Source organism: Lentzea xerophila, assembly GCF_051094245.1.
Classification (GTDB): Bacteria; Actinomycetota; Actinomycetes; order Mycobacteriales; family Pseudonocardiaceae; genus Lentzea; species Lentzea xerophila.
Genome location: NZ_CP194934.1, coordinates 57,672 through 277,662 on the forward strand (window position 1 = coordinate 57,672; position 219,991 = coordinate 277,662).

A 219,991-nucleotide genomic window follows, 5' to 3' on the forward strand; every position below is an offset into this window, starting at 1 on the left:
GGAACCGTCGAAGCGGAAGTTCCCGATCTCACCGCTCGCGGGCGAGCCGCCGCTGACGTTGTTCCGCCACAAGCAGATGTTCGAGCTGCCGGCGGGCACCGAGGTCGACCGCTACGGCGACCAGACCGGCAACCTCGTCTACGTGGCGGGCACGCCGTTCCCCGAACGCAGCCTCGTGCCGTCGTGGATCAACCGCCCGTACCGCGTGTACCGGTTGCGCCGCCCGCTCGAGGTGCTGACCGGCGTGGCCGTGCCGTGGTTCGAGCAGCCGGGCGGCGGCACCGCCTACCTGCTGCCGAAGGCGATCGAGGAGATGGTCGCGGACGGCGTGCTCGTGGAGATCTCGGGATCAGCTGACAACTAGCCCGTAAGCCGCGGCGAAGGCGATCGCCGTGTCGATGTCGATCAGGGCTCCGGCGAGCTTGGCCTGCCGGAGCCCGTTCGCGTCGACGCGCGCGCCGCGCAGGTCCGCGCCCTCCAGCTTCGCGTCGAGCAGCCGCGCGCCCATCAGGTCCGCCTGGCTCAGGTCGGTGTTGCGCAGGTCCGCCTCGCTGAGGTTCGTCTCGTGGAACCGCTGCCCCTGCAGCTTCAGGCCGTACAGCGGGGCCTTCACGAACGACGCCAGCGTGAAGTCGACCTCGGTGAAGGTGATCGGCCGCAGCACGCAGTCGACGAAGTTCGAACCCATGAGGCTGCACGACGTGAACGTGCTGCGTGTCAGCACCGTGCGGTCGAAGGTGCACTGCCGGAACGCCGTCGCGGTGTGCTTCGACTCGCCGAGGTCCGTCCGGGTGAAGTCGCACCGGGTGAACGTGCAGCCCGCCGTGACGAGTTCGCGGAGATCGGCTTCGGTGAAGTCGCAGTCGGTGAAAGACCGCTTCTCCCAGTGCTGTCCGTGCAGGTTGGCGTCGGCGTAGTCCTCGCCGACCTCTACGACCAGGTTGTCCACTCTCACACTCTCGCAGAGTCCACGTGTTGGTAACGTGCGGGTCGCCGGGCGACCTGCCCGACGTCAACGAGGACCGTCATTCGGGAAGGCTCATGACCCGCACGCCCGTGAACGTCACTGTCACCGGTGCGGCCGGCCAGATCGGCTACGCACTGCTCTTCCGCATCGCTTCCGGCCACCTGCTCGGCCCGGACACCCCGGTCAACCTGCGGCTGCTGGAGATCACCCCGGCGCTGAAGGCCGCCGAGGGCACCGCGATGGAGCTCGACGACTGCGCCTTCCCGCTGCTCAAGGGCATCACGATCACCGACGACGCGAAGACCGCGTTCGACGGCGTGAACGTGGCCCTGCTCGTCGGCGCCCGCCCCCGCACCAAGGGCATGGAGCGCGGCGACCTGCTCGAGGCCAACGGCGGCATCTTCAAGCCGCAGGGCGAGGCGATCAACGCCGGCGCCGCGGACGACGTGAAGGTGCTCGTGGTCGGCAACCCGGCCAACACCAACGCCCTCATCGCCCAGCAGCACGCGCCGGACGTCCCGCGTGAGCGCTTCACCGCGATGACGCGCCTCGACCACAACCGCGCCCTGTCGCAGCTGTCGAAGAAGCTGGGCGTCGCGGTCACCGAGATCGAGAACATGACGATCTGGGGCAACCACTCGGCCACCCAGTACCCCGACCTGTTCCACGCCAAGGTGGGCGGCAAGACCGCCGCCGAGGCCGTGAACGACCAGGCGTGGCTCGAGAACGACTTCATCCCGACCGTCGCCAAGCGCGGCGCGGCGATCATCGAGGCCCGTGGCGCCTCCTCGGCCGCGTCGGCCGCGAACGCCGCCATCGACCACGTCTACGACTGGGTCAACGGCACCGAGTGGACCTCGATGGCCATCCCGTCGGACGGTTCGTACGGCGTGCCCGAGGGCATCATCTCGTCGTTCCCGGTCAAGTGCTCCGGTGGTTCGTACGAGATCATCCAGGGCCTGGAGATCGACGAGTTCTCCCGCGCCCGCATCGACGCCTCCGTGGCCGAGCTGGTCGAGGAGCGCGACGCCGTGAAGGGCCTCGGCCTGATCTGAGCTGTTCCGTGGCAGTGTGGGGAACGTGCTGATTCCTTGGGACGTTCCCCAGCCACAGCTCTCCGACGACGTGCACCCCGCGCTCGCTGACGCCGCCCGTGCGGCGTCGGCGGCGTACGGGCGTGCCCGATCTCTGCACACGCGCCTCGAGCTCCGCGAAGAAGTGGCGGACGGCGCCGACGGAACACCGACGATGCGCGTCGATCGCATCGTCGAGGACGCGATCCTGGAGTCCATCCACCGCAATCGCGTGAACCTGCTCTCCGAGGAAGCCGGCTTCGTCGACAACGGCTCGGCGGTCACCCTCGTCATCGACCCGGTCGACGGGTCCGCGAACGCCGCGTTCGGTGTCCCTCTTTCGTGTTTCGCCGGCGCTGTCGTCGAGGACGGCACGGCGACAGAAGCGTTGACGACGTGGTTCGACACGGGCCGTGCGTGGCACGCGCGCGCAGGAGTCCCCACGCCGTTCCGCACGACCGGACGAACGTCGCTCGACGGCGCGTCGGTGTGCATGATGCGCCCGAAAACAGGCACTCAGGACGCGTGGCTGCGCATCGCGAACCGCGCCGACCGCATCCGGGTGCTGTGCACGACCTGCCTGGAAACCATGCTGGTCGCGGAGGGCACGGTCGACGCCTTCATCGATCCGGGCAGCGACACGCACCGGATCATGGACCTCGCGACGGCGCTGGTCACCGTGCCTGCCGCAGGAGGTGTGCTGGTCGACCTGCGGGGGCGGCCGTTCACGTTCGAACCCGACCTGACCCACCGGTGGTCAGGCGTGGCGGCAGCGACTCCTCAGCTCGCCGAGGAGTTGATCGCGACGGTGCTCGGGGGCTAGACGGCGCCCCGCGGCTCGACGATGCAGTCCGGTCCGGGGAAGACCAGGCCCTCGTGGCCGTCGTTGAAACGGACCAGGTAGGGCGGATGGCCGTCGGTCCCGCGTACTTCGAGGATCTCGCCCAGGCGTTCCTCGAGTCCGATGGAGCGGCTGTGGACGTGGAGCCTGTCACCCACTGTTGCTTGCATGATGCTGCAACACCTCCGGTGTGCGGCGTGAGGCATGGCGCGTGAACGCGTTAAAGCCTAGGCCGACACCGGAGGTGCGCAACAGGGCTCAACGTAACTGTTGGTGGAACGTGGGTGGATGCGGTGAAAACCAAACTGCCGTTGCGTGTCCGGGCGTACCACTGCGATGAGTGCGGCCTCGTGCTCGATCGTGACTTCAACGCCGCCCGCAACCTCGCTGCACTCGTCGGCGAGACAGCGAGCGGCACGTCCGCGGCGAGTTGCGCCGGGACGCTAACCAAGCCCGATGGAAACCCATGTCAGACCCACACCGTGTGGGCAGCGGGTACCGCCACGGGAAGACCCGCACCATCTGGTGCGGGTCAACGCCGCCGCCGCAAAGCGACGACTGCCTGAGCACCGTGGACTCACGTTCACTTACGTTTCAGGTAACGGCTCTAGTGCTCATCCACCGCAGGCGGCGGAGACCTTCGCGGCGAGGTCGGCCTTCTGCTGCACCCAGTCGGCCGCGGAGCCGACGTTCTGCATGCCGTTGGCCGCTTCTTCGAGAGCCTTCTTCACCTGCTCGTCCGGCGAGGAGTTCGCGAGGGCCTCGAGCTCCTTGGCCTTCGCCTGGGTCTCCTCCAGCGCCTTCTGCGGATCGCTCATGTCCGGCGAGAAGCCCACCAGCGCGATCGCATCGGCGCACAGCTTCACCTTGTCCGCGGTGTCACTGACGCCCTGAATCGTGTCGCACGCCGTCAGGCTGCCCAACGCGATGACGGCTGCTGCCAGCGGTCCGACTAGGCGCATTCGCTCTCCTCTTGCCCGAACTGTCCGTTTGTGTTGCTGTCGACTCTACCGACGTACGTCTTGATCGAGTTGGCGTTGGTAGAGCTTTCGGATGACGTCGTCGATTTCCGGCTCCACGACGGCGAGGTCGTGGACCTCCACCTGCCGCACCACCTGGGTGATCAACTGTGCCGCCGTCGTCTCCGCCCTCCTGAACGTGAGGTGGTGCCGCAGCCCGTTCGCCTCGCTGCGCACCGCCGTCACTCCTGGGACGTCCGGTGCCGGACCGGGTTCCCTGAGGTCGATGACGAGCTCACGTTCCGGGGTGACCTCGGCGCGCAACGCCTCCAACGGGCCGTCGGCGAGCACGCGGCCGTGGTCGATCACCATCAGTCGCGGGCAGAGGCGTTCGATGTCGTCCAGGTCATGCGTGGTGAGCAGGAGCGTGGTGCCGCGGCGGGTGTTGATGTCCGCCAGGAACTCCCTGAGCCGTTCCTTGGACTCGAGGTCCAGGCCGATCGTCGGCTCGTCGAGCACCAGCAGTTCCGGGGCGTGCAGGAGGGCGGCGGTGATCTCGCCGCGCATCCGCTGACCCAGCGAGAGCTGCCGCACCGGGGTCATCAGCAGGTCCTGCAGGCCGAGGAGCTCGACGCACTCGTCGAGGCGCTTGCCGTGGTCGCCGGCCGACACGCGGTAGATCGACCTGAGCAGGTCGAAGCTGTCCTTCAGCGGCAGGTCCCACCAGAGCTGACTGCGCTGACCGAACACGACGCCGATGCGTTTCGCGAGATCGCGCCGCTGCCTCGACGGATCCACCCCGTTGACCCTGACGTGACCGCTGGTCGGCACCAGGATCCCGGTCAGCATCTTGATCGTCGTGGACTTGCCGGCCCCGTTCGGCCCCACGTACCCGACGGCTTCCCCGGCCTCGACGCCGAACGTGACGCCGTCGACCGCCGTGACGGTCTTGTAGTTGCGCCGCAGGCCTTTCGACGTGGCGACCTTGAACTCCCTGCGGAGCTCCCTGACCTCGATCATGATCCCGTTCCCCGGTAGTGCCTGACCGCGAACCGCCACACCAGCGCGGCGACTCCCGCCGCCAGTGCCGCGACGAGCGGTGATGTCCAGCCGACCCAGCCCGGCAGACCGAGCGGATCCTCTCTCCCGAGCAGCGCGAGGCTCGGGTAGTACGCGACGAACGCCCCCGGCACGACGAACGCCATCAGCCAGCGCAGCGGCCGTGAGTAGACGTTGATCGGGTACGACGTGAAGGCGTTGCTGCCGTAGGTGACCGCGTTCGCGAACTCGCGTCCCTCGACGATCCAGAAGCAGATCGAGCACGCGGCCACCCAGACCGCGCTGTAGATGACCGCGCCCGCCATCGGCGTCACGATAGTGAGCACGACCTTGGCCGGCGTCCAGTCGATCGGCACGTGTGCCAGCGCGTAGCACATCACGGCGAGAGCGCCGGTGATGCGCCCGATCCTGCGCAACCGGATGTCCGAGCACATGATCTGCGGCAACGTGCGCAACGGCCGCATCAGCAACACGTCGAAACTGCCCGTGCGGATGTAGGTCGGCAGGTTGTCGAGCTGCCCGGCGAACAGGTCCGCCACCCCGAACGCCGCGCCCGCGAACGCGTACATCAGCAGCACTTCGTTCTGGGAGAACCCGCCGAGCGCGTCGATCCGGGTGAAGAGGACCAGGATGACGATCATCTCGTACCCCTGCGCCAGCACCTGCGTCAGGAAGTCCAGCGCGAACGACGCCCGGTAGGACAGCTGGCTCCGCAGCCGCGCGCCGATGAGCTTGGGGTAGACGAAGTCAGCCACCCTGCACCACCACCTTGCGCACCGCGCGCTGCAGCGCGAAGTGGCCCAGCGCGAAGATCACCGCGGCCCAGAACGCCTGGTACAGCAGGATCTTCAGCGGGTTCCCGTGCCCGAGGAACACGTCGATCGGTGCCTGCAGCAACGCCGGGAACGGCGTCATCCACAGCACGTCCCGCGCCCACTCGGGGAAGAACGCGACGGGCACCGTCAGCCCGCACAGCAGGCCGGAGGAGACGTTCCAGAACCCGTACAGCCCCCGGTTGTCGATCAGCCAGAACGAGCTGACCTCCACCAGGAACCGCACGCCGAAACTCGCCACCAGCGCGATGAGGGCGCTGACCAGGAACAGCGGCCACTGCACCGCCGTGGCGGGGAACTGGAAGGGGAACAACAACATGCCGAACACCATCGGCGGAACGAGCCTCGTCAGGAACGAGTAACCGCCCCGCCCGACGTCCTCCGCGAGAAGGGCGCTCTGCAGGTGCCAGGGCCGATAGAGGTCTACCACCACGTCACCGGATCGCACGCGCTCGGCGAGCTCGTTGGTGCCCCACAACAGGACGAACCCGAGCAGCCCCTGCCCGATCCAGACGTAGGTGTTGGCGGCAGCGACGTCGTAGTCCGCGATCTCGCCGTTCGCCGCTTTGAGAGCGGCGACGAGGATCGCGACCCGCAACAGGCCGAAGACCACGTTCGTGGTCATTCCGGCCAGCATCGCTTGTCGGTAGGTCGAGTACCTTCGGAATCCAGCAATGATCAAATCGGCGTGGACACGCACGTCGATCTACGTTAGTGACCGTCGCAAGTGGATTTTCTCAACTGCCGAACGCGCTGGTGACGACTTCGCCCGCCTCCGGCTGCGAAGCCAGGCAGAGGAAGTAGTTGCGCGTGCCGTCCTTGAAGCCGACGGCGGTCATCCTCCAGCCCGTCGTGTCGACGGTCGGCCGCGTGTTCGCCTTCATCACCGCGGGCGTGCAGACGTCCTTCAGCTCCGGCGAGGCCATGAGCTCGTCGGAGTCGACCGCCGGGATCTCGCCGGAGAGCCAGCCGCCCGAGAACGCCTCCCAGTAGTGCAGGTCCGCGCAGCTGCCGACCTTCCGCGCGACCGCGGGCATACCGCCGATGTTCGTGACGCCGCGGAAGCAGGTCGACTTGTCGACGCAGAACCCAGCGGTGTCGCACTTCTTGAGGAACGGCGGGATGTCCTCGGCACCGCCGGGCTGCGTCGTCGCCGGTCCGGGGCCCTGCGCGGTCGCCTGTTCCTTGTCGAGGACGTTCCACGCGAGCACACCCGCGACCACCACGACGACCAGCCCGGCCGCGGCGGCGACCAGCGGCCACGCCTTCCGCTTGGGCGGGGGAGCGACCGGCACGGTGGGCTGCCGCATCGGGTCGACCAGTTCGTCGCGGAGCTGTGCGGCACTCGGCGTGCGCAGGTTCGCGTCCGGGTGCAGCGCCCTCGCCAGTGCCTCGTGCAGGGCCGGCGGGACCCCGGGAACCGCGGTGATCGGCCGGCGCAGGACCTCGCCGAGCTGGTCGAAGCTGCTGATCGGCCACGGCACCGGACGCGGCGGCTTGCCGGCGAGCAACGTGTAGAGCGTCGCGGCGAGCGAGTAGACGTCGGCCTGCGGCGTCGGCTCGGCCATCGCGAACGCCTCCGGCGGCGCGTAGCTGGGACTCAGGGCGTCACGTGTGACCGTGCTGCCGCCCTGCGCGTCGAGCAGCGCCGCGAGCCCGAAGTCGGCGAGCTTCGGCGTGCCGTACCGGTCGACGAGGATGTTGGCGGGCTTGATGTCCCGGTGCAGCACGCCTTCCTGGTGCGCCGCGGCGAGCGCGTCCGCGAGCTTCACACCGAGGTCGCGGACCTCCTCCGGGTGCAACGGCCCGCGTTGGTCGAGCTGGTCGGCGAGCGACCCGCCGGTGCACAGCTCCATGACGATGTACGGCGTGCCTTGCTGCGTGATGTTCGCGTCGTGCACCCCGACGACGTGCGGATGCCCCGACAACTTGGCCGCCGCCCGCGCCTCACGCAGGAACCGCCTCCGGTCCCGTTCGTCCACGAGCACCCGGTTGTCGATCTTGATGGCGACGTCGCGACCCAGTTGTGCCTGATGGGCGGTGTAGACGGTGGCGAACCCGCCTGCGCCCAAGGGTCTCAGGTCGGTCAGGCCGGGGATGTGAGGTGCGGTCACGCGCGGCAGCTTAGTTCCGCACCCCGACAATCCCGCTCTAAACCGTGCAGTTCAGCGTTCCGCTGCGCAGCGCGTGGCGGCTCGTGTTGTCGTCGTCCGCCCACAACACGGCCTTCTTGCCGTTGACGCAGCTCGGCGATATCGCGAAGCCTTCGAGGTTCACGTTCGGCAGCTTGGCCGGCCGGTCGTACGTCGCCGTCACCTTGAACTTGCCGCCGCTGATGGCGAGCGTCGTCGTCCGCCCGGCGCAGTTGTCGTCGCAGATCGCCCATAGCTTGCCGCCGTCGAACTCCAGGTCCATGACCTGCCTGTGCCCGCTCGCGAACTTGGTCAGCAGCGTGGCACTGGTGCCCTGCAAGGCGTACACGTACACCTCACCCGTCGCCTCGAGCCCGACGAAGAACAACCCGCTGCCGTGGCCGGGGTAGTCGGCGGGATCGTAGGTCCGGCCGGCGCTGTCCTGGAAGCCGTTGCGCGTGAGGAACGAGTCCGGCACCCAGGAGATGGCCTCGGGCCCGTCGTTGGGATCGACCTCCGGCATGCCACCGAGATCCCACTCGGCGGCCGCGGTGCTGCCCGCGCCGAGCTTGAGGATCTTCGGCGTGCTCACGTCGCTGTCGTCGTTGTCGCGCTCCACGGCCACGAACAGTCCGTTCGGCGTGAAGACCACACCCTCGGTGTCCGGATCACCCTGCCCGGCCGGGAACCTGAGCGACCGCTTCTGGTCGACCTTCCACGTGCCATCACCACCGGGCACGAGCCGGTAGAGCGTGGACGGCCCGTTCTTCACCGCCCACACGACGTCCGGACTCTCGAACGACACCCCGCTGAGGTTCGTGCCGAAGACGTTCGTCCCGTCCGCGACCTTCGTGGCCGAGCCGCCAGGCCACGTGGTGGCGGCGTCGGCGGTACTGGCCGCCAGGCCGAGCGCGAGGACCGTGAAAACGCCGATCGCCTTGATGCGCAACACAAACCGCCCTTTCTCCGACGAGGCAGGATCACCTCGCGCGGGCTGGCGGCGTACGCCCAGTGGACCAGACGGCGAGCAGCGGCGCTACTTCTTGGCGGCGGCCTTCGCGGCCTTCTTGAAGTCGCGAACCTCGAGCAACGACTTCTGGTCCGTCACATCAGCCACGCTACGTCGGCTTCCTTCGTCCCCGTAGTGCCCGGCCGCCTCACGCCACCCCTCGGGCGTGATGCCGAACTGTTTGCCCAAAAGTGCGAGGAAGATCCTGGCCTTCTGGTCCCCGAACCCAGGCAACGCCTTGAGCCGCTTGAGCACCGCGGCACCGTCCCCCTCGGCCCAGATCCGCGTGACGTCACCGTCGTAGGTCTCGACGACGAACTGCGACAGCGCCTGCACCCGCTTGGCCATCGAGCCGGGGAACCGGTGCACGGCGGGCGGCGTGGCCATGATGGTGGCGAAGGCCTCGGGGTCGGCCTCGGCGATGCGGTGCACGTCCAGGCCGCCCATGCGGTCGGCGAGGACTTTGGGGCCGGAGAAGGCCTTCTCCATCGGGATTTGTTGGTCCAGCAGCATTCCGGTGAGCAGGGCGAACATGTCCGACGCGAGGAGTGCGTCCGCGTCGGGGTTCTGCGCGAGGCACAACGTGCGGGTCATGGCGGCAATCCTGACATGGCCACCGGACGGGCACGAATCCTGGCGAACCCCGCCGGTGCGCCCGACCAGGTGCTCTCAGCGCGAACTAGGCGCCGGCCACCCGCACCTCGGACACCACCTGACGCACCAGCACGCGCAACGCCTCACGGTCAACAGTGGCCGGGTCGTCGGCCAGCCAGTCGCCGATCTCCCGGACGAACTGCTCCGGGGTCATCGGCGGCACGTCGAAGTCGAGGTCGTCGTCGCACGTGATCTCGCCGGCGCGGCTCGGGTAGACGATCAGGGCGCCGCGGACCTCCAGCCACGGCAGGGCCTCGGCGAAGCGTTCGACGCCGTCCAGCAGTTGTGAGCCGCCGCCGCGGAACGGGTGGCCGTTGCGCCAGAGCTCGCCGTCCTCGTCGCAGTAGTAGTGGCCGGGCAGCCACGACTTCGACTCGATCAGGACCAGGCGGCGGCCGCAGAGCAGGGCGTGGTCGATGTCGGTGAAGACCGAACCAGGCCAGGCCAGGCCGTGGAAGATGCGCACGCCCGGTAGTTGGGTGAGGTACTCCGTCAGCAGTCCGGCGGTCAGCCGTTCGCGTCTGTTTTCACCCGGACGGCCGAAAATCGTGTTGCCGTCGTACTCCCCGGCGAACGCCCGTTCGGCTCGCGCGTGGGTCAGGTAGCGGCGTGCCAGTCGGAACGCTCCGTAACCTGCGCCCGCCACCAGGGGTAGCCAGACGGCCAGCAGTAGTGGGGACAGCGGCATCGCCAGCGGGAGGAGCAGGACGAACCACCCGCCGATCGCGGCGGCCGCGGGGGCGTGGCCCAGGCCCGTGGCGGGCACGTAGCGGACTCGGGCGCCCAGGTCGATGCGGTGCCACCAGTCCATCGAGCCGAGGTCGACGCGGGGGCGCGGCGCCGTGTAGTTCGGGTCGTCGCCGAAGTCGCGCAGCCGGCCCGTGTGGCCCGTTCGGCGAGGTCGCGGGCGTGTCCGCGGGCGCACGACCGGTGGTGCCACGGTGGTGGGGCGGTCGTAGTCGGCGCGCCGGACCGGGTCCTTCAGCGTCTCGTAGGCCTCTTGGAGCAGGCGGAAGCCGCCAGACGTCCCACCCGCGTCGGGGTGCATGACCTTGGCGAGAGAGCGGTAGGCCGACTTGATCTCCGCGGCGCTGGCGCTCCGGTTCACACCGAGCAACTCGTAGTAGTCGATCCCTGGCACGACACCGTCCAGTCCGAGGTTGGTCAGTGAACCTTATTGGGTCCAACACTTTCGCCGGGCATACGGCCCGCGATTCGCCGACTACTGTGGGACGGGCGGTGGCGATGGGGCCTGTAGCGCAGTGGTCGACGCGCCCTCCGGAACGGAGGGAGAACGCCGGTTCGAATCCGGCCGGTCCCGCTCTCTCAAGGGGATCCCTGTTCGCGGAAGGCGCGAACCCCGTCGATCGCCGGCACGGCGGCCTCCGCGAGTCCGTCCTTTGTGGACGGTGTGGTTCGGGCCCGCGAGGCGCAGAATGTCGGGGTGGACGCACTCGAACGCCTGCGCCGCCTCTGCCTCGCGCTGCCAGAGGTGACCGAACGCCTGAGTCACGGCGAGCCCACCTGGTTCGTCCGCGGCAGGAAGACCTTCGTGACGCTGGCCGACCACCACCACGACGACCGCAGCGCGTTCTGGTGCGCGGCTGGGCCGGACGTCCAGCAGACCCTCGTCGCGCAGGCCCCGGACCGCTACTTTCGTCCGCCCTACGTCGGTCACCGCGGCTGGCTCGGCGTCTACCTGGACGTCGACGTCGACTGGGACGTCGTCGCCGATCTCGTCGAGGACGCCTATCGGGTGATCGCACCGAAGACGCTGGTTGCCCGACTCGACGCTTCGAGTTGCCGACCCGACTGACCTGTCGCAGTCTTCGGCTCATGGCGACCTGTGACGTCTGTGGCAACGAGTACTGGATGGCCTTCGAGGTGCGCACCGTCGGCGGCGGTGTGCACACGTTCGACAGCTTCGAGTGCGCGATCCAACGCCTCGCGCCCCGCTGCGAGCACTGCGACTGCCGCGTGATCGGGCACGGCGTGGAGGTGGAGGGGCAGTTCTTCTGCTGCGCCCACTGCGCGCGGATGGGTTCCTCCGACCTGGGGGCCCAGATCCGCGACACCGTCGGAGCTCATCCCGGCTGACCAGATCCGGAACGAGCGGTTCTCCCACGCGTCGGCTCACATCTGAGTGGTTCGGCGGTCACTTCTTCTCACTTCGGCTCAAGCGGACGGGGTGCTCCACTTGTCCGGCTACGGTCGGAGGCATGAAGTTCAAGGGAGCAGCTGTCCGCCGCGTCAACGCGTGCATCGTCGGGCTGCGCGACGCGCCGCTCGTCGGCAGGTTCGTGCGCAAGGGGATCACGGTCGTGTCCTACACGGGCCGGAAGTCGGGCCGCACGTTCACCACACCCGTTGGCTACCAACGCAAAGGCGAGCTCGTCGACATCAGGGTGATGATGCCGGACGCCAAGACCTGGTGGCGCAACTTCAACGGCGAGGGCGGTCCGCTCACGCTCGAGCTCGACGGTGCCGAACGGACCGGACACGCGACTTCGCACCGTGACGACAAGGGTCGCGTCACGGTGCGAGTGCGGCTCTGACGAACTCAGGCGGCCAGGGCATTCAGGCGGCGGTGTTCCAGGAACGCGGCCAGCACGTAGGCGCCGCCGCCGACCACGGCCAGCACGCCGAAGAAGCCGGCTCCCGGCACGAACAGCGCCGCGGCGGCGACCAGCGCGAGCCACGTGCCCAGGTTGTAGTGCAACGCGTTGCCGCGGATGGCGCCCTCGGCGAGGTAGATCAGGCCGACCACGATGGTCGAGCCGGCGGGCCACAGCACGGTCTGCAGCTCTGGTTTGTCGAACACGGTGCTCAGGCCGGTGACCGCGAGCGCCAGTGTGGTGAACCCGGTCACCCAGGCGGTGCCGACGAGCTTCTCGGCGCGGCGCCTGGCGTCGGACGCGGCGCGCTGGGCACGCAGCGACGCGGTCATGGCGAGGGCGGTGCCGGCGACGAGACCGGTGGCGAGCAACGCGATCGGCAGCCACGCCGGCATCAGGACCGCACCGGACCTGGACAGCATGGCGGCGCCGTGGCCGGCGACGTAGGCGAACGCGAAACCCAGGTAGGCGGCGCGGTTGTCGACCTCGGTGGAAGCGACGGTGGTGACGCGCAGAGCGGTGGCGTTCATGGCGGGACCTTTCAGAAGTCGGAGAAAGTCAGAGAAGTCAGGTGAGTGGCGTGATCAGGCGCGGCGCCACGACGGTGAACAGGGGCGAGTGCCGGCTCACCGCGCGCTGGTCGGCGAGGCCGTGCAGGCCCAGCCAGAGCGTCATGGCCCGGCCGGAGTCGGCGAGAACCCGGGTGAACAGCCGCAACGCCGGCTCGGAGAGATCGGCCGCACCGAACATCACGCGGTAGCGGCGCGGGTGCGCGACGGCGAAGCCGAGGTAGGCGAGGCCTGCCGCGTGGGCGTCGGCCGCACCGAGAACGGCGGCTTCCAGCTCGCGGAAGGCCTCGTGGCACACGGCCAGCAGGATCGCCGGTGGATCGGGGAAGTGCGGGTAGATCGACGAGGTGGGGACGTCCGCCTCGCGGGACACGGCTCGCAGCGTCACCGCGCGGTCGGAGTCGACCAGGGCGGTCGCCGCCGCCACGATGGCCTCGCGGCAGCCGGGCCTGCTCACGGCTCCGGCACGATGACGACCTTGCCCAGGACGGTCCGCGACTCGGCCAGCGTCAGCGCGGCGGCGGCCTCCGGAAGCGGGATGCGCGCGGCGATCTGCGGCGTGAGCGCACCGGTGCCGACCAGGCGCAGCACCTGCGTGAGGTCCTCGGCCAGCCGCGCGCGGAACGCGGCGGGGCGGAAGCGCTTGCCGGCCCAGAAGTTGTAGAAGCCCGCGCGCCTGCCGTTGGGCAGGACGTTCCACAGGATCAGCCGCCCGAAGAGCTTGAGCACCGGCAGCATCGCGTTGCCCGGCTCGTCCTTCGTCGCGGCCGTGCCGTAGTTGACCAGCGCGCCGCCGCGGCGGAGCAGCTTCCAGGACTCCCGCAGACCGGCGCCGCCGACGTGGTCGAACACCGCGTCGACACCGTCGGGCGCGAGCTCGCGGATCCGGTCGTACATGGCCGGGTCGCGGTAGTCGACGGGGATCGCGCCGAGCTCACGCACCGCGTCGTGGTGGCGGGCCGAGGCGGTGCCGATCACCTTGATCCCGGCGTGGCGGGCGAGCTGCACCAGCGTCGAGCCCACGCCGCCGTTCGCGCCCAGCACGACGATCGTGTCGCCGCGCTTGACCTTCGCCGTCCGGTACATCATCTGCCACGCCGTGACGCCGTTGACGGCGACGGTCTCCGCGGCGGCCGCGTCTACGCCGTCCGGCACGGGCACCAGGTCGGCGGCCTCGACGATCAGGTGGCTCGCCCACGCGCCGACCTTCGTGACCGCGGCGAACCGGCGTCCCCGCAGGCTGCCGTCCACGCCGGGACCCGCCGCGACGACCGTGCCGACGACGTCGTAACCGGGCACGAACGGGAACGGCGGCTGGTCGAAGTACTTGCCCAGGCGCATCTGCTGCTCGGCGAACGAGACGCCGGTGGCGTCCATCCGCAGGACGACCTGGCCCTGACCCGGCGCGGGCAGGTCACGGACCCGGACGTGCAGGCCGTCGGGCTCGACGACACCCGGCAGGACGATCTCGGTGGCGCGGGTGACGGCGGTCGTGGCGTTCATCGTGGCTCCTTGGTCCCAGTTGTGCTTACGGGCATAAGCTAACGACCGTAAGCTCACAAGTGCAAGACCTAACGACCATAAACTTTCAGGTGTATGGTTACGGCCGTGACGAACACGGAGCCACGCAGGCGGAACCGCCGGGGCGAGGGCGGGAAACTGCGCGACGAGATCATCGCGGCGGCCGTCGCCCTGCTCGACGAGGGCGGCGACGAACGCGCGGTCACGTTGCGCTCGGTCGCGCGGAAGGCGGGGATCGCGGCACCGTCGATCTACGCGCACTTCGCGGACCAGCCGTCGATCATGCTGGCCGTGGTCCAGCAGGAGATGGACCGCCTGGCGGTGACCCTGCGCGAGGCCGACGAGCAGGCAGGCCCGGACGCGCTGCACCGGCTCCTCGCGGTCTGCAACGCCTACCTGGACCTCGCCCGGGAGCACCCGCAGCGCTACCGGATCATGTTCGGCGGCCTGTGGACGCCGTCGGTGGACGACACCTCGATCACCGACGCCGACCTCGAGTCACTGGGCGCGGAGTCGCTGGGCCGGCTCGCCGAGGTACTGGGTGCGTGCGTGGAGGCGGGGATCGCGCACGAGAGCGACGACCTCTACGGCGACGCGGTGGCGTTGTGGCTCGGGCTGCACGGCCTCGCGCACCAACGGGCCGTGGTGCGCAAGATGCCCGGACCCGCCGACGTCGGAGATCGGCTGATCAGGGCTCTTGCGCACCTGAAGTAGCCGTCAGGGAGCCTCGAACAGCGTCGACACCGACTCGCCGACGTTGATCCGCCGCATCGCCTCGGCCATCGCCGGCGCGATCGACAGCACCTTCAACTTGGGCACGGTCTTGCCGGCCGGGATCGGCACGGTGTTCGTGGCGACGATCTCCAGCACGTCGTCGAACGCCTGCAACCGGTCCAGCGCACCCGACGAGAACAGCCCGTGCGTGCAGGCCACCCGGATCGACCCGGCGCCGCGCTCGCGCAGCTTGTCCAGGAGTTCGATCACGGTCGAGCCCTTGGCGATCTCGTCGTCCAGCACGATCACGTCCCGCCCGGCCACGTCACCGATCACGGTCGAGATCTGCACCTTGTCGTCGGCGAAGCGCTGCTTGGCGCCGGCGGCCACCGGCAGCCCCAGGATCCGGGCGAAGTGCGCGGCCTCCTTGGCGTTGCCCAGGTCCGGCGACACCACGACGGTGTTCGACAGGTCGTGCTGGGAGAAGTGCGCGGCCAGCTCGCGCAGCGCGTGCAGGTGGTCGACCGGTACCGAGAAGAACCCGTGGACCTGCGGCGAGTGCAACGTCATCGCCAGCACCCGTGAGGCACCGGCGGCCACCATCAGGTCGGCGACCAGGCGGCCGCCGATCGAGATCCGCGGCGCGTCCTTCTTGTCCGAGCGCGCGTAGGCGTAGTGCGGCAGGACAACGGTCGTCCGCGCGGCCGAGGCGCCACGGGCGGCGTCCAGCATCAGCAGCAGCTCGACGAGGTGTTCCTGCACCGGCGGCACCAGCGGCTGGATCAGGAAGACGTCCCGCTCCCGGCAGTTCGCCTGCAACTGCACTTCCAGGCAGTCGTTGGCGAACCGGGTCAGGCGGCTGGGCGAGAGGTCGACGCCGAGATGACCACAGATCTCCGCGGCAAGTGAGGGATGGGCAGAACCACTGAAGACAGCGATGTCACGCACACCCCGAACCTAGTCGATGACCAGCACCAACTTGCCGTCGCGGAAGAGCGGGGTGAGGTTCCCGCGCGTGTCGACGGTGTGGGTGCCGCGCGGCAGAACGGCCTCGATGGCCGTGAACGCGATGATGTCCGACACGCCGTGACGGCCGCGCAGCGACCGTTGGCCTTGGAACCGCAGAGCGCGCCCCTCGCGGCGGTACTGATGAGCCTCAGCAGCAGTGGAGGCGCCTGCTCGAAGCGCCTCCGGGCCTACCAGGCGTCCTGAGGACGCACCGCGTACGGCGACGCCGAATCCCTGCGTGACCAGCGAGTTCACCACCGCGTCGGACGGGGGCACCGGCAGCAGGAAGGACATCGCGTAGTGGCCGTCGACCTCGTGCACCGCGACCGTCCGGGCCGTGGTCAGCACCGTGTCGTGCAGCTCCAATGCGATCTTCTCCGCTTCCCAGCGGTTTTCATAGCCGGCGTCGATGCCGACGAAGGTGCTGGTCACCTGACCTCCACGAAGATCGGGTTGGTGTAGCACCACAGGTCCTCCCACGGGTTCGCGGCTCCCGGTGCGTCCGCCTGCGGTTCGAACGCGCCGCGGTTGCCGTCGGTTCCGCGCATCCGGACGTAGAAAGGCTCGCGGACGTTGCGGAACGTGTGCGTGAAGACCGCATAGTGCCAGCGCGGCTCGTAGGATCGCTCGACCTTCACATGTGGCGTGGCCAACGTTTCAGATGATGATCGTCCGGTTACCGCCCCCTTGATGAGGTCCAAACGGCGCAACCTGGGGATGAACCCGGCGCTGTTCGGCCGGGTCGCGAGACGTGCCTTGATCAGCACCGTCACGTCCGAACCGCGCCGGACGCGCAGGCGCCCGCCCATCGTCTCCGTTCCGCCGGATGCGTAAACGCTGAATCGCAGATCGTCGACCAGACCGCCGTGCGAAACCCACGCCCGGCCTGCCCTCAGACCCTCCATCACGGCACCGCGCGTCCGCCGCTTCGCGCCGACGACGGTCCGGGAGAACTCGCACGGGAAGAAGTCGACGTACGGCGGCAGTACCTGGGGAGGGCCGGCGTCGACCGGGTCGAGGTGCTTGCCGGTGAGGTCGAACTGGTTGCCCGGCTCCGGCACGCGGACGATCGTGTCGCGCGAGTTGAAGTGGGAGTCGGAGTTCGACGTGATCCACCAGCCGAGACCCTCGGCGAGCAGCGAGTCCCAGACGCCGCCGACCTTTGCCGTCATCCAGTCGAAGCCGCCGTAGGTCCGGTAGGCCTCGGGCGGGTAGGGCGCGTAGGAGTTCGAGCCGGGGCTGTTCGAGTACCCGCCGCGGTGGCCGCCGGGACCGCGCAACGGGTCGCCGTCGCCCTGCGCTCCGGGTGCGGCCTCCATGCCGACAACGATGTCGGGGGCCAGGTCACGCATGGTCCGGAGTTCGTGGGGCGCCACCCGGCCGTTGCGCATCGGGTGGTTCACGAACACCAGCGCGGACTTCATCGTGCCGTTGCGGATCTTGGTCTGCAGGAACCGGATCGCGTCCAGCGCCTTGCGCTCGTGGGCCGGGTTGGACGCCTCCTGGCCGTTCAGCCGCCAGTCGAACTGCCGCTCGAAGTCGCGCAGCACGCCGGTCTCGTCGCGGCAGTCCTCGAAGAACACGGTCGCGTGCTCCGCGCCGGGAACGTTCCACTCCATCCCCTGCCACAGCAGCAACTGCGGGAACTTCCGCCGGGCGCGCTGGAGATCGGCCGCCGTCGCCTCGACGGAGTGCGCCTCGTGCGCTGCGTGGCCGTGGTCGGTGATCACGAGCCAGTCCGTGCCGTGTCGCAACGCACCGCGGATCTGCTGCTCGATGGTGTACATGCCGTCGTACGAGTACTGCGTGTGCGCGTGATGGTCGCCGGAAAGCCACTGGTAGCGCCCCGAATGACGCGACGAAGCAGAGGCGCTTTCGGTGCCCAGCGCTCCCGCCACACCGAGCACGCCGGCTCCCTGCAGGAAGCGTCTGCGGGCTACTTCGGACATGGCTGATCCTCCACACGACGGGTCGGGGTGCGTGGAGGCTAGGCCGATCGGGTGAGGTGAGGGTGGACGTCGGATGAACTAGACCGGAAGAAGGTCCACCCAGTCCAGGAACGGCAGTGCGCCGGTGCCCTGCAGCGCCGCGAGTCCCAGCCAGATCGACAGGATCGTCACGATCGGCCCGACGATCGCCATCTCGACCACACCGCCGGTCTTCATCCGCATGATCTTCGGCGGCGCCACCGGGAACCACGTCCTGCCCATGATCGGGATCGGCCACAGGATCGGGCAGCCCTGCTCGGTGATCGCGTCCCCGAGGTAGTGCGCGAAGCACCCGACACCGACCGCGATGCCGCACGCCGCCGCGGAGGCGTTCGTCTGCGCGGTCCACGCGATCATCGCCCAGGTGATCGCGGCCGACACCACGGTGATCAGCAACGCGTCCTGCTTGGGGCACCAGTCGTTCATGATGCCGCGTACCGCCAGGCCGGCGAAGACGAACATCAGCACCGGCAGCGCCCACTTCTGGCTGTTCTGCACGACCGCCGTGGTGAAGACGGCGGCGAACAACGCGAAGACGAGCGTGTGGGTGAGACCGCGATGTCCGCCGTCTCGCTTGGAATCCTTCTTCATCCGTGTCGTGCGGTAGACGAAGCTGCTCAACGCGTTGATGCCCGCCGACAGCCCGCTGCTCAATGCTCCGAACGTGCGCGAGATGGTCGAACCGGGGTGGTCGAGGTCCGGCAGAAGTGCCGCTCCGGTAGCGAGAACCGCGCCAACGGCCCAGCTCTGCGGCGAAAGCTGGCCGATCGGGTGACTCGACGCGAGGGCGGTGACGGCACTCCAGGCGAGCAGCCCGCTCATCGCATGTGTTGGCCCAGTCGACACTTACGCCCCTTCTAGTGATCACCCGATGGTGAAAACACTAGTCGCAGGTATCAGGTGCCCGGGCCCGAACGACATATCTGCGGACAACCAGTCCTCCGAACTTCCTGAAGGAGCACGGACATGGCGCAGGTATGGCTCATCACCGGCAGTTCTCGCGGGGTCGGCCGCAAGACCGCCGAAGCGGTTCTCGACGCCGGGCACCGGCTCGTCGCGACCGCCCGGAACCCGCGCGATCTCGACGACCTCGTCTCCCGGTACGGCGACCGGGTCAGATCCGCCGCACTCGACGTGCGTGACGCCGCACAGGCCCGCGATGCCGTGGCGACCGCGGTCCGCGAGTTCGGCCGGCTCGACGTCGTCGTGAACAACGCGGGCGCCGGCCGGGTCACCTCGATCGAGGAGTGCTCCGCCGCCGACTTCCGCGACCAGCTGGAGGTCAACCTGATGGGCGTGGTCAACGTCGTCAAAGCCGCGCTGCCGGTGCTGCGCGGACAGCGGTCCGGGCACTTCCTGCAGATCGGCTCGACCGCCGGCCACACGGCGCTGGGCGGCGGGCTCGGCCCGTACGTGACCGCGAAGTTCGCCCTGCGCGGCTTCAGTGAGTCGCTCGCCGCCGAGTGCGCGCCGTTCGGGGTGAGGTCGACGATCATCGAGCTCGGCGGCTTCCAGACCGACTGGACCGGCTCCTCCCTGGTGGTGACCGAGCCGGGAGAGGACTACGTTCCGAGTGTCGGCGCAATGCTGGGCATGCTGCGCGGTGCGCACGGCAACATGCCTGGTGATCCAGCCAAGGCGGCGAAGGTCATGCTCGACGTGGTAGCTATGGACTCCCCGCCGCTGTGCCTGCTGCTGGGCAGCGACGCGGTGGATATGGTGCGCCTGGCAGACCAGGCACGGAATGCGGAAATCGACAAGTGGGAGCACGTGAGCCGCTCGACGGACCGCGACCCTGAATCGGTGTAACCAGGGTCGCAGGCACACCTCGGCGGTTTACCAGTACGCTTGTCTTGCTTGCATCGTCGCGAGAGGAGCGCCCGGAGTTATGGGCAAGATCAAGGTTCAGGGCACCGTCGTCGAGCTCGACGGCGACGAGATGACCCGGATCATCTGGCAGTTCATCAAGGACAAGCTGATCCACCCGTACCTGGACGTCACCCTGGAGTACTACGACCTGGGCATCGAGCACCGGGACGCCACCGACGACCAGGTCACCGTCGACGCCGCCAACGCCATCAAGAAGCACGGCGTCGGCGTCAAGTGCGCCACGATCACGCCGGACGAGGCGCGGGTCGAGGAGTTCGGCCTCAAGAAGATGTGGGTCTCGCCGAACGGCACGATCCGCAACATCCTCGGCGGTGTCGTCTTCCGCGAGCCGATCATCATCTCGAACGTGCCGCGCCTGGTCCCCGGCTGGACCAAGCCGATCATCATCGGCCGTCACGCGCACGGTGACCAGTACAAGGCCACCAACTTCAAGGTGCCCGGCGCCGGCAAGCTCACGATCACGTTCCAGCCGGAAGACGGCTCGGAGCCGATCGAGCACGTCGTCACCGACTTCCCGGCGGAGGGCGGTGTGGCGATGGGCATGTACAACTACAACAAGTCCATCGAGGACTTCGCCCGCGCCTCGTTCTCCTACGGCCTGCAGCGGGGCTACCCCGTCTACATGTCCACGAAGAACACGATCCTGAAGGCCTACGACGGCCAGTTCAAGGACATCTTCCAGCGCGTGTTCGACGAGGAGTTCAAGGCGGACTTCGACGCCAAGGGCCTCACCTACGAGCACCGCCTGATCGACGACATGGTCGCCGCCGCGATGAAGTGGGAGGGCGGCTACGTCTGGGCGTGCAAGAACTACGACGGTGACGTCCAGTCCGACACGGTCGCGCAGGGCTTCGGCTCGCTCGGCCTGATGACGTCGGTCCTGATGACGCCGGACGGCAAGACGGTCGAGGCCGAGGCCGCGCACGGCACCGTGACGCGTCACTTCCGCCAGCACCAGGCCGGCAAGCCCACCTCCACGAACCCGATCGCCTCGATCTTCGCGTGGACCCGTGGCCTCATGCACCGCGGCAAGCTGGACAACACCCCCGAGGTGATCCGCTTCGCCGAGGCGCTCGAGTCGGTCGTCATCGAGACGGTCGAGGCCGGTCAGATGACCAAGGACCTGGCCATGCTGATCAGCAAGGACCAGGAGTGGCTGACCACCGAGGACTTCCTCGCCGCGCTGGACGAGAACCTCAAGAAGAAGATGGCGTCGTTCTGACGTTCGCCTGATTCGAGCACGCGAGAAGGCCACCCCGGTCACACCGGGGTGGCCTTCGTCGTTCCCGCGTCACCCGGTCGGTTCCACTTGCGGGTGGTTGCCGTCGCCAGCCGTCCACACAGGTCGTGCAGCCGCTATATCTGCTGATCCAGGGCTTGTGCGTGCGGAGGCGTCGCGATGTTGGGTGTTCCGGTTCGGGGAATGATCGTCATTGGTGTGCTCGGGGTCGCCGGAGTGCTGTACGCGGCCAACGGCGGCAATCCGATGGGCAGCGACAAGGGCCCGGAGATCTGCAAGGTCACGGTCACCGCGGACATCCTCAACGTCCGCTCGGGACCGGGCGACATGCAGCCGATCGTGTCGACGATGCCGCGCGACGCGGTGACCGAGGCCCAGGCACGCGTCGAGAACGGCTACCGGATGCTGAGCGACCGCCGGTGGGTGAGCCAGCAGTTCGTCGCGCTGACCAGCGACTCGACCTGCACGTAAACTCGCGGGCATGCTGCGGAACATGTTTCGGTGGGGCAGGGCCAAGGGCGTCACGCAGTGCTCGTGCGACCCTGAGTGGCAGGGCCTCTACACCGAGATCGACGGCCAGCGCCAGCTAGCGCTGCCCCGGGACGAGATGGCCACCCTCGTCGGCTACCTCGACCTGACCGCGCACTGCGCCGGCTGCGGCGCCGAGTACCCGAAACCCTGGGGCCTGGCCTCCCAGTAGGCTCCACCGTCGTGCTCACGGTCTCCACGGTCAACGTCAACGGTCTGCGCGCCGCCGCGAAGAAGGGCTACCTCGAGTGGCTCGCCTCGTCCCCAGCGGACGTGGTGTGCCTGCAGGAAGTCCGCGCCGAGCCCACCGAACTGGCGCCGGAGCTCCACTCGCCGGCCGGCTGGCACGGCGTGTACGCGCCGTCCTCGCTGAAGGGCCGCGCGGGCGTCGGCGTGCTCTCGCGCGTCGAGCCGTCGTCGATCCGCGTCGGCTTCGGTGTCTCCGAGTTCGAGGCGAGCGGTCGCTACGTGGAGATCGAGCTGCCAGGGGTCGTGGTGGCTTCGCTGTACCTGCCGTCCGGCGACGTCGGCACTCCCCGGCAGGACGAGAAGGACCGGTTCATGGCGGCCTTCCTGCCGTACCTCGTGTCGTTGCGGGAGAAGGCGGCCGTCTCCGGCCACGAGGTGCTCGTGTGCGGCGACTGGAACATCGCGCACCAGCAGGCGGACCTGAAGAACTGGCGGACGAACCAGAAGGAGTCCGGCTTCCTGCCTTACGAGCGGGAGTGGATGACCTCCGTCTTCGCTTCCGGCTACCACGATGTCGTGCGCTCGTTGCACCCCGACGTGGCTGGGCCCTACTCGTGGTGGTCGTATCGGGGGAAGGCCTTCGACAACGACTCCGGGTGGAGGATCGACTACCAGGTGGCTACGGACGGGCTGGCGGCTCGGGCTTCCTCCGCCGTGGTGGAGCGGGCGGCGACGTATGCGGAACGCTGGTCGGACCACGCGCCGGTCACCGTCGTCTACTCGGACTGACCTGATCGCCGAGATCAGGCACAATCGTGGCTAAGGAGGTGATGAGGGTGCATGAGATCGTGGCCAACAAATTGGCCGAGATCGAAAGCCTGTGCCGGGTATTGGGTGTTCGCCATCTTGATGTGTTCGGATCCGCGGCCGGTGACTCGTTCGACGTCGCTACCAGCGATGTGGACATCCTCGTCGACTTCGAGACCGGGGACGATTTCGACCACTTCGGCACCTACTTCGCGTTGAAGGAGGGGCTGGAACAGATCCTCGGCAGGCCTGTCGACCTGGTGGTCGACAGCAGCATCCGCAACCCATACTTCCGGCAACAGGTCATGGACAGCAAGGAAACCCTGTATGCGGCGTGATCCCCGCACGTACCTGTGGGATGCGTTGCGCGCTGCAGAGTTGCTGGCCGAGTTCAGCAGCGGCAAATCGTCCACGGACTACCTCGGCGACGCGATGCTGCGCTCGGCCGTCGAGCGACAGTTCGAGATCATCGGTGAGGCGCTGAACAATCTGGCGAAGGTTTCACCGGACCTCGCTGCCGCGATCCCGGACCTGCCTCGCATCGTCGCCTTCCGCAACATCCTGATCCACGGCTACGCCAGTGTGGACGACGCGCTCGTGTGGCAAGTGTTGACGGAGAAACGGCCGCAGCTGGAGGAAAGGCTGCACCAGCTGCTCGCGGGGCTCGGTTGAGCATCGCCTACTCCGACTGACCCAGCCCGAACAGCCTTTATCGCTCCCGTCCCCCACCCGACGGCTCGATTTAACCCACGCGCTCCCCGAACATGAACACGATTCACCATCGATGAATCGGGGGCGGCATGACAGGGTTCAACCGGCGTTCGTTCCTCCTGGCGATGGGCGTGGGCGCCGCAGGCGTCCCCCTCCTCGACCGCCAAGCGTTTGCGTCCACCGCGGGCACCACGCTCGACACCACGGCCACACCGATCGGTACCAGCGGCTATCGCAGGCTCCAAGCCGGCCCGGGCTGGCCGACGGTCGTGCGCGGCGACCTGATCCAGGCCAAACCCAACAGGGAAGCCAGGCGCCGGGCGCTCACCAGCTTCGTGCAGTTCAGCGACATGCACATCTGCGACGCCCAGAGCCCGCTCCGCTTCGAGTACCTGCACCCGATCATGGGCTCCAGCGCGCACCGGCCGCAGGAAGCGCTCACGGCGCAGGGCTCGACGTCGCTCGTCCGCCGGGTCAACGCCGTCAGGAACGGTCCGCTGACCGGCAGGCCCTTCGACTTCCTCATGACGACCGGCGACAACACCGACAACCACGAGAACATCGAGCTCGACTGGTTCCTCACCATCCTCAACGGCGGCCGCATCACGCCCAACACCGGCGACAGCCGGTACGAAGGCGTGCAGAACGCGGGCATCAGCACGTTCTGGCAACCGGACCTCAGCGGCACGGACGACTACAAGGCCCAAGGCTTCCCGCACCTGCCGGGACTGCTCGACGCGGCCGTCCGCGAGTTCACCAGCCCCGGCCTGGACATTCCCTGGTACTCGACGATCGGCAACCACGACGACAGCGTGGTCGGCGCGCTGCCGGACGGGTTGCTCGACGGCTGGTACACCGGGCGCAAGAAGATCGTCGGGTTCGGCGACCCCGTGCAGAACGCCAAGGTCGCGCGGGCGTTCAACGACCCCAAGGCCATTCCGGAGGCGATGGCCATCCTCGCGAGCGGCAGCGGCGGCGTCGTCCGGACCGTGACGCCGGACGACCGCCGCAGGCTGTTCGACACCGGTGAGTACGTGCGCAAGCATCTGCCGACGGGCGGACACGGTTACACGGACGCCAACGCGGACGGTGTCGACGTCTTCTACACGTTCCGGATGGCGCCCGGCGTCACCGGCATCAGCATGGACACCACGAACCTCGCGGGGTTCTCCACGGGCTCGATCGGGCTGCATCAGCTCAACTGGATCGAGAAGATCCTCAAGCGCAACAGCTCGCTCTACTACGACTGGCTCGGCCTGCCGCAGCGGCAGAACGTCACCGACGAGCTGTTCGTGCTCTTCAGCCACCACACGAGCACGACGATGGGCAACGTCCTGCCCGACCGCAGGAGGCCGTTCGACCCGCGGATGAGCGGCGACGCGTTGCTCAACCTCCTGCACCGGTTCCCGAACGTCCTGGCGTGGGTCAACGGGCACACGCACCGCAACGTGATCACACCGCATCGGCACGAGACGCCGTCCAGGAGCTTCTGGGAGATCAACACCGCCGCCCACGTCGACTACCCGCAGCACGCCCGCGTGATCGAGGTCGCGGACAACGGGGACGGCACGTTGTCGCTGTTCACAACGTTGCTCGAAGCGGATGCGCCGTACCAGGCCGACTACGACGACCGCAGCGACCAGGCCCTCGCCAGCCTGTGCCGGGAGATCACCTACAACGACATCCACTCGCGGACGAACCCGCTGGGCACGCCGCTCGACCGGAACACGGAACTGCTCGTCGCGGTCCGCTGAAGTGGGATGTCCCACAGCCCATCGCAACTGATCAGGAATTTTGGCGGCCTAAGGTCGTTTACGTGGCAGTGGACATCTCGCTAACCCCACCGCAGCCCCGCCCGAGCGCGGCGGCCATGCGGCGTGCGCTGCGCAGGGCCGCCGACGGTGCCGTGCTCGACGCGACCGAGGCCGGCGTGCTGCTGCACGCGCGCGAGGACGATCTCGACGCGCTGCTCACCGCGGCCGGGAAGGTGCGGGACGCGCACCTGCTCGCCGAGGGGCGTCCCGGGGTGGTCACGTACAGCCGGTCGGTGTTCATCCCGCTGACCAGGTTGTGCCGGGACCGGTGCCACTACTGCACGTTCGCGACCGTGCCGCACAAGGTGCCCGCCGCGTTCCTCGAACGCGACGAGGTGCTGGAGATCGCCCGCGCAGGGGCCGCCCAAGGGTGCAAGGAAGCGCTCTTCACGCTCGGCGACCGGCCGGAGGACCGGTGGCCGGCGGCGAAGGAGTGGCTGGAGGCGCGCGGTTACGAGTCCACTTTGGACTACGTGCGGGCCAGTGCCATCGCGGTGCTTGAGGAAACCGGCCTGCTGCCGCACCTCAACCCCGGTGTGCTGAGCTGGGAGGAGCTGACGCGGCTGCGGCCCGTCGCGTCCAGCATGGGCATGATGCTGGAGACCACCGCGGAACGACTCTGGAGCGAGAAGGGCGGCCCGCACTACGGCAGCCCCGACAAGGATCCCGCCGTCCGCCTGCGGGTCCTCACCGACGCCGGCCGGGTGAACGTGCCGTTCACCACCGGGATCCTGATCGGCATCGGCGAGACCATCGCCGAGCGCGCGGAGTCGCTGCTCGCGATGCGTCAGATCGCGAAGCAGTACGGGCACATCCAGGAAGTGATCATCCAGAACTTCCGCGCCAAGCCGGACACGGCGATGCGCGGCATGCCCGACGCCGACCTCACCGAGCTCGCGGCCACGATTGCCGTTGCGCGCCTGGTGATGCCGTCGACCGTGAGCGTCCAGGCGCCGCCGAACCTGGTCGGCGGGGAGTTCGGCCTCATGCTGCGCGCGGGCGTCGACGACTGGGGTGGCGTGTCGCCGATCACGCCCGACCACGTCAACCCCGAGAAGCCGTGGCCGCAGGTCGGCCAGCTCGCGGAGATCACCCGCGCGGCCGGTTTCTCCTTGCGGGAACGGCTGAACGTCTACCCGCGCTACGTCCGCGCGGCGGCGGGGCAGTGGATCGACACCCGGCTCACCGCGCACGTTTCCGCGCTGGCACTGGAAAGCGGGCTCGCGAACCCGGACGCCGAGGTGGCCGGTCGCGAGTGGCAGGAGCCGGACGGCGGGCTCGACACGTTCGGCCGCGCGGACCTCAACACCGCGATCGACACCGAGGGCCGCACCGGCGACCGCCGCGGCGACTTCGACGAGGTCTACGGCGACTGGGACGAGCTGAAGATTCCCGTTGCCCCGCAACGACTCTCCCCGGACGTCCACCGTGGACTGAAGATCGCCGCGAACGACCCGGCGGCGTTGCTCGACGACACCGACGCCGCCATGGCACTGCTCACCGCCGACGGTGACGCGCTGGAGGAGATGACGCGCCTCGCCGACGACCTGCGGCGGGAGGTGGTGGGCGACGACGTCACGTACGTGGTCAACCGGAACATCAACTTCTCGAACGTCTGCTACGTCGGCTGCCGCTTCTGCGCCTTCGCCCAGCGCGAGCGCGACGCGGACGCGTTCCGGCTCTCGGCGGAGGAGGTCGCCGACCGCGCGCAGGAGGCGTGGGACTCCGGTGCCACCGAGGTCTGCATGCAGGGCGGCATCGACCCCAAGCTGCCGGTGACCTACTACGCGGACGTCGTGCGCGCGATCAAGAAGCGCCTGCCGGGGATGCACGTCCACGCGTTCAGCCCGATGGAGATCGTCTCCGCCGCCGCGAAGGCCGGCGTGAGCATCCGCGAGTGGCTGACCGAGCTCAGGGAAGCCGGCCTCGACACGATCCCCGGCACCGCGGCCGAGATCCTCGACGACGACGTGCGGTGGGTGCTGACCAAGGGCAAGCTGCCGACCGCGACCTGGCTCGACGTCGTCGGCACGGCCCATGAGCTGGGCATTCGGTCCTCCAGCACGATGATGTACGGCCACGTGGACCACCCCGGCCACTGGCTCACGCACCTCCGTGTGCTGGCGAAGCTGCAGGACCGGACCGGCGGGCTCACCGAGTTCGTCGCGCTGCCGTTCGTGCACCGCAACGCCCCGATCTACCTCGCCGGAGTCGCGCGCCCCGGCCCGACCCGCCGGGACAACCGCGCCGTGCACGCGTTCGCGCGGCTGGCGTTGCACGGGCGCGTCGACAACCTCCAGTGCTCGTGGGTCAAGCTCGGCGACGAGGGCACCGCGGAGATCCTCAACGGCGGCGCGAACGACATCGGCGGCACCTTGATGGAGGAGACCATCAGCCGCATGGCAGGGTCCGAGCACGGGTCGGCGCGCACTGTGAGTGAGCTTCAGACCCTGGCTTCGCTCGCAGGGCGTAACGCCCGTCAGCGGACTACGACATATGGGCGAGTGCAAACCGATCTTCAGTGGCCGATAGTCTGATTCGGCGCATCGACGCTACCGGCAATCGGTAGCTTGGCGGCCAATCAGTCAGCAAGGTTCACCCTTCCGGGGTGGGTCTGTGCCTTGGGGAGGCTCGGCAAGTGCACGGCATGAGTCTGGTTCTGAGCGCTGCGGTCGAGAGCAGCAGCATGACCGCTACCGCTGCTGGTCCCGTGGGTCTGATCGCGGTCACAGCCGGTGCGGGTGGTCTGCTGTACGGCCTGGTGAAGCGGCGCAAGCCCGCTCCGGTGTCGGCGGCGAACCAGCGCATCGACCTCGTCTCGCCGGAAGCGGCCCAGGACTGATCCGGCTCCGCGCTGATCCACCTGGTCTGAGAAGATTTCGTCCGTGTCCACGGAGAACGCGCCTGCAGAGCCCGTAAAGCGCCCCCGCGTCCTGTCCGGCATCCAGCCGACGGCCGGGTCGTTCCACCTCGGCAACTACCTGGGCGCGATCCGGCAGTGGGTGGCCCTGCAGGAGGCGCACGACGCGTTCTACTGCGTCGTCGACCTGCACGCGATCACCGTGGAGCAGAACCCGAAGGAACTGCGCCAGAACACGCGCGTCTCGGCCGCCCAGCTGCTCGCGCTGGGCATCGACCCGGACCGCGCGACGCTGTTCGTGCAGTCGCACGTCCCGGAGCACGCCCAGCTCGGCTGGGTCATGCAGTGCCTGACCGGTTTCGGCGAGGCGGCGCGGATGACGCAGTTCAAGGACAAGTCCGCGCGCCAGGAGCAGTCCGTCGGCGTCGGCCTGTTCACGTACCCGATCCTGCAGGCCGCGGACATCCTGCTGTACCAGGCGCACTACGTGCCGGTCGGCGAGGACCAGCGGCAGCACCTGGAGCTGACCCGCGACCTCGCGACGCGGTTCAACTCGCGCCACGGCAGGACGTTCCGCCTGCCCGAGGCGTACATCGTCAAGGACACGGCCAAGATCTTCGACCTGCAGGACCCGACGGCGAAGATGAGCAAGTCGGTGCCCGGCGGCGTCGTGGAGCTGCTGGAGGACCCGAAGCGGTCGGCCAAGAAGATCCGCTCGGCGGTCACCGACACCGGCCGCGAGATCGTCTTCGACGTCGAGAACAAGCCGGGCGTCTCGAACCTGCTGACGATCTACTCGGCCCTGACCGGCCGCTCGATCGAGTCGCTGGTCGCCGACTACGACGGCAAGGGCTACGGCGACCTGAAGAAGGACCTCGGCGAGGTCTTCACCGAGTGGGTCACGCCGGTCCAGGACCGCGTGAAGATGTACCTCGACGACGTGGCCTCGCTGGACAAGATCCTGGCCCGCGGCGCCGAGCGGGCCCGTGAGGTCGCGTCCGGCACGTTGCGCCGCACGTACGAGAAGATCGGCTTTGTGCTGCCCGAGTAGTGCACTTGCACTAGCGTCCTGATCGTGGACAAGTGGCGGCGGAAGTACGCGTGGCTCGACCACGTCATGCTGGCGTACGAGCGGTTCACCGAGAGATACGGCACGCACTACGCCGCTGCCGTCACGTACTTCAGCGTGCTCTCGCTCGTGCCGATCCTGATGATCGGGTTCGCGATCGCTGGTTTCGTGCTGCAGTCACAGCCCGATCTGCTCGCCGACCTGCGCGCCAGCATCGCCGAGGCCGTGCCGGACAAGCAGCTGAGCGAGCAGATCAACGAGGCCGTCAACACCGCCCTGGAGTCCAAGGGCACCGTCGGCATCATCGGCCTGCTCGGCGCCGCCTACTCCGGCCTGGGGTGGATGGGCAACCTCCGCGACGCCCTGACCGCGCAGTGGGGCCACGGCAAGGAGAACCTGCCGTTCTTCGGCACGCTGTGGCGCGACCTGCTCGCGTTGGTCGGCCTGGGACTCGCGATCGTGCTGTCGTTCGGCATCACGGCGCTGGGAACCGGTTTCGCGGAGCAGGTCCTCGAGTGGATGGGGCTGGCGAACGCCGGCTGGGCGCACGTCCTGCTGCGGATCGGCACGATCGTCCTGTCGCTGCTGGCGAACTGGATGGTGTTCCTCTGGGTGCTCGCGCGCCTGCCCCGCAAGCCCGTCGGCCTGCGTTCGGCGCTGCGGGGTGCCTTCGCGGCCGCGATCGGGTTCGAGGTGCTCAAGCAGGCGGCCACGATCTTCCTGTCGTTCGTGACGTCCTCGCCGACCTCGGCCGCGTTCGGGTCCGTGATCGGTGTGCTGGTGTTCGCGAACCTGGTGGCGCAGTTCATCCTGTTCATCACGGCCTGGACCGCGACGGCCAGGGAGAACCGGGAACCCGAGGTCGTGCAGCCACCGCCGCCCGCCGTGATCCAGCCCGTGGTGGCGGTGCGGTCGGGGCCTTCGCCGACGTTGCTGCTGGGCGCCGGTGCCGTGGTCGGAGCGCTGCTCGGCACCCGGTGGCGGCGTCGCTAGGGCCTGAGGTGCGGGACGCCTGAACGACGGTCATGGAACGAGAACGGCCCGGCGCGATCCGCGCCGGGCCGTTCGTTTCGAGCTCTCAGACGCCCTGTGCCGCCTGCGCGGCCTGGCGTCGTGCCCGTGCCGCCTTAGCCCGCTTGCTGCGGATGTAGAAGAGCACAGCGGCCAGCAGGCCGATGCCCGCCGCGGCCGTGATCGGCAGACCGACGGTGCCGAACGCGGTCGGCGTCGGGCGGCCCGTGCGCGGGTCGGCGGCGGCCGCGTCGTCGCTGCCGTTGTTGCTCTGCGTGGGGACGACGTTCTGCTTCGGCTGCGGGGCTCCGTCGACGAGCTTGCCGACGCCGCCGGGACCCATCGCGAAGCCGTAGTCGAGCAGCGTGGCGGCCTGGGCCTCGATGCGCGTGGGCGTCTGCTGGCCGCGCAGCAGGACGACGACGAGGCGACGGCCGTTGCGCTCGGCGGCACCCACGTAGGTGTGCTGCGCGTCGTCGGTGAAGCCGGTCTTGCCGCCGATCGCGCCCTGGTAGTTGCTGAGCAGGCGGTTGTCGTTCGTCAGCAGGATCGTGCCGCCGTTGCGGCCGGGGAACTGCGCCTGCTTGAGCTTGATGGCCTGCGCGAACTCCTCGTACTTCATCGCGCCGCGGAAGATCAGGCCGACGTCGTAGGCCGACGTGCTGGTGCCGGGCCCGTCGAGGCCGGACGGGGTCACGGCGCGGGTGTCGAGGGCGCCGAGCTCCCTGGCCATGGCGTTCATCTTGCGCAGGGCGTTCGGCACACCGCCGAGCTGGCGGGCCAGCGTGTGCGCCACGTCGTTGCCCGAGGTGAGCAGCAGGCCGTGCAGCAGCTGGCGGACCGTGTACTGGCCGCCGTCGCGCAGGCCGACGCAGGTGCACTCCTGCTGCGTGTCCTCGGCGCTGGCGGTGACGACGAGGTCGCCCCGCAGTTCCTTGGCGACGACCATCGCGAGGAGCACCTTCACGATGCTTGCCGGACGCTGACGGCCGTGCGGGTCGTACGCGGCGATGACCGCGCCGCTGTCCATGTCCGCGAGCAGCCACGAGGCCGCGGTGATGCCGCTGGGCGGCTGCGCCGAGTTCGGCGGCAGGATCAGGCCGCACTCGCCCAGCCGGTCGCCGCCGATGGGCTTCTCCGGCACCTCGAGCGGCGTGGGCGCCTTCTGGCCGGGCGCGGGCTGCTCGGACGTGTCCACCGGGGGTGGCGGGGTCTCGCGGTTAGCGCACTGCGCCGAGCCGGCGGCCTGCTGTGCGGTGCCGGTCGGTGCGGCGAACGCGGCTGTGGCCGTTGCTAGGACCAGGGCGACGATGAGCCGTTTGGTGAAGGGCACGGGCTCCAGGCTATCCACCCCCGTTTAGCGCCTTGCACGCACCACGTCCGATACTGGTCGCCGTGAAGCTCTCGCGCCCGATGTCACTCTTCCTGGTGGCTTTCGGAGTGTGGTCGTGGGTGATCTGGCCCACGTTCCTGAAGAACATCTGGAAGGACCCCCGTTCGTTCAGCGACGGACCTACCGCGTTCTTCACCGTGCACCTGCTGCTCGTGATCGCCTCGCTCGTGTTCGGCACCATCATCGGCGTGCTGGGCGTGCGGGGATTCCTGGCCACCCGACGTCGATAAGGACAAACGCTGTGGAGTTCGTACGCCTGTTGCTGGTGTTCCTGCACCTGCTGGGCATGGGCATGCTCGTCGCGATGATCATGTTGCAGGCCAGGGCGGGGAAGGACGCGCCGGTCAACAAGGGCTGGCTGCACGGCGCCGCCCTGCAGTTGCTCACGGGCGTCGCGTTGGTCGGCATCGACCCGTTGGTCGACTCGGTGAAGTACGACCACATCAAGATCGGCGTCAAGCTGCTGGTGGTCGTGGCCATCGCGGCCGTCGTGGCGATCAGTGTGAACAAGCCGAAGGCCCCGTCCTGGCTCCTGCCGACGGCCGCCTCGCTCGTCGTGCTGAACGTGGGCATCGCCGTCTTCTGGACCTGATCGGGGGATGTCGCCCGCACTGGCGGGTGACGTGTGCCTGCTTTCCGCGCGACGTGCCGTACCTGCGCGGAAGCATCCGTGGGCATGTCACGTATCGCCTATATCGGCGTACTCGCCGCCGGGGCAGTGTTGACGGTCGTCTCGCTGCACGGTGCCGCCCCGGAGGCTTCGGCCTCCCGGGATGGCCGGGTGTGCGCCGCTGCGTGGTGCCCGGAAGAACGCCCAGGATGGCGCGCGCCGGCGCCGAGAGGTGAAGAACCTCCGACATCGTCCACGACCCCATCGACGACCTACACGAAGCCTTCGACCACCTACACGAAGCCTTCGACGACCACGTCCACCACCACCACCACCACCACGACCACGGACACGACGTCGTCGACCACGACCACCCCGCCGACGTCGACCTCGACGACGACGTCCGGTTCGACGACCTCGTCCACGACGACGCCCCCGGCTTCGACCACGACCACCACTCCGCCCACGACGACGAAGCCTCCGGTGGTGACCACCCCGGCCACGAGGCCCCCGGTCCACCAGGACAACCGGCTGGCCGACACCGGCGCCTCGACCACGTGGATGCTGCTGCTAGGCGTACTGCTCCTCGTCGGCGGCACGGCTCTGCTACTGCTCGACCGCGCCCGGCGCCTGTCCCGGCGCTGATCGCCGAAAACTGTCAGTGGTCCTCGTCACACTGATGACGTGCGAATCGAACAACTGCGCGAACGCAGCGATCTCGGCGTCATCAGTGCCGGCGCCCTGAAGGCCCTGGGCGTCTCGAACCCCTGGCGGCGGTGCGCCTCGGGCGGGCCGTGGCAGCGCATGTACCCCGGTGTCGTGCTGCTGCACAACGGCCCGCCCACACCGGACCAACGGCTCACCGCGGCCCTGCTCCGAGCGGGACCGGGCGCCGTCGTCACGGGAGCCGAGGCGTGCCGCCGCCACGGCCTGGTGGCGCGCGGCCAGGAGATCCACCTGCTGGTGCCGGGTTCGGTGCGCGGCAGCGGCTCGCTGATCGTGGAACGAGCCTCGCCGATGCCGCCTGCCTCCGACGTGGGCGGCTTCCCCGTCGTGTCCGCTGCCAGGGCGGTCGTCGACGCGTGCCGCCAGATGCGGTCCGCCGACGAGGCCACGGCGCTGGTCGGCGCCGCCATCCAGAAGGGCCGCTGCACGCCCGAAAGCCTCGCCGCCGAGGCGCGCACGAACCGCTACGGCACCAAGCTGGTCCGTACCGTGCTCCGGGAGCTGGGCCGGGCGGAGTCGGTGGCCGAACGGGACGCCCGCCGGTTGTCACGCCGGATCCGGCTCACCACACCGCACTGGAACGTCACGATCGCCGACGCGGACGGCGTGATCGTCGGCCGGCCGGACGCCTGGTTCGACGACGTGGGGCTGGCGTGGGAGATCGACTCCCGCGCGTTCCACTACGGGCCACGGGACTACGAACGGACCCTCGTGCGCAACAGTCGTTATGCGGCAGCGGGAATCCTCGTGGTGCAGACGCTGCCGACGCGGCTGCGCGACCATCCGGAGGTGGTGGCGCGGGAGCTGGCGAAGGCGCATGCGGCGGCAGCGGCGCGGCCCCGGCCGTCGGTGCGGATCGTGGAGGTGACCTGAGCTCGGCTGGACCTGGTGCCGCTCAGCGCCAGGCGAACAGTCCGGCTGTGTCCATTGCGACTCGGCTGCGGGACCGTCGGGAGGTGGTGGCGCGGGGGTTGGTGAAGGCGCATGCGGCGGCAGCGGCGCGGCCCCGGCCGTCGGTGCGGATCGTGGAGGTGACCTGAGCCCGTGCCGCTCAGCGCGGGATGAACAGTCCCGCTGTGGCCATCGCGACCCGTCGGCGCGCGGCCGCCTCGTCGTCGTCGAACCGGTCGACGGCCCACGACAGGGCGAGCACCAGCTCGTACACCTCGCCCGCGGCGACCGGGCCGGCCAGGTCCCCGGCGGCCTTCGCCGCGTCGAGAAGGTCGGCCGTCCGCTCGAGCAGCGGGTCGCAGGTGGGTTTCATCGGCGACTCGGCGTTGTGCAGGGCGGTGGCCAGGCAGTACGGCAGGTCGTGCCAGATGCGCAACCGCCAGGTCACCAGCACCAGCCACTCGGTGAGCGCCTCGCGCGGCGGGAGGGTGCGCGACAACTCGTCGGCCTCGGCCAGCGCCTCGTCGAAGCTGCTCGCGATGACGGCGGCGAGCAGGTCGTCGCGGGTGGGGAAGTTGCGGTAGAGCGTGGCGTTACCGACGCCGGCGCGTAGCGCGATGCCGTCGAGTGAGGCCAGTACGCCCTCGGCCTCGAAGACCTCGCGGGCCGCGTCGAGGATCGCGTCGCGGTTGCGCTGGGCGTCGGCGCGCAGCTTCCGGACAGTGGCCATCGACACTCCTCCTGGATAAATGGGGACTTTCCCCGGATAGTGGTATCGGGGATGTTCCCCACTTAAAGGAGAGTCTAGATGAGTCAGTCACTCGACGGCCGCACTGTGCTCGTGACCGGGGCCAACGGCGGTCTCGGCGAGCAGTTCGTGCGGCAGGCGTTGGCACGGGGCGCGGCGAAGGTCTACGCCACCGCCCGCGCCACGAAGCAGTGGGACGACGTCCGGGTCCACCCGCTCGCCCTCGATCTCATCGATCCGGGCAGCGTCGAGCGCGCCGCCGCGACCGCGACGGACGTCGACCTGCTGGTCAACAACGCGGCCGTCGCACCGGCCGGCGACTCCATCTCCGGACCGGAGGACGAGCTCCGCCGGATCTTCGAGACCAACTTCTTCGGCAACCTCCGGGTCGCCAACGCCTTCAGCCCGGTGCTCGCGGCCAACGGCGGCGGCACGCTGCTGAACGTCCTGTCCGCGGCGGCCTGGAGCAACGTGCCGACCGGCTACGGGGCGTCGAAGGCGGCGATGTGGTCGGCCACCAACGCGCTGCGCGCCCAGCTCGGCCCGCGCGGCACGCAGGTGATCGGCCTTCTCGTCGGCATGGTCGACACCCCGATGTCGGCCCGCTGGGACGTGCCGAAGGTCAGCGCCGAAAGCGTTGTGGCTCAGGCGTACGACGCCGTCGCGGACGGGTCGATCGAGGTGCTGGCGGACGAGGTCACGCGGGATCTGAAGTCCCGGCTGGGCACCAGGGCCGAGGAGCTCTACCCGTGGCTCGACGAGCAGCTCGCCTCGTTCGTGCCCTGATCCGCGGGACCAGCGCCGGCGGCATCGACCCCCCAGAGTCCCCCGGCCGCCCGCGAAACGGCGAGGCGCCGCGCCCCCGAACGGGAGCGCGGCGCCTCGAAACCAAGAAACCCTCAGACGCGCTTGAACAGCAGCGCGCGCTTCACTTCCTGGATCGCCTTGGTGACCTGGATGCCACGCGGGCAGGCGTCGGTGCAGTTGAACGTGGTCCGGCACCGCCACACGCCGTCGATGTCGTTGAGGATGTCGAGCCGCTCCTCAGCGCCCTCGTCGCGCGAGTCGAAGATGAACCGGTGCGCGTTCACGATCGCCGCCGGGCCGAAGTACGAGCCCTCGGTCCAGTAGACCGGGCAGGAGGTGGTGCAGCAGGCGCACAGGATGCACTTCGTGGTGTCGTCGAAGCGCTCGCGGTCGGCGGCGGACTGGATGCGCTCGCGCGTCGGCTCGTTGCCGTAGGTCACGAGGTACGGCTTGACGGCACGGAACGCCTCGAAGAACGGCTCCATGTCGACGAGCAGGTCCTTGTGCACCGGCAGGCCCTTGATGGGCTCGATGGTGATCGTGGTCTGCTTGCCGCCCTTCTGCAGCAGGTCCTTCAGCAGGACCTTGCACGCCAGGCGGTTCACGCCGTTGATGCGCATGGCGTCCGAGCCGCAGATGCCGTGGGCGCAGGAGCGGCGGAACGTCAGCGTGCCGTCCACGTACCACTTGATGTGGTGCAGCAGGTTCAGCACGCGGTCCGAGGGCAGCGCGGGGATGTCGAACGAGTCCCAGCGCGGCTCGTCGTCGATCTCCGGGTTGAACCGGCGGATCTTCACGGTGACCGTGACAGCGCCGTCCGGAACCGGGGGCTGCGAGCCGCGCGAGCCGGAAACAGTTTCAGCGGTGGCGGTCATCAGTACTTGCGCTCCATCGGCTTGTACCGGGTAAAGGTCACGGGCTTGTAGTCGAGCCGGATGTCCGCGGACAAACCGTCGCCCTGCTTGTAGAACATGCTGTGGCGCATGAAGTTCGTGTCGTCGCGGTTCGGGTAGTCCTCGCGGGCGTGACCGCCGCGGGACTCCTTGCGCGCGAGCGCACCGTGCACGAGGACCTCGGCGAGCTCCAGCAGGAAGCCGAGCTCGACGGCCTCCAGCAGGTCGGTGTTGAAGCGCTTGCCCTTGTCCTGCACGGAGATGTGCGCGTAGCGCTCCTTCAGTGCCTGGACGTCGTGCAGCGCCTGCTTCAGCGTGTCCTCGGTGCGGTACACGGACGCGTTGGCGTCCATGGTGGCCTGCAGCTCGGTGCGGATGTCCGCCACGCGCTCCTGGCCGTGCTCCGACAGCGCCAGTGCGACCTGCGCCTCGACCTGGGCGGCCGGGTTCTCCGGCAGGTCGACGTGCGACTCGCGCGACAGCGCGTACTCCGCGGCGGCGATGCCGGCGCGGCGGCCGAAGACGTTGATGTCCAGCAGCGAGTTGGTGCCCAGGCGGTTCGCGCCGTGCACCGAGACGCACGCGCACTCGCCGGCCGCGTACAGGCCCGGAACGACGTTGTCGTTGTCCCGCAGCACTTCGCCGTGGACGTTCGTCGGGATGCCGCCCATCGCGTAGTGCGCGGTCGGGTACACCGGGACGGGCTCGACGACCGGGTCGACGGCCAGGTAGGTGCGCGCGAACTCGGTGATGTCCGGCAGCTTCGACTCCAGCACCTCGGCGCCGAGGTGCGTGCAGTCGAGCAGCACGTAGTCCTTGTTCGGGCCGGCGCCGCGGCCTTCCAGCACTTCGAGGGCCATCGAGCGGGCCACGATGTCGCGCGGCGCCAGGTCCTTGATGGTCGGGGCGTAGCGCTCCATGAACCGCTCACCCGAGGCGTTGCGCAGGATCGCGCCCTCACCTCGCGCACCCTCGGTCAGCAGGATGCCGAGACCGGCGAGGCCGGTCGGGTGGAACTGGTAGAACTCCATGTCCTCCAGGGGCAGGCCCTTGCGGAAGACGATGCCCATGCCGTCACCGGTCAGCGTGTGGGCGTTCGACGTGGTCTTGAAGACCTTGCCGAAGCCACCGGTCGCGAACACGACGGACTTGGCCTGGAAGACGTGGATCTCACCGGTCGCGAGCTCGTAGGCGACGGCGCCGGTGCAGACCGGGCCGTTCTCCGTCTCGGTCAGGCAGATGTCGAGCACGTAGAACTCGTTGAAGAACTCGATGCCGTGCTTGACGCAGTTCTGGTATAGCGTCTGGAGAATCATGTGACCGGTGCGGTCCGCGGCGTAGCAGGCGCGGCGCACGGCGGCTTCACCGTGGTTGCGCGTGTGGCCGCCGAACCGGCGCTGGTCGATCTTGCCCTCGGGCGTGCGGTTGAACGGCAGGCCCATCTTCTCGAGGTCGAGAACGGCGTCGATGGCCTCCTTCGCCATGATCTCGGCGGCGTCCTGGTCGACCAGGTAGTCGCCGCCCTTGATCGTGTCGAAGGTGTGCCACTCCCAGTTGTCCTCCTCGACGTTGGCGAGGGCGGCGCACATGCCGCCCTGGGCCGCGCCGGTGTGCGAACGCGTGGGGTAGAGCTTGGTGAGCACCGCGGTGCGGGCGCGCTGGCCGGACTCGATCGCCGCGCGCATTCCGGCACCACCAGCGCCGATGATGACTACGTCGTACTTGTGGAACTGCATTGTGGTGGGCTCCCCGCGCGGGTCAGTTCGAGATGTTCGGGTCGAAGGTGAAGATCACGAACGTGCCGAGCGAGACGATCAGCACCATCGAGACGTAGAGCAGCATCTTCAACCAGAACCGGGTGGAGTCCTTGCGCGCGTAGTCGTTGATGATCGTCCGCACGCCGTTCCCGCCGTGGATCTGCGCGAGCCAGAGCATCGCGAGGTCCCAGAACTGCCAGAACGGTGATGCCCAGCGTCCGGCGACGAAACCGAAGTTGATGCGGTGGATGCCACCGTCGAGGATGTTCATGATGAACAGGTGGCCGAGCACCAGGATCACGAGCAGCAGGCCGGAGAGGCGCATGAAGAGCCAGCTGTAGAGCTCGCCGTTGCTGCGGCGGGCCGCGGGGCGGCGCGGCGAGCGGGGCTTGTCGAGTGCGAGGGACATGGTCAGTGGCTCCCCATCAACTCGGAGATCGTGCGCGCGAGCATGAAGTAGGTGCCGGGGATCATCACGGCGACCCACACGCCCAGCACGGTCCAGAGCATGACGCGCTGGTACTTGGCGCCCTTCTCCCAGAAGTCGACCAGCATGACCCGGATGCCGTTGAGCGCGTGGTAGAGCACCGCGCCGACGAGGCCGACCTCGAAGAGGTTGACGACCGGGTTCTTGTAGGTCTCGATCACCGCGTCGTACGCGTTCGGGGACACGCGCACGAGGGCGGTGTCGAGCACGTGCGTGAAGAGGAAGAAGAACGTGAGGACACCGGTGATCCGGTGGGCGACCCAGGACCACATGCCCAGATCGCCGCGGTAGAGCGTCCCACCCCCTCGGGTGGTGCCCGACCGCTCGGGTGCGCCTGCGCTGGTCATGCGCCGCGGCCTCCAACGTCAGTGGTGGTGGTCGGCGAGCGTTTCCGCTCTCGCCCGACCATGACCGGAAAATCGTAGTCCCGCACGTTGGAACGAACCCAGCAGGCGCACCCGCTCTGTGATCGATGAGACACGCTGTCGATCGGCCAAGCGGTCTTTATCGATCCCGAAATGCGTCCCACGCCACACTGCCGGGAACGCGGGGGCCCTACGTTTCCTTCAGAGGAACGCGGGGCCCCAGCGTTCCGGAAAGACGATGGCGGGCCGGTGGCGGGCAGAGCGGGGGCACTCGAACGCCGGGCCCGGCGCGCGGGACTGGGCCGTTCGGACGATGATCAGGCCGGTGAAGCGGCCGAAGAGGACGTTTCGCCACGCGGTGAACACGAGTGATCACCACTCGTGCGACCTAAGCGTCGAATGCGTAACCGATAGGGGTCTTTGTAGGTGCTGGCCGCAACGGGGTTGGTTACTAAGAGGTACGGTGCCGCGTCTAGGACCCAACAATGTCGTTGGGGAGGAACCTCAGGGAGGAGACGAGCCGTGCGTCGTCGTATGCGTGGTGTCGCGGTCGCCGCGATCGCGTTGACCAGCGTGATGACTATGGCCGCCTGCGCGAAGGACTCGGGTGGCGGCAGCAACAACGGGAGTGCCGGTACCGGCGCCGCCTGCGAGTTCGCCACGCCTCCCTCAGCGCCCGCCACCTCGAACACCAGCGCCGCCAACGGTGACAAGGTGGACGGAAGCGCGCTCAAGGTCGGTCTGGCCTACGACATCGGTGGCCGTGGCGACGCGTCGTTCAACGACTCCGCCGCCGCCGGTCTCGACAAGGCCATCGCGGACATGGGCGTGAAGAAGGAGAACACCCGCGAGCTGTCCGCCGCGCCGAACGAGGACGAGTCCGCGAAGCAGACCCGGCTGCGCCAGCTGGCGAGCGAGGGCTTCAGCCCGATCATCGGTGTCGGCTTCGCCTACGCCGAGTCGCTGAAGGTCGTCGCGCCGGAGTTCCCGAACGTCAAGTTCGGCCTGGTCGACGGCTCCGTCGAGGGCGCGGCCAACGTCACGCCGCTGCTGTTCGCCGAGCACGAGGGCTCCTTCCTGGCCGGCGTCATCGCCGCGTACCAGAGCAAGAAGTGCCACGTCGGCTTCGTCGGCGGCGTCGAGATCCCGCTGATCCAGAAGTTCGAGGCGGGCTACTTCCAGGGCGCCAAGACCGCCGCGCCGAAGATCGAGCTCGAGAAGTCGTACATCACCCCGGCCGGTGACTTCACCGGTTTCCAGGACGCGCCGAAGGGCCTGGAAGCCGCGAAGGGCCAGATCGACAAGGGTGCCGACGTGATCTACCAGGCTGCCGGTGCCTCCGGTAAGGGCATCTTCTCGGCCGCCAAGCAGGGTGGCGCGCTGGCCATCGGCGTCGACTCCGACCAGTACAACCAGGCGACCGTCGCGGACACCAAGGACGTCATCGTCTCGTCGATGCTCAAGCGCGTCGACGTCGCGGTCTACGACTTCATCAAGGCCGTCGCGAAGAACGACATCGCGTCGCTGCCGAAGGTCTTCGACCTCAAGGTGAACGGTGTCGGTTACTCCACCTCGGGTGGCAAGATCGACGCGAAGCTGCAGGGCATCCTCGAGGGCTACAAGGCCCAGATCATCGAGGGCAAGATCAAGGTCGCGGACACGCCGTAGTCCGTTAGTCGTTGCACGTGCCGGGCCCTGTGAGGATCTGCCCTCACAGGGCCTGGTGCGTGGTAGGAGGGGCACTCGACGATGAGCAGTTCCACGTCCGCACGGACGGACGATCCCCCCGCGGTGGTGCTCACCGGCATCACGAAGCGGTTCCCCGGTGTGGTCGCCAACAGCGACGTCCACCTGACCGTCCGCCGTGGCGAGGTCCACGCGCTCTGCGGTGAGAACGGCGCGGGCAAGTCCACCCTGATGAAGATCCTCTACGGCATGCAGCCGCCGGACGAGGGCACCATCGAGGTGAACGGCGGCCAGGTGCGGTTCCGCACCCCGTCCGACGCCATCAAGGCCGGGATCGGCATGGTGCACCAGCACTTCATGCTCGCCGACAACCTCACCGTCCAGGAGAACGTGGTCCTGGGCGCCGAGGCACTGCACGGCATCGGCCAGAAGGCCCGCAGGCGCATCATCGAGCTGTCCGGCAAGACCGGCCTCAACGTCGACCCCGGTGTGCTCGTCGAGCAGCTCGGTGTCGCGGACCGGCAGCGCGTCGAGATCCTCAAGGTGCTCTACCGCGGCGCCAAGGTGATCATCCTGGACGAGCCCACCGCCGTGCTCGTGCCGCAGGAGGTCAACGAGCTCTTCGACACCGTGCGCGGCATGCAGGAGCAGGGCTACACGTTCCTGTTCATCTCGCACAAGCTCGACGAGGTCCGCGCGATCGCGGACTCCGTCACGGTGATCCGCCGCGGCACGACCGTGGGCAGCGCGGACCCGAAGACGGTGTCGTCGCGTCAGCTCGCCGAGATGATGGTCGGCAGCGAGCTCCCCAGCCCGGAGACCCGCGAGTCCACCGTCACCGACACCGTCGTGCTCGACGTCAAGGGCCTGAAGCTGCTCACCCCGGACGGCTCGCGGCCGATCCTCGACGACGTGGACCTGGTGGTCCGTTCCGGCGAGGTCGTCGGCATCGCCGGTGTCGAGGGCAACGGCCAGACCGAGCTCGTCGAGACCATCATGGGCATGCGCAAGGCCGGCAGCGGCAGGATCACGTTGCGGGACAAGGACATCACGAAGCTGGGCACGCTCGCCCGGCGCGAGGCCGGCATCGGTTACGTGCCGGAGGACCGCCACCGCCACGGCCTGCTGCTCACGCAACCCCTTTGGTACAACCGGATCCTCGGCTACCAGACCCGCAAGCCGACGGCCAAGGGCATCTGGCTCGACACCGACGGCGCGAAGAAGGACACCGAGCGGATCGTCGCCGACTTCGACGTCCGCACGCCCGGCATCGACGTGCCCGCGGCGGCACTGTCCGGCGGCAACCAGCAGAAGCTCGTCGTCGGCCGCGAACTGTCCGGCGACCCGGTGCTGCTGATCGCCTCGCACCCGACCCGCGGTGTGGACGTCGGCGCGCAGGCGTTGATCTGGGACGAGATCAAGCGCGCCCGCGCCGCCGGTCTCGCCGTGCTGCTGATCTCCGCCGACCTGGACGAGCTGATCGGCCTGTCGGACACGATCAAGGTGATGCTGCGCGGCCGCCTGGTGGCCGACGCCGACCCGAACACCGTGACGCCCGAGGACCTCGGCAGCGCGATGACCGGTGCGGGCAGCACGAGTGCCGCGGTTCACCAGACCGCCGCGGTCGAGGAAGGCGAGAACTGATGGGACACCTGCGCGGCAAACTCCTGCCGCCCGCGTTGGCGATCGTCTTCTCGATGCTGCTGTGCGGCGTGGCGCTCGTGATCTCCGGCGCGAACCCGCTCAGCGCGTTCGGTGCGATGGTGACGCAGGTCGGCAAGGGCACGACGCTCGTCGACATCATCAACTCGACGGGCATCTACTACATCGCGGCGCTCGCGGTGGCGATCGGGTTCCAGATGAACCTGTTCAACATCGGTGTCGAGGGCCAGTACCGCGTCGCGGCCGTGGTCGCCGCGATCGTCGGCGGCTCGATCGCGCTGCCCACCGGCATCCACACGCTGGTGATCATCATCGTGGCCGCGATCGCCGGTGCCGCCTGGGCCGCGATCCCCGCGATCCTCAAGGTGACCCGAGGCGTCAACGAGGTCATCTCGACGATCATGATGAACGGCCTGGCGATCGGCCTGTCCGCCTACCTGATCCGCCGCGACGTCTTCGGTGAGCTGCGGGGCAACAACATCCGCACCGCGGAGATCCCGGAGAGCGGCTGGATGCCCGGCATCTCGTTCGGTGGCGGCGGCACGATGTTCGGCTTCATCTTCGTGGCCATCGCGCTCGGCGTCGGCTACTGGATCATGATGAACCGCACCCGGTTCGGCTTCGAGCTGCGCGCGTCGGGCGAGTCGTCCACCGCCGCGTCCGCCGGTGGTGTCAACGCCAAGAAGATGGTGCTGGTCTCGATGCTGCTCTCCGGAGCCATCGCGGGCCTCATCTCGCTGCCGGAACTGCTCGGCCGCGACCACACGTTCAGCCTGAACTTCACCGCGGGCATCGGGTTCTCGGGCATCGCGATCGCGCTGCTCGGCCGCAACCACCCCGGTGGCATCGCGTTCGGCGCACTGCTCTGGGCGTTCCTCGACAAGTCGGGCCTCGCGCTCGACAACGTCGGTGTGCCCAGGGAGATCGTCACCATCATGCAGGGCTCGATCGTCCTGTCCGTCGTCGTCGCGTACGAGGTGGTGCGCCGCTTCGAGCTCGCCGCCGAACAGCGCCGCGTCGGCCGTGAGCTCGGAACTGTCGGAGGTGCCGCGTGATCTCGACGTTGGAGGAGAAGCCCCACGTCCCGGCGGCGCCTCGCAAGCGCAGGTTCCCGGGCTGGGCCGTCGCCATGCTCGGTGTGGCGGGCGCGATCGCGTTGCTGTCGATCACCTCGTACCAGACCGGCTTCCCGCAGCTGACGTCGTCGGGCACGACGCAGACCGCGGTCCGGCTCGCGCTGCCGATCCTGCTCGCCGGTCTCGGCGGGCTGTGGGCGGAACGCGCGGGCGTGGTCAACATCGGCCTCGAAGGCATGATGATCATGGGCACCTGGGGCGCGGCGTGGGCCGGCTACCAGTGGGGCCCGTGGGCCGCTCTCGTCGCGGCCGTGGTGTTCGGTTCGCTGGGCGGTCTGCTGCACGCGATCGCCACGGTCACGTTCGGCGTCAACCACATCGTCTCCGGTGTGGCGATCAACCTGCTCGGCGCCGGTCTGACGAAGTACCTGTCGACGCTGATCTTCCTGCCGCTGTCGAACAACCCGCGGCAGTCGCCGCCGGTCGAGTCGTTCGGCACGTTCTCGGTAATGGGTCTCGGTGACTGGCTCGGTGAGCTCGAGGACGGGCAGCGCCTGTTCATCTCGGACGTCGCCGGCATCCTGCGCGGCCTCGTCACCGGTGTCTCGCCGCTGACGATGATCGCGATCCTGCTGCTGCCGCTGTCGTACTTCCTGCTCTGGCGCACCCGCTTCGGCCTGCGCCTGCGCTCGGTCGGCGAGAACCCGCACGCCGCGGACTCGCTGGGCGTCAAGGTGTACTTCCACAAGTACGTCGCCGTGATCGTCTCCGGTGGTCTCGCCGGCCTGGGTGGCGCCGCGCTGGTGCTGAACCCCGGCCAGCTGTCCTACCTGGAGGGACAGACCGGTGGCCGTGGCTACATCGGTCTCGCCGCGATGATCTTCGGCAACTGGCGGCCAGGTGGCCTGCTCGGTGGCGCGGCGCTGTTCGGTTACGCCGACGGCCTGCAGCTGCGGTCCGGCGGCGACACGGTGCTGGCGCTGGTCTACGGCGTGGTGCTGCTGCTCGGTGTGATCGTGGTGTGGCAGCTCATCCGCCGCAAGTGGTTCTCCGCCGCTGCCGCGATCTTCGTGGCCGTGGTGCTGTACCTGCTCTACATCAGCCTCGACGAGATCCCCAGCGAGTTCGTCTCCTATGCCCCGCACATGGTGACGCTGGCCGTGCTGGCCGTGGCGTCGCAGCGGTTGCGGATGCCGGCCGCCGACGGTCTGGTGTACCGCCGTGGCTGACATCGACTGGGAGCTGCTGCGGGCACGGGCCGTGGAAGCGGCGCAGTCCGCCTACTGCCCGTACTCCGGGCTGCAGGTGGGATCGGCGGCGTTGTGCGACGACGGCCGCATCGTGGTGGGCTGCAACATCGAGAACGCCTCCTACGGCGTCGGTCTGTGCGCCGAGTGCGCGATGGCCGGCCAGTTGCGGCTCACGGGCGGCGGCCGGTTCGTCGCCGTGGCCTGTCGTTCCGGTGCCGGTGAGCTGCTGATGCCGTGCGGCCGGTGTCGGCAGGTCCTGTACGAACTGGGCGGCCGGGACTGCCTGGTGGACACGCCGTCCGGGGTGCTGCCGATGTCCTCGGTGCTGCCGGACGCGTTCGGACCGGAGGACCTGCCATGAGCTTTTCCGCCGTGGACGTCATCCGCGCCAAGCGCGACGGGCTGACGTTGTCCGACGCACAGATCGACTGGGTGATCGACGCCTACACGCGTGGCGCCGTCGCGGACGAGCAGATGTCCGCGCTGGCCATGGCGATCTTCCTCAACGGCATGTCTCCCGCGGAGACCGCGCGCTGGACGCAGGCGATGATCTCGTCGGGCGAGCGGTTGTCGTTGCACGTCGACCGCCCGACCGTGGACAAGCACTCGACGGGCGGTGTCGGCGACAAGATCACGTTGCCGCTGGCGCCGCTCGTGGCCGCCTGTGGTGCCGCCGTGCCGCAGCTGTCGGGGCGCGGGCTGGGCCACACCGGTGGGACGCTGGACAAGCTGGAGTCGATCCCTGGGTGGCGGGCCGCACTGTCCACTTCGGAGATTCTCGAGCAGCTCTCCGCGGTCGGCGCCGTGGTTTGCGCTGCCACCGAAGGCCTTGCTCCGGCCGACCGCAAGCTCTACGCGTTGCGCGACGTCACCGGCACCGTCGAGGCGATTCCGCTGATCGCGTCCTCGATCATGTCGAAGAAGATCGCGGAGGGCGCCGAGTCGCTGGTGCTGGACGTGAAGGTCGGTTCCGGCGCGTTCATGAAGGACCTGCCCTCTGCTCGCGCGCTGGCCGAGGCGTTGGTGGCCATCGGTGTCGAGCACGGCGTGCGGATCTCGGCGCTGCTGACCGACATGTCGGTGCCTCTCGGCCGCGCTGTCGGCAACGCGGTCGAGGTGGCCGAGTCGGTTGACGTGCTGCGCGGCGGCGGTCCCGCCGACGTCGTCGAGCTGACCGTGGCGCTGGCCTCGGAAATGCTGTCGCTGGCCGGGATCTCGGCCGATCCGGCCGCCGTGCTGGCGTCCGGTGAGGCCTACGAGGTGTGGGCGCGGATGATCCGGGCCCAGGGCGGCGATCCCGAGGCCGCACTGCCCGTCGCCGCGCACAAGCACGTGGTCGCGGCGCCCGCGTCCGGTGTGCTGTCCACTTTGGATGCTTACGGCGTCGGGGTGGCGGCGTGGCGGCTCGGTGCCGGCCGGGCGCGCAAGGAGGACCCGGTGCAGGCCGGTGCCGGTGTGCTCTGCCTGGCCAAGCCCGGTGACGCCGTGGAGGCCGGGCAGCCGTTGCTGGAGCTGTACACCGACACCCCGGACGCGGTCGACGGCGCCTTGCAGGCGTTGGAAGGTGCCTACTCGGTCACCGGCTCCGCGCCGGAGCGTTCGCCGCTGGTGATCGACACCATCCGCGGCCAGGCCTAGCCGACGAGCGAGCCCGCCAGGGGTGACCTGTCCTGCTTCCACAGCACGCACAGGATCTCCTGGCGGCCCGGCGTGGCGGCGTCGTTGTACGCCTCCCACTCCTTCTGCGTGGGCACGAGCCCGGTGAAGCCGATGGGCTCCTTGATGTTCGGCTCGATGGCCTTGAACTGCTCGGTGCAGTAGTTCTTCGTGAAGTCGGCGAGCCACTGCGTGCCGGGGTAGGCGGTGTCCTTCGGCTTGTCCCACAACGGGGTCGCCGCGGAGAAGAGCTGGATGCCGTGCGGGCCGTCGCACGGCACGTTCGTCCGCACCGGCGAGCCCTGGGTGAGGAAGTCCTTCGCGCACTGCGTTCCGGAGAGGTTCCACTCCGGCACGTCGCCGCCGCGGCCGAACGTGGCGATGCGGCGTGACGGCAGTGGGGCGCCGACCGGCAGTTCCGCTGCCTCGGTCCACTCGGTGGAGTTCTCCCGCGGCTGGCTGGTGCCGGTGTTCGGGGCGGCGTTCGAGGTCTCCTCTGGCTTGAAGACCTGGTAGCCGGCGAACGCGGCACCCGCGAGCACGGCGATGCCCACGACCACGGCGGCGACCTTGACGGCCGTGCCCTTCTTCTTGCCGCCGCCGTCGTTGTACGGCAGCGAGACGCGCGTGGCGCCCTGGGTGATCGCGGTCAGCATCTGACGGGCCTGGGGCCCGGTCAGCCGGCGCGCCGGATCGACGGTCAGGAAACCGCGGATCACGTCGGCGAGCGCGGGGGAGGCCCGGCGCAACACCGGCGGCTCGTTCATGACCGCGTGCAACGTCGACGCGGTGGACGTGCGCTCGAACGGGCTGACGCCTTCGACCGCGTGCGCCATCGTGACGCCCAGAGCCCACAGGTCGGACGCCGGCGAGGCCTCCCAGCCGTGCAGCCGGTCCGGCGACATGTACGCGGGCGAGCCGACGATGCCGCCGTTGTGCGTGAGCCGCGGGTCGTCCATCGCCTGCGCGATGCCGAAGTCCGTGAGCTTCACGGCCCCGTCCGGCCGCACCATGATGTTGCTGGGCTTCACGTCCCGGTGCACGATGCCGGCCTGGTGAGCGGTCTCCAGCGCTCCCAGCACCTGCAGCGCGACGCCCGCCATCCACGTCGAGTCCCGCGGCCCGTGCCGCTGCACGATGGTAGCGAGGTCCAGCGCGTCGACCAGCTCCATCGCGAGGTAGGTGCGGTCGTTCTCGCGGACGATGTCGTAGACCGTGACGACGGCGGGGTGGTTCAGCCGGCCCGCGGTCCGCGCCTCGCGGAGCATGCGCTCCTCGAGCACGGTGCGCTCCTCGGCGGCGATGCCCTGCGGCGGGTGCAGCTCCTTGAGCGCGACGGCCCGGCCGAGCACCTGGTCCTGGGCGCGCCACACCACACCCATCGCACCGCGGCCGAGCTCGACGAGCAGGGTGTAGCGGTTGGCGACAAGTCGCTGTTGCTGCACGGACTTCCCTTCCTGACGCCCTCGGCTGCCCTTTTGGTCATCCCCAGATGGCGGCGAGCATAGCCACGACTCGTGTGAGCGCTCTCGTCATGGTCATGTTTGCCGCTCGCCGCAGGTTCACCGCAGACGACGAACGGCCTCGGAGCAGCTGCTCCGAGGCCGTTCGTCAAGTCAACCGGTCAGGCGGTCAGGCGCCCTCGGCCGCCAGGTCGTCGTCGTCCATGTCCTTGCCGCCGTTCGCCGGCTTCGGGCCGCCGTTCTTGCGGGTGCGGCGCTGCGGGCGCGGCAGGGCGGTGGGCGGCGGGGGAGGCGTGGGCGAGCCGCCGCCGAGGATGAGCTCGGCGAAGGTGGCCATGGCCTCGTCCAGCTGGCCGCCGATGCGCAGTTCCGACTCCTGGTTCGACTTGCGGACCAGGGACTGGAGCGCGTCGGCGTCCGGACGGGCGCCGACGGTCTCGGCGACCTTGGTGAGGCTCGCGTCCACCGAACCGCCGAGCTCGGCGATGCGGCTCGCGAAGCCGTCCTCGACCTTGTCCAGGCGGTCGGTCATCGTGTCGAGCTTCGAGGTGACCTGCTCCAGTCGACCGGCCAGGGCCTCGAGGCGGTCGGCGGAGTCGACCTGGTCGCGGGACTGCTCGATCGCCGCGTACAGGGCGGTGCGGGCCTCGTCCAGCTTGCCGTTGACGGTCTCGCGGGTGTCGGCGACGGCGGACGCCAGCTCGGTGCGGGTCTCGGCGAGGGAACCGGCGAGCGAGTCGCGGGTCTCGGCCAGGGACGACACGAGCGAGTCACGGGTCTGGGCCACCACGCCGGCCAGTTCGCCACGGGTCTCCGCCACGGCACCGGACAGCTCGGTACGGGTCTCGGCCAGCGCGCCGGACAGCTGGTTGTGGCGCTCGGTGACCGTGGAGGTCAGCTTCTCGCGGCTGTCGGCGATCGCGGAAGCCAGCTCCCCGCGGCTGTCGGCGATCGCGGTGACCAGCTCGGTGCGGGCGGCGGCGAGCGCGTCGCGCTGCTCGTCGGCGCGGCCGTGCACGCTGGAGAAGGACTCGGCGAGGATCTTCTGCAGTGCCTCGCGGGTGCCGTCGAGGTGCTCGTGCACGCCCTCGTCGACCTCGTCGAGGCGGCCGCGCAGCGCGGCTTCGAGCGCCTCGACGCGCTCGCGCAACGGGTTCGTGACGGCGGCCGGGATCGAGTCGACCTTGCCGTCCTGCTTGTCCAGGTGGCCGTCGAGGTCGTCGATGCGCTTGTGGATGCTGGAGAGCTTGTCCTCCAGGCCGTCCATGCGACCGGCGACGCCCTCGAAGCGGCCGGCGACGCCGTCGAGGCGGCCGTCCAGCTGGGCGAACGGCTTGGCGAGCTTGTCCACCAGCGCGTCAACCGCGCGACCGATGTCGGCGACGGCGTTGTCCTGGGCCTCCAGCTTGGCGAGGGCCTCGTCGAGGCGCTCCGCGAGGACGCTGACCTCGGTGCGGTCCGGCAGCTCCGACAGGCGCTTGCGGACCGAACCCAGCGACTCCAGAGGCGACATCCGGGCGTGGATCTCGTCCAACGCGTCGAAGATCTGCTGCTGCTCGCTCTCACGGATCTCCGCGGCGCGCGTGAGCATGTTGCGCATCCGATCGAAGGACATCGTGGAGTTGTTGTTCTCTGTCACGGCTGAGTGCCTTCGTCCAGGGGAGGGGGAGACCACGGGAGCCTATCCGCGTCGCGGGACCTCTCTGTACCACCCCCGCCAGAAAATGGCCGGGTGCGGACGGGCAACTGACCCGATCAGGTTACCTGACTACTCTGAACGCCAAGTTACCGGCCGGAAGCGGGCAGTAGCGGCCGGTGATGTTCCTACCTTGGGGTGACTCAAGCCCCAGAGTGGTTGCAGAAAGTTGCGAATCACGGATCTGCAACGACCGCGGACCGGCAAATGATCATAGCGAGCCCAAGATCATTTTGGCCAGCACCGGAGCGGCGTGTCGCCTGGAGTAACGTGTAGCAATGTCCACGCCGCTTACCTTGGAGACCATCCGCAGCGCGCCGAAGGTGTTGCTGCATGACCACCTCGACGGTGGCCTCCGCCCGCAGACGGTGATCGAACTCGCCGATGCCTCCGGCTACCAGGGCCTGCCCACCACAGACGCGGGCGTCCTCGGCGGCTGGTTCCGCGACAACGCCAACTCCGGCTCGCTCGTGCGCTATCTCGAAGGCTTCGCCCACACGTGCGGCGTGATGCAGGACGAGGCCGCGCTCGTCCGCGTCGCCGCCGAGGCGGTCGAGGACCTGGCCGCCGACGGTGTCGTGTACGCGGAGATCCGCTACGCCCCCGAGCTGAACACCGACAAGGGCCTCTCGCTGGAACAGGTCATCGAGGCCGTGCAGGAGGGCTTCCGCCTCGGCGAGCAGCGGGTCGCCGCCACCGGCCGCAAGATCCGCATCGGCACGCTGCTGTGCGCCATGCGCCAGAACGAGGGCTGGCTGCGCATCGCCGAGCTGGCCGTCCGCTACCGCGACCTCGGCGTCGCCGGCTTCGACATCGCGGGCCCCGAGGCCGGCTTCCCTCCCACCAGGGGCCTCGACACGTTCGAGTACCTGCGCCAGCAGAACGCGCACTTCACCATCCACGCCGGTGAGGCGTTCGGCCTGCCGTCGATCTGGGAGGCCATCCAGCACTGCGGCGCCGAACGGCTCGGCCACGGCGTGCGGATCGTCGACGACATCAAGGTCTCCGAAAGCGACGGCACGGCCGAGCTGGGCCGCCTGGCCGCGTACGTCCGCGACCGCCGCATCCCGCTCGAGATGTGCCCGACCTCGAACCTGCAGACCGGCGCCGCCGCCACCCTCGCCGACCACCCGATCGGCCTGCTCGCCAAGCTGCGGTTCCGCGTCACGGTCAACACCGACAACCGCCTGATGAGCGACTGCTCGCTCTCCAGCGAGTTCGCCGCGCTGGCCGAGACGTTCGGCTACGGCTGGGCCGACCTGCAGTGGTTCACGATCAACGCCATGAAGTCGGCGTTCCTCGGGTTCGACGAGCGGCTCGCGATCATCAACGAGCTCATCAAGCCGGGGTACGCCGCGCTCACCAGGTGACCGGTAGCTCGCCCCGGCGAGCCACCGAGCCCGTTGGACGAGTAACGCGGGGGCCCCGCGTTTCCCTGAAGGAAACGCGGGGCCCCCGCGTTACTTTCACAATGCGGAAAGGCTCAGTTGGTGTTGAGCCGGTCCTCGAACTTCGCCTGCAGCTCGCGGAACGCGGCCACCTCGGCGTCGTACGGGGCGGACGGCGCGAGGCGCGTCGGGTCCGGCGCGACGACGAACGACACCAGCCAGCCCAGCGACTCGGACGAGGCGAGGGCGTCCTTCACGGACTCGTCCTCGGCCCACTCGGCCGCGTCCTCGAACAGTTCGACGGCGAGGTCGAGCTGCTGCGGGTCGAGGGAGTCGGGGCCCTCCTCCATGTCCTCGGCGATGCCGGTCAGCACGTAGACGTTCTCTTCGTCCACCTCGACGTCGAGCTCGCCCGCGGTGGCCTTGACCTTGATGTCGTTCCAGGTCTCGACCTCGGCGAGGTCGTGCTCGTCGTTCTGGGCCACGAACCGGCTGAGCGCGCGCTGCGAGCCGAAGACCTCGATCTTGCCGCGGCGGCCCAGGAACACCGGGTCGTCGCCGAGGTAGCAGCGCAGCGTGTAGAACTCGCCTGCGGACGTGATGATCTTGATGGGGTCGACGCCGACCTCGGCCCAGAAGCCGGTGGGCTCGGCCTTCTCCTCGTCGGAGTCCTCGTCGCCGGAACCGGCGGCGGCCGCGGTGGCGGCGGTCTCGGCCTCCAGGGCGGCGAGCTCCTCCTGCGCGACGGCGAGCTCCTTCTCCGGGACCTCCGGCGTGTTCACCACGCTGTCGATCGCGTCGAGGACCTCGTCCCACTTCTCGGAGACGACCTCGGACAGCTCGCCCCACAGCTTCGCGCCGTCACGGCCGCTGAACGGCAGCGTGCCCTGCGGCAGCAGCGAGAAGCCCTCGGCGCTGTCGAGCACCTCGTGAACCTTCTCCAGGTCGCAGACGTCCGCGAGCGCGCGCACGATCGCGATGACGTCGGCGAGCTCGCCGATGGTCCAGGTGTCCGGGTCCTCCGCGACGAGCTCGGGCACGCCGACGAGGTCGAACTGGTGGTTGTCGTCCGGCGACAGGTCCGCGACGCCCAGCGACGGCACGACCGGCCACGCGGGGTGGTCGGTCAGGTCGTGCTCCTCGGCGGTGCGCACGAACGCGGCGAGGTGCGCGGCGTCGGGGAAGACGAACAGGTCCTCCTCGTCACCGAGGAACGCCTCCCACTCCTCGCCCTTCTCGCGCCACCGGGGTGCCCACAGCGTGACGACGTCACCCTGCGTCAGCCCCAGCTCGATGGGGACGATGTCCTGCGCCATCCTGACCTCCCGGTCACGCCTGCCTGATGCCGTGGACGAGGGTAACGGTGCTGATCACCGACGCCACAAGGGGTTCTCGAAGAAAGCGTCCTCGTCCGGGTCCTCGACCCGCGGAGTCCGCGCCCGACGCTCGGGCGGTGCCTGCTCAGCTGGGGATTCGGGCGCTACGACCGGGTTCCAGGTCGAGCGGAAGGGCGAGTCGCCGGCGATGGACTCGACGTCGATCGCCATCCCGTCGCCGAGGGCCAGCGCCATCCTGTTGAAGCTCGTCTGCACGGCGGCGTTCGTCGCCAGCCGCGCCGTCTCGGTGACGACCTGGCCGACCGCCTGCGCACCCTGCGTCAGCAGCGCGGGGTGCAGGTGCAGCGCCTTGATCGCGCCCTTCGGCGACGCCGTGACCATGCACAGCCCGTTCGGGTGCTCGACGGTCTCGGTGAGGGCTTCGAGGTCGCGCTGGAGCCGCTCGGTGGCCTGCATGCGTTCCTCGTTCACCGCTGCCACCCGAACTCTTCGGAGTCGCGGTCGCGCGGCAGCCCCATCGCCGTCAGCTCGCGCGGGTCGACCACCCGCTCCAGCGTCTGGTGCAGCCGGGTCGAGGCGGCGCGCTGCGCCTTGTCCGCGACGCGCATGATCTCGGCGGCCAGTCCGTGCGGGCCCATCCGCAACGCGGCCGGGCTCACGGTGATCTGCCGCGGCGGGCCGCCCGGCGTCGCGACCACCGTCACCGCGCCGTCCGGTGAGGACGCCCGGCCCGTGATCGGGCCGCTGCGCGTGACGTGCTCCGACACGGCCTGCTCGACGTCGCGCACCTTCCGCGCGACGCGCTCGACGTCGTCGTCCACCTGATCACCCCCTACTGCGACAGTGTGCCGCATGTTGCTGCGTTCGGTCGTGTTGTTCGCCCTCGCCGCCCTGATGGAGATCGGTGGCGCCTGGCTCGTCTGGCAGGGCGTGCGGGAACACCGCGGGTGGCTGTGGATCGGTGGCGGCGTGATCGCGCTCGGCATCTACGGCTTCGTCGCCACGCTGCAGCCCGACGCGCACTTCGGCCGGATCCTCGCGGCCTACGGAGGGGTGTTCGTGGCGGGCTCGCTCGCGTGGGGCGTGGTCGTCGACGGCTTCCGCCCCGACCGCTACGACGTGATCGGCGCCCTGGTCTGCCTCGCCGGCGTCGCCGTGATCATGTACGCGCCCCGGTAGCGGTCAGCCCGTCGGCCGGTAGAAGCCGTAGAACGACATCCCGCTGTTCGTCGTCCGGATCGGCTGCACCTGCACCGGGTCGCCGGCCTCGACCATCTGGCCGTTGCCGATCACCATCGCCACGTGCCCGTCCCAGACGACGAGGTCGCCGGGCAGCAGCTGGTCCGGAGGCACCGACGCGCCCATCGCCTGCGACGAGGCCGGGCGCGGGAGGTCGAAGCCGGCGTTGTTGTACGCCCACTGCGTGAGGCCGGAGCAGTCGGTGCCCTGGGGCGGGTTCGCGCCGCCCCACACGTACGGCGTGCCCAGGGCGGACAACGCGTTGCGCACCGCCTTGGCCGCGGTCTCGTTCGGTGCCTCGGCGCTACTGCCGTCCGGAAGGTTCACGCCGACACCGGTGCCGGGCTGCGGCGGGATCGCCACGGGCAACCGCGGACCCGAGCCGCCGCCGCCACCTCCGCCGCCGCCCGATCCGCCACCACCGCCGCCGGAACCACCGCCGCCACCACCCGAACCGGAACCGCCGCCGGAGTTCGAGCCGGAGCCGGACTCCTGCTTGCCGGTGCCGGTGGCGCTGGAGGCCGAGGTGGAGCCCTCGTCGCCGCCGAGCGGGTCGCCGAGCTTGGCCAGCGCGCCCGCGTCCGGCTTCTGCAGGCCGTTGAGCTGACCGGCCAGCTGCGTGAGCTGGTCGCGCACCTTCTGCAGTTCGGCGGAGGTCCTGCTCTGGTACCCGGAGGCCATCCCGGCGAGGTCCGCGACCGCCGCCAGCACCACACCGGGACCCGCGACGAGTGACATGGCGAGGGCGGCGGCGAGCTTCGGCGTCGCCTTGGCCGTGAACTCGTCGATGAGGCCCTGGATCGCGGTGCGCCCGCCGGTCACTGCGGACACCCCGGTCGACGCCGCCGTCTTCAGCGCGGACGCGTTCGAGGACAACAGGGTCGTGGCCGAGGAGAAGGTGGCGACGCGGCCGGTGAAGGCGTTCGCCCGGTCGCCGGACCACGTGTTCAGCACGGCCGTCGAGGCGGAGGAGTGCCGCGTGCCGAGGTCGGTCAGCGCGGTCTCGGCGCGGCCGAAGGCGTCGCCCGCCCGCGTCGCGCCGCCGGTGTCGCCGTCGAGCTTCGCCAGGTCCTCCTTCATGGGCGCGATGAACTGGCTCAGCAGCCCCTCGACGCTCATACCTGCGCCGCCTTGGCGATCGACGCCTTGTGCGCGTCCTCCTGGGCGATGTAGGCGTCGCGGGCCTTGGCGACCGCGGTGCCGAGCCCGGCGAGACCGGTCGACGCGGCGTTCAGCGCGTCGAGCTGCGCCTGCGCGGCCGCCTGGAACGCGGCGTTGAGGCCCACCTCGCCGCCGATCTTGCCGAAGCAGTCGCCGGGCAGTGCGGTGGTGCCGTTCAACGTGCCGGTGCCGACCGCGCCGACCTCGCTCGCCAGGCCGCTCACCGCCGAGGCGTATCCGGTCAAGGCGTCGAAGTCGACCTTGAGACCCTGTTCCGCCATCTGAAAGCTCTTCCCCCAGTAGTGACCTGTTCGCCTTGATCCTGCCCCGATGGGCGGTACCTCGCCCGTCGTTCCGCCAAGATCATGGAACGGTGGGTGTGATCGAGCACTGGAACCGGATCCTGGCATGGCTGGCGGAGCACGCTCCGGCCACCCGCGCCGTGTTGCGTCCGCGGTATGACGCGCTGCCGGATCTTCGGGTTCCGATCGATCTCCAGCTCTGGTGGAGCGTCTACGGCGGCACCGAGGAAGGCCTCTACGCCGAGATCCTGCCGCCCTTCTACACACCGCTGGGCGCCGATCGCGCGTTCGTGCTGAGGGACACCCACGTGAGCAAGCCGGTGGACTCCTCGGAGGCGGGTTCGCCGGCGAGCGGATTCCACCCCGAGTGGCTGCCGATCGCGTTCGACGGCACGGGTGACGTGCTCGCGGTGGACCTGAGGCCCGGCGTGCTGCGCGGCTGCGTGGTCGAGTGGGACCAGGAGCGCAACGAGATGGTCAAGCCGGAGTGGACGTCGATCGTGGAGATGTTCGACCAGGTCGCTACGGCCCTGGAGAACCGGAGCGCGGTCGGCCACTGCTTCCCGGAGGTCAACACCGCAGGCGAGCTGGGCTGGCGGACCAACTAGGCGCCGCAAGAGGTTGATGAGGGGAGCTTTCATAAACCTGGGGTTTATCTGGTGTTTTAACCAGGAGGCTCCTGATCTTTGACATAGGCACGGCCACCGCTTGATCATCTTCGGGTTCCGTCCAAAGAACTCGATCATGACAATTGGTGGCCGTGTCTCCTAGTGTGCCTGATCAAGGTCTGAGTGCCCAAGTCCGGGTGCTGCAACGGTTCCGGCGCGAGCTCTATGACTGTTTCGGCGCGTGGCGGGACACGTTGTTCGAGCTGGTGGACGCGTTGCTGGTGAGTCCGCAGCGGCCGTCGTCGGTGCCGTGGCTGACGTTGGAGACGCCGCTGCGACGCGGGCACGGCAGCGTCTACAAGGCGTTGAAGCATGGCCGGGTCGACACCCAGGGGCTCGCGCGGACGTTGACCCGGCTGGTGATCGGCTCCGCGGACGTGGCCGATCCGCTGGTGTTCGCGCTGGACTGTTCGCAGTGGCCCCGTCCAGGCGCGGTCACCAGCCCTGGCCGGACGCTGAACTACGACGCGGCCAAGGACCGGCGTGACCGGCGGGCACCGGTGACCGAGGGCTGGTGGTTTCAGTGGCTGGCCGCCACCAACAGCGAGCACTCGTCGTGGGCGCCGCCGGTCGACCTGGCCCGGATCGGCCCCGATGACAACCATCACGCGGTCGCGGTGACCCAGATCAGGTCCCTGCTCGACCGGTTGCCCGCCGACCGGCCGCACGTGCCGGTGGTGTGTCTGGACGGTGACTACAGTGCGTCCTGGATCGGCCGGCAGCTGGCCGGACTGCCGGTGCAGATGCTGATCCGGGTGCGGTCGGACTCGGTGATGCGCACCGACCCGCCCCCGCGCCGGGCCGGGGCTCGCGGCCGGCCGCCGGTGCACGGACCGGCGATGAAACTGCCGGAGGTGGCCAGCTGGCCCGAGCCCGACGAGATCAGGATCGTGCCACCCCGGCCGGACCGGGGCCGCCGGCACGAGCTGTCGGTACTGGCCTGGCACGGCCTGCACCCGCGGCACTCCAAGAAACTCGACGAACCCGGCCGGACCCCGCACCCAGGCAAGGCACGGGAGATCGTGCGCGGCAGCGTGATCCGCATCCACTCCGCGGCACCGGACGAGAAACCGATCTGGCTTTTCTGGACCGGACCGGGCGGCTCGTTCGACCTGGACCGGCTCTGGCGGGCCTACCTGCGCCGCTTCCACATCGAGCACCTGTTCCGGTTCATCAAACAGCACCTCGGCTGGACCGCACCGAGGCTGCGCACCCCCGAACAGGCCGAACGATGGAGCTGGCTGATCGCCGCCTCCTACACCCACCTGCACGCCGCCCGCGACCTCGTCGCAGACCACCGCCTGCCCTGGGAACGCGCGGGCCTGATGTCCCCGCTACGGGTCAAACGCGGATTTCGGATACTTCAGCCCGAGCTGGACACCCCGGCCAAGTCCCGCAAACCCTCCCAGCCCGGCCCCGGCCGCCCACCCGGACGCACCTCCACACCCGCACCCCGCCACCCCGTGACCCGCAAACACCCCAGCTCACCCAAACCCAAGACACACAACAAGAAACGAGCCGCCGCTGACGCGACGGCCCGCTAAAGAGCTCACCTGAGGTTAAAACACCAGGTTTATGAAAGCTCCCCTCATCAACCTCCCGGCAGTTACCGCGTGGCGGCGAGTGAGCGCTGCGGCTGGGGGACGGCGGTGGCCGTCACGCGGGCGTGGACCTTCACGGCGGCCAGCGCGCCGAGCCAGCCGAGCGCGGTGCCGGTGGTGTTGGTGATCAGGTCGTCGACGTCGAAGATCCGGTTCGCCCACATCAGCTGTGAGCCCTCGATCAGCAGCGAGACGCCGTAGCCGATCAGCGCGGCCTGGCCGGCCGTCCGCCTGCCCCAGAACATCAGCAGGGCGCCGAGCGGCACGAACAGCAGCACGTTCAACGTCATCTGGTCGAACGCGACCTGCCCGTCGCGGAAGGTGTCGGCGACCCACTGGAACGGCACCAGCTGCACGGACTGACGCGGCGCCACGGCCTGCACCGGCAGGAACGTCGCCGAGAACAGCATGCTCGCGTAGACGGTGATGGTGGCGCCGCGGAAGGTCAGCTGACGAAACAGCAGCTGCGGGAGCAGGAAAACGACCGACAGGAAAACGCCCCACTGGATGCTCGCGAGCTGTGCATTCGTCATGAATCAAAGCTATGAAAAAGGCCCTCAGCGCACATCGCGCTGAGGGCCGGTTCCGACCTCGTACTTCCGGCCGAGTGCTACTCCGCCGCGTAATCCCTCGGGCTGATGCCGCGTAGTACCGGACCACAAGCCAGGGCTGCTACCAGCGCGACCACGACACCGACGGCCACCGGAGCGACCACCCACGGCGTTATCGGAATTTCTCCGTGACCCACCATTCCGCGCGCCAGCGAGAACAGTCCGAGGCCCACGACAATTCCCGCGCCGCACGCCGCGAGTGTGACGGCGAACACCGGCAGCATCACTTCTCGGCGCAATGCGTGACGCAGCACACGAACAGGAGTTCCGGCCGCGATCAACGCACCGAAAGTGCGCCTGCGGTCGATCACCGACCCGGCCGCCGCCACCGCCGCGCCGATGCCGCCGAGCACCGCCGCGATCGAGAGCCCGATGACCGTGGCCCGCCGCAGGTCGGCCGTCATCGTGTCGCTGTACAGGCCCAGCTGCTCCCCGTCCGTGAGCCGCACGCCGGGCAACGTGCCGATCAGCGCGGTGTGCACGGCTTCGCGGTTCTCGGCCGTCGTCGGCATGCCGACCATCGACACGTCATCGGCGATCGACGGCAGCAGCTCCCTGTCGATGAACGCGTCCACCCGGCCGCCCGCCGTGAAGGGCCGCGTCTCGTACTTCTCCGGCAGCGTCGCGGTCAGGTCGTCCTGCCCGCTCGCCTTGAACTCGTTGCCCTGCAACGGGCTGGGTGCGTACACGGCGGGTCCGGGCTGACAGGTGAGGCCGGTCAGCACCTTCGCGACGTCCGCGCACTGCCCGACGACGACGTACGTGCCGTTGTCGCCGCTTCTGATCATGCCGTCCAGCATCGTGACGATCGGCGCCGAGGTCGCCAGCCGCAACGGCGTGACGTCGTGCGTCACCTGTTCCGCCACGATCGCGTTCTCGCTCCACGTGCTGTCGCGGTAGGGGACCTGGCTCTCCAGGCCCGGCAGCATCGTGAGCGCCATCGAGCCGGTGAAGACGGCGATCACGACGCCCGCCGAGCCGCGGAACGCCGCCACCGGGTCACCGGAGAGCCTGCGTCCGGCCAGCAACGTCGAAGGCCTTTTCCAGCGCCCGACGAAGAACCTGCCGACCCACGCGGTCAGCACGGGTCCCGCCAGCACCAGCGCGAGCGCCACCGCGCCGAGGCCGAGGAGCACCACGGTGAACTGGCTGTCGCCGCTGCCTTGCTGCGCGTACATGATCCCGAGGAAGAACACGCCCAGCGCACCGGCGATCGTCAGCAGCCGCCACGACCGGACCTTGCGCTGCTCCTGCGCGGCGAGCGGCTGGTTCACCACGCGCCGCAACCCGAGGATCGCCGCACCGATGACGAGCAGCGGCGCGAGCACGGCCACCGCCGCCACGACCGCGGGCTCCGGCACGAAGTCGCCGGGAAACCAGGTGCCGCCCTCCCACGGGATCTTCGCGGTGAGGTGGCTGAACGGCTGTGCCAGCAGTACACCCAGCACGCTGCCGACGACCGCGCCCACCGCCGTCTCGATCGCGGTCATCACGACGACCTGCCGCGGGGACGCGCCGGCGAGCCGGAGCGCGGCGAGGCGCCGTTCCCGTTTCGCCGCGGTCAGCCGGGCGGCCGACGCGACCAGCACCAGGCACGGCACGACCAGCACCACGAGCCCGACGCGGGTGAGCAGGTAGAGCATGCCCTTGTAGTCGTCGCGGTACGAGCCGCCGCCGGCCAGATCTGTTGCCGGGTAACCGTTCCGGAGCTTGTCGTGGCCGACGATCGCGACGAGCTCGCCGGGGTACTTGAGCGCCTCCGGCCCGAGCTCGGCGATCTGCGTGCCGGGGAAGCGGTTGCCGAGCTTCTCCGCGGGAGTGTCGCGGACCAGGTCCGCGAGGGCGGGGGACAGCAGCACCTCGCCCGCCTCCGGGAACCTGGTGATACCGGCGGCGACCTCGATCTGACCCTGCTGTTCGCGTGCGACGTCGAACCGTTCGATCAGCTTGCCGTCGAAGGAGTCCTGGTTCACGGCAACGGAAATGGCCGCGTTGTCGGCCTGGCCCAGCACGTCGCGCCACGCCGTGCGGTCCGCGCGCGCCTGCAGGCCGTTCGGTGCGGCGAGGAGCCAGAGGACGAGCGACACCGCGATCATCACGCCGAGCGCGACCAGCACGGTGGCGACCTGGCTGCGGCGGTCCCTGCGCAGGACCGCGAGAGCGATCCTCACGCCGACACCGCCTGGCCGAAGTCGGGCACCGCGATCTTGCCGTCCTGGATCTCGACGACGCGCAGCGCCCGGTCCGCGATGGCCTTGTCGTGCGTGACGATCACGACGGCCGCGTTGGTCTCCTCCGCGGCCCGCAGCAGGGCGGTCATCATCTCCTGGCCGGTACGGGTGTCGAGGGCGCCGGTCGGTTCGTCCGCGAAGATCACCCGCGGCCGGTGGGCGAGGGCGCGCGCGATCGCGACCCGTTGCGCCTGCCCGCCCGAGAGCTGGTCCGGCCGCCGCTTCTCCATGCCCTGCAGGCCGAGCCGCGCGAGCCAGAGCCGGGCCGCACCCAGTGACTCCTCCCGCGAGCCGCCGGCGAGCAGCATCGGCAGTGCCGCGTTCTCCTCGGCGGTCAGCTCGGCGACCAGCATGCCCGACTGGAACACGAACCCGAACTCCGTGCGCCGCAGCGCGCTGCGCCCGGTCTCGTTCAGTTCGCCGACCGCGCGCCCGTCGAGGAACACCTCGCCGCCGTCGGCGCGCAGGATGCCGGACAGCACGTGCAGCAGGGTCGTCTTGCCGGATCCGGACGGACCGACGACCGCCAGCACGTCACCGGCGTAGATGTCGATGTCCACCCCGGCGAGCGCGTGCACGTCGCCGTAGGTCTTGACCAGGCCACGAGCGGCCAGAACCGAATTCATGGTCCTCACGGTGCCTGGTCGGGGCCCGCGAAACCTCAGCCTTGACGACACACCGGGTCAGCCGGATGACCGAGGCCCGAGTGGCGTGGTGGTCCTACCGTTGTCTCCCGTGGAGACTCATCGGGGCCAATGGCCGATCGCCGCCATCCTCGCCGTGCTGATGCTCGGCGAGCTGTTTCTGGTGGGCTCACCGGGCAGCGGCGAGGCACTGGTGTGGCTGCTCACCGTTCCCATGTGCATCGTGGCCGTCACGTCGTTCAAGTCGCGTGCCTTCACCATTCCGGTGGCGGTCGTGTCGATCTTCTTGTCGTCGTTCGTCATCCGGCTCTTCAACGTGACCGTGCCCACGATCCTGAGCCCGCTCACCATCGCCGAGACGGCCGCGTGCCTGGTCATCGTGGCTGTCGTCGTCCGCGAGGAACCCCGCCGCGCCGCCACCTGGTCGGTGGGCTCGCTGGCGGCCGTGAGCTTCTTCGCCGCGATCGTCCGCGACAACTGGCTTTCGGGCAGCAACTACAACGAGATGCTCGGCTCGCTCGTCCTCGGCTTCACCGCCGTCGGCACCGGCCTGTACTTCCGCGCCCGCGACACCGAGAGCGGCCGCATGATCGCCGCCGTCGTCACCGACGCGCAGAAGGAAGAACGCATCGCGCTGGCCCGCGAGCTGCACGACGTCGTCGCCCACCACGTGACGGGCATGCTCGTGCAGGCCCAGGCCGCCCTGGAGGTCTCCGACGACGACCCGCGAGCGGCCCACCGCCTCCTGCCCGGCATCGTCCGTTCGGGCACGGAAGCCCTGGGCGCCATGCGCCGCCTGGTCGGCACCCTGCGCCAGGGTGAGAGCGAGGCCGCCACCACCGACCTCGCCGCCGACGTCATCTCGGCCGTCGAACGCACCCGCGAACTGGGCTTCGAGACGCGCCTGCGCATCGACCTGCCCGACGACGTCGCCCCCGAGCTCGGCCGCTCGGTGTTGCGCCTGGTCCAGGAGTCGCTCACCAACGTGCACAAACACGCCCAGTCCCCCACGATGATCGACGTGGAGATCTCTCGCACGTCCAGCGGGGCGTTGCGCGTGGTCGTGGCGGACGACGGCCGGCCTGGCGAGCTGAACCAGGGTGGCTACGGTCTGGTGGGCATGCGTGAGAGGGTCGACCTGCTGGGCGGCCTGTTCTCGGCGGGCCCGCGAGGCAACGGCTGGCAGGTGCTCGCCGAGCTACCCCTGGAAGGGAAGAAGTGATCTCGGTTCTCATCGCCGACGACCAGGAGATGGTCCGCGTCGGGTTTCGGATGATCCTGGAGAAGCAGCCGGACATCACCGTCGTCGCCGACGTGGCCGACGGCGTCTCGGCCGTCACGGCTGCCCGTGAGCTCAACCCGGACGTCGCGCTGCTGGACATCCGCATGCCGGGGCTCGACGGGCTCGAGGTGACGAAGAAGCTGTCCCCCACCACGAAGGTGGTCGTGGTCACCACGTTCGACCTGGACGAGTACGTCCACACGGCCCTGGAGAACGGGGCTTCCGGGTTCCTGACGAAGGACGCCGGGCCGGCCCTGCTGGTGGAGGCCGTCCGTGCCGCCGCCGCCGGGAACGCGCTGATCTCGCCCCAGGTGACCGTCCGGATGCTGGAGCACTTCGCCCGGCCCGCGTCGCGGCCTGACCTGTCGTTGCTGACCGCGCGGGAGCAGGACGTGGTCCGGGAGGTGGCCAGGGGGTTGTCGAACCAGGAGATCGCGTCGTCGTTGTACCTGTCGCTGTCGACGGTGAAGACGCATCTGGCTTCCGTGCAGACCAAGCTGAACGTGAAGAACCGCGTCGGGATCGCCTCGTGGGCATGGCGGGCGGGCCTGGTGAACTCGTGACGGGGCAACCGGAGTCCGAGTTCCCGCGCACCATCGGCAAGGTCGCCAACCGTGAGCTGACCGCCCACGGCTACACGACGTTCGACTCGTTGACCACGGTGTCCGCCAAGGAGTTGCTGAAGATCCACGGCGTGGGGCCGAAGGCCGTCCGGATCCTCGGCGAGGAGCTGGCGGCGCAGGGCAAGGCCTACGCCGCCGACTGACGGTCTACACGCCCATCGGGTGCCAGACCGTCTTCGTCTCCAGGTACGCGCGCAGGCGGGACATGTCCGGCGTCGCGGCGAAGTCCTCGCTGGGCTTGTTGCGCAGCACGCGCTTCACGGTGCCCGCCGCCGAGCGCTCCAGGTCGGTACGCAGGGACTCCGGGGCGCCGGTGAGGTCCAGGGCGTTCACGTCACCGTGCGAGGCCAGCCAGGGCGCGATCTCCGCCGTGCGGCCGGTGATGATGTTGACGACGCCGCCGGGGACGTCGCTCGTGGCCAGCACCTCGGACAGGGTGATCGCGGGGAGCGGGCGGTCCTGCGAGGTGATGACCACGCAGGTGTTGCCCGAGGCGACCACCGGTGCGATCACGGAGACCAGGCCCAGCAGTGACGACTGCTGGGGTGCCAGTACCGCGACCACGCCCGTCGGTTCCGGGGTGGAGAAGGAGAAGTACGGGCCCGCCACCGGGTTCGAGGAACCCAGGACGGCGGCGATCTTGTCCGTCCAGCCCGCGTACCAGACCCAGCGGTCGATGGCGGTGTCCACCAGCGACTGGGCCTTCTCGGCCGGCACGCCCTCCGAGGTGGCGACCTCGGTGACGAACTGCTCGCGGCGGCCCTCCAGCACCTCGGCCACCCGGTACAGGACCTGGCCGCGGTTGTAGGCCGTGGCGCCGGACCAGGCAGGGAAGGCCTTGCGGGCGGCGGCCACCGCGTCGCGGGCGTCCTTGCGGGAGCCCTGCGCGGCGTTGGCCAGGAAGGTGCCCTTGGGGTCGGTCACCGGGTAGCTGCGGCCGGACTCGGAACGCGGGAACTTGCCGCCGATGTAGAGCTTGTAGGTCTTCGCGACCGTGAGTCGATCAGACATCGAGGTAGGCCTCCAGACCGGTGCGGCCGCCCTCACGGCCGAAGCCCGACTCCTGGTAACCGCCGAACGGGGCGGTCGGGTCGAAGCGGTTGAACGTGTTGGACCACACCACGCCGGCGCGCATGCGTTGTGCCATCCAGAGAATGCGCGAGCCCTTCTCGGTCCAGACGCCGGCGGACAGGCCGTACGGGGTGTTGTTCGCCTTGGCCACCGCCTCCTCCGGGGTGCGGAAGGTCAGGACGGACAGCACCGGGCCGAAGATCTCCTCGCGGGCGATGCGCATCGCCTGCGACACGCCTGAGAAAACCGTCGGGGCGAAGAAGAAACCCTTGTCCGGCAACGCGCAGGAGGACGTCCAGCGCTGGGCGCCCTCGGCCTCGCCGGACTCGGTCAGCTCCTTGATCTTGGCCAGCTGCTCGCTGGAGTTGATCGCGCCGACGTCGGTGTTCTTGTCCAGCGGGTCGCCGACGCGGAGCGTGCTGACGCGCGCGTGCAGCTTCTCGATCAGCTCGTCGGCGATGGACTCCTGCACGAGCAGCCGGGATCCGGCGCAGCAGACGTGGCCCTGGTTGAAGAAGATGCCGTTGACGATGCCCTCGACGGCCTGGTCGAGCGGGGCGTCGTCGAACACGATGTTGGCCGCCTTGCCGCCCAGTTCCAGCGTGAGCTTCTTCGACGTGCCGGCGAGCTGGCGCTGGATGACCTTGCCGACGTCGGTCGAGCCGGTGAAGGCGACCTTGTTGACGTCCGCGTGCCCGACCAGCGCGGCACCGACGTCACCGGCACCGGGGATGATGTTGACGACACCCGGCGGCAGGTCGCACTGCTGGATGATGTCGGCCAGCACCAGCGCGGTCAGCGGCGTGGTCTCGGCGGGCTTGAGCACGACGGTGTTGCCGCACGCCAGCGCCGGTGCGATCTTCCACGCGGCCATCAGCAGCGGGAAGTTCCACGGGATCACCTGTCCCGCGACGCCCAGCGGCTTCGGGTCCGGCCCATAACCCGCGTAGCCGAGCTTGTCTGCCCAGCCCGCGTGGTAGAAGAAGTGCGACGCGGCGGTCGGCACGTCGACGTCGCGCGACTCCTTGATCGGCTTGCCGTTGTCGAGCGACTCCAGGACGGCGAGCTCACGGCCGCGTTCCTGGATCTGCCGCGCGATGCGGTAGATGTACTTGGCCCGCTCGGATCCGGGCATCTTCGACCACACGCGGTCGTAGGCCCGGCCCGCGGCCTTGACCGCTGTGTCCACATCGGACTGCGACGCCGTCGAGACCTCCGCGAGCACCTCTTCGGTGGCGGGGTTGATGGTCTTGAGCGGCTCGCCGGTGCCCTCGACGAACTTGCCGTCGACGAACATCCGGTAGTTCGGCTTGAGGTTCGCGATGTCCCGCGACTCGGGCGCGGGGGCGTATTCCCACATGTCTTCAGTCCACCGTCACGTAGTCCGGGCCGCTGTAGTGGCCGTCCAACTGGGTCCGACGCTGCATGAGCAGGTCGTTGAGCAACGTCGACGCGCCGAACCGGAAGAGGTTCGGGTCGAGCCACTCCGGACCGGCCACCTCGTGCACGGCCACCAGGTACTTGATCGCGTCCTTCGTGGCGCGGATGCCACCGGCGGGCTTCACCCCGCGCAGCTCACCGGTCTGCGCCTTCCAGTCCTTTACCGCTTGCAGCATCACGTGCGTGACCGGCAACGTCGCGGCGGGCTGCACCTTGCCGGTCGACGTCTTGATGAAGTCACCGCCGGCCAGCAGCGCGAGCCACGACGCGCGGCGCACGTTGTCGTACGTCACGAGCTCGCCGGTCTCGAGGATGACCTTGAGGTGCGCGTCCCCACAGGTTTCTTTGATCTTGACGATCTCCTCGAACACCTGCCCGTACCGGCCGGAGAGGAACGCGCCGCGGTCGATCACCATGTCGACCTCGGAGGCGCCCTGCTCGACGGCGAACCGGGTGTCGGCGAGCTTGATGTCCATCGTGCTGCGCCCACTGGGGAACGCCGTCGCGACGCTGGCGACGTTGATCCCAGTGCCCTTGAGCTCGTCGGCCGCCGTCCTGACCATGTCCGGGTACACGCAGACCGCCGCGACCTTCGGCACGTCCGGCCGTTCGGGGTCGGGCCTGCGGGCCTTCGCGGCGAGACCGCGCACCTTGCCGGGCGTGTCCGCGCCTTCGAGCGTGGTCAGGTCCACCATGCTGATCGCCAGGTCGATGGCGTGCAGCTTGGAGGCCTTCTTGATGCTCCGCGTGCCGAGGCCCGCGGCTCGTTGCTCGACGCCGACCTGGTCGACGCCGGGGAGCCCGTGCAGGAAACGCCGCAGCGACGATTCGTCGCGCACGGCGTCAGCCAGGGCCGACGGCAGTGTCGTTGGAGCAGCCATGTCCGCGAGTCTAAGCGGATTGGGACGCCCGTCCTAAGTGAGCATGTTCGCGCTGCTCAGGACACGGGTGAGGCGGGTCTGACGGTCCGTTCGCCGGTGCCGTCGACGATGACGATCGCGCCCCGGCGACCCAGCTCCTCGTAGTGCTCCGCGAACTCGTCGAGGTCCTCGATCGGCTCGTCCAGCCAGGACCAGTCACCCGGCAGCCGTGCCAGCTCGTCCCGCACGATCTCGATCACATGGTCGAAGCGGCTGACGTCACGCCGGTACTGGAAACCGGCGTCCGGACAGGCGAGGACCACGGTCCACCGATGGCCGGCGCGTTCCCCGTCCATCTTCAGCCACACGGTCGCGCCGGCGAACCCGGCGAGCTCGATGAGGTCGGCGACCTTCGTCACTCAAGGAGTTCGCGCAGGATCTGGGACTTTTTCTTCTTCGGCCCCTTCACCTCGACGCCACCCATGATCGCGAGCCCCGTGATCCGCACCGTCGGCGCGCCGGGGATGTGCCGGCGGCTCGGCACGCGTTCCTCGAAGGCGCCCATGAACCCGAACCCGTCGACCTTCACGTTGATGTCGTCGGGCACGCGGATCTCGATGCCACCCCAGAACGCGAAGCAGCTGATGGTGACCTCGGCCTCGGCGAAGTTCGCGTGGGTCAGGTCGAGCTCGACGCCACCCATGATCGCGACGGCGTTGTGCATCCGCGGCACGACCCAGCCGCCCTTGCGGTTCACGCCCGACCAGAAGGCCACGGACACCGCGCTACCCGGCTGCCCGCCGATGCGATCGCTCACCACAGGCTGGTACTGCGGCACGGCGGGCGGCTGCGGCAGGCCGCTCAGCACCAGGTCGGCGGTGATGGGAACGAGTTCGCCGTACGTCTTCGCGGCGTAGACCGCCACGAGCCGCTCGTCCAGCTCATGGATGTCGAGGCGGCCCTCGGCGGTCGCCTTGTGCAGCACCTGCGCGATCCGTTCCCGGTCCGCGTCCGAGGCGCGCATGTGACTCTGGTCAGCGGGTACCAGCTCGTCGCTCACCCGATCGAGTCTAAAGCTCTCACTTGCGGTTCGGTGCGTACTTCACCGTGATCGCGAACGCCACCACCAGGAGCGCGGCGAGCGCCGAAGCGAGGGCCGGGCTGTAGCCCCACGTCAGCGGCAGCACGCCGATCACCACGCCGATCGACGCCGAGACACCCAGGATGACCAGCGGGGACTCACACAACTGCTGGACGGGCTTCTGTTCCATCGTCACCGTTCACACCTCCGCGTCTCAACTGGTTACGAGACATTTCGGTGCCGGTGGGTCGCTTCTTGACTCCCGGATCGGGTTGTGTGGCCCCCTGAACAGGTGGCCTTGTTTCGCATAAACCGAAGATGTCTTCGGTTTATGCGAAACGTCAGGCGGTCCGGAGGAAGATCTTCCAGGCGGCGGCGGGGAAGACCAGGGTGCCGGAGGACGGGGCCTTGGAGTCGCGGACGGCGACAGCGGCCTCGGCTGTGAACGCGACCTCGACGCACTCGCCGCCGCTGCCGCTGTAGCTGCTCTTGCGCCACATGAGGTCCATCGGGTGTCGCTCCTCCCATCAAGCCAGCTCGCTCTCGATGCTAGTGATGAGGTGAAGCGATTCGTCAGGCGACAGCGCTACCGAGTGAATCTTCGACCAAGCAGTCTTGGCGCCCCTGACGTGGACACTTTCCTCCAGGAACGTGTTCGTGTTGCGGCCTTCGACCTGGATCAGCGTGCCCTCGTCGCCGAAGTCCAGAATCAGCAGTGCGCCGTCGAGTCCTGGGTGTGCCGGTGCGTCGTGAGGCACCGCCTGAACAATCACGTTTCGACGCTTGGCCAGTGCGCGGAGGTGCCGGAGTTGGTCAGCCATCATCGCTGGGTCGTCGAGCCGGCGGCGAAGAGCCATCTCGTCGATCAACAGGTGGATCTTGATGCGCCCGATCACCACCTGCCGCCCCATCCGCGAAGCGACGAGGGTCTCTATCTGGTCGGCGGTAAGCCCATCGGTGACTCCACGAAGGGTGATTCGCGCATACTCGGGTGTTTGAGCGAGGCCGGGGATCAAGAGCGGTTGATAGTTGAAGACCGCCTCCGCGCGCCGCTCGAAGTAGATGATCTCCTTCCAGTTGCTGGGCAGCTGGCCGTGGATTTCTTGCCAGTTTTTGGTGTGCCCGGACCGGACCAGCGCCATCAGCTCTTGCCGAGGTTGCAGGGGCGCGCGCAGAAAGCCGAGCACCGCGGCCACGTCGTCAGCGTCCAACCCCCGGTCTCCGGTTTCCATCCTGCTGACCTTGGCCTCCGAGAAGCCGAGGGCGCTGGCGACCTCCTTGCAGCTCAACCCGCGTTCCTTGCGCAGTGCGCGCAAAGTGCTGGACACGTGGTTGTGGCGAAATGAGGCACCCCGCTGACTCATGCCCCGAAGGATCTCGCCTTGCCACCCTGGCAAGAAACTGTTGTCGCCCAAATGAGCGCGTTGCGCGACACCATGGCAAGGACCGACCGTTACCCGCATGCTGCTGTTGGACACCGAACGGGACCCGACGCGTTTCCGGCGGAGAATCCCAGGACACCTGCCGGGCCAAGGCCAATGCCATTCCATGATGGAAGTCAGCCTCAACGCGAGATTCCTGCTGGTGCACCTGGCATCCATCGCGCGCTTCACCATCGCGATCCAGAAAGACGACGTCCTCCGCCTTCTGCATCTGCTGGCTGATCCTCAACGGGCCCAGGTTCCGGTCTGAAACGGAGACTCCGGCCGCTACCTGCACCTCCAGCCGTACCACGGCCCCCTGCCACTGCCGTACCGCGACAAGCCGGTGGAGCTGCACCTGCCGGGCGACATCAGGATCGTGTTCCGCGCCGACGAGCTCCGCAAAGAAGCCACCGCCGGCTACCTGCACCTGGTGGGCCCGTGATCCCAGACCTTCAGGGCACGCGGTGGTGCCGCTGCACGGGCAGCGACGGCAAACCGGCCGTCCTCACGCTTTCCTGGCGCGAAGACGTGGTCAGCTGCCAGACCTCGGCAGGGGACTGGTTCGCCCTCACCGCAAAAGAGGCGCGCGAACTCGCCGAGGCGTTGCTCTACGGCGTGGGCCGGCGCAGCGGCAGCCCCGCCGCCCGGTAGATCGAGTCGATCACGGCCATGTTCCTCACCGCGTCGTCCGCATCCGTGGGGAACGGCTTGCCGTGCAGCACCGCGTCGGTGAACGCGTCCAACTGGTAGGCGTAGGTCGGGCGCCGGCCGAACGTCTCCACCGACCTCCTGTTCCTGAGCCGCAACGACAGGCGGTGCGCCGCCTGCGGGCCGAGCGGGTTGAAGACGCTCAACGTGCCGTTCTCGCCGATGGCCTTCATCGACAGCTTGAGCACCGTCGACGACCACAGCGACGCGTGCACGGAACCCGTGTGGCCGGACGGGAAGCGCAACGAGGCGCGCATCGCCCGGTCGATGGAAGGTGCGCGCAGCAACGCCCGCGCCGAGCGCACCTCGGGTTCTTCGCCGCCCAGCAGCCGTGCCATGTGCACGGCGTAGCAGCCGGCGTCCATCATCGCGCCGCCAGCGAGCCCGTAGTCGTAGCGGATGTTGGAGAACAGCGGCAGCGGGAAGCAGATGGACGCTTCGACGTGCCGCAGCGGGCCCAGTACGCCGGACCGCATGATCTCGTCGACGCGGACGGCCAGCGGGTGGTAGCGGTAGTGGAACGCCTCCATCACCACCAGCCCCGAGGCGTTCGCGGCGGCGGCCACCGAGGCGGCCTCGGAAGCGTTGGCGGTGAACGGCTTCTCGCACAGCACGTGCTTGCCCGCCTCGAGGGCGGCCAGCGTCCACTTGCCGTGCAGGCCGTTGGGCAGCGGGTTGTAGACGGCGTCGATCGCCGGGTCTGCCAGCAGGTCCTCGTACGAGCCGTGGACGCGCGCGATGCCGTGCCTGTCGGCGAAAGTCTGCGCTCGCTCGGCCGATCGCGCGGCGACCGCCACTACCTCGGCGACCGTCGAGGAGCGGGCCGGGCGGAGGACAGCGGCCGGCGCGATCGTGGCCGCGCCGAGCACTCCGATGCGCACGTGGTCCGTCACGCGACCGACCCTACACCGCGTAGTTAACGGCGTTCACTCCACCAGATCGGTGGCTCGTGGCGGGAAGTAGGTCGCCTTCTCGACGGGGAACGGCGTGGACCAGTTCCACGACTCCATCTGCGCGCGGGACCGCCTGCCGAAGAACGCGCGCCAGAACTCGTAGCCATCGGCCTCGACGACGACCGGGCCCTCGCCGAGGGTGCCGAACTCCGTCTTGACGGTCAGGTCGGTGAGGAACCGCGTGACGATGACGGTCAGCACGGGCTGCCAGGCGTGGTCCGGCACGCGTTCGCGGCCGAGCAACGCGCGCAGGTCCGCCTCGTGGGCGAGCGCGTCCATCGCCATCTGCGTGGGAATCTTGGTCAGCCGGTCGCCGTCGGCGTTCCACTGCTCCAGCAGGTCGAGCACCGGCACGTCCGCGCGCTCGGCGATGTGCCGCGCGGTCCACTCGGCACCGGGGGCGCCCTCGACCCGGCCGGCGGCGAAGTCCGCCGCCACGCCGGCAAGGTGCGCGAGTAACAGGTGCACGGTCCACTCAGGACAGGCGGGCACGGTGCGGGCCAGGTCTTCCGAGCTCAACCCCATCGCGAGTCCGACGGTGCGCTGGCGGGACTCCCGGTAGATCTCTTCGAACACCCCTAGCTCCTCACAGCGGTTACGGTGTCGGACATGGACGTCCTCGTCGTCGATCATCCACTCGCCAAGGCGAGACTCACAACCATGCGTGACGCGCGCACGGACAACGCGGCGTTCCGCGCGGCGTTGCAGGAACTCACCGTGATGCTGGTCTACGAAGCGATGCGCGAGGCGCCGGTGAAGGAGGACCGCACACACACGCCGGTCGCTCGCACCATCGGCTACAAGCTCGCGAACCCGCCGTTGCTGGTGCCGGTGCTGCGGGCGGGGCTCGGCATGGCGGACCAGGCGCACAAGCTGATCCCCGACGCGCAGATGGGGTTCGTCGGTCTCGCGCGCGACGAGGAGACGTTGCAGCCGACGCCGTACATGGAGTCGCTGCCGGAGGACCTCGCCGGACGGCCCGTGCTCGTGCTCGACCCGATGCTCGCGACCGGTGGCTCGATGGCCTACACGATCCGGCTGCTGACCCAGCGCGGCGCGACCGACGTGACGGCCGTGTGCGTGCTCGCGGCGCCCGAGGGCATCAACCACCTCGAGGACTCGAAGCTCCCCGTACGTCTCGTCACGGCGTCGGTGGACGAACGGTTGAACGATTCCGGCTTCATCGTGCCCGGTCTGGGCGACGCCGGTGACCGTCTGTACGGGGCGGTTTAGGACATACCTCCGATCGGACGTAGCAGTGGTCTAGACCTCAGGCCTATCGTGCTGTGGACCACATCGCCGCTGCCGCGAACGATCTAGGGAGACTCATGTCCAGACGGAGATGGGGTGTCGCCGCGCTGACGGTCGGCGCCCTGTCCGCGTCGCTGGCCGTTGTGCCCGCGAACGCCGACGTCGAGACCAATGGGCACCACGGTTACTCGAAGTCCCGCACCGTCGGGTACTTCATCCAGTGGGGCGTGTACGGCCGGAACTTCCGCGTCAAGAACCTCGTGGACAGTGGGGCCGCCGCGCGGCTCACGCACCTGAACTACGCCTTCGGTTTCCTCGACGAGTCGGGCAAGTGCGTCAGCGCCGACCCGTGGGCCGACTGGCAGATGCCCTACACCGCGGAGCAGTCCGTGAGCGGCAAGGCCGACGAGGCCGGTCAGGTCCTGCTGGGCAACCTCAACCAGCTCAAGCAGCTCAAAGCCAAGTACCCCAAGCTGAAGGTCAACATCTCGCTGGGCGGCTGGACGGGCTCGCGCTACTTCTCCAACGCCGCGCTGACGCCCGAGTCGCGTGCCGCGCACGTCAAGTCGTGCACCGACATGTGGATCAAGGGCAACCTGCCCGGTCTGCCGGAGGGTGCCGCGAAGGGTGTCTTCGACGGCATCGACCTCGACTGGGAATGGCCTGCCAGCAACGGCAACATGGAACCGCCCAACGTGGTGCGTCCCGAGGACAAGCAGAACTTCACCAAGCTGCTCGCCGAGTACCGCAAGCAGATGGGCTGGAACCGCGACCTGACCGCGTTCCTGCCGGCCGACCCGGCGCAGGTCGACCGGGGCTTCGAGGTCTCGAAGGTGTTCTGCTACCTCACCTTCGGCACGTTGCAGGGCTACGACTACCACGGTGCGTGGGACGCGCAGGCGAACCAGCAGTCCGCGCTCCGCGTGCCCAAGGGTGACCCGGCGGAGTTCGAGTTCAGCTCCGAGGTGACGGTCAACGCGTGGCTCCGCCGCGGTGCCCCGCGGTCCAAGGCCGTGCTCGGCGTTCCGTTCTACGGCCGCGGCTGGACCGGTGTCGCGCCCGGCACGCGCAACGGCCTGTTCGGCACGGGTACGCCCGCGCCGGCCACGTACGAGGCGGGCTACGAGGACTTCAAGGTCCTCAAGACGAAGCTGGCCGACCCGAAGTACAAGATCTACCGCGACGGGCGCGCGGGCTTCGCGTGGATCTACGACGGCACGACGTGGTGGACCTACGACGACGCGACGGAGATGAAGCGCAAGGCCCGCTTCATCAACGACCGCCGGCTCGGTGGCGCGATGATCTGGTCGCTCGACGGTGACACCGCCGACGGCGAACTGATCAAGGCGCTCGACGGCGCTCTGAGGTAGGGCCGCGCAGAGACGGACTGTCCTAACCGGACAGTTCAGCGGGTCCGGGGAGGTTTCGCGGCGGCCGCCTCCCCGGATTCCGTGCTGTCACGGGCTTCCGGCCAGCCAGCCCCTGCCGTGCGCGCGCAACGCCAGTTCGTAGGTGGCGGCCGCGTCGACGCCGGGCGGCAGGTTCCCGTTGAGCTCCAGGCTCACCAGGCCGTGCGCGATGCCCCACATCGACATCGCGATCTGCTCCGGGTCCTCCGCGAGGTAGACGCCCTGCTCCACCGCGCGCCGCACCGCGTTGATCACCGGAGCGAACGTCCTGCCCGCCGCGCGGCTCATCTCCTTCGTCGGTTCGACGACCTTCGAGTAGAGCACCGAGTAGAACTGCGGGTCCTCCAGCGCGCCGCGCCGGTACGCGAGCCCGATCCGCAGCAGGTCCTCCGCCGGGTCGTCGGTGACCGGCACTGCCGCGAGCTTGCGGCCGAAGCTGGTGAACGCCTCGTCGTAGAGCGCCTCGAGCAGCGCTGGTTTTCCGCCGAAGAGGGAATAGACCGCCGTCGTCGAGGTGTTGACGTCGGTGGCGATCTTGCGCAGGCTCACCGCGGCGGGGCCCTCGGTGCTGAGCAGCTCGCCCGCCCGTTCGAGCAGACGCCGCCGCAGCGCGTCGTCGTGGGTCCTGGGCCTGGGCATCACGCAATCCTAACGGTCTCTGGCCTGTGTGGTATCAAGTTGATACCGTGCTGAGAATGGCGATGACCTTGCGGTTGACCGAAGAGGAGAACCTGCGGCTCGCTGAACTGGCGCAGTCCGAGGGGCGCTCCAAGCAGGAGGTCGTGCGGCTGGCGATCGCGGATCGTTACCAGCGCATGCAGCAGGAGGAGAAGCTCGGCGAGGTGCTCGGGCGCGTCCTGCCCAAGTACCGGGGTCTTTTGGATAGGCTCGGACCTTCCTGAAACTGTCAGACCTCTGTGATCAACTGGACGCCGTGATCTCCTACCTCGACGCCGGGGACCTCTTAGTCCTGGCCACGGCCGTGACCGGCGGCGATCTCGTCGTCAGGGACATCGGCCTGCTGGACACGGCGGCCTACCGTCCCCGCGCCACCGTCCTCGGCGTGGAGGCCTACGACACGCTGTGGCTGAAGTCCTCCGCCCTGCTTGACTCGATCGTGCGAACCCGCCCCCTGGTCGAGGGAAACTGGCGGCTCGGCTGGGTCGCCGCCGTCACGATGTGCGACATCAACGGCTACTGGATCGACGCCGACGAGGACGACGCGCTCGACCTCGTCCGCTCGCTGGGCCGTGACAAGATCGACGTGCCGGAGATGGCCGGCCACCTCGAGGCATGGGGGCTTCCGAAGGATTCCGCTTGACCTAGAGTGCACTCCAGGTCATAGCGTCGAGCTCGTGAGTTACTCGATAGCCCAAGCCGCGCAGCGCAGTGGGTTGTCCATCGACACCTTGCGCTACTACGAACGAATCGGGCTCGTCGACCCGCCCGCACGGGACTCGGGCGGCCGGCGCAGCTACTCGGAGGAAGACCTCGGCTGGCTGGCCTTCGTGACGCGCCTGCGCACGACCGGCATGCCGATCCGCATGATGCGCGAGTTCGCGCAGCTCAGGCACAGGGGCGACCTGACGGCGGGCCGCCGCAAGCAGATCCTCGTCGAACACCGCGGCGACGTCCGCGCCCGCATCGCGGAGCTGCAGACGTGCCTGGACGTGCTCGACTACAAGATCGACCACTACGCGGTGGTCGAGCGTGACTTGGAGGCGACGGCGTGAGCCGTTCATTGGGATCGTTGCAGGTCGGGCCGCAGGGCCTCGGCTGCATGGGAATGTCGGAGTTCTACGGCGCCGGCGACGAGTCGGAGTCGATCGCGGTCATCCACCGCGCGCTGGAGCTCGGCGTCACGTTGATCGACACGGCCGACATGTACGGACCGCACGTGAACGAGGAACTGGTCGGCCGCGCGATCGCCGGCCGCCGGGACGCGGTCGTGCTGGCCACGAAGTTCGGCATCGTGCGCGAGGAGGGCGGCGGTCGCTCGATCCGCGGCGACCGCGCCTACGTGCGCGCCTCGGTCGAGGGCTCCCTGAAACGTCTCGGTGTGGACGTGATCGACCTGTACTACCTGCACCGCGTCCCGGCGGACACGCCGATCGAGGAGACCGTCGGCGCGATGGCCGAGCTGGTCACCGAAGGCAAGGTGCGGTTCCTGGGTTTGTCCGAGGCGGGCGCCGCCACGTTGCGCCGTGCCCACGCGGTGCACCCGATCACGGCGTTGCAGAGCGAGTGGTCGCTCTGGACGCGCGACCTCGAGGCCGAGATCGTCCCGACCGCACGTGAGCTCGGCATCGGACTGGTGCCTTACTCGCCGCTCGGCCGTGGCGTGCTGACCGGCCGGTTCGCCTCCCACGCCGACTTCGGCGCCGGCGACTTCCGTGCGCAGAACCCCCGGTTCGCCGGTGAGAACCTCGACGCGAACCTCCGGATGGTGGCCGCGCTGCGCGCTCTGGCGGAGGAGCGCGGCGTGACCGCCGGGCAGCTGGCGCTGGCGTGGGTGCAGCACCGCGGGCCCGACGTGGTGCCGATTCCGGGGACCAAGCGGATCAAGTACCTGGAGGAGAACGTGGCGGCGGCTGATCTGGAGCTGTCCGCCGACGATCTCGCCGCGATCGAGGCCGCGGTGCCGGCGTCGGCGGTGGTCGGAGACCGGTACCCGGACATGAGCGTGATCGGCCGCTAGAACATACGTTCGAATTATCCCCAGGGTTGTCCACAGGTTGGGGACAAGAGGCTGTGGACAACCCTGGATTTATGTGGACAACTGGGCTGCGAGGGTGGCGCCGAGCTCCCAGCACGCCTCCAGGTCGGCCTTCGACGGCTCACCCGTGACCAGCACGTGCCCGGCCACCTTCTCCCAGCCCAACCCGGTCGTGGCGGTCTCGACGCCGCGCACCGCTCCCGCGGTGTCGTTGTTGCCGTGCACGTACAACCCGAACGGCCGGCCGCGCGTGGAGTCGAGACACGGGTAGTAGACGGTGTCGAAGAAGTGCTTCAACGCGCCGCTCATGTAGCCGAGGTTCGCCGGCGTTCCCAGCAGGTAGCCGTCGGCTTCGAGGACATCCACAGCGGTTGTGGACAACGCGGCCCGGCGGACGACCTCGACACCCTCGATCTCGGGGGTGGACGCGCCGGAGACCACGGCCTCGAACATCGCCTGGACGGCGGGCGACGGGGTGTGGTGGACGATCAACAACCTGGACACGTCGAGCAACATAACGCCCGTGACCCGTGCCTCCTACGACATCGTCGCCGCCGACTACGCCCGCCTCATCCCGGACGCCCACGACGGCCGCCCGCTCGACGCCGCCATCATGCGCGCGTTCGCCGAGCTCACCGAGGGACCGGTGGGCGACCTGGGCTGCGGCACCGGCCGCATCACCGGGCACCTGCACGAGCTCGGCCTCGACACGTTCGGCGTCGACCTGTCGGACGGAATGCTCGAACAGGCGCGAAAGCTGTACCCGCACCTCAAGTTCACCCAGGGCGACATCACGAAGCTGGACCTCGCGGACGACAGCCTCGGCGGCGCGGTCGTCTGGTACTCGACGGTCCACATGCCGGCGAGCGACGTGCCGTGGCAGGAGTTCCACCGGGTCGTCAAACCCGGCGGGTACCTGTTGCACGCCTTCAAGCTGGGTAACCAGAAGAAGCACCTCGGCCACGCGTACGGCCACGACGTGGACCTCGACGTGCACTGGCACGACATCGACGAGACCGTGAGCAACGCGACCGGAGCCGGCTTCAACGAAGTGGCCCGGCTGCAACGTCAGAGGGGTCAGGACGAAGGGGGGCCGCAGGCGTTCTTGTTGCTCCGGAAACGGAACCCCGCAGCCTGAAGCACGTCTAGAAGGGTGTACACAGGAGGGACCATGAAGACCACCGCCCTAATGACCACCAGTCCCCGTCAGCGTCGCATCACCTGGGGTTTCGGCCTTGCGATCGGCATCGGGATGATCGGCATCGGCCCCCTCTTCGCGTCGTTGTGGCCGGGGTTCGACCACAGCCCGTGGGACGTCAACACGATGTTGTTCGGACTCGGCGTGGGGCTTTGCGCGATCGCGTACATCTTCGGGCGGATCGCCGTCGCGGCGGTCACCGAGGGTCGCCGCAGCGCGGTGACCCCGCCGACCAGAAGGGCGTACCTCGTGGCCGGCGGGGGCTTCGCTCTCGCCGCGCTGTGCCTGGCGATCGCCCTGACGACTAGCTGACCAGCTCGGTCACCCGTTCACGCAACCGCGCCAGCTTGGCCGTACCGGACGCACGGGCGGACTCCAGTCCGTCCGTGACCGGTTCGACGACCTCCAGGTACGCCTTGAGCTTCGGCTCGGTGCCGGACGGGCGCACGATCACGCGCACGCCGTCCGCCGTCCAGCGCAGCACGTCCGCGCCGGGCAGCAGGTCTTCCGAGGTGAAGTCGGACGGCGGCACCGCGCGCAGCCGCGCCATCGTCGCGCCGATCAGGCTCAGATCGGTGTACCGCAGGGAGACCTGGTCGGTCAGGTGCAGGCCGTGGTCCACGGCGAGCTGGTCCAGCGCGTCCAGCAACGTGCGGCCCGAGGCCTTCAGGCCGGCGGCCAGGTCCGCGGCGACGACGGCGGCCGAGATGCCGTCCTTGTCGGCGACGTGCTGGGGATCGACGCAGTTGCCGAGCGCCTCCTCGTAGGCGAACACCAGGCCTTCGCCCGCCCGCGCCAGCCACTTGAAGCCCGTCAGCGTCTCCGCGTACCGGGCACCGTGCGCGGCGGCGATCGACTTCAGCAGTGAGGACGACACGATCGTCGTCGCCACCAACGGGTCCGTGGACTCGGTGGTCGACAACACCAGCGAGCCGAGCAGCACACCCGTCTCGTCACCGCGCAGCATCCGCCACCTGTCACCGTCCCGGACACCCAGCGCGCACCGGTCCGCGTCCGGGTCGAGCGCGATGGCCAGGTCCGCGTTCACCGACGCCGCGAGGGACAGCAGCTCGTCGGACGCGCCGGGTTCCTCCGGGTTCGGGAACACCACGGTCGGGAAGTCCGGGTCCGGCACCGCCTGCGACCGCACCACGTGCACGTCGGTGAAACCCGCGCGCCGCAACGCTTCCACGGCGAACGCGCCACCGACGCCGTGCATCGGCGTCAGCGCGATCTTCAACGACCGCGCCTGACCGGTCGGCAGCGCGGCCACCCGCTCCAGGTAGGCGTCGACCTCGGCGTCGGACACCGTCGCGTACGAGGCGGATCGAGGCACCGACACCGCCGCCGGAACGGCCTCGATCGCCTTCTCGATCTCACCGTCCGACGGCGGCACGATCTGCGAACCACCGGCCAGGTAGAGCTTGTAGCCGTTGTCCGCAGGCGGGTTGTGCGACGCGGTGATCTGGATCCCCGCCACGGCCCCATGTGCGCGCACCAGGAACGCCAGCACCGGCGTCGGCAACGGCTCCGGCAGCACCCGCACGTCGAAGCCCGCCGCCGCCATCACCTCGGCGGCGGCCGTGGCGAACTCCTCCGAGCCGTGCCGCGCGTCGCGGCCGACGAACACCACGCCGGAGGGGTTGCCGAGCCACGACGCCAGACCTGCGGTCGTGCGGACCACGGTGGCCACGTTCATGCCGTTCGTGCCCGCCCGCACCGGTCCGCGCAGCCCGGCGGTGCCGAACGTGAGCGGTCCGGCCATGCGGTCCTCGAGGTCGGCGAGGGCGGCCGGGTCGCCGCCCATAGCTCGTGCCAGCACGCCCTGCAGCTCGGTTCGAGTCAGCTCCGACGGGTCGTCAGCGATCCACCGGAACGTCGCGTCACGCAGTGCCGGCGTCAGGCTCATGCGCGGTCCACCAGCTCACGCAGCAGCGTGCCCATGCGCTGGGCAGCGGCGGCACCGGCCTCCAGCACCTCCTGGTGGTTCAGCGGCTCGCCGGTGATGCCCGCCGCGAGGTTCGTGACCAGCGACAGGCCGAACACCTCGACGCCCTCGGCGCGCGCGGCGATCGCCTCGTGCACGGTCGACATGCCGACCAGGTCCGCGCCCAGCGTGCGCAGCATCCGGATCTCGGCGGGCGTCTCGAAGTGCGGTCCGGGCAGGCCCGCGTACACGCCCTCCTCCAGCGACGGGTCGATCTCCTGCGCGACCTTGCGCAGCCGCGGCGAGTACAGGTCCGTGAGGTCGACGAACCGCGCGCCGACCAGCGGCGACAGCGACGTCAGGTTGAGGTGGTCGGAGATCAGCACCGGCTGCCCGACCGACATGCCCTGCCGCAGGCCACCGGCCGCGTTGGTCAGCACGACCGTCGACACGCCCGTGGCGGCGATGGTGCGCACGCCGTGCACGACCTTCTGGACGCCCTTGCCCTCGTAGCCGTGGGTGCGGCCGAGGACGATGAGGACCTTCTTGCCACCGACCTCGACGGAACGGATGGTGCCGCCGTGGCCGAGCGCGGTCGGCGCCTCGAAGCCCGTCAGCTCGCCCACACCGATCTCGGTGACCGGCTCGCCGATCACGTCGGCGGCGGGTCGCCAGCCGGAGCCGAGCACGATGGCGATGTCGTGCTTCGCGTTGCCGGTGCGGCTCTGGATCTCTTCCGCGGCCTTGCCGGCCAGCTCTTCTGGAGTCACCGCGAGAGCTTAAACCGGGGCGAACGTGGAGGCGATCGCGTCGAAGAGACGGACCCTGGCCTCGTCCTCCTGCTCGGTGGGCACCACGACCTCGACCACCCACAGGTCGTTGCCGTAGGGGAGCACGCGGGAGAAGTGCGACCTGCGCAACGCGTTGGGTTCGTTGCCCTCGACCGTCTTGTAGATGAACTGGATGCTGTCCTCGCTGCGCGGTCCCGCGAGGTCCGGCGTCGGCACCTTGTCGCCGCCGAAGAACCGGCCAGGCCACCGCGCCTGCACACCGGCGATGTACGCCTTGATGTCGCGCTTCGGGTAGTACTCGGGGAAGCGCTGCACCGCGACCTCATACGCGCCGCTGCCCGACACGAAGTGCACCACCGCCGAGGCCGGCAGCCGCGCGTCGGAGGCCCGTTGCTCGGAGTAGACCGACCAGCTCTGGTCGACGTTCAGCGTGAACTTCCCGCCCCGGTCGCCGTTGGCCAGCACGGCCGACGCGGTGCGCGGCTGCAGGCTCGCCGACGTGGGCAGGGTCGGCAGCAGGGTGGCCAGGGTCTGCTCGGCCGGCGGCAGCAGCGTCGCGCCCGCGGCCAGCCGGGTCAGCGCGAACCCGCCACCCGAGCCCGCCACGAACAGCAGAACCGCCGCGACCAGCACGAACGTCGAGGCGAGCGGTCCCCGTCGAGGCTGGGACCCCATCGGCTTGGTCACCAGGAAGGGCAGCGGGCCGGGGTCATCGGCCAGCGGCGCGTCCGGCTCGATCCTGGGCTTCGGGCGCACCACCACCGGCAACGGCACCGACTCGCGGACCTCGAACGCGTCCGTGCCCGGCTCCGGCAGCAGCGGGTAGACCTGCTTGCGCACGTCGACGAGCGACAGCCGTCCGGCCGGCTCCTTGCACATCAACCCGCTGATCACCGGCGCGAGCCGGCCCGCGCCCGCCGGCACCGGCACGTCGCCGTTGATCACCGCGTTGATCGTCTGCATGACGTTCTTGCCGACGTACGGCGGCTCGCCCGCCATCGCGGCCCACATCGTCGCGCCGAGCGACCACCTGTCCGCGGCCTCCGACACGTCACCGCCCTGCGCCACCTCGGGTGCGATGTACGCGGGCGTGCCGAGCGTGATGCCGCGCGCCGTCATGGTGGCCTCGGCGACGTTGCGCGCGATGCCGAAGTCCGTGAGCTTGACCCGGCCGTCGTCCGCGATCAGCACGTTGCCGGGCTTCACGTCCCGGTGCGTGATGCCGGCCCGGTGCGCCGCCGCCAGCGCCGCCGCGACAGCGTCCAGCACCGCCGCGCCCTGCTTCTCGGTGAGGCAGCCCTGCTCCTGCAGCACCTCGCCGAGGCTGCGGGACGGCACGAGCTCCATCACCACGTACGGGTCGCCGTCGTGCTGCACGACGTCGTAGAGCGTGACCAGGTTCGGGTGGGACAGCGCGGCGACGGCCCGCGCCTCGCGCATGGTCCGTTCACGCAGCTGGGCGGCCTCGGCGTCGGGCATGCCGGGGGTGTGGAGGATGCCCTTCACGGCGACCTGCCTGCCCAGCACCTCGTCGTGCGCGGCCCACACGGTGCCCATCGAGCCCTGACCGAGCACGTGCAGCAACCGGTACCGGTCCGCGATCAGGCGCTTCAGGTCACCTTTGTCCACGACTCGATTGTTCCTGACAGACTGACTGCATCGTTAACGGCGGTGAACCTCACATAGCCGTGCCGGTACCAGTCGGTAACACTGCAACGCATGATGGAGTTGGCCTTGCCCGCCGAATTCCGCTCGAACGAGTTCCCCGCGGCGACGCGGGAACAGTGGCGTGAACTGGTCGACGCCGTCCTCCGCAAGACCGGCGCGAGCTACGAGTCGCTGGTCACGAAGACGTACGACGGCATCGAGCTCCAGCCGCTGTACACGCTCGACGACGCGCTGCCCGTCCCGTACGCCCTGGTGCCCGCCAAGCAGGGCTGGGACGTCCGCCAGCGCCACGCCGTGCCCGACCCGGTCGCCCTGATGAACGACCTGGAGGGCGGCGTCACCTCGTTGTGGCTGGCCCTGCCCGCGTCGTCGCTCGAACGAGTGCTGGACGGCGTCCACCTCGACCTCGCACCGATCGTGCTCGACGGCTCGGTGGACGCGGCCCGCGCGATGCTGCGGATCTACGACCAGGCACCGGTGCTGGCCGCGGAAGTGCGCGGCAACCTCGCCCTCGTGCCGTTCGGCGAGGCCCTCGACGTGATCAGGCAGGCCCGCGCGGAGTTCCCCTCGCTGCGAACCGTGGTGGTGGACGCGCTGCCGTTCCACGACGCGGGCGGCTCGGACTCCGAGGAGCTGGGCGCCTCTCTCGCGCTGGCCGTCTCGTACCTGCGCGCTCTGACCGATGCGGGACTCGGAGTCGCGGAGGCCTTCGCACAGCTGGAGTTCCGCTACGCCGCGACGGCCGACCAGTTCATGACCATCGCGAAGCTCCGCGCCGCCCGCCGCCTGTGGGCGCGCGTCGCCGAGGTCTCGGGTGTCTCGGGTGTTGACGCCGTGCAGCTCCAGCACGCGGTGACGTCATCGGCGATGATGACCCGCCGCGACCCGTGGGTGAACATGCTGCGCACCACGGTGGCGTGCCTGGCCGCCGGTCTCGGCGGCGCCGACTCGGTGACGGTGCAGCCGTTCGACGCGGCCATCGGGCTGCCGGACGAGTTCGCGCGGCGGGTCGCGCGCAACACGCAGAACCTGCTGCTGGAGGAGTCGCACCTCGGTGAGGTGATCGACCCGGCGGCCGGGTCCTGGTACGTGGAGAAGCTGACCGACGCGCTGGCCGTCGAGGCGTGGGCCTGGTTCCAGGAGATCGAACGGGCGGGCGGCATCGGCGAGGCGGGGACGCTGGTCGCTGACCGGATCGCCGCGACGTGGGCGGCCCGGTCGGCTCGGCTGGCGGACCGTAGTGACCCGATCACCGGGGTGAGCGAGTTCCCGAACCTCGGCGAGAAACCGGTCGTCCGCGAGCCCGCTCCCGCCTCCGTCGCTGTGTCCGGCGCTTCCGTGCCCGGCGCTGCCGTCCCCGCACCCGGCGTGCCTGACGCGACCGTGTCCGCCCCCGCCCCCGCCCCCGCGGAGCCTGTCGCCGCTGCGCCCGCCGCCGCCTCCGGCGAACCCGCCGCCTCCGGCGAACCCGCCGCCGAGCTCGCCGCGGTCCCCGCCCCCGGAATCGATTCCGATTCGCAGGCCCCCTGGGGGGAAGCACCCCCCACTCCAAGTTTCTCAAGCAGGTCCGACAATTTCGGGCTGCCAAGGGTCCGCTACGCCCAGGCCTTCGAGGAGCTGCGCGACCTCGCCGACGCCCAGCCCGAACGCCCGCAGGTCTTCCTCGCCACCCTCGGCCCCGTGGCCGCCCACACGGCCCGCGCCACCTTCGCCGCGAACCTCTTCAACGCCGGCGGCTTCGCCACCCCGAACGCGGGCCCGACGAAGACGGCCGAGGAAGTGGCGCACAAGTTCAGGGAGTCCGGAGCGAGGGTCGCGGTCGTCTGCGGCAGCGACACCAGCTACGCCGACCTGGCCGTCGAAACCGTCGAAGCACTGCGCAAAGCCGGCGCCGAACGGGTACTCCTGGCGGGCAAGAAGAGTGACGCGGAAGTCGACGGCTTCGTCCACCTCGGCTGCCCCGCGCTGGAAATCCTCAGCAGCACCTTCGAATTCCTCGCCATCGACAAATCCAAGGGAGTGGAGCGATGATCCCCAACTTCGCGGACATCGACCTCGGCCCGCTCCCGCAGGCGAAGTACGAGACCGACCTGCCGCCGTGGGAGACGCCGGAGGGCATCGCGGTCAAGCCGGTTTACGGCCCGTCGGACACCGACGGTCTCGACTTCCTGCGGACCTACCCCGGCATCGCGCCGTTCCTGCGTGGCCCGTACCCGACGATGTACGTCAACCAGCCGTGGACCGTGCGCCAGTACGCCGGCTTCTCCACGGCCGAGGAGTCGAACGCCTTCTACCGCCGCAACCTCGCGGCAGGGCAGAAGGGCCTGAGTGTCGCGTTCGACCTGGCCACGCACCGCGGCTACGACTCGGACCACCCGCGGGTGGCCGGTGACGTCGGCATGGCGGGCGTCGCGATCGACTCGATCTACGACATGCGCACGCTGTTCGACGGCATTCCGCTGGACAAGATGTCCGTGTCGATGACGATGAACGGCGCGGTGCTGCCGATCCTGGCCCTGTTCGTCGTGGCGGCGGAGGAGCAGGGGGTGAAGCCGGAGCAGCTCATGGGGACCATCCAGAACGACATCCTCAAGGAGTTCATGGTCCGCAACACCTACATCTACCCGCCGCGGCCGTCGATGCGGATCATCTCCGACATCTTCAGCTACACGTCCCAGCACATGCCGAAGTTCAACTCCATCTCGATCTCCGGCTACCACATGCAGGAGGCCGGGGCGACGGCCGACCTGGAGCTGGCCTACACGCTCGCGGACGGCGTCGAGTACCTCCGTGCGGGCCAGGAGGCCGGGCTGGACGTGGACGCGTTCGCGCCGCGGCTGAGCTTCTTCTGGGCGATCGGCATGAACTACTTCATGGAGATCGCCAAGATGCGGGCCGCGCGCCTGCTGTGGGCGAAGCTCGTGCGGACGTTCGAGCCGAAGTCCCCCAAATCCCTGTCCTTGCGGACGCACTGCCAGACGTCCGGCTGGTCGCTCACCGCGCAGGACGTGTTCAACAACGTCGCGCGCACGTGCGTCGAGGCGATGGCCGCGACGCAGGGGCACACGCAGTCGTTGCACACCAACGCACTCGACGAGGCGCTCGCCCTGCCGACCGACTTCTCCGCGCGCATCGCCCGCAACACGCAGTTGTTGTTGCAGCAGGAGTCCGGCACCACGCGCGTGATCGACCCGTGGGGCGGCAGCGCGTACGTCGAGCGGCTCACGGCAGAGCTCGCCGCCAAGGCGTGGGAGCACATCGACGAGGTCGAGAAGGCCGGCGGCATGGCCCGCGCGATCGACGAGGGCCTTCCCAAGCTGCGCATCGAGGAGGCGGCCGCCCGCACGCAGGCGCGGATCGACTCCGGACGGCAGCCCGTCATCGGCGTCAACAAGTACCTTGTGGACACCGACGAGCAGATCGAGGTCCTCAAGGTCGACAACGCCGGCGTGCGCGCCCAGCAGCTCGAGAAGCTGCGCAGGCTGAGGGAGGAGCGCGACCAGTCCGCAGTGGACAGTGCGCTCGACGCGCTCACGAACGCCGCTCAGCACAACGGCAACCTGTTGGAACTGGCGATCAACGCGGCCCGCGCGAAGGCCACGGTCGGTGAGATCTCCGAGGCGCTCGGCAAGGTCTGGGGGCGGCACAGCGCGCAGATCCGCACCATTTCCGGTGTCTACCGGCAGGAGGTCGGCTCAGTGTCCAACGTGGACGCCTGCCGCGAGGTCGTCGAGACGTTCGCGGCCGAGGAGGGTCGCCGGCCGCGCATCCTCGTCGCCAAGATGGGGCAGGACGGGCACGACCGGGGCCAGAAGGTGATCGCCACGGCGTTCGCGGACCTCGGCTTCGACGTCGACGTCGGCCCGCTGTTCCAGACGCCGGACGAGGTCGCGCGCCAGGCCGTCGAGGCCGACGTGCACATCGTCGGCGTGTCCTCGCTGGCCGCTGGTCACCTCACGCTGGTGCCGGCACTGCGTGAAGCGCTCGCCGGGCTCGGCCGCGAGGACATCATGATCGTCGTCGGTGGCGTGATCCCGCCGCAGGACTTCGACGAGCTGTACGCGGCGGGCGCGGCGGCGATCTTCCCGCCCGGCACCGTGATCGCGGACGCGGCCAAGGACCTGCTGGTGAAGCTGGCGGACCAGCTCGGGCACCATGCCTAGGGTGATCGACGTCGCCGAGTACGCGAAGGGCGTCCTCGACGGCAACCGGGGCGTGCTGGCGAGGGCCATCACGCTCGTCGAGTCGACCCGCGCCGACCACCGGGCCAAGGCCCAGGAGCTGCTGATCGAGCTGCTGCCCAAGTCGGGCGACGCGATCCGGGTCGGCATCACCGGCGTGCCCGGCGTGGGCAAGTCGACGTTCATCGACGCCCTCGGCACCACGCTGACCGAGAGGGGCCACCGGGTCGCGGTGCTTGCCGTCGACCCGTCCTCGACGCGCACCGGCGGCAGCATCCTGGGCGACAAGACGCGCATGCAGCGGCTGTCGGTGAACCAGAACGCGTTCATCCGGCCCTCACCGACGTCCGGCACGCTCGGCGGCGTCGCGCAGGCCACCCGCGAGACGATCGTGCTGGTCGAGGCCGCGGGCTTCGACGTCGTGCTGGTCGAGACGGTCGGTGTGGGGCAGTCGGAGGTGGCCGTCGCGAACATGACGGACTGCTCGCTGTTCCTGACCCTCGCGCGCACCGGTGACCAGCTGCAGGGCATCAAGAAGGGCATCCTGGAGCTCGCGGACGTCATCGCGGTCAACAAGGCCGACGGCGAGCACGAGCTGGACGCCCGCAAGGCCGCTCGCGAACTCGCCGGAGCCCTCAAGCTGCTGCGCCCGCCGGACGCGCTGTGGCACCCGCCGGTGCTCACGTGCTCGGGCCTCACCGGAACCGGTCTCGACGAGCTGTGGTCCCGAGTGCTGGAACATCGGTCCACCCTGACCGACGCCGGGGAACTGGACGAACGCCGTCGCCGCCAGCAGGTCGACTGGACCTGGATGATGGTCCACGACGAACTGTGGCGGCAGGTGCGCGAGAGCGCCGCTGTGCGCGCGTTGGCGCCGTCTCTGGAGGAGAAGGTCCGCACCGGAGAGCTCACCGCGACGCTGGCGGCCGAGCAGATCCTGAAGGCGTTCCAATCGGACTCTCGGTAGGCGCTTAACTAGTTTGGGTGACCTTCGAACGTGGTATTCGAGGTAGAGTTCAGGCCATGTCGAGGTTGCTGCTGGCCTGCGTGTTCGCGCTGATGAGCGTTCTCGGGACTGCCGGGGTGGCGTCCGCGCAAGAGGCGGCGAACGCGCCGGTGGAGGCCGCGCAGCAGACCACGGTGAACCCGGCTCCGACCGTGAACGCCCCGCAGGAGCCGTCGCCTGAAGCTCGTGAGGAGACCAAGCGCAAGCTGTGGATCGGGGGCATCGCCCTGGTCCTGTTCGCGCTGGTCTACTACCGCAACAAGAAGCGGTGGGCGAAGTGGCGCAAGGAGCGGGCGGCGAAGAAGGGCTAGCCCGGCGGTCGTCCGGTTGAGACGCTACGTTCCACATGCTGGAACGTAATAGTCAAAATTAAGCGTGTCTCCCGACCATTTGCGTCATCGTTGATCGGTCAGACCGAAACTCGCTCGCCGCTTGGCGCAGCGCTGCGACCGGCCGTCCGGTTGATCATCATCAGCGCGCCGCGTCCCACAGGTGGTGATGCAGGATGGTGGCCAATGGGTACCGACTTGAAGATCAGCACACGCTCGACCGTCGAGCGGTACTCGGACGCGCTGCTGGACCTGTCGCACTCGATCCACGCCGAGCCTGAGCTGGCCTTCGCCGAGCACCGCAGCGTCGAGAAGATCACCTCCCTGCTCGCCCGCGAGGGTTTCAAGATCGATCGCGGGGTGGCGGAGCTCGACACCGCGTTCGTCGCGACGTACGGCGACGGTGAGCTGGTGCTGGGGCTTTGTGCCGAGTACGACGCCCTGCCCGAGGTCGGGCACGCGTGCGGGCACAACGTCATCGCCGCCGCGTCCGTCGGAACGGCGCTCGCTCTGCGTGATCTCGCCGATCGGCTGGGTATCACCGTCAAGGTGATCGGAACTCCGGCGGAAGAGGTCGGCGGCGGCAAGGTGCTCATGCTGGAACGGGGCGTGTTCGACGACGTCTCGTTCTCCATGATGGTTCATCCCGCGCCGTACGAGTCGTGCGCCGCGAAGTCGCTGGCCATCACCGATCTCGAGGTGCACTACAAGGGCAGGCCGTCGCACGCGGCCGCCGCCCCGCACCTGGGCGTCAACGCCGCGGACGCGGTGACGATCGCGCAGATGTCGATCAGCCTGCTGCGGCAGCACTTCGAGCCCGGTCAGATGGTCAGCGGCATCGTCACCAACGGCGGTACCGTGCCGAACGTAATACCCGCCCGCGCATCGGCGATGTTCGATGTGAGGGCGGAGAACCTGGAATCGTTGCAGCGCCTGGAGAACCGAATCCGGGACTGCTTCTCGGCCGGCGCGCTCGCGACCGGCTGCACCCATGAGGTGGTGCAGGTCTCACCGATCTACGCCGAGCTGACTCCCGACCCGTGGCTCGCGGACGCCTACCGGCGTGCGGCCACCGAGCTGGGACGACGACCGCTCTCGCCCGAGCAGGAACAGCGAGAGAAGATCGGGAGCACCGACATGGGCAACGTCACCAGAGTGTTGCCCGCCATCCACCCGACCATCGCAATCGACTGCGGAGACGCGGTGAACCACCAACTAGAGTTCGCGACCGCCTGTGCCTCGGCGTCGGCCGACCGTGCGGTGCTCGAAGGAGCACTCGCCATGGCCTGGACGACGATCGCGACAGCCACCGATTCCCGGCAGCGCGCACGGCTGCTGGCCCGCGGAGGTGCGGCATGACGGTTCTGGACTCCCGGCCTTCGGGCTCCTCAACTGTGAAGACGTCTCCTGAGATGCTTGTCGACCCCACCGGGGTGAGCATGTCTGGTGTGGATGATCTCGGAGAGGGCCGCGGCCCCGCCTGGCTCGACGACTGGCTGAAGGCGCACGCCGCCGACGTCGTCGCCTGGCGCCGCCACATCCACGCCAACCCCGAGCTGTCCCGGCGCGAGTACAACACCACCGAGCTCGTGGCGAAGCTGCTGCGCGAGGTCGGCCTCAAGCCGCGCGTCCTGCCCGGCGGCACGGGCCTGATCTGCGACATCGGCAGCGGCCCCCGCTGCGTGGCATTGCGCGCCGACATGGACGCCCTGCCGCTGCCGGAGAACACCGGCCTGCCGTTCTCGTCCACTGTGGACGGTGTGTCGCACGCGTGCGGCCACGACGCCCACACGACGGTCCTGATCGGTACGGCGCTCGCGCTCGCGTCGGCGACCGAGCTGCCCGGCCGCGTCCGCCTGGTGTTCCAGCCGGCGGAGGAGGTCATGCCCGGCGGTGCGCTCGACGTGCTGGCCGCGGGCGGGCTCGACGGCGTGGAACGGATCTTCGGCCTGCACTGCGACCCGCGCCTGCAAGTCGGCCGCATCGGCACGCGCATCGGCGCCATCACGTCGGCCTCCGACCTGCTGGAGGTGCGCCTGTCCTCGCCGGGCGGTCACACCTCGCGCCCGCACCTGACCGCGGACCTCGTGCACGCGCTCGGCACGGTCATCACCGGCCTGCCGACGATGCTGTCGCGCCGCGTCGACCCCCGTTCCGGCACCGTGCTGGTGTGGGGCGCGGTGCACGCGGGTGAGGCGCCGAACGCCGTGCCGCAGGACGGCCTGGTGCGCGGCACGCTGCGCACCGGCGACCGCGACATCTGGGCCGAGCTGGAGCCGTTGGTCAAGGACCTGGTCACGGGTCTGCTGGCCCCCACCGGCGTCGGCTTCGACCTGCACCACCGCCGCGGCGTGCCGCCGGTGGTGAACGAGCGCGAGTCCACCCAGATCCTGCGCGCCGGCATCGAGGCCGCACTGGGCGACGACGCGCTGGCCGGCACCGAGCAGTCCTCCGGCGGCGAGGACTTCGGCTGGTACCTCGAGCACGTGCCCGGCTCGTTCGCGCGCCTGGGCGTCTGGAACGGCCAGGAGAAGCAGCGCGACCTGCACCAGCCGACGTTCGACCTGGACGAGCGCGCGCTCCTGGTGGGCGTCCGCGTCATGGTCCACACGGCGCTGGCCGCTCTGGCCTGATCGGTCTGCACAAGAGTCTGGCGGGGCACCGGCTGGTGCCCCGCCAGACGTGTTCGCAGGCTCGTTAGCTGACCGGTTCTTCCAGCTGGGGACGGGCCTCCGGCGCCGAGGCCCGCACCGCGTCCGCCGCCTCGTCGTCCGGCTGGGTCTGCGACGTGCGTTCGGCCTCGACGCGCGCGTTGTAGACCTCGACCTCCCGCTTGATCGTGTCCTCGTCCCAGCCGAGTACCGGCGCGATCAGCCGCGCGACCGCCTCCGACGAGTCGACGCCGCGGTGGGCGTACTCGATGGAGATGCGGGTGCGCCGCGTCAGCACGTCCTCCAGGTGCATCGCGCCCTCGTGCGACGCCGCGTACACCGCCTCGACCTGCAGGTAGTCCGGAGAGGCCGGAATCGGCTTGAGCAGCTCCGGGTTGCCCGAGGCCATGGACAGCACCTCGTGCACCAGCGAGCCGTAGCGGTCCAGCAGGTGCCGCACGCGGTACGGGTGCAGCCCGTGCTTGGCCGCCAGCTGGTCGGCCTGGTTCACCAGCGCGTGGTAGCCGTCGGCGCCGACCAGCGGCACCTTGTCGGTGATGGACGGCTGGATACGGCCGGGCAGGTCGACGTGCGCCGCGTCGACGGCGTCCGCGCCCATCACCCGGTACGTCGTGTACTTGCCGCCCGCGATCGCGACGAGCCCCGGGGCGACGCGAGCGACCGCGTGTTCGCGCGAGAGCTTCGACGTCGAGTCGGACTCGCCCGCCAGCAACGGCCGAAGGCCCGCGTAGACGCCCTCGATGTCGGCGTGCGTCAACGGAGTCGCGAGCACCGAGTTGACGTGTTCGAGGATGTAGTCGATGTCGTGCTTGGTGGCGGCCGGGTGCGCCAGGTCGAGGTTCCAGTCGGTGTCCGTGGTGCCGACGATCCAGTGGTTGCGCCACGGGATCACGAACAGCACGGACTTCTCGGTGCGCAGGATCATCCCGGCCTCGGCGACGATCCGGTCGCGCGGAACGACGATGTGCACGCCCTTCGACGCCCGCACCCGGAAACGGCCGCGCGAGCCCGAAAGCCGCTGCAGCTCGTCCGTCCAGACGCCGGTCGCGTTGATCACCGCGTGCGCCCGGACGTCGACCTCGCGCCCGTCCTCCACGTCCCGCACGCGCACGCCGGACACGCGGTCCGCCTCCCGCAGGAACCCGACCACCTGGGTCGACGTGCGCACCACGGCGCCGTAGTGGGCGGCGGTGCGGCCGACCATCATCGTGTGCCGGGCGTCGTCGGCCTGGGCGTCGTAGTAACGGATTCCGCCGATCAACGCGTCGCGCTTCAACGCCGGAACCAGCCGCAGCGCGCCCGCCCGGCTCAGGTGCTTCTGCCCCGGAACGGACCGGGCGCCGCCCATCGTGTCGTAGAGGAACAGGCCGGCCGCCGTGTACGGGCGTTCCCACCCGCGGTTGCTCAGCGGATAGAGGAAGGCGACGGGCTTCACCAGGTGCGGCGCGATCCGCGTCAGCATCAGCTCCCGCTCGCGCAGTGCCTCGCGGACCAGACCGAACTCCAGCTGCTCCAGGTACCGCAGGCCGCCGTGGAAGAGCTTGGAGGACCGGCTGGACGTGCCGGACGCCAGATCGCGGGCCTCCACGAGCGCCACCCGCAGGCCTCGCGTGGCGGCGTCCAGTGCCGCGCCGACGCCGACGACACCACCGCCGATCACCACGAGGTCGAACGTCTCCGCCCCCAGCCGCTGCCACGACTCCTCGCGCTCGGCGGGGCCCAGCCTGCCGGTGATCGGCGGGGCCGTGGGGGTTTGCTGTGCTGCAGCTGCGTTGTTTCGCGTGGCCACGACAGGCGCCTCCCTGTGACGACTCGCGGATCACGTTACCTGCAGCAACCCCCTTCCGCCCACGGACGACGGGCGCGGGTCCCCACCGTCCCGATACGGTCCGGGCAGGCGCACCCGGCATGGACAACTGATCGACACGGTAATAGCGTCCGAGCACGTTGTAGGCGGGCGGCGCGGCCCTGACCTCGGGTTTGCGCGCTCTCCTCAAGCCGCAAGCGCAAGGAGGTCGGCAGTGGGCGCAGGCTCGATCTTCGTCTGGGAGATGCTGGGGACAGCGGTCCTCATCCTCCTGGGCACCGGTGTCGTCGCGAACCAGGTGCTCAAGAACACGCTCGGCAACAGCACGGGCTTCCTGTTCGTCAACGTCGGCTGGGCCTTCGCGGTCTTCGCCGGCGCGAGCATCGCCAACCCGAGCGGGGCACACCTCAACCCCGCCGTGACGCTCGGTCTCGCCGTCGCGGACAAGACTCCGTGGGGCGACGTTCCCGTCTACGTCCTCGGTCAGATGGTCGGCGCCATCCTTGGCGCGATGCTCTGCTGGGCGACCTACAAGCTGCAGTTCGACACGCACGACGAACCGCAGAACACTCTCGGCATCTTCTCCACCGGCCCGACCGTGCCGAACAAGCCGTGGAATCTCGTCACCGAGATCATCGGCACGTTCGTGCTCGTTTTCTGGATCCTGTTGTCGCCCGGCGCGAAGGAGACGGTCGACGGGGTTCCGCAGTTCGGCAACTCGGCGCTCGGCTACGCGGGTGTCGCGTTCGTCGTGCTGGTGATCGGTACGTCGCTCGGCGGCCCGACCGGCTACGCCATCAACCCGGCGCGCGACCTCGGTCCGCGCATCGCCTACGCGTTCATGATGCCGATCCGCAACAAGGGCAACGCGAACTGGAGCTACTCGTGGGTCCCCGTCGCGGGCCCGCTCGTGGGTGGCGCGCTCGCCGCGTTGCTCTTTCTGGTTCTCCCGGTCTGAAAGGACTCCTCGCATGACGCAGTACGTGGCCGCGATCGACCAGGGCACCACGTCGACCCGTTGCATGATCTTCGACCACTCGGGTCGGGTGGTGTCGGTCGACCAGAAGGAGCACGAGCAGATCTTCCCCAGGGCGGGATGGGTCGAGCACGACCCGAAGGAGGTCTGGCAGAACGCCCGCCAGGTCGCCGCGGGCGCGCTCGCCAAGGCCGATCTGTCCACTGCGGACATCGCCGCCGTCGGCATCACCAACCAGCGCGAGACCGCGCTGGTGTGGGACCGCAACACCGGTGAGCCCGTCTACAACGCCATCGTGTGGCAGGACACGCGCACCGACAAGATCGTCCAGGAGCTGGGTGCGCTGGGCGGCGGGCAGGAGCGCTACCGCCAGAAGGTCGGGCTGCCCCTGGCCACCTACTTCTCCGGGCCCAAGGTCCGCTGGATCCTCGACAACGTCGAGGGCGCGCGGGAGAAGGCCGAGGCCGGCGACCTGCTGTTCGGCAACATGGACACGTGGGTGCTGTGGAACATGACGGGCGGCACCAACGGCGGTGTGCACGTCACCGACCCGACGAACGCGTCGCGGACCATGTTGATGGACCTCGACACGCTGCAGTGGGACTCCTCGATCGCCGCCGACATGGGCATTCCGATGTCGATGCTGCCGGAGATCCGTTCCTCGTCGGAGGTCTACGGCCAGGTGCGCGAACGCGGCGCGCTGGCCGGTGTGCCGATCGCCGGCATCCTCGGCGACCAGCAGGCGGCGACGTTCGGTCAGGCCTGCCTCTCGCCCGGCGAGGCCAAGAACACCTACGGCACCGGCAACTTCATGCTGCTCAACACCGGCACCGAGAAGGTGATGAGCGAGAACGGGTTGCTCACCACCATCTGCTACAAGATCGGCCAGGCCGCCCCGGTCTACGCCCTGGAGGGCTCGATCGCGGTCACCGGCTCGCTGGTGCAGTGGTTGCGCGACAACCTCGGCATGATCTCGAGTGCGGCCGAGATCGAGGAGCACGCGCGGTCCGTGGAGGACAACGGCGGCGCGTACTTCGTGCCCGCGTTCTCCGGCCTGTTCGCGCCGTACTGGCGTTCCGACGCGCGTGGCGCGATCGTGGGGCTCACGAGGTTCGTCAACAAGGGCCACCTCGCGCGTGCCGTGCTGGAGGCGACCGCCTTCCAGACGCGGGAGGTGCTCGACGCGATGAACGCCGACTCGGGCGTCGACCTGACCGCGCTGAAGGTCGACGGCGGCATGGTCGTGAACGAGCTGCTGATGCAGTTCCAGGCGGACATCCTCGGCGTTCCGGTGATCAGGCCGGTCGTCGCCGAGACCACCGCGCTGGGCGCCGCCTACGCGGCCGGTCTCGCGGTCGGGTTCTGGGAGACCGAGGACGACATCCGCGACAACTGGGCGCAGGACAAGCAGTGGGAGCCGCGGATGGACGAGTCCCGCCGTGCCTCCGAGTACGCCAACTGGAAGAAGGCCGTCTCGAAGACCTTCGACTGGGTCGAGGACTGAGTTCGATTGCCGCTGCTCCGCAGACGGCGGCGAGTTCGCCTTCAAGTCGGTCGTCCGGCCGAGCGGTTGACCGGACGACCGACGTGAACTCGCGGTCGTTCAGGGGTTGGGGGCCGCGTGCACGATCACGTTGTCGCGGGTGCCGCACGTGATCAGCCGCAGCCCCTGCTCGTCCTTGTCCCGCGCGACGGCCTCCGCGAAGAAGTCGTCGCGGATGATCCTCTCGGTGCGCGTCACCGTGAAGCGGGCGAGCGAACCGTCCTTCTTGGACACTTCGAGCACGTCGCCCTGCTGCAGGTCGTTGAGGCGGTAGAAGACACCGGGGGCCTTGTTGCTCTCGATCCGGCCGACGATGATCCACTGCTTCGGTTGCGTTTGGTACCAACCGGCCTGCATGCCCTCGTTGGCCGGCGGCATCTGGACCACGCCCTGCGGGTCGAGGCCGAGCGCGACCAACGACGACCGCACGCCGATCCGCTCGATCCGCAGCTCCATCGGATCGGAGTCGCCGAGCGGTGACACCACCGGCGGCGGAGCGCTCTCGCTCGTCGCCGCCGACGGTTTCGGTGCCGGTCCTTGCGAACAGGCGGTGGCCAGCGCCACGCACAGCACCGAGATCAAGACACGAGTCCGCACGATCCCATTGACGCACATCTCGTGGGTCAGTTGCGCGTCCAATCAAGGCTGAATCGAAATGTGATCATCGTTGTGTCCGCAGGCATCGACCACGGCCCGTCCACTGTGGACGTCCGGTGTCGGCGGTGGCGCGGTTCGGACTGCTCAGTCGAGGTCGTCGTGCCGCATGAGCTGGCGGCCGGCCTCGGTGATCGAACCCGAGAGCGACGGGTACACCGAGAACGTCGTCGCGAGGTGCTCGACGGTGAGCTGGTTCTGCACGGCCAGCGCGATCGGCAGGATGAGCTCGCTCGCGTTCGGCGCCACGACGACGCCGCCGATGACCACACCGGTCGCCGGGCGGCAGAACAGCTTCACGAAGCCGCGGCGCAGACCCTCCATCTTGGCGCGGGGGTTCGTGGCGAGCGGCAGCATGATCGTGCGGGCCGGCACCTCGCCCGAGTCGATCGCCTGCTGGCTGATGCCGACGCTCGCGATCTCGGGGTTGGTGAAGACGTTCGCGGCGACGGTCTTGAGCTTGATCGGGCTGACGCCCTCGCCCAGTGCGTGCCACATCGCGATGCGGCCCTGCATGGCGGCCACGGACGCGAGCAGCAGCACACCGGTGCAGTCGCCGGCCGCGTAGACGCCGCTGACGTTGGTCCGGCTCACCCGGTCGACCGGGATGTACCCGCCGCGCCCGAGCTCGATGCCGATCTTGTCGAGGCCGATGTCGTTCGTGTTCGGCACCGACCCGACCGTCATCAGGGCGTGCGATGCCTCGATCGTGCGACCGTCTTCCAGGTGGATCAGGACGCCGTCGCCGGTGTTCTCGACCCGGTCCGCGCGGGCGTGCTTGACGACGGCCGTGCCGCGCTCGGCGAACACGTCCTCGAGCACGGCGGCCGCGTCGGCGTCCTCGTGGGGGAGCACCCGGTCCCGGCTGGAGACCATCGTCACCTTCACGCCCATCTCGGTGTAGGCGCTGGCGAACTCGACACCGGTGACGCCGGAACCGATCACCGCGAGGTGTTCGGGCAGCTCAGGCAGGTCGTAGATCTGCCGCCAGGTGAGGACCCGCTTGCCGTCGGGCTCCGCACCCTGCAACACGCGCGGGGTGGCGCCCGTTGCGATGAGCACCACATCGGCGCTGAGGGTCTCCTCGGAGCCGTCCGCGCCGATCGCCACGACCAGGTGCTGGGCGAGCCCGCGGGAGTCGTCGGCGAACTTCGCGCGGCCGTTGATCAGCCGCACGCCCTCGCGCTGCAACCGTGCCCGCACGTCCGCGGACTGGGCCAGCGCGAGGCCCTTCACCCGTCCGTGGACCACCGGAAGGTCGACCGCCGCCTGCTCGTTGTGGGTCTGAATGCCCAGCTCACCGGCATTGCGGAAGGCACTGCGAGCCCCCGCGGAAGCGATGAAGGTCTTCGACGGAACGCAGTCGTACAACACGCACGCGCCACCGGCCCCGTCGTTCTCGACCACGGTCACGTCGGCGCCGTGCTGGGCCGCGACCAGGGCTGCCTCGTAACCTGCGGGTCCGCCGCCCATGATGACGATGCGGGTCACGATCAGTTCCCTTCTGCGTGCTTGCTGGCCGGCACAACCGTACGCGTTGGCAGAAACCGGCGTGTCGTCAGTACCGAAAGCTGATCGCCGTGTCGCTACGCTGTCGGACGTGCCGCTCTATGCCGCGTACGGGTCGAACATGGATCCGAACCAGATGATGGAGCGAGCCCCGTACTCCCCGCTCGCGGGGACCGGCTGGCTCGTCGGTTGGCGCATGACGTTCGGTGGCGAGGACCTCGGTTGGGAGGGCGCCCTCGCGACGATCGTCGAGGAGCCAGACCACCAGACGTTCTGCGTGCTCTACGACGTGTCACCGCGCGACGAGTCGCGGCTGGACCGATGGGAGGGCGCGCTCGGCCTCTACAAGAAGATCCGGTTGCGCGTGCAGACGCTCGAAGGGTCCGTGGTGGCCTGGCTGTACGTGCTGGACGCCTACGAGGGCGGGCTGCCGTCGGCGCGGTACATCGGGGTGGTGGCCGACGCGGCCGAAGCCGCCGGGGCGCCGGACGACTACGTCAACGACCTGAGGACCCGGCCCTGCCAGGGCATCGGGCCCTGACCAGGGCAGTGAGACGCACGCGGGGTGAAGTGCACGCGGGGAGCCTTCGTTCGCCGTGAACGCACGAACGCGCCCCGCGTGCCGATCGGTCAGCGACCGGCCGCCTCCGCCAGCAGTTCCACCAGGTGGTGGTGCAGCCGGCGGTAGTCGACCGGGGTGATGGTCGACCACGGTGCCTGGCCCTCCGAGGCGCGGCGCATCTGCAGGTAGCGGCCCTTCGGGGTGTCGTAGAAGGCGACCACGCGGTCCGGGCGGACCCGTTTGCCCCACTTGTCGCGGGCCGCGGCGCCGAACTGGCCCCGGTTCGAGGCGTCGCGGACCATTTCGGCCAGGGTGTGGGCGTCGTCGGCGCGCAGAGCGCCGCGCAGGGCGGCTTCGAGATCTTCCGGAGACGACGCTGAGGCGGCGGCTGCGTCCAGGTCCGCGGACGGCAGGGTGATGCTGTGCCCTTCGCCCGCCGGGGCCGTGGGGAGGGCGGTGAGCGCCTCGCGCGGCAGGCCGTCGGCCTCGGCGGGACGCAGCAGGAGCTGACCGCCGTCCATGATCGCGAGGACGCCTGCCTGGCCCTTGCCCGCCGCGAGGACGCGGACGCTGCGGTCGGCCAGCCACATGCGGGCGTCGATCTCCTGCTGCGGGCGGTTCAGCACGTGCAGCAGGTCTTCGAGGGTCGGGTCGAGGGAGCGCGGGCCGCCGAGGCCGCGCGCGCCCAGCTGGCGCCAGACCTGGTCCTCGATGCCGCGTCGTTCCTCGGTGGTCTTGCCCGGTGAGGGGACCTTCAGGACGAGCGGCATCGTCTCCAGGCCCAGGTGGTCCCAGAGGACGTCGTACTCCAGCGTGGAGATGATCACCGGGTCGCGCGTGTCGCTCATCCCCGCGTCCAAGCCGAACAGAGTCATCAGTCGGTCGTGCTCTCCCCGATGACGGGCAGCGAGTAGCTGCCGACGCCGTAGATGTCGTCTCGTTCACGCAAGTAGTCGGCGGCCTTGTGCTCCAGGTCCTCTTCTTCCTCGCCCTTGCGCGGGCCCATGCCGCCGAACGGGTCGAACGCCTGCGGCATCGGCACGGCCCTGCGGTGGACCTGGTCGTTGTTGTTCGCCGCGCCGGCCGTGCCCGTCGGACCCAGGGCGGACCCGGCGGCATTGGCGACACCGGCGGCGTGACCGTTGTTCATGACCGTGCCCATGGCGGCACCGGAGGCCGCGGTCGCGCCCTCCTCCATCTGCTTCGGCTCGGTGGAGGACGACGATCCCGAACGGCTGGAGTTGCGCTGGCCCGGCACGCCGACGCCCGCGGTGCCCGTGCCCGTACCCGTGCCACCGGGACCGGCGGTGCCCGTCGTGCCCGCGGACGAGGGCGACGTCGTGGAGCCCTTCGACGTCGCGACGGGGTTCGCCGCGCTGGAGGTGCGGGTCGTGGAACCGGGCGACGTGGTCGTGGTCGTGCGTGGCGGAGGTGCGGTGGAGCCGCGGGTACCCGTGGACGTGCGGGTGCGCGTGGTGCTGCCGGTCGTGCCGCGCGGGCCGAAGCCCCAGACGGCGGCCGTGCCGACCTGGGCGCCGCCGCCGTGCGCCACGCCGGTGCCGCTGATCTGCAGCTGCGGCGGCTGGCTGAACTGGCCCAGCGTCGAGGTGTTCGCGGTCGTCGACGACGCGTAGGTGGACATGACCTCACGGGCGCGGCGCTCGGCCGCGTCCTGGGCAGCCTCCTGCTTCTCGTGGTCGGTCTGGCCGCCGAAGAGGTGCGTGATGCCCGTGACGAGGGCACCCGGCTGTTCCGCGGTCACCGCGACCGGGGCCGGCATGTCCGCACGGGCCTTCGAGACGTAGCCGGCCTGGAGTTCGGCCGAGTAGCGCATGACGTCCGCGCCGGTGCGCGCGCTGTCCGCCCAGGCGGCGATCGGGTTCAGGCCGGCCTGCGCCATGTCGGCGGCCTTGCCCGTCCAACTCGCGCCCGACAGCGCGATGCCGGAGTGCAGGTCGTCGTTGATCTCGGTCAGCGCGGCCGACACGCCCTGCCAGCGCTCCATCGACGCGAACGACGCGGAGGCACCCGGACCCGCGTGGATGCGCTCGTACAGCTCCTTGTGGCTGTAGCCCTGCCAGCGGTGATCAGCCATCGTCAGCACCCGCTCTTGTTCATCATGCCGGTGTTGTCGCCCTCGACCACGTCGTACTGCCGCTCGATCTGGTTGAGGTTGTCCATCGCCGTCTTGAGCTGCCGCTGGTAGTTCAGCAGCGCCTGCAACGCCGAGTCGCCGTCCGAGATGGACCTGTCGTTGAACTTGTCGGCCGCCTCCTGGCTGACCGGGTCGCCCGCCCACGGCCGGACGCGGAACTCGGTGACCGCCATCTCGATCTGCTTGTCGAGCTTGGTCAGCGCGGCCGAGAACGTGTTCCGCAACGCCGGGATGGCCTCGGGCTCCACGTTCAGCTCGTGCTGGACGGGCGGCGAGGAGTCAGCCCCGCTGCGTCCCCCTGGCGGCATCGCGAAACCTCCGGCGGTTGTGCCTACAAGCGCTTCGACACTCTAGCCACCGAAGGTAACGCTGGGGAGTGCGATGGGTGACATCCGCCCGTGTGGGTCAGCGCTTCTGGAGCAAAGTGGCCATCGCGGCCTCGGCCACCCGCTGGGCGCCCAGGCAAAGATGATCTTGTTGTACCGCAGTGGAATTGCCACCGTCGCGGAACATGACGTCGAGGAACTGCCCGTCGGCGACGTCGATCTCGACGTTGCAGATGTTGTCCATGTCGGGTGTGCGGACAGTAATCGCCGCGAATCCCTCGATCGAGCTCACCTCGTAGTCCACTTGGGCGTTGTCCGAGAGCCACACGTCCGCCCCGGAGACCAGCACGAGCGCGATCCGCGCCACGTTCCCGCTCGTCGTGCTGCGGATCGTGCAGGCCTTCGCGCTGCCGAAGCTCGGCTCGACGTACGCGCTGGGCGGGTTGTCGAGACTCAACGCCGTGCGCTGCTGTTCGGACAGCACCGCACAAGGATCCACCCCGTCGAGTGGCAGCGGGCGTGGCCGGGGCGGGAAGTCGAGCCGCGCGACCGACGTGGTCTGCGTCGTCGGTGGTGGCGGCGGGGTGGTCAGCGAGCTCTGCCGGGGCACGGCCGTGCAACCGGCCAGCGCCACCGCGGCGGGGATGAGGAGCGCCGTGATCCGCATGGCCGGTCACCGTAGCTGCTCCGGGTAGGGATCTGTCGCCAGTCGTGACCACAGCAACTGGTCTTCGCGCTGATCATCGACGATCGTCTCCTCGCGAAGACGACCCTCCAGGGTGAACCCGCACTTCTCCGCGACCCGCTGCGACGCCTTGTTCGACACCGCGTGCCGGTAGGTGATCCGGTGCATCTCCATCGCCCCGAACACCCAGCCGAGCACGGAGTTCAGCGCGGCCGGCAGCACGCCCTTGCCGCGGTGCCGAGGCTGGCTCCAGCACATGACCTCGGCGGAGGCGAGGTGGTGGTCGACGTTGTGGACGATGATCCCGGCCATGACCTCGGCGGTGACCGCGTCGCACACCGCCCACGACCAGCGGTAGTCCTTCTCCCAGCCGTCGGCCAGCAGCACGACGAGCCCCTCGGGGGCCGGCGCGCCGGCCGCGGTCAGCCGGTGCATGTACCGCCGGGTGTCCGGGTCCGCGTAGGTCTCGACGAGCGCCGGCACGTCGTCGATGCGGTCGTCGCTGCGGAAGGCGCGCAGGTAGTACTCGCCCGCGTTGATCTCGACTGGCTCCACGGCCAGAGGCTAACCGTCGCCGGTGAAGCCGTCGTGCCGGTCAGCCAGGTCGTCGAGCTCGGCGCGGTGCGCGGACGCGGGCAGGCCGTCCGGCGCGGTGGTCAGCTCGACCACCCAGTCCACGTCCTCGGCGTCGTCCTCGCCGGCCAGCATGTCGCGGTGCACGGCACACGGCCCCCAGCCGGCCTCGAGCAGTTCCGCGGCCAGCTCCTCCGCCTCGTCGCGATCCGGCAGGATCACCAGCACCGTCGCGGGGATCAACCCGCGCACGGCGAGCGCCGTCCGCAACGCCGCCGTGTCCGGCACGTGCACACCGTCCAGCCCCGCCTCACACGCCGCCGCCGCGTTCTCCGCCGTGTCGTCGCAGAAGACCGCCGTGGCGTACCCGAGCTCGTCGAGCACCCGCCGGAAGACCGCGGGATCCGGCTTCGCGAGACCGAGCCGCGCCGAGCTGAAGACCGCGTCGACCTCGGCGTCGAGTCCGAGCAGGGCGAGATCCGCCTCCAGCCGTGTCGTCGCGTTGGACAGCAACGCCACGAAGCACTGCCTCCGCGCCGCCCGCACCAACGCGAGCGCCTCGTGGATCACCTCACCGGGGCCGGCCGCGAAGCCGGGCCCGACCAGCCGCCTCCACTCCTCGTCGGAGATCTCACCGGTGACGGCGCGGTGCAGGAGCGCCGGCTCGAAGGCGATCGCGGCGACCTCCGGCGGCACCGGCGGGAACGACCGCAGCACGCCGTCGAGGTCCAGCAACAGCAACGGTTTCAGCGCCGGCGTCCGTTCCACTGGGCCCACAGGATCGCCACGGCGGGGACGAGCAGGAAGATCAGCGGGTTCCGCACCAGGACGAAGAACGCGATCACCACGGCCACCCCGACCACCGGCACGACCGCCCCGTCCCACCGGCGCGCGGGCACCTTGGAGGGCTCGTCGAACATCGGCATCGGCGCGGCGAACTGCGGCCGCGGATCGGGAAGGTCGTGGAACAACGCCATGAGCTCGCCGCGGGTCTTCGCGGTGGTGATCTTCGCGGACCGCTCGCCGTACTCGTCCACGTCGATGCGGCCCGCGCTCAGATGTTCACCGAGCACCTGCAACGCCTGCTGGCGTTCGGTGTCACCGATGCGGATGTCCCTCGAGGGGTCGCTCACGAGCTCAATCGTAGGTGAGTGGCCGGTGTGGGCCGTCCTGCCGCGTACAGATCACAGTGCGGCCGTCGTCGGCGGCCTGGCCGTCTGGGTCGATCGTGGTGTGGCTGTTCTTGGCCGCCCGGCCACCCGCGCCGCCCAGCGCGACCGTCCTGGCCGCCCGCTGATCACACTGCGGCCGTCCCCAGCCGCCCGGCCACCCGCCACCGCACAGCGCGACCGTCCACGCCAGCCCGCACAACACAGCACGGCCGTCCCCCACCCGCACAACACAGCGCGGCCGTCCCCACCTGCACAACACGGCGCGGCCGCCTCGGTCGGGCACGAGTGTCAGACCCCGCGGCTACGTTGGGCCGCGGGGGATCCAAAACCGAGGGGTACCCCCGCGCGAGCCTGCCCTCAGTCCTTCAGCTCGCAGATCACGGTGCCCTGGGTGATCGGGTCGCCGGGCGCCGCCGCCAGGCCCGTCACGGTGCCGCCCTTGTGCGCCGTCACCGGGTTCTCCATCTTCATGGCCTCCAGCACCACGATCAGGTCGCCCGCCTCGACGGTCTGCCCGTCCTCGACGGCCACCTTCACGATCGTGCCCTGCATCGGCGCCGCCACCGCGTCGCCCGAGACGGAGGCCGAGCCGCCGCCCGCGCGCTTCGACTTCGGCTTTTTCGCTGAAGCGGCGGCGGGACGCGCTGAGCCGACGGCGAGATCGCCCGGCAGCGACACCTCCAGGCGACGCCCGCCGACCTCGACGACGACGGTCTGGCGCGGTGTCTCCTCGTCCGCGGCCTCGGAAGCGCCCGCGAACGGCGCGATCTGGTTGTCGAACTCGGTCTCGATCCATCGCGTGTGCACGGTGAAGCCCTCGGGCTTCTCGGCGGTGAACGCCGCGTCCCGCACGATCACCCGGTGGAACGGCAGCACCGTCGCCATGCCCTCGACGACCATCTCGTCCAGGGCGCGCCGCGCACGGGCCAGGGCCTCCTCGCGGGTCTCGCCGGTCACGATCAGCTTGGCCAGCAACGAGTCGAACTGCCCGCCGATCACCGAACCCGACTCGACACCGGCGTCCACGCGGACGCCGGGGCCGGACGGCGCGATGAACGTCGTGACGGTGCCGGGGGCGGGCAGGAAGCCGCGGCCGGCGTCCTCGCCGTTGATGCGGAACTCGATCGAGTGCGCGCGGGGCGTCGGGTCCTCGGTGAAACGCAGCTTCTCGCCGGCCGCGATCCGGAACTGCTCGCGCACCAGGTCGAGGCCCGTCGTCTCCTCCGACACGGGGTGTTCGACCTGCAGGCGCGTGTTGACCTCCAGGAACGAGATCGACCCGTCCAGGCCGACGAGGTACTCGACGGTGCCGGCGCCGTGGTAGCCCGCTTCGAGGCAGATCGCGCGAGCGGACGAGTGGATCGTGGCGCGCTGCTCGTCGGTCAGGAACGGCGCGGGCGCCTCCTCTACCAGCTTCTGGTGGCGGCGCTGCAACGAGCAGTCGCGGGTGCCGACGACGATCACGTTGCCGTGGGTGTCGGCGAGGACCTGCGCCTCGACATGGCGCGGCTTGTCCAGGTAGCGCTCGACGAAGCACTCGCCGCGGCCGAACGCCGTGACGGCCTCGCGGACCGCGGAGTCGAAGAGTTCGGGGATTTCCTCGATGGTGCGCGCGACCTTGAGGCCACGGCCGCCACCACCGAACGCGGCCTTGATCGCGACCGGCAGCCCGTGCTCGGTCGCGAACGCGATGATCTCGTCCGGTCCGTCGACCGGGTCCTTGGTACCGGGCACCAGCGGCGCGCCCGCGCGCATCGCGATGTGCCGCGCGGTGACCTTGTCGCCGAGGTCGCGGATCGCCTGCGGGGTCGGGCCGATCCAGACCAGGCCGGCGTCGAGCACGGCCTGCGCGAAGTCGGCGTTCTCGGACAGGAAGCCGTAACCGGGGTGCACCGAGTCCGCACCGGACTGCGCGGCGGCGGCGAGCACCTTCTCGAACGACAGGTAGCTCTCGCCGGGGGTGTTGCCACCGAGCGCGAACGCCTCGTCGGCGAGCCGGACGAACGGCGCGTCGCGGTCGGGATCGGCATAGACGGCGACGCTCGTCAGACCGGCGTCACGGCAGGCGCGGATGACCCGGACGGCGATCTCACCGCGGTTGGCGATGAGGACCTTGCGCAGCGACACGGCGTCGTACCTCCTGCTGGACCGGTTAATTACGGCTCTGGCTGGTGCCGCAGTCTACGGAAATCGGTGAACTTCGAGAGGGAGAGACGGCTCACTTCACATCGATCGTGAGCCCATCGGGCCACAATCTGTGACGTGGGTGGATCCAGGTCCGTGCAGGTGACCGCCGTCGTCGCCGCTGTAGTCGTCGTCGCGGGGCTGGTGTTCGCCTATTTCCAGCGACCCGACAACACCGATTCAGCTCAATCCGGCACGGACGCCGGAATGCGCTGCGGCACCACCGTGTGCCAGGTCGTCATCGGCAAATCGGTCGGCAGGGACCTCGTCGAGCTGCTCAGCGGCACCGGCGGCGGGCGGATCAGGGTGACCGGCGAGTCGGGGCCGTTCATCTTCGAGATGACCATCGCCGAGTCCGGCGCGACGGTGACCGACAAGTCGCTGCAGTGCGTCGATGCGGCGGTCAGCGTGTGCCTGGTGCGCGGCGAGAACGGCGGCAAGGTGTTCGGCGAGGTGCTGATCCGCAAGGACGGCACGTGGTCGCGCGCGCAGGCGGCCTACCTGTCGAGTGCCGGGTACCTCGGCCTGCACGACGTCGACGGTGACGGCACCGCGGACGTCGTCTCCGCCCAACGCGCGTGCGACGGCCAGTGCAACGACGCGTTCGTGCAGGTGTTCTCCCCGCTTGGGCCGAACATCGGCTGTACGACACCGGCACCGGCGCGGGACCAGCTCGCTGGCTGGCCCACACCGGTGCCGAAGTTGTCGCAGCTGCGTCCCTGCGCGGACTCCTAGGACTCCTGAAAGCGGACTCCTAGGCGTTGACGAGGTCCTTCTCGGCCGGAGCGGCGGGCTCCTCGATCAGGTTCTCGCTGCGCGCCACCAGCACCGGCACGGTGATCTGGCCGGCCACGTTGGTCGCGGTGCGCATCATGTCGAGGATCGGGTCGATCGCGTAGACCACGGCCACACCGGTCGCGATCACCTGCGGCGGCAGGCCGACGACGCTCAGGGTCAGCGTGAGCATCGTGTACCAGCCGGTCGTCCCGGCCGTCGCCAGCGCGCCGAACACGGCGACGAGCACGATGCCGACGTACTGCCACACCGAGAGCTGGATGCCGAACATGTTCGCGATGAAGATCGTCGCGACGGCCGGGTAGACCGCGGCGCATCCGTCCATCTTGGTCGTGGTGCCCAGCGGCACGGCGAAGTTCGCGTACTCGTTCGGCACGCCGAGGTCAGCGGCGGCCTTGCGGGACAACGGAAGCGTGGCGCCCGACGACCGCGAGACGAACGCGAACTGCAGAGCCGTGCCCGCCCTGCGGAAGAACTCGACCGGCGAGGTCTTGCCGACGAACTTCAGCAGCACCGGGTAGACGACGAACAGCACGAGCGCGGTACCGAGGTACACGGCGAGGATCAACGAGAACAGCGGCCGCACGAACGAGTTGCCGTAGGACGCCACCGCGTTGCCGATGAGGCCGAAGATGCCGATCGGGGCCAGCAGGATGATCCAGCCGACGACCTTCTGGACGATCTCGAAGAACGACTTCACCAGGTTCGTGAACGGCGCGGCCTTGTCACCGAGCGCGTAGGCGGCGAAGCCGACCAGCACGGCGACGAACACGACCTGCAGCACCTCACCCTCGGTGAACGCGCTGAAGATGTTGGTGGGCACCAGGTTGTCGAGCAACGCCTGCCACGAGCCGGACGCGCGCTTCGCGAGCTTGTCGACCGCACCGGCGGCCGGGTCGATCCGCAGGCCCGCGCCGGGCTTGAGGATCGAGGCGACCGCGATGCCGATCAGCACCGCGACGAACGACGTGATGGCGAACCACAGGAACGTCTTGCCGCCGAGCCGGGCGGCGGTGCGGCCGCCGCCGAGGTTCCGCAGGGAGGCGATGCCGACGACGATCGCGGTGAACACCAGCGGGATCACGGTGAGCTGCAGCAGCGCCGTGAACGTGGAGCCGATCTTGGCGAGGACGGGCGCGAGCCACGTGCCCTTGCCGAGCCAGCCGGCGAGCGCGCCGAGGACGAGCGCGCCGAGAACTGTGAAACCGAAGACCTTGGGCTTGCGGTACGTCTGGACGAACGACACTGGAACATCTCCTGGGCAGGGATGAGCGAAACGGGGCTGGGAGCGGTTAGCTCCGACAGCCCGTGCTCGTCCTGCGTGCCAGGTCGATATGCCTGCGACGCGTCAAGTACTCGTTCACCGCTAGCTGTCAACGCCGGCGCCGGGGGCGGTCTTCCCCGATCAGGTGAACTGTGACCAGCGTCTACCAGAGCGCGGACACGGGGACACCCACCTGGCCGAGCAGCCTCCTGGTGAGCGGCAGGCCGATGCCGATGACGGACGTGTGGTCGCCGTCGATGCCGTCGACGAACCAGCCGCCGAGCCCGTCGATCGTGAAGCCGCCCGCGACGTGCAGCGGCTCGCCCGTCGCGAGGTAGGCCTCCAGTTCCTCGTCGGACGGGGTGCCGAACCGGACGGTCGTCGACTCCGCACCAGAGGCCCGGTCGGCCACGGCGCCGCCGGAGACGCGCAGCACGGTGTGCCCGGTGATCAGCACGCCGCTCTTGCCCGCCATCCGCCGCCACCGCTCCCGGGCGACCTCGGCCGTGCCGGGCTTGCCCACGAGGTCGCCCTCGAACAGCAGCATCGAGTCGCAGCCGATGACGACGCACTCGTCGTCGTGCTCGATCGCCTCCGCCTTCGCCGCGGACAGCGCGATGACGGTCTCCTCGGGCGTCGGGTTCCGCAGCGACGCGATGAGCGCGTCCTCGTCGACACCGGAGACCCGGACGACGGGCTCGACGCCGGCGGCGCGCAGGATGCTAAGACGGGCGGGTGACTGGGAGGCCAGGATCAGACGCACGTGCGGAGTCTGTCACGCCGCTCGGAGCGGCGACCTGGCGAAACGCGAACGCGGCCGCGATCCCGATCGCCAGCACCGCGAGCAGCAGGTAGAACGCCGCCCGCACCGCCGAGGTGAAGTCGCCCGTGGCCGCCAGCACGATCTGCAGCACGGCCGCCGTCGCCGCGCTGCCCAGCACGTTCCCGAACTGCCGCGAGGTGTTGTAGATGCCCGACCCGGCACCCAGCAGCGACCGGTCGAGCGTGCGCGTGGAGATGTTCGTCAGCGGCGAGAACACGAGCCCCATGCCGATGCCCAGCGCGACCATCGACGGCAGCAGCACCCACTGGGGTCCGTCGCTGAGCAGGAGCGTCATCGCCATGATGCCCAGCGCCATCAGGGCGAACCCGGTGATCGGCAGGTACTTGGCGTCCGCCCGGTTCGACAGCCGTCCCGCGAAGATCGCCACCACGCCCGACATCAGCGACGCCGGCGCCGTGACCAGGCCCGTCATCAGCGGCGACAGCTTCGGCACGGTCTGCAGGAACAACGCCAGCGGCACGAACACGCCGGTCACCGTGATGCCGATGGCGATGTTCGCGACGTTGCCGAGCGAGAAGTTGCGGTTGCGGAAGATCCGCAGCGGCATCAGCGGCTCGGCGTTGCGCGCGGACGCCTGCCACAGCAAGAACACCGCGAGGAACAGCACGCCGGCCCCGATGACCTCGGCGATCGTGATCGGTCCCGCCACCCGGCCCCACTGGTAGTGCTCGCCGTTCTGGATGCCGAACACCAGCAGCCCGAGCCCCAGGCAGCACAGCACGACCCCGGGCACGTCGAACTTCGGCACGCGGTTCGGCCGCAGGTCGGGCACCCACCCGTACAGCAGGACGACGGCCAGCACACCGATCGGGAGGTTGACGAAGAAGATCCACTCCCAGCCCAGGTGCGTGACCAGCACACCGCCGAGCAACGGCCCGGATACCGTCGCGAGCCCGGCCACCGAGCCCCACATGCCGAGCGCCGCACCGCGCTTGTCCGGCGGGAACAGGTGCGTGATGAACGTCATCGTCTGCGGCGTCATGGCTGCCGCGCCGAGCCCCTGGAAGACCCGTGCCGCGATCAGCGCCTCCGCGCTGGTGGCGAGACCGCAGGCCAGCGACGCCACGATGAAGAGGACGAGCCCGATGCCGTAGAGCCGCTTCGGCCCGTACCGGTCGCCGAGCCGGCCGGTCAGCAGCAACGGCACCGCGAATGCGAGCAGATAGGCGCTCACGACCCAGATGACGTCGTTCAGCGAGGCGTTCAGGTCGGTGATCATCGACGGCAGCGCGACGTTGACGATGGTCGTGTCCAGCAACGTCATGAAGAAGCCGATGCACAGCGCGTACACGGTCCGCCAGTTCGCACGGTCCGTTTGAGTAGTACTGCTGATGCGCGATCACCTCTTCGGTCGGCACTCTCGGAGGAGTGAAGCGCTGGGTGCTTGTCCTCACCGAACGCGGCTCCGATCGCGAAGGCAAGCGCAGACGGATCGCGGCACTGCTCGTCGTGCTCGGCGGCCTCATTGGATCGTGGGGCGTTGGAAGCGTGCTCGCGAGTGACCCGATCGGCTATGGAGTGCCCATTTGGCCGTTCGCCGACACCGCCGATCGCGCGGAGAACGCGCTTCTCACCCAGGTGGTGCCCGCGGTGCGGGGCAACCTGCCGCTCGACCACGACCACGTCCAGGTGCTGCGGCGGACCACCGCCTACGGCAGCGCGTTCTGGACGTTGAAGCTGGAGGTCGACGGCGAGACCCGCTGCCGCGAGGTCGCCGTCGGCCTGAACGTGACCAGCCGCCGGGTCGACTGCTCCTAGCCGGGGAAGCCGGAGGCGCGCCAGGCCCCCGGACCGTGCTGCAACGGCCGGCGAACCCGCCGAGCCGGGTTGGCCCACTCCGAGCGTGGTGAAGGCTCCTCCTCCGCAGGGACGGCCGCGGCCAGCCCGGCGATCACCGCGGTCAGCGCGGCGAGTTGGTGGTCGTCCGGCGAGCCCTTGACGACCTTCAGCAGTGGCTGCTCCTCGGGCGCGGTCACAGCGGGATGTTCCCATGCTTCTTGGGCGGCAGCGTCTCCCGCTTGTCGCGCAGCATCGACAACGCCCGTGCCACGTAACCGCGGGTGTACGACGGTGGGATCACCGAGTCGACGTACCCGCGCTCGGCGGCGACGTACGGGTTGCACAGCGTGTCCTCGTACTCCTGCTGCAGCTGCGCGCGCAGGGCGTCGACGTCGTCGCCGGCGGCAGCGGCGGCCGCGAGAGTCTTGCGGTGCACGATGTTCGCGGCACCTGACGCGCCCATGACGGCGATCTGCGCGGTCGGCCACGCGAGGTTGATGTCGGCGCCGAGGTGCTTGGAGCCCATGACGTCGTACGCGCCGCCGTACGCCTTGCGCGTGATGACGGTGACCAGCGGAACGGTGGCCTCGGCGTAGGCGTAGATCAGCTTGGCGCCGCGGCGGATGATGCCGTTCCACTCCTGGTCGGTGCCGGGCAGGAAGCCGGGCACGTCGACGAACGTCAGCACCGGGATGTTGAACGCGTCGCAGGTCCGCACGAACCGCGCGGCCTTCTCCGAGGCGTCGATGTCGAGGCAGCCGGCGAACTGGGTGGGCTGGTTCGCGACGACGCCGACGGAGTGGCCGTCCACGCGGCCGAAGCCGACGAGGATGTTCGGCGCGAACAGCGGCTGAACCTCCAGGAAGTCGCCGTCGTCGAGCACGCGGTTGATGACCTCGTGCATGTCGTACGGCTGGTTCGCGGAGTCCGGGATCAGCGTGTCGAGCTCGCGGTCGGAGTCCGTGATCGCGTCGGAGATCGAACCCTCCGCCAGCGTGCCCTCGAACGTCGGCGCGTCGGAGAGGTTGTTGGACGGCAGGTACGACAGCAGTTCCTTGACGTACGCGATCGCGTCCTCCTCGTCGCTGCCGAGGTAGTGCGCGTTGCCGGACTTGGTGTTGTGCGTGCGACCGCCGCCGAGCTCCTCGAACGTCACGTCCTCGCCGGTGACGGTCTTGATGACGTCCGGGCCGGTGATGAACATGTGCGATGTCTGGTCGACCATCACCACGAAGTCGGTCAGCGCGGGGGAGTAGACGTGCCCGCCCGCGTTCGAGCCCATGATCAGCGAGATCTGCGGGATCACGCCGGACGCGCGGACGTTGCGGGTGAAGATCTCGCCGTAGAGGCCGAGCGAGACGACGCCCTCCTGGATGCGCGCGCCGCCGCCCTCGTTGATGCCGACGATCGGGCGGCCGGTCTTGATCGCCAGGTCCATGATCTTGACGATCTTCTCGCCGTAGACCTCGCCGAGCGAGCCGCCGAACACCGTGACGTCCTGGGAGAACACGCACACCGGACGGCCGTCGACGGTGCCGTAGCCGGTCACCACGCCGTCGCCGTACGGGCGGTTGCGCTCCTGCCCGAAGTTCGTGGAGCGGTGCCGCGCCAGCTCGTCCAGCTCGACGAACGAACCGGGGTCGAGCAGGAGGTCGATGCGCTCGCGGGCTGTCTTCTTGCCCTTCGCGTGCTGCTTTTCGACCGCGCGTTCCGAGCCGGCGTGAACCGCCTCGTCGTTGCGCCGGTAGAGGTCAACGAGCTTGCCCGCGGTGGTGTGGACGTCCGGGGCGCCTGAGGCGCCGGTGGGGACGTGCCCAATCGGCTCGGTCGCACTGCTCATGAGCTGGCAGCCTAACGAGACCATTGCTGAACTGCCCCGTGCAGTTGTCCAGGTCACGGCAACCTGTTGGTCGTCTTCGATCGCACGTACCCTCTTCCGTTCCAATAGCCTGACGCGATGGACACCGCACTCGACGCCGATGCGCTGCGCGCGCGGCTTGTCGCACCCAACGGCCCGTACGCCGCTCTCGATGTCGTGCAGACCACTGCGTCCACCAACGCTGATCTGGCCGGTTCCGGCGCGGCCGACCGCACCGTGCTGATCGCGCTGGAGCAGACCGCCGGGCAGGGCCGCCGCGGCCGCAGCTGGTCGTCGCCAGAGGGCGGCCTCTACCTGAGCGTGCTGTTCCGGCCGTCCGGGGTGCCCGCGGCCCGGTTGCCGTGGCTCAACCTGATCGCCGGGCTCGCGCTGGCGCGCGTCGCTCAGTCGGTGGGTGTCGAGGCTTCCCTGAAGTGGCCGAACGACCTGCTGCTCGGTGCCGCCGCGGGCAAGGGCGCGGGGATCCTGTCCGAGATCACCGCCGACGGCTCCGTCGTGGTGGGCATCGGCCTGAACGTGGCGAAGCTGCCGACGGACGTGCAACCGGCGCCGGGCGGCCTCGCGCCGACGTCGCTCGAGGACCTGGGCGCCACCGAGACCGACCGCGGCGAGCTGGCGTTCCGGCTGCTCGTCGAACTGGCGCAGCTGGAAGGCGTGTGGCGCAAGAACGGCGGCGACGCGGTCGAGTCGGGCGTGCTGGAGGAGTACGTCGAGCACTCGTCGACCGTCGGCCGGCGTGTGCGGGTCGAACTCTCGGGCGGGTTGGAGCTCCTCGGCGTGGCCCAGCGCATCGAGCCGGACGGCACGCTGACCGTGCGCGGAGACGACGGCCAGGACCACGGCGTGTCCGCTGGTGACGTGGTGCATTTGCGTCCGGCGTAGTTAGGGTTGGCCCATGGCCTATCCCGACGACCTGCTGAGCTCCGGCGAGCACGTCGTGATCCACAAGCACCCCCACTGGAAGATGCTGATCTTCCCGGTGTTCTGGCTGCTGGTGGTGGTCGCGCTCGGCACGTACCTGGCCGGGCTCGTCGTGGACCAGTCGTGGGCCGCCATCGCGTGGATCGTCCTGGCCGTGCTCGGTGCCGTGCTGATCCTGTGGCTGACCATCGCGCCCGTGGTGCGCTGGCGGACGACGCACTTCATCATCACGTCGGACCGCGTGATGTACCGCGAGGGAGTGGTCAAGCGCACAGGCCTCGACATCCCATTGGCTCGTGTGAACAGCGTCCGCTTCGAGCACAGTCTGATCGACAGGGTGCTCGGCTGCGGCACGCTGATCATCGAGTCGGCCTCGGACGAGCCGCTCGAGTTCGACGACATCCCGTCCGTGGAGAGGGTCCACACCATGCTCTACCGCGAGGTCAACGACAATCCCGACGACGACTTCCACCCGAGGACCGTCGATGGGCGCGCGTGAGGCCGGCCTGCCCGACGTGGTTCCGTCGGGAGCGCTCCCCTCGCGGGTGACGATCTGGGAGGTCGGTGCCCGGGACGGGCTGCAGAACGAGTCGGTCGTCGTGCCGGTGTCGGTGAAGCTCGAGTTCCTGGACCGCCTGGCCGCCGCCGGACTGTCCGTTCTGGAGGCCACGTCCTTCGTGCATCCCAAGTGGGTGCCGCAACTGGCCGACGCCGCCGAGTTGCTGGCCGGGCTGGCGCCGCGGCCCGGGGTGGTCTATCCCGTGCTGGTGCCCAACGAACGTGGGCTCGACCGGGCGCTGGAGGCCGGGGTGTCGCACGTCGCGATCTTCGCGTCGGCCACCGAGACGTTCGCCTCGCGCAACCTGAACCGGACGCTGGACTCGCAGTTCGAGATGTTCGAGCCGACCGTGTCACGTGCCCTGGCCGCCGGGCTGGACGTGCGCGGGTACGTGTCGATGTGCTTCGGCGACCCCTGGGAGGGGCCGGTCGCGCGCTCCCAGGTGGTGGCGGTCGGCGAGCGGCTGCTGGAGATGGGCTGCTCGCAGCTGTCGCTGGGCGACACCATCGGCGTCGCCACGCCAGGGCAGGTCGAGTCGTTGCTGGAGGAGTTCCGCGACGTTTCCCGTCTGGCGGTGCACTTCCACGACACCTACGGGCAGGCGTTGTCCAACACCTTGGCCGCTTTGCGTTGCGGGGTCACGACTGTCGACTCGTCGGCCGGCGGTCTGGGCGGCTGCCCGTACGCGGAGTCGGCCACCGGGAACCTCGCCACCGAGGATCTCGTGTGGATGCTCGACGGCTTGGGCATCGAGACCGGGGTCGACCTGGACAAGCTCGTGGAGACGTCCGTGTGGATGGCCGAGCAGCTGGGGCGGCCCAGCCCTTCCCGGGTGGTGCGGGCGCTGGCCAAGTAGGCCAGTAGGCCGGTGCCGTCAGCCGCGGGCGGTGAACATGCCGGTGGCGATGAACCGGTAGACCAGCTCGCCGTCCCGATGAGCCGTGCCGGCGAACTCCACTAGACCCAGGTTCGGGCGCTTCTTCGACAGGCGCGCGCTCAGCACCTCGGCCGCGAACGTCAGGGTGTCGCCGGGGTAGACCGGGGCCAGCCAGGAGAGCTCGCGGCCTCCCGGTGAGCCCTGGGAGGTGGAGTCGGCCAGGACCTCGTCCACCCAGCGGCGCATCCACAGCGAGGCCGTGTACCAGCCGGAGGCGGACAATCCGCCGAAAATCGAGTTCTTTCCCGCTTCCTCGTCGAGGTGGAAGGGTTGCGGGTCGAACTTCCTCGCGAAGTCCAGCATGTCCTCCCGGTCGACGATCGTCTCGCCGAGCGGGATGATGCGGCCTGCGGGCAGATCCTCGAAGGCGATCACGCGTTGATCGTACGTAACTGAATCCGCTGGGAACCGATCTATGGGCGACGGCGTCCTAGAGCCCGAGCCCAGGGCTATGCGTGTGAGAGGGGACTCGGTGGACGACCACCGTGCGCAGGTCGAGGAGCTGCTGGCCGACTACCGGCGCAGCCGCGAGCAGTTGGCGTCGGTTCAGCGTGAGCTCGCCGCCGTCTCCGGGCGTGCCTCGAGTCCGGATGGGACGGTCACGGCGACCGTCGGTGCGGGCGGGAAGCTCGTGGAACTGGAGCTGTCGGACTCGGCGTACCGACGGCATCGGCCCGAGCAGCTGGCCGAGTTGATCGTGCAGACCGTTGCCGCGGCCGCAGCCAATGCCGCCGAGGAGACCTATCAGGCGTTGAGCCCGGTGTTGCCCGTCGCCACGGACCCCGCCGCGCTGGTCGCCGGGACCGCCGACCTGCAGCCCTCGGAATACGAAACCGTGGATCTCGGACAGCAGCCCGTTCGCCGCCGCGTCGTCGACGACGACGAGGACAACGAGGAACGGGTGAGCTGGCTCGACTCCGAGCTCATCGACAGGAGGGTGCGATGACCGGGTACTCGGCGGATCTGGAGCGCTTGGACGCCGGGGCGCGCGACCTGAAGGGGTTCGCCGGGCAGGCGACCGAGATCGCGGGGACGCTCGAGAAGGCGTTGACCGCGTTCGGTGCCTGCTGGGGGGACGACGCCGTCGGGCGCAGTTTCGCCGCCTCGCACGAGCAGCCCGCCGGTGACACCGCGGGAGCGTTGTCGGGACTCGCGACGACGCTGGGGGACGTGGGCGACAAGCTCGCCGCCACTGCTGAGACGTACCGCCACGTCGAGGAGACCAACGCGGCCGGGATGAGAAGGTTGGACGGCTGACATGGGCATCGAGCTTCCCGTCGAACTCACCGAGATCGCCGCCAAGGCCGGTGTCTCGTGGCCGAAGGCCGACGAGGACGCCATGCGGTCCAGCGCCACCGTGTGGCGCGAGGCCGGCGACAAGATCAAGAGCTTGGGCACCTCGTCCGACGGTGCCGCCAACCGTGCCCTGGAAGGCATGACCGGCGGGACGGGTGACGCCGCGCGCGGCCGGTGGGCGAAGGTCGTGGCCCCGGACGGCGACTTCCAGCGCGCGGCCCGCGGTTGTCACGCCGCTGCCGACCGGCTCGACCACGCCGCGAAGCAGGTCGGTGCCGCGAAGGTCGAGATCGTCCGCGAGCTCGTGACGCTCGCCAAGAACAACGACGCCGCGACCGCGTCGGCCGGCGCCGGCAACCCCGCCGCGTTGCTCGGCCTCGACACGTTGACCAAGGGTGCCGCGGCCAACGTCGCGAACCTCCAGAACACCCTGTCGTCCGCCATCCGCCTGGACAGCGGCATCGACATGACCCACGGCTCGCCGCCCGTCAACACGGCGCCCGGCGCGCACGGTCCCGGTGGCCTGCTGGCGCCCGTCACGGACCTCGTCGGCGGCGTGGCGGGCGTGGTCGCTCCCGTCGTCGAGCCCGTTGCCGCCGTCGTCGCCCCGGTGACCGAGGCGGTGGCCCCGGTCGTCGGTGCCGTGACCGCTCCGGTGGCCCCGGTCGTCGGCGCCGTGACGGCACCGTTGGCGCCTGTCGTCGACACGGTGACCGACGTCGCCGCGCCGGTTCTGGACGCCGCCGCTCCCGTGACCGCGCCCGTCGCCGCCGTCGTGGAGCCGGTGGTCGACGCGGTGCCCGGTGGCCGTGACGCCGCCGGCCCGGTGCTCGGCGGCGATGGTCCCGGCCGCGGTGACGGCAACGGTCAGGGGCACGGTCAAGGACACGGTCAGGGGCACGGACCCGGTCACGGCGAGGGCAACGGCCCGGCTCCCGGCCTGGTGGCCAACGTGGGCCACGCGGTCGGCCAGGTCGCCGCGCCCGTCGCGCAGCCGGTGGCGGAGGCGATCCCGAGCGTGCACGGCACCCTCGGCCCGATCGCCGAAGGCACGACCCAGGCCTCGGCCGCGGTGCTCGACCCGCCGCTGGCCCGCGGCGCCGAGATGCACGGCCCTCCGGCCGCCGCACCCCAGGCCTCGGCACCCGCGGCCCCGGCCGCTCCCGCCGGACCGGCCATGGGCAACGCTCCGGTCGGCGGCCCGCTGGGTGGTCCCGCCGGTGCTGTCGGCGGTGCCGTGGGTGGCGCTGTCGGTGGTGTTCCGTCGGCTGCTTCGGCCGCCGCGTCGCAGGTGGGTGCGGTCGCCGGGCAGCAGGGTGGCGCCCAGGCCCCCGGTCAGCAGGGACAGCAGGCTCAGCAGGCCGCCAAGGCGGCGGACGCGAAGGCGGCCGAGGTCAAGGCCGGCGACGCGAAGGCGGGCGAGGCCAAGGTCGGCGAGACCAAGGCGGGCGCACCGGCCGGCAAGTCGGGCGTTCCGGGCGCGGCGGCCGCGGGCCAGGCGCTGGGCGCGCAGCCGGGCCAGTTCGGTGGCCAGGCCAGTACCCAGCCCGGCCAGGTCCAGGCGTCGGGTCAGGCCCAGTCCGGCACGCAGGCCTCCGCGCAGACGTCCGCGCAGAGCCAGAACGCTCAGGCAGCGGCGAAGGACCCCGCCAAGGACCTGGCGAAGGACGGCCTCAACACGCCGAGCGACGGCTCCTTCGACGCGTCGGCCGTGGAGGACCGCGGCGAGCAGCAGGTCAGCGAGACCATCACGGCTCCCGCCGCCCCGCTGGCGGCCGTCGACCTCGGCGGCCACCCGGCCACCGGCGTCCTCGCCGACCGCCTCGAAAACCGGGAGAACCAGGCGCTGGTCAGCCCCGGCCTGGCCGGCGACATCGCCCGCCACACCTACACGGCGATCGCGGCCGGCAGCTGGTTCATGGCGATCTTCCTCAGCGCCGGGCAGGCCCCGCGCCGCGCCCCGAAACCCGCCCGCCAGCTCCCGCCCCCGCCGCAGGCCGAAGAGCGGGTCGTGCCGAGGTTCGCCCCGCAGGACCACCCGCGCGCCGATCTGGTCGACACGACCGCCCCGCAGCCGGCGGCACCGTCCGAAGGCCTCCCCAAGGATCACCCGGCCGTGCAGGCGCTGCTGGAAGGCCACGACCCGCTCGCGGGCATGCACGAACGCGACTGGGAGAGCCTGTTCCAGCACGAGGACGGCACCCCGCGCTGGCCGGTCGAACGCGAAGGCGGCTACGAGGACAGCCAGCCGGAGGTCCTCGAGGCCGGTGCCGAGCTCGACAGGTTCGGCACCCCGGAGGGCCGCGTGCTGAGCGCGGCCGGCACCCCGTTCGCCCAGCGGTCCCTGCCGCCTCAGGCCGCGGACGAGGGCTACCGCCGGTACCGCGTCGCCAAAGACCTGCCCGTCCACCGCACGATCAGCGCGCCCTGGTTCGGCCAGCCCGGCGGCGGTGCCCGGTACCGCACCACCTACCCGGTCGCGGACCTCGTCGCGCTCGGCTACCTCACGGAGATCACGTCATGAACGTCGAGTCGCTGCCCGAGTGGCTGACCAGGATCGGCGTGCCGGACGACGTCGTCAGCATCGGTGAGGAGGCGGAGGGACGCTGGTGCCTCCTCACCGACGACACGGGGCACGAGGTGTTCTGGCAGGAGCAGGGCAACCGCTACGACTGGGCCCGGTTCGACGACGAGAGCGTGGCGTGCCACTACCTCTTCGGCCGGCTCGCCTGGGCTCAGGTCGCGCGCGGAACCCTCACCGTGCCAACAGCTTGAGCGCGGCCTCGTGCAGGTGGCCGTTCGACGTCAGCACGCTGCCGCCGTCGTAACGCTCCTCACCGTCCAGTGAGGTGAAACGGCCACCCGCCTCGGTCACCAGTACCTGGAACGGGGCGATGTCCCACGGGTTCGCCACGCACTCGGGCGCCAGGTCGATGGCGCCCTCGGCGACCAGGCAGTGCTGGTAGAAGTCGCCGAACGCCCGGCTCTCCCAGGTCGCGTCCACCAACCGCAGGTACGCCTCGCGTGAGTGGTACTCCACCCACGACTTGATGTCGGTCGTCGACACGTAGGCGTCCTCGAGAGAGCGCACGCCGGACACGGAGATCGCGCGTTCGCCGGAAGCGTCCGAGGCGAACGCGCCACCACCTGTGGCGGCCCACCAGCGGCGGCCCAGCGCGGGCGACGACACGACGCCCACGACCGGAACGGCGTCGACGACCAGCGCGATCAGCGTCGCCCAGATCGGCACGCCGCGCAGGAAGTTCTTGGTGCCGTCGATCGGGTCGAGCACCCAGACCCGCGACGCCTCCAGCGTGCCGCCGCGCTCCTCGCCCATGACGACGTCGTCGGGGCGTTCGGCGGACAGCACCGCGCGGATCGCGTCCTCGACGGCGACGTCGGCATCGGTGACGGGGGTGCGGTCCGGCTTGCTCTCGACGGAGAGGTCGTGGGCGCGGAAGCGGGTCGCGGTGATCGCGTCGGCGGCGTCGGCGAGGCGGAGGGCGAGTTCGAGATCAGCATCGTGGCGTGACACGCGGCGATCGTTCCACGAATACGCTGGGCCCGTGAGCGTGGTGTTGCTGGCCGAGGACGATCCGGCCATCGCGGAACCTCTCTCCCGCGCGTTGACGCGGGAGGGTTATTCGGTGCAGGTCGTGGGCGACGGGCCGCGTGCCTTCGAAGCCGCCCTCACCGGGGGCATCGACCTGCTGGTGCTGGACCTCGGCCTGCCGGGGATGGACGGGCTGGAGGTGTGCCGCAGACTCCGGCAGAGCGGCAGGGGCATCCCCGTGCTGATGCTCACCGCGCGTGCGGACGAGGTCGACTTCGTGGTCGGGCTCGACGCGGGCGCCGACGACTACGTGGCCAAGCCGTTCCGCCTGGCCGAGCTGATGGCCCGCATCCGCGCCCTGCTGCGCCGCCGCGCACCCGGCACGTTGGAGGTCAACGGCGTGCGCGTCGACCTGGCCGCCCGCCGCGTCACGGTCGACGGCGGGGAGATCCAGCTCGCGAACAAGGAGTTCGAGCTGCTCAAGGTGCTGATCCAGCGCGCGGGGCAGGTCGTGAGCCGCGACGAGATCCTCTCCGAGGTCTGGAACGACCCGGACCTCAAGGGCAGCAAGACGCTCGACATGCACATGTCCTGGCTGCGCCGGAAACTCGGTGACGGCACCCCGAACTCCGCCGAGAAGCGCATCGCGACCGTGCGCGGCCGCGGCTTCCGCTTCAACGCCGACTGATGCGCCGCCGGATCCTGCGGGCGATCCTGCTCGCCGTCGCCGTCACGGGCTTCGTGCTCGGCATCCCGCTCGGCTACACCGCGCTGCAGCTCGTCGAGGACACCGCCCGCGGCGACCTCACCGAACGAGCCCAGCAGATCGCGACGAAGCTCGACGACCAGCTCGCCAAACAACAGAGCCTCGACATCGAGGCCGTTCGAGTCGCCATCCCGAACGACGGCCGCCTGACGGTCGTGTCGGAAGGCGTCACCAGCGTCACGGGCCCCTCGCCGGGCAACGACCCGCTGACCGTCGAACTGCCGATCGCGCAGGAGGGCACCGTCCGGCTGGAGATCCCCTCCGGCCCGATGCACACCAGCCAGGCCCAGGTGGCAGGCCTCGTGCTGCTCCTGCTGGCGCTCTCCGTCGGCACCGGCACCGTCGTCGCCCTGGTGACCGCGCAAACGCTTGCCCGCCCCCTCGTCCACGTGGCCGCCCGCGCGTCCCGCCTGGGCGCGGGCGACTTCCGCGCCGACGAGAAGCGCTACGACATCTCCGAGCTCGACGCGGTCGCCGAAGCCCTGGACACCTCGGCGACGGCGCTCGCCCGGCTCGTCCAGCGCGAGCGCGAACTCGTCGGCGACGTCTCCCACCAGCTCCGCAGCCGCCTGACCGCTCTGCAACTACGCCTGGAAGCCCTCGCCGAGCACCCGGAACCGGACACCGCCGCCGAGGCCCGCGCTGCCCTCGAACAGGCAGAACGTCTCGCCGCCGTGCTGGATGAGCTCCTCGCGGCCGCCCGCGCGGCCAGGGCCCTCGGCGCCGAACCGCTGGAGCTGCGACCGGCGTTGAACCTGATCGCCGACGAGTGGCGCGAACAGGTCAAGAGCCAGGGCCGGGCGCTGCGCGTCCGCGTCCCGGACGGCCTGCTGGCCCGCGCCACACCGGCCCGTCTCCGCGAGGCCATCGGTGTGTTGCTGGACAACGCGCTGCGTCACGGCGAAGGCTCCGTCGTCGTCTCGGCCCGCGGTGAGGACGGCACGGTCGTGGTCGAGGTCAGCGACGGTGGCGCCGGCGTGCCGGACGAGCTGGCGGCGCACATCTTCGAACGTGGCGTGTCCGGTGGCGGCTCGACCGGCGTGGGACTGGCGCTCGCGCGGGCGCTGGTCGACGCGGACGGCGGCCGGCTGGAGCTCTCGACGGCGCGCCCGGCGACGTTCGCGGTGTTCCTGCCGGTGCCGAAGGCCCAGGACGTGGTGGGCATCCCCTGGAAGACGCCGAACACCCCGCGCTGAGGGCTCAGGGCTGACGACTCAGGGCTGACGGCTCAGGAGTGGCCGAGTTCCTTCTCTTCCTCGATCGGCCGCTTGGCGCCGCGGGCGTTCTGCTCGGGGAACACCCATTTCTTGTACCCGTACCAGCGGAAGGCCATCGCGACGAGCGTGCCGACGATCTGTGCGCTCAGGAAGTCCGAGATCTCCTCGGTCAACCGCGAGACGTGCGGCTCCTGCAGGTGGAACGCGTAGCGCGCGATGTACAGCGGCGCCGAGTTCAGCACGATGCCGATGCCGTTGACGAGGAAGAACAGCGCGGCCTCGTGGTGGCGCTCGCGGCCGCCGCGGGTGCGGAACGACCACTCCCGGTTGAGGACGTACGACACGATCGTGGCGACCAGGGTCGCGATGATCTTCGCCGTCACCGGGTTGTTCGGCAGCACGACCGTCTTGATCCCGAAGAACAGGACGGTGTCGATCACGAAGCAGGTGCCCCCGACCAGGGCGAACTTGACTAGTTCACGATGCTTCAGCGCGATCGACCGGATCGGCTCCGGGAACCGGGAGACCACTGTTTCGGCTAGGGACACGCGACGAGTCTACGGAGATGGGGTGAACGCGCCGGTCCGGCCGCGCGCCCGCGTCCGGGAAGACCCAGCGGCGCATGGCCCAGAACTTGAACCCGGTGGCGAGCAGCATGCCGATGATCGAGCCGGAGACGAAGTCCGAGATCTCCTCGGTCATGCCCGACACGAACGGGGCCTGCAGGCCGAACAGGTGCCGCGACAGCCACAGCGGGATGATGTTGATGGCCACGCCGAGACCGCTGACGAGGAAGAACAGCGCGGCCTCGTGGTGGCGTTCGCGGCCGCCGCGGGTGTGGAACGACCACTCGCGGGACAGCACGTACGAGGCGATGATCGCCACCAGCACGCCGATGACCTTGGCCGTGACGACCTTGTCCGCCAGCACCGTGAGCTTGAGCGCGTACCAGACACCGTTGTCGATGAGGAACGTCGTGCCGCCGACCAGGGCGAACCGGATCAACTCGCGGTGCTTGTGCAACAGGAACTGAAGTGGTTCCGGCAACCGGCTCATGGCGCGGCGAACGACTGGCAGCACCGCGCCATCTTAGGGATCAAGGTAACGGCGCCGGCCTCCGGGTGTTACCTTTCGCCACCCAGAGGTGTGTGACCTGCACGTTCCGTGACAATCAAAGATCAACTTTTGATCAACTTCGCGGCGGTGGACAGGGCGGCCGCAGCAGATCCGGGATCAGCGGCGGGCGCAGACCGGGCCACGGTGTGCACGGCTCCTCCGACCCCGGCGGCGCGGTCGACGGCGGCGTCGACGGCGGTGTCGAGGGCGGCACGGACGGTGGCACGGACGGCGCCGGCTCGCTGGTCGACGGCGGAAGCACCGGCGGCGGGGTCGGCAACGGCAAGGTCGGCACGGTCGGCACCGCGGGATCCGTCGGCTTGCTCGGCGTCGACGGCTCGGTCGGCTTCACCGGCGGGATCGTCGTGGAGGTCGGCGGCACGGTGGGCGACGGCGGCGGGTTCTCCGGTTCCTCGACCGGCGGGTGGTCCGGCCACGTCTTCAACGGCACCGTCATGGACTTCGTGGCGTTGCCCAGCGTGGCCGTCACGGTGATCGTCCCGCCCTGGTGCGGCCGCCCGAACGCCCAGGCGGACATCCGGAACCGGGCGCCCTTGTCCAGGTCGGTGACGCAGCGGATGGAGTTCTCGTCCGTCCGCGCGCACTCGCGGTACGGGGTGTAGATCACGATGTTCTCCGACGCCGACACGTCCAGCTTCAACGTGCCCGCGCGCGGGCCCTTGTTGCGCACCCCCACGTCCACGCGCGGGTGCCAGAACACGTGGTGCCACGTCGACACGGTGAGCTCGATGTCGTCGTTGATCGGCGGCACGTCGACCGCGATGCTGACGTTGACCGAGATCGACGCGCCCGCGCTGATGGTGCCGGTGATCGTGCCGGGCACGGCGGTGTCGGTCGCCCGCAGCCGGAACAGGAACGTCGCCTGGCTCCCGGGCGCGATGCCCTGCGGCGTCGCGCAGGTGATCGTTCCGGTGCCCGCCGGGCAGTCCACGGACTGGTCGGCCGCGCCGTCCGGCTGCAGCAGGCGCGCGGCGGCGAACGACGACGGCCCGCCGGTCGACACCACGCCCGGCGGCAGGGTCAGCACCATGCTCGCGGGCGGTGCGGCGGTGCCGCCGGTGTTCCGGACGGAGATCGGGAAGTCCTTGGGCTCCTCGCCGGGCGTCAGCGTGTACCCGCTCGGCGTCGTCGGCGTGAGCGAGGCGGGCGGGGGCTCGGGGGCCGGCTCCGGAGCGGGGGGCTCGGACGGGGCGGGCGGCGGTGGTGCCGGTGAGGGCGTCGGCGCGGGAGTCGTGGTCTGCGGCGGGGGCGGCTGTGTGGTCGGCGTCGGCACCACGACCGGGGGAACGGGCGGCCGGGGTGTCTGGACCTGCGTCTGCGTCGGTGGCGGCGGGACGGCCTGGACGGCGGGCAGCTGCTGGTCACCGCCGCTCGCGGCCAGTGCGATCACCACGGCGGCGGCCACCGCGGCGGCCGAGCCACCGACGGTGACGAGCTGGCGGGGGATCGCGGCACCCACCGCGCCCGCACCGCTCGCGGCCGCTCCGGCGCCGACCACTGCCGTCGTCGTGCCCGCGGTCACCAGGTACGTCGCGGCACCGACGCCCAGCACCAGCGGGGCGACGAAGATCCGCAGCGCGCCGTTGACGTCCGCGAGCTCGGCGGCGAGCGCCCGGCACCGGCCGCACTCGTCGAGGTGCGTCTCGACCTGGGTCGCCTCGCGCTTCGACAGGCCCGCGCGGGTCCAGGCGCCGAGCCGGTCGACCGTCGCCCGGCAGCGTTCGGCGTTCGTCTCGGCCAGGTGCATCTGCAGGTACTGCTGCTTGAGGCCCTCACGGGCGCGGTAGGCGAGCGCGGACACGCCGTTGGCCGTCAGCCCGAGCAGCGGAGCGACCTCGGCGGGCGACTGGCCCTCGATCTCGGTGTGCCACAGGACCATCTGCCAGCGTTCCGGCAGCGCGGCGAACGCGCGGGCGGCCAGCGACCGTTCCAGCCCGGCCACCGCCGTGTCGCTGAACGCCACCGGCGGCGCGACGTCGGTCATGTCCTCGGTGAGGTCGACCTTCTTGTCGCGGCGGGTCTTGTCGTACGCGGTGTGGCGCAGTGCCGTGAGGAGGTACGCGCGGAACGCCGTGTCGGGCCCGCGGCCGGCCCGCAGCGTGTCGAGCACCTTGGCGAACGCCTCCGACACGAGGTCGTCGGCCTCGATCTGCGACCGGGACAGCTGGCGGGCGAGGTTGTATGCCGCCGAGACGTGGCGTTCGTACAACTGGCCGTAGGCGTCGATGGCTCCGCCACGCACGGACTCGATGAGTTCCGCGTCGCTGGGCCCCTGGACGTCTGCAGGAACGATCGCCACAGTGTTCGTTTCCCTCCTCGCGGCGCTCAGTGTGACTTACGGCGCAGGGTGCAGTCATCTCAATCCCCCGCGCGGGTTGCGTCACGAACGAGCGACGGCTGCGTCTCCCACCTGGAATCGGGTGAGCTGAAGGGAGACCGGGTGGGTGTCGCACAAGCGGAACGCCTGCTGAAGTCGAGGTGGCGGTCCGCCACCATGGCCGCAGGCTGGGCGTTCCCCGCAGACTGGCCGCTCGCCGAGGTCGACGAGGTGTGCGCGGCGGTGCTGGAGGACGCCGACCCCGGCGACGCGCTGGTCCGGCTCGGCCGGGCCCGCGCCGAGGCCGGAGCGGGACTCAGCGAGACCCTGCTGGACCTCGCCGCGCTGCACGCCGTGCTGACCGACCCGTCGCACATCGTGTCGCCGGACGTCGACGCGCTCCCTTCGCGGATGTTGCGCATGACAGCGCTGGGATGGGCGGACGTGGTGACGAAGCAAGCCGGCGAGTGCGCGGCCGAAGATCCTCTGACCGGCCTGGCGACGGCCGCCTACCTGCGGACACGGCTGGGTGAGGTGTACCGGGAGACTCCCGTCGCGCCCCTCGACTACGCCCTGGTCCTGCTGCGTCTCGACGTGCACCGCGCCTCGGGCTGGTCGCGCGTCGTCGCGATGACCCTGGTGTCGGACGCGTTGCGCACCGTCTTCGACAATGGCGAGACGCTGGCAACCCTCGGGCCGTGCGTGGCCGCGGTGCTGGTTCGCCGGGACGAGCTGCTCGTGCGCAGAGTGTCGAACCTCAGAATCCTGGCGGCCGACCGGCTCGCCGACGACCCGCACGTCCGGCCGGCCGGTCCCGCGAAGGTCTGGACCGAGCGCCTGCCGGACACCCACGACGAAGCGCGCGCACTCCTCACCACGCTCGGGCGCTGACCCCCTGTCCCGCGCCCACCCTCCCCGCGTCCCCACCGGGTCGCTTCCGTCTGCCCGCGGAAGTGTTCTATTGTGCTAGCTCACTAGAACAATCTGGGGAGCGTGCGTGGTCGAGTTCCACGTTGACCGCGGCAGCGGTTTTCCCGCGTACCTGCAGCTCGGGCAGCAGGTCAGGGAGGCCATGAGGCTCGGCTGGCTGCAGCCGGGCGATCGGCTGCCGACGGTCCGCGACGTCGTCGCCTCGAGCGGCGTGAACGCGAACACCGTGCTCAAGGCCTACCGCGAGCTGGAGCTCGCCGGCCTCGTCGAAGCCCGTCAGGGCTCCGGCACCTTCGTCAAGGCGTCCCTGGGGTCCGCCGCCCCCGAGGACCTCGACCCGTTGCGCGCCAAGCTCGCCACGTGGGTCACGGAGGCACGCTCCGCCGGGTTGGAGGACGAGGACATCTACGCGCTGCTGCGCGAGGTGCTGAGTGGGGGAGCGCTATGAGCGTGGTCGCGGCCGAAGTGTCGAAGTGGGCGGTGCGGAACGTCTCCTTCGAGCTGCCGCCGGGCAGCGTCACGGCGATGGTCGGGGCCAACGGCTCCGGCAAGTCGACGCTGCTGAACGTGCTGGCCGGGCACCTGCCGCCGGAGTCGGGGCACGCGGCGATCGCGGGCCGCGTCGCCTATGTGCCGCAGCACAAGCCCATGTACAAGTCCTTCAAGGTCGCCGACGTGCTGGAGTTCGGCCGTCGCATGAACGACGTCTGGGACAACACGCGCGCCGACGAGTGGCTCACCAGGTACAAGGTGCCGCGCAAGCTCCAGATCGGCGACCTGTCCGGTGGTCAGCGCACGCACGTGACGCTGGCGCTGGCACTGGGATCCCGCCCGGACGTGCTGCTGCTGGACGAACCACTGTCCGAACTGGACCCTCTCGCGCGCCGGAAGGTCATGCGGGAGTTGCTGACCGAGGTCAACGACAACGGCATGACGCTGGTCTTCTCCACGCATGTCGTCGCGGAGATCGGTGGCGTGGCGGACCGTCTGCTGTTGCTCTCCAACGGACGGTTGCTGGTGAACGGCGACACGGACGAGTTGCTGGAAGAACACGTTCTCTACACAGGCCCACACGCCTCGAAATCACCCGTGGAGGGGCCTGTGGTGCTCGCGAAGCACGGTCAGTCGCAGTCGTCGTACCTCGTGCGCTCCGGCGGCACGCGGATCGACGAGCCGTGGACCGCGCGGTACGTGACGCTGGAGGAGCTCGTCGTGGCGCACCTGGAGCGTGCGGCGTGAAGCTGAACTCACTCGTCTGGCTGACCTGGCGTCAGCACCGGTGGCCCATCTCCGGAGCCGCGGTGATCGCACTGCTGGCCGCCTACGCCCTGTTCGTCACGGAGTCGGACAACGCCGCGATCGGCTCGATGCCGATCTTCGGCTTCTACGGGCTCATCGTGCAACTCGGGTTCGGCGTCGTGATCGGCATGTTCTGGGGCGCTCCGCTGATCGCCCGCGAACTCGAGGAACGCACCTACTTCGTGGCCTGGGGCCAGGACGTCTCGCCCGTGCGGTGGTTGCGCGGCAAGCTGCTCGTGCTGGGCGTCCTCGCCGTCGTGCTGGGCGCGGCCGTCGGGCTGGGTGACGGCTACGTCGGCGACCGGACGTCGTGGCCGACGTTCGAGGCGCACCCGCTCGTGCAGGCCGGCTACGCGATCCTCGGGCTCGCGCTCGGAGTGTTCATCGGCCTGCTGAGCAGGCACGTGGTGACGGCGATGGCGGCGACGCTGGTGTTCTTCACACTCATTCGCATCCTGCTCGCCGCACCGGTGCGCGACCGCTACCTGCCGCCGCAGCGCGTGATCGCGACCTGGGACAGCACCGCTGTCGTGCCAAGCGGTGGACTGGAGCTCGGCGGTGGTTTCATGGGTCCCGACAGCCGCCCGGTGTCCATACCGGACAGGTGCCTGGGGCTCAACGAGAACACCTGTATGCGCAACACGAAGACCGCGATCGGCACGTATGTGGACTTCCAGCCGGTCGAGCGGGTTGGGCTCTTCCGGTTCTTCGAGTTCGGGCTGTGCGCGTTGCTCGCCGCGGCACTGTTCGCGGTGACGTTCTGGGTGCTGCGCCGGGGCGGCGGCGGGTGGAAGCCGTCGCGCTCCCACCGCCGCATCACCACCCCGGCCGCGAGCACGCCGAATGCCGAGAGCACTCCGAAGGCTGAGAACGCTCCGAAGGCTGAGAGCACTCAAAGTACTGAGAGTGCTGAGAGCACGCCGAGCGTTCAGAGCACGCCGGACACCGCCGCGGCCCAGGCCGACGGGTAGCGCGGGCGGAACCCGAGTTCCCGTTGCGCGAGGTTCGTCGACACGATCCCCTGCCACGGGTCGAAGTCCTGCTGGACGGCCTCGCTGGGGGTGAGGCCGTTCAGCTGGTGCAGTTCGACGGCCGTGATCGGGCTGTCGTCGGCGATGTTGAAGATCCCGGTCGTGCCGGTGTCGAGGACCTTCGCGATCCCCTGTGCCACGTCTTCGTGGTGCACCAGGTGAAGCCGCTGGTGGCCCGGCCACTTCGCCGCCCAGCGCAGCGATTCCCCGAGGTGCGGGTCGCCGTCGCCGTAGACGAAGGCCAGCCGGAGGATCGTGGCCTCCCGCGTGGCGAGGACGGCCTGCTCGCCGAGCGCCTTGGTGCGGGAGTAGTCGCCGAACGCCTCGTCGGGACCGGTGGGGTCGGCCTCGGTCGCGGGCCTGCCCAGTCCCGGTGGGTAGACGAGGTTCGTGCTGATGTTGATGAACAACGGCACCTTCGCGCTCAGCTCCGCGAGCTTCCTCGTGCCGTGGACGTTCACGCCTTCGAAGTCGGTGCTCGTCCGGAGGGCGGCGGCCACGTGCAGCACGGCGTCCACGCCGTCGACGAGTTCCTCCACCGCCCTGGTGTCCTCGAGCCTGGCGGTCAATGTGCGCACGTCGTGGTCCAGTTCCCGCAGGCGCGGGAGCAGCCTGCTGCCGATCCGTCCGGTCGACCCCGTCATCGCGATCTTCATGTGTTCCAGGGTGTTCCGGCGCCCGGACCGCAACCAGGGACGGTTTGTGCGTGGCTATCGTGGAGGCGTGCGAGAGATGGCGGACTTCCTGCGCAGCCGCCGTGAGCGGATGGCGCCGTTGGGCAACGGCCGACGCCGCACACCGGGACGTCGTCGGGAAGAGGTCGCGGCGGCCGCGGGCGTCTCGGTCGACTACTACGCGCGTCTCGAACAGGCTCGCGGCCCGCATCCGTCGGTGTCGGTCCTGAACGGGATCGCCCGCGCGCTGGAGCTCGACGCCGACGAGCGCGCCCACCTGTTCCGGCTGGCGGGCGCGGCCGTGCCGGAGGAGCCCGCGTCGACCTCGGTCCGTCCTGGCGTCCGGCTGTTGCTCGACCGGCTTCGCGACGACCTCGCGGTGGTGATCTCCGACGTGGGTGACGTGCTCGCCGCGACACCGCGGGCCGAGCTCGTGTTCGGTGACGTCGTCGGCCGCAACCTGCTCAGGAGGTTCTTCCTGAGCGACGGGAACTGGATCCCCGCCGAGGACCGCGAGGAGGCCGGCCGCTCCCACGTCGCCGACCTGCGGGCGACCCTGGCCCGGCGCCCCGCCGTCCGGCCGCTGGTCGACGAGCTGATGGCGAGCCCGCTGTTCGCCCGGCTGTGGACGGAGCACGAGGTGGCGGTGCGCCGGGTGGCGCGCAAACGGCTGGAGCACCCGGACCTCGGCCTGCTGGAGTTCGACTGCGAGGTGGTCACCGCGCCCGAGCACGACCAGCGGCTGGTGATCCACGTCGCACCCGAGGGCAGCGTCACCGCCCAGAGGCTGGCTCTGCTGGTGAGCGCGGGTGAAGCCGCAGGTAGGATGCCTGAACCGTGGACTCTCGTACCCGTCTCCCCGTCGTCGGAATGATCGGCGGCGGGCAGCTCGCCCGCATGACGCACCAGGCCGCGATCCCACTAGGGCAGTCGCTGCGCGTGCTCGCCGTCTCGGAGAACGACCCCGCCGCGCTCGTCGCGCGGGACGTGGTGCTCGGCACGCACACCGACCTCGACGCCTTGCGCGCGTTCGCGAAGGGCTGCGAGGTCGTCACGTTCGACCACGAGCACGTGCCCGGAGAGCACCTGCGCGCGCTGGTCGCCGAAGGCGTGAAGGTGCACCCCGGTCCGGACGCGCTGCAGTACGCGCAGGACAAGCTCAAGATGCGCGTGCGGCTGGCCGAGCTGGGCCTGCCGGTGCCGCCGTTCGCCGAGGTCCACGACGTCCAGGACGTGCTCCGCTTCGGCGCTGCCCACGGCTGGCCGTGCGTGCTGAAGGCGATCCGCGGCGGCTACGACGGCCGCGGCGTGTGGATGCTGAACACCCCGCAGAGCGCTGAGCGGGTCGTCCCCGAACTGCTGGCGGCCGGGACGCCGCTGATGGTCGAGCAGTGCGTGCCGATGCGCCGCGAGCTGGCGGCCGTCGTCGCGCGCTCGCCGTTCGGGCAGGGCGCGGCCTGGCCGGTCGTCGAGACCGTGCAGTCCGACGGCATCTGCGTCGAGGTCCTCGCGCCGGCGCCGCGACTGGACGGTGACGAGGCGCAGGAGCTGGCGCTGAAGGTCGCCGAGGCGCTGGGCGTCGTGGGCGTGCTGGCCGTCGAGCTGTTCGAGACCGCGGACGGCGTGGTCGTGAACGAGCTCGCGATGCGCCCGCACAACTCGGGCCACTGGTCGATCGAGGGCGCGCGCACGTCGCAGTTCGAGCAGCACCTGCGCGCCGTGCTCGACTACCCGCTGGGCCGCACGGACCTGATGGCGCCGGCCGTCGTGATGGCGAACGTCCTCGGCGCCTCCGACACGCCCGCGATGGGCCCCGACGAGCGGGTGCACCACCTGTTCGCCCGGTTCCCCGACGCGCACGTGCACCTCTACGGCAAGGAGGAACGGCCGGGCCGCAAGGTCGGGCACGTGACGTTCCTCGGCAAGGACATGACCGAGGTCCGCCACCGCGCCCGCCTGGCCGCGGACTGGCTCTCCACGGGCGTCTGGTCAGACGGGTACGACATCCACGGCGAAGAGCGGAGCGCGGAGTGACACAGGTTGGCGTGATCATGGGCAGCGACTCGGACTGGCCGGTGATGAAGGCCGCCACCGAGGCCCTCGCCGAGTTCGACGTGCCGTTCGAAGTGAGCGTCGTCTCCGCGCACCGCACCCCGCAGCGCATGCTCGACTACGCCACGTCCGCCGCCGCGCGCGGCCTGCGCGTGATCATCGCGGGTGCGGGCGGCGCCGCCCACCTGCCCGGCATGGTCGCCTCGGCCACCGTGCTCCCGGTCATCGGCGTGCCGGTGCCGTTGAAGTACCTCGACGGCATGGACTCGCTGCTGTCGATCGTGCAGATGCCCGCGGGCGTCCCGGTCGCGACCGTCTCGGTGGGTGGTGCCCGCAACGCCGGCCTGCTGGCCGTGCGGATGCTGGCCTCGGGCGACCCGGCGCTGCAGGAGCGCATGGCCCGCTTCCAGGCAGAACTCGAGCAGCTCGTACTAGACAAGGACGCGGCGCTGCAGAAGTCCCTCTGAGTGCTCAACAGCACAGCGGCGACCGACGTGAACGGGCGCTAACATCGTGCCGAGTACTCGCTACCGGGAGGTAACAAAGGTGAACCCGAGCTTCGGCACCTACCAGCTCGCCGAGGAGCACGAGGCGCTGCGAGAGGCCGTCCGCTCGCTCGCCGAGAAGGAGATCAAGCCGTTCGCGGCCGAGGTCGACGACAACGAGCGCTTCCCGGTAGAGGCCCACAACGCCCTGGTCAAGTCGGGCTTCGCGGGCGTCCACGTCCCCGAGACCTACGACGGCCAGGGCGCGGACTCCGTGGCCACCTGCATCGTCATCGAGGAGGTGGCCCGCGTCTGCGCGTCCTCCTCCCTGATCCCGGCCGTGAACAAGCTCGGCACGATGCCCATCCTGCTGTCGGCCTCCGAGGAGCTCAAGCAGCTCGTCATGCCGTCCATCGCCTCCGGCGAGGCGATGGCGTCGTACGCACTGTCCGAACGCGAGGCCGGCTCCGACACCGCCTCGATGCGCACGCGGGCCGTGCTGGACGGCGACCACTGGGTGCTCAACGGCACCAAGTGCTGGATCACCAACGCCGGCGAGTCCACCTGGTACACGGTCATGGCCGTGACGGACCCGAACGTGGCGAAGAAGTCCGCTGGCATCTCGGCGTTCGTCGTGCACAAGGACGACCCGGGCTTCTCGGTCGGCCCGAAGGAGCGCAAGCTCGGCATCAAGGGCTCGCCGACCCGCGAGATCTACTTCGAGAACTGCACGATCCCTTCTTCCCGGATCATCGGTGAGCCCGGCACCGGCCTGAAGACGGCTCTGAAGACCCTGGACCACACCCGCCCGACGATCGGCGCCCAGGCCGTCGGCATCGCGCAGGGTGCTCTGGAAGCAGCGGTCGAGTACGTCAAGGACCGCAAGCAGTTCGGCAAGTCCATTTCGGACTTCCAGGGCGTCCAGTTCATGCTCGCCGACATGGCCATGAAGATCGAGGCCGCCCGCCACATGGTCTACGTGGCGGCCGCCAAGGCCGAGCGCGGCGAGCCGAACATCGGCTTCATCACCGCCGCCGCCAAGTGCTTCGCGTCCGATGTGGCCATGGAGGTCACGACCGATGCGGTGCAGCTGTTCGGTGGGGCCGGGTACACGCGGGACTTCCCCGTTGAGCGGATGATGCGGGACGCGAAGATCACGCAGATCTACGAGGGCACGAACCAGGTGCAGCGCGTCGTGATGTCGCGCGCCGTGCTCAACGGCTGAGGTAGCTCGAACACCACTTCGGGTCACGGCCTGGAGGCGCCTGGTTTCCATGATCAGGCCGCCTCCAGGCCGTGTTCCTGCGAGCCGCCGAACACGCCGTTGATGGCGCGCCGCGCCCGCTTGTGGCTCGACGGCACCATGGGGGGATAGGTTCGGAGTGGCCCAGGTACTCCGCCAGTTCCTTAATGAACGCACTTTGTGTGAGGAGTATCGAGGCGAAGAAGTGCCGCCCGGCACTATTGCGCGGAGGTGGTACCGCTTGCTTTCGTCACGTCAGCCTTGTCCACGACTTTGAACGCGCGCTTCCAAACCGTGCCAGGGACAGCCGCTGTACGGACTTCCCAGATGTATTCGCCCAGGCTGAGCGGTAGGCCGGGAGCCAAGTTGACTGCAACAGTCGCTACGCCCTCAGGGTCTTGAACCGCCAAGTCGACATCTGCTGCGATGGCGCCGCCGCCTGGGTCGAGTACCGCTTCACCGTTGCCGTCCACAAGCCGAAGCTTCAGGATGTGATTTGCCCCGATCTCGGTCTCTTCGGCGTCGACAAAGAGAATCACCGCGTGAGTGCCGAGTGGCGTACTTGTCCTTGCCCAGCCAACGCCAAGCGCATTTAGCTTGCCGTCTTGAGTTTGTGCATAGTCGGCAAGCAGAACCGTGATGTTCACTTGGCGGTGTCCAAAACGAAAGCGGAACCGGGCCTCACGTGCACGGTGGCGGTCTCTTGTGCGTCGGTCGTTGCTTGCGTAGCTCGTGAGATCAAGGATGACGCGTGGACAAGCTCAGTAACTGAGTGCTTGACCAACACGCCCACCGCCAAGGCGTACCGTCGGATCGTCGACTGCTTGGGGTCGGCGTCTGAGCGTTCGAAGGCGGCGACGGCTGGCTGCGTCACACCCATACGGCGACCAACATCAGATTGGCTCAGGCCGGCCTTGCGTCGGTGCGCTACCAGCGTCGCAAGGAGATTGTGGTCCTGCTCCACGAGCTCAAGCGCCAGCTGCTGGGTGGGGTCGTTGGTATCGATGCCCAGCAAGTCGTCCAGTTCGTCACGCACGGCCCACCTCCCTCATCAACTAGAAGTTATACTACCTGGATAGCTACCGTGCTAGCCACGACCTGTATCGAGCCAGGCTTCGTCTATGTGGGCGTCCTGCACAGCCTTCCCGCTGCTCTCAAGAGGCTTCCGGCCGAACTTTAGTGCGAGTCGAAGAGGCCCTCGATTGCTGTGCCAGCCGAAGTAGAGCCGCCAAAGCTGCTGCGGAACGACCCCATCGCCGCCCAGATTCCAGCGGAGCTCGAAGATCAGTGGCACTCGTTGGATGTGCTTGATGTCGAGGTGTGGCTTGAGTCGGCCCTCCTGGGCGGCGCGCATCAGGCGCTTCACCTCGGCCAAGATCATCGTCTGCTCGTGTTTGGAATCACCTGCCGTGAGAATTTCGATCTTTGCGACGGCGCGGCCTTGGTCATCTCGCTAAAGCTCCCAGGTACCGCCGCTCGCGACCGCGACCGACTCAACCGAACCCACTGTGCCTCCACCGCCGGGACCCACATCTTTACCTGCCGGACTTGACCAAGTTCCGTTACTGCCTGTTCAAGCACAGAAGGAGTGCCATCGAACCTGTGACCAGCGGTGTCAAGCATCAGCCGAGACACGGAAACCCGGCGCAGCAATAGTTCCATCGCACGTCGCTGCCGCAGCGGATGGACTCTCGTGAACTCGGGCCGTCCGACTCGATGGTGGCGCTCCACGCGGTGATTTACGACGCCATGTTGCGCAACATGGCAGGCACCTGGTCTATGCGGAACTTTGCCCCGGCATTGAAGCGTAGTCCTCGGTAGAACTGCAAGTTCTATCACCCTTGAGAGGTGAATGTGCACTCGACCACGTATGCCGACGAGTCGAAGACCACCTCGTTGACTTCGACGGGTCGGTCGTAGGCGGTCCGCATAATCAAGCGACTGGTGTGCCTTGTGCAAGGTCCAAATACTTGCGCTCAGCCTCGCGGACATGCGGATGCGCAATTCCTCGCGAAACCTCGTTGGCTCGTGACCAAGCTCCGTAATCCGGGCGTACGCGCCGCCTTCGCCCGTGTTGATTTCCATAACCGAGGAGCCGGCGACCAGAGCTTCCGGGTAGTAGAAAGTCGCGAGTTGAGCTGGCTTTCGTCAACCAGGTACCTCCGTCGCCGGATCACCGTGCGGGCGCGCTCATCCAACTCAGGACCTCGGTGATCGGCGCAGGCGGAAGCTCCACGTCGACTGTGACGCCCTCAGTCCTCGGACGCGTGCCGACATCGGTACCTCAGATCTGGCGCGGCCTGACCCGAGATCCGTGATGCCCTGCTCCGGTCAGGGACGCGGCGAATAGACGACGACAGTCGCGTCCAACGCCCCGAGCTTCGCCGTGATCAACGGCTCCACGTCATCCCACGAGAGCCCGCCCAACCCAGCCCCGAGCGCCGGCACCGCAACCGACCGCACCCCCAGTTCGCGGATCACTCGCGCGAGATCGTCCAGCCCGCCGGCCACGTCAGACAGCTTCGACCGCGACCGGAAGTGCCCCTTCGTCGGAAAGCTGATGAAGCACCGGTCCAGCGACACCACGTGCACGCGTCCCAACCGCACGTCACCGGCGGCACAGGCTGCGGCGTACGCCGAGAAGTAGGCGGGGAAGCGCTGCTTGAACTGCAGCGCCAGCCCCTTGCCCATCACGCCGACGCAGTTCACCGCGTTCACCAGCGCCTCGACCTTGGCGTCCAACAGGTCGCCAGAACCCTGCACGATCACGGCAATCCCCCTGCGAGTGGTGTCCTTCACCGCATGGTGCCGGACACCACCGACAAGATCAGCGGGCCGCCACACAGGTGCCGATCGCCTCGCCGATGGCCCCCTGCGCGCCCAGCACGCAGGGCGACTCCGCGGTCAGCGACTTGTCGGAGGTCTGCTGCGCGAACGCGATGGCGATGTTCGCCATCCCCACCAGGCCGCCGCCCGCGGCCGTCTGTACCGCGGCGTCGCGGGCTTCCTCGGTCGTGCACGAGAGATCGGTGCCGGGGCGGTCGGCGCGCGGTAGCCACAGCGCCTTCGTGCCGGACGGGCACGGTGTGATCTGCCAGCGGGTCTCCTCCGCCGCGGATGCCGGCGGAGTGGACACCACGGCGAAGCCGAGCATGAGGGCCAGAGCCACGAGGAAACGTCCCATGCGCCCGAACGTAACTCCGCGCCGAGCGCACTACCGAGGGAATCGTTGCCACCAAAGGTGACTACGTTCCGCCAGCTTCACGCCAGCGCCGGGAAGACCAGCGCCACCGGGCGCAACCCTCCGAAGCCCAGACAACCCGCCGAACCGGGTCAGAGCGTCGCCAGCACCTCGCCCAGCCGCTCGTAGCTGCGGCCCGCGCCGTCCGCCATTCCCGTGGCGAGCACGGCGTCGCGTGCCTCCTGCGACACGAGCCGCATGGTGGTGGTCATCGTCGTTCGCCCGTCGGCCTCGACGAACTCCACCACGGTTTCGGCGGGCGGGTTGTCCTCGAAGATCTCGGTGTTCGCGATGCGCGTGAACGGCGTGACCTCGGTGTACTCGCCGTGCATCTCGAACGCGCCGGAGCCGTCCGGCTGCGCCCAGCCGTAGCGCCACTTGCCGCCCACGCGCAGGTCGACCTCGCAGATCGGCATCTCCCAGCCGTCGGGGCCGAGCAGCCAGCGCCGGAGCAGTGCCGGGGTGGTGTACGCCTCCCAGACCAGCGTCGCGGGGGCGTCGAAGGAACGGGACATCGCGATCTCGTTGTCGGACGGGAGGGTGACCTCGGTGCCGAACTTGGTGGTCATTGCTCTGTCTCCTTCATCTCGGTCAAGAGTGCGTCCAGGCGCGTGTAGCTCGCGTCCCAGAAGCGGCGGTAGTTCTCAGCCCACCCGGCGACCTCCTTCAGCGGTGTCGCGTCGAGCCGGCAGGGACGCCACTGAGCCTCCCTGCCGCGGGTGATCAGGCCTGCCTTCTCCAGCACGCGCAGGTGCTTGGAGATCGCCGGGCCGCTGATGTCGAACGGCTCGGAGAGCTCCTTCACCGTCGCCGGGCCCTCGGTGAGCCGCGCGAGGATCGCCCGGCGGGTCGGGTCCGCCAGTGCCGCGAAGGTGGCGCTCAGCTGGTCCATCTCGTACCTAACCACTTGGTTATCTAACCCCTTGGTTAAGTAGACGCCCGGACGCGCCCGCTGTCAACCCCAGGGCAACCTCGGAGCCGCGCTGTTCCGTCCTGGGTGCATGAGCAGCCGAATCGTCCTCGCCGTCCTGGTGCTGGCCGTCGCGACCGGATGCGCCGGCCGGGAGGCGGGTCAGGGGACCGACCTGCGGGGCAAGGTCTACGTGTCGACGTCCGTCTCAGAGCAGGGCAAGCCGCGCGCCCTGGTCGAGGGCACGAAGGTGGAGCTCAAGTTCACCGACGACGGCAGGCTGCTCGCCAACGCCGGCTGCAACCAGATGCAGGGGCCGGTGCAACTGGGCGACGGCAAGCTCTCCGTCGCCGAGATCAGCACCACCGCGATGGGCTGCCCGAAACCCGAGCTGCACGAGCAGGACGACTGGTTGTCGAAGCTGCTCGACGCGCAGCCGTCCTGGCGGCTCGACGGTGCGAACCTCGTGCTCACCGGGCCGAACGCGGAGATCGTGCTCGCGCGGGAGCAACCCGCCGCGCTGGAAGGCGCATGGACCGTCGACGGTCTCATCTCGAAGGACGCCGTCTCCTCCCTGCCGCAAGGCGTGCAGGCCACGGTCTCCTTCAAGGACGGCCACGTCTACACGGCGGCGGGCTGCAACAGCGGTTCCACCGACCACTCCGGCGGGAAGCGGTACGAAGTGGACGGCCGGACGATCACCTTCGGCGACCTGGTCACGACCATGATGATGTGCTCCCAGGACCAGATGGCCGTGGAGAGCGTGGTCCTCGACACCCTCGGGCTGGGCGAGGTCACCTACGAGATCGACCGCGACACGCTGACGCTGAAGAACGCCGACGGCGTCGGCCTGCAGCTGCGCAAGTAGGCCGCCGAGCTGCGAACCTAAGGCTTTGCTGTCGGTCACCTGTCGAATTCATGAGGTCGTTCAAACTTGCACTAGTTTGATTCGAGGTTGAACGACCTACAGCTGAACGACAGGGATCGGGGAGGAAGGATCATGGTCAAGGACGTCGCCGCACTCATCGGGCGCATCGGTATCGGCATCGTGTTCGTCGCGCACGGGTGGCAGAAGTGGACCGAGTACGGTCTCGCCGGCACCGGCGCGTCGTTCGAGAAGATGGGTGTGCCGCTGCCCTCGGTGGCCGCCGCGTTCGCCGCGACGGTCGAGCTCGCCGGTGGCCTCGCGCTGATCGCCGGGCTGGCACTGCCCATCGTCGGTGTGCTGCTTGCCGCCAACATGCTCGGCGCGTGGATTCTCGTCCACCTGCCCAACGGCCTGCTCGGCGAGGGCGGTGCCGAGCTGGTGATCGTGCTCGGCGCGGGCGCGCTCGCGCTCGGCTTCAACGGTGGTGCCTACGCGCTGGACCGCGTGCTGTTCAAGAACAACAAGATCCTCAACCCAGCGGCTGTGTGATCTCCTGGGTGACCTTCTCGCTGTCCCGGCGCGCGGCCATCAGGCCCGCGTCGGGATTGCTCACCTGCACGAGTGAGCCGCCGGCCGCGAGCACGGCCACAAAGCCCTGCAGCACGGCGGAAGGCGAGTCCCACTCCACAGTGGACAACACGCGCGGCTCGGCGCCCAGCTTCGCGCCGAGCTCCCGCGCGGAGGCGACGACCTCATCCACAGTGGACGAAGCGAGCGCGAGTGTCGATCCAGGAACCGGCTCCCACGGCGCGAAGTCGTCGCCGTGCACGCGCACGTCGTCGGCGTAGTCGACCGGGGCGCCGGAGCCCAGTCCCATGGGGTGCAACGAAGCCACGGCCACGACGTCCGCGTCCGCCGTGCCACCGGGCGGCACCACGGCGACCTTCGCGTCCTCGCCCGCGCCGACCACCCGTGCGCCGCACCACCAGGCGCCGAGCAGCAGGCCCACGGTCTGCCAGTGCGCGGGCAGCAGCACCGCCACCGGGTCACCCGGTTCGACGTCGTGCTCGTCGCGCAGCCAGTTCGCCGTCTTCGCGGCCCAGTTCTTGACGGTCGCGCGTGACAGCTCGATCCGCGTGCCCGCCGCGTCGTCGTAGTGCGTGATCAGCGGACGGCCGGGATCGGCCTTCAGCAACGGCGTGAAGAGGATCTCGGTCACGCTCACGCGGAACTCCTAGTCGACGCAGGGCACATCCTGTTGAGCCGCGACAGCCTGCATGCCGTCCAGCGAGAGCAGCTTTTCAGGACCGAACCGCGCGGGCGTACTCGGGGTCGTCGAGGACGGGGCGGGCTTCGGCGTCTCGCCGATCAGCTGGGCGACCCACGCCTTCACCGCCTCGCGGTCGACCGTGACGACGCTCTGGCCGCGTTCGTTGCGGGCGTCGATGCTGGTCACCGGGATCGTGGCGAACTCGACGTTGCCAGACGCGAGGCCCTGCGCCTGCGCCGCCAGCGTCGTGAGGTCGAGCTTCTCGTCCACCACGACGGACTTCGACACGGCGTCCAGCAGGCCGTTCATCTTCGCCGGGTCGGCGAACGTGCCCGCGGACAGCAGCTGCTTCATCGCCTGCGACATGAACACCTGCTGCCGCGCGATGCGACCGAGGTCACCACCGGGCATGTTGCGCTGCCGCACGAACGACAGCGCGTCGCCGCCCGAGATCACCTGCTGGCCCGCGCGGAAGTTGGCGCCGGAGTTCGGGTCCGACGTGCCGGCCTTCAGGCACACCTGCACCCCGCCGATCACCTCGGTCAGCAGGTAGAACCCGTAGAGGTTGATCTCCGCGTAGTGGTCGACGCGCATCCCCGTGAGGTCCTGCACGGCCTGCACCAACGCCTTGCGGCCGGCCTCGTCCGACTTGCGCTCGCGCTCCTGCTGGTCGCGCACGCCCTCGGCCTGCAGCCGTTCGGCCGTCAGGAACTTCACCGCGCCGTACGCCGCGTTGATCTTGTCCTCGCGGTAGCCGGCGATCGGGACGTACGTGTCGCGCGGGATCGAGATCGCGCTCGCCTTGCCTCCGTTGCGGGGCACGCGCATCACGATGATCGTGTCGGTGTTCACCGTGTCCGTGCCCTCGGTGCGCAGCTTGCGCAGCACGTCCGCGGGAAGCGGCCTGCCCTGTGCGTCCGTCCGGCTGTCGCTACCCACCAGCAGGATGTCGATCGCGCCGTCCTCGGCGGGCGGCGAGTTCGGGATGTCCTCCAGCACCTCGAGGATCTGCGTGGTGTTGGTGTTCTGTTTCACCAGCCGCAGTGCGGTCCAGAAGTAGCCGGAGAACGCCAACGTTGTCACGGCAAGCAGCGCAATGACCGTACGGCCGATCACCCGTGCGGTCTTCTTCGCGCGTGCTGCAGCGCTCAACGTCGGTCCTCCACATTTGCTGGATCTGCATGCCCAGCGTAACTATCGGAAGCCCGTTACACCGGTGTTTCAGTTCACGCAGACCAGTCCGCCCGCCGTGATCGGCGGGGTGCTGCTGGAACTCGGCGCCGTGGAGGTGCCGGGCACGCCCTGCGCGTCGACGTCCCCGGAGTCGTCGGGTGACTGGTAGTCACCACCGACGAAAACCTGGACCTGTCCCTTTCGGACGGACGCGTCCTCCTCGACGGCGACGTTCTGCCCGAGTTCCGCCGCGACCTTGCGCGCGGAGCCTTCCTCACCGGCCGCGTACCGCACCACGGTGGTGTCGCTGTTCTGCTGCGCGGAGCCCACGATCCCGCGCTGGAAACCCTTGGCCGCCAAGGTGTTCATCACCTTACCCGCGAGACCCTGCACGCCGGCGGCGTTGTAGACCTGCACGACGATCGACGCGTTCGGCGGCGCGGGCAGCGACGTGGTGGTCGTCGGCGAGGCCGAGCCACTGGTGGAGGGCTTCTCGGCGGCCAGGGTGGTGAGGAACCTCTTCACCTCGGCCGTGTTCACCGGCAGCACGTTGCCGTCGCTGTAGGTGTCCGTCGGGTCACCCACGGGGATGGTCTTGAACTCGAAGTTGCCGCCCACCAGGCCCTGCATCTGCTCGGCGAACGTCGTGATGTCCCAGCCCGCGCTGAGGATCACGGACTTCTGCACGGCCTCGACGAGTCCGCTGAGCTTGCTGGGGTCCGTCAGCGTGCCGGTCGACAGCACCTTCTTCGCCAGCGCGCCGATGAACACCTGCTGGCGCACGATCCGGTCGAGGTCGCCGCCGGGCAGGTTCGCGCGCTGCCGCACGAACGACAACGCGGCCGCGCCCTCGATCGTCTGCGGGCCCGCCCGGAAGTTCGCGCCGGAGTCGCGGTCGGAGGTGGCCTCCTTGACGCACACCTCGACGCCGCCGACGGCCTTGGTGACCTCGTAGAAGCTCGCCAGGTTGACCTCGGCGTACCGGTCGATCCGCACGGCACCGCCGGACAGGTTCTCGATCGTCTTGATCAGCGTCTTGCGGCCGGCGGCCGTCGACTCGGTGCGGATCCGCTGCTCGTCGGTCACGCCCTGCGAGCGCAGCTCCTGGTCGATGGTGTTGCGCTGGCGGGCGAACGCGGAGTTGAGCTTGTGCTTGCCGAACCCGTCGGCGATCTCGACGTAGGAGTCGCGCGGGAAGGAGATCGCCACCGCGCGCGTGCCGTCCACCGGGATGTGCACGAGGATCATGGTGTCGGTGTTCTGCTGGCCATCGGAGTAACCGCCGTTGAGCAGGGCGAGGGCCTCCTTCGGCAGCGGGTTGCCCTGCGCGTCCGTGCGGCTGTCGATGCCGACCAGGAGGATGTCGACCGCGCCGTCGAGCGGCTTGGGACCCTGCTCGGTGAGCTCCTGCGGGATGACCTCGGTCTTGACGATGCCGTTGTTGGCCGCCCTCAACTGCCCCCAGCCGTAGGACGTGACGAGCAGCACAGCGGCGGAGACCAGTGAGACGAAGACCTTCCCCGTCACCAGGAAAGCGCGGAACGCCGCAGCCGGCCCGGCACCCCGAACCCTGACCGGCAGGCTTCCGCCGTCCACAACCGTTTCCTCCCCCACAACTCCTCCCCCAACAACGCCGAGTCTAGTTCTTTTATAGGTGACACGACGTGACGTTGCTGTGGGTTGCAGCGATTGCGTATGTGACAGACTGCGAGCGGGATATCACGAGAGGAATGGCATGCGTGTACTGGTGACGGGTGGGGCCGGGTTCATCGGCTCGCACTACGTGCGGGAGTTGGTGAGCGGGTCGTACCCGGCCTTCGCGGGTGCCGAGGTGGTGGTGCTCGACAAGCTCACCTACGCGGGCAGTGAGACCAACCTCGCGCCGGTCGCCGGCAAGTTCGAGTTCGTGCAGGGCGACATCTGCGACGCCGCCGTGGTCGCCGAGCAGATGCGTGGCATCGACGTCGTCGTGCACTTCGCCGCCGAGTCGCACGTCGACCGGTCCATCACGGGCTCGGCCGACTTCGTGCTCACGAACGTGCTGGGCACGCAGACTCTGTTGCAGGGCGCGCTGAACGCGGGCGTCGGCCGGTTCGTGCACGTCTCGACGGACGAGGTCTACGGCTCGATCGACGAAGGCTCCTGGACCGAGACGCACATCCTCGAACCGAACTCGCCGTACTCCGCCTCGAAGGCGTCCTCCGACCTGCTGGCGCGGGCGTTCCACCGCACCCACGGTCTGCCCGTCAGCATCACTCGGTGCTCGAACAACTACGGGCCGTACCAGTTCCCGGAAAAGGTCATCCCGCGCTTCGTCACCAACCTGCTCGACGGCAAGAAGGTGCCGCTCTTCGGTGACGGCCTGAACGTGCGTGACTGGCTGCACGTCGCCGACCACTGCCGCGGTATCCAGCTCGTCGCCGAGGCCGGTCGGCCCGGCGAGATCTACAACATCGGCGGCGGCACCGAGCTCACCAACCGCGAGCTGACCGAGAGGCTGCTGGCGGCCACGGACCGCGACTGGTCGTTCGTCGAGCCGGTGGAGGACCGCAAGGGCCACGACCGCCGCTACTCGGTGGACATCGCCAAGATCGCGTCCGAACTCGGCTACGCACCGCAGGTCGACTTCACGGTCGGCCTGGCGGACACGGTCGAGTGGTACCGCGAGAACCGGGCCTGGTGGGAGCCGCTCAAGGAGCGCGCCCAGTTGGCGGAGGGCTGAGCAGTGATTCTCGTTCCCGGTGGCCGTGGTCAGCTCGGCCAGGACCTTGCCGCTCTGTCCACTGACGTTCGCGGGGTGTCCTCCGCCGAGCTGGACGTGACCACGGTCACGGCCGATTCCCTGACCGGCGCTTCCGCGGTCATCAACTGCGCCGCCTACACGGCTGTCGACGCCGCCGAGACCGACGAGGACCGTGCGTTCGAGGTCAACGCCGTCGGCCCCGGTCTGCTCGCCGAGGCGTGCGCTTCCCTTGGCATTCCGATGATCCACGTGTCGACGGACTACGTCTTCTCCGGCGACGGCACGCGGCCGTACGAGCCGTCCGACCCGGTCGGTCCGAAGTCCGCCTACGGCCGTACGAAGCTCGAAGGTGAACGCCGCGTGCTGGCGGCGGGCGGCTGGGTCGTGCGCACCGCGTGGGTGTACGGCGCCAACGGTTCGAACTTCGTGAAGACCATGGCAGCGCTGGAATCCTCGCGCCCGACTCTGTCCGTTGTGGACGACCAGCGCGGCTCGCCGACGTGGTCCCGCGACCTCGCCGCCGGACTCCTGGAGCTGGCCTCGGTCCTGCCGTCGCAGCGCCTGCTGCACGCCACGGGCGGCGGCGAGACGACGTGGTTCCGGTTCGCACAGGCGATTTTCGAGGAACTGGGCGCCGATCCGGCTCGGGTGCAGCCCTGCACCACCGCCGACTTCCCTCGCCCGGCTCCGCGCCCCGCCTACTCGGTGCTGTCGGGTGTGGCGTGGGCAGCAGCGGGACTACGCCCGTTGCCGCACTGGCGAAGCGCCCTTTCGGAGGCGTTCCAGGCGGGGGTCGTAGCTCCCCGTGCCGATGCTGCGCCATTGGAGTGACCGGTCTGGCACGGTAGTCCCAAGTGCGAGAGCCTGTTCGGCATGTTCGATTCCGGGCGCCAACCTCAGCGTTCCGCGACAACGGATTCCGATCGGCAGCGATTCCTGCGATGCGTCGCCGTTGTCACGGGCTCGCGGCAGGTGTCGATGAGCCAGCTGGACAAGCACTCGCCGAGGCCGCACTCTCGGTGAAACCGTTGGGGCGTCAGGCTTTCCTGACGCCCTTCACCGTCGGCGCCCTACCACGTCGACACCGTCAGGCCCTGCTCCGGCGGTACGCCTCGACCGTCTTCTCCGCGCACCGCCGCCACGTGAACCCGGACGCGTACGCCCGCCGCTCGGACTGGGCCTCGGGAGTGGCGGGAGCCGCCACGGCCTGGGCCAGCGCCTCGGCCAGCGCCTCGACGTCGCCGACCGGCACGTGCAACGCGTGCCCACCGGCGACCTCGCGCAACGCGGGCACGTCCGAACACACCACCGGAACGTTGCAGGCCAACGCCTCCAGCACCGGCAGCCCGAAGCCCTCGTCGCGGGACGGCAGCACCAACGCGGTGGCACCGGCCACGACCGACCGCAGGTGCACGTCCGACAGGTAGCCGGTCCGCAGCACCCGACCGTCCACACCGGACCGACCGGGCCCGACGATCACCAGCGGCGGCAACGACGGATCGGCGGCGTGCGCCTTGATCAGGTACTCGAGCCCCTTGCGCGGCCCGTCGGCCCCGACGAACAGCAGGTACTCAGACGACAGCCCCAACCGGCCGCGCAGGGCCGGCGACGGCGGCCGCGACGCGAACCACGCCGGATCGACCCCGAGCGGCGTCACGACGATCTTCTCCAGCGGCACCGAGAACCGGTCCGCCACCACGGAGGCGACGGTTGCGGTCGGCGTGCAGATCACGTTCGCGCGCTGAGCGGACAGCCGGACGAGCTCCGGCAACCGGCGGTCCGACGGCGGCAGGTCGCCGGGCGAGTCCAGGAACGCGAGGTCGTGGATCGTGACCACCCGGCCGGCCCGCAGCGTCGGCGGCAGCACGAAGTTCGTGCCGTGCATGACGTCGGAGAACCCGGCCAGCATCTCCACCGTGGGGAACGGGGCGCGCAGCCACATCTGGCGCAGGGCCCGTGCCGAGACGGGCAGGCCGCGCGCGGTGACGTCGTGCGGCAGGACGGTCCGCAACGCGCGCCAGCCACGCAGGGTGAACGCCACCGCCCGTACGTCGGCCTCCTCCGGCATGGACGCCAGTTCTTCGGCCAGGGCCGCTGTGTAGCGGCCGATTCCGGTGCGGTGCCCGAGCAGGGGAGTGCCGTCGAGCAGTACGGACAGGGTCTTCTTCTTCGGGGATCCGGGGGATCTAGCCATGCTTGCCACCACGCGCGATCTTGCGCAGACGCCCCGTCGCCCGCTTGGCCAACTCGGACGGGCCGCCCGCGTCCAGGTACTCGCGCACCAGCCGCAGGTCCCGCTTCACCTTGTCCGTCGTGCTCAGCCCCGGCGTGCGCACCATGGGCGAGGAACCCGACAGACGGTCCGCGGCGGGCCTGGGGTTGCGGCAGAACTCCGCCAGCGGCGCGAGCGCCGTCTCCCAGGTGAACCGTTCGCGTACGACGGCGATGCGCTCACGGCACGCGGCCGCGAACTCCTCGTCGTAGAGCACCTTCTCCAGCGCGTCGGCCAGTGCCTCCGGGTCCTCCGGCGGCACGACGACGCCCAGTCCTTCCCGCTGCACCAGGTCCGCGAACGAGTCGCCGGACGTGGTGACGATCGGCAGCCCCGCCCACAGGTAGTCGAGCACCCGCGTGCGGAACGCGAACGTGGTCTCCACGTGCTCGTAGTGCGTGGTGACACCGCAGTTCGCGTCGAGCAGCCAGTTCTGCCGCTCGGTGTAGGGCACCCAGCCGTCGTTGAAGAACACGTTCTCACCGGTCAGCCCCAACGACGCCGCGAGTGACCGCGTCTGGCCGGCGATGTCCATGTCCGGGACCTCGGGGTTCGGGTGCTTCATGCCGAGGAAGTACAGCTTCGCGGACGGCTGCCGCTGCCGCAGGTGGGCCATCGCCCTGATCAACGACAGCGGGTCGAACCACGAGTACACGCCACCGGCCCAGATCACGACCTTGTCGGCGTCGGAGACCCCGGGCACCACGCCCTTGATCGCCGGGCCGGTGCGCTGCGGCGGCTTGCCCGACAGTCCGAAGGGGACGATCCCGAGCAGTGACTGGGTCGTCGGGTCGTTGTCGTACAACGCCGGCGTCAACCGGCCCAGCGCGGCCAGGTGGCCGAGCCAGAAGTGCCGCTGCCGCTCGGACGCGCACAGGAAGAAGTCGCCGCGCTCCAACTGGTTCGTCAGCACGCGCGTGACGCTCTTCAGGTCCGCGGCGCGCTTCTCGTCGCTGTCGTCCTTGCCCTGCTCCAGCAGTTCCAGGTGCATCGGGTCGTAGATGTCGCAGACCACGATCTTGGTGGAACCGGCGTGCTTGAGCTCGCTCGCCATCTCCAGCCCGTGGCCCTGCAGCACGATCACGTCCGCCCACCGGACGTTCTCCGGCAGCTGCTTGAGCTTGACGCCCTCGATGGTGAACGGCGCGTCCGGCGGGTCGCACAACGGGTTCGTCGTGATCAACCGGACCTCGTGCTCGCCCGACAGCACGTCCGCCATGTGCCACGCGCGGATCGCCGGTCCGGCCATCCGCTCGGAGATCGCGTCACCGGTGATCACCAGGATCTTGCGCGGCTTGCCGAACACCTCGTCGACACCGAGCGCCTCGACCAGGATGTCGTGCGCCACGATGTAGCGGCCGATGTCGTACGCGGGCTCCAGAGCCTTGCGCATCAACGGAACCAGGTCGACGTCCGACATCCGCCGCGAGGCCTGCTCGACGCGGCGCGACTCGGCGAGCTTCGGCATCATCTCGACGAACTGGTCGATCGCGAGGAACCCGGCGAGCGACTCCCGCGGGATCTCGGCGGGCCTGCGGTCGTCGGCGGGGTCGGCCGGGCGGCGGGTGATCTCCAGCTGCTTCGGGTCGATCTCGCCGCGCGCGGTCGCCCGGCGCACCACCAGGGCCAGCGCGGCGGGCAGCACACGGGCGAGGGTCTCGTCGGAGAAGTTCTTGTAGAGCGTCGCGAGGGCGTTGCGCTCCAGCAGGTACAGCTCGCGGCTGTGGTCGATCGAGCTCATCGACGCGTGGTGGCGGTGGAACGTGAGCGACGCGGGCTCGTAGCGGACCCGCCAGCCGCGCAGGTTCAGCCGCCAGCCGAGGTCGACGTCCTCGTAGAACATGAAGAACCGCTCGTCGAACCCGCCGAGCTCGCGGTAGAGAGAGGCCCGCACGAACAACGCCGAACCGGTGCCGAACAGCACGTCGCGCGGGGCGTCGTGGCTGCCGTCGTCGGTCTCGCCGACGTGGCGCTTGTAGCCCATGCCGAACCAGGTCAGGCCGCCGTCGACGAAGTCGATCTTCTTGCCGTCCCAGTCCAGGACCTTGCTCGCCACGGCGCCCACGGACGGTTCGGCGTGGAACACCCTGATCGCGGCCTTGATCCAGTTCCGGTCCGCGCGCGCGTCGTTGTTGAGGAACGCGAGCACGTCACCCGTGGCGTACTCGACGCCGAGGTTGCAGCCGCCCGCGAAGCCGAGGTTCCGGTCGTCGGACACGACCTTGACGCCGGGCAGTCCCGCCAGCTCCGCCTTCAGGCGTGCGGTGTCGTGCGCCTCGTTGTCGACGACGATCACCTGGAGCAGGCCGGTGGGGTAGTCCACCTCGGCCAGTCCGCGCACGCAGGTGATGGTGTCCTCCGCGCCGCGGTAGTTGACGACGACGACGGAGACGGCGGGCAGAGAGGCTCGATCCACGCGCTAAGCCTGCCTCATCACTCTGCGCGCCCGCAGTGTGGTTGCACAGATCAGCAGCAGCACGATGGCGAGGGGCACGCCGAACACCCACTCGGCGGACCAGTCGTTGCGCTCGGCGAGCAACGGCCGCATCAGCGGATGGCGCAGGACGGTGGCCGGACCGGGCTGCATCTTCTTGTCCTGCTCGCCCCGCACGACGATGCTCAGCTCGGCGCCGTCCGGGCAGGTCACCTGGTGCGCGAACATCGGGTTGTCCGGTCCCGGCAGGTCCTCGACGCTCTCGACCACGCAGGTCTGGGGCGTGGCGAGGAGGTCCATCAACGCGCGGTGACCGTCGCCGACCAGCACCGCGGTACCGGGGATCACGACCATGAACGCGGGCAGCACCAGCCACGCCGGCCCGAGCTTGCCGAGGCCCCACGCGAACGCGAACGACAACAGCCCGCACGGCAGCAGCACCGCGAGCTGGTACGACTCGGGCACGACGGCACCGAGCGCGACCGCGGCGGCCACCGCGACGAGCCCGATCACGATGAGTGGTGCCGGTCGTCTCACGCCCGCTTCCTCAGCAGCCACGCGACGGGAATCGCGGCAGTCATGACTGTGAGGACGCCTGCGACCAGGGGCAGGTTCCACAGGTCCGGTGAGGCGAGCACGGGCCGCAGCGGCGGGCCGATCCGCACGTCCGCCTCGAAGGTCCGCAGCCGGTCGCTCCAGTCCTCCGTGATCTCGACGTCCCCGCTCGGGCAGCCCAGCACGTACTCGACGACCGGCCGTTTCGCGTACCGGTGTTCCTCGGCCTGTCTCACCACGCAGTGCTCGACGTGCCCGATCCGGTCCATCAGCACGCTCTGGCCGCCGAACGTCAGGACGAACGGCGCGCCCAGGCCGATGACGAACGCGGGCAGCGCCGCCTCCTTGCGGTCGGCGAGCCCGCAGAGGCCGAGCGAGAACGCGAGCCCGCCCACCAGACCGAGCAACAGAAACCCGATCTGGACGGTCATGCCGAGGGCGGCGCCCGTCAGCACGCCCGCCACACCGCCCGCGACCAGCAGCCAGGTGAGCTTCCGCTGGGACATCAGCGGCCCGCCCAGTCCTGCCAGACGCCGCGCCGGGGCACCTTGGTCCTGATCCTGAGCCGCTGGACGAGCGTGGCGGGCAGGCGCAGCAGCACTTCCGCCAGCACCCGGACGCGCAGGCCGAACCGGAAGTTGGCGGCCTCCGGGACGTCGCGGCGGAACGGCAGCAGAGCGGTGATCGCGAGGAACCGGGCGAGCTGGGTGAACGCCACCGCCGCGGGAGCGCAGCGCAGCAGCATCAGCAGCCGGTTGCGTTCGTTCCAGCGGTGGAACAACACCGAGCCGGGACGCGTGCTGGCGCCGTGCCGGTGCCGCACCCGCGCCGGTCCGACGGAGATCACCCGGTGCCCGGCCAGCCGGAGCCGCCAGGCCGTGTCGGTGTCCTCGTAGTAGCAGAAGAAGCTCGCCGGGACGCCGCCCACGGCCCGCAGTTCGCCGGTCCGCAGCAGCGCGGCACCACCGCAGAAGCCGAACACCTCACGGCCGGCGAGCACGACGTCCTTGCCGTGGCCGTCCGCGGTGAGCGCCACGCCGACTGACTGCGTCGAGCCGTCCGTCAGCAGGATCGACGAGGTGGCGGCCGCCGCCTGCGGGTCGCCTTCGAGAGCGCTTTCGAGCTCGGCGAGCCACGACGGTTCCGGTGCCGCGTCGTCGTTGAGCCACGCGACGTACGGGGTGTCGATCCGGTCGAGCACGGCGGCGAGCCCGCCCGCGTAGCCGCGGTTGCGTGGCAGTCGCACGACCTCATGCCCGCTGATCAACGCGGCTGTGCCGTCGTCGGACGCGTTGTCGACGATGATCGTCCTATGTGGACTTTTCTGGGCCGCGAGGGCGTCCAGGCACGCCTTGATGTGGTCACGGCCGCGCCACGTCACGACCACCACGGTGCTGAGTGCCGACACGGCGTGAGACGGTACGCGACGTGCCCGAGCTAGTAGTGCTGACCGAGCAACTCAACGCCCCGGTCCCCGGTGGTACCGGCCGTTACACGGCGGAACTGCTCAAGGCGTTGGCCTCGACCACGCCGGACGGCTGGTCCGTGACGACCGCGGCGACGGCGCGCGCCGACCGCGTGATCAGGGTGCCGCGCCGGGTGCTCGTGGCGTTGTGGGAACGCGGCCTGCCGCCGAAGCTCGGCCCGGACGTGCACGCCCCGACGCCGCTCGCCCCGCTGCCGGGCGCTGTCGTCACCGTGCACGACGTGGTGCCGTGGACGCACCCGGAGACGCTGACGCCGCGCGGGGTCGCCTGGCACCGCAAGGTGATCTCGCGAGCTGCCCGCGAGGCACGGGCGCTCGTGGTGCCCACGCAGGCCGTCGCGTCTCAGTTGGCGGACTGCGTTCGCGTCGAGGTGCCGGTGCACGTCGTGCCGAACGGCGTCACCAGGCTCGTCGGCACGCCGCCCGGCGACCTGCCCGGCCGGTACGTGCTCGCGATCGGCACGATCGAGCCGCGCAAGGGCTTCGGGCTGCTGGTGCGGGCCACCGAACGGCTGCGGGTCCCGCTGGTCGTGATCGGTCCGCGGGGCTGGGGTGACGTCGACCTGAGCGCTCCGCACGTGACGTTGCTCGGCAGGGTCTCCGACGCCCGGCTGGCCTCGGTCCTGGCCGGTGCCACGGTGCTCGCCGCGCCCAGCCTGGCCGAGGGGTTCGGGCTGCCGGTGCTCGAGGCGATGGCCGCCGGCGTGCCCGTGGTGCACTCCGACGACCCTGCTCTGGTGGAGGTCGCGGGCGGCGCCGGCACCGTCGTGCGGCGCGGCGACCTGGCGTCGTTGACGGAAGGTCTGCGGTCCGTGCTGGCTGATCCTCGTCACACAGTGGAGGCCGGGATCACCCGCGCGAGTGAGTTCACCTGGGAAAAGACCGCGTTGGGTGTCTGGAGTGCACACGCTCGACAAACGGATTAGTGCATTCCCGCTAAACGCATATGCAAATGACATTACGCTAGCCGATCGTGTCGACCGTCGAACCCAGCGTGCTGATCGACGCCACCGCGGTGCCCGCAGACCGTGGAGGCGTCGGCCGTTACGTGGATTCGCTCGTCGCGGCCCTGGACGCCGACGGGGCCAGACTCTCCGTCGTGTGCCAGCCCCGCGACGAAGAGCTGTTCACCAAGATCGCGCCCAACGCCCGCGTCGTGCGAGCCGCTGACGCCGTCGCCACCAGGACGGCCCGGCTGGCCTGGGAGCAGACGACGCTGCCCAGGCTGATCAGGACGATGGGCATCGACGTCGTGCATTCACCGCACTACACGCTTCCCCTGGCCGGCAAGGCCGCCTCGGTCGTGACGCTGCACGACGCGACGTTCTTCACCGACCCGGTGCTGCACTCGTCGGTGAAGGCGCGCTTCTTCCGCACCTGGACCCGCGCCTCCCTGAAGCGCGCCGAGCTGTGCGTGGTGCCGTCCCAGGCGACCGCCGACGAACTGGTGCGCGTCGCCGGAGCCGACCGCCGCGTGCTGCACATCGCCCAGCACGGCGTCGACACCGAACGCTTCCACCCGCCGTCACCGGACGAGATCACGTCCGTGCGGCGGACGTTGTCGTTGGCGGACACGCCCTACGTGGCGTTCCTCGGCGCACTGGAGCCGCGCAAGAACGTCCCGGCGCTGATCCGCGGCTTCGCCCAGGCGGTGGGCGGCCGTCACGATCCGCCCGCACTGGTGCTGGCCGGCCAGCCCGGCTGGGACAGCCAGGTGGAACGGGCGCTGGACTCCGTGCCGCACCGCATCCGGGTGATCCGCGCGGGCTACCTGCCGTTCGAGCAACTGGCGGGCTTCCTGGGCGGCGCCCAGCTGGTCGCCTACCCGTCGCTCGGCGAGGGCTTCGGCCTGCCCGTGCTCGAAGCCATGGCGTGCGGCGCCTGCGTGCTCACCACCCGAAGACTGTCGCTGCCCGAGGTCGGTGGCGAGGCGGTCGCGTACTGCGGTGTCGGAGCGGGGGACATCGCGGCGGCGATCGCCGACCTGTTGGACGACCCGGCTCGCCGCGCCTCGCTCGCGGCGTCGGGACAGCAGCGGGCCAAGGACTTCTCCTGGGCGGTCAGCGCGGACCGGCATCGGCAGGCGTACGAGCGGGCCGCGCTGGTGCGACGCCGGAAGTGAGGCGGCGGAGGGGACGCCGCTAGGGTGACGCGCGTGAACTACGGCGACGAGCTTGGTGTCGTGACGGTCACGTACTCGCCGGGCGAGACGCTGGCTCCATTTGTGGACACCCTTGCGAAGGCCACGTCCCGTCCCGTGCGGGTCGTGCTGGCGGACAACGGGTCCACCGACGGCGTGCCGCAAGAGGTTGCGGCGTCTCGGGACCACGTCACCTTCCTGCCCACCGGAGGGAACCTCGGGTACGGCGGTGGAGCCAATCGCGGCGTCGCCGCTCTGGGACCCGAGGTCGGCTGGGTGCTGATCTCCAACCCCGACATCGAGTTCGCACCCGGCAGCGTCGACGTGTTGATCGACGCGGCCGAGCGGTGGCCGCGCGGCGGGATGTTCGGGCCGCTGATCCGGGAGCCCTCCGGGGAGATCTACCCGTCCGCCCGGCTGCTGCCCTCCATCGGACGCGGCTTCGGGCACGCCGTTTTCGGGGTGGTGTGGAAGTCCAACCCCTGGACCCGCGCGTACCGGCAGGAGAAGGCTCCGGTGGAGCGGACCGCCGGGTGGCTGTCCGGGTCCTGCTTCCTGATGCGGCGGGAGGCCTTCGACTCGGTTTCCGGGTTCGACGAGAAGTACTTCATGTACTTCGAGGACGTCGATCTCGGCGAGCGGGTCGGCAAAGCCGGATGGCAGAACGTCTACGTGCCCGACGCCGAGGTCACGCACATCGGCGGGCACTCGACCGCGCGGTCCTCGGACCGGATGCTGCGGGAGCACCATCGGAGTGCCTACCGGTACCTGGCTGATCGGCATCCCGGGGTGCTGTGGGCGCCGTTGCGGGCGGTGCTGAGGGCGGGGTTGGCGTTGCGGGTGAGGATTCTCACTCGGAGGTGAGGTCGTCTGCCGCCCGCGTGGATCGTCGGCGGCGCCCTGACGGCACCGCCGATACCTCACATGTCGCCGTTGAGCCGTTGCGTCAGCGAACTCCGGGCCTGCTGGTGGTTCGAGACCGTCGGGATGACGCCGGGCCGGACGATCTGCGTGATCTCCGCGTCGTCCGCGGGGGACGACTGCACGGGCATCGGCTGGGTCGGCATGGGCTGGGCCGGGGCCTGCTGCGGGCGCTGGGGCTGTTGCTGGCCCCCCTGCTGCTGACCCGCCTGCTGCTGGCCCATCTGCGCGGGCGCCAGGATCATGGTCGAGTCCGGGTCCCGGCGCGGGTCCACGGCGTTGACCAGCGTTCGAGGGATCTGTTGCGTGTCGGACGCGTCCATGGGGGACGTCATGTTGTCCGGCGTCACGATGTTCCGCCCACGTGCGCGGGCGCGGGCGAGCATGGCGTCGGCCCGGTCGCGGGGGTCCATGTCGGATTTTGCTCCTTGCCGGGACCAGATCCCTTATGACGATCTGCTTCGTGTCAGAGTATTCCGTCGAACGGCTCGCTGTAACGCGGAGGAGGAAATAAGGTGCACGGCGTCGAAGCTGTGGTGCTGGTCGGGGGCAAGGGCACCCGTCTTCGCCCGCTGACCCTGTCCGCTCCCAAACCCATGCTGCCGACCGCAGGGGTGCCATTTTTGACGCATCTCCTGTCGCGGATCAAGGAGGTGGGCATCACGCACGTGGTGCTGGGGACCTCTTACAAGGCCGAGGTGTTCGAGGAGTACTTCGGTGACGGGTCGCGGCTCGGGCTGGAGCTCGAGTACGTGGTCGAGGACCTCCCGCTGGACACGGCGGGCGCGATTCGCAACGTCGTGGACAAGCTGCGTGAGCCCGACGTGATGGTGTTCAACGGCGACATCCTGTCCGGCGTCGACCTGACCGGGATCGTCGACACGCACCGCAAGCACGAGGCGGACGTGACGCTGCACCTGGTGAAGGTGCAGGACCCCAGGGCGTTCGGGTGCGTGCCGACGGACGACGAGGGGCGGGTCCAGGCGTTCCTGGAGAAGACCGAGAACCCGCCGACGGACCAGATCAACGCCGGCTGTTACGTGTTCCGGCGCGAGGTGATCGACGCGATCCCCGCCGGGCGGCCGGTGTCGGTGGAGCGGGAGACGTTCCCCGGGCTGCTGGAGGCCGGGAAGAGGTTGCAGGGCCACGTGGACGCCACGTACTGGCTCGACCTCGGCAAGCCCGAGGCGTTCGTGCAGGGGTCCGCGGACCTCGTGCGTGGCGTGGCGCCGTCGGCCGCGGTCGCCCAGCCCGGCGACTTCCTGGTGCTCGAGGGTTCCGCCGTGCACGAGGGTGCGACGGTCCGGGGCGGCTCGGCGGTCGGTGCGAACTGCACGGTCGCGGACGGGGCGGTGCTGGACGGCGCGATCCTGTTCGACGGCGCGGTCGTCGGCGAGGGCGCTGTCGTCGAGCGGTCGATCGTGGGCGCCGGCGCGCTCGTGCAGGCCGGTGCCGTGCTGCGGGACGCCGTGGTGGGCGACGCGGCGGTGATCGGCGCGCGGTGCGAGTTGATCGGCGGCGCACGGGTGTGGCCGGGTGTGGTGCTGCCCGAGGCCGGCGTGCGCTTCTCGACGGATGCTTAGCAGAGCCTGGACTCCACCGTTCCCACTCGATCTGGGAGCGGTGCTCCTGCCGTTGCGCCGCGGGCCCGGCGACCCGTCCTTCAGCACGGAGGGCGGTGTCTGGTTCGCGGCGAACACCCCGTGCGGTGCCGGCACGGTGCACATCAGGCGGGCCGGCGACGAGGTGCTGGCCGAGGCGTGGGGCGAGGGCGGGCGGTGGTTGCTGGACGGGCTGCCCGCCCTGCTCGGCGCCGACGACCCGGTGGACGAGTTCGTCGCACACCACCCGGTCGTCGCCGAGTCGCGCAGGCGGCGGCCGGGGTTGCGGCTCGGGGCGACCGGACGGGTCTGGGACCTGTTGTTCGCCTCGATCCTGGAACAGAAGGTCACCGGCACGGAGGCCTTCCGGACGTGGCGGGAACTGGGCAGGCGGTTCGGTGAGACCGCTCCCGGCCCGAAGGCCCTGAAGGTTCCGCCCACCCCGCAACGGTTGCTGGGCCTGCACGACTGGGAGTGGCACCAGTGCGGACTGGACGGCGCGCGCCGGCGCACGCTGGTCAACGCCGCGCAGGTCGCGCACCGGCTGGAGAAAGCCGCCGAGATGCGCAGCCGCGAGTTGCTGGAGAAGGTGCCGGGGATCGGCGTGTGGACGTCCGCCGAGGTGGCGCAACGGTCCTGGGGAGACCCGGACGCCGTCAGCGTCGGCGACTACCACGTCGCCAAGAACGTCACGTGGGCGCTGACCGGCACGCCGGGCGACGACGACGGGATGATGGAGCTCCTGGAGCCGTACAAGCCGCAACGGCATCGCGCGGTCTGCTACCTGCAGGCGGCGGGGTTGCAGCGGCCACGGCGAGCGCCGAGGTTCTCGCCGCGCGACTACCGCAGGTTCTAGAACCGCAACGCCACTTATACGTTCTGTCGTGGATCATGTCGTGTGTGGTGGTCGATGTTGCTGTAGCGCGAGTTGGACCGGGTGCATGACCGGAGCAGCCGATCGGCTCGCTGACGTTCCTTGCACGGCCTGCGAGTCGGAAGTGACCTCTGGACCGGAGATGAGGAGATCGCGATGAGCAGGGACCCGAACGCGGCTGTCCGGGCGATCGAGTTGCCCGACGGCACGTCGGCCTGGCTCGTCACCGGCTACGAGGAGGCTCGGCAGGCGCTGTCGGATACGCGTCTGTCCAAGGTGCTCAAGGCCGAGGACCTCGGCCTCGAGCCAGAGCTCTCCAGTGCGATGTTGCGCATGATGCTGTTCCTCGATCCTCCGGATCACACCCGCCTGCGCCGGTTGATCTCCGCCGCGTTCACCCCTCGCCGCGTCGAGGCTCTGCGACCGCGCATCGAACAGATCGCGGGCGAACTGCTCGACGCGATCGCCGTCCACGAGACGGTCGACCTGGCCGAGACGTTCGCCTATCCACTGCCCTTGCAGGTCATTTGTGAGCTACTTGGTGTGCCGGTCGAGGATCGCGCCGAGTTCCGCGACTGGTCCGCCATCGTGGCCGCCGGCTCCGCCCGGCAACACGAGCAGCCCGCGGCGATGGCAAGAGTGTTGACCCGTATCCGCGCCATGCTGGCCGACCGGGTCGTTCACCCCGGCGACGACCTGCTGGGCGATCTGCTCGCGGTGCGTGACGAGGGCGATCGGTTGTCCGAGGACGAGCTGACCTCAATGGTGTTCATGCTGTTGATAGCCGGCCATGAAACCACTGCTCACTTGATCGGCTCTGGCGCGTTCATACTGCTCAGCGACCGGAACCGCTGGCTCCAGCTGCGCGCGGAACCTGAGCTGTTGCCGACCGCCATCGAGGAGTTCGTCCGGTTCGAGCCGCCGGTCGCCGTCACGACGCAGCGCACCGCCACCGCGGTGATCGAGCTCGGCGGTCAGTCCATTCCGGCCGGTTCGCGGGTGATGGTCAGGCTGGCGGACGCCAACCGGGACGAGGCTCGTTTCCGGGACGCGGACGAAGTGCGGCTGCACCGTGCGCAGAACCCGCATCTGGGTTTCGGGCACGGCATCCACTACTGCATCGGGGCGCCCATGGCCCGCCTCCAGGCGCAGGTCGCGTTCACCGCACTGATGGCCCGGTTCCCCGAACTGGAACTGGCGGTCCCGGCCGGCGAAGTCGGCTGGCGATCGGACTTCCAACGTGGCGTCACCCGGCTGCCAGTGCGGCTTTCCCCTTCCGGGGATCAGATCCCGGGCCGCGGTTGAGCAGACCGAGGACGAGAGAACAGGCCGGTCGACCTGGCCTGTCCGTAGGCCTCGCCGGCGGTGACCCAGCGGAAGGGCACCCCGGCGTCGAGCGTGCGCTCGATCATCGCCATCGCCTGTCGCGGCTTGGTGGCGAACTCCACCTCGTCGGGGACGTCGGCCGTCCGGCATCGGTCCCGATCACCAGTCCAGGACTCCGGCAGGTAGAGCTCCCGGTCGATCAACGCGTGACCTCGCGACGACGCGTAAGCCAGGAACACGCCCACCTCTCCGGCGCTGAGTTCGACCGCTAGCGCAGCCGGGCCAGCGCCGACTCGATCAACGGGTGCAGGTCGTCCACGTTGTCCGGCAACGAGTCCAGCGGCCACCACTGCAGGTCGACGGACTCGGCCGACCGCACGGGCTGCGCGCCCACGGGTGCGCGGACCAGGAACCGCACGTCGAAGTGGCGCGTCGGCTTGCCGAGCGAGCAGGTGATCGGGTGCACGTCGAGGTGGATCGGCGCCGGCTCGATGCGCAGGCCGGACATGCCGGACTCCTCGGTCGCCTCGCGCAACGCCGCCGCGGCCAGGGACGTGTCCTCCGGCTCGCAGTGGCCACCGAGTTGCAGCCACCGGCCGACGCGTGGGTGCAGCGTCAGCAACGCGTGCTCCGCCGTGGCGTCCAGCACGAGCGCCGAGGCCGTGAGGTGCCCCGGTTCGCAGGATCGCCGGCAGGCGTCCTCACGGGCGGCCAGGAAGCCCAGGTAGGCCTCCCGCAGAGCGTCCTGGCCCGTGAACCGGCTCAGCGTCGAGACGGCGTCGGCGTGCAGCGTCACAGTTCGATCAGCCCTTCCAGCGGCTCACGCGGGACGAGCGGCTCGACCGGGTGGCCGACCGCTACCGCGCCCAACGGTTCCCAGTCGCCGGGAACGCCCAGCACGGAACGCACCACGTCCGCGCAGAAGATCGTCGACGACACCCAGCACGAGCCGAGGCCCTCGGCGGCCAGCGCCACCAGCAGGCCCTGCACGGCGGCGCCGCCGGCGACGGTGAACATCGTCTTCTCGGCGTCGGCCCGGCGGTCGTCGGGGTAGCTGTGCGCCCCGTCGCGGACCAGGAACGGCACCACGATCTCCGGTGCCTCCACCAGCAGGTCCCCGCGGCGCACCCGGCGCGCGATCTGGTCCTGGGGGAAACCGTCGGCGCGCAGGTCGGTCTCCCACTGCTCGCGCATCGCCCGCAGCAGCTCGGCGCGCTTCTCCCGCACCAGCACGAACCGCAGCGGCTTCGTGTGGTGCGGCGCGGGCGCGGTCAACGCCGCACCGACAGCGCGCCTCACAGCGCTGAGATCAACGGGCTCGTCCGAGTAGAACCGCACGGACCTGCGCATCAGCACGGCCTGCGCACGGCCGGCAGCCAGCGCCTCCTCCGTGCCGAGGCTGAAGAGGTCCTCCTCGACCGGCCGGTTCAGGTCGCGGGCCGTCGAACCGTCGTCGACCACGTCGAACCCGCGCAGCACCGCCACCGGCACCGCGCCGAGCTTGCCCTTCACCAGGTCCGCCGCCGCCGCGATCTCGTCGGCGACCGCGACCATCGTCACCGCGAGCTGGTTGCCGTGCTCGTCGACCGAGCCCGCGTAGTCGTGCAGCACGCGGATGCCGGACGCGCCGATCGCGGCGTCGGTCTGGCCCATCCGCCACGCGCGGCCCATCGTGTCCGTGACGACGACGGCGACCTCGACGCCCAGCAGGTTCTTCAGGGCGCCGCGCAACGACGCCGCGGAGCCGTCCGGGTCGACCGGGAGCAGCGCGATCTCGTCGCCCGCCACGTTCGAGGCGTCGACGCCGGACGCGGCCTGCACGATGCCGAGCTTGTTCTCGGTGATCAGCGTGCGCATCTTGCGGGCGAGCACCCGCACCGACTCCGCGTCGACGTGCTCGCGCCGGATCCTGTCCCGTTCCTCGGGATCGGCCGGCACGCGGACGAGCCGTCCTTCCACTTTGGACAGGATCTTGGACGTGACGACCAGCACGTCGCCGTCACGCAGCCAGGGCGCGGCGTGCGCGATCGCGCCGGCCAGGTCGTCGCCGGGCCGGAACTCCGGCAGGCCCGTGACCGGCAGCAGCTCCAGCGCGGCCGCGGCGTGGTCAGCCAACTTCGACTCCGGCCAGTTCCAGCGCGGCACGGGCCATCTTCGCCGTGGCGTCCACATCGGACATCAGCAGCGGGACGGCGCGGACCGCGACACCGGGGACGTCGGCGCGGTCGCCGGTGTGCACCAGCCACGCGTCCAGGATGCCGTCCTCTGAGCACTTGCGGGAACCGTAGAGCCGGCCTACCGCCTCGGCCGAGGTCTCCAGACCGATCGCGTCCAAACAAGCGTCGGCCATGCCCCGCAACGGTTTCCCGCCGATGATCGGCGACAGGCCCACGACACCGGCCTCGGTCTTGCGCAACGCGTCGCGCACCCCGGGCACGTTCAGGATCGTGCCGACGCTCACCACGGGGTTCGACGGCGCCAGGATCACCGCGTCGGCCTCGGTGATCGCGTCCAGCACACCCGGTCCGGCGGTGGCGGTCTCGGCGCCGACGAACGCGAACGACTGCGCGGGCACGGCGGCCCGGTGCTTGACCCACCACTCCTGGAAGTGGATGGCCTTCGTCTCGCCGTCCAGCTCCACGACGACGTGCGTCTCCACGCGGTCGTCCGACATCGGCAGCAGCTTCACGCCCGGCTGCCACCGGTCGCACAGCGCCTCCGTCACGGCCGACAGCGGGTAGCCGGCGCGCAGCATGCGGGTGCGGACGAGGTGCGTCGCGATGTCACGGTCGCCCAGGCCGAACCACGTCGGCTCGGCGCCATAGGCGGCGAGCTCCTCCTTGACGGTCCACGACTCGTTCGCGCGACCCCAGCCGCGCTCGGTGTCGATGCCGCCGCCCAGCGTGTACATGCAGGTGTCGAGGTCGGGAGTGATGCGCAGCCCGTGCATCCACACGTCATCGCCGGTGTTCACCACCGCGGTGACATCCGCTCCGAGTGCTTTCAATCCCTGGAGGAACTTTGCGCCGCCGACCCCGCCGACCAGTGCTACGACCTTCACGCCCGCCCATGCTTCCACAGTGCGGCCGGTGGCCTACAGGTAGCGCCAGAACATGAACGCCGCCGCGCCGGCACCCGCCGAACCGGGGTCGCCGCCGAGGACCGCGAACAGCGAGGTCGCCGCCTGGAAGAACAGCCGGTTGATCTCGGCGAAGCCGATCAGGACGGCGAACAGGACCAGCGGCGCCCACGGCCGGGCCTTCGCGCCGAACTGCTGCGCCTGGTAGGACATGAACGGCTCCAGCACGCCCCAGCCGTCCAGACCCGGAATCGGCAGGATGTTCAGCACGAACGCGATCACCTGCAACAAAGCAAGGTACGAAATCGCGGCGGCGAGCGCGGTCGGCGGCGAGAACACCGCGACGACCACGGCGAGCAGCACGCCGATCACGAGGTTCGAAACCGGTCCCGCGAGTGAGACCAACGACTCGATCTTCTTCGAGCGCAGCGCGTGGTGGTTGATCCACACCGCGCCGCCCGGCAGGGGGATTCCGCCGAACACCAGCAGCACCAGCGGCAGCACGATGCTCAGCACCGGGTCGGTGTAACGGCGGATGTCGAGGGTGAGATATCCCTTGTCACGTACGGAGAAATCGCCGCCCTTGTACGCGACGGCGGCGTGCCCGAACTCGTGCAGGCACAGCGTCACCGCCCACCCGGCGAGTACGAAGAGGATGGTGCCCGAGATGATGGCGGCGTCGCCGTCGAGCAGGGTGAGGGCAGCTCCAGCGGCCGTCGCCGCGAGCAGGCCGAGGAACAGTGGACTGGGGCGCACTGCTGATCGCTTCACCCCTCCAGTGTGGCGTGTCGGCTGGCGTGGTGGGCCGTTCGAGGACAGGTCGCGACACCTGAATCACCGTCTGTGCTGCCAGTCAAGGTTTTGGCGGCCATTCGCGGGAATATCCCCCGACGTGTGGACTCCGCTTGACCGCCCGCTGTGACGCAGGTGTAATCACATCGGTGCCATTCGTCGTTGTGGGAACGGCGACTGGCGTCCGCCAACCGGGGAGAGCGGAAGGCGAGGAGGCGGACGAAATGCAGGAATTCGAAGAGCTGGAAGAAGATCACGTCACGCAGCCGGTCGTGCAGGGCGAGCTGTCGTACCTGTTCGACCCTGCCGACGAGCAGGACTGGCAGGAGCGCGCGCTGTGCGCGCAGACCGATCCCGAGGCGTTCTTCCCCGAAAAGGGTGGTTCGACTCGGGAGGCCAAGCGCATCTGCCTGGGCTGCGAGGTTCGTTCGGAGTGTCTTGAGTACGCACTCCAGCACGACGAACGCTTCGGCATCTGGGGTGGTCTCTCGGAGAGAGAGCGCCGCAAGCTGAAGAAGCGAGCCGTCTAGCCGCGCAGAAGCGTGATCTTTCTGCCTTAACTTGGGGACGTGACAAGTCCTCACCCGAGGCTCCGGACGGCGCCGGTGCTGTGCGTCCTGGTCTGCCACGACGGCGACCAGTGGCTCAGCACGGCGCTGTCCGCCTTGCGGCGTCAGCGAATTCGCCCGAGGCACGTGATCGCGGTCGACACGGGCTCGACGGACCGCACGGCGAAGGTGCTGGCCGAAGCGGAAGATCTGCTGGACGGAGTGCTGACCGCGCCACGGGGCACGGGTTTCGGCACCGCCGTGCGCATCGCCGTCGAGCATGCCGTGCAACGGTGGGGTGATCCGGGCAAATGGCTGTGGTTGCTGCACGACGACAGCGCGCCGGAACCTGACTGCCTGGTCTCGCTGCTGACCGCGGCCGAGGTGTCGCCGGCGGCCGCCGTGCTGGGTCCGCTGTGCCTCGATTGGGTGGATTCTCGGCTCGTCGTCGAGGCAGGTCTGTCCACGGATTCTTCAGGGCATCGACAGACCGGCCTGTCGTCCGCGGAACATTCCGCATCGTTCCAGCAGAGCACCGAGGTTCTCGCGGTCTCCTCCGCCGGTTCACTGATCAAACGTGAGGTGTGGCACGCGCTCGGCGGTTACGACGAAGCGATGCCGCTGCTGCGCGACGATCTCGACTTCGGCTGGCGCGCTAATCGCGCCGGTCATTTGGTCCTGTGCGTACCCGTCGCACGCATGCGTCATGCGCGCGCCGCGACTAAAGGCGCACGCCGTTTGGACGCCGCGATGGCACGGCCGGGACCGGCATTTCGGGGCGTCGACCGCGCGCACGGCATGCGCACATTCCTGGTCAATTGTTCAGGTTTCTCCTTTGTGGTCGGGCTGCCGCGGCTGCTGGTGCTGTCGTTGCTGCGGGCGCTGGGCTTCCTGCTCCTGCGGCGTTTCGCCGACGCACACGCCGAGGCCGGCGCGGCCCGTTACCTGCTGACACGCGGTCGTCTGTTCGAAGGACGCCGCGCGCGTCGCGGGTCCGCCGTCGTGCGCGGCCTCTTCACCAGCAGACTCACCAGACTGCGCAACGCGGTTCGGGCCGGCGCGACGTTCCTGATCCGCCGTCGCGTCGAAGCCGACGCCGCGCTGGGTCGTTTGCCCGCGGCCGACCCTGGTTCGGCGTGGCTCGAACCGTCCGAAGTGGACTCCCGGCCGGTCGGTCCGTCCGCGCTGCCCGCCGGTGCCTCGCGCGGCCGTCCCCGCGTCGCCGGTCTGCGCCGCCCACCGGTCGTCGTCCAGGTCGAGGCCGTCCTGCCCGGTGCGCTGCGTCCCGCGCCGCGCCCGCGTCCGTCGCCGGGACCGCGCGCCGACTCCGGCATGGTCTTCGTGGAGGTCGACCACTCGCGGGTGCTGCGCTCGTTGCTGCTCGCGCCTCCGGTGCTGCTCCTGCTGAGCCTCTCGGCGGTCGCGGTGGTGGCGAACTGGTCCCGTCTCGGCCTCGATCTCGCGGGCGGCAGGCTGCTGCCGGTCGGCTCGCTGGGATCGGTGTGGTCGACCTACCTGGCGTCGTGGCACCCGGTGTTCGGCGGCACCGCGGCTCCCGCACCCGCCGCGCTGGCCGTCCTGGGACTGGTCCCCGGCGGTCCGTCCTTCGCCGTGGCGCTCCTGATGCTGGGAGACATTCCTCTCGCCGCGTTGTCCGCCTACATCGCGTCACGCGGCATGCGCGTACGCCGTTCCGTGCGCGCGGTGGTGGCCGCCTTCTACGGGTTGCTGCCGATTGCGACGACCGCCGTGACCGAAGGCCGGTTGGACGTCGTCGTCGTCCACGTCGTGACGCCCGTGGTGTTCGCCGGCGTGTACGCGGTCCTGCGCGCGTCGTCCACGCGGTCCTGGCTGCCGATGGCGTCCGGCACCGCCATCGGTGTCGCGGTGCTGGGCGCGTTCTCGCCGCTGACCCACGTCGTCGTGATCGTCGGTGCGCTGGCCGGCTTCATCGCGGTGACCGGCGGTGCGCGCCGGATCGCGGCATTGTTCGTCATCGTGCTTCTGCCGATGGGGCTGCTTCTGCCGTGGCCGGCTGTTCTGTTGCAGCACCCCGAGATGGTTCTGAACGGCCTTGGTGCGGCTTACGACTCGCCGCCGCCGAACCTGATCGTGTGCTCGGTGTTCGTGGCCGCTGCTTTCGCTGCCGCCGTGTTGCGGCCCAACGCCGCGATGGTGCCGGGCCTGCTGGTGATCGTGCTGGCCATCGGCGCCCTGGCCGCCGTGGCGGCGGTCGGGGCCTGGCTCGGGGCGCCGCTGGTGCTGCTGGCGTGGGGGCTCGTGTGGGTGGTGCTCGCCGGATGCCGGCGCGGGGTGGCGCCGGGGGTGGCCGGGCGGGCTCGGGTGCGTCGGGCCGTGTACGTCGTTGGCGTCGTGACGCTGGTCAGCCTGGGTGTGGCCGGGTTCCTGGATCTGCGGTCCGGTCCGTTGAAGGCGGACGGCGGGCTCGGGTTGAGCTCGTCCTTGACCGCCGAGCTGGAGCGCAGCGGGCGGTCGGTGCTGATCCTCGGGTCGCCCGTCCGTCAGGTGGCCGGGCGGATGCCCGCGTTCGGGGACGACGACCTGGTGCCGACCGTGTCGTCACCTGCCCGGTTGCGGCGGTGGAACACGTCGTTGCTGGACGGGGCCGCTCCGGCGGTGAAGGTCGCGCTCGCCCAGGCCGCCTCGTCCGGGGTCACCTTCGTGGTGCTGCCGTCCGAGGAGGCCGCCGCCAGGGTTCGCTCGGCTGCCGGGGAACTGGTCTCGGTGGCGCCCGCGGCGACGGATGGGCGGCCCGTGCTGCGGCTGCGGTTCGCCGCGGACACCGGGGTCCTGCTGGCGCCCGATCTGGCCCGGCGTGCTCGCACCGGCGGGGAGCCGCCGGCCGAGCTGGCTGCTACCGGGGTCGCACCGGTGAACGTGTCGCTGCCCGAGGTCGCCGTCCGGGTCTCCCCTGGTGGGGAGGGCCGGATCCTGGTGCTGGCCGCCGAGGACGAGCCCGGCTGGCGGGTGTTCGTGGACGGCGTCGAGGTGCCGGTGGTCCGGGCCTGGGGGCACCTGGTCGGGGTGCCGCTGCCGTCCGGTGGGGCCGAGGTGTCCGCGTCGATGTCGACGACCCTGCGGGACTTCCTGTTGCTGGGACAGGCGGCCGCGGCCCTGTTCACGTTCCTGACGGCCATCCCAACCCGCCGCCGCCCCTAGCTTTTTCGGAACGCGGGGGCCTCGCGTTCCCTGTAAGGAAACGCGGGACTCCCGCGTTCCCATCCGAGGACCCGCCGTCGCCCGGCCGCACGCGGGGACCCTTCGTACTATGTGACAGTACGAAGGGTCCCCGCGTGCACGTCGGTGAAGCGGCGGACGCGGGGCGTGTGAGAGGGGTCTCAGCCCTCGTCGATGACGTCCGGGTCGAGGCCCAGGTAGTTCGCCACCTGCTCGACCAGCACGTCGTGCACCAGGTCGGACAGGTCGGCGCCGTCCTTCGCGCGTGCTTCCAGCGGGCGGCGGTAGAGCACGATCCGGGCACGGTTGTCCGAGGCCGCCGGGAGCAGGCGGGCCAGGGGGACGCTGCCATCCTCCACCACGCCGTCCTCGCCCTCGACCTGGACGTCCGGGACGTCGTCGACCGCCACGTCGAGCTGGGTCAGTTCGGTGCGCCAGCGGGCCTCGATCGGCTCCAGCGCCTCGATGACCAGGGCGTCGAAGCGTTCGGCCCGGGAGCGGGCGGCGGGGAGGGTGGCCGGGTAGAGCGGGCCGCGCAGGCCTCTGCCGTGCCGGTCGCGGTTGCGCCGACGTGGCGAATCCTGTCGCCGTGAACCCCTTGCCATCACCACAACCGAGCAGCCTAGTTGCTCCCCTGGACGACTAAACACAGCGTGCCTCACACACAGCCTCGCGTGGACGCGCTATCGTCCCCGATCGTGCGGAGCGTGAGACGGTGCTCGCGAACCGGGTGTGCTAACCCGGCTGTCGCCACGCTCACCTACGCCTATGCGGACTCCACCGCAGTCGTCGGACCGCTCGCCACGTACTCCGAACCGCACAGTTACGACCTGTGCGAGGAGCACGCCCTGCGGCTCACGGCGCCGCGTGGCTGGGAGGTCGTGAGGCACCAGGGTGAGTTCGCGGCGCCCGAGCCGAGTGTGGACGACCTGACGGCGTTGGCCGAGGCGGTGCGGGAGGCTGGGCGGGCCGATGTGAGCCCGAAGCTGCCCGACGTGCCCGCGGGCTCTCACAGGCGTGGCCACCTGCGGGTATTGCCCGATCCGCACGAGGACTGACTGACCACACGCAACACTGATCCGCTCGCCGGTAGGCTGCCGTGGCAGTGGCCGTCAAGAGCGAGTTTCGGGAGTGTGCGGCGTGCGTGACCTGTCCGGCATCGTCAAGGCTTACGACATCCGCGGGGTGGTCGGCGAACAGCTGGACGCCGGCTTGGTCCGGGACTTCGGCGCCGCCTTCGCGCGCCTGGTCGGTGGACCGACCATCGTGATCGGTCACGACATGCGCGACTCGTCGCCGGGGCTGTCCCGTGCGTTCGCCGAGGGTGCGCAGGCGCAGGGCGTCAACGTGATCAGCATCGGCCTGGCCAGCACGGACATGCTCTACTTCGCGTCCGGCCAGCTCGACCTGCCGGGTGCCATGTTCACCGCGAGCCACAACCCGGCGCAGTACAACGGCATCAAGATGTGCCGCGCGGGTGCCTCGCCGGTCGGCCAGGACACCGGGCTCGCGCAGATCCGCCAGGACGCCGAGAACCAGGTCCCGGACGCCGAGGGTGTCGAGAAGGGCACGTTCGAAGAGCGCAACATGCTCGTCGACTACGCGGCGTACCTCAACGAGCTGGTCGACCTCAAGAGCATCCGCCCGCTCAAGATCGTCGTGGACGCGGGCAACGGCATGGGCGGCTACACGGTGCCGCAGGTCTTCGAGGGCCTGCCCATCGAGGTGATCCCGATGTACTTCGAGCTCGACGGCAGCTTCCCGAACCACGAGGCGAACCCGCTCGACCCGAAGAACATCGTCGACCTGCAGGCCCGCACCAAGGCCGAGGGCGCGGACGCGGGTGTCGCGTTCGACGGCGACGCGGACCGCTGCTTCGTCGTGGACGAGAACGGCGATCCGGTGAGCCCGTCGGCGATCACCGCGCTGGTCGCGGTGCGCGAGCTCGCGAAGGACCCCGGCGGCACGATCATCCACAACCTGATCACCTCGCACGCCGTGCCGGAGATCGTGCGGGAGCACGGCGGCAAGCCCGTGCGCACGCGCGTCGGCCACTCGTTCATCAAGGAGGAGATGGCCAGGACCGGCGCCATCTTCGGTGGTGAGCACTCCGCGCACTACTACTTCCGCGACTTCTGGAAGGCCGACACCGGCATGCTGGCCGCGCTGCACGTGCTGGCCGCGCTGGGCGAGCAGGACGGCCCGCTGTCGAAGCTGACCTCGGTCTACAACCGCTACGCCGCCTCCGGTGAGATCAACTCCACGGTCAGCGACCAGGCCGGTCGGATCGCCGCCATCAAGGACGCGTACGGCTCGAAGGACGGCGTCACGGTCGACGAGCTGGACGGTCTCACCGTGGAGCTGGCGGACGGGTCGTGGTTCAACCTCCGTGCCTCGAACACCGAGCCGCTGCTGCGCCTGAACGTCGAAGCCGCCACCCCCGAGGCCGTCGCCGCGCTCAGCGACGAGGTCCTCGCGATCGTGCGGGCCTGAGGAGAACATCGTGGCCGTCAAGATCGAAGAGCAGTTGCTGGAGATCCTCGCCTGCCCGTGCCCCGAGCACGCGCCGTTGCAGGTCGGGACGCCCGCCGACCCGGAGGCGGACTTCCTCACGTGCACCGCGTGCGGACGTTCGTTCCCGGTCCGCGACGGCATCCCGGTGCTGCTGCTGGACGAGGCGGTCGAGCCGCCCGCGGCTGGGTGAACCGGTGCTCGACGACACGCTGCTGGACGACTCGAGCCGCCTCGCCGACACCGATACCGGTGGCTGGCTGCGCGCCGCCGCGCGGGCGGGGGCCCAGGTCCGTGCCACCGCGGAGGCCGCGGCCGAGGCGGGTGTGGAGCGGATCTTCAACGAACGCCCGCGCGCGGTCGTGCTGGTCACCCGGCCCGGCCACGCGGTGGCGGTCGCCGGCGTCGTGATGGCGCTGCTCGGCCCCGGCTGCTCGGTGCCGGTCGTGGTGTCCGACGAGGTGCCGCCGTGGGTCGGCGCGCTCGACGTGGTGCTCGCGCACACCGAGGACCCCGGCGACCGGGTGCTCGCCGAGTCGATCGACCGGGCCGTCCGCAGGGGCGCCCGGACGTTGCTGACGGCGCCGGACTCCGGTCCGATCGCCGCGGCCGCCGCCGGCCGGGCCGTGCTGCTGCCGTCGCGCATCGACGTGCCGCCGGGCTTCAGCTTCCACCGCGCGCTCGCCGCCTGGCTTTTGGTGCTGAACTCGCTGGGCCTGCTCAAGGTCGACGTGGAGCTGATCGCGGACGAGCTCGACCGCGAGGCCGAGCGCGACCACCCGATGCACGAGTCGTTCGTGAACCCGGCGAAGTCGCTCGCGCTGCGCGTCGCCGACCGCACTCCGCTGTTGTGGGGCCTCGACGAGGTCGCCACGTCGGTCGGCCTGCACGGCGCCGGTGTGCTGGCGGCGTTCGCCGGTGTCGCCTGCGACGTCGCCGGGTATCCGCAGGCGCTGACCCGCCCGGTGCTGCACCGCCGCGCGGTGCAGGGAACGTCTGGTGCGGACCTCTTCGCGGACCCGGACGACGAGCCGGGCAATGGACTCGTGCGCGTGCTGTTGCTGGCCGTGCGCCAGGGCCCGGCGGCCGATGCCATGAGGAATGCCGCCGAGGACGCCCTACCGGGAGCCGACGTGCTGGAGCCGGCCGTCGAGGTGGCGGGAGGCGACGCGGTCAGCGCCGCGTTGCTCGCGCTGCGCTTCGAACTGGCCGCGCTGTACCTCGGGCTCGCCGCCGGAACGCTCGGCGGCAACCCGTACTGAATTGGAGCTGACTTAGAAGTGGACCTGCTGCACAACGCGGTCAGGCCGTACGCGTGGGGATCGCGCACGGCCATCGCCGAGCTGCTCGGGAAGGAGGTGCCCGCACCCCATCCCGAGGCCGAGCTGTGGATGGGCGCCCACCCCGGCGACCCGTCCCGCGTGCTCGGCCCGGACGGCGCCGAGCGCTCGTTGCTCGACCTGCTGACCGCCGACCCGGACGGCCAGCTCGGCCCGCGCGTGGCGCGGCGGTGGGGCAGCAGGCTCCCGTTCCTGCTCAAGGTGCTCGCCGCCGAGGAGGCGCTGAGCCTGCAGGCACACCCGTCCGCTGCCCAGGCGGCCGAGGGCTTCGCGGCCGAGGAGGCCCACGGCGTGCCGCGTGACGCCGCGATCCGCAACTACAAGGACCCGGCCGCCAAGCCGGAACTGATCTGCGCGCTGACCGAGTTCCACGCCCTGGCCGGGTTCCGCGAACCGTCCCGGACCGTGTCGTTCCTGCGCACGCTGGACGCGCCCGCTCTCGCGCCGTACACCGAGATGCTGGTCGCCCAGCCGGACTCGTCGGGCCTGCGCGCGTTGTTCACGATGCTGATCACGCTGCCGCAGACGTCGCTCTCGTCGCTGCTGCCCCAGGTCCTCGACGCGTGCGTGCTGCACGTGAAGGAGCACGGCGAGTTCGACCTGGAGTGCCGCACGATCCTGGAGCTCGGCGAGTCCTACCCCGGCGACGCGGGCGTGCTCGCGGCGTTGCTGCTGAACCGCATCATCCTGCAGCCCGGCGAGGCGATCCACCTGCCCGCCGGCAACCTGCACGCGTACCTGCGGGGAACGGGCATCGAAATCCTGGCGAACTCCGACAACGTCCTGCGCTGCGGCCTCACGCCCAAGCACGTCGACGTGCCCGAGCTGCTGCGCGTGCTCGACTTCGCGTGCGGTGACATGGAAGTGCTGCGGGGCGAGGAGGCCCAGCCCGGCGTCCGCGTGTACCGCACGCCCGCCCCGGAGTTCGAACTGTCCCGGTTGGACCTGGTCGGGGAGACCCGCGTGAACCACGACGGCCCCCAGATCCTGCTCTGCACCGAGGGCGCCGCGGTGCTCTCCAACGCCCGCGGTGACGAGCTGCGACTGACCAGGGGACAGGCCGTCTGGCTGCCCGCGTCGGACCCGGCTGTGCTCGTCCGACCGGATGGTGTTGAATCCGCCCAACTTTTCCGCGCCACGGCCGGAAACGACTAAGGTTCACGACCGGACAAAGCGGACTGGTTTTCAGCGAGGAGACAGGCGTGTCAGCAGGGGGCGGAACCAAGGCCATCGTCGCGGCGTTGGTGGCTAACGCCGGTATCGCGACGGCCAAGTTCGTAGGATTCTTGATCACCGGATCGTCGTCGATGCTCGCCGAGTCGGTGCACTCGGTGGCCGACACGTCGAACCAGGGCCTGCTGCTGCTCGGCCAGAAGACGGCCCAGCGCAGGGCGACCAAGCTGCACCCGTTCGGCTACGGCCGCGACCGCTACTTCTGGTCGTTCGTGGTCGCGCTGATGCTGTTCACCCTCGGCTCGGTGTTCGCGCTGTACGAGGGCATCCACAAGCTGCAGCACCCGGAGGGACTGACCAGCCCGCTCGTCGCGGTCGGCATCCTCGTGGTCGCGATCGGGCTGGAGTGCTACAGCTTCTACACCGCGATCGTCGAGTCGAAGAAGATCAAGGGCGACGCCTCCTGGTGGGGCTTCATCCGCAACTCCCGCACGCCGGAGCTGCCGGTCGTGCTGCTGGAGGACCTCGGCGCGCTCGTCGGTCTGGTGCTGGCGCTGCTCGGCGTCGGCCTCACCATGGTCACCGGCAACCCGATGTTCGACGCGCTCGGCACCGTCGCCATCGGTGTGCTGCTGGGCATCATCGCGATCATCCTGATCATCGAGATGAAGTCGCTGCTGATCGGCGAGGGCGCCTCCGACAAGGACCTCGACGTGATCGTGGACGAGCTCGCCGCCGGCAAGGTCCAGCGGGTCATCCACATCAAGACGCAGTACATCGGGCCGGAGGAGATGCTCGTGGCGGCGAAGATCGCGCTGGAGCCGCAGTTGTCGCTGGACGACGTGGCGCAGGCGATCAACGACGCCGAGCAGCGGGTGCGCAACAAGGTGCCGCACGCCCGCCTCATCTACCTGGAGCCCGACCTGGACCGTTCCACGGTCACCACCTCCTGACGAGATCGATGGGGGAGCTTTCCCTGAACCTCAGGGGTTCTCCCATTCGTTGACCTGCAGCCGACGTAGGAGCGTCGACAGCAGCGTCAACGCAGATCAGGCGAGGCAGCCGCCCGTGTTCGACTCTTACGGGCGGCTGTTCCGGAACCCGGCCTCTCACGAGCTGGAGAAGATCGAGACCCGGCGCGGAGACCGGACCCTGTCCACCTGGTGGACAACCTGGACGCGCCGTGGAAGGTGCCGTCCGACACGGACAGTGAACATGATCGACGATCTCGCCGCGCACCGGACGATGGTCAGCCGACTGCGAAAGCCCTGGGGGCCACTAAGGCGCGGGAGGGGTTACCGGTCGCCGACAATTGATCAGTGGGGCAATGCGTTGGTTGAAGCCTTCGGCCTGGTCCGGGGTGAATAGGACGAACAACTGGCCGATGAGGTCGGGGCTTCCCTGAAAATCTTGCCACAGGCGCGGGTCGTCTTTGTGGACGGTGAGATCGATGATCTCGCCGGCCGTCTCATGGTCGTAATGCGCATATTCGTTGTGCCTGACCGTGAAGGAGACGCGTTCGCCGTCGCGGTTGAATTCCAACGTGTCCCATCGTTCGTCCTCGGAGTCGCCGTCGTCCTCGACCACGCGGATGTCAGTGATTGCGACTCGGTCATCGGCATACGCGCAAGCCCCCTCAGCAGCCACTCGTAATATTCGTCGGTGTCCATATCGCCGTCGTCGTAGATACTGAACAATGTGCCGTGATGCTCAAGCGCGTCCGCGATCTCGTCATTTGTTCTCAATACCGCATCAGGTTCGGGTAGGTGCTCGACGGTGCCGTGCAGGACTCTCTCGGGAATTATGCCGAGGTCGTGCAGGACCGTGAAGAGTTGCCGATAGGAGACGGTCATGGCCGCGAGTGTAACGGAGTCCCGGCTGCTCAATGAGGCTTTCTGAGCAACCGCCGGTGACGTTGCGCAGCAGTGTCCGGCGAGATGTCATATCTATTGTGGTGCAATTAAAAAGGCTTCGAAGTTGAGCGGGCACCGTGACCGCCGGTTACCGCCCGTGATCGCCTGAGTCCGGCGATGCCCGGTCTGGGCATCGATGAGGGGAGCCTTCATCAACCTCAGGTTTGAGAAAAGCTCCCCCCACGGCTTTCGGAGGTCCACATGGCGGATACCTCTAGGGTGGGCCGGATAGGTCCATCAAGGAGGTATGCACCGTGCCGGGGAACGGGTTGTGGCGCACGAAGTCGATCGAGCAGTCGATCGCGGACACGGACGAGCCGGGCACCAAGCTCCGCAAGGAGCTGACGGCGTGGGACCTCACGGTCTTCGGTGTCGCGGTCGTCATCGGTGCCGGCATCTTCACGCTGACCGCCAGCACCGCGGGCAACATCGCGGGGCCGTCGGTCTCGCTGTCGTTCGTGCTGGCGGCGATCGCGTGTGCGCTGGCCGCGTTGTGCTACGCTGAGTTCGCCTCGACGGTGCCGGTCGCGGGTAGCGCGTACACCTTCTCCTACGCGACGTTCGGCGAGTTCGCCGCGTGGATCATCGGCTGGGACCTGGTCCTGGAGTTCGCGGTCGGGTCGGCCGCGGTCGCCAAGGGGTGGTCGGCCTACCTCCAGACGACGCTGGGTCTGTTCGGGTTCGACGTGAAGACCGAGGTGGGCGACGGCATCAAGTTCGACTGGGGTGCCGTGCTCCTGGTCGCGGTGCTCACGGCGCTGCTTGTCATCGGCACGAAGCTGAGCTCACGGGTCAGTGCGGTCATCACGGCCATCAAGGTCGCGGTGGTGCTGCTGGTGATCGTGCTCGGCATCAGCTACATCAAGGCCGAGAACTACAGCCCGTTCATCCCGCCGTCGGCCGGGAGCGGGCCCGCCGCCCACACGGGCATCGAGCAGTCGCTGTTCTCGCTGATCACCGGCTACTCGGGCAGCACGTACGGCGTGCTCGGCATGCTGGCGGCGGCGAGCATCGTGTTCTTCGCGTTCATCGGCTTCGACGTCGTGGCGACCACGGCGGAGGAGACCAAGAACCCGCAGAAGGCCGTGCCGCGGGGCATCCTCGGCTCGCTGGCGATCGTCACGGTGCTGTACGTCGCCGTCACGCTGGTGATCACCGGAATGGTGCCGTACCAGGAGCTCGCGACGAAGCCGGACGGTACGCGCGCGACGCTCGCCAGTGCGTTCGCGGCCAACGGGGTCGACTGGGCGGCCACGGTGATCTCGATCGGCGCGCTCGCCGGTCTGACCACCGTCGTCATGGTGCTCATGCTCGGTCAGAGCCGCGTGCTGTTCGCGATGTCGCGGGACGGACTGCTGCCGCGTGGCCTCGCGAAGACCGGCAGTCACGGAACGCCGACGCGCATCACGATCATCATCGGTGTGCTGGTCGCGGTCGCGGCGGGCTTCTTCCCGGCCGGCAAACTCGAAGAGATGGTGAACGTCGGCACGCTGTTCGCGTTCATCCTCGTCTCCGCGGGTGTGCTCGTGCTGCGCAAGACGCGGCCGGACCTGTCGCGCGGCTTCCGCGTGCCGCTCGTGCCGCTGGTGCCGATCCTCGCGATCCTCGCCTGCCTGTGGCTGATGCTGAACCTGACCGCGCTCACCTGGGTCCGGTTCCTCATCTGGATGGCGCTCGGTGTCGTCGTCTACTTCGTCTACAGCCGTCGCAACTCGGTGCTGGGCAAGACCGGCCACGGCAAGGTGGAGCCCGAACCGGTGGTCAAGCACGGTGAGGAGCCGGGTATCTAGCCGTTCACCAACTACCCTGCGCACCATGGAAAACGCGCGGTGGCTCTCCGAGGAGGAGTCGAACGCCTGGCATCACTTCGTCCAGGCGTATCACCTCCTCGAGAGGCAGATCGAACAGCAGTTGCAGCGCGACGCGGGACTCTCGCACGCGCAGTACAACGTGCTGATCGTGCTGTCCGAACAGCCGGGCAACCGCATGCGGATGACCGAGCTCGCGCGCAGGGTCGTGGTGTCGAAGAGTTCGTTGACCTACCAGATCGGCAAGCTGGAGAAGTCGGGACTCGTGCGGCGCGAGCCGCACGAGTCCGACGAGCGCGGCATCGTCGCCGTGCTCACCGACGCGGGCAGAGAGCTGTTGCGGACCACCGCGCCCGGTCACGTCGAGACGGTCCGCGAGTACCTGATCGACCTCTTCACGGCGGAGCAGCTCGCGCAGCTCGGGTCGTTCATGAAGGTCGTGCACGAGAAGGCGGACGACTAGGGCAGGGTCAGCAGCCCCCGTTCGTCCAGCCACTCCGCCACGTCGTCGGGCCCGTGCCGCGTCACGTCGAACTCGAACACGGGCAGGATGGACTTCGCCGCGAGTGCGCGGAGTTGCTGCTGCTCGGCGATGAACGGCTCCAGCGAGACGTACTGCTTCGGGTTCGCGCTGATCTTCAGCCGCTCCTCCCGGGCCTCCTCGAACGTGTCCTCCGGCCGCGTGCACAGCACGATCGCGAAGTTGAGCGGCTTCAGCCGTTCCTCCAGCCAGCCGAAGTCGAACTCGCGCCCCTGTCGTTCCTGGTACGCCATCGTGGACAGGTGGAACCGGTCGACGATCCACGAGTAGTAGCGCTGCAGCTCGAACATCCGCATCCACGTCTCGTAGGTCTCGATCGCGTGCGCCGTCTCCTCCGGCGCGAAGTCGATCAGTCCGCGGCCCCACGGCTCGTTGGTGAACCCGCTCCACTCGGCCGAGATCAGCGGCGAGTGGTAGCGGTACTTGCGGTGGCCGACGAGGCGGGGGTGTTCGTTGAGCGCGTAGGCCAGGTCCGTCTTGCCGGTCAGGCGCGTGCCTTCGAGGATCACCTTGGGCGTGAGCTTCATGGTGGTTAGCTTGCCTGGTGATCCTGTGTCTCGACGTCGGTTCCACCTGGACCAAGGCCGCGCTCGTCACCGAGGACGGCGAGCTGGTCCGCACCGGGCAGCATCCGACCACGCCACCCGAGGTGTTGCACGGCATCGACGCGTTGCGTGCCGAAGTCGGTGACGGCGAGATCCTCGCGTGCTCGTCGGCCGGTGGCGGGCTGCGGCTCGCGGTCATCGGCCAGGAACGCGTGGTGAGCGCGGAGGCGGGCTACCGGGTCGCGTTGTCGGCCGGCGCCAAGATCGTGCACGTCAGCGCGGGTCCGGTCGACGTGAAGGCGTTGCGCGCGTCCTCTCCCGACCTCGTCCTGCTGGTCGGCGGCACGGACGGCGGCGACCGGTCGGTCCTGCTGCACAACGCTGCGAAGCTCGCCCGCGTGGCCGTGCCGATCGTGCTGGCGGGCAACGTCGAGGCGCAACCGGAAGCGTTGGAACTGCTGGCGAAACGCACCGTTGTGGCGTGCCCGAACGTGCTGCCGGACGTCGGTCAGCTCGCTCCTGAACCGGCCCGCAGGGCGATCCGCGAGGCCTTCCTCCAGCACGTGATCGGCGGCAAGGGCCTGTCCCGTGGTCCGCGGTTCCGGCAGTTGGTGCGGGCCGTGACGCCCGATGCCGTGCTGGCGGGCGTTTCCCGGCTCGCGGCGCAGGACCGCGAGGGTGCCGTGCTGGTGGTGGACGTGGGCGGTGCGACCACGGACGTCTACTCCGCCGTATCCACTGTGGACAGTGAAGGGCTGGAGAGGACGGTCGCGCTCCCGCCGGACCGCCGCACGGTCGAGGGTGACCTGGGCATGCGCTGGTCGGCGCCGGGCGTGGTCAAGGAAGCCCTGGCCGAACGTCTGACGACCGAGGACCTGACCGCGGAGGCTCAGCGGCGAGCCGAGAACGTCGGCTGGCTGCCGGACGATCCGGCTGTCGACGTGAAGCTGGCGTCGTTCGCGGCGATCCTGGCCGTGCGCAGGCATCTCCGGCAGGTCGACGGCCAGCTCGGACCGCACGGCGCGGGCCTGCTGGTGTTGTCCGGCGGCGTTTTCCGGCACACGCCCGACATCGCGCCGATCGTCGAGGCACTGCGGGGAGACCCGGTGCTGCGGCCGGTGCTGCGGACCGCGGAGATCACCGTCGACCGCGACTACGTGCTGGCACCGGTGGGGCTGCTCGCCGAGTCGGGGCGGCTCGACGCCGCCGGCCGACTGGCGAAACGGCTGGGCTAGTGCTGCGTCAGTCAGCCTTCGCCGCGTCTTCGGCGCTCAGCGGGCCGCCTCGCGGCACCGGCCCCGCGCCCCGGTACAACCAGTACAGGGACGCGGGGCCGGCACCACGATGCGGCCGTCTGAACACCGAATACGGGGCAAAGGCTGACTGACGCAGCACTAGGAGGCGGCTTCGTCGTCGTCCACGAACTCGAGGAGATCGCCCGGCTGGCACTCCAGCACCCGGCACATGGCTTCCAAAGTGCTGAACCGCACGGCCTTCGCGCGGCCGTTCTTCAGCACCGCGACGTTCGCCGGTGTCAGCCCGACCTTCTCCGCGAACTCGCCGACGCTCATCTTGCGCTTGGCGAGCTCGACGTCGATGCGCACGATGATGGCCATCAGATCACCGATTCCATGTCCGAACGCAGGTCGGTGGCCCGCTTGAGCAGCGCCCGCATCACGATCATCACCAGTCCCACCACGGTGACCCCGGTCGTCATCAGGAACAACAGCATCGGCAGCCCTGGATCGTCGGCGTTGAAGCCGACCCAGAGGAACACGCCGACGAGCACGACCCACCCGGCACCGATCGCCCACACCATCACGTTGACCCACTTCAGCGCGCCTTCGGTGAAGATCAGATCTTTGCGCACCAGCGTGAGCAGTTTCCACGTGGCGACGACCACCACCTGTACGCAGACGACCCAGAACACCGTGATGATCGTCGCGGGCCACCGCAGATGGGCGTCGTTCGGGTTCTCCTGCGCCATGTGCGCGAACTGTCCCGGCAGCGACATCGTCTCGAACACGACCAGGATCCCGAACAGGACCACCAGGAAGACCCGCAGGGCGGTCACCGCCCAACGTTCAGCAATCATGGATCGAGTATCGGTAGTGATCTATCGAAAGTCAATCGGTAGCGATCGTGTTGCGGCAGGTCTCTACAGTGATCGCCGTGGGACTGCGTGAGCGCAAGAAGTCAGAGACCCGAGCGGCACTCGCCGCCGCCGCACTGCGCCTCGCCCTGGAGAAGGGCGCCGACGACGTGCGGGTCGACGAGATCGCCGAGGCGGCGAACGTCTCGCCCCGCACCTACAACAACTACTTCCCCAGCCGCGAGCACGCGATCGTCGCCGGCATCACGGCCTCGCGCGCTCTGCGGGTGGCCGAGGCGTTGCGGGACAGGCCGTCGGACGAGCCGCTGGTCGAGTCGATCATCGCCGCGTTCGCCGAGCAGTACCGCGAACCGCCCTCGGCGGCCCTCGCGCTGATCACCTCGACGCCCGCGTTGCGCGAGGCCTACCTGGACTCGGTGTCGTCCGTCGAACCGCCGATCGCCTCCGTGATCACCGAGCGCCTGGGCACATCCGAGCTCGGCGCCGCCGTCCTGGCCGCCGCGGTGTCCGCGGCGGCACGGCTGGCGGTGCAACGGTGGGTGGACCTGCGCCCGTCCGGCCTGGCCGTGGTCTCGACGGCCTCGGTGGAGGACCACCTGCGCGAGGCGATCGGCCACCTCGCGCCGGCCCTCAGGTGAGCTCGTCCTTGAGCACGCACATCAGCAACGCGTCGTGCCACTCGCCGTCACGGAAGAACGACTGCCGGAACCGCCCGTCGATCTGGAAGCCGACCTTCTGGTAGGACTTGATCGCCCGCTCGTTCGCCTCGACGACGCCGAGCTCGATCGAGTGCAGCCGCATGGTGTCGAACCCGTAGCGGCACACCGTGCGCAGGGCGTCGGTGCCGTAACCGCCGCCCCAGTGGTCCTTCTCGCCGATGTAGATGTCGACCTCGGCCCGCGCGTTGACCGGCTCCGCGTCCCGCAACACGACGACGCCGATGAGCTTGCCGTCCTTCAGCGTCTCGATGCAGAAGGTGACCTTCTCGTAGGAGTTCTCCTGGCGGTCGGCGAACCGCTTGCGCGCCGACGCCAGCGACGAGTGGTAGTGGCTCTGCAGCCAGCGCATGACTTCTTCGTCGTTGTGCCAGCGGTGGAACGCTTCGGCGTCCTCCGGCTCGACGGGCCGCAGTCGGACGAGATCCCCGGTCAGCATGGTGCGAGCCTAGGAGCCGCCGAGCGCGTCCCGCGACCGAGTTTCGGTCTTCCGCGCGAACGGCAGCGAAGGCGACTCCGGTGCGTCCACCCGCAACAGCCCCGCCGCGATCGCCACCGCCCGGTCCCACTCCGGGTCCGACGTGTAGTCCGAGTGCGCCGACACCCCGGACCGCCACCGCCGCCCCGGGAACGGTCCGCGCTGCGGGTCCGGCAGCCAGTGGTCGCCGCCGAGCACCAACGCCCCGGTCGGCCCGCGCAACGCCGGTGCCAGCGCGCCCTCCGAGCCGTCGTCCCGGTAGCCGACGCCGAGCAACATGCCGTCGAACACCTGCCGCCGCCACGTCATCACCGCGCCGCCCAACGGGTCCGTGCCCCGGCACAGCGCGCGCCAGCGTCCGTCCAGACCACCGGCCAGCCGGGCCAGCGACGCGTGCGGCACCACGGCGGGGAACGCCCGCGGATAGGCCCACTGCAGCTGCGACCCCGCCGTCACCAGCCCGATCCGTTCGCGGTCGTGCGCGGGCAGTTCCTCCAGCAACCGGGCGGCGGCGACGGCGACCAGCAACGATCCCTGCGAGTGTCCACAGAGGACCACGCGGGTGCCGGGGTCGCGCAGGTGGTCCTGGACGCGGGCGACGAGCTCCGGCACGACCTTCAACGCGTAACAGGGCGGCACGATCGGATGCGCCTCGCGCGGCCAGAACTGCGCGATGTCCGCGATGATCCCGAGCCGCCGCCCCGACTCCGGCTGCCGCGCCGCCAGGTACACGGCACGCAGCAACGACACCGCCAGCAAGCCCAGCACGAACACGCCGAAGGCCGAGAACGGGTACGTCCACGACGCCAGCGGCACGTTCCGCAGCCGGATCAAAGACGCCAGCACGGCACCGACGACCAGCACGGACGCCACGATCAGGATCATGTGATGGCCGTGGTTGCGTTCCCAGCGGGCCCACCACCACGCGCGCGTCGCGGCACGGAGGTCGCGCATCCGGCCGGAGTGCAGCAACGAGGCCTCGCGCGCCCACAACTTGCCCTTGCGGAACGCCCGCCACCGCACGGCGCCGGTGAACGACGCCACCGCGAGCATGCTGAGCAGCGCCAGAACGCCGGCCACGCCCCACAGCAGGGTGATGTAGTCGTACCCGACCGGCAGCTCCAGCTCGGAGCCCAGCGCCTTGCGCGCCGGCAACGCCACCCCGGCACCGAACCCGCCGCCGAGCAGCCCGCCGATCGCCAGCACGGGCGCGGCGAACCAGCCACCCGCCCACGGCCGCAGCTCCCGCGGCACCTTGTGCCACGTCGAGCGCGCCAGCAGTGCGGCCGGCACCAGCATCAGCCCGAACAGCACCAGTACGAACGCCATCAGCAACGCCACGACCTGCACGGTCACGTCCGCGCCCGGCACACGGAGAGGCAGCTGCTGCTGCAGGCCGACCGTCGTCAGCACGAGCAGCACCGAGAACACGAGCAGCACCCGCCGGGGTTTGCGGCTCAGCGCCGCCCGCAGCCACCGTCCGCCGCGATGGGGTGCACCGCCCGTCGGGTCGTCCAGCAGCAGCACGCCGAGCACGGACAGTCCGATCAGCACGAGCGCGACGAACCACGCGACCGTGATCGCGACACCCATGCCACCGGTGGCCGTGAGCTGCTGCAACGGTCCGCCCAGGGCGATCAGCGACGCCACCGCGAGCGCCGCCACGACGTGCAGCGACCGCAACGCCGGCGTGTCCGGATCGGTCGCGACGTGCGCACCGGGCAGTCCGGACGCGGGCTGCTTCTCGTGCTCCTCGGCGTCGGCGATCTCCCGGCGCTCGATCCGCCATTCGACGTGCGAGACGCGCCGCATCACCGCGACCACGACGATGATCGGCAGCAGTCCCAGAAAAGTCCGAAACCAAGGAAACGTGCGCACTTCGGCCGGAATGCTGGTCAGGCACGCGGTACCCGGCCGGAGGCACTGCGCGGCGAGCAGGTCCAGGCTGACCACCGCGATCTGCGCGACCAGCAACGCCGTGAGCAGCAACGCGAACACCCGCAGCAACGACCGCAGACCGATGCCGAGCAGGTGGGCGGGCAGGTTCTTCTCGGGGATGGGAGGGAGCATCCAGTGCGCGACGTTCGCGATGCTGAAGGGGAAGAGCAGCGCCCATGTGGCCTTGGCCACACCGCCCGACGTCATGCCGCCCCACAGATACCCCTCGATCACGCGGGTGATGGGACGTCCCTCGGTCTGCAACACTGGTCCAGGCGCGGGCCTGCGGAGTCTGTCCGCCGGACGCACGATGCGCCCGAGCCCGTCTCCCGCAACGTCCACGGCCGCAACGGCGTCGACCAGCGTCTGCGGCGTCGTTCCTTGAACGCCGTGCACTCGCAGTTCGACGACACGTGTGTCCGGGCCGGCAATCAACACCGAGACCTCCCTCACCCAACGTGGGGGACATAGTGGTGCATCAGCGGGCGGTATGGTCGGACGACACCCTCTCTGAAGTGCCTTGGAGGACTTCGCAATGACCGCGGACCGGTTGCAGACCCGCAACGGCATCGACTTCGCAGTGGCCGACCTGTCGCTTCACGAGTTCGGTCGTAAGGAGATCCGTCTGGCCGAGCACGAGATGCCCGGCTTGATGGCGTTCCGCCGCGAGTACTCCGGGGTGTACCCGCTCAAGGGCGCCCGTATCTCCGGCTCGCTGCACATGACGATCCAGACGGCTGTTCTGATCGAGACCCTGGTTGACCTGGGCGCGGAGGTGCGCTGGGCGTCGTGCAACATCTTCTCGACGCAGGACCACGCGGCCGCGGCGGTGGTGGTCGGCCCGCACGGTACGGAGGAGGAGCCCAAGGGCATCGCCTGCTTCGCCTGGAAGGGCGAGACGCTGCCGGAGTACTGGTGGACCGCCGAGCAGATGCTGACCTGGCCTGACGGCAAGGGCCCGAACATGATCCTGGATGACGGCGGCGACGCGACGCTGCTGGTCCACAAGGGTGTGCAGTACGAGGCGGCCGGTGTCGTGCCGGCGGCGTCGGAGGACGACTCGGAGGAGTACACGATCGTTCTCGACACGCTCCGCGCGTCGCTCGAGAAGGACGGCAAGAAGTGGACGAACATCGCCGAGGGCATCCGCGGCGTCACCGAGGAGACCACGACGGGCGTCATGCGCCTGTACCAGCTGGCCGCCGCCGGTGAGCTGCTCTTCCCCGCGATCAACGTCAACGACGCCGTCACGAAGTCGAAGTTCGACAACCGCTACGGCATCCGGCACTCGCTGATCGACGGCATCAACCGCGGCACGGACGTGCTGATGGGCGGCAAGGTCGCGGTCGTGTGCGGTTACGGCGACGTCGGCAAGGGCTCGGCGGAGTCGCTGCGCGGCCAGGGCGCGCGGGTGATCGTCACCGAGATCGACCCGATCTGCGCCCTGCAGGCGGCGATGGACGGCTACCAGGTCGCTCGCCTGGAGTCGGTGCTGCCGATCGCGGACATCGTGATCACGACGACCGGCAACAAGGACGTCGTCACGGTGGAGCACATGTCGCAGATGAAGCACCAGGCGATCCTGGGCAACGTCGGCCACTTCGACAACGAGCTGGACATGGCGGGCCTGCAGCGCTACCCCGGCATCCGCCGCAACAACATCAAGCCGCAGGTCGACGAGTGGATCTTCCCGTCGGGCCGCACGATCATCGTGCTGTCCGAGGGCCGCCTGATGAACCTGGGCAACGCGACGGGCCACCCGTCGTTCGTGATGTCGAACTCGTTCTCCAACCAGGTGATCGCGCAGATCGAGCTGTTCACCAAGCACAAGGAGTACGACAACGAGGTCTACCGCCTGCCCAAGGTGCTCGACGAGAAGGTCGCGCGCATCCACCTGGAGGCGCTGGGCGGCGAGCTGACCAAGCTCACCAAGGAACAGGCCGAGTACATCGACGTCGACGTCGAGGGCCCGTTCAAGCCGGAGCACTACCGCTACTGAGTGCTTGCTTTACAGGGGTCTCCCGCGCAAGCCGCGGGAGGCCCCTGTTTCATGTTCAGCGTGGGATTCTTCGGCACCTATGCCTACGAGCACGGCTCGTGGAAGACGCTCTCCGAGGGCGAGCTTCCGCCGCTCGACGAGCCGTCGCTGTGGATCGACATCCACGACAGCGACATCACCTCGGTCGTCTACGCGCCGACCGGCCCCGGCAGCGGCGTCGCCTACCTGGGCCTGACGCCACGCACCTACTTCGAAGAACCCCAGCGCCTCCGACCCGACCGATGTCCTCCGCGAGGCGGCGGGCCTGGCCGCGTGGTGGGCGCTGCACAACTCCGGTGACGTCACCGCCAAACAGGCCGAGCTGCTCGCCTACCTCGCTCAGGACGAGGACCCCGACGGCTTCGAGTGGGACGAGGCGGAGGACGTCGACGCGATCGACGACGGCGAGGTGTTCGTCGAGGTCAAGACGAAGCGGTTCCTGGCGGCGCTGGACCTGCCGCTGCCCGCCGAGCTCAGCTGACGTCTGCCAGGTGCGGAAAGTCCGCGGGAATCCGTCCGCCGTGATCGAGGTAGGCCGCCAGCACCGTGCTGACGGTGTCCAACGGCACCTCGTAGCTCGCGGGAACCAGCGTTTCGTGGCCCTGGAAGTCGTAGACCAGCTCTCCGGTCGCTTCCGGATCACCTTGCGTCGCTCGCAACTCGTCCGCCCCGCTGACGCGCACGTAGCCCCGATCAGGGCCGATGCCCGCGTTGATGGTGGGGAAACCGTAGAAATCCTCCGCAATGGAGATCTCGACCAACGACGGGCATGGCTGGACGGCGGACTGAGCACGCACCCGGTCGATGAACGCTGACAGCTCATCCTGCGTGGTCACCGTGATGGCAGGATCACCGGGACCGTAGTCGTTGTCCGGCTTCTGGTCGTACCAGATCTCTAGCGTTGCCACGGTGGACGTTTCCCTCCCGCACGCCTCCTCTACGAGTGGAAAGCGCTCACGAACACCCGCCAGGCGCCAGCGCTGAACCCGAGTTCGGGGCCTGCGGTGTTCTTGGCGTCACGCACGCGCACGACCTGGGCGAACGCCACCTCGACGCAGTTGCTCTCGACCGAGTCGCCGCCGCTGTAGGTGCTCTTACGCCAGGTGCAGTCTCCGGCCATTGAGGTCCTCCCGCGATCGGCTGGCGAGATCCGCCACCATCGTCCGCGATTGTTCCTCACTGAGAGCCAGCGCATCCAGGTGCGCGAAGATCGACTTGCAGCGCTTGACCCCGACTTCGTCCTGCACGAACACCTGGGCGACGTCGGATTCCGTGAAGACCACGCTGCTGCGTTTCTCGTACTGCCACAGCATGTAGTTGGCCATCAGGACACCTGCCGGGCCACTGGCGGACGGCACGATCCGGATGACGTGCGTGTGGAAGAGCAGCTTCATGAGCTGGTCTTCCATGACCTCGTCGCTGCCGACCTTGAGGCGCAAGGCGTTTTCGTGCACGTAGAAAACGCATTCGGGACGATCGTGTCGCCGCAGGATCGCCTGCCGCTCCATCCGGAAGCGAACAGCCGCCTCGATCAGTTCCGGGGTGAGCACGCCGCGGGCCTCGTATAGGGCCAGCGCGTACTCCTCGGACTGCACCAGGCCCGGGATGTACATCAGGTCGTAGGTGGTGATCTTGTCCGCCGTCGACTCGGCCATCGCCATGGTGCGCAGGTTGGTCGGCACCTGCACGAAGTAGAGATCGAACGCGGACCGGTACCTGTTCAGGAAGTCCTCGATGAAGACCTGGCTGCGGCCGCACCGCCCGAGGTACTGGATGATGTCGATCTCGGTAGCGCGTACCTTGCCGTTCTCGATGTTCGAGACCTTCCCCGGGTCCCAGCCGAGCATCCGGGCGATCTTCCTCGCGCGAAAGGTCGTGAAACGTTCCCGCACCTGTCGCAACTCATCGCCCAGGTCACGGCTGTACGGAGTGGACGGATCGCCGTTCATGAAACTCGACGTTAGGCGATGGAGGAGAAACAACAGCGTGCCCAAACGGGTGGAATTGCGTTGACGTGCGGGTTTTACTGGCGAGGTGCGGACGACCATCATCAAGAAGACCCTGCGCGTGCCCTCGTCGGACGGCGCGCCGGGCGACGGTGCCGCGGTCGCGAGGCAGTTGGACGCCGCGCTGATCACGTCGGGCTTCAAGGCCTCACGTGACATGCTCGAACACGTCTCCGAACTGGCTCACGCCGAGGAGTTCGCCGCGGAGGTCGTCCGGGCGGTCAAGGACCTGATCGGCGCGCGCGGGCAGCACAACCCGTACTTCAAGGAGTTTCCGCACAACGTGCCGGACACCCTCGCGTTCTGGCGGGAGTGCCTGCGCGACGCGCTCGAGCAGGGCGTCGCGCCCACGAACGACCTTCTCGACCTGCCCAAGTACGGCCGGGTCCAGCACTCCTACGAGGAGATGCTGCGGGCGCACGACGAGCTGATTCCGTCGCTGAAGGACCGCATCACGGTCGTGCACCTCGGTGGCACGCTCGAAGAAGAAGTGCAGCGCCTTTTCGAAGAACTCGCCACGAGCCCGATTCCGTTGGCGGAGAACGACAGGGCGTTGCTCGGCGAGTTGGCCGTGCTCTGCCTCGACACGAAGGTCGAGGTGCCGGTCCGGGAGAACCGCGCGATCCTCAACGCCGCCAGGCTCGTCGCGCAACGGCCGCTGGAGGACGTCGACACCGTCACCGACGTGCTGCGTGCCGCGGCGGAGGCGTCCGGGGGAGACGTCACGTTGGTCGAGCCGACGCGCTTCCGGTCGTTTCGCCGGCCCGAACGCCGGGCGTTGCTCGGTGCGTTGAACGAGGTCGCGGCGAGCAAGCTCGGTGACGTCGGCCAGAACCGGGAGGCGTGGAAGCGGCTTGGTGAGCGGCTGCACCCGCACGAGTACCCGTTCGAGCGTGCGCGGGACGTGTTCGCGGTGGCGCGCGGGGAGAAGGTCGCGCGGTCGTTCGCAGGGCAGGTCGAGATGGCCTTCGCGGCGAACGACGTCGACCTTGCCGCCGGCATTCTCGCGAAGGCGCCCGGCCTGTTGCTGCGGCAGCTCGACCGGCTCCTCCGCAACGGTGCGAAGGATCTCGCCGGGCACGTCGAGGCGGCGGTGCCGGAGGTGTCCAGCCGCGTCCTCGTCTCGGTGCTCGAACACCTGGCGAACCGCACGACGCCGGACACCGCGCGCGTCTTCGCGAGCCGTTCCCGCAGGGTGTGGATCGCGGACGACGACCGCGATCCGCTCGACTCCCAGGCCGTCGAGGCGATCGTCGAGGTCGTCGAGACGGAGCTGGTTCGCAGGCTGCCGGACTACTCGGAGCTCGTCGTCGACGACGAGGTGCTCGACGTCGTGGTGCCGCTGTCCGGTACCGAGGAGGGGTTCGGCGTGCTGCCGCGCGGGTCGAAGCTCTGGTTCGACGGTGACGTGCTGCGGTTCTTCGTGCACTGGCGGCAGCACACGAAGCGCACCGACTACGACCTGTCGGCGGTGTTGCTCGGCAAGGACTTCGAGTTCAAGGGGCACATCTCGTGGACGCGGCTCAAGCGCGACGGCGCCTTCTACTCGGGTGACGTCACCGATGCCGCGGACGGCGCGACGGAGTTCATCGACCTGCATCGCGACGCGTTGGACGCCAGGTACGTGGTGCCGCAGGTGAACATCTACTCGGGCGAGGGGTTCGACGACGTCGCCGAGTCGATGTTCGGGTTCATGAGCCGCGATCTCGGCCAGCTGGGCAAGCCGTTCGAGCCGAGCACGGTCCGGGCGCGCTCTTCCATGCGCGGCAAGGGAAGGGTGGCGTTGCCGATGATGTTCGAACGGGAGGGTGACACCTGGTTCGGCACCTGGCTGCACCTCTACCTGCGCGGCGCGGTGTGGGGCAACCGCGTCGAGGAGAACCGCGACATCGTGAAGCTGATCGCCGCGGCGGCGTTGCGGCGCAAGTACTTCACCGTGGCACGGCTCAGGGACCTGTTCGCGCGCAAGGAGTCCACAAAGGATGCTCCGGCGATCCACATCGCCCTGACGCAGAACGACAGCGGGAACACCATGACCGTTGCGGAGCTCGGGAAACTGCTGTCGGACTGACGGTCTCGCTGCTACCGTGGGCGAAGCGAGGCCATGAGAGGGCTTCCTTCTAACTCCGGCACCGGAAGGGCCTTCGGGCCGCCGGTCTTAGCCCTCTCGCTTTCCTCGCTCTCGCTCAGAGCGCGTGTGTCCGCGGCGAGCGCGGACACACGTCGCTCGCGAAGTCTTCCGGGTACACCCCGGGCTAACTCCACTCGACGGCGATGCCCGCGATCCCCGGCCCGACCTCGCCGAAGTACGCGCTGACGACGCCGCCGAGCCCGCACACCAGCTCCTCGACGTCGACCGGCGTCGCGTCGGCCGAGGCGCGGAACTGCTTCATGCAGCGCGCGGGCATCGCTCGCCGGTGGAACGAGAGCTGCACGAGGTAGGAGCCGCAGGTGTCGCGGAACGTCCGGTGGTGCCCGGGAGTCGCGCTGCCGGTGTCGTCGGCGATGGTGAAGCTGAAGACGTGCTCCTCGCCCGCCGCGAGCCGCCGGTCGAACAGCATCTCGACGGCCAGGTTGCGGGAAGCGCTTTCCCTGCGCAGGCGACCCTGCCGGCACCCTTCGCCGGCTCTCACCATCGCGTTCTCGATCAACGAGCCCTCGTCGCCGTGGTGCGTCGCCAGGTACCGGTCGGGTCCCTGCCGCACCGCGCGCACGACCAGCCGCGTGGTGATGGAGCGTTGCTCGCGGTGCATGCCTATCTGGACGGTGTCGTGTACGGACAGCACTTCGAGATCGGCGTTGCCCCGCGCGGCCTCTGGTACGGAGTCGAACGTTGCGAGCAGCGGCGCGGGATCCGGCCAGGTCGCGACCGGGCGGGAGGCGTAGGTGTTGGCGGTGCGCGGGCCGATGAGGTCCAACAGGGACGATGGCGGCAGGCGCAGCACGGTCTCCAGCGCGCGCACCGTGCTGATGGCGCGTGGCACCTCGGGGTGGCGCAGGCCTCGTTGCCAGTACGAGAGCGTCGACTGGCCCACTTGGACACCGAGTTGTTCGAGGTGAGCGCGCAGCCTGGCGAGCGAGAGGCCCCGATGGGCGATCGCCTCGCGCAACGCGCGGTGGAACGGCCCGTAGCGCAGCGTCTCGGCGAGCGGGGTCGGCAGACTCCCGGTCGGGTGACCGATCGGTTCGTTCACCGACCCGGCGTGCCCGGATTCCGCGGCCACCGCGGCACCTACCCTTCACACACGCGCCGTGTGACTGTTCACCGTAGTCACTCGTTCTAGTGATCGAAAGATCGGATTTCGCCCGTGTGGGGGACGCGGTGCGGCCGTGTGAGTGGTCAAGCGGTCGAGTTAGGGTTTTCGGGTGGGAAAGCTCGTAGTGATCGAAGGCCTCGACGGTGCCGGTAAGCGCACGCTCGCCAACGGGTTGACCGAGGCGCTGACCAGCCAGGGCAGGACCGTGGCCGCTCACGCGTTCCCGCGCTACGGGCTGAGCGTGCACGCCGACCTGGTCCGCGACGGCCTCTACGGCAGGCTCGGCGACCTCAGCGACTCGGTCTACGGCATGGCCGTCCTCTACGCGCTGGACCGGCGCGGTGCGGCCGACGAGATCCGCAAGGACCTCGAAGAGCACGACGTGGTCCTGCTCGACCGGTACGTGGCGTCCAGTGCCGCGTACAGCGCCGCGCGCCTGCACCAGGACGAGCACGGCGAGTTCGTCCGGTGGGTGCACGAGCTCGAGATCGACCGCTTCGGACTGCCCGTCCCCGATCTCCACCTGCTGCTGCGGGTGCCCGTCGAGGTCGCGGCCGAGCGGGCGGCGAAGCGTGAGCAGGACGACGACTCGCGGGCCCGTGACATTTACGAATCCGATGGCGGGCTGCAGGCCCGGTGCGGGCTCGTTTACGACGGACTGGCGAAGATCGGCTGGCTGGCGCCGTGGCAAGTGGTCGATGGGCGGTCAAACGTGAACTTTCATTCGCTTCTGGAACCACTCTTCACTCCTTGAGTGGTCGCTCACGTGCGTACCGATTGACACGATCGAGTGTCCGATATGTAACTGTGAGTGAATAGGAGATTCCAATTTGAAGCGTGTTCTGCAGCGCCCCCCGGTCGGGGTCGCCCGTACGGCCGTCCTGATCGCTGCCGCCCGCGCACAGGAGCAAAGTCATCTCCGCCGCCTCTTCGACGACCCACTCGCCGCGGGACTCGTGGAGGCCGCCGGCTCCGCGAGCGACCTGAACGGCGTTCGCACCCTCGCGGGTGAGCACTTCGTGCTGCGCACCCGGTACTTCGACGACCAGCTCCTCGCCGCCGCCCGGCCCCAGATCGTGGTCATGGCGGCGGGCCTCGACACAAGAGCGTTCCGGCTGCAGTGGCCGCCTGGCACAACACTGTTCGAGCTCGACCTGCCTGAGCTGGCCGAGTTCAAGGAGGACGCGCTGCACGACCTGGGAGCCCGGCCCACCTGCGAACGGGTCGTCGTTCCCTGCGACCTGCGCGACGACTGGCCGACGGCGCTGATCCACGCCGGGTTCGACCCGAACAGGCCCACGGCGTGGTTGCTGGAGGGCCTCTTCATGTTCCTGTCGCCGGACGCGGGCGAGCAGGTCATGTACTGGGTGAGCGCGCTGTCCGCCCGCGGCAGCACGCTGGCGCTCGAACACGTCAACCGCGCGTTTCGCGACTTGCCGCAGATGAAGGCGGTGCACCAGCGGTTCGACGCGCTGGACGCGCGCTGGCAGTCCGACGTGGAGGACCCCGTCGAGTGGCTGGACGGGTACGGCTGGCAGGCCGAGGTGACGCACCAGGTCGACCTGGCCGCGCGGCACGACCGGGCCGTCCCCGCGATCACCGACCCGCGGAAGGTGGGCGACGCGCGGATCTGGCTGGCCTCGGCCGTCCGCACAGACTGACAACGCCCGGTAACGAAATGTGTTCGTCGTGCGGATAACCCGGCGACGAGCAGGCCAAATCGGGGCGAGGTGGGGTACGTGGAACGACAGTTCCGGCCGGTTACCGAACGAGCGCACACCGCCACCAGCGGCAACGGAACGTGGGCGGTGCGCGAACGCGCGACCGGCAGTGCGACGATGTTGGGTATGAAGGCACGCGTGCTCGTCGTCGATGACGACCCCGCTCTGGCGGAGATGCTGACGATCGTGTTGCGCGGGGAGGGCTTCGACACCGCGGTGGTCGCCGACGGTGCCCGTGCCCTGCCCGCGCTGCGCGAGCTCAAGCCCGACCTCGTGCTGCTCGACCTGATGCTGCCCGGGATGAACGGCATCGACGTCTGCAAGGCGATCAGGTCCGAGTCGGGCGTGCCGATCGTGATGCTCACCGCGAAGAGCGACACGGTCGACGTGGTGCTGGGTCTCGAGTCCGGTGCGGACGACTACGTCGTCAAGCCGTTCAAGCCCAAGGAGCTGGTGGCCCGCATCCGGGCGCGCCTGCGCCGCACCGAGGCCGAGCCGTCCGAGGTCCTGCAGATCGGCGACCTCACGATCGACGTCCCCGGCCACGAGGTGCTGCGCGAGGGCAGGCCGATCCAGCTCACGCCGCTGGAGTTCGACCTCCTCGTCGCGCTGGCCCGCAAGCCGCGCCAGGTGTTCACCCGCGAGGTGCTGCTCGAGCAGGTGTGGGGCTACCGCCACGCCGCCGACACGCGCCTGGTGAACGTCCACGTGCAGCGGCTGCGCTCCAAGGTCGAGCGGGACCCGGAACACCCCGAGGTGGTGTTGACTGTCCGCGGTGTCGGGTACAAGGCCGGCCCTCCGTGACAGGTGACGATGTATGAAGTTCGTTCGGCCGGTCGTCGCGAAGGCGCAGTTCCTCGTCGGGGAGGCGCGTAAGCGGTGGGCCGCGTTTGGTGACCTGTGGCGTCGTTCGCTGCAGCTGCGCGTCGTGGTGTCCACGCTCGCGTTGTCGTCGGCCGTGGTGTTCGTGCTGGGCATGGTCCTGCAGATGCAGATCACCAACCAGCTGCTGAGCACCAAGGACGAGGCCGCGGTGCGCCAGGCGGTCGCCTCGCGCAACCTGATCCAGTCCGACCTGGTCGGCCTGAACCCCGGCCCGGACAGCGTGCAGACGCGGTTCACCAGCGCGATCAACAAGCTCGCCGTCGGCGGCAACGGCACCGACGCCACGACAGCGGGTGCCGGCGCGTTCGAACCGGTGCTGGCGGACGGGCTGGGGTCCGCCGGTGCCGGGCGGGTGCCGTCCGTCGGCAAGCTCGAGGACGTTCCCCGCGGCCTGCGCGAGATGGTCGAGAACGGCACCGAGGGCACCCAGATCCACACGGTGCAGCGGGACGGCGCGGCGACCACGTTGTTCGTCGTGGGCCTGCCGATCAGCACGTCCGCGCGCTCGATGCAGCTGTACCTGATCTTCCCGCTGACCGCCGAGCAGCGCACCGCCGAGGTCGTGCAGTCGACGCTCGCCGTCGGCGGCATCGTGCTGCTGATCCTGCTCGCGCTGATCGCGAACCTCGTGACGCGCCAGGTCGTCCGGCCGGTGCGGCAGGCGGCCGAGGTCGCCGAACGGTTCGCGGACGGCACCCTGCACGAACGCATGCATGTCGTCGGCGAGGACGACGTGGCGCGCCTGGCCGAGTCGTTCAACGAGATGGCCGAGTCGATCCAGGCCCAGTTCAAGCAGCTGGAGGAGTTCGGCCAGTTGCAGCGCCGGTTCACCTCGGACGTCTCGCACGAGCTGCGCACGCCGTTGACGACGGTGCGCATGGCCGCGGACGTCCTGCACGCCTCGCGCGAACAGTTCCCCGCCGGGCTCGCCCGGTCCACCGAGCTGCTGGTCGACGAGCTCGACAGGTTCGAGTCGCTGCTGGGCGACCTGCTGGAGATCTCCCGCCTGGACGCCGGCGTCGAGGAGCTGACCGCCGAACAGGTCGACATCCGCGTGCTGGCCCGCCGCGCGCACGACTCGGTGCGCGCGATCTCCACCTCGGCGAACTCGCCGGTGGTACTCGACCTCCCCGAGTTCGAGCTCACCGCGGAGCTGGACTCCCGCCGCGTGGAACGGATCCTCCGCAACCTGCTCGCGAACGCCATCGACCACGGCGAGGGCCAGCCGGTCGAACTCACCATGCGCGGCAACGACGATGCCGTCGCGATCACCGTCCGGGACCACGGAGTCGGTCTGCGGAAGGGCGAAGCGGATTTGGTGTTCAGCCGCTTCTGGCGCGCCGACCCGTCGCGCAACCGCCGCACCGGCGGCACCGGCCTGGGCCTGTCGATCTCCCTGGAGGACGCGCGTCTGCACGGCGGCTGGCTGGAGGCGTGGGGCGAGCCGGGCCACGGCGCCGTGTTCCGGCTGACGTTGCCGCGCAGGCACGGCGAGGAACTGCGGGAGAGCCCGCTGCCGCTGGCGCCCGCGATCGAGCTCGAACCCGCCGCGGTCGTGGAGGAACCGGCCGTGGCGGAGGAACCGGGTGAGATCGAGCTGAAGCCGGAGGAGCTCACCTGGCAGCCCGCCGAGCCCGTGGACGCGGCTCCGGCGGAGAAGGAGTCGGACGAGGTTTCGGAGGAAGTGCGGTGAAGCGCCTGGCGTTGCTGGTACTCGTCCTCGTCACCCTCACCGGGTGCGCCGCGATCCCGACGAACACCCAGCCGAAGCCGATCGGGTCGAAGGACAGCAAGGCGTCCAACACCGCCGTCGCCCCGGAACCGCGCCAGAACATCGACCCGTTCCAGCTCGTGCGTGACTTCGTCGACGCGACCTCGAACCCGGACGGCGACTACGCGGCGGCCCGCGCGTACCTGACGCCGGAGGCCGGCAAGAACTGGGACACCAAGAACCCCACCATCATCGAGACGGCCTTCTCCACCGTGCCGACCTCGCAGACGCCGCAGGAGAAGACGCAAACCGTTCTGCTGCAAGGCAAGTACGTCGGCCGCCTGGGCAACGACAACGCGTTCGTCCCGCAGCTCGGCGACTTCCAGAAGCCGGTGAAGGTCGAGCGCAACAGCGAGAACCAGTGGCGGATCTCCGAACCGCCGGCGGGCGTCTACATGCCGCAGAACCTGTTCAACAACACCTACCGCCGGGTGACGCTGTACTTCTACAACCCCGAGTTCACCGTGCTGGTGCCGGACCCGCGCTACGTCGTCATCCCGCCCGTGACGAGCATTCCGACGCGCGTGACGGAACTGTTGGTGAAGGGGCCCGGCGACGCGGTGCGCGACACGCTGGTGAGCGCGTTGGGCACGGACGCCGACAAGTTCTCCGACACGAAGGAGTCCGACGACGGCGCGCTGGAGGTGAACCTCACCAACGTGGGCAAGGACCTGACGCCCGAGAAGCGCAAGCAGATCGTGGCGCAGGTGGTGAAGTCGTTCCTGGGCGTGACCTCGTCGCGGGTGCGCGTGCTCGTCGAGGGCCAGCAGATCCTGCCGGACCAGCGGGACTACCGGCCGTCCGACGTGTCGGCGACCGCGGGTGAGGACTTGCTGGCGCTGAATGCGAACCTCCAGGGCATGCTCGTGGTGGACGGGACGATCCGCTCGCTGACCGACGGCACCCCGGTCAAGGGCCCCGCGGGCAGCGGCGCGTACAACGCCGTCTCGGCGGCGCAGTCCCTCGACGGCTCCCGCCTGGCGGTGGTGTCGCGAGCGGACGGCGGAATGCGGCTGCGCGTGGGCGAGCTGGAGCAGGACCTGTCCGAAGTGGACCTGCGCGCGACGACGCTCTCCAGACCGACGTGGCAGCTCTCCAGCAGCCCGAACGAACCGGGCACCGAGGTGTGGACCGCCGTCGACGGCACCTCCGTGGCCCGCGTGACCCGCTCCGACAACGGCAGCTGGACCGCCAAGGGCGTCAACATCACCGACATCGTGCCGTTCGGCGCGATCAGCGAACTGCGCCTCTCCCGCGACGGCACGAGGGCCGCGCTGGTGATCGCCGGCAAGCTCTACGTCGCCTCGGTGGTGCGCAACAACCAGGACGTGGCACTCCGGTCACCCCGGCAGTTGCAGCCCTCGATCCTCGGGTCGGCCGTGCAGTCGATCGACTGGCTCTCCCAGGACGTGCTGGTGGTCTCCTCCTCGCTGCCTTCGTGGCCGGTCACCAAGGTCTACACCGACGGCTACAAGATGGACCGCTACAGCCAGTCGAACCTCACCGTGCCGGTGGGTTCGGTGGCGGCGGCCGCGGCGCGCCAGGTGCAGGTGATCGATCCTTCCGGGCTGTGGTCGGCTTCGGACATCACGGACGTGTGGAAGTCGAGCGGGATCCGGGTGTCGCCGGGCGCGTTGGTGTTCTACCCGGGCTGATCCGGTTGGGCCGGGCTGGTCCGGCGGTGGTCGGGCTGGTCCGGTGGGGTCGGGTTGATCCGGTGGGGTCGGGTTTGGTCCGGGCGGTGGCCGGGCGGGGTCGGGTGGGGTCGGCTTGGTCCGGTGGCGCCGGGCCGACTTGGGGTGAGGGCGGTCGCGGCCACCTGGGCGAGCTGGCGCACCACCGAACGCTGGTCGGCGCCCAGACGGTGCCACGGAGTCCAGCAGGCGCCCTTGGCGAGCGGCAGGCGTCCGGAGCACGTGTTCGGCCCCGGTGTGGCGCGAGCGCTAGTCGCCCGGCCGATGCGGCCGTGCCGAGGTCAGCACGAGCACGGCGTTCGTGCGCACCCCGGACTGCCGTAAGGCACGCACACACGCCGACGCCGTGGCCCCCGTGGTGATCACGTCGTCCAGCAACACGGTGGTGCCCGGCGGCGGCCGCCCGCACACCTGCACCCGCCCCTCCAGGTTCCGCCTCCGCGCGCCCGCGCCCAACCCCACGGAATCGGCCACCCCCGGCGCGAGCCGGAGCACCGGGGCGACGGCGGCGAGCTCGACCTCCCGGGCGATCCGCAGCATGTGGTCGCCGCCGCGGTCCCTGGCGGCGCTGCGGCGGGAGGGAGCGGGCACGAGCGTCCACGGTGGAGGCCCCACGGACACGAGGGCCGCGGCGACGAGAGCGCCGAACCACGCTGCGATCGCCCGTGCGCCGCGTTCCTTGAAGGCGAGCACGAGTTCCCTGGCGGCACCGTGATAGGCCGTCAGCGTCCACACAGGCGGCCCGACACCGGGGACCTGGAGTCTGGTGGGCGGGCCGAAGGCGTCGAGGCACGTGGCGCAGCAGGCGGGGCCGCGGCGGCCGCAGCCGGAGCAGGAGGCCGGCAGGAGCAGGTCGAGAGCTGTCATGGGACCAGGATGGCGGCGAGGTCTGACAGAAAATCGCGGCCGGCGGCCGGGGCGGGGTCTTTCGGCACCGCCCACAAGGGTGAAGTTCCGGTGACGTTGTCGATCTCCGCGCCCTTCGGGCCGGGCGGGAATCCGCAGCTCGGAGCGACTTCTGTGACGAAGTCTCAAGATCCGGTAACTCGTTTCGACCCGTTTGTCCCAAGCTTGTCGAGCGGATGTTTCAGAACTGAGGAGTCCGCGCCTGCGCCTGCCAGACCAAAGGCCGCGCGTCCCAAGCGCGGCCCCGGAGGGTCGCCCGAACCGGCGTCCGCGACACCTGGTCGTGGTTAACGATTATTCACGTATCCAGCTGACCAGCGGTTATTGATTGGAATGCCGGTACGTCCCGCGCGGGCGGTGATCAACTGGCTTGTCCGCCATTGGGCGAAATCCGCCGTTCAGCCAGGCGTGACTGGCTCGTGATCGGGCATCTGAACCGATCAGTTCGGTTGCAAGAAGTGCGTCCGGGGGCCACTTCGGGTTCGGAATCGATCTCTTCCGGGTTTCGGGAACATGACGCGCGGGTCGCCCGTTGGCTGGGTATGAGGCCGCGACTGGAGCCGTTCGACGCAGTGATCCTGCGGTCGAGTGCCGGTCCGTGCCTGCTCCGTACGGGTGAGCGGGAGGCTGGTGGGTTTGGTTCACGGCACGCTCGGGAAACGACTGACAACGCCCCGTCGTCGCGCTGTGTAGTCGCCAAAAAATCTCGTCGTTCCCCCGGCAAGGGGGCTTACGCGACGGTGAATCCCAAGCTAACGTGCAGCGCTATCAGCGTTCCCGGCCCGCAGGGAGGAGGCGAACAGCCCATGACCCTGGCGCCGTGAGAGCTGAGGGAGACGACCCTCTGCGACACATCCGCGATCCAAGATCGCCACGGCGCTTGAATGCAGTCCAGCCATAGCTCGCAGCAAAGCGAGGGAGGTCGTGTATGGACATCGTCGTAAAGGGCCGCAACGTCGAGGTGCCCGATCACTACAGGGTGCACGTCGCCGAAAAGCTGGCCCGGCTTGAGCGCTACGACCGCAAGGTCATCCGCTTCGACGTGGAACTTTTCCACGAGCCGAACCGCCGACAGTCGAAGAACTGCCAGCGGGTCGAAATCACCGGCAAGGGACGTGGACCTGTGGTCCGTTCCGAAGCCTGCGCGGGTGACTTCTACGCCGCGCTCGATTCTGCGGTCGCGAAGCTCGAGAACCGTCTGCGTCGGTCACACGACCGCAGGCGAGTCCACCACGGGGCGCGGGCCCCGATCTCGGTGGCCGAAGCGACAAGCGGACTGGGCGATGGCCCGTCCGCCGGCGAAAGCATGACGTCGCGCCGCGCGAAGACCGCGGTGCTCGACGCACCCGAGGCCGACTACGAGGGCATGGCGGAAGTGCCCGCGCAGCGTTGGGACGACGGCCTCGAAGACAAGTTGCCCGGACGCGTCGTACGCGAAAAGGAGCACGCCGCCAAACCGATGACCGTCGACCAGGCCCTCTACGAGATGGAACTGGTCGGACACGACTTCTACCTGTTCGCCGACACCGAATCCGGGCGCCCGAGTGTCGTATATCGCCGGAAGGGATTCGACTACGGCGTGATCAGGCTGGCCTGACCGCCGCCCCCGTTCCTTCGACAAGCCGCTGCCCCGCACCCCTCGCGTGCGGGGCAGCGGCGTGCGTCTACCGCCACCCGGCCGATCCCGCGCCCGGATGTTCACCGTCAAGGTGAAGTTGGCCGGACCAGGAACCTTCACGCGGTCCTCGTGCGTTCTCCACAGCAGTAGCCGAGGTGGGGGCACCGGCGACAGGCGGCCTGCGGGCATCGCAGCATCGGCACCTGACCTGCGCATACCAGGTCGGACGTCCCAATCCGCCTGTGTCCGTGCACACATCTTGGCGACTTGCCTACGATGGGCAGGGGAAAGGCGTCCGACGTGGGCGCGCCGCGATACAGGTGATGAGGTCTATCCAGATGGTGCTGTCCCGACTGCTCCGCTCCGGCGAGGGCAAGATGCTCAAGCGCCTCCGCAACATCGCACAGCACATCAACCACCTGGAAGACGAGGTGGTGGACCTCTCCGACGCCGAGTTGCGCGGCAAGACCGAGGAGTTCAAGAAGCGGCACGCCGAGGGCGAGTCGCTCGACGAACTTCTCCCCGAGGCGTTCGCCGTGGCCCGCGAGGCCGCGAAGCGCACCCTGGGCCAGCGGCCCTACGACGTGCAGATGATGGGTGGCGCCGCCCTCCACCTCGGGCAGATCTCCGAGATGCGCACCGGTGAGGGCAAGACGCTGACCTCGGTCATGCCGGTCTACCTCAACGCCATCGCGGGCAAGGGCGTCCACGTCATCACCACGAACGACTACCTGGCCAAGCGCGACGCGGACTGGATGGGCCGCGTGCACCGCTTCCTGGGCCTGTCCGTCGGCGCGATCCTCTCCGAGATGACGCCGGAGCAGCGCCGCGCGTCGTACAACTCGGACGTCACCTACGGCACGAACAACGAGTTCGGCTTCGACTACCTGCGCGACAACATGGCGTGGAGCCTGGACGAGTGCGTGCAGCGCGGCCACTACTTCGCGATCGTCGACGAGGTCGACTCGATCCTCATCGACGAGGCCCGCACGCCGCTGATCATCTCCGGCCCGGCCGAGCAGTCGGCCCGCTGGTACACGGAGTTCGCGCGGCTGGCCCCGCGGATGCGCGGCATCGACGTCACGCAGCTCTCCCAGAAGGACCGCATCGAGGTCATCGAGGAGAAGTCGAAGTCGTACCACTACCAGTACGACGAGAAGAAGCGCACGGTCGCCGTCACCGAGCTCGGTGTGGAGTTCATCGAGGACCAGCTCGGCATCGACAACCTGTACGAGGCCGCGAACACGCCGTTGGTGGGCTACCTGAACAACGCCCTCAAGGCGAAGGAGCTCTACAACCGCGACAAGGACTACATCCTCCGCAACGGTGAAGTCATGATCGTCGACGAGTTCACCGGTCGCGTGCTCGCCGGTCGCCGGTACAACGAGGGCATGCACCAGGCCATCGAGGCCAAGGAGGGCGTGGAGATCAAGGCGGAGAACCAGACTCTCGCCACGATCACGCTGCAGAACTACTTCCGGCTCTACGAGAAGCTCGGCGGCATGACCGGTACCGCCGAGACCGAGGCGGCCGAGTTCCACCAGACCTACAAGCTGGGCGTCGTCCCGATCCCGACGAACCGCCCGCCGCGGCGCACCGACCAGCCCGACCTCGTCTACAAGAGCGAGGAGGCGAAGTTCGAGGCGGTCGCCGAGGACATCGTCGAACGGCACGCGAAGGGCCAGCCGGTCCTGATCGGCACGACGAGCGTCGAGCGCTCCGAGTACCTGTCGAAGCTGCTAGTGCGCAAGGGCATCCCGCACGAGGTGCTGAACGCGAAGCACCACGACCGCGAGGCGCTGATCATCGCGAAGGCGGGCCGCAAGGGCGCCGTCACGGTCGCGACGAACATGGCCGGCCGCGGTACCGACATCGTGCTGGGCGGCAACCCGGACATCATCGCCGACCACGAGCTGCGCGACCGCGGCCTCGACCCGGTGACGACGCCGGAGGAGTACGAGGCCGAGTGGGCGAAGGTCGTCGAGGAGCTGACGACCCAGGGCAAGGCCGAGGCCGACGAGGTCCGCGAGGCAGGCGGCCTCTACGTGCTCGGCACCGAGCGCCACGAGTCGCGCCGCATCGACAACCAGCTCCGCGGCCGCACGGGCCGTCAGGGCGACCCCGGTGAGTCGCGCTTCTACCTGTCCCTCCAGGACGAGCTGATGCGCCGCTTCAACGCGTCCATGGTCGAGATGGTCATGACGCGCCTGAACGTGCCGGACGACGTGCCGATCGAGCACAAGATGGTCACCCGCGCCATCCGCAGCGCGCAGACCCAGGTCGAGCAGCAGAACTTCGAGATCCGCAAGAACGTCCTCAAGTACGACGAGGTCATGAACCGCCAGCGCACGGTGATCTACGCCGAGCGCCACCGCGTCCTCGCGGGCGAAGACCTGAAGGAACAGGTCGAGCACATGATCGTCAGCGTCGTCGAGGAGTACGTCAACGGCGCCACCGCCGACGGCTACGCCGAGGACTGGGACTTCGACAAGCTCTGGACCGCCCTCAAGACCCTCTACCCGGTCGGTGTCGAAGCGAACGAGATCCTCGAGTCCGACGAGGACGTCACCCGCGAGTACCTGCGCGAGATCCTCGTCGAGGACGCGCTGCAGGCATACCGCAACCGCGAGGCCGACATCGACGGCCGAGTAGGCGAAGGCGCGACCCGCGAACTCGAGCGCCGCGTCCTGCTGTCCGTCCTGGACCGCAAGTGGCGCGAGCACCTCTACGAGATGGACTACTTGAAGGAGGGCATCGGCCTGCGCGCCATGGCGCAGCGCGACCCCCTCATCGAGTACCAGCGCGAGGGCTTCGAGATGTTCAACGCGATGCTCGACGCGCTGCGCGAGGAAACCGTCGGCTTCCTCTTCAACCTCCAGGTGGAAGCGGCCGAGCCGGAGCCGGCCGAGCCCGAGGTCCCCGTGACCCTGAGCGCGGCCCCGCAGACCCTCCCGAAGACCCAGGGTGTCCAGGGAGGCGCCAGGGCCCGCGCCCGAGCCGCAGCAGCGGCCCAGCAGCAGGCCCAGCAGCAGGCCCAGGCCCCCGCAGGCCCGGCGATGGCCCAGCTGGCCAGCGGCAACGCCATCCCGCCCGCCCTGCGCGGCAAGGGCCTGGGCGGCCCGGGCCAGCAGAACCTGAGCTACAGCGGCCCGGCAGAGGACGGCGGCGTGGAAGAGCACGGCGAGTCCAACGGCGCCGCCGCCCAGCAGCAGGGCGGCACCCGCAAGGAGCGCCGCGAGGCGGCCCGCCAGGCAGCGAAGAACCAGCGCAAGAGCCGCTGACCCACCCGCACCACCACCGCGTGGGCCGCGTTCCTCCCGGGAACGCGGCCCACGCGGCTTTCCGGGCCAGCCGGAGGCGGGCGGCGGAGGCGGCTGCGCGACAAGGACGAAGCGAAGCCGAGGCACCCATACAGGGCGATGGCGCAGCCGAGGCGACCGAGCACTCCGGCGGTGGGCAACCGGTGATGACGTGCCCAGCCCCAATCGCAATCGTCGCGGAGCGGCGATGACTCGACCCGGCTCGGCACCAACAGCGGCGACCACTCTCGCAAGGTGACCGCCCGCAAGCCAGCCGACCCGCACCCAAGACCCCGTCGACACCCGGCACCCCTTCACTCCAGCACCGTGAACGCCGTGAACCACCACCTCCCACCCCGAAACTCAGCCCGCCCAGCCACCGCAAGCATCCGACTCTCCCGGCGAACAGTCACCGAAATCTCCGCAACGAACCGCGACGGATGACAAACCCAGGGCGCCCGCACTATCCGAGTGCTCCGAGCCCGAACCAACCCGGAAAGCGAACCAGCCAGAGCAGGCACCACCACCTCCCGCAACAGACGGGCAGACCGCCGCCCATCCAGCACCTCCAGCACCACCCCGACCAACCGGGCAGCGTCCAAGGCGGGCGACGGAGGTTCCGGCACCGGCACCCAGACAGGTCGCGGACGCGGCCGGGGAACCACAGCGGCAAAACCAGAACCTCCGACCGGAGGCTCGTAGGCGGGCAATCGGCGAACGACTGGGCGCATGCCGAACCAGGCGCGCCGACGTCGGGATCAGGACAACGAACACCCGAAAGTGGGTACCGTCCGCAAGGTGCTCAAAGCTCTGGTGCTCGACTACGGCGGCGTCCTGACCGACCCCGGCGAGGACAACCCCGCCGAACCCCCGCTCCTGACCGCACTGCGCAAGGCGAAGCAGCACGGGCTCAGGACCGCGTTGCTGTCCAACGCGGACGGCTGGTGGCACCCGCCGGCGGCCTTCGACGGGCTCTTCGACGCCACGATCATCTCCGGCGAGGTCGGGCTCGCCAAGCCGGACGTCGACATCTACCTGCTCACGGCCACCAAGCTGAACCTGGAGCCGCGGGAGTGCGTCTTCGTCGACGACCTCGCGGTCAACGTCAGGGGTGCGGCGGCGGCGGGCATGGTCGGGGTCCACCATCGGTCGACGCGGTCCACCCTCGAGGAGTTGGAGATCCTGCTAGCGATCGCGCTCCGCGATTAAAGGTCACCCCGCAGCGTAATTGTCCCTTATTCGGCCGCGCACTAGCGTCGATTAAGTCATCGGCCGATCATGTAGGGGAGAAAATGCGAAGAATTGTCGCTTGTGTTGCAGTCACCATTGCGGCCACGGCAATTGCATCACCCGCGCAGGCGCGCGAGCGCGGGTGCTACGAGGACTACCTGCGGGACGGGCGCACCGTCGAGGTCTACTGCGAGGAGGGCAGGCCGGGGCGGTTCCGGGCCGTCGCCCACTGCTCAGACGGCCTGAGCTTCTGGGACCAGTACGGCAGCACCGGCTGGGTCAGGGGTGAGCCCTCGGTCGCCGAGTGCACGTCACTGCTGGGGCGCCCGCGGGTCGACGGCTACCACGTCGAGTGGTCCTGAACGATTACTGGGCGCGCCGGACCAGTTCGAAACAGAGCACGGCCGCCGCGGAGGCGACATTGAGGGATTCCACGCCGGCCGCCATCGGAATCGAGAGCCACGAGGTGATGTGCGGACGTACGTCGTCGGTGATTCCGGACGTTTCACTGCCCAGCACGAAAGCGGCGCGTTCGCCGAAAGAGGCGGAATAAATCGTGTCGGAGGCGTGGGAGTCCAACGCGTAGAGCGGATAGCCGGACGCGCGCAACATCGCCGACGCCTCCGCCGCGGTGCCGCAGCGCAGCACGGGCGCTCGGAAAGCCACCCCGGCGGAGGCCTTCACGACCAGGGGGTCGATCGAGGCGACGCCTCGGCGCGGCACCACGATGCCGTCGATGCCCGCGGCGGTCGCGCTGCGCAGGATCATGCCGACGTTCGCGGGCGTCGTGATGCCGTCCAGCACCAGCACGGACCGCAGCGAGCCCTCTTCCAACGCCAGTGCCAGCGGCTTCATCCGGGGCGCCACCACGTCGGCGAGCACGCCCTGGTCCTGCTTGCCGTTGCCCGCCAGCACCTTCACGCGCTGCGCGGTCGCACGCTGCACGGCGACGCCACGCGAACGGGCCGCGTCGAGGATCTCGCGCGCCGCGGGGCCGCGGGCCGTGTCGGCGAGCACCACCTTGTCCACCGACAGCGCCGGGTCGTCCAGTGCCTCCAGCACTGGCTTGCGGCCGTAGACGGTGACGAAGCGGTCCTTGGGCGAGATTTCCACAGCAAGAGGGTGACAGAGCCACGCACAGCAGGCTCAAACGGGTGAAGAGGTGCACTAGAGCCGTTCGGCCCTTGTGCTTTGGATCATATCGATGATGATCGTCACATGACGGCAGGTATGCGCAGCGTCGCGCATCGTCAACATCTCGCGAGCGGCCAGGACTCGGACGTGTTCATCCGGTCCGACGGCCTGCTCGTCAAACGCACGCGCACCGGCCGTGACCTGCGGCGCGAGGCCGAGATGATGTTGTACCTGAGCGGCTACGGCATCCCCGTGCCGCGCGTGTACGAGGCCACGGAAGACGAGCTCGTCATGCAGTACGTGCCCGGACCGCGGATGTCCGAGGAGATCGGCCGCAAGCCCTGGCTCGCCGGCGGTCTCGGCGCGGAGCTCGCGGACCTGCACCACCGCCTCGACGTCACCCCGGCGCCCGACTTCCTGTCCGGCGAAGGCAACCTGCTGCACCTCGACCTGCACCCCGGCAACGTCGTGCTCGGCCCGGAAGGCCCCGTGGTGCTCGACTGGGCGTCCGCGACGAAGGGCGACCGCAGGCTCGACGTCGCGCTGAGCTGGGTGTCGCTCGCCGTCGCCCGCCTCGCCCCGGTCAAGAAGCTCACGCGGTGGCGGTTCCTCCGGTCGTTCATGGCCAACGTGGACCCGAAGGCGATCGAGGCGATCCCGGAGGCCGCGCGCATCCGGCTGGAGCGCCACGACCGCGACCCGCGGGAACGTGCCGCACTGCAGAAGCTGATGGACCGCGAACGCCACTAGGCTGGAGCGCATGCCGGACCGACTGTCAGCGCTGGACGCCTCGTTCCTGTACCTGGAGGGCTCCACGACGCCGATGCACGTCGGTGGCGTGGCGGTGTTCCGGCGGCCCAAGGCGGGCTTCGACTACGACAAGCTCGTCGACCTCATCGAGCAACGCCTCAGCCTCGTGCCGCGCTACCGGCAGAAGGTCGTGCACGTCCCGGGACGCATCGCACGTCCGGTCTGGGTCGACGACCCGGACTTCGACGTCACCTACCACGTGCGGCGCAGCGCCCTGCCCAAGCCGGGCAACTCCACGCAGCTGCACGACCTGGTCGCGCGCCTGATGTCGCGCCCGCTCGACCACTCCCGCCCGCTGTGGGAGATCTACCTCGTCGAGGGGCTCGAGAAGAACCAGACGGCGGTCATCACCAAGACCCACCAGGCCATGATCGACGGCATGGCGTCGCTGGAGATCGGCCAGGTCATGCTGGACGTGTCGCCGACCCCGCGCACGAACGTCGAGAACCTCTGGATGCCGCAGCCGGAACCCGGCTCGCTGCAGCTCGTGGCCGACGCGGTCACCGACATCGTGCACAGCCCCGGTGAGCTCGTCGAGAACGTCCGCAGCGCCGCGCTCGACACCGTCGCCACGGTCGAGAAGGTCTTCCACGCGTTCGGCATGCTCGCCTCGGCCGTCCGCACGGCCGCCACACCGGCACCCGGCAGCCCGCTGAACGTCCGCATCAGCTCGCCGCAGCGCCGGTTCGCCGTCGCCCGCGCCCAGCTCGACGACCTGCGCGCCATCCGCAAGGCACACGGCGGCACGGTCAACGACGTGGTGCTCGCCGCCCTGTCCGGAGCGCTGCGCAACTGGCTGCTCAGCCGCGGCGAGAACGTCACCGGCAGCACCACGATCCGTGCGATGGCACCGCTGAGCGTCCGTGAGGGCGACCAGGACGCGGGCAACAACGTCAGTGCCTACCTGGTCGACCTGCCCGTCGGCGAACCGAACCCGGTCGTCCGCCTGCACCACGTGAGCCACGCGATGCGCGCACACCAGGAGTCCGGCCAGTCCGTCGCCGCCGACGCGCTCGTGAAGGTTTCCGGCTTCGCCCCGCCGACGCTGCACGCACTCGGCGCCCGCGCCGCGAGCTCGTTCAGCCGGCGGCTGTTCAACGTGATCGTCACGAACGTTCCCGGCCCGCAGGTGCCGTTGTACGCGGCAGGCGCGAGAATGACCGAGATCTTCCCGGTCGTCCCGCTCGCCAAGAACCAGGCGCTGGCCATCGGGGTGACGTCGTACGACGGCGGTGTGTACTTCGGTTTGAACGGCGACCGCGACGCCATGTCCGATGTGGACGTTCTCGCGACCATGGTCGAGGAGTCGGTGGAGGAACTGATGGGAACGGCGAGCGGTTCATGAGGGTCTACATCCCGGCCACGGTGCCGATGCTGCGCACGTTCGTCGACAGCGGTGAGCTGGCCCCGGTCACCGGCACGGCCTTCGCGCTGACGCCGGCACTGCGCGAGTCCTACGCGGCGGGTGACACCGAGGAGCTGGAGTACGCGGCCATGATGGACGCCTCCCGCGCGTCACTGAGGCTGCTGGCCGCCGACGAGAAGGCCGAGCCGCGACGGGCGGTGCTCGCGGTGGACGTCGACGACGTGACGCTGCGCCCGGATCTCGACTTCTCGGTCGTGAAGGTCGGCGGCTCGGTGACGATGAAGGCAGTCGCCGCCGTGCACCTCGACACGTCCGAGGCGGAGGAGGACGTACGCGCGGCCGTGGAGGTCATCGACGCGGCGGACCTCGGCGACCCGGACGCGGAGTTCGCCCTGGGCAGCGCCGAGGACCACGAACTGGCCTGGTACGCCCCGCAGGAACTCCCGTTCGTGCTGGAACTCCTCTAGTCCCGGCGCTGGTCGTACACCTCGGGAAGCTGCTCGAAACCCGCTGCCCGGTAGGTGGCGACGGCGCCGGCGTTGGAGCTCGGGGTGCAGACGAGCGCGCTCGACGAGCCGAGCTCCCGCAACGCGGCCGCGCCGGCGACGGTGATCGCCTTGCCGAAACCTTTGCCCCGATGGTCACGGTGCACGCCCATCGGTTCGATCAGCCCCGGCCTGCCCGCGCCCGCCGACCACACGGTGATCGCCGCCACCGCGGCGCCGCCGTCGAACGCGACCAGGCACCGGGCGTCGGCGTACGGCGAGCCCTCGGCCATCGCGTGCCAGCGCTCGTCGGTGAACGTCGACTTCTCGAACGACGCCCGGACCACGGCGGCGTGCAGATGTGCCTGATCAGGTCCGATCACCTCGACCCGCACGCCGGGGTCCGGCACGGGTGGGGACAGGTCGCGGCGCAGCGGCGTCCAGGGCTCGTCCGACTGCCAGCCGCGCTCGAACATCAGCTCCTGGAACCGCGTGCCGACAGGGGATTCGACGTACACCTTGCCGGCGGGCAGCACGCCGCGGTCCGGGTCGGAGATGTCGTCGGCCAGCCGCCGGGCCAGGTCGTCGTCCTGCCGGGCGTCCGGCGCGATCGTGAACCGCAGCAGGTCGGCCCCGTCCAGCAGGCCGGCGGCGACCACGCGCCCGTCGCGGCGCCAGGTGCGGACCGCCGCCTCGGTGGCCTCGGCACCGAACCGCCGGAACCAGCCCAGATCTCCCGGATGGAGCTGGAACGGCGCGTCGTCGTGCTGCCATTCGCGCAGCGCGCGCACGGCTTCGTCCAGCATCACATGCCCTCCGCGGGTTCCCACAGCTCGATCCGGTTGCCCTCGGGATCGACGCACCACCCGAACCGCCCGAACTCCGAGTTCTCGGTCTCCGGCAACACCTCGACCCCGCGCGCCCTCAGCTTCGCCATCAACGACGGCAGGTCGTCCACGCGCAGGTTGAGCATGGTGCGCTGGTGCGGTTCGCCGATGTACTCGGTGTCCTGCGCGAACAACGCCATCGTGGTGGTGCCGGGGAACTCGTTCGTCGCCGTGTCGAGCCAGTGGAAGGTGACGGTGCCCTTCTCGCTCATCGGCACGCCCAGGTTGTCGCGGTACCAGGCGGCCAGGCGCACAGGGTCCCGGGAACGCAGGAAAACCCCGCCGATGCCAGTCACCCGCGCCACCCGACGGACCCTACTACCGCGTGCCACGATGGGGGAATGGACGCAGTCACGTCTGCACCCGAACCGGTCAACGAGCCGGTGCGCACCTATGCACCCGGCAGCGCCGAACGGGCCAGCCTGCAAGCGCGCATCGCGGAACTCGAAGGCGCCACCCACGAGCTGACGATGACCATCGGCGGTCGGCAGCGCATGGGCGGTGGCGAACGCATCGACGTCGTCCAGCCGCACGACCACCGGCACGTGCTCGGCGTGACGGCGCAGGCGACGAACTCCGACGTCGCGGAGGCCATGCGCGCGGCACAGCACGCCGCGCCCGGCTGGCAGGAGCTGCCGTTCGACGAGCGGGCGGCGGTGCTGCTGCGGGCGGCCGACCTGCTCAGCGGTCCGTGGCGGGACACCCTCAACGCCGCCACGATCGTCGGGCAGTCGAAGTCCGTGCAGCAGGCCGAGATCGACGCCGCGTGCGAGCTGATCGACTTCCTGCGGTTCAACGTCCACTTCGGCCGCCGGATCCTCGCGGAGCAACCGGTCTCGTCGCCGGGCGTGTGGAACCGGATGGACCACCGGCCGCTCGACGGGTTCGTCGTGGCGATCACGCCGTTCAACTTCACCGCCATCGCGGGGAACCTGCCGCTCGCGCCCGCGCTGATGGGCAACACCGTGCTGTGGAAGCCGTCCCCGACGCAACAGCTCGCCGCGCACTTCACCATGCGGCTGCTGGAGGAGGCGGGCCTGCCCGCCGGCGTGATCAACCTCGTCACCGGCGACGGTCAGGCGGTGGGCGAGGTGGCGATGCGGGACAGGTTCTTCGCCGGCCTGCACTTCACCGGCTCCACCCGCACGTTCAAGGCGCTGTGGCGGACGATGGCGGGCAACCTCGACAACTATCGCGCGTACCCGCGCGTCGTCGGGGAGACCGGTGGCAAGGACTTCGTGCTGGCCCACGCCTCCGCCGACCCCGAGGCACTCGTCACCGGGCTGGTGCGCGGTGCTTTCGAGTACCAGGGCCAGAAGTGCTCGGCGGCGTCCCGCGCGTACGTCGCGCGGTCGTTGTGGGACGGAGGCGTCCGGGAGCGGCTGCTCGACGTGACGAAGTCCTTGTCCTACGGCGATGTCAGAGATCTGTCGGTGTTCGGCGGCGCCGTGATCGACCACCGCGCGTTCGCCAAGCACAAGGAAGCGCTGCTGATGGCGTCCGCGTCCACGTCGGTGGAGGTGCTGGCCGGCGGCACGTGCGACGACTCGGTGGGCTACTTCGTCGACCCGACGGTGCTGCTCGGTGCCGACCCGCACCACGGCATCTTCACGACCGAGTACTTTGGGCCGATCCTCGCCGTGCACGTCTACGAGGACGCGGACTTCCCGAAGATCATGGAGACCATCGACACCTCCACGCCGTACGCGCTGACCGGCGCCGTCTTCGCGCGTGACCGGGTGGCCGTCGAGCAGGCGCATCGGACTCTGCGGTTCGCCGCCGGCAACTTCTACGTCAACGACAAGCCGACCGGCGCCGTCGTGAGCCAGCAGCCGTTCGGCGGTTCGCGCGGCTCCGGCACCAACGACAAGGCGGGCTCGATCTACAACCTGCAGCGGTGGACGAGCCCGCGCGCCATCAAGGAAACCCTGGTGCCGCCGAAGGATCACCGATACCCGCACATGGGTTAGCGAGGCTTCCAGCCGGTGGCCTCGGTGAGCTTCGTGCTCACGACCCGTTGCGACCGCCCGAACACCTCGAACGCCTTCGCGAAGCCGCCGACGAACCTGGGCAGCCGCGTGATTCCCACGTCTCGCTTCAGGACCGGCGTGCCGACGTTGTAGATGCCGGGAGGGGCGTCGAGGGTCGCGATCGCCGCGGCGGCCGCGTCACCGGGGTGCACGACCGACATCCAGCCGTCGCCCACGAGCACCGGCGGCGACTGCGCCGCGCCGCCGATCAGCAACCCGATGCGCAGGAACACGCCGCCGGGATGGCGGAGGACGTTGTGCTGAGCGGTGACGGAACTCGCGATGTGCCCGACCGGCTTGATCGGCGCGTTCTCGTCGAGCTCCTCGTCGCCGCCGTCCGCGTAGACGAACGAGATGCCTTCCTGCACGATCCGCCCGACACCCGCCAGCCGGGCCGCTTCGGCCACCGCCGCGCTGCCCTCCGTGCGCAGGCGGTCGTTCTCCGCCCAGGCGCTGGCCAGGACGGCCTTCGCGCTGAGCGGGATGCGGGTGGCGAGGTTGAGGACGGCGTCGTACCCCGTCAGCGCGGCCGCGAGCTGCCCGGCGTCGAACACCGACGTCGTGTGCCGGTCCAGCACCCCGACCTCGTGCCCCGCCGACCGCAGCCGCGGCACCGCTTCCCGTCCGAGCACACCCGTCGCACCGATCACGAAGACCTTCATGACCAGTGGACGAGATAGCGTTTCAGGACGTGACGGGCAGCCTTTCCAGCGCCTTGCCGGCGAGCCCCTGCGTGACCTGCCCGACCGCGTTGGCGTCGTGGCTGCGCTGCACGACCTTCAACCCGATGAGCTGCCCGTCCCGCACCTCGACGACGGCGTCGCAGGTCACCTCGCCCGAGGCGTCCTCACAGCGGCGCGTCATCGGATGGTCGTTCACCACGGCGCCGTAGCCGCCGTCGGACAGCAGCTCCTGCGACGCGTCCGCGAACTTGCCGGTCCGCAGCGTCAGCTGGACGGTCAGCGAGTCGAACCGGTAGTCGCAGGTCCGCTCGGCCCTGGCGGGAGTTCCGTCCAGCGCGCCCGCGTCACCGGAGGCGAGCAGCGAGCACGGGTCGACCTCCGTGAACGCCGGCGGCCGGGGCTCCTCGGGCGCCGAGCACGCGGCGAGGGCGACCAGCAGCGGCAACAGCCAACGCTTGCTCATGATCAGTCAGCGTAATCGTCGATACCGGCACGGGAGGCGAGCAACCGCCGCAGCGACGTGAGGCGGCCCGGCGCGTCCGGCACCAGTTCGTCCAGCATGCAGCCGGGGTCCTCGGGCGCGCCCAGGTGACCGCAGCCGGGCGGGCACTCCTCGGCGGCCTCCGCGAAGTCCGGGAACGCCTTCACGATGTCGTCCGGCGTGATGTGCGCGAGGCCGAACGAGCGGATGCCCGGCGTGTCGACGACCCAGCCGCCGTCGGGCAGGCGCAGCGCCACGGCCTGCGTGGAGGTGTGCCGGCCCTTGCCGACGCCGGACACCACGCCCACCGCGCGGTTCGCGTCCGGGACGAGCTTGTTGACCAGAGTGGACTTGCCGACGCCGGAGTGGCCGATCATGCACGACACCGTGTCCGCTAGTCGTGCGCGTAGTGCGGCGGGCTCCTCGTCGGAGCGCGTCACGACAACCGGCACGTTGAGTTCGGTGTACAGCGCGAGCAGCGAGTCCGGTGACGCGAGGTCGGACTTCGTCAGGCACAGCACCGGTTCCAGGCCGCCGGCGTACGCGGCGACCAGGCAGCGGTCGATGAAACCCGTGCGCGGCGGTGGGTCCGCCAGCGCGACCACCATGATGAGCTGGGAGGCGTTCGCGACGACGACGCGTTCGAACGGGTCGGTGTCGTCCGCGGTCCGGCGCAGCACCGAGGTGCGCTCCTCGACCCGCACGATGCGGGCCAGTGTGTCCGGCTGACCCGACGTGTCACCGACGATGCCGACCTGGTCGCCCACCACCACGGGCGTGCGGCCCAGTTCGCGCGCACGCATCGCCGTGACGACGGCGCCGGACTCCATCGCGCACGTCCAGCGGCCGCGGTCCACGCCGATCACCATCGCCATCTCGGCGTCGGCGTGTTCGGGCCGCCTCTTGCTGCGCGGCCGCGTTCCTCTGCCGGGGCGCACGCGCACGTCGGACTCGTCGAGCTTGCGCCAGTCCTGCTTGCTCACTGCTACGCGCCCCCGGTGAGCATGGTGTCCCACATGCCTGGGAAGTCGGGAATCGTCTTGGTCGTCGAGCCGATGTCGTCCACCGACACACCCGGCACCACCAGGCCGATGATCGCGCCCGCGGTCGCCATCCGGTGGTCGGCGTAGGCCTTCCACAGGCCGCCGTGCAACGGGACCGGCTCGATGACCAAGCCGTCCTCGGTCTCGGAGGCCTTGCCGCCCAACCCGTTGATCTCGTTCACCAGCGCCGCGATGCGGTCCGTCTCGTGGCCGCGGATGTGCGCGACACCGCGGATCACCGTGCGTCCCTCGGCCAGCGCGGCCAGCGCCGCGACCGTCGGCGTGAGCTCGCTCTCGTCGCGCAGGTCGATGTCCAGGCCGGACAGCTTCGCCGGACCGCGCACGGTCAGGCCCTTCTCCGACACTTCGACCGCGCAGCCCATGCGCTCCAGGATGCCGCGCACCGCGTCACCGGGCTGCGTCGTCGTGGCGGGCCAGTGCGGGATCGTGACCTCACCACCGGTCACCGCGGCCGCCGCCAGGAACACCGTCGCGTTCGACAGGTCCGGCTCGACGTGCCACGTCCGCGCGGCGATCGGGCCCGGTTCGACGTGCCACACGTTCCCGCCGGTCTCCACCCGGACGCCCACCGAGCGCAGCGTCTGCACGGTCATGTCGATGTGCGGCAACGAGGGCACCGGCCTGCCCGCGTGGCGCACGGTCACGCCCTTGTCGTACCGCGCGGCGGACAGCAGCAGCCCGGAGACGAACTGCGACGAGCCCGACGCGTCGATCGTCACCTCGCCACCGGGCAGCGAACCCTTGCCGCGCAACGTGAACGGCAGCGCGTCGCCCTCGACGTCCGCGCCCAGCGACCGCAACGCACCCAGCACGGTGCTCATCGGGCGGACGCGGGCGTGCGGGTCGCCGTCGAACCGGATCTCGCCCTCGGCCAGCGCGGCGGCGGGCGGCAGGAAGCGCATGACCGTGCCCGCCAGGCCGCAGTCGACGTCGGCCGGCCCGCGCAACGGACCGGGCGTGACGTCCCAGCCGCCGTCCGCACGGTCGGTGAACCCGGCACCGAGGGAGGACAGGGCGGCAGCCATCAGCACCGTGTCGCGGCTGCGCAACGGCGCGTGGACCGTGGACGGCCCGTCGGCCAGTGCCGCGAGCACCAGGACGCGGTTCGTGATCGACTTCGAGCCGGGCACCGGCACCGTCGAGTGGACTGGGCCGGACGCGCTGGGGGCTGACCAGTGCTGAGTCATGCCGCGAATGATCCCGCATCGGGATCGGGCAAGCTCGCACAGGTGTTCCCGACATGCGACGATTGCGACTTCGGAGGTGATCGGATTTGTGTGGTAGGTACGCCTCCACCAAGGACCCGGCGCTGCTGGCGGCCGAGTTCGACGCGGTGGACGGGACCGGCGGCGAGGCACCGGGGGCCGACTACAACATCGCTCCCACCAAGCACGTCATGGCGGTGGTCGAGCGCAAGCCCGCGGAGGACGTCGACGAGGTCGAACGCAGCATCCGCGTGATGCGCTGGGGCCTGGTCCCGCACTGGGCCAAGGACCTCTCCGGCGCGGCCAAGATGATCAACGCCCGCGCGGAGAGCGTGCTGACCAAGCCCGCCTACAAGCAGTCGGCGACCAAACGGCGCTGCATCATCCCCGCCGCCGGTTGGTACGAATGGCAGCCGGGCGAGGGGCGCAAGCAGCCGTACTTCATCACGCTCGGGGACGACGCGTCGCTGGCGATGGCCGGCATCTGGTCGGTGTGGTGGAAGGACGACGTTCCGACCGTCACGTGCGCGGTGCTCACCACGGACGCCATCGGCGCGATGACCGAGGTGCACCACCGCATGCCGTTGCTGCTGCCCCAGGACCGCTGGTCGGCGTGGCTCGACCCGGCCTCCCTGGACCCGAGCGAGCTGCTGGCCCCGGACCCGTCGATCGTCGAGGCGCTGGAGCTGCGCCCCGTGTCGACCGAGGTGAACAGCGTGAAGAACAACAGGCCGTCGCTGATGGACCGCGTCTCGCTCACCGAAGACGAGAAGCCCTCACCCACCTTGTTCGAGCTGTCGTGAACACGCTGTTGGTGGACACCCCGCACGGCCCCGCGAGGGCCTCACTGCACTGTGCCCACGAACCGCGTGCAGCACTTCTGCTCGGCCACGGCGCCGGTGGCGGCATCGAGGCACCGGACCTGGTCGCCGCGTGCCGCGCCGCCAACTCGGTCGGCGTGCACGTGGCGTTGGTCGAACAGCCCTACCGCGTCGCGGGCCGTCGTGCCCCGGCGCCCGCCACCCAGCTCGACACGGCCTGGATGGCCGTGGTCGACGACCTCGGCGAACGCTGGTTCGACGGCCTGCCCCTGGTGTTCGGGGGCCGGTCGTCGGGCGCGCGCGTGGCGTGCCGGACCTCGGTCGAGGGCCAGGCCGTGGCGGTGCTGTGCCTCGCGTTCCCGGTGCACCCGCCCGGCAAGCCGGAGAAGTCCCGGATGGCCGAGCTGGACGGCGTCGAGGTCGCGACCCTCGTCGTGCAGGGCGAGAACGACCCGTTCGGCCAGCCGCCGCGCGCGCACCACCGCGAGGTCGTGCTGCTCAAGGGCGACCACTCGCTGAAGGCCTCGGTCGCGGACGTCGGGCGTTCGGTCGGCGAATGGCTGGACCGGGTGCTCAGGCCGTTGGACTAGCGCGCCATCCGGGTCCACGTGTGCCTGCGCCCGCGGACAGCGACCGAGTAGGCGTACAGCAGCTCGGGATCGCCCATGCCCGGCAGGAAGCAGTCGCCGATGTGGTGCGCGTCGACGCCGATCTCCTTGGCGGTGAGCGCGAGCTGCGGCACCACGTTGGTGTGCGCGCCCTCCTGGGATGTCCCGATCGCGCCCATGACGACGGCACCTTTCTCGTGCACCGCCTGGACGGCTTCGGCGGCCGCCTCCCTCGTGACGCCCGGCAGCGTGCCGGGAATCGGGAGGATCACGCCGTCCGCGCCCGCGTCGACGAGGCGCGTGAGCTTGGCGGCGGTGATCGGTTCGGGATGACCCGCGTGGTGCATCTTGCCGACCCACAGCGCGGCCTCCGTGCGGATCTCCTCGGTGGCGCGGGCCATGCCGTCGAGGGAGCCGTCCGTGCTGGGGTTGGCGGTCAGCACGATGAGCGCCGCACCCGCGTCCGCGAGCCTCCGAGCGTTCTCGGCCGTGGCTTTGCGCAGGTCGGGGACCGTGCCGGGCTCGACGTTGACGCCGATCGGCCTGCCGATCCGCTGCGCCAGCTCGCGCAGGCTGGAGAGCTCGCCGAGGCCGGGGAAGCGGAACGTGACGCCGTCCCAGACCCGGTCGATCATGTTCAGCACGATGACGTCGGCACCGAACGCGGCCATCAGCTCGGCATTGTGCACACCGGTCTGCCCGTCGAACGACAGCGCGGCGCGGTCGGCGAACACCTCGGCGACCATGGTCCTGCCCTCGGACGCCGCCACGGCGCCGGTGAGCTCGCGGCCGCGCAGCGCGGCGAGCCCGGTGTGGTCGAGATCGAGGATGCGCACGTCTGCCTCCACTGTGGTCTAGACCATGTGGTGGCACCCTACGTCTTCCGCTGGGATCTCGGCCATGACGGATTTCGACGAGCAGGGCCGACCGGAACCGCCGCTCGACGGCGACGAGCTCGCCACGCTGAACGGCTTCCTGGAGTTCCAGCGCGCCACTCTCGCGTGGAAGACCGCCGGCCTCACCGCCGCGCAGCTGAACCAGACCGCCGCGAGGTCGTCGATGACGCTCGGCGGCATGCTCAAGCACCTCGCGTACGTGGAGCAGCAGTGGTTCCACGTCGTCCTGCACGACCGCGAGCCGCTGGAGCCGTGGGCGAGCGTCGACTGGAAGGCCGACAACGACTGGGACTGGCACTCGGCGGCCCAGGACACGCCGGAACAGCTCATCGCGCTCTGGCAGGGCGAGGTCGACCGGGCTCGCGAGGCCGTCGACGAGGCCCTGCAAGACGGTGACCTCGGTCAACCGTCCAAGCGCGCACCGTGGCGGGACGGCCGCAGGGTGAGCCTGCGCTGGATCCTGACCCACATGGTCGAGGAGTACTCCCGGCACAACGGCCACGCCGACCTGATCCGCGAGGCGATCGACGGCCAGACGGGGGAGTGAGCCACCGGCGATCGCCAATCGAGATGCAGAAGTCGATCTCCTGACAACCCGTCGCGGATCGGTCGCGTTTACCTGTTTGCAAGGAAATGCTGACAGACCGTAATCGGGAGAACACTTGAACAGCATCCGCAAGTTCATGGCCATCGGCTCGGTGGTCGCCGCCGCCGCTCTGGCCCTCGTCGGAGCGCCTGCGGCGCAGGCCGAGGCCGCGCCGTGGTGCACCGGTAGCGATCTGTTGATCAGCACTTACGACGTGCACCCGAAGGGGGGCGGGATCAAGCGGCACGCGATCGCGTTCGTCGCTCGCGAGGGCACCTCTTGCAGGATCGGCGGCACTCCGACCAACGTGCGGTTCTACGACAACAGGGGCGTGGACCTGAACATCCCGCTGACCACCGGCCACGGCGATCACGTCGAGGTGACGGTCAACGGCGGGTGGTTCGGCCCTGTCGCCTACGTGAGCTCCTGGGAGAAGGGCTCTGGGGTGAGGCCGTCGTTCGTCGAGTTCGACCTGCCTGGCGAGAACGGCAGCCGCGGTGACCGGATCGTCACCGGGTGGCCGTCGTCGCTCGGGGTGGGCGTGCAGATCAACAACATCGGCTGGCCGGCGAGTTGATCGCTGATCCGCGTGACCCTGGTGAGTTCTCGCCAGGGTCACGCGGATCTCGTCTACCTGGTCGATGGTCGGACGGGACCAGAAGTCTGCCCGAATGGACGGGGTATCGGCCGAAAATGCGGAAGTTGTTTTCTTGAGGCAACCTGATGCGATCGAGTACGTCATCTATTGTACATGTGCACCGCCAATCGAAGAGCTTTTCGGAGAGAACACGTGAATCCTTCCGCGCTACCGCTGTCGCAATGGCCGGCGCCGCCCTCGTGGCCGGTGTTGGAGCCTCTGCGCTCAGGCCTCCGGCGTACAGCGGGAGTCCGGTTGGTGCACCGGCTCTGACCTGGTGATCAGCGCTTACGAAGCCGCTCGAAGACGCCTGGGTGCAAGGTGCACGCGATCGCGAGTACGTCGAAGTGCCGGTCGACGCTGATCGCGGGCCCGTCGTCTACGCGAAGTCGAAGTTCGACGCTCCTCAGGTGAAGCCCGCGTCCGTCTGGTTCAACCTGCCCGGAAAGGGCGGTCTGATGGCGCCGGTGAACTGACCGTCGGCTGGCTGAGCCAATCAGGACGGCAAATACGAAGTTCATCTCCGCGGCAACCGAACGTGAACCGGTGGCGTGATCTGTTCGTCAGAGAAACGCTGCCCGAAATCGATTAGAGGAGAACACGTGAAAAGGATCCGTACGGTCGCGACCGCAGCCGCGCTGGTCGGAGCCGCCAGCTTGGCCGTCGTGGCGACCTCCGTCGCTCAGGCCTCCGGCACGACGGCGGCGGCCCCGTGGTGCACTGCCGACGATCTGGCGATCGGCGTGTATGACTCGCAATCGCCGTCGCCCTCGACCACCAAGGCGCACATCATCAGGTTCGTCGCTGCGGAGGGCGCCTCCTGCAGGATCGGGGGCACCGTGCACAACGTGCGCTTCCTCGACCATCAGGGCAAGGACATGAACGCCTCCCAGAACGGAGGCCAGCCTCCGTACACCGAGACGCTGATCGAGAACGGCCGCTTTGCCGCTACCTACGTGGCATCGGCCCTTGAGGGTCCCCAGATCCGCCCCGCATTCGTCCGCTTCAACCTGCCCGGCCAGGGCGAGCGGGGCGACTTGGTCACCATCCCGTGGCCGCAGTCCGGTATCGGCGCGAACGTCCGGATGGGCGGCATCCAGGCGCCGGTCAGCTAGGCACTGATCGGCGCAACGACCGCGTTGGTCAGCCGCACCAGGTCGGCAGGCGTGATCTCGACTTCGAGCCCACGCCTGCCGGCACTGCAGAACACGGTGTCGAACCCCGAAGCCGACTCGTCGACGACAACCGGCAGGCGCTTCTTCTGGCCGAGAGGTGAAATGCCGCCGGCGACATAACCCGTCGCGCGTTCGGCGTCCGCGACGACGGCCATCTTCGCCTTCTTGCCCTTCAACGCGGCGGCCAGGCCCTTCAGGTCCAGCTGCGCCGTCACCGGCACGACGCCGACCGCGAGCTTGCCGTCCACCTCGGCCACGAGCGTCTTGAAGACGCGCTCCGGCGCCAGGCCGAGCGCTTCGGCCGCCTCCAGGCCGTACGACTCGTGCCGCGGGTCGTGCTCGTACGAATGCAAGGTGTGCGCCACCCGCTGCTTGTCCAGCAGCGCTGTGGCGGGGGTCCCACGTCCGGCCATGCGGAATTACTACCAGCACGTCCGTTGTTACTCAGGACGTGGTGACGAACACGCTTGAGCGGTCCCGCGTAGAGTCAGTCCCGACCCAGAACCTGTGGGAAGGGAGCGCGGTGCCCGCCACCGGCACGACGGAGACGACGGCGGAGCGAGCCGCGCGTTTCGAGCGCGACGCGATGCCGATGCTCGACCAGCTGTACTCGGCTGCCCTGCGCATGACGCGCAACCCGGCGGATGCCGAGGACCTGGTGCAGGAGACGTTCCTCAAGGCCTACTCGGCGTTCGCGTCCTTTTCGGAGGGCACGAACCTCAAGGCGTGGCTGTACCGGATCCTGACGAACACCTACATCAACGGCTACCGCAAGAAGCAGCGCCAGCCGATCCAGCAGCCGACCGAGGAGATCACGGACTGGCAGCTGGCGCAGGCGGAGAGCCACACCTCGTCCGGGCTGCGCAGCGCCGAGGTCGAGGCACTCGACAACCTGCCCGACAGCGACGTCAAGGAAGCATTGCAGCGGTTGCCGGAGGAGTTCCGGATCGCGGTCTACCTCGCCGATGTCGAAGGCTTCGCGTACAAGGAGATCGCAGACATCATGGGCACCCCGATCGGCACGGTGATGTCCCGGTTGCACCGGGGCCGTCGCCAGCTCCGCGACATGCTGGCGGACGTCGCCCGCGACCGCGGTTTCCTCCGAGGCAGCAACGGAGACGCGTCATGAACTGCGGCGAACCCCACGACACCGACTGCTCAGAGGTGCTGTCCGAGGTCTGGCTGTTCCTCGACCAGGAATGCGACCAGGGCCGGCGCGCTGCCCTGCAGACGCACCTCGACGAGTGCCATCCGTGCCTGGAGCAGTTCGGGCTGGAGGAGCACCTCAAGGCGTTGCTCGCGCGCAAGTGTGGCGGGGACTACGCCCCGGCGGATCTGAAGGCGCGCATCCGCGCGACGATCGTGGAGATCCGCGCCGAGGACTGAGCGTTCTCGCCCCGAACGACAAAAAGGCCTGGTCACCGTGGTGGTGTCCAGGCCTTTTCGCAGCACTTAGGCGTTGGGGCGCTTGCCTCGGTTGGCGCCGCCCTTTTTGCGGTCGCGGCGCTTGCGAGCACGCTTCGACATGGGTGTCTCCTAGGATCAGAACTGCTTCAACGACCATTTTCTCATGGAGGAGTTCTGAGCACGCTCACGGACCTGCTGGCCGAGCACACCAAGCTCTCCGGCGCCGCCGTCGACCACCTCCAGCTGGTCGTCGCCGAGTGGCAACTCCTCTCGGACCTCTCGTTCGCGGACTTCCTCATGTACGTGCCGCTGGAGGGTCCCGATCCGGCAGAGCGGAGGTTCCTCTGCGTGGCCCAGGCCCGTCCCACGACGGCGCCCACGGCCCACCCGGAGGACGTCGTCGGCAGCGAGGTCGACTCCGAGGAGCACCCGCAGCTGCGCCGGGCCATGGACGAGTCGCGCATCTGCCGCGAGGAGGACCCGCGCTGGCACCTCGGTGTGCCGGTGCGCCGGGAGACCATCCCGGTGCGGGTGGGCACCGAGGTCATCGCGGTGCTGAGCCGCAGCACGAACCTGGCCGTGCCGCGCGTGCCGTCGCCGTTGGAGATCTCGTACCTCGGCAGCGCCGCCGACCTGTGCCAGATGATCGCGGACGGCACGTTCCCGGCGCCCGAACCGTCGCCGGACGTGCACACCAGTCCGCGCGTCGGAGACGGCCTGATCAGGCTCGACCCGTCTGGAGCCGTGGTGTTCGCCTCGCCGAACGCGTTGTCGGCCTACCACCGCATGGGTCACGCGTCGGACCTGGTGGGCGTCCACCTGGCGCCGTTGACCCGCAGCCTCATCGGCGACCCGTTCGACGCCACCGAGGTCGCCCAGCGCATCAGGCAGGCGCTGGACGGCCAGCCGTCGATGCGCATGGAGGCCGAGTCACGGCGTGGGGCCGCCGTGCTGTTCCGTTCTTTGCCCCTTCGGCCACGCGGGCAGGCCGCGGGCGCCATCGTGCTGTGCCGTGACGTCACCGAGGTGCGCCGCCGCGACCGCGCGTTGATGTCCAAGGACGCCACGATCCGCGAGATCCACCACCGCGTGAAGAACAACCTGCAGACCGTCGCGGCCCTGCTGAGGTTGCAAAGCCGCAGGTTGAGCAACCCGGAGGCGAAGGAGGCACTCGCCGAGTCCGTGCGCCGTGTGACTTCCATCGCACTGGTGCACGAGACGTTGTCGATGTCCGTCGACGAGCGGGTCGACCTCGACGACGTGGTGGACAAGGTCATCCCGATGATGGGCGACGTGGCGGTCACCGAGACCCAGGTGAGCGTGCGCCGCGAGGGTGGTTTCGGGATCGTCTCGGCCGAGATCGCCACCCCGCTGGTGATGGTGCTGACCGAGCTCGTGCAGAACGCCTTCGAGCACGCCTATGCCCCTGGCCAGCGCGGAGAGGTCGTCGTGCACTCCGAGCGGTCCGCCAAGTGGCTCGACGTGACGATCACCGACGACGGCAAGGGGCTTCCGGCCGGTTTCTCCCTGGAACGCACGGATCGCCTGGGTCTGCAGATCGTTCGGACCCTTGTCGATTCCGAACTCAGGGGCTCGTTGAGCTTGCGGCGCAGGCCCCGAGGCGGTACAGAGGCGGTCCTGCGCGTGCCCCTCAGAGGGCGGCGGTAAACTGACCCGGTGCACACGTGACGATCAGCCTCAGCGGTCTCACGTGGTCATGCGGGAGGGTGTGCAAACAACGAAAAAGCCCGACACCTGGCACGGTGTCGGGCTTTTTCTGATCTGTCTGTTTCGCGGCGAACTGCCTGCTCAGGCGTTGCTGCGGGCACGCGTGCGAGCGTTGCGGCGCTTGAGAGCGCGACGCTCGTCTTCGCTCATCCCGCCCCAGACGCCGGCGTCCTGACCGCTCTCGAGCGCCCACGCGAGGCAGTCGGAGACGACGGGGCAACGGCGGCAGACGGTCTTCGCCTCGGCGATCTGAAGCAGCGCGGGACCACTGTTCCCAACGGGGAAGAACAGCTCGGGGTCCTCGTCGCGGCAGATCGCGCGGTGGCGCCAGTCCATTGGAACTACTCCTCAGCTAGGCGCGCACAAGGGCACGCCGGTTGTCAGCGGTCGTTTTGGGGTGCTTGTGAATGCTTTCACGAACGGCTGGGATGTCAAGGGGTAAGCACTGACCCGGTGAGTGAACTCACCTAAAAGATCGACAGCGTTCACCTGGGGTTTCACGCTCTGCTGTCACCCGACTGCAGTACATCCCGGCTGAGTACCGAGACGGTCACGAACCGATCACGGACTGTCAAGTCGTTCCACGGGCGGAGCCTGCCTGCGATGGCCGCGGGCACACCTCATCCGGAGACGGCAACAGTCAGTGCGTCGGGGACCGACCGGAACTCCACCGCCGTGGTCGTTCCGAGGAAATCTCCGTCTACCTGGAGGTTCGCGGGCTCCTCGCACTTCACTCTGACATACCCCACGTCATCACGCCGAACGAGATTTCCGCTCTTCGGATTCCCCGTCGCGAGGACCTGGGCTATGTACCGTCCCACGGTGGGTACCCGCAGCGTCCTCAGCGCACTCAGACCGAGGCCGCCGTCGAACGACGTGCTGGGGTTGAGCTGGATGGCCTTGTCGCCGAAGTACGTCCACGGGTCGGTGTTCGACACGAACACCATGCCGACGTCGGCGAACGGCGCCTCGTCCGGAACCTCGACGGTGAAGTGCTGCGGCTTGCGCACGTTCTGCGCGTAGGCCCCGAACGCGACGCTCAGGTAGAGGGCGGGGCTCGCGTTGTGACCCTTGGCGCGCTTGCGTTCGACGCCCGCCACGACATCGGCGTCGAGGCCCATGCCCGCGTTGAACGTGAACCAGCGGCCGGTCTCGATGACGTCCGCGAAGACCTGGCCGAGCCCGATGCGGCGCCTGGTGCCGTGCTCGATCGACTGGAGCAGGACGTGCGTGGCCTCCACGGGGTCGCGCGGAATGCCGAGCGCGCCCGCGAAGACGTTCGCCGAACCGCCGGGCACGACGCCCAGCATCGGCTTGTCCGGCCGGGGCCCGCCGCGCAGGATGCCGTTGACCACCTCGTTGACCGTGCCGTCGCCGCCGTGGGCGATGACCAGGTCGAACCCGTCCGCCGCGGCGTTGTGGGCCGCGTCCGCCGCGTGACCGCGGTACGAGGTCTCGATGACCTCCAGTCGCACGTCGCTCGCCAGTGCGTGCGCCAGCACGTCACGCCCCGCCGGCGTCGTTGTAGTCGCCTGCGGGTTCACCACGAGAAGAGCGCGCACTACTTGAGGGTAAGACAGTGCGTGACCGTTGGCGGCTCGCATGTCCTCCCTCAGGGTGGCCCCAGCCTCACGAAAGTGGCGCAAATCTCCCTTCCGTAGCACCGCATTCGCCTCGCAGTCGAGTGCACCCCGGACGACCGCCGGCTCGCTGAAGGCCCCTTGATCTTCCCGCGCCGGACGTGCTCGGTGAGCCCTCCAACCGGGTGGCCTACGATCCGTGACCAGTACAGAACGTGAGGAAAGGTCTTCCGTGACCACTGGGACGCAGGCGCCGCCGAACTCGGTGCGCGCCGCCGCCGCGCTCACCCTCCTGCAGGGCCTGGGCGGCATCGCGCTGGCCGTCGCACTCGTCGTGCGGGTGGTCCAGGGAGCGCCGTCAGCAGGGCCGATCCTCGGTGCCGCCGGTGTGCTCGTGCTCTGGTTCGGCGGGGTGCTCTTCGCTTCGGTGATGCTGTTCCGCGGCCACACGGGCGCGCGCACGCCCGTGATCGTCACGCAGCTCCTGCTGCTTGGCTGCGCCTGGTACGCGTACGGACCGTCAGAACAACAGTTGCTGGGCTCGTTGGGCGGCATCTACTGCGTTGTCGTGCTCGTGCTGTTGTTCACCAACGACGGCCGTAAGTGGGCACTGGGTCTGCCGGACGCCGCGTAGTGAGACAAAGCCTACTAACGGAGGGTGGTTACGGTCACACGTCCGGGTGAAGCTGTGGGTGGTTGCTTAACCACTCCCTGCACTCACGAGGTGACCAACCATGCGTTTGATGACCGCGATCGCGGGCGCCTTCCTGACGGCGCTCTCTCTCGCTCCCGCTACCGCCACGGCGGCTCCGGAGAACCCGGACATGCAGCCGATGATCATCGGCGGCAGCTACGCCCAGAACTTCCCCTACGCGGCACGCCTGTTCTTCAACGGACGGCAGAACTGCTCGGCCACGAAGATCGCGCCTCAGTGGATCCTGACCGCTGAGCACTGCGTGTCCGGTAACGGCACCTACACGTTCCGCGCCGGCAGCCTGGACCAGACCTCGGGTGGGCAGCTCGTCACCGCCACCCAGATCATCAAGCACCCGTCGGCGGACCTGGCGCTGGCGCGGGTGAACACGGCGATGTCCGCGCCGTTCTCCCCGCTCGGCAACCCCGTCACGGTCGGCCAGACCGTGCAGCTCTACGGCTGGGGCGCCACCTGCACCAACCAGCCGGAGATCAACTGTCAGTCCCGGTACCTGAAGGTGGCGAACACCCGCGTCACGTCCACCAACGGCCGTGACTACCGCGGTGGCGTCGCCATCTCGGTGCAGCGGGTCGACGGCATCGCGGCCGGCGGTGACTCCGGTGGCCCGATGTTCGCCAACGGCCGCCAGGTCGGCGTCGCGTCGACGTCGGACCGTTCCACGCGGTCCAACTACACCAGCGTCAACCACTCCAGCTACCGCTCCTGGATCCGGCAGTACACGGGCGTCTGATTCGAAGTAACGCGGGGGCCCTGCGTTTCCTTGTGGGAAACGCAGGGCCCCCGCGTGTCGTCCGCGAGTGTCACCCTACGTGTTCACTAATGGTGGATGGACACGAACGGAGTAGCCGGTTACCGTGCCTCCAGCGTTCGCGCCGCTCGGAAGCAGGGTGAGGTGCGCAGTGCAGGACGGCCCGAAGCGGGTGACGACAAACGGCGATTCCGAACGCCCAAATGTGGCTCGCCTGTTCGACTACTACCTGGGCGGAGCGCACAACTTCGCGGTTGACCGCGCGGTGGCCGAGGAGATCATCGACCGGTTCCCGATCGCCGAGATGGCCCGGATCATCAGGTCGTTCTCCCGGCGCGTGGTGCGCCTGTGCGTCGAGGAGTACGGCATCCGCCAGTTCCTCGACCTCGGTAGCGGCATCCCGACAGCGGGCAACGTGCACGAGGTGGCCCAGTCGATCGACCCGTCCTGCAACGTCGTCTACGTCGACCGCGACCCGGTGACCGTCGCCCACGCCCGGACGATGCTGCGCGACAACCTCAACGCCGCGATCGTGCAGTCCGACATCTGCGACGTCGGCGCCGTGCTGCGCCACCCGGAGACGCGCCGGCTCCTCGACTTCTCCCAGCCGGCCGCCGTGCTGTTCGTCGGCGTCCTCTCGCACGTCACCGACGAGCCCGCCGGCGTCGTGGCGAGGTACCGCGCCGCGTTGTGCGAGGGCAGCGTTCTCGCGCTGACGCACCTCACGAAGGATGTCGAGCCGGAGCTGGTGGACCAGCTCGTCGAGCTCGCGCGAGGTGTGGACTCCGAACTCGTCCCGCGGTCGAAGCACGACGTGGAGGAGTTCCTCTGCGGCCTGAAACTGCTGGAACCCGGGCTGGTGCTCGCCGCCCACTGGAGGGCGGACGGCGAGCTCCCCGGTACTTCCGCGACAGCCGACGCGTCCACCTACGGCGCTGTCGGCATGGTCGGCGGTTAGATCAGCCCCGGTAGGCGGCCTGCTGGCCGGCCAGTGCGGCCGGGCCGCGGTACTGCGCGCCGCCGAACGCGAGGATGGCGTAGCCGATGAGGCTGAACAGCCACAGGGCGACGACGCCGAACACGGCGTCCTTCGCGAACGACTTCGCGATGTCGATCGACACGATGACCGACATGATCACGTTGACGAACGGGATCAGCATCAGGATCAGCCACCAGCCCGGACGACCGGCGATCTTCAGCCACACGTAGATGTTGTAGATCGGGATGATCGCCGCCCAGCCGGGCTGCCCGGCCTTGGTGTTGACCTTCCACATGATGACGATGCCGATCACGACGAAGATCAGGCTGATCACCAGGAAAACGCCCGAAACGGCTGCGGCGGCCGACGGGTCGATGGTGGTCGGGTCAGTGCCCACGGTCTTTCCTTCTTTCCACGCTTACTCAGTGCCGGGGGATCGGCGAGCGGGGACGCTGCCAGTACCGCGCAGGCGTCCCGTGTGGAATTCCCGTTTCGTGAGCCTTTCGAGACCTTCCGTCTACCTTCAGAGGGCAGCGCCCAGCTTCTGCAGTGCCTCGTCGGCCACTCGCATCACCGTCCACTCGTCCATTGGGACGGCACCGAGCTTCTTGTAGAAGCCGATGCTCGGCTCGTTCCAGTTGAGGACCCACCACTGGAATCGCGTGTAGCCCTTGGCGACGCACTCCTGGGCAAGTGTTTCCAGGAGCTGCCTGCCGATGCCGTTGCCGCGCTGCTCCGGCGTGACGTAGAGGTCCTCGAGGTAGATGCCGTGCACGCCGTCCCACGTCGAGAAGTTGAGGAACCACAACGCGATCCCGACGACCTCACCGTCCACTTCGGCCACATGACCGAACAGCGCGGGGCTGTCGTTGAACAACGCGGTGTGCAACTGTTCCGCGGTGAGGTGGCAC

The 219,991-nt window shown here is 69.4% G+C and carries 245 protein-coding genes, 1 tRNA gene and 1 pseudogene (2 of these 247 only partly in view); 127 read left to right on the plus strand and 120 right to left on the minus strand.

Translation table 11 applies throughout. The features are described 5' to 3' along the window. A protein-coding gene (locus ACRSBM_RS00260; RefSeq protein WP_434438466.1) for a glycohydrolase toxin TNT-related protein crosses the window boundary here: on the plus strand, nucleotides 1-364 show its 3' portion. Its footprint begins 2,366 nt before the window's first position; 364 of the gene's 2,730 nt are visible here — the last part of the coding sequence; its start codon lies off the left edge, out of view; its stop codon occupies nucleotides 362-364. Here the strand turns inward: ACRSBM_RS00260 and ACRSBM_RS00265 are convergent. After that, a complete protein-coding gene (locus tag ACRSBM_RS00265; RefSeq protein ID WP_434438468.1) occupies nucleotides 350-949 on the minus strand; it encodes a pentapeptide repeat-containing protein in 600 nt (199 codons plus the stop codon). The two genes, ACRSBM_RS00260 and ACRSBM_RS00265, sit on opposite strands and share 15 nt — an antisense overlap. Before the next feature lie 92 nt (nucleotides 950-1,041). Between ACRSBM_RS00265 and ACRSBM_RS00270 the strand changes: the two genes are divergently transcribed. Beyond that, nucleotides 1,042-2,022 (plus strand): malate dehydrogenase, encoded by a 981-nt coding sequence (locus ACRSBM_RS00270; protein WP_434438470.1) that lies wholly within the window; start codon nucleotides 1,042-1,044, stop codon nucleotides 2,020-2,022. Between the two features lie 25 nt (nucleotides 2,023-2,047). After that, nucleotides 2,048-2,863, plus strand: coding sequence for an inositol monophosphatase family protein (locus ACRSBM_RS00275; RefSeq protein WP_434438471.1), 816 nt, complete (start codon nucleotides 2,048-2,050; stop codon nucleotides 2,861-2,863). On the opposite strand, the gene ACRSBM_RS00280 is transcribed toward ACRSBM_RS00275, so the two are convergent. Further along, a complete protein-coding gene (locus ACRSBM_RS00280; protein ID WP_434438473.1) occupies nucleotides 2,860-3,051 on the minus strand; it encodes a DUF1918 domain-containing protein in 192 nt (63 codons plus the stop codon). The two genes, ACRSBM_RS00275 and ACRSBM_RS00280, sit on opposite strands and share 4 nt — an antisense overlap. Before the next feature lie 123 nt (nucleotides 3,052-3,174). On the opposite strand from ACRSBM_RS00280, the gene ACRSBM_RS00285 reads away from it, so the two are divergent. Further along, nucleotides 3,175-3,447, plus strand: a complete 273-nt coding sequence (locus tag ACRSBM_RS00285; protein ID WP_434452903.1) for a zinc ribbon domain-containing protein — start codon at nucleotides 3,175-3,177, stop codon at nucleotides 3,445-3,447. A 48-nt stretch (nucleotides 3,448-3,495) separates the two neighbouring features. Here ACRSBM_RS00285 and ACRSBM_RS00290 read toward each other — a convergent pair whose 3' ends face one another. The 8 genes from ACRSBM_RS00290 to ACRSBM_RS00325 all read right to left on the minus strand — a co-directional run bounded on the left by ACRSBM_RS00290 (nucleotide 3,496) and on the right by ACRSBM_RS00325 (nucleotide 10,668). After that, entirely contained in the window at nucleotides 3,496-3,843 is a 348-nt protein-coding gene (locus ACRSBM_RS00290) for a bacteriophage spanin2 family protein (protein WP_434438474.1), read from the minus strand. A gap of 45 nt (nucleotides 3,844-3,888) precedes the next feature. Then, entirely contained in the window at nucleotides 3,889-4,860 is a 972-nt protein-coding gene (locus ACRSBM_RS00295; protein WP_434438475.1) for an ABC transporter ATP-binding protein, read from the minus strand. Beyond that, nucleotides 4,857-5,654 (minus strand): ABC transporter permease, encoded by a 798-nt coding sequence (locus tag ACRSBM_RS00300; RefSeq protein WP_434438477.1) that lies wholly within the window; start codon nucleotides 5,652-5,654, stop codon nucleotides 4,857-4,859. Before ACRSBM_RS00300 ends, ACRSBM_RS00295 begins: the two co-directional genes overlap by 4 nt. Beyond that, nucleotides 5,647-6,357, minus strand: coding sequence for an ABC transporter permease (locus ACRSBM_RS00305; RefSeq protein WP_434438479.1), 711 nt, complete (start codon nucleotides 6,355-6,357; stop codon nucleotides 5,647-5,649). Before ACRSBM_RS00305 ends, ACRSBM_RS00300 begins: the two co-directional genes overlap by 8 nt. 112 nt (nucleotides 6,358-6,469) lie before the next feature. Further along, nucleotides 6,470-7,846 (minus strand): serine/threonine-protein kinase, encoded by a 1,377-nt coding sequence (locus ACRSBM_RS00310; protein WP_434438481.1) that lies wholly within the window; start codon nucleotides 7,844-7,846, stop codon nucleotides 6,470-6,472. Nucleotides 7,847-7,883: 37 nt separating this feature from the next. Then, a complete protein-coding gene (locus ACRSBM_RS00315) occupies nucleotides 7,884-8,816 on the minus strand; it encodes a hypothetical protein (protein WP_434438483.1) in 933 nt (310 codons plus the stop codon). A gap of 84 nt (nucleotides 8,817-8,900) precedes the next feature. Further along, nucleotides 8,901-9,467, minus strand: coding sequence for an HhH-GPD-type base excision DNA repair protein (locus ACRSBM_RS00320; protein ID WP_434438485.1), 567 nt, complete (start codon nucleotides 9,465-9,467; stop codon nucleotides 8,901-8,903). An 85-nt stretch (nucleotides 9,468-9,552) separates the two neighbouring features. Next, nucleotides 9,553-10,668, minus strand: coding sequence for a J domain-containing protein (locus ACRSBM_RS00325; RefSeq protein ID WP_434438487.1), 1,116 nt, complete (start codon nucleotides 10,666-10,668; stop codon nucleotides 9,553-9,555). Between the two features lie 106 nt (nucleotides 10,669-10,774). On the opposite strand from ACRSBM_RS00325, the gene ACRSBM_RS00330 reads away from it, so the two are divergent. The 4 genes from ACRSBM_RS00330 to ACRSBM_RS00345 all read left to right on the plus strand — a co-directional run bounded on the left by ACRSBM_RS00330 (nucleotide 10,775) and on the right by ACRSBM_RS00345 (nucleotide 12,082). Beyond that, nucleotides 10,775-10,848 (plus strand) — tRNA-Ser (locus ACRSBM_RS00330). 123 nt (nucleotides 10,849-10,971) lie between these two features. Beyond that, nucleotides 10,972-11,343, plus strand: coding sequence for an MmcQ/YjbR family DNA-binding protein (locus ACRSBM_RS00335; protein ID WP_434438489.1), 372 nt, complete (start codon nucleotides 10,972-10,974; stop codon nucleotides 11,341-11,343). Between the two features lie 20 nt (nucleotides 11,344-11,363). Next, on the plus strand, nucleotides 11,364-11,624 hold the full coding sequence (locus ACRSBM_RS00340) for a Prokaryotic metallothionein (protein ID WP_382371509.1): 261 nt from the start codon (nucleotides 11,364-11,366) through the stop codon (nucleotides 11,622-11,624). A gap of 122 nt (nucleotides 11,625-11,746) precedes the next feature. After that, nucleotides 11,747-12,082, plus strand: a complete 336-nt coding sequence (locus ACRSBM_RS00345; protein WP_434438491.1) for a hypothetical protein — start codon at nucleotides 11,747-11,749, stop codon at nucleotides 12,080-12,082. A 5-nt stretch (nucleotides 12,083-12,087) separates the two neighbouring features. Here the strand turns inward: ACRSBM_RS00345 and ACRSBM_RS00350 are convergent, their stop codons facing one another. Genes ACRSBM_RS00350 through ACRSBM_RS00360 form a run of 3 tightly spaced genes read right to left on the minus strand, consistent with a single transcriptional unit; the run spans nucleotide 12,088 to nucleotide 14,214 of the window. After that, the gene (locus ACRSBM_RS00350) at nucleotides 12,088-12,672 is read right to left on the minus strand and encodes an ABC transporter permease (RefSeq protein ID WP_434438493.1); all 585 of its coding nucleotides are present in this window, start codon (nucleotides 12,670-12,672) and stop codon (nucleotides 12,088-12,090) included. Between the two features lie 37 nt (nucleotides 12,673-12,709). Further along, nucleotides 12,710-13,168, minus strand: coding sequence for a TetR/AcrR family transcriptional regulator (locus ACRSBM_RS00355; protein WP_434438495.1), 459 nt, complete (start codon nucleotides 13,166-13,168; stop codon nucleotides 12,710-12,712). Then, nucleotides 13,165-14,214, minus strand: a complete 1,050-nt coding sequence (locus tag ACRSBM_RS00360) for a medium chain dehydrogenase/reductase family protein (RefSeq protein WP_434438497.1) — start codon at nucleotides 14,212-14,214, stop codon at nucleotides 13,165-13,167. Before ACRSBM_RS00360 ends, ACRSBM_RS00355 begins: the two co-directional genes overlap by 4 nt. Before the next feature lie 105 nt (nucleotides 14,215-14,319). Between ACRSBM_RS00360 and ACRSBM_RS00365 the strand changes: the two genes are divergently transcribed. Next, the gene (locus tag ACRSBM_RS00365; RefSeq protein WP_434438499.1) at nucleotides 14,320-14,946 is read left to right on the plus strand and encodes a TetR/AcrR family transcriptional regulator; all 627 of its coding nucleotides are present in this window, start codon (nucleotides 14,320-14,322) and stop codon (nucleotides 14,944-14,946) included. 3 nt (nucleotides 14,947-14,949) lie between these two features. On the opposite strand, the gene ACRSBM_RS00370 is transcribed toward ACRSBM_RS00365, so the two are convergent. From ACRSBM_RS00370 to ACRSBM_RS00385, 4 genes are all read right to left on the minus strand, one after another. Next, complete coding sequence (locus tag ACRSBM_RS00370) at nucleotides 14,950-15,894, minus strand: ribose-phosphate diphosphokinase (RefSeq protein WP_434438501.1); 945 nt, start codon at nucleotides 15,892-15,894, stop codon at nucleotides 14,950-14,952. Nucleotides 15,895-15,903: 9 nt separating this feature from the next. Next, the gene (locus ACRSBM_RS00375; protein WP_434438503.1) at nucleotides 15,904-16,386 is read right to left on the minus strand and encodes a hypothetical protein; all 483 of its coding nucleotides are present in this window, start codon (nucleotides 16,384-16,386) and stop codon (nucleotides 15,904-15,906) included. Then, nucleotides 16,383-17,903, minus strand: coding sequence for a PHP domain-containing protein (locus tag ACRSBM_RS00380; RefSeq protein WP_434438505.1), 1,521 nt, complete (start codon nucleotides 17,901-17,903; stop codon nucleotides 16,383-16,385). The genes ACRSBM_RS00375 and ACRSBM_RS00380 overlap by 4 nt, the downstream gene beginning before the upstream one ends. 78 nt (nucleotides 17,904-17,981) lie before the next feature. After that, a complete protein-coding gene (locus ACRSBM_RS00385) occupies nucleotides 17,982-18,788 on the minus strand; it encodes a metal-dependent hydrolase (protein ID WP_434438507.1) in 807 nt (268 codons plus the stop codon). A 120-nt stretch (nucleotides 18,789-18,908) separates the two neighbouring features. On the opposite strand from ACRSBM_RS00385, the gene ACRSBM_RS00390 reads away from it, so the two are divergent. The 12 genes from ACRSBM_RS00390 to yhjD all read left to right on the plus strand — a co-directional run bounded on the left by ACRSBM_RS00390 (nucleotide 18,909) and on the right by yhjD (nucleotide 30,043). Then, a complete protein-coding gene (locus ACRSBM_RS00390) occupies nucleotides 18,909-19,751 on the plus strand; it encodes an SDR family NAD(P)-dependent oxidoreductase (protein ID WP_434438509.1) in 843 nt (280 codons plus the stop codon). Nucleotides 19,752-19,830: 79 nt separating this feature from the next. Next, the gene (locus ACRSBM_RS00395; protein WP_434438511.1) at nucleotides 19,831-21,054 is read left to right on the plus strand and encodes an NADP-dependent isocitrate dehydrogenase; all 1,224 of its coding nucleotides are present in this window, start codon (nucleotides 19,831-19,833) and stop codon (nucleotides 21,052-21,054) included. Between the two features lie 201 nt (nucleotides 21,055-21,255). Further along, nucleotides 21,256-21,543 carry an SH3 domain-containing protein gene (locus ACRSBM_RS00400; RefSeq protein ID WP_434438513.1) on the plus strand — a complete coding sequence of 96 codons (288 nt, stop codon included), beginning with the start codon at nucleotides 21,256-21,258 and terminating at the stop codon, nucleotides 21,541-21,543. 10 nt (nucleotides 21,544-21,553) lie between these two features. After that, nucleotides 21,554-21,772 (plus strand): hypothetical protein, encoded by a 219-nt coding sequence (locus ACRSBM_RS00405; RefSeq protein ID WP_319975036.1) that lies wholly within the window; start codon nucleotides 21,554-21,556, stop codon nucleotides 21,770-21,772. Between the two features lie 11 nt (nucleotides 21,773-21,783). After that, the gene (locus ACRSBM_RS00410) at nucleotides 21,784-22,578 is read left to right on the plus strand and encodes an exodeoxyribonuclease III (protein WP_434438515.1); all 795 of its coding nucleotides are present in this window, start codon (nucleotides 21,784-21,786) and stop codon (nucleotides 22,576-22,578) included. A gap of 41 nt (nucleotides 22,579-22,619) precedes the next feature. Further along, nucleotides 22,620-22,934 (plus strand): nucleotidyltransferase family protein, encoded by a 315-nt coding sequence (locus ACRSBM_RS00415; protein WP_434438517.1) that lies wholly within the window; start codon nucleotides 22,620-22,622, stop codon nucleotides 22,932-22,934. Continuing rightward, complete coding sequence (locus ACRSBM_RS00420) at nucleotides 22,924-23,268, plus strand: HepT-like ribonuclease domain-containing protein (protein ID WP_434438519.1); 345 nt, start codon at nucleotides 22,924-22,926, stop codon at nucleotides 23,266-23,268. Before ACRSBM_RS00415 ends, ACRSBM_RS00420 begins: the two co-directional genes overlap by 11 nt. Before the next feature lie 128 nt (nucleotides 23,269-23,396). After that, nucleotides 23,397-25,061: a TIGR03767 family metallophosphoesterase gene (locus tag ACRSBM_RS00425; RefSeq protein ID WP_434438521.1), complete on the plus strand. Its 1,665-nt coding sequence runs from the start codon at nucleotides 23,397-23,399 to the stop codon at nucleotides 25,059-25,061. A gap of 62 nt (nucleotides 25,062-25,123) precedes the next feature. After that, nucleotides 25,124-27,658: a bifunctional FO biosynthesis protein CofGH gene (locus tag ACRSBM_RS00430; protein WP_434438523.1), complete on the plus strand. Its 2,535-nt coding sequence runs from the start codon at nucleotides 25,124-25,126 to the stop codon at nucleotides 27,656-27,658. Between the two features lie 110 nt (nucleotides 27,659-27,768). Next, entirely contained in the window at nucleotides 27,769-27,963 is a 195-nt protein-coding gene (locus ACRSBM_RS00435; RefSeq protein ID WP_434438525.1) for a hypothetical protein, read from the plus strand. A 43-nt stretch (nucleotides 27,964-28,006) separates the two neighbouring features. Next, nucleotides 28,007-29,032 carry a tryptophan--tRNA ligase gene (gene trpS, locus ACRSBM_RS00440; RefSeq protein WP_434438527.1) on the plus strand — a complete coding sequence of 342 codons (1,026 nt, stop codon included), beginning with the start codon at nucleotides 28,007-28,009 and terminating at the stop codon, nucleotides 29,030-29,032. Between the two features lie 24 nt (nucleotides 29,033-29,056). Continuing rightward, entirely contained in the window at nucleotides 29,057-30,043 is a 987-nt protein-coding gene (gene yhjD / locus ACRSBM_RS00445; protein ID WP_434438529.1) for an inner membrane protein YhjD, read from the plus strand. Between the two features lie 85 nt (nucleotides 30,044-30,128). Here the strand turns inward: yhjD and ACRSBM_RS00450 are convergent, their stop codons facing one another. Continuing rightward, nucleotides 30,129-31,394, minus strand: coding sequence for a D-alanyl-D-alanine carboxypeptidase family protein (locus ACRSBM_RS00450; protein ID WP_434438531.1), 1,266 nt, complete (start codon nucleotides 31,392-31,394; stop codon nucleotides 30,129-30,131). A gap of 62 nt (nucleotides 31,395-31,456) precedes the next feature. Between ACRSBM_RS00450 and ACRSBM_RS00455 the strand changes: the two genes are divergently transcribed. Both ACRSBM_RS00455 and ACRSBM_RS00460 read left to right on the plus strand, forming a co-directional pair. Further along, nucleotides 31,457-31,684, plus strand: coding sequence for an SCO4848 family membrane protein (locus ACRSBM_RS00455; protein ID WP_434438533.1), 228 nt, complete (start codon nucleotides 31,457-31,459; stop codon nucleotides 31,682-31,684). An 11-nt stretch (nucleotides 31,685-31,695) separates the two neighbouring features. Further along, nucleotides 31,696-32,046, plus strand: coding sequence for a hypothetical protein (locus ACRSBM_RS00460; protein WP_434438535.1), 351 nt, complete (start codon nucleotides 31,696-31,698; stop codon nucleotides 32,044-32,046). A gap of 311 nt (nucleotides 32,047-32,357) precedes the next feature. Here the strand turns inward: ACRSBM_RS00460 and ACRSBM_RS00465 are convergent, their stop codons facing one another. Further along, nucleotides 32,358-32,558 (minus strand): hypothetical protein, encoded by a 201-nt coding sequence (locus tag ACRSBM_RS00465; protein WP_434438536.1) that lies wholly within the window; start codon nucleotides 32,556-32,558, stop codon nucleotides 32,358-32,360. Here ACRSBM_RS00465 and ACRSBM_RS00470 point away from each other — a divergent pair. Together ACRSBM_RS00470 and ACRSBM_RS00475 are read left to right on the plus strand one after the other, a co-directional pair. Continuing rightward, the gene (locus ACRSBM_RS00470) at nucleotides 32,551-32,709 is read left to right on the plus strand and encodes an LPXTG cell wall anchor domain-containing protein (protein ID WP_434438538.1); all 159 of its coding nucleotides are present in this window, start codon (nucleotides 32,551-32,553) and stop codon (nucleotides 32,707-32,709) included. The genes ACRSBM_RS00465 and ACRSBM_RS00470 overlap by 8 nt on opposite strands. Nucleotides 32,710-32,748: 39 nt before the next feature. Beyond that, a complete protein-coding gene (locus ACRSBM_RS00475; protein ID WP_434438539.1) occupies nucleotides 32,749-33,663 on the plus strand; it encodes a hypothetical protein in 915 nt (304 codons plus the stop codon). A 178-nt stretch (nucleotides 33,664-33,841) separates the two neighbouring features. On the opposite strand, the gene ACRSBM_RS00480 is transcribed toward ACRSBM_RS00475, so the two are convergent. Next, nucleotides 33,842-34,411 carry a TetR/AcrR family transcriptional regulator gene (locus ACRSBM_RS00480; protein WP_434438540.1) on the minus strand — a complete coding sequence of 190 codons (570 nt, stop codon included), beginning with the start codon at nucleotides 34,409-34,411 and terminating at the stop codon, nucleotides 33,842-33,844. A gap of 78 nt (nucleotides 34,412-34,489) precedes the next feature. Between ACRSBM_RS00480 and ACRSBM_RS00485 the strand changes: the two genes are divergently transcribed. After that, a complete protein-coding gene (locus ACRSBM_RS00485) occupies nucleotides 34,490-35,215 on the plus strand; it encodes an SDR family oxidoreductase (protein WP_434438542.1) in 726 nt (241 codons plus the stop codon). A 113-nt stretch (nucleotides 35,216-35,328) separates the two neighbouring features. Here the strand turns inward: ACRSBM_RS00485 and ACRSBM_RS00490 are convergent, their stop codons facing one another. The 4 genes from ACRSBM_RS00490 to sdhC are packed head-to-tail and all read right to left on the minus strand — an operon-like array spanning nucleotide 35,329 to nucleotide 38,720. Next, nucleotides 35,329-36,111: a succinate dehydrogenase iron-sulfur subunit gene (locus tag ACRSBM_RS00490; protein ID WP_434438543.1), complete on the minus strand. Its 783-nt coding sequence runs from the start codon at nucleotides 36,109-36,111 to the stop codon at nucleotides 35,329-35,331. Next, nucleotides 36,111-37,865 carry a succinate dehydrogenase flavoprotein subunit gene (gene sdhA / locus ACRSBM_RS00495; RefSeq protein ID WP_434438545.1) on the minus strand — a complete coding sequence of 585 codons (1,755 nt, stop codon included), beginning with the start codon at nucleotides 37,863-37,865 and terminating at the stop codon, nucleotides 36,111-36,113. Before sdhA ends, ACRSBM_RS00490 begins: the two co-directional genes overlap by 1 nt. Before the next feature lie 22 nt (nucleotides 37,866-37,887). Then, nucleotides 37,888-38,295 carry a succinate dehydrogenase hydrophobic membrane anchor subunit gene (locus tag ACRSBM_RS00500; protein WP_434438547.1) on the minus strand — a complete coding sequence of 136 codons (408 nt, stop codon included), beginning with the start codon at nucleotides 38,293-38,295 and terminating at the stop codon, nucleotides 37,888-37,890. A gap of 2 nt (nucleotides 38,296-38,297) precedes the next feature. Beyond that, the gene (sdhC, locus tag ACRSBM_RS00505) at nucleotides 38,298-38,720 is read right to left on the minus strand and encodes a succinate dehydrogenase, cytochrome b556 subunit (protein ID WP_434438549.1); all 423 of its coding nucleotides are present in this window, start codon (nucleotides 38,718-38,720) and stop codon (nucleotides 38,298-38,300) included. Nucleotides 38,721-39,272: 552 nt separating this feature from the next. On the opposite strand from sdhC, the gene ACRSBM_RS00510 reads away from it, so the two are divergent. From ACRSBM_RS00510 to ACRSBM_RS00535, 6 genes are all read left to right on the plus strand, one after another. Then, entirely contained in the window at nucleotides 39,273-40,406 is a 1,134-nt protein-coding gene (locus ACRSBM_RS00510) for a BMP family lipoprotein (protein WP_434452905.1), read from the plus strand. A gap of 81 nt (nucleotides 40,407-40,487) precedes the next feature. Further along, on the plus strand, nucleotides 40,488-42,068 hold the full coding sequence (locus ACRSBM_RS00515; protein WP_434438550.1) for an ABC transporter ATP-binding protein: 1,581 nt from the start codon (nucleotides 40,488-40,490) through the stop codon (nucleotides 42,066-42,068). Beyond that, nucleotides 42,068-43,141 (plus strand): ABC transporter permease, encoded by a 1,074-nt coding sequence (locus ACRSBM_RS00520; protein WP_434438552.1) that lies wholly within the window; start codon nucleotides 42,068-42,070, stop codon nucleotides 43,139-43,141. Before ACRSBM_RS00515 ends, ACRSBM_RS00520 begins: the two co-directional genes overlap by 1 nt. Beyond that, entirely contained in the window at nucleotides 43,138-44,391 is a 1,254-nt protein-coding gene (locus ACRSBM_RS00525) for an ABC transporter permease (protein WP_434438554.1), read from the plus strand. Before ACRSBM_RS00520 ends, ACRSBM_RS00525 begins: the two co-directional genes overlap by 4 nt. Beyond that, entirely contained in the window at nucleotides 44,384-44,773 is a 390-nt protein-coding gene (locus tag ACRSBM_RS00530) for a cytidine deaminase (protein WP_434438556.1), read from the plus strand. The genes ACRSBM_RS00525 and ACRSBM_RS00530 overlap by 8 nt, the downstream gene beginning before the upstream one ends. After that, entirely contained in the window at nucleotides 44,770-46,050 is a 1,281-nt protein-coding gene (locus ACRSBM_RS00535; RefSeq protein ID WP_434438558.1) for a thymidine phosphorylase, read from the plus strand. The genes ACRSBM_RS00530 and ACRSBM_RS00535 overlap by 4 nt, the downstream gene beginning before the upstream one ends. Here the strand turns inward: ACRSBM_RS00535 and ACRSBM_RS00540 are convergent. Then, nucleotides 46,047-47,513: a serine/threonine-protein kinase gene (locus ACRSBM_RS00540; RefSeq protein ID WP_434438559.1), complete on the minus strand. Its 1,467-nt coding sequence runs from the start codon at nucleotides 47,511-47,513 to the stop codon at nucleotides 46,047-46,049. The two genes, ACRSBM_RS00535 and ACRSBM_RS00540, sit on opposite strands and share 4 nt — an antisense overlap. Before the next feature lie 187 nt (nucleotides 47,514-47,700). Next, nucleotides 47,701-49,170: a hypothetical protein gene (locus ACRSBM_RS00545; RefSeq protein WP_434438561.1), complete on the minus strand. Its 1,470-nt coding sequence runs from the start codon at nucleotides 49,168-49,170 to the stop codon at nucleotides 47,701-47,703. 335 nt (nucleotides 49,171-49,505) lie between these two features. Between ACRSBM_RS00545 and ACRSBM_RS00550 the strand changes: the two genes are divergently transcribed. Further along, nucleotides 49,506-50,597: an adenosine deaminase gene (locus tag ACRSBM_RS00550; protein WP_434438563.1), complete on the plus strand. Its 1,092-nt coding sequence runs from the start codon at nucleotides 49,506-49,508 to the stop codon at nucleotides 50,595-50,597. Nucleotides 50,598-50,710: 113 nt separating this feature from the next. Here ACRSBM_RS00550 and ACRSBM_RS00555 read toward each other — a convergent pair whose 3' ends face one another. The 3 genes from ACRSBM_RS00555 to ACRSBM_RS00565 are packed head-to-tail and all read right to left on the minus strand — an operon-like array spanning nucleotide 50,711 to nucleotide 52,773. Then, nucleotides 50,711-51,931 (minus strand): primosomal protein, encoded by a 1,221-nt coding sequence (locus tag ACRSBM_RS00555; RefSeq protein WP_434438565.1) that lies wholly within the window; start codon nucleotides 51,929-51,931, stop codon nucleotides 50,711-50,713. A gap of 54 nt (nucleotides 51,932-51,985) precedes the next feature. Beyond that, a complete protein-coding gene (locus ACRSBM_RS00560; RefSeq protein ID WP_434438566.1) occupies nucleotides 51,986-52,432 on the minus strand; it encodes a YbaB/EbfC family nucleoid-associated protein in 447 nt (148 codons plus the stop codon). After that, nucleotides 52,420-52,773, minus strand: a complete 354-nt coding sequence (locus tag ACRSBM_RS00565; RefSeq protein ID WP_434438568.1) for a YbaB/EbfC family nucleoid-associated protein — start codon at nucleotides 52,771-52,773, stop codon at nucleotides 52,420-52,422. The genes ACRSBM_RS00560 and ACRSBM_RS00565 overlap by 13 nt, the downstream gene beginning before the upstream one ends. A gap of 31 nt (nucleotides 52,774-52,804) precedes the next feature. On the opposite strand from ACRSBM_RS00565, the gene ACRSBM_RS00570 reads away from it, so the two are divergent. Continuing rightward, nucleotides 52,805-53,131 (plus strand): YnfA family protein, encoded by a 327-nt coding sequence (locus ACRSBM_RS00570; RefSeq protein ID WP_434438569.1) that lies wholly within the window; start codon nucleotides 52,805-52,807, stop codon nucleotides 53,129-53,131. Nucleotides 53,132-53,134: 3 nt separating this feature from the next. On the opposite strand, the gene ACRSBM_RS00575 is transcribed toward ACRSBM_RS00570, so the two are convergent. Both ACRSBM_RS00575 and ACRSBM_RS00580 read right to left on the minus strand, forming a co-directional pair. Further along, nucleotides 53,135-54,310 carry a C40 family peptidase gene (locus tag ACRSBM_RS00575; protein WP_434438570.1) on the minus strand — a complete coding sequence of 392 codons (1,176 nt, stop codon included), beginning with the start codon at nucleotides 54,308-54,310 and terminating at the stop codon, nucleotides 53,135-53,137. Beyond that, nucleotides 54,307-54,633, minus strand: a complete 327-nt coding sequence (locus ACRSBM_RS00580; protein ID WP_434438572.1) for a hypothetical protein — start codon at nucleotides 54,631-54,633, stop codon at nucleotides 54,307-54,309. Before ACRSBM_RS00580 ends, ACRSBM_RS00575 begins: the two co-directional genes overlap by 4 nt. A gap of 92 nt (nucleotides 54,634-54,725) precedes the next feature. On the opposite strand from ACRSBM_RS00580, the gene ACRSBM_RS00585 reads away from it, so the two are divergent. Then, nucleotides 54,726-55,262 (plus strand): SMI1/KNR4 family protein, encoded by a 537-nt coding sequence (locus ACRSBM_RS00585; RefSeq protein ID WP_434438574.1) that lies wholly within the window; start codon nucleotides 54,726-54,728, stop codon nucleotides 55,260-55,262. A 197-nt stretch (nucleotides 55,263-55,459) separates the two neighbouring features. Continuing rightward, entirely contained in the window at nucleotides 55,460-56,866 is a 1,407-nt protein-coding gene (locus tag ACRSBM_RS00590) for a transposase (protein ID WP_434438575.1), read from the plus strand. Between the two features lie 62 nt (nucleotides 56,867-56,928). Here ACRSBM_RS00590 and ACRSBM_RS00595 read toward each other — a convergent pair whose 3' ends face one another. The 3 genes from ACRSBM_RS00595 to ACRSBM_RS00605 form a co-directional block, all read right to left on the minus strand. Next, nucleotides 56,929-57,456, minus strand: a complete 528-nt coding sequence (locus tag ACRSBM_RS00595; protein WP_434438576.1) for a VanZ family protein — start codon at nucleotides 57,454-57,456, stop codon at nucleotides 56,929-56,931. Between the two features lie 77 nt (nucleotides 57,457-57,533). Continuing rightward, complete coding sequence (locus ACRSBM_RS00600) at nucleotides 57,534-59,705, minus strand: FtsX-like permease family protein (RefSeq protein WP_434438577.1); 2,172 nt, start codon at nucleotides 59,703-59,705, stop codon at nucleotides 57,534-57,536. Next, on the minus strand, nucleotides 59,702-60,391 hold the full coding sequence (locus tag ACRSBM_RS00605; RefSeq protein WP_434438579.1) for an ABC transporter ATP-binding protein: 690 nt from the start codon (nucleotides 60,389-60,391) through the stop codon (nucleotides 59,702-59,704). Before ACRSBM_RS00605 ends, ACRSBM_RS00600 begins: the two co-directional genes overlap by 4 nt. Nucleotides 60,392-60,500: 109 nt before the next feature. Between ACRSBM_RS00605 and ACRSBM_RS00610 the strand changes: the two genes are divergently transcribed. From ACRSBM_RS00610 to ACRSBM_RS00620, 3 genes are read left to right on the plus strand one after another with little or no spacing between them, the layout of a single operon-like run. Beyond that, nucleotides 60,501-61,631, plus strand: a complete 1,131-nt coding sequence (locus ACRSBM_RS00610; RefSeq protein WP_434438580.1) for a sensor histidine kinase — start codon at nucleotides 60,501-60,503, stop codon at nucleotides 61,629-61,631. Continuing rightward, nucleotides 61,628-62,254: a response regulator transcription factor gene (locus tag ACRSBM_RS00615; RefSeq protein ID WP_434438582.1), complete on the plus strand. Its 627-nt coding sequence runs from the start codon at nucleotides 61,628-61,630 to the stop codon at nucleotides 62,252-62,254. Before ACRSBM_RS00610 ends, ACRSBM_RS00615 begins: the two co-directional genes overlap by 4 nt. Then, nucleotides 62,251-62,457: a hypothetical protein gene (locus ACRSBM_RS00620; RefSeq protein ID WP_434438584.1), complete on the plus strand. Its 207-nt coding sequence runs from the start codon at nucleotides 62,251-62,253 to the stop codon at nucleotides 62,455-62,457. Before ACRSBM_RS00615 ends, ACRSBM_RS00620 begins: the two co-directional genes overlap by 4 nt. A gap of 4 nt (nucleotides 62,458-62,461) precedes the next feature. Here the strand turns inward: ACRSBM_RS00620 and ACRSBM_RS00625 are convergent, their stop codons facing one another. The 8 genes from ACRSBM_RS00625 to ACRSBM_RS00660 all read right to left on the minus strand — a co-directional run bounded on the left by ACRSBM_RS00625 (nucleotide 62,462) and on the right by ACRSBM_RS00660 (nucleotide 68,130). Continuing rightward, nucleotides 62,462-63,325 carry an aldehyde dehydrogenase family protein gene (locus ACRSBM_RS00625; RefSeq protein ID WP_434438585.1) on the minus strand — a complete coding sequence of 288 codons (864 nt, stop codon included), beginning with the start codon at nucleotides 63,323-63,325 and terminating at the stop codon, nucleotides 62,462-62,464. Further along, the gene (locus ACRSBM_RS00630; RefSeq protein WP_434438587.1) at nucleotides 63,318-64,745 is read right to left on the minus strand and encodes an aldehyde dehydrogenase family protein; all 1,428 of its coding nucleotides are present in this window, start codon (nucleotides 64,743-64,745) and stop codon (nucleotides 63,318-63,320) included. The genes ACRSBM_RS00625 and ACRSBM_RS00630 overlap by 8 nt, the downstream gene beginning before the upstream one ends. 4 nt (nucleotides 64,746-64,749) lie before the next feature. Further along, nucleotides 64,750-65,706, minus strand: coding sequence for a deoxyribose-phosphate aldolase (gene deoC / locus ACRSBM_RS00635; RefSeq protein WP_434438589.1), 957 nt, complete (start codon nucleotides 65,704-65,706; stop codon nucleotides 64,750-64,752). A 56-nt stretch (nucleotides 65,707-65,762) separates the two neighbouring features. Then, nucleotides 65,763-66,104, minus strand: a complete 342-nt coding sequence (locus ACRSBM_RS00640) for a hypothetical protein (RefSeq protein WP_434438591.1) — start codon at nucleotides 66,102-66,104, stop codon at nucleotides 65,763-65,765. Further along, nucleotides 66,101-66,745: a DUF1707 SHOCT-like domain-containing protein gene (locus ACRSBM_RS00645; protein WP_434438592.1), complete on the minus strand. Its 645-nt coding sequence runs from the start codon at nucleotides 66,743-66,745 to the stop codon at nucleotides 66,101-66,103. The genes ACRSBM_RS00640 and ACRSBM_RS00645 overlap by 4 nt, the downstream gene beginning before the upstream one ends. 19 nt (nucleotides 66,746-66,764) lie before the next feature. Next, on the minus strand, nucleotides 66,765-66,962 hold the full coding sequence (locus ACRSBM_RS00650; RefSeq protein ID WP_434438594.1) for a hypothetical protein: 198 nt from the start codon (nucleotides 66,960-66,962) through the stop codon (nucleotides 66,765-66,767). A 145-nt stretch (nucleotides 66,963-67,107) separates the two neighbouring features. After that, nucleotides 67,108-67,275, minus strand: a complete 168-nt coding sequence (locus tag ACRSBM_RS00655) for a DUF397 domain-containing protein (RefSeq protein WP_434438595.1) — start codon at nucleotides 67,273-67,275, stop codon at nucleotides 67,108-67,110. A gap of 18 nt (nucleotides 67,276-67,293) precedes the next feature. After that, nucleotides 67,294-68,130, minus strand: coding sequence for a helix-turn-helix domain-containing protein (locus ACRSBM_RS00660; RefSeq protein WP_434438597.1), 837 nt, complete (start codon nucleotides 68,128-68,130; stop codon nucleotides 67,294-67,296). A gap of 97 nt (nucleotides 68,131-68,227) precedes the next feature. On the opposite strand from ACRSBM_RS00660, the gene ACRSBM_RS00665 reads away from it, so the two are divergent. Both ACRSBM_RS00665 and ACRSBM_RS00670 read left to right on the plus strand, forming a co-directional pair. Then, a complete protein-coding gene (locus ACRSBM_RS00665) occupies nucleotides 68,228-68,458 on the plus strand; it encodes a hypothetical protein (RefSeq protein ID WP_434438599.1) in 231 nt (76 codons plus the stop codon). A 170-nt stretch (nucleotides 68,459-68,628) separates the two neighbouring features. Further along, nucleotides 68,629-68,841: a hypothetical protein gene (locus ACRSBM_RS00670; protein ID WP_434438600.1), complete on the plus strand. Its 213-nt coding sequence runs from the start codon at nucleotides 68,629-68,631 to the stop codon at nucleotides 68,839-68,841. Here the strand turns inward: ACRSBM_RS00670 and ACRSBM_RS00675 are convergent. Together ACRSBM_RS00675 and ACRSBM_RS00680 are read right to left on the minus strand one after the other, a co-directional pair. Next, on the minus strand, nucleotides 68,799-69,791 hold the full coding sequence (locus tag ACRSBM_RS00675) for a Gfo/Idh/MocA family protein (RefSeq protein WP_434438602.1): 993 nt from the start codon (nucleotides 69,789-69,791) through the stop codon (nucleotides 68,799-68,801). The genes ACRSBM_RS00670 and ACRSBM_RS00675 overlap by 43 nt on opposite strands. Nucleotides 69,792-69,824: 33 nt before the next feature. Next, nucleotides 69,825-70,427, minus strand: a complete 603-nt coding sequence (locus ACRSBM_RS00680) for a maleylpyruvate isomerase N-terminal domain-containing protein (protein WP_434438604.1) — start codon at nucleotides 70,425-70,427, stop codon at nucleotides 69,825-69,827. Between the two features lie 33 nt (nucleotides 70,428-70,460). Between ACRSBM_RS00680 and upp the strand changes: the two genes are divergently transcribed. Both upp and ACRSBM_RS00690 read left to right on the plus strand, forming a co-directional pair. Continuing rightward, nucleotides 70,461-71,084 carry a uracil phosphoribosyltransferase gene (upp, locus tag ACRSBM_RS00685; protein WP_434438605.1) on the plus strand — a complete coding sequence of 208 codons (624 nt, stop codon included), beginning with the start codon at nucleotides 70,461-70,463 and terminating at the stop codon, nucleotides 71,082-71,084. 95 nt (nucleotides 71,085-71,179) lie between these two features. Beyond that, nucleotides 71,180-72,472, plus strand: coding sequence for a glycoside hydrolase family 18 protein (locus ACRSBM_RS00690; RefSeq protein WP_434438607.1), 1,293 nt, complete (start codon nucleotides 71,180-71,182; stop codon nucleotides 72,470-72,472). An 87-nt stretch (nucleotides 72,473-72,559) separates the two neighbouring features. Here ACRSBM_RS00690 and ACRSBM_RS00695 read toward each other — a convergent pair whose 3' ends face one another. Continuing rightward, on the minus strand, nucleotides 72,560-73,150 hold the full coding sequence (locus ACRSBM_RS00695; RefSeq protein ID WP_434438609.1) for a TetR/AcrR family transcriptional regulator: 591 nt from the start codon (nucleotides 73,148-73,150) through the stop codon (nucleotides 72,560-72,562). 56 nt (nucleotides 73,151-73,206) lie between these two features. On the opposite strand from ACRSBM_RS00695, the gene ACRSBM_RS00700 reads away from it, so the two are divergent. The 4 genes from ACRSBM_RS00700 to ACRSBM_RS00715 are packed head-to-tail and all read left to right on the plus strand — an operon-like array spanning nucleotide 73,207 to nucleotide 75,209. Beyond that, nucleotides 73,207-73,413, plus strand: coding sequence for a CopG family transcriptional regulator (locus ACRSBM_RS00700; protein WP_434438611.1), 207 nt, complete (start codon nucleotides 73,207-73,209; stop codon nucleotides 73,411-73,413). Between the two features lie 32 nt (nucleotides 73,414-73,445). Continuing rightward, a complete protein-coding gene (locus ACRSBM_RS00705; RefSeq protein WP_109639135.1) occupies nucleotides 73,446-73,832 on the plus strand; it encodes a type II toxin-antitoxin system death-on-curing family toxin in 387 nt (128 codons plus the stop codon). A gap of 34 nt (nucleotides 73,833-73,866) precedes the next feature. After that, complete coding sequence (locus ACRSBM_RS00710) at nucleotides 73,867-74,244, plus strand: MerR family transcriptional regulator (RefSeq protein WP_434438614.1); 378 nt, start codon at nucleotides 73,867-73,869, stop codon at nucleotides 74,242-74,244. 47 nt (nucleotides 74,245-74,291) lie between these two features. Further along, nucleotides 74,292-75,209 carry an aldo/keto reductase gene (locus tag ACRSBM_RS00715; protein ID WP_434452907.1) on the plus strand — a complete coding sequence of 306 codons (918 nt, stop codon included), beginning with the start codon at nucleotides 74,292-74,294 and terminating at the stop codon, nucleotides 75,207-75,209. A gap of 69 nt (nucleotides 75,210-75,278) precedes the next feature. Here the strand turns inward: ACRSBM_RS00715 and ACRSBM_RS00720 are convergent, their stop codons facing one another. Further along, nucleotides 75,279-75,731: a flavodoxin family protein gene (locus tag ACRSBM_RS00720; RefSeq protein ID WP_434438616.1), complete on the minus strand. Its 453-nt coding sequence runs from the start codon at nucleotides 75,729-75,731 to the stop codon at nucleotides 75,279-75,281. 19 nt (nucleotides 75,732-75,750) lie between these two features. Between ACRSBM_RS00720 and ACRSBM_RS00725 the strand changes: the two genes are divergently transcribed. After that, entirely contained in the window at nucleotides 75,751-76,365 is a 615-nt protein-coding gene (locus tag ACRSBM_RS00725) for a class I SAM-dependent methyltransferase (protein ID WP_434438618.1), read from the plus strand. A gap of 33 nt (nucleotides 76,366-76,398) precedes the next feature. Further along, nucleotides 76,399-76,737: a hypothetical protein gene (locus ACRSBM_RS00730; RefSeq protein ID WP_434438620.1), complete on the plus strand. Its 339-nt coding sequence runs from the start codon at nucleotides 76,399-76,401 to the stop codon at nucleotides 76,735-76,737. On the opposite strand, the gene ACRSBM_RS00735 is transcribed toward ACRSBM_RS00730, so the two are convergent. The 3 genes from ACRSBM_RS00735 to ACRSBM_RS00745 are packed head-to-tail and all read right to left on the minus strand — an operon-like array spanning nucleotide 76,730 to nucleotide 80,772. Then, nucleotides 76,730-78,334, minus strand: a complete 1,605-nt coding sequence (locus tag ACRSBM_RS00735; protein ID WP_434438621.1) for a phospho-sugar mutase — start codon at nucleotides 78,332-78,334, stop codon at nucleotides 76,730-76,732. The two genes, ACRSBM_RS00730 and ACRSBM_RS00735, sit on opposite strands and share 8 nt — an antisense overlap. Further along, nucleotides 78,331-79,122: a purine-nucleoside phosphorylase gene (locus ACRSBM_RS00740; RefSeq protein ID WP_434438622.1), complete on the minus strand. Its 792-nt coding sequence runs from the start codon at nucleotides 79,120-79,122 to the stop codon at nucleotides 78,331-78,333. The genes ACRSBM_RS00735 and ACRSBM_RS00740 overlap by 4 nt, the downstream gene beginning before the upstream one ends. A gap of 9 nt (nucleotides 79,123-79,131) precedes the next feature. Then, entirely contained in the window at nucleotides 79,132-80,772 is a 1,641-nt protein-coding gene (locus tag ACRSBM_RS00745) for a serine/threonine-protein kinase (RefSeq protein ID WP_434438624.1), read from the minus strand. A gap of 90 nt (nucleotides 80,773-80,862) precedes the next feature. Here ACRSBM_RS00745 and ACRSBM_RS00750 point away from each other — a divergent pair, with 90 nt between their 5' ends. The 6 genes from ACRSBM_RS00750 to ACRSBM_RS00775 all read left to right on the plus strand — a co-directional run bounded on the left by ACRSBM_RS00750 (nucleotide 80,863) and on the right by ACRSBM_RS00775 (nucleotide 88,960). Further along, nucleotides 80,863-82,842, plus strand: coding sequence for a methylmalonyl-CoA mutase family protein (locus ACRSBM_RS00750; RefSeq protein WP_434438625.1), 1,980 nt, complete (start codon nucleotides 80,863-80,865; stop codon nucleotides 82,840-82,842). Continuing rightward, entirely contained in the window at nucleotides 82,839-84,974 is a 2,136-nt protein-coding gene (scpA, locus tag ACRSBM_RS00755) for a methylmalonyl-CoA mutase (protein WP_434438627.1), read from the plus strand. Before ACRSBM_RS00750 ends, scpA begins: the two co-directional genes overlap by 4 nt. Next, entirely contained in the window at nucleotides 84,967-85,959 is a 993-nt protein-coding gene (gene meaB, locus ACRSBM_RS00760) for a methylmalonyl Co-A mutase-associated GTPase MeaB (RefSeq protein ID WP_434438629.1), read from the plus strand. Before scpA ends, meaB begins: the two co-directional genes overlap by 8 nt. A 56-nt stretch (nucleotides 85,960-86,015) precedes the next feature. Further along, entirely contained in the window at nucleotides 86,016-86,309 is a 294-nt protein-coding gene (locus tag ACRSBM_RS00765) for a hypothetical protein (RefSeq protein WP_434438631.1), read from the plus strand. Nucleotides 86,310-86,513: 204 nt separating this feature from the next. Further along, nucleotides 86,514-87,686 carry a M20 family metallopeptidase gene (locus ACRSBM_RS00770; RefSeq protein WP_434438633.1) on the plus strand — a complete coding sequence of 391 codons (1,173 nt, stop codon included), beginning with the start codon at nucleotides 86,514-86,516 and terminating at the stop codon, nucleotides 87,684-87,686. Continuing rightward, nucleotides 87,683-88,960 (plus strand): M20 family metallopeptidase, encoded by a 1,278-nt coding sequence (locus ACRSBM_RS00775; RefSeq protein WP_434438635.1) that lies wholly within the window; start codon nucleotides 87,683-87,685, stop codon nucleotides 88,958-88,960. The genes ACRSBM_RS00770 and ACRSBM_RS00775 overlap by 4 nt, the downstream gene beginning before the upstream one ends. 64 nt (nucleotides 88,961-89,024) lie before the next feature. Here the strand turns inward: ACRSBM_RS00775 and ACRSBM_RS00780 are convergent, their stop codons facing one another. Beyond that, nucleotides 89,025-90,734, minus strand: coding sequence for a glycerol-3-phosphate dehydrogenase/oxidase (locus ACRSBM_RS00780; RefSeq protein ID WP_434452910.1), 1,710 nt, complete (start codon nucleotides 90,732-90,734; stop codon nucleotides 89,025-89,027). Between the two features lie 286 nt (nucleotides 90,735-91,020). Between ACRSBM_RS00780 and ACRSBM_RS00785 the strand changes: the two genes are divergently transcribed. Both ACRSBM_RS00785 and glpK read left to right on the plus strand, forming a co-directional pair. Then, nucleotides 91,021-91,764 carry an MIP/aquaporin family protein gene (locus ACRSBM_RS00785; RefSeq protein WP_434438636.1) on the plus strand — a complete coding sequence of 248 codons (744 nt, stop codon included), beginning with the start codon at nucleotides 91,021-91,023 and terminating at the stop codon, nucleotides 91,762-91,764. A gap of 13 nt (nucleotides 91,765-91,777) precedes the next feature. Further along, nucleotides 91,778-93,286 carry a glycerol kinase GlpK gene (gene glpK / locus ACRSBM_RS00790; RefSeq protein ID WP_434438637.1) on the plus strand — a complete coding sequence of 503 codons (1,509 nt, stop codon included), beginning with the start codon at nucleotides 91,778-91,780 and terminating at the stop codon, nucleotides 93,284-93,286. A 99-nt stretch (nucleotides 93,287-93,385) separates the two neighbouring features. Here the strand turns inward: glpK and ACRSBM_RS00795 are convergent, their stop codons facing one another. Together ACRSBM_RS00795 and ACRSBM_RS00800 are read right to left on the minus strand one after the other, a co-directional pair. Further along, nucleotides 93,386-93,922, minus strand: a complete 537-nt coding sequence (locus ACRSBM_RS00795) for a sortase domain-containing protein (protein WP_434438638.1) — start codon at nucleotides 93,920-93,922, stop codon at nucleotides 93,386-93,388. A 144-nt stretch (nucleotides 93,923-94,066) separates the two neighbouring features. Continuing rightward, nucleotides 94,067-95,470, minus strand: coding sequence for an NAD(P)H-quinone dehydrogenase (locus ACRSBM_RS00800; protein WP_434438640.1), 1,404 nt, complete (start codon nucleotides 95,468-95,470; stop codon nucleotides 94,067-94,069). A 109-nt stretch (nucleotides 95,471-95,579) separates the two neighbouring features. Here ACRSBM_RS00800 and ACRSBM_RS00805 point away from each other — a divergent pair, with 109 nt between their 5' ends. Then, nucleotides 95,580-96,029 (plus strand): gamma-glutamylcyclotransferase family protein, encoded by a 450-nt coding sequence (locus ACRSBM_RS00805; protein WP_030478530.1) that lies wholly within the window; start codon nucleotides 95,580-95,582, stop codon nucleotides 96,027-96,029. A gap of 89 nt (nucleotides 96,030-96,118) precedes the next feature. On the opposite strand, the gene ACRSBM_RS00810 is transcribed toward ACRSBM_RS00805, so the two are convergent. The 9 genes from ACRSBM_RS00810 to ACRSBM_RS00850 form a co-directional block, all read right to left on the minus strand. After that, a complete protein-coding gene (locus ACRSBM_RS00810) occupies nucleotides 96,119-96,925 on the minus strand; it encodes an ESX secretion-associated protein EspG (RefSeq protein WP_434438642.1) in 807 nt (268 codons plus the stop codon). After that, on the minus strand, nucleotides 96,925-98,145 hold the full coding sequence (locus tag ACRSBM_RS00815; RefSeq protein ID WP_434438644.1) for a PPE domain-containing protein: 1,221 nt from the start codon (nucleotides 98,143-98,145) through the stop codon (nucleotides 96,925-96,927). The genes ACRSBM_RS00810 and ACRSBM_RS00815 overlap by 1 nt, the downstream gene beginning before the upstream one ends. 2 nt (nucleotides 98,146-98,147) lie before the next feature. Beyond that, nucleotides 98,148-98,513 (minus strand): transcriptional regulator, encoded by a 366-nt coding sequence (locus tag ACRSBM_RS00820; protein WP_434438646.1) that lies wholly within the window; start codon nucleotides 98,511-98,513, stop codon nucleotides 98,148-98,150. A gap of 97 nt (nucleotides 98,514-98,610) precedes the next feature. After that, nucleotides 98,611-99,198 carry a DUF3558 domain-containing protein gene (locus tag ACRSBM_RS00825; RefSeq protein ID WP_434438648.1) on the minus strand — a complete coding sequence of 196 codons (588 nt, stop codon included), beginning with the start codon at nucleotides 99,196-99,198 and terminating at the stop codon, nucleotides 98,611-98,613. Nucleotides 99,199-99,204: 6 nt separating this feature from the next. After that, entirely contained in the window at nucleotides 99,205-99,771 is a 567-nt protein-coding gene (locus tag ACRSBM_RS00830) for a GNAT family N-acetyltransferase (RefSeq protein ID WP_434438649.1), read from the minus strand. Nucleotides 99,772-99,780: 9 nt separating this feature from the next. Beyond that, complete coding sequence (locus ACRSBM_RS00835; RefSeq protein ID WP_434438650.1) at nucleotides 99,781-100,557, minus strand: HAD-IA family hydrolase; 777 nt, start codon at nucleotides 100,555-100,557, stop codon at nucleotides 99,781-99,783. Next, nucleotides 100,536-100,922, minus strand: a complete 387-nt coding sequence (locus ACRSBM_RS00840; RefSeq protein WP_434438651.1) for a DUF1707 SHOCT-like domain-containing protein — start codon at nucleotides 100,920-100,922, stop codon at nucleotides 100,536-100,538. Before ACRSBM_RS00840 ends, ACRSBM_RS00835 begins: the two co-directional genes overlap by 22 nt. Nucleotides 100,923-100,926: 4 nt before the next feature. Further along, nucleotides 100,927-101,181 carry a hypothetical protein gene (locus ACRSBM_RS00845; RefSeq protein ID WP_434438652.1) on the minus strand — a complete coding sequence of 85 codons (255 nt, stop codon included), beginning with the start codon at nucleotides 101,179-101,181 and terminating at the stop codon, nucleotides 100,927-100,929. 137 nt (nucleotides 101,182-101,318) lie between these two features. Then, nucleotides 101,319-103,088 carry an acetyl/propionyl/methylcrotonyl-CoA carboxylase subunit alpha gene (locus tag ACRSBM_RS00850; protein ID WP_434438653.1) on the minus strand — a complete coding sequence of 590 codons (1,770 nt, stop codon included), beginning with the start codon at nucleotides 103,086-103,088 and terminating at the stop codon, nucleotides 101,319-101,321. A gap of 135 nt (nucleotides 103,089-103,223) precedes the next feature. Between ACRSBM_RS00850 and ACRSBM_RS00855 the strand changes: the two genes are divergently transcribed. Next, nucleotides 103,224-103,880 carry a hypothetical protein gene (locus tag ACRSBM_RS00855; RefSeq protein WP_434438654.1) on the plus strand — a complete coding sequence of 219 codons (657 nt, stop codon included), beginning with the start codon at nucleotides 103,224-103,226 and terminating at the stop codon, nucleotides 103,878-103,880. Between the two features lie 19 nt (nucleotides 103,881-103,899). On the opposite strand, the gene ACRSBM_RS00860 is transcribed toward ACRSBM_RS00855, so the two are convergent. The 3 genes from ACRSBM_RS00860 to ACRSBM_RS00870 form a co-directional block, all read right to left on the minus strand. Continuing rightward, nucleotides 103,900-105,186 (minus strand): dicarboxylate/amino acid:cation symporter, encoded by a 1,287-nt coding sequence (locus ACRSBM_RS00860; protein WP_434438656.1) that lies wholly within the window; start codon nucleotides 105,184-105,186, stop codon nucleotides 103,900-103,902. 181 nt (nucleotides 105,187-105,367) lie between these two features. Then, entirely contained in the window at nucleotides 105,368-105,967 is a 600-nt protein-coding gene (locus ACRSBM_RS00865; RefSeq protein ID WP_434438657.1) for a Maf family protein, read from the minus strand. Continuing rightward, nucleotides 105,927-107,339, minus strand: coding sequence for an MFS transporter (locus ACRSBM_RS00870; RefSeq protein WP_434438659.1), 1,413 nt, complete (start codon nucleotides 107,337-107,339; stop codon nucleotides 105,927-105,929). The genes ACRSBM_RS00865 and ACRSBM_RS00870 overlap by 41 nt, the downstream gene beginning before the upstream one ends. Before the next feature lie 77 nt (nucleotides 107,340-107,416). On the opposite strand from ACRSBM_RS00870, the gene ACRSBM_RS00875 reads away from it, so the two are divergent. Next, entirely contained in the window at nucleotides 107,417-107,806 is a 390-nt protein-coding gene (locus ACRSBM_RS00875) for a hypothetical protein (protein WP_434438661.1), read from the plus strand. Here the strand turns inward: ACRSBM_RS00875 and ACRSBM_RS00880 are convergent. Further along, the gene (locus ACRSBM_RS00880) at nucleotides 107,803-108,024 is read right to left on the minus strand and encodes an acyl-CoA carboxylase subunit epsilon (RefSeq protein ID WP_434438663.1); all 222 of its coding nucleotides are present in this window, start codon (nucleotides 108,022-108,024) and stop codon (nucleotides 107,803-107,805) included. The genes ACRSBM_RS00875 and ACRSBM_RS00880 overlap by 4 nt on opposite strands. Further along, nucleotides 108,021-109,667, minus strand: coding sequence for an acyl-CoA carboxylase subunit beta (locus ACRSBM_RS00885; protein ID WP_434438665.1), 1,647 nt, complete (start codon nucleotides 109,665-109,667; stop codon nucleotides 108,021-108,023). Before ACRSBM_RS00885 ends, ACRSBM_RS00880 begins: the two co-directional genes overlap by 4 nt. A gap of 117 nt (nucleotides 109,668-109,784) precedes the next feature. On the opposite strand from ACRSBM_RS00885, the gene ACRSBM_RS00890 reads away from it, so the two are divergent. Genes ACRSBM_RS00890 through ACRSBM_RS00900 form a run of 3 tightly spaced genes read left to right on the plus strand, consistent with a single transcriptional unit; the run spans nucleotide 109,785 to nucleotide 112,042 of the window. Further along, nucleotides 109,785-110,588 (plus strand): biotin--[acetyl-CoA-carboxylase] ligase, encoded by an 804-nt coding sequence (locus ACRSBM_RS00890; RefSeq protein ID WP_434438666.1) that lies wholly within the window; start codon nucleotides 109,785-109,787, stop codon nucleotides 110,586-110,588. 13 nt (nucleotides 110,589-110,601) lie between these two features. After that, a complete protein-coding gene (locus ACRSBM_RS00895) occupies nucleotides 110,602-111,126 on the plus strand; it encodes a PH domain-containing protein (protein ID WP_434438668.1) in 525 nt (174 codons plus the stop codon). After that, entirely contained in the window at nucleotides 111,113-112,042 is a 930-nt protein-coding gene (locus ACRSBM_RS00900; protein ID WP_434438670.1) for a hydroxymethylglutaryl-CoA lyase, read from the plus strand. The genes ACRSBM_RS00895 and ACRSBM_RS00900 overlap by 14 nt, the downstream gene beginning before the upstream one ends. An 18-nt stretch (nucleotides 112,043-112,060) precedes the next feature. Here ACRSBM_RS00900 and ACRSBM_RS00905 read toward each other — a convergent pair whose 3' ends face one another. Continuing rightward, complete coding sequence (locus ACRSBM_RS00905) at nucleotides 112,061-112,498, minus strand: MaoC family dehydratase (protein ID WP_434438672.1); 438 nt, start codon at nucleotides 112,496-112,498, stop codon at nucleotides 112,061-112,063. A gap of 97 nt (nucleotides 112,499-112,595) precedes the next feature. Between ACRSBM_RS00905 and ACRSBM_RS00910 the strand changes: the two genes are divergently transcribed. The 4 genes from ACRSBM_RS00910 to ACRSBM_RS00925 are packed head-to-tail and all read left to right on the plus strand — an operon-like array spanning nucleotide 112,596 to nucleotide 116,194. Continuing rightward, on the plus strand, nucleotides 112,596-113,069 hold the full coding sequence (locus tag ACRSBM_RS00910; protein ID WP_434438673.1) for a YbaB/EbfC family nucleoid-associated protein: 474 nt from the start codon (nucleotides 112,596-112,598) through the stop codon (nucleotides 113,067-113,069). Then, nucleotides 113,066-113,380 carry a WXG100 family type VII secretion target gene (locus ACRSBM_RS00915; RefSeq protein WP_434438675.1) on the plus strand — a complete coding sequence of 105 codons (315 nt, stop codon included), beginning with the start codon at nucleotides 113,066-113,068 and terminating at the stop codon, nucleotides 113,378-113,380. The genes ACRSBM_RS00910 and ACRSBM_RS00915 overlap by 4 nt, the downstream gene beginning before the upstream one ends. A gap of 1 nt (nucleotide 113,381) precedes the next feature. Next, complete coding sequence (locus ACRSBM_RS00920; protein WP_434438676.1) at nucleotides 113,382-115,943, plus strand: TNT domain-containing protein; 2,562 nt, start codon at nucleotides 113,382-113,384, stop codon at nucleotides 115,941-115,943. After that, on the plus strand, nucleotides 115,940-116,194 hold the full coding sequence (locus ACRSBM_RS00925; RefSeq protein ID WP_434438678.1) for a hypothetical protein: 255 nt from the start codon (nucleotides 115,940-115,942) through the stop codon (nucleotides 116,192-116,194). Before ACRSBM_RS00920 ends, ACRSBM_RS00925 begins: the two co-directional genes overlap by 4 nt. Here the strand turns inward: ACRSBM_RS00925 and hisN are convergent. After that, on the minus strand, nucleotides 116,175-116,954 hold the full coding sequence (hisN, locus tag ACRSBM_RS00930) for a histidinol-phosphatase (protein ID WP_434438680.1): 780 nt from the start codon (nucleotides 116,952-116,954) through the stop codon (nucleotides 116,175-116,177). The two genes, ACRSBM_RS00925 and hisN, sit on opposite strands and share 20 nt — an antisense overlap. Before the next feature lie 31 nt (nucleotides 116,955-116,985). On the opposite strand from hisN, the gene ACRSBM_RS00935 reads away from it, so the two are divergent. Both ACRSBM_RS00935 and ACRSBM_RS00940 read left to right on the plus strand, forming a co-directional pair. Continuing rightward, entirely contained in the window at nucleotides 116,986-117,660 is a 675-nt protein-coding gene (locus ACRSBM_RS00935; RefSeq protein ID WP_434438682.1) for a response regulator transcription factor, read from the plus strand. Then, complete coding sequence (locus ACRSBM_RS00940; RefSeq protein WP_434438683.1) at nucleotides 117,660-118,934, plus strand: ATP-binding protein; 1,275 nt, start codon at nucleotides 117,660-117,662, stop codon at nucleotides 118,932-118,934. The genes ACRSBM_RS00935 and ACRSBM_RS00940 overlap by 1 nt, the downstream gene beginning before the upstream one ends. 32 nt (nucleotides 118,935-118,966) lie before the next feature. On the opposite strand, the gene ACRSBM_RS00945 is transcribed toward ACRSBM_RS00940, so the two are convergent. From ACRSBM_RS00945 to ACRSBM_RS00955, 3 genes are all read right to left on the minus strand, one after another. Further along, a complete protein-coding gene (locus ACRSBM_RS00945; protein WP_434438685.1) occupies nucleotides 118,967-119,503 on the minus strand; it encodes a GtrA family protein in 537 nt (178 codons plus the stop codon). Then, nucleotides 119,433-120,032, minus strand: a complete 600-nt coding sequence (locus ACRSBM_RS00950) for a GtrA family protein (protein ID WP_434452911.1) — start codon at nucleotides 120,030-120,032, stop codon at nucleotides 119,433-119,435. The genes ACRSBM_RS00945 and ACRSBM_RS00950 overlap by 71 nt, the downstream gene beginning before the upstream one ends. A 112-nt stretch (nucleotides 120,033-120,144) precedes the next feature. Continuing rightward, the gene (locus ACRSBM_RS00955; protein WP_434438687.1) at nucleotides 120,145-122,391 is read right to left on the minus strand and encodes a sigma-70 family RNA polymerase sigma factor; all 2,247 of its coding nucleotides are present in this window, start codon (nucleotides 122,389-122,391) and stop codon (nucleotides 120,145-120,147) included. 141 nt (nucleotides 122,392-122,532) lie between these two features. Here ACRSBM_RS00955 and ACRSBM_RS00960 point away from each other — a divergent pair, with 141 nt between their 5' ends. The 4 genes from ACRSBM_RS00960 (at nucleotide 122,533) to ACRSBM_RS00975 (ending at nucleotide 125,609) form a co-directional block, all read left to right on the plus strand. Then, complete coding sequence (locus ACRSBM_RS00960) at nucleotides 122,533-123,300, plus strand: GGDEF domain-containing protein (RefSeq protein WP_434438688.1); 768 nt, start codon at nucleotides 122,533-122,535, stop codon at nucleotides 123,298-123,300. A 106-nt stretch (nucleotides 123,301-123,406) separates the two neighbouring features. Continuing rightward, a complete protein-coding gene (locus tag ACRSBM_RS00965) occupies nucleotides 123,407-123,787 on the plus strand; it encodes a GntR family transcriptional regulator (RefSeq protein WP_434438689.1) in 381 nt (126 codons plus the stop codon). Further along, nucleotides 123,784-124,578, plus strand: coding sequence for an ATP-binding cassette domain-containing protein (locus tag ACRSBM_RS00970; protein ID WP_434438691.1), 795 nt, complete (start codon nucleotides 123,784-123,786; stop codon nucleotides 124,576-124,578). The genes ACRSBM_RS00965 and ACRSBM_RS00970 overlap by 4 nt, the downstream gene beginning before the upstream one ends. Further along, nucleotides 124,575-125,609: a hypothetical protein gene (locus tag ACRSBM_RS00975; RefSeq protein WP_434438692.1), complete on the plus strand. Its 1,035-nt coding sequence runs from the start codon at nucleotides 124,575-124,577 to the stop codon at nucleotides 125,607-125,609. Before ACRSBM_RS00970 ends, ACRSBM_RS00975 begins: the two co-directional genes overlap by 4 nt. On the opposite strand, the gene ACRSBM_RS00980 is transcribed toward ACRSBM_RS00975, so the two are convergent. Continuing rightward, on the minus strand, nucleotides 125,567-126,325 hold the full coding sequence (locus tag ACRSBM_RS00980) for an NAD-dependent epimerase/dehydratase family protein (RefSeq protein WP_434438693.1): 759 nt from the start codon (nucleotides 126,323-126,325) through the stop codon (nucleotides 125,567-125,569). The two genes, ACRSBM_RS00975 and ACRSBM_RS00980, sit on opposite strands and share 43 nt — an antisense overlap. A gap of 76 nt (nucleotides 126,326-126,401) precedes the next feature. On the opposite strand from ACRSBM_RS00980, the gene ACRSBM_RS00985 reads away from it, so the two are divergent. The 4 genes from ACRSBM_RS00985 (at nucleotide 126,402) to ACRSBM_RS01000 (ending at nucleotide 130,105) form a co-directional block, all read left to right on the plus strand. Continuing rightward, nucleotides 126,402-127,217, plus strand: coding sequence for a helix-turn-helix transcriptional regulator (locus tag ACRSBM_RS00985; protein ID WP_434452913.1), 816 nt, complete (start codon nucleotides 126,402-126,404; stop codon nucleotides 127,215-127,217). Continuing rightward, nucleotides 127,181-128,377 (plus strand): 5-(carboxyamino)imidazole ribonucleotide synthase, encoded by a 1,197-nt coding sequence (locus tag ACRSBM_RS00990; RefSeq protein WP_434438695.1) that lies wholly within the window; start codon nucleotides 127,181-127,183, stop codon nucleotides 128,375-128,377. The genes ACRSBM_RS00985 and ACRSBM_RS00990 overlap by 37 nt, the downstream gene beginning before the upstream one ends. Further along, the gene (gene purE, locus ACRSBM_RS00995) at nucleotides 128,374-128,862 is read left to right on the plus strand and encodes a 5-(carboxyamino)imidazole ribonucleotide mutase (RefSeq protein WP_434438697.1); all 489 of its coding nucleotides are present in this window, start codon (nucleotides 128,374-128,376) and stop codon (nucleotides 128,860-128,862) included. Before ACRSBM_RS00990 ends, purE begins: the two co-directional genes overlap by 4 nt. A gap of 79 nt (nucleotides 128,863-128,941) precedes the next feature. Beyond that, complete coding sequence (locus tag ACRSBM_RS01000) at nucleotides 128,942-130,105, plus strand: acyl-CoA dehydrogenase (RefSeq protein ID WP_434438699.1); 1,164 nt, start codon at nucleotides 128,942-128,944, stop codon at nucleotides 130,103-130,105. A 236-nt stretch (nucleotides 130,106-130,341) separates the two neighbouring features. Here ACRSBM_RS01000 and ACRSBM_RS01005 read toward each other — a convergent pair whose 3' ends face one another. From ACRSBM_RS01005 to ACRSBM_RS01035, 7 genes are all read right to left on the minus strand, one after another. Further along, nucleotides 130,342-130,770 (minus strand): DUF6941 family protein, encoded by a 429-nt coding sequence (locus ACRSBM_RS01005; RefSeq protein WP_434438701.1) that lies wholly within the window; start codon nucleotides 130,768-130,770, stop codon nucleotides 130,342-130,344. Further along, entirely contained in the window at nucleotides 130,767-131,159 is a 393-nt protein-coding gene (locus ACRSBM_RS01010) for a helix-turn-helix domain-containing protein (protein WP_434438703.1), read from the minus strand. The genes ACRSBM_RS01005 and ACRSBM_RS01010 overlap by 4 nt, the downstream gene beginning before the upstream one ends. Nucleotides 131,160-131,210: 51 nt before the next feature. After that, on the minus strand, nucleotides 131,211-131,504 hold the full coding sequence (locus ACRSBM_RS01015) for a hypothetical protein (protein ID WP_434438705.1): 294 nt from the start codon (nucleotides 131,502-131,504) through the stop codon (nucleotides 131,211-131,213). Nucleotides 131,505-132,454: 950 nt separating this feature from the next. Then, a complete protein-coding gene (locus tag ACRSBM_RS01020) occupies nucleotides 132,455-132,922 on the minus strand; it encodes a macro domain-containing protein (RefSeq protein WP_434438706.1) in 468 nt (155 codons plus the stop codon). 28 nt (nucleotides 132,923-132,950) lie between these two features. Next, nucleotides 132,951-133,307, minus strand: coding sequence for a hypothetical protein (locus tag ACRSBM_RS01025; RefSeq protein WP_434438707.1), 357 nt, complete (start codon nucleotides 133,305-133,307; stop codon nucleotides 132,951-132,953). Between the two features lie 149 nt (nucleotides 133,308-133,456). Next, complete coding sequence (locus tag ACRSBM_RS01030; RefSeq protein ID WP_434438709.1) at nucleotides 133,457-133,933, minus strand: SRPBCC domain-containing protein; 477 nt, start codon at nucleotides 133,931-133,933, stop codon at nucleotides 133,457-133,459. After that, nucleotides 133,930-134,256 carry an ArsR/SmtB family transcription factor gene (locus ACRSBM_RS01035; RefSeq protein WP_434438711.1) on the minus strand — a complete coding sequence of 109 codons (327 nt, stop codon included), beginning with the start codon at nucleotides 134,254-134,256 and terminating at the stop codon, nucleotides 133,930-133,932. The genes ACRSBM_RS01030 and ACRSBM_RS01035 overlap by 4 nt, the downstream gene beginning before the upstream one ends. A gap of 109 nt (nucleotides 134,257-134,365) precedes the next feature. On the opposite strand from ACRSBM_RS01035, the gene ACRSBM_RS01040 reads away from it, so the two are divergent. Both ACRSBM_RS01040 and ACRSBM_RS01045 read left to right on the plus strand, forming a co-directional pair. Then, the gene (locus ACRSBM_RS01040) at nucleotides 134,366-135,142 is read left to right on the plus strand and encodes an META domain-containing protein (protein ID WP_434438713.1); all 777 of its coding nucleotides are present in this window, start codon (nucleotides 134,366-134,368) and stop codon (nucleotides 135,140-135,142) included. A 132-nt stretch (nucleotides 135,143-135,274) separates the two neighbouring features. Beyond that, the gene (locus tag ACRSBM_RS01045) at nucleotides 135,275-135,691 is read left to right on the plus strand and encodes a DoxX family protein (RefSeq protein WP_434438715.1); all 417 of its coding nucleotides are present in this window, start codon (nucleotides 135,275-135,277) and stop codon (nucleotides 135,689-135,691) included. Here ACRSBM_RS01045 and ACRSBM_RS01050 read toward each other — a convergent pair. The 3 genes from ACRSBM_RS01050 to ACRSBM_RS01060 form a co-directional block, all read right to left on the minus strand. Beyond that, complete coding sequence (locus ACRSBM_RS01050; protein WP_434438716.1) at nucleotides 135,672-136,367, minus strand: TIGR03089 family protein; 696 nt, start codon at nucleotides 136,365-136,367, stop codon at nucleotides 135,672-135,674. The genes ACRSBM_RS01045 and ACRSBM_RS01050 overlap by 20 nt on opposite strands. 9 nt (nucleotides 136,368-136,376) lie before the next feature. Then, nucleotides 136,377-137,564, minus strand: coding sequence for an LCP family protein (locus ACRSBM_RS01055; RefSeq protein WP_434438717.1), 1,188 nt, complete (start codon nucleotides 137,562-137,564; stop codon nucleotides 136,377-136,379). Between the two features lie 69 nt (nucleotides 137,565-137,633). Next, nucleotides 137,634-139,199: an LCP family protein gene (locus ACRSBM_RS01060; RefSeq protein ID WP_434438718.1), complete on the minus strand. Its 1,566-nt coding sequence runs from the start codon at nucleotides 139,197-139,199 to the stop codon at nucleotides 137,634-137,636. A gap of 121 nt (nucleotides 139,200-139,320) precedes the next feature. On the opposite strand from ACRSBM_RS01060, the gene rfbB reads away from it, so the two are divergent. Together rfbB and rfbD are read left to right on the plus strand one after the other, a co-directional pair. Then, the gene (gene rfbB / locus ACRSBM_RS01065) at nucleotides 139,321-140,307 is read left to right on the plus strand and encodes a dTDP-glucose 4,6-dehydratase (protein WP_434438720.1); all 987 of its coding nucleotides are present in this window, start codon (nucleotides 139,321-139,323) and stop codon (nucleotides 140,305-140,307) included. 3 nt (nucleotides 140,308-140,310) lie between these two features. Then, nucleotides 140,311-141,159, plus strand: a complete 849-nt coding sequence (rfbD, locus tag ACRSBM_RS01070) for a dTDP-4-dehydrorhamnose reductase (RefSeq protein WP_434438722.1) — start codon at nucleotides 140,311-140,313, stop codon at nucleotides 141,157-141,159. A gap of 256 nt (nucleotides 141,160-141,415) precedes the next feature. Here rfbD and ACRSBM_RS01075 read toward each other — a convergent pair whose 3' ends face one another. The 5 genes from ACRSBM_RS01075 to ACRSBM_RS01095 are packed head-to-tail and all read right to left on the minus strand — an operon-like array spanning nucleotide 141,416 to nucleotide 146,997. Further along, nucleotides 141,416-142,522: a glycosyltransferase family 4 protein gene (locus ACRSBM_RS01075; RefSeq protein ID WP_434438724.1), complete on the minus strand. Its 1,107-nt coding sequence runs from the start codon at nucleotides 142,520-142,522 to the stop codon at nucleotides 141,416-141,418. After that, nucleotides 142,515-145,016, minus strand: a complete 2,502-nt coding sequence (locus tag ACRSBM_RS01080) for a glycosyltransferase (protein ID WP_434438726.1) — start codon at nucleotides 145,014-145,016, stop codon at nucleotides 142,515-142,517. Before ACRSBM_RS01080 ends, ACRSBM_RS01075 begins: the two co-directional genes overlap by 8 nt. Before the next feature lie 3 nt (nucleotides 145,017-145,019). Next, nucleotides 145,020-145,571: a hypothetical protein gene (locus tag ACRSBM_RS01085; protein WP_434438727.1), complete on the minus strand. Its 552-nt coding sequence runs from the start codon at nucleotides 145,569-145,571 to the stop codon at nucleotides 145,020-145,022. Next, entirely contained in the window at nucleotides 145,568-146,095 is a 528-nt protein-coding gene (locus ACRSBM_RS01090; RefSeq protein ID WP_434438728.1) for a hypothetical protein, read from the minus strand. Before ACRSBM_RS01090 ends, ACRSBM_RS01085 begins: the two co-directional genes overlap by 4 nt. After that, nucleotides 146,095-146,997: a glycosyltransferase family 2 protein gene (locus ACRSBM_RS01095; protein WP_434438730.1), complete on the minus strand. Its 903-nt coding sequence runs from the start codon at nucleotides 146,995-146,997 to the stop codon at nucleotides 146,095-146,097. The genes ACRSBM_RS01090 and ACRSBM_RS01095 overlap by 1 nt, the downstream gene beginning before the upstream one ends. 20 nt (nucleotides 146,998-147,017) lie before the next feature. On the opposite strand from ACRSBM_RS01095, the gene ACRSBM_RS01100 reads away from it, so the two are divergent. From ACRSBM_RS01100 to ACRSBM_RS01110, 3 genes are all read left to right on the plus strand, one after another. Next, a complete protein-coding gene (locus tag ACRSBM_RS01100) occupies nucleotides 147,018-148,001 on the plus strand; it encodes a glycosyltransferase family 4 protein (protein ID WP_434438732.1) in 984 nt (327 codons plus the stop codon). Between the two features lie 68 nt (nucleotides 148,002-148,069). Next, nucleotides 148,070-149,197, plus strand: coding sequence for a glycosyltransferase family 4 protein (locus ACRSBM_RS01105; protein ID WP_434452915.1), 1,128 nt, complete (start codon nucleotides 148,070-148,072; stop codon nucleotides 149,195-149,197). A 33-nt stretch (nucleotides 149,198-149,230) separates the two neighbouring features. Further along, nucleotides 149,231-150,079: a glycosyltransferase family 2 protein gene (locus tag ACRSBM_RS01110; RefSeq protein WP_434438734.1), complete on the plus strand. Its 849-nt coding sequence runs from the start codon at nucleotides 149,231-149,233 to the stop codon at nucleotides 150,077-150,079. 56 nt (nucleotides 150,080-150,135) lie between these two features. On the opposite strand, the gene ACRSBM_RS01115 is transcribed toward ACRSBM_RS01110, so the two are convergent. Further along, a complete protein-coding gene (locus ACRSBM_RS01115) occupies nucleotides 150,136-150,549 on the minus strand; it encodes a hypothetical protein (protein ID WP_434438736.1) in 414 nt (137 codons plus the stop codon). 102 nt (nucleotides 150,550-150,651) lie between these two features. Between ACRSBM_RS01115 and ACRSBM_RS01120 the strand changes: the two genes are divergently transcribed. The 3 genes from ACRSBM_RS01120 to ACRSBM_RS01130 all read left to right on the plus strand — a co-directional run bounded on the left by ACRSBM_RS01120 (nucleotide 150,652) and on the right by ACRSBM_RS01130 (nucleotide 153,916). Further along, nucleotides 150,652-151,719, plus strand: coding sequence for a sugar phosphate nucleotidyltransferase (locus tag ACRSBM_RS01120; RefSeq protein WP_434438737.1), 1,068 nt, complete (start codon nucleotides 150,652-150,654; stop codon nucleotides 151,717-151,719). After that, a complete protein-coding gene (locus tag ACRSBM_RS01125; protein WP_434438739.1) occupies nucleotides 151,712-152,593 on the plus strand; it encodes a DNA-3-methyladenine glycosylase family protein in 882 nt (293 codons plus the stop codon). Before ACRSBM_RS01120 ends, ACRSBM_RS01125 begins: the two co-directional genes overlap by 8 nt. Before the next feature lie 213 nt (nucleotides 152,594-152,806). Then, nucleotides 152,807-153,916 carry a cytochrome P450 family protein gene (locus tag ACRSBM_RS01130; protein ID WP_434438741.1) on the plus strand — a complete coding sequence of 370 codons (1,110 nt, stop codon included), beginning with the start codon at nucleotides 152,807-152,809 and terminating at the stop codon, nucleotides 153,914-153,916. 32 nt (nucleotides 153,917-153,948) lie between these two features. Here ACRSBM_RS01130 and ACRSBM_RS01135 read toward each other — a convergent pair. The 5 genes and pseudogenes from ACRSBM_RS01135 to ACRSBM_RS01155 all read right to left on the minus strand — a co-directional run. Continuing rightward, nucleotides 153,949-154,251: pseudogene (locus tag ACRSBM_RS01135) on the minus strand (transposase); the annotation flags it as partial. Continuing rightward, complete coding sequence (locus ACRSBM_RS01140; RefSeq protein ID WP_434438743.1) at nucleotides 154,206-154,733, minus strand: NUDIX hydrolase; 528 nt, start codon at nucleotides 154,731-154,733, stop codon at nucleotides 154,206-154,208. The pseudogene ACRSBM_RS01135 and the gene ACRSBM_RS01140, both read right to left, overlap by 46 nt. Next, a complete protein-coding gene (locus ACRSBM_RS01145) occupies nucleotides 154,730-156,052 on the minus strand; it encodes a coenzyme F420-0:L-glutamate ligase (RefSeq protein ID WP_434438744.1) in 1,323 nt (440 codons plus the stop codon). The genes ACRSBM_RS01140 and ACRSBM_RS01145 overlap by 4 nt, the downstream gene beginning before the upstream one ends. After that, nucleotides 156,045-156,998, minus strand: coding sequence for a 2-phospho-L-lactate transferase (gene cofD / locus ACRSBM_RS01150; protein WP_434438746.1), 954 nt, complete (start codon nucleotides 156,996-156,998; stop codon nucleotides 156,045-156,047). Before cofD ends, ACRSBM_RS01145 begins: the two co-directional genes overlap by 8 nt. A 33-nt stretch (nucleotides 156,999-157,031) precedes the next feature. Further along, nucleotides 157,032-157,787 (minus strand): site-2 protease family protein, encoded by a 756-nt coding sequence (locus ACRSBM_RS01155; protein WP_434438748.1) that lies wholly within the window; start codon nucleotides 157,785-157,787, stop codon nucleotides 157,032-157,034. Nucleotides 157,788-158,032: 245 nt separating this feature from the next. Between ACRSBM_RS01155 and ACRSBM_RS01160 the strand changes: the two genes are divergently transcribed. Beyond that, a complete protein-coding gene (locus ACRSBM_RS01160) occupies nucleotides 158,033-158,338 on the plus strand; it encodes a WhiB family transcriptional regulator (RefSeq protein WP_051784712.1) in 306 nt (101 codons plus the stop codon). A 39-nt stretch (nucleotides 158,339-158,377) separates the two neighbouring features. Continuing rightward, the gene (locus ACRSBM_RS01165) at nucleotides 158,378-161,536 is read left to right on the plus strand and encodes a glycosyltransferase (RefSeq protein WP_434438750.1); all 3,159 of its coding nucleotides are present in this window, start codon (nucleotides 158,378-158,380) and stop codon (nucleotides 161,534-161,536) included. A gap of 179 nt (nucleotides 161,537-161,715) precedes the next feature. Here the strand turns inward: ACRSBM_RS01165 and ACRSBM_RS01170 are convergent, their stop codons facing one another. Then, nucleotides 161,716-162,159 (minus strand): metallopeptidase family protein, encoded by a 444-nt coding sequence (locus tag ACRSBM_RS01170; RefSeq protein ID WP_434438751.1) that lies wholly within the window; start codon nucleotides 162,157-162,159, stop codon nucleotides 161,716-161,718. A 93-nt stretch (nucleotides 162,160-162,252) separates the two neighbouring features. On the opposite strand from ACRSBM_RS01170, the gene ACRSBM_RS01175 reads away from it, so the two are divergent. The 6 genes from ACRSBM_RS01175 (at nucleotide 162,253) to ACRSBM_RS01200 (ending at nucleotide 167,531) form a co-directional block, all read left to right on the plus strand. After that, a complete protein-coding gene (locus ACRSBM_RS01175; protein WP_236216914.1) occupies nucleotides 162,253-162,612 on the plus strand; it encodes a DUF3499 domain-containing protein in 360 nt (119 codons plus the stop codon). 82 nt (nucleotides 162,613-162,694) lie between these two features. Continuing rightward, a complete protein-coding gene (locus ACRSBM_RS01180; RefSeq protein WP_434438753.1) occupies nucleotides 162,695-164,047 on the plus strand; it encodes a phosphomannomutase/phosphoglucomutase in 1,353 nt (450 codons plus the stop codon). 10 nt (nucleotides 164,048-164,057) lie between these two features. Further along, nucleotides 164,058-164,258 carry a Trm112 family protein gene (locus tag ACRSBM_RS01185; protein WP_434438754.1) on the plus strand — a complete coding sequence of 67 codons (201 nt, stop codon included), beginning with the start codon at nucleotides 164,058-164,060 and terminating at the stop codon, nucleotides 164,256-164,258. Nucleotides 164,259-164,262: 4 nt separating this feature from the next. Continuing rightward, nucleotides 164,263-165,327: a hypothetical protein gene (locus ACRSBM_RS01190; RefSeq protein WP_434438755.1), complete on the plus strand. Its 1,065-nt coding sequence runs from the start codon at nucleotides 164,263-164,265 to the stop codon at nucleotides 165,325-165,327. Nucleotides 165,328-165,345: 18 nt separating this feature from the next. Further along, the gene (manA, locus tag ACRSBM_RS01195) at nucleotides 165,346-166,560 is read left to right on the plus strand and encodes a mannose-6-phosphate isomerase, class I (RefSeq protein WP_434438757.1); all 1,215 of its coding nucleotides are present in this window, start codon (nucleotides 165,346-165,348) and stop codon (nucleotides 166,558-166,560) included. A gap of 47 nt (nucleotides 166,561-166,607) precedes the next feature. Further along, complete coding sequence (locus tag ACRSBM_RS01200; protein WP_434438759.1) at nucleotides 166,608-167,531, plus strand: cation diffusion facilitator family transporter; 924 nt, start codon at nucleotides 166,608-166,610, stop codon at nucleotides 167,529-167,531. A gap of 325 nt (nucleotides 167,532-167,856) precedes the next feature. On the opposite strand, the gene ACRSBM_RS01205 is transcribed toward ACRSBM_RS01200, so the two are convergent. Next, the gene (locus ACRSBM_RS01205) at nucleotides 167,857-168,165 is read right to left on the minus strand and encodes a hypothetical protein (RefSeq protein ID WP_434438760.1); all 309 of its coding nucleotides are present in this window, start codon (nucleotides 168,163-168,165) and stop codon (nucleotides 167,857-167,859) included. A gap of 580 nt (nucleotides 168,166-168,745) precedes the next feature. Between ACRSBM_RS01205 and ACRSBM_RS01210 the strand changes: the two genes are divergently transcribed. Continuing rightward, nucleotides 168,746-170,281: an amino acid permease gene (locus tag ACRSBM_RS01210; RefSeq protein WP_434438761.1), complete on the plus strand. Its 1,536-nt coding sequence runs from the start codon at nucleotides 168,746-168,748 to the stop codon at nucleotides 170,279-170,281. 25 nt (nucleotides 170,282-170,306) lie between these two features. Then, nucleotides 170,307-170,762 carry a MarR family winged helix-turn-helix transcriptional regulator gene (locus ACRSBM_RS01215; RefSeq protein ID WP_434438762.1) on the plus strand — a complete coding sequence of 152 codons (456 nt, stop codon included), beginning with the start codon at nucleotides 170,307-170,309 and terminating at the stop codon, nucleotides 170,760-170,762. Here the strand turns inward: ACRSBM_RS01215 and ACRSBM_RS01220 are convergent. Next, nucleotides 170,759-171,367 (minus strand): hypothetical protein, encoded by a 609-nt coding sequence (locus tag ACRSBM_RS01220; protein WP_434438764.1) that lies wholly within the window; start codon nucleotides 171,365-171,367, stop codon nucleotides 170,759-170,761. The two genes, ACRSBM_RS01215 and ACRSBM_RS01220, sit on opposite strands and share 4 nt — an antisense overlap. Before the next feature lie 17 nt (nucleotides 171,368-171,384). Between ACRSBM_RS01220 and ACRSBM_RS01225 the strand changes: the two genes are divergently transcribed. Beyond that, entirely contained in the window at nucleotides 171,385-172,620 is a 1,236-nt protein-coding gene (locus ACRSBM_RS01225; protein WP_434438766.1) for a glutamate mutase L, read from the plus strand. A 159-nt stretch (nucleotides 172,621-172,779) separates the two neighbouring features. Here ACRSBM_RS01225 and ACRSBM_RS01230 read toward each other — a convergent pair whose 3' ends face one another. Next, entirely contained in the window at nucleotides 172,780-173,001 is a 222-nt protein-coding gene (locus tag ACRSBM_RS01230) for a helix-turn-helix domain-containing protein (protein WP_434438768.1), read from the minus strand. Beyond that, complete coding sequence (locus ACRSBM_RS01235) at nucleotides 173,001-173,480, minus strand: DUF2975 domain-containing protein (RefSeq protein ID WP_434438770.1); 480 nt, start codon at nucleotides 173,478-173,480, stop codon at nucleotides 173,001-173,003. The genes ACRSBM_RS01230 and ACRSBM_RS01235 overlap by 1 nt, the downstream gene beginning before the upstream one ends. Before the next feature lie 77 nt (nucleotides 173,481-173,557). Here ACRSBM_RS01235 and ACRSBM_RS01240 point away from each other — a divergent pair, with 77 nt between their 5' ends. Then, nucleotides 173,558-174,136 (plus strand): TetR/AcrR family transcriptional regulator, encoded by a 579-nt coding sequence (locus tag ACRSBM_RS01240; RefSeq protein WP_434438772.1) that lies wholly within the window; start codon nucleotides 173,558-173,560, stop codon nucleotides 174,134-174,136. Here the strand turns inward: ACRSBM_RS01240 and ACRSBM_RS01245 are convergent. Together ACRSBM_RS01245 and ACRSBM_RS01250 are read right to left on the minus strand one after the other, a co-directional pair. Further along, on the minus strand, nucleotides 174,129-174,653 hold the full coding sequence (locus ACRSBM_RS01245) for a GNAT family N-acetyltransferase (protein WP_434438774.1): 525 nt from the start codon (nucleotides 174,651-174,653) through the stop codon (nucleotides 174,129-174,131). The two genes, ACRSBM_RS01240 and ACRSBM_RS01245, sit on opposite strands and share 8 nt — an antisense overlap. A gap of 9 nt (nucleotides 174,654-174,662) precedes the next feature. Next, entirely contained in the window at nucleotides 174,663-177,068 is a 2,406-nt protein-coding gene (locus ACRSBM_RS01250; RefSeq protein WP_434438776.1) for a hypothetical protein, read from the minus strand. Between the two features lie 97 nt (nucleotides 177,069-177,165). Between ACRSBM_RS01250 and ahcY the strand changes: the two genes are divergently transcribed. Together ahcY and ACRSBM_RS01260 are read left to right on the plus strand one after the other, a co-directional pair. Next, nucleotides 177,166-178,629: an adenosylhomocysteinase gene (ahcY, locus tag ACRSBM_RS01255; RefSeq protein ID WP_434438777.1), complete on the plus strand. Its 1,464-nt coding sequence runs from the start codon at nucleotides 177,166-177,168 to the stop codon at nucleotides 178,627-178,629. A 51-nt stretch (nucleotides 178,630-178,680) separates the two neighbouring features. Further along, nucleotides 178,681-178,968, plus strand: a complete 288-nt coding sequence (locus tag ACRSBM_RS01260; RefSeq protein WP_434438778.1) for a hypothetical protein — start codon at nucleotides 178,681-178,683, stop codon at nucleotides 178,966-178,968. Nucleotides 178,969-179,141: 173 nt separating this feature from the next. Here the strand turns inward: ACRSBM_RS01260 and ACRSBM_RS01265 are convergent, their stop codons facing one another. From ACRSBM_RS01265 to ACRSBM_RS01275, 3 genes are read right to left on the minus strand one after another with little or no spacing between them, the layout of a single operon-like run. After that, complete coding sequence (locus ACRSBM_RS01265; RefSeq protein WP_434438779.1) at nucleotides 179,142-179,576, minus strand: Imm1 family immunity protein; 435 nt, start codon at nucleotides 179,574-179,576, stop codon at nucleotides 179,142-179,144. Between the two features lie 29 nt (nucleotides 179,577-179,605). Then, nucleotides 179,606-179,788, minus strand: a complete 183-nt coding sequence (locus ACRSBM_RS01270; RefSeq protein WP_434438781.1) for a DUF397 domain-containing protein — start codon at nucleotides 179,786-179,788, stop codon at nucleotides 179,606-179,608. Then, nucleotides 179,763-180,719, minus strand: a complete 957-nt coding sequence (locus ACRSBM_RS01275) for a helix-turn-helix domain-containing protein (RefSeq protein WP_434438783.1) — start codon at nucleotides 180,717-180,719, stop codon at nucleotides 179,763-179,765. Before ACRSBM_RS01275 ends, ACRSBM_RS01270 begins: the two co-directional genes overlap by 26 nt. Here ACRSBM_RS01275 and ACRSBM_RS01280 point away from each other — a divergent pair. Next, nucleotides 180,703-182,745: a hypothetical protein gene (locus ACRSBM_RS01280; protein ID WP_434438785.1), complete on the plus strand. Its 2,043-nt coding sequence runs from the start codon at nucleotides 180,703-180,705 to the stop codon at nucleotides 182,743-182,745. The genes ACRSBM_RS01275 and ACRSBM_RS01280 overlap by 17 nt on opposite strands. Nucleotides 182,746-182,929: 184 nt before the next feature. Here the strand turns inward: ACRSBM_RS01280 and ACRSBM_RS01285 are convergent, their stop codons facing one another. Next, complete coding sequence (locus tag ACRSBM_RS01285) at nucleotides 182,930-183,898, minus strand: helix-turn-helix domain-containing protein (RefSeq protein ID WP_434438787.1); 969 nt, start codon at nucleotides 183,896-183,898, stop codon at nucleotides 182,930-182,932. A 142-nt stretch (nucleotides 183,899-184,040) separates the two neighbouring features. On the opposite strand from ACRSBM_RS01285, the gene ACRSBM_RS01290 reads away from it, so the two are divergent. The 5 genes from ACRSBM_RS01290 (at nucleotide 184,041) to ACRSBM_RS01310 (ending at nucleotide 189,963) form a co-directional block, all read left to right on the plus strand. Then, on the plus strand, nucleotides 184,041-184,685 hold the full coding sequence (locus ACRSBM_RS01290) for a dTMP kinase (protein WP_434438789.1): 645 nt from the start codon (nucleotides 184,041-184,043) through the stop codon (nucleotides 184,683-184,685). A gap of 76 nt (nucleotides 184,686-184,761) precedes the next feature. Continuing rightward, nucleotides 184,762-185,592, plus strand: coding sequence for an SAM-dependent methyltransferase (locus tag ACRSBM_RS01295; protein ID WP_434438790.1), 831 nt, complete (start codon nucleotides 184,762-184,764; stop codon nucleotides 185,590-185,592). 186 nt (nucleotides 185,593-185,778) lie between these two features. Then, nucleotides 185,779-186,456, plus strand: coding sequence for an MtrAB system response regulator MtrA (gene mtrA / locus ACRSBM_RS01300; RefSeq protein WP_030471262.1), 678 nt, complete (start codon nucleotides 185,779-185,781; stop codon nucleotides 186,454-186,456). A 13-nt stretch (nucleotides 186,457-186,469) separates the two neighbouring features. Next, a complete protein-coding gene (gene mtrB, locus ACRSBM_RS01305; RefSeq protein ID WP_434438792.1) occupies nucleotides 186,470-188,230 on the plus strand; it encodes an MtrAB system histidine kinase MtrB in 1,761 nt (586 codons plus the stop codon). After that, nucleotides 188,227-189,963, plus strand: coding sequence for an LpqB family beta-propeller domain-containing protein (locus tag ACRSBM_RS01310; protein ID WP_434438794.1), 1,737 nt, complete (start codon nucleotides 188,227-188,229; stop codon nucleotides 189,961-189,963). The genes mtrB and ACRSBM_RS01310 overlap by 4 nt, the downstream gene beginning before the upstream one ends. A gap of 288 nt (nucleotides 189,964-190,251) precedes the next feature. Here the strand turns inward: ACRSBM_RS01310 and ACRSBM_RS01315 are convergent, their stop codons facing one another. Next, the gene (locus tag ACRSBM_RS01315; protein WP_434438796.1) at nucleotides 190,252-190,869 is read right to left on the minus strand and encodes a ComF family protein; all 618 of its coding nucleotides are present in this window, start codon (nucleotides 190,867-190,869) and stop codon (nucleotides 190,252-190,254) included. Nucleotides 190,870-191,836: 967 nt separating this feature from the next. Here ACRSBM_RS01315 and hpf point away from each other — a divergent pair. Together hpf and secA are read left to right on the plus strand one after the other, a co-directional pair. Then, complete coding sequence (hpf, locus tag ACRSBM_RS01320; RefSeq protein WP_434438797.1) at nucleotides 191,837-192,505, plus strand: ribosome hibernation-promoting factor, HPF/YfiA family; 669 nt, start codon at nucleotides 191,837-191,839, stop codon at nucleotides 192,503-192,505. Between the two features lie 359 nt (nucleotides 192,506-192,864). After that, nucleotides 192,865-195,807, plus strand: a complete 2,943-nt coding sequence (secA, locus tag ACRSBM_RS01325; protein WP_434438799.1) for a preprotein translocase subunit SecA — start codon at nucleotides 192,865-192,867, stop codon at nucleotides 195,805-195,807. 332 nt (nucleotides 195,808-196,139) lie between these two features. On the opposite strand, the gene ACRSBM_RS01330 is transcribed toward secA, so the two are convergent. Next, the gene (locus ACRSBM_RS01330) at nucleotides 196,140-196,556 is read right to left on the minus strand and encodes an Rv3235 family protein (RefSeq protein WP_434438800.1); all 417 of its coding nucleotides are present in this window, start codon (nucleotides 196,554-196,556) and stop codon (nucleotides 196,140-196,142) included. A gap of 67 nt (nucleotides 196,557-196,623) precedes the next feature. On the opposite strand from ACRSBM_RS01330, the gene ACRSBM_RS01335 reads away from it, so the two are divergent. Both ACRSBM_RS01335 and ACRSBM_RS01340 read left to right on the plus strand, forming a co-directional pair. Continuing rightward, nucleotides 196,624-197,034 (plus strand): HAD-IA family hydrolase, encoded by a 411-nt coding sequence (locus tag ACRSBM_RS01335; RefSeq protein WP_434438801.1) that lies wholly within the window; start codon nucleotides 196,624-196,626, stop codon nucleotides 197,032-197,034. A gap of 83 nt (nucleotides 197,035-197,117) precedes the next feature. After that, nucleotides 197,118-197,417 carry a hypothetical protein gene (locus ACRSBM_RS01340; protein WP_434438802.1) on the plus strand — a complete coding sequence of 100 codons (300 nt, stop codon included), beginning with the start codon at nucleotides 197,118-197,120 and terminating at the stop codon, nucleotides 197,415-197,417. Between the two features lie 4 nt (nucleotides 197,418-197,421). On the opposite strand, the gene ACRSBM_RS01345 is transcribed toward ACRSBM_RS01340, so the two are convergent. Continuing rightward, on the minus strand, nucleotides 197,422-198,168 hold the full coding sequence (locus ACRSBM_RS01345; protein WP_434438804.1) for a TrmH family RNA methyltransferase: 747 nt from the start codon (nucleotides 198,166-198,168) through the stop codon (nucleotides 197,422-197,424). Nucleotides 198,169-198,273: 105 nt separating this feature from the next. Here ACRSBM_RS01345 and ACRSBM_RS01350 point away from each other — a divergent pair, with 105 nt between their 5' ends. The 3 genes from ACRSBM_RS01350 to ACRSBM_RS01360 are packed head-to-tail and all read left to right on the plus strand — an operon-like array spanning nucleotide 198,274 to nucleotide 200,832. After that, nucleotides 198,274-198,939: a phosphotransferase gene (locus ACRSBM_RS01350; protein ID WP_434438806.1), complete on the plus strand. Its 666-nt coding sequence runs from the start codon at nucleotides 198,274-198,276 to the stop codon at nucleotides 198,937-198,939. Between the two features lie 10 nt (nucleotides 198,940-198,949). After that, nucleotides 198,950-200,344 carry a WS/DGAT/MGAT family O-acyltransferase gene (locus ACRSBM_RS01355; protein WP_434438808.1) on the plus strand — a complete coding sequence of 465 codons (1,395 nt, stop codon included), beginning with the start codon at nucleotides 198,950-198,952 and terminating at the stop codon, nucleotides 200,342-200,344. After that, entirely contained in the window at nucleotides 200,341-200,832 is a 492-nt protein-coding gene (locus ACRSBM_RS01360) for a DUF6912 family protein (protein WP_434438810.1), read from the plus strand. Before ACRSBM_RS01355 ends, ACRSBM_RS01360 begins: the two co-directional genes overlap by 4 nt. Here the strand turns inward: ACRSBM_RS01360 and ACRSBM_RS01365 are convergent. Together ACRSBM_RS01365 and ACRSBM_RS01370 are read right to left on the minus strand one after the other, a co-directional pair. Further along, entirely contained in the window at nucleotides 200,829-201,656 is an 828-nt protein-coding gene (locus ACRSBM_RS01365) for a GNAT family N-acetyltransferase (RefSeq protein WP_434438812.1), read from the minus strand. The genes ACRSBM_RS01360 and ACRSBM_RS01365 overlap by 4 nt on opposite strands. Then, complete coding sequence (locus tag ACRSBM_RS01370) at nucleotides 201,656-202,042, minus strand: VOC family protein (RefSeq protein WP_434438813.1); 387 nt, start codon at nucleotides 202,040-202,042, stop codon at nucleotides 201,656-201,658. The genes ACRSBM_RS01365 and ACRSBM_RS01370 overlap by 1 nt, the downstream gene beginning before the upstream one ends. Nucleotides 202,043-202,078: 36 nt before the next feature. On the opposite strand from ACRSBM_RS01370, the gene pruA reads away from it, so the two are divergent. Continuing rightward, nucleotides 202,079-203,707: an L-glutamate gamma-semialdehyde dehydrogenase gene (pruA, locus tag ACRSBM_RS01375; RefSeq protein ID WP_434438814.1), complete on the plus strand. Its 1,629-nt coding sequence runs from the start codon at nucleotides 202,079-202,081 to the stop codon at nucleotides 203,705-203,707. Here pruA and ACRSBM_RS01380 read toward each other — a convergent pair. From ACRSBM_RS01380 to aroA, 4 genes are read right to left on the minus strand one after another with little or no spacing between them, the layout of a single operon-like run. Further along, on the minus strand, nucleotides 203,704-204,429 hold the full coding sequence (locus tag ACRSBM_RS01380; RefSeq protein ID WP_434438815.1) for an NAD-dependent epimerase/dehydratase family protein: 726 nt from the start codon (nucleotides 204,427-204,429) through the stop codon (nucleotides 203,704-203,706). The genes pruA and ACRSBM_RS01380 overlap by 4 nt on opposite strands. 22 nt (nucleotides 204,430-204,451) lie before the next feature. Continuing rightward, nucleotides 204,452-204,913, minus strand: a complete 462-nt coding sequence (locus ACRSBM_RS01385; protein ID WP_434438817.1) for a hypothetical protein — start codon at nucleotides 204,911-204,913, stop codon at nucleotides 204,452-204,454. Between the two features lie 2 nt (nucleotides 204,914-204,915). Continuing rightward, nucleotides 204,916-205,914, minus strand: coding sequence for a ribosome small subunit-dependent GTPase A (gene rsgA / locus ACRSBM_RS01390; protein ID WP_434438819.1), 999 nt, complete (start codon nucleotides 205,912-205,914; stop codon nucleotides 204,916-204,918). A 2-nt stretch (nucleotides 205,915-205,916) separates the two neighbouring features. Beyond that, a complete protein-coding gene (aroA, locus tag ACRSBM_RS01395; protein ID WP_434438821.1) occupies nucleotides 205,917-207,182 on the minus strand; it encodes a 3-phosphoshikimate 1-carboxyvinyltransferase in 1,266 nt (421 codons plus the stop codon). Nucleotides 207,183-207,268: 86 nt separating this feature from the next. Here aroA and ACRSBM_RS01400 point away from each other — a divergent pair, with 86 nt between their 5' ends. Both ACRSBM_RS01400 and ACRSBM_RS01405 read left to right on the plus strand, forming a co-directional pair. Next, nucleotides 207,269-208,003, plus strand: a complete 735-nt coding sequence (locus ACRSBM_RS01400) for an SOS response-associated peptidase (RefSeq protein WP_434438823.1) — start codon at nucleotides 207,269-207,271, stop codon at nucleotides 208,001-208,003. Next, nucleotides 208,000-208,611, plus strand: a complete 612-nt coding sequence (locus ACRSBM_RS01405; RefSeq protein ID WP_434438825.1) for an alpha/beta hydrolase family protein — start codon at nucleotides 208,000-208,002, stop codon at nucleotides 208,609-208,611. The genes ACRSBM_RS01400 and ACRSBM_RS01405 overlap by 4 nt, the downstream gene beginning before the upstream one ends. On the opposite strand, the gene ACRSBM_RS01410 is transcribed toward ACRSBM_RS01405, so the two are convergent. After that, nucleotides 208,608-209,465 (minus strand): hypothetical protein, encoded by an 858-nt coding sequence (locus ACRSBM_RS01410; protein WP_434438827.1) that lies wholly within the window; start codon nucleotides 209,463-209,465, stop codon nucleotides 208,608-208,610. The two genes, ACRSBM_RS01405 and ACRSBM_RS01410, sit on opposite strands and share 4 nt — an antisense overlap. A 64-nt stretch (nucleotides 209,466-209,529) precedes the next feature. On the opposite strand from ACRSBM_RS01410, the gene ACRSBM_RS01415 reads away from it, so the two are divergent. The 4 genes from ACRSBM_RS01415 to ACRSBM_RS01430 all read left to right on the plus strand — a co-directional run bounded on the left by ACRSBM_RS01415 (nucleotide 209,530) and on the right by ACRSBM_RS01430 (nucleotide 211,863). After that, the gene (locus tag ACRSBM_RS01415; protein ID WP_434438829.1) at nucleotides 209,530-210,072 is read left to right on the plus strand and encodes a DinB family protein; all 543 of its coding nucleotides are present in this window, start codon (nucleotides 209,530-209,532) and stop codon (nucleotides 210,070-210,072) included. Nucleotides 210,073-210,187: 115 nt separating this feature from the next. Beyond that, nucleotides 210,188-210,688, plus strand: coding sequence for a hypothetical protein (locus tag ACRSBM_RS01420; protein ID WP_434438831.1), 501 nt, complete (start codon nucleotides 210,188-210,190; stop codon nucleotides 210,686-210,688). 374 nt (nucleotides 210,689-211,062) lie between these two features. Beyond that, entirely contained in the window at nucleotides 211,063-211,224 is a 162-nt protein-coding gene (locus ACRSBM_RS01425) for a hypothetical protein (RefSeq protein WP_434438832.1), read from the plus strand. A 126-nt stretch (nucleotides 211,225-211,350) separates the two neighbouring features. After that, a complete protein-coding gene (locus ACRSBM_RS01430; protein WP_434438834.1) occupies nucleotides 211,351-211,863 on the plus strand; it encodes a hypothetical protein in 513 nt (170 codons plus the stop codon). Here the strand turns inward: ACRSBM_RS01430 and ybaK are convergent. Continuing rightward, complete coding sequence (gene ybaK / locus ACRSBM_RS01435; RefSeq protein WP_434438837.1) at nucleotides 211,860-212,336, minus strand: Cys-tRNA(Pro) deacylase; 477 nt, start codon at nucleotides 212,334-212,336, stop codon at nucleotides 211,860-211,862. The two genes, ACRSBM_RS01430 and ybaK, sit on opposite strands and share 4 nt — an antisense overlap. A 92-nt stretch (nucleotides 212,337-212,428) precedes the next feature. Here ybaK and ACRSBM_RS01440 point away from each other — a divergent pair, with 92 nt between their 5' ends. Together ACRSBM_RS01440 and rsrA are read left to right on the plus strand one after the other, a co-directional pair. Continuing rightward, on the plus strand, nucleotides 212,429-213,052 hold the full coding sequence (locus ACRSBM_RS01440) for a sigma-70 family RNA polymerase sigma factor (RefSeq protein WP_218159618.1): 624 nt from the start codon (nucleotides 212,429-212,431) through the stop codon (nucleotides 213,050-213,052). Beyond that, nucleotides 213,049-213,309: a mycothiol system anti-sigma-R factor gene (gene rsrA, locus ACRSBM_RS01445; protein ID WP_030476587.1), complete on the plus strand. Its 261-nt coding sequence runs from the start codon at nucleotides 213,049-213,051 to the stop codon at nucleotides 213,307-213,309. Before ACRSBM_RS01440 ends, rsrA begins: the two co-directional genes overlap by 4 nt. 66 nt (nucleotides 213,310-213,375) lie before the next feature. Here rsrA and ACRSBM_RS01450 read toward each other — a convergent pair whose 3' ends face one another. Then, complete coding sequence (locus ACRSBM_RS01450) at nucleotides 213,376-213,450, minus strand: 50S ribosomal protein bL37 (RefSeq protein ID WP_369809028.1); 75 nt, start codon at nucleotides 213,448-213,450, stop codon at nucleotides 213,376-213,378. 54 nt (nucleotides 213,451-213,504) lie between these two features. On the opposite strand from ACRSBM_RS01450, the gene ACRSBM_RS01455 reads away from it, so the two are divergent. Then, nucleotides 213,505-214,998: a histidine kinase N-terminal domain-containing protein gene (locus tag ACRSBM_RS01455; RefSeq protein ID WP_434452918.1), complete on the plus strand. Its 1,494-nt coding sequence runs from the start codon at nucleotides 213,505-213,507 to the stop codon at nucleotides 214,996-214,998. A gap of 141 nt (nucleotides 214,999-215,139) precedes the next feature. On the opposite strand, the gene ACRSBM_RS01460 is transcribed toward ACRSBM_RS01455, so the two are convergent. Next, complete coding sequence (locus ACRSBM_RS01460; protein ID WP_015104912.1) at nucleotides 215,140-215,394, minus strand: WhiB family transcriptional regulator; 255 nt, start codon at nucleotides 215,392-215,394, stop codon at nucleotides 215,140-215,142. A 284-nt stretch (nucleotides 215,395-215,678) separates the two neighbouring features. After that, nucleotides 215,679-216,620 carry a diacylglycerol/lipid kinase family protein gene (locus tag ACRSBM_RS01465; RefSeq protein WP_434438840.1) on the minus strand — a complete coding sequence of 314 codons (942 nt, stop codon included), beginning with the start codon at nucleotides 216,618-216,620 and terminating at the stop codon, nucleotides 215,679-215,681. A 250-nt stretch (nucleotides 216,621-216,870) separates the two neighbouring features. Between ACRSBM_RS01465 and ACRSBM_RS01470 the strand changes: the two genes are divergently transcribed. The 3 genes from ACRSBM_RS01470 to ACRSBM_RS01480 all read left to right on the plus strand — a co-directional run bounded on the left by ACRSBM_RS01470 (nucleotide 216,871) and on the right by ACRSBM_RS01480 (nucleotide 219,059). Continuing rightward, a complete protein-coding gene (locus ACRSBM_RS01470) occupies nucleotides 216,871-217,272 on the plus strand; it encodes a hypothetical protein (protein WP_434438841.1) in 402 nt (133 codons plus the stop codon). Nucleotides 217,273-217,372: 100 nt separating this feature from the next. After that, nucleotides 217,373-218,083 carry a S1 family peptidase gene (locus ACRSBM_RS01475; RefSeq protein WP_434438843.1) on the plus strand — a complete coding sequence of 237 codons (711 nt, stop codon included), beginning with the start codon at nucleotides 217,373-217,375 and terminating at the stop codon, nucleotides 218,081-218,083. A gap of 190 nt (nucleotides 218,084-218,273) precedes the next feature. Beyond that, nucleotides 218,274-219,059, plus strand: coding sequence for an SAM-dependent methyltransferase (locus ACRSBM_RS01480; protein WP_434452920.1), 786 nt, complete (start codon nucleotides 218,274-218,276; stop codon nucleotides 219,057-219,059). Nucleotide 219,060: 1 nt separating this feature from the next. On the opposite strand, the gene ACRSBM_RS01485 is transcribed toward ACRSBM_RS01480, so the two are convergent. Together ACRSBM_RS01485 and ACRSBM_RS01490 are read right to left on the minus strand one after the other, a co-directional pair. Next, the gene (locus tag ACRSBM_RS01485; RefSeq protein ID WP_434438845.1) at nucleotides 219,061-219,477 is read right to left on the minus strand and encodes a DUF5684 domain-containing protein; all 417 of its coding nucleotides are present in this window, start codon (nucleotides 219,475-219,477) and stop codon (nucleotides 219,061-219,063) included. A 126-nt stretch (nucleotides 219,478-219,603) separates the two neighbouring features. Next, nucleotides 219,604-219,991 carry the 3' portion of a GNAT family N-acetyltransferase gene (locus tag ACRSBM_RS01490; protein WP_434438847.1) on the minus strand. 86 nt of this gene lie beyond the right edge of the window, so only the last 388 of its 474 coding nucleotides appear in the window; the start codon falls outside the window, past its right edge; the stop codon is at nucleotides 219,604-219,606.

Coding starts and splice junctions, on each gene's coding strand:
- ACRSBM_RS00270 (WP_434438470.1), top strand. CDS start 1,042: ATGACCCGCACGCCCGTGAACGTCACTGTCACCGGTGCGGCCGGCCAG.
- ACRSBM_RS00280 (WP_434438473.1), bottom strand. CDS start 3,051: ATGCAAGCAACAGTGGGTGACAGGCTCCACGTCCACAGCCGCTCCATC.
- ACRSBM_RS00290 (WP_434438474.1), bottom strand. CDS start 3,843: ATGCGCCTAGTCGGACCGCTGGCAGCAGCCGTCATCGCGTTGGGCAGC.
- ACRSBM_RS00295 (WP_434438475.1), bottom strand. CDS start 4,860: ATGATCGAGGTCAGGGAGCTCCGCAGGGAGTTCAAGGTCGCCACGTCG.
- ACRSBM_RS00305 (WP_434438479.1), bottom strand. CDS start 6,357: ATGACCACGAACGTGGTCTTCGGCCTGTTGCGGGTCGCGATCCTCGTC.
- ACRSBM_RS00320 (WP_434438485.1), bottom strand. CDS start 9,467: ATGACCCGCACGTTGTGCCTCGCGCAGAACCCCGACGCGGACGCACTC.
- ACRSBM_RS00340 (WP_382371509.1), top strand. CDS start 11,364: ATGGCGACCTGTGACGTCTGTGGCAACGAGTACTGGATGGCCTTCGAG.
- ACRSBM_RS00345 (WP_434438491.1), top strand. CDS start 11,747: ATGAAGTTCAAGGGAGCAGCTGTCCGCCGCGTCAACGCGTGCATCGTC.
- ACRSBM_RS00350 (WP_434438493.1), bottom strand. CDS start 12,672: ATGAACGCCACCGCTCTGCGCGTCACCACCGTCGCTTCCACCGAGGTC.
- ACRSBM_RS00360 (WP_434438497.1), bottom strand. CDS start 14,214: ATGAACGCCACGACCGCCGTCACCCGCGCCACCGAGATCGTCCTGCCG.
- ACRSBM_RS00380 (WP_434438505.1), bottom strand. CDS start 17,903: ATGTCCGAAGTAGCCCGCAGACGCTTCCTGCAGGGAGCCGGCGTGCTC.
- ACRSBM_RS00390 (WP_434438509.1), top strand. CDS start 18,909: ATGGCGCAGGTATGGCTCATCACCGGCAGTTCTCGCGGGGTCGGCCGC.
- ACRSBM_RS00395 (WP_434438511.1), top strand. CDS start 19,831: ATGGGCAAGATCAAGGTTCAGGGCACCGTCGTCGAGCTCGACGGCGAC.
- ACRSBM_RS00400 (WP_434438513.1), top strand. CDS start 21,256: ATGATCGTCATTGGTGTGCTCGGGGTCGCCGGAGTGCTGTACGCGGCC.
- ACRSBM_RS00405 (WP_319975036.1), top strand. CDS start 21,554: ATGCTGCGGAACATGTTTCGGTGGGGCAGGGCCAAGGGCGTCACGCAG.
- ACRSBM_RS00415 (WP_434438517.1), top strand. CDS start 22,620: ATGAGGGTGCATGAGATCGTGGCCAACAAATTGGCCGAGATCGAAAGC.
- ACRSBM_RS00420 (WP_434438519.1), top strand. CDS start 22,924: ATGCGGCGTGATCCCCGCACGTACCTGTGGGATGCGTTGCGCGCTGCA.
- ACRSBM_RS00425 (WP_434438521.1), top strand. CDS start 23,397: ATGACAGGGTTCAACCGGCGTTCGTTCCTCCTGGCGATGGGCGTGGGC.
- ACRSBM_RS00435 (WP_434438525.1), top strand. CDS start 27,769: ATGAGTCTGGTTCTGAGCGCTGCGGTCGAGAGCAGCAGCATGACCGCT.
- ACRSBM_RS00480 (WP_434438540.1), bottom strand. CDS start 34,411: ATGGCCACTGTCCGGAAGCTGCGCGCCGACGCCCAGCGCAACCGCGAC.
- ACRSBM_RS00485 (WP_434438542.1), top strand. CDS start 34,490: ATGAGTCAGTCACTCGACGGCCGCACTGTGCTCGTGACCGGGGCCAAC.
- ACRSBM_RS00490 (WP_434438543.1), bottom strand. CDS start 36,111: ATGACCGCCACCGCTGAAACTGTTTCCGGCTCGCGCGGCTCGCAGCCC.
- sdhA (WP_434438545.1), bottom strand. CDS start 37,865: ATGCAGTTCCACAAGTACGACGTAGTCATCATCGGCGCTGGTGGTGCC.
- ACRSBM_RS00500 (WP_434438547.1), bottom strand. CDS start 38,295: ATGTCCCTCGCACTCGACAAGCCCCGCTCGCCGCGCCGCCCCGCGGCC.
- sdhC (WP_434438549.1), bottom strand. CDS start 38,720: ATGACCAGCGCAGGCGCACCCGAGCGGTCGGGCACCACCCGAGGGGGT.
- ACRSBM_RS00510 (WP_434452905.1), top strand. CDS start 39,273: ATGCGTGGTGTCGCGGTCGCCGCGATCGCGTTGACCAGCGTGATGACT.
- ACRSBM_RS00515 (WP_434438550.1), top strand. CDS start 40,488: ATGAGCAGTTCCACGTCCGCACGGACGGACGATCCCCCCGCGGTGGTG.
- ACRSBM_RS00520 (WP_434438552.1), top strand. CDS start 42,068: ATGGGACACCTGCGCGGCAAACTCCTGCCGCCCGCGTTGGCGATCGTC.
- ACRSBM_RS00535 (WP_434438558.1), top strand. CDS start 44,770: ATGAGCTTTTCCGCCGTGGACGTCATCCGCGCCAAGCGCGACGGGCTG.
- ACRSBM_RS00550 (WP_434438563.1), top strand. CDS start 49,506: ATGTCCACGCCGCTTACCTTGGAGACCATCCGCAGCGCGCCGAAGGTG.
- ACRSBM_RS00555 (WP_434438565.1), bottom strand. CDS start 51,931: ATGGCGCAGGACATCGTCCCCATCGAGCTGGGGCTGACGCAGGGTGAC.
- ACRSBM_RS00570 (WP_434438569.1), top strand. CDS start 52,805: ATGTTGCTGCGTTCGGTCGTGTTGTTCGCCCTCGCCGCCCTGATGGAG.
- ACRSBM_RS00575 (WP_434438570.1), bottom strand. CDS start 54,310: ATGAGCGTCGAGGGGCTGCTGAGCCAGTTCATCGCGCCCATGAAGGAG.
- ACRSBM_RS00580 (WP_434438572.1), bottom strand. CDS start 54,633: ATGGCGGAACAGGGTCTCAAGGTCGACTTCGACGCCTTGACCGGATAC.
- ACRSBM_RS00595 (WP_434438576.1), bottom strand. CDS start 57,456: ATGACGAATGCACAGCTCGCGAGCATCCAGTGGGGCGTTTTCCTGTCG.
- ACRSBM_RS00605 (WP_434438579.1), bottom strand. CDS start 60,391: ATGAATTCGGTTCTGGCCGCTCGTGGCCTGGTCAAGACCTACGGCGAC.
- ACRSBM_RS00625 (WP_434438585.1), bottom strand. CDS start 63,325: ATGTCTGATCGACTCACGGTCGCGAAGACCTACAAGCTCTACATCGGC.
- ACRSBM_RS00630 (WP_434438587.1), bottom strand. CDS start 64,745: ATGTGGGAATACGCCCCCGCGCCCGAGTCGCGGGACATCGCGAACCTC.
- deoC (WP_434438589.1), bottom strand. CDS start 65,706: ATGGCTGCTCCAACGACACTGCCGTCGGCCCTGGCTGACGCCGTGCGC.
- ACRSBM_RS00655 (WP_434438595.1), bottom strand. CDS start 67,275: ATGGACCTCATGTGGCGCAAGAGCAGCTACAGCGGCAGCGGCGGCGAG.
- ACRSBM_RS00660 (WP_434438597.1), bottom strand. CDS start 68,130: ATGAGTCAGCGGGGTGCCTCATTTCGCCACAACCACGTGTCCAGCACT.
- ACRSBM_RS00665 (WP_434438599.1), top strand. CDS start 68,228: ATGCTGCTGTTGGACACCGAACGGGACCCGACGCGTTTCCGGCGGAGA.
- upp (WP_434438605.1), top strand. CDS start 70,461: ATGGACGTCCTCGTCGTCGATCATCCACTCGCCAAGGCGAGACTCACA.
- ACRSBM_RS00690 (WP_434438607.1), top strand. CDS start 71,180: ATGTCCAGACGGAGATGGGGTGTCGCCGCGCTGACGGTCGGCGCCCTG.
- ACRSBM_RS00695 (WP_434438609.1), bottom strand. CDS start 73,150: ATGCCCAGGCCCAGGACCCACGACGACGCGCTGCGGCGGCGTCTGCTC.
- ACRSBM_RS00700 (WP_434438611.1), top strand. CDS start 73,207: ATGGCGATGACCTTGCGGTTGACCGAAGAGGAGAACCTGCGGCTCGCT.
- ACRSBM_RS00715 (WP_434452907.1), top strand. CDS start 74,292: ATGGGAATGTCGGAGTTCTACGGCGCCGGCGACGAGTCGGAGTCGATC.
- ACRSBM_RS00730 (WP_434438620.1), top strand. CDS start 76,399: ATGAAGACCACCGCCCTAATGACCACCAGTCCCCGTCAGCGTCGCATC.
- ACRSBM_RS00735 (WP_434438621.1), bottom strand. CDS start 78,334: ATGAGCCTGACGCCGGCACTGCGTGACGCGACGTTCCGGTGGATCGCT.
- ACRSBM_RS00750 (WP_434438625.1), top strand. CDS start 80,863: ATGATGGAGTTGGCCTTGCCCGCCGAATTCCGCTCGAACGAGTTCCCC.
- scpA (WP_434438627.1), top strand. CDS start 82,839: ATGATCCCCAACTTCGCGGACATCGACCTCGGCCCGCTCCCGCAGGCG.
- meaB (WP_434438629.1), top strand. CDS start 84,967: ATGCCTAGGGTGATCGACGTCGCCGAGTACGCGAAGGGCGTCCTCGAC.
- ACRSBM_RS00765 (WP_434438631.1), top strand. CDS start 86,016: ATGTCGAGGTTGCTGCTGGCCTGCGTGTTCGCGCTGATGAGCGTTCTC.
- ACRSBM_RS00770 (WP_434438633.1), top strand. CDS start 86,514: ATGGGTACCGACTTGAAGATCAGCACACGCTCGACCGTCGAGCGGTAC.
- ACRSBM_RS00775 (WP_434438635.1), top strand. CDS start 87,683: ATGACGGTTCTGGACTCCCGGCCTTCGGGCTCCTCAACTGTGAAGACG.
- glpK (WP_434438637.1), top strand. CDS start 91,778: ATGACGCAGTACGTGGCCGCGATCGACCAGGGCACCACGTCGACCCGT.
- ACRSBM_RS00810 (WP_434438642.1), bottom strand. CDS start 96,925: ATGACTCTGTTCGGCTTGGACGCGGGGATGAGCGACACGCGCGACCCG.
- ACRSBM_RS00815 (WP_434438644.1), bottom strand. CDS start 98,145: ATGGCTGATCACCGCTGGCAGGGCTACAGCCACAAGGAGCTGTACGAG.
- ACRSBM_RS00820 (WP_434438646.1), bottom strand. CDS start 98,513: ATGCCGCCAGGGGGACGCAGCGGGGCTGACTCCTCGCCGCCCGTCCAG.
- ACRSBM_RS00825 (WP_434438648.1), bottom strand. CDS start 99,198: ATGCGGATCACGGCGCTCCTCATCCCCGCCGCGGTGGCGCTGGCCGGT.
- ACRSBM_RS00885 (WP_434438665.1), bottom strand. CDS start 109,667: ATGAGCAGTGCGACCGAGCCGATTGGGCACGTCCCCACCGGCGCCTCA.
- ACRSBM_RS00890 (WP_434438666.1), top strand. CDS start 109,785: ATGGACACCGCACTCGACGCCGATGCGCTGCGCGCGCGGCTTGTCGCA.
- ACRSBM_RS00895 (WP_434438668.1), top strand. CDS start 110,602: ATGGCCTATCCCGACGACCTGCTGAGCTCCGGCGAGCACGTCGTGATC.
- ACRSBM_RS00900 (WP_434438670.1), top strand. CDS start 111,113: ATGGGCGCGCGTGAGGCCGGCCTGCCCGACGTGGTTCCGTCGGGAGCG.
- ACRSBM_RS00915 (WP_434438675.1), top strand. CDS start 113,066: ATGACCGGGTACTCGGCGGATCTGGAGCGCTTGGACGCCGGGGCGCGC.
- ACRSBM_RS00920 (WP_434438676.1), top strand. CDS start 113,382: ATGGGCATCGAGCTTCCCGTCGAACTCACCGAGATCGCCGCCAAGGCC.
- ACRSBM_RS00925 (WP_434438678.1), top strand. CDS start 115,940: ATGAACGTCGAGTCGCTGCCCGAGTGGCTGACCAGGATCGGCGTGCCG.
- ACRSBM_RS00940 (WP_434438683.1), top strand. CDS start 117,660: ATGCGCCGCCGGATCCTGCGGGCGATCCTGCTCGCCGTCGCCGTCACG.
- ACRSBM_RS00970 (WP_434438691.1), top strand. CDS start 123,784: ATGAGCGTGGTCGCGGCCGAAGTGTCGAAGTGGGCGGTGCGGAACGTC.
- ACRSBM_RS00980 (WP_434438693.1), bottom strand. CDS start 126,325: ATGAAGATCGCGATGACGGGGTCGACCGGACGGATCGGCAGCAGGCTG.
- ACRSBM_RS00985 (WP_434452913.1), top strand. CDS start 126,402: ATGGCGGACTTCCTGCGCAGCCGCCGTGAGCGGATGGCGCCGTTGGGC.
- ACRSBM_RS01015 (WP_434438705.1), bottom strand. CDS start 131,504: ATGATCTTGGCCGAGGTGAAGCGCCTGATGCGCGCCGCCCAGGAGGGC.
- ACRSBM_RS01025 (WP_434438707.1), bottom strand. CDS start 133,307: ATGGGACGTTTCCTCGTGGCTCTGGCCCTCATGCTCGGCTTCGCCGTG.
- ACRSBM_RS01030 (WP_434438709.1), bottom strand. CDS start 133,933: ATGACCACCAAGTTCGGCACCGAGGTCACCCTCCCGTCCGACAACGAG.
- ACRSBM_RS01035 (WP_434438711.1), bottom strand. CDS start 134,256: ATGGACCAGCTGAGCGCCACCTTCGCGGCACTGGCGGACCCGACCCGC.
- ACRSBM_RS01040 (WP_434438713.1), top strand. CDS start 134,366: ATGAGCAGCCGAATCGTCCTCGCCGTCCTGGTGCTGGCCGTCGCGACC.
- ACRSBM_RS01045 (WP_434438715.1), top strand. CDS start 135,275: ATGGTCAAGGACGTCGCCGCACTCATCGGGCGCATCGGTATCGGCATC.
- rfbB (WP_434438720.1), top strand. CDS start 139,321: ATGCGTGTACTGGTGACGGGTGGGGCCGGGTTCATCGGCTCGCACTAC.
- ACRSBM_RS01075 (WP_434438724.1), bottom strand. CDS start 142,522: ATGGCTAGATCCCCCGGATCCCCGAAGAAGAAGACCCTGTCCGTACTG.
- ACRSBM_RS01090 (WP_434438728.1), bottom strand. CDS start 146,095: ATGTCCCAGCGGAAGCTCACCTGGCTGCTGGTCGCGGGCGGTGTGGCG.
- ACRSBM_RS01115 (WP_434438736.1), bottom strand. CDS start 150,549: ATGGACCCCCGCGACCGGGCCGACGCCATGCTCGCCCGCGCCCGCGCA.
- ACRSBM_RS01125 (WP_434438739.1), top strand. CDS start 151,712: ATGCTTAGCAGAGCCTGGACTCCACCGTTCCCACTCGATCTGGGAGCG.
- ACRSBM_RS01160 (WP_051784712.1), top strand. CDS start 158,033: ATGCAGGAATTCGAAGAGCTGGAAGAAGATCACGTCACGCAGCCGGTC.
- ACRSBM_RS01170 (WP_434438751.1), bottom strand. CDS start 162,159: ATGGCAAGGGGTTCACGGCGACAGGATTCGCCACGTCGGCGCAACCGC.
- ACRSBM_RS01215 (WP_434438762.1), top strand. CDS start 170,307: ATGGAAAACGCGCGGTGGCTCTCCGAGGAGGAGTCGAACGCCTGGCAT.
- ACRSBM_RS01220 (WP_434438764.1), bottom strand. CDS start 171,367: ATGAAGCTCACGCCCAAGGTGATCCTCGAAGGCACGCGCCTGACCGGC.
- ACRSBM_RS01230 (WP_434438768.1), bottom strand. CDS start 173,001: ATGGCCATCATCGTGCGCATCGACGTCGAGCTCGCCAAGCGCAAGATG.
- ACRSBM_RS01235 (WP_434438770.1), bottom strand. CDS start 173,480: ATGATTGCTGAACGTTGGGCGGTGACCGCCCTGCGGGTCTTCCTGGTG.
- ACRSBM_RS01245 (WP_434438774.1), bottom strand. CDS start 174,653: ATGCTGACCGGGGATCTCGTCCGACTGCGGCCCGTCGAGCCGGAGGAC.
- ahcY (WP_434438777.1), top strand. CDS start 177,166: ATGACCGCGGACCGGTTGCAGACCCGCAACGGCATCGACTTCGCAGTG.
- ACRSBM_RS01260 (WP_434438778.1), top strand. CDS start 178,681: ATGTTCAGCGTGGGATTCTTCGGCACCTATGCCTACGAGCACGGCTCG.
- ACRSBM_RS01270 (WP_434438781.1), bottom strand. CDS start 179,788: ATGGCCGGAGACTGCACCTGGCGTAAGAGCACCTACAGCGGCGGCGAC.
- ACRSBM_RS01275 (WP_434438783.1), bottom strand. CDS start 180,719: ATGATGGTCGTCCGCACCTCGCCAGTAAAACCCGCACGTCAACGCAAT.
- mtrA (WP_030471262.1), top strand. CDS start 185,779: ATGAAGGCACGCGTGCTCGTCGTCGATGACGACCCCGCTCTGGCGGAG.
- mtrB (WP_434438792.1), top strand. CDS start 186,470: ATGAAGTTCGTTCGGCCGGTCGTCGCGAAGGCGCAGTTCCTCGTCGGG.
- ACRSBM_RS01315 (WP_434438796.1), bottom strand. CDS start 190,869: ATGACAGCTCTCGACCTGCTCCTGCCGGCCTCCTGCTCCGGCTGCGGC.
- hpf (WP_434438797.1), top strand. CDS start 191,837: ATGGACATCGTCGTAAAGGGCCGCAACGTCGAGGTGCCCGATCACTAC.
- secA (WP_434438799.1), top strand. CDS start 192,865: ATGGTGCTGTCCCGACTGCTCCGCTCCGGCGAGGGCAAGATGCTCAAG.
- ACRSBM_RS01330 (WP_434438800.1), bottom strand. CDS start 196,556: ATGCGCCCAGTCGTTCGCCGATTGCCCGCCTACGAGCCTCCGGTCGGA.
- ACRSBM_RS01340 (WP_434438802.1), top strand. CDS start 197,118: ATGCGAAGAATTGTCGCTTGTGTTGCAGTCACCATTGCGGCCACGGCA.
- ACRSBM_RS01350 (WP_434438806.1), top strand. CDS start 198,274: ATGACGGCAGGTATGCGCAGCGTCGCGCATCGTCAACATCTCGCGAGC.
- ACRSBM_RS01355 (WP_434438808.1), top strand. CDS start 198,950: ATGCCGGACCGACTGTCAGCGCTGGACGCCTCGTTCCTGTACCTGGAG.
- ACRSBM_RS01360 (WP_434438810.1), top strand. CDS start 200,341: ATGAGGGTCTACATCCCGGCCACGGTGCCGATGCTGCGCACGTTCGTC.
- ACRSBM_RS01365 (WP_434438812.1), bottom strand. CDS start 201,656: ATGCTGGACGAAGCCGTGCGCGCGCTGCGCGAATGGCAGCACGACGAC.
- pruA (WP_434438814.1), top strand. CDS start 202,079: ATGGACGCAGTCACGTCTGCACCCGAACCGGTCAACGAGCCGGTGCGC.
- ACRSBM_RS01380 (WP_434438815.1), bottom strand. CDS start 204,429: ATGAAGGTCTTCGTGATCGGTGCGACGGGTGTGCTCGGACGGGAAGCG.
- ACRSBM_RS01385 (WP_434438817.1), bottom strand. CDS start 204,913: ATGAGCAAGCGTTGGCTGTTGCCGCTGCTGGTCGCCCTCGCCGCGTGC.
- aroA (WP_434438821.1), bottom strand. CDS start 207,182: ATGACTCAGCACTGGTCAGCCCCCAGCGCGTCCGGCCCAGTCCACTCG.
- ACRSBM_RS01415 (WP_434438829.1), top strand. CDS start 209,530: ATGACGGATTTCGACGAGCAGGGCCGACCGGAACCGCCGCTCGACGGC.
- ybaK (WP_434438837.1), bottom strand. CDS start 212,336: ATGGCCGGACGTGGGACCCCCGCCACAGCGCTGCTGGACAAGCAGCGG.
- rsrA (WP_030476587.1), top strand. CDS start 213,049: ATGAACTGCGGCGAACCCCACGACACCGACTGCTCAGAGGTGCTGTCC.
- ACRSBM_RS01460 (WP_015104912.1), bottom strand. CDS start 215,394: ATGGACTGGCGCCACCGCGCGATCTGCCGCGACGAGGACCCCGAGCTG.
- ACRSBM_RS01475 (WP_434438843.1), top strand. CDS start 217,373: ATGCGTTTGATGACCGCGATCGCGGGCGCCTTCCTGACGGCGCTCTCT.